Origin of the sequence: Segatella copri, assembly GCF_026015465.1 — a bacterium.
Taxonomy (GTDB): Bacteria; Bacteroidota; Bacteroidia; order Bacteroidales; family Bacteroidaceae; genus Prevotella; species Prevotella copri_E.
In genome coordinates this window covers 671029-901714 of record NZ_JAPDUQ010000002.1, presented here as the reverse complement: position 1 = coordinate 901714, position 230686 = coordinate 671029, and the positions used below count along the sequence as shown (strand labels likewise).

Below are 230686 nucleotides of genomic sequence, written 5' to 3'. Positions count from 1 at the left end.
ATTAGTGCTTTTTCTGTCCGTAGTAAGCGTTAGGACCGTGCTTGCGGTTGAAGTGCTTCTCTACGAGCAATGGGTTCATGGTGGTATTTGGATTAACTGAGAATGAGATGAAAGCCATCTTGGCCACCTGTTCAGCTACTACTGCGTGATAAACAGCCTGGTCAGCATCCTTACCCCATGTAAAAGGACCATGGTTCTTAACCAATACGCCAGGAGTATGAACTGGGTTGATGTTATCTTTCTTGAAACGGTCAACGATGACAACACCTGTGTTGTGCTCATATTCTGCCATCATATCCTCTGTCATCGCATCAGTGCAAGGGATGCAATCGTGGAAGTAATCAGCATGAGTTGTACCAATGTTAGGGATGTCCAAGCCAGCCTGTGCCCAAGCGGTAGCATAAGTAGAGTGAGTATGAACTACGCCACCCAACTCTGGGAATGCGCGGTAGAGAACCAGGTGGGTTGGAGTATCAGATGAAGGATTCAGGTCGCCTTCTACTACCTTACCTGTTTCCAAGTCTACCACTACCATATCGCTAGCCTTCATGGTGTCATAATCGACGCCTGATGGTTTGATGACAACCAGACCTTTCTCGCGGTCAATACCACTTACATTACCCCATGTAAAGAGCACGAGGTTGTGCTTAACGAGATCAAGGTTTGCCTTGAACACTTTTTCTTTTAATTCTTCTAACATAATATCTTTTGTTTTAAGTTGTTTATTCTATTTCAAGTTGAACGATGGGTCTTCCTCGTATGCTTTTTTGTTGAAGCGGTAGAGGGCGGCGCCTCGTTTCGAGTTGACTTTATCGATGAGTTCTGTTTTCTCGATGAAGTCGATATCCTTCACGCGTTTGCGGAAGTTGCGCTTATCAATCTCTTCGCCTATTACTGCCTCGAATACATGCTGAAGCTGTGTCAGCGTAAAGAGGTCTGGGAGGAGTTTGAAGCTTAATGGCTCATGATTGATGCGGCGGCGTATCTGTGCGATAGCGTTGCGGATCATGAGTTTGTGGTCTGAGTAAAGTTCTGGAAGTTCGTTCAGACTAACCCATTCCAATCCGTGTTCTACACGGAGGCTGTCATCATAGTCTTTCACATTGATGAGAGTGCAATAGGCGATAGAGATAACTCGCTCACCTGGGTCACGGTCGATGCGGCCGAAAGCTCCTACTTGTCTTATATAGAGGTTTTTCATTCCAGTAAGTTCCAGGATGACTCTGTTAGCTGCATCTTCGAGATTTTCTGTTGCGCCAACGAAACCACCATAGAGTGACCATTCGCCTCTTCCCGGGTCCATCTTGCGTTTGCCTATCAGTACCTGGAGGTTGCTACCGTCGAAACCGAAAATGATACAATCGACGGATACTAATACTTTGGAGTATTCATTATAAAACTGGGTCATGGTCTTTCTACTGTTTTGATGTAATGATTCAATGTATGTATAGTTGTGTTCTTTTGCTTGCTCTTCATAGAGCAGGTTCGAGAGGAAAATCAAGGAGTAAGAAGGAGAAGAAAGGATCGCGGATTTTTTCAACAGAAACAGTTTTGTCTGATCTTTGAGAAAATTCCAGACTCCTCACTTCTTACTCCTGACGTGAATAATATTTTACCAGAAGTATGCGTAGAATGCTGCGCAGAGGCCGATTACTACGAGGGTACCGATAATATCGAAGGCACCCCAACTCTCACGGATAGACTTCTTGAAGTCTGATGTGAAGGTGATTGCCTCTACCTGCTCCTTGCTTGGAGCTGGAGTGAAGCAGCTTACTACTACCATGAAGATGATGAGGAATACGAGCAACCAGCACTCGAATACGAGCCAGTTGGTCTGCCAGAACCATGCGGTGTAATCCCAGAATGCACCATTCATTGTAGCCTTACCTGTATCAGTGATGACGTTGGTAACGAGGCGGAGCATACCGATGAGGAAACCTGTAATCATGGTGTATTCACCTGCCTTTGGAGTAATCTTCTTAAAGAAGATACCCATTGCAAATACGGCTACCATGGCTGGAGCCAGGAGTGACTGGATACCCTGGAGATAGTTGTACAAAGTATCCATCTTCATCATGATTGGCAACCATGCGAAACCGAGAACTACAACTACTACGGTAGCGATACGGCCAACGAGTACGTAGTGAGCCTCAGACATGCCCTTCTTTAATGGCTTGTAGAAGTCCTCGGTGAAGAGGGTAGCACAGCTATTGAAGAATGCTGCCAATGAAGCAACGAGTGCGCAGATGAAACCGATTGTTACGATACCCTTGATACCTGCAGGAAGAACGGTCTTTACCATGATGGCGAAGGCTGCATCAGTCTCGTTCATCTGGATGGCACCCTTCTGAGCCAAGGCTGCTGCAATCATACCTGGAATCAGGAACATGAAGCAAGGGAGTACCTTGAAGAAACCGGCTGCGATAGTACCGCGGCGGGCACGCTTCATAACCTCTACGTTGCTCTCACCAGGAACCTGACCGAGTACACGCTGAACGATGTGCTGGTCAGTACACCAGTACCAGAAACCGATGATGGTTGCACCGATGAATACTACGAAACCAGGATACTCCTGGTACATAGAGTCACCTGCCTCCCAGTGGAACATGTGAGTTGTACCATAACCATTGTTCAGCTTGCCGCAGTAATCCATCATGTCGGCCCAACCAGCAGCTATGCTGCCACCGCCAAGGGTAGAGAGACCGAGGAAGAGTACGAGGAAAGAACCAATGACGAGGATAGGAGTCTGGATAGTTGACAATGTCATCACGCCCTTCATACCACCGAATACGGTGAAGATGGTGGTGAGGATAATCAAGCCGATGGCACCAACCCAGAAGTTCAAGCCCCAAAGATATTCGAAGAAGATACCACCTGTAAGGGCTGTAACGCTCACCTTAGTAAGGATGTAAGCTACGAGGGTGATGATAGAGAGCCATGAACCTGTGCGCTGGGTATAGCGGAACTTCAGGAAGTCTGGCATGGTGATGATCTTACCCATCTTGTTGATGAGCAACTGGTAGAAAGGTACGAACAGCCAACCCAAGATGAGGATCATCCAGCCCTGCATCTCCCAGTGTGCCATACCGACACCACTCTTGGCACCTGTACCAGCCAAACCAACGAGGTGCTCAGAACCAATGTTGGCAGCAAAGATAGCCATACCGATTACATACCATGGCTCACCCTTACCGAAGAGGTAGGCAGAAGAGTCTTCACCTTTCTGAGCCTTTCTGTCTTTCACGATTGCGTGCCAGACAGCCCAAATTACGCCGATAACTCCAATGGCGAGTATAGCCCAATCAAGCCATACGAATTCTGTTGAATTCCAATTCATAATTACTATAAGATTGTTTGTTTATTATTATTTGTTTATTCTTTTCTTTTATTGGATGCTTATTATGTTAGTTTTTTATCCAGCACATTTCGTTTTTTGTCATTGCGAAAACTTCTTGTTGGATGTTAGCTGTTCCGGCGGACTTTATCCGCCGGTTCGCTAACTTTTAAACTAACTTACGCTTACTTTTTAACGCTGAATTTGTAAGCGAGGTGAGAATAGTATTTCTCTCCTGGCTTCAATGTGGCATCTGTCCAATCCTTTACACCCTGAGCAATCTTGGTTGGAGAATCAGGATATTTCTGGCTCTCGAAGCAAACGCTTACGTGTTTAGGATACTTGATGCCATGCTTGCAGGCAATACCTGTGCCTTGGAAGTTACCGGTGTAAACCTGAATGCCTGGCTCGTTGGTAAATACTTCAAGAAGGATACCGCTCTTTGGTGAGTAGAGGCTTGCGCAAACTGTTTTGTCATCGCCCTTACCATTCTTATATGTGTTCAAACACCAGTTGTGGTCGTAACCTGTGGCATTCTTAATCTGATCAAAGTTATAATCAACTTTCTTGCCGATTTCTGCAGGTTTACGGAAATCCATAGGGGTTCCATCGACACTCTTGATTTCACCAGTAGGGATGTAAAGTGAATCTGCAGGAGTGAACTTATCTGCATTGATGTACATTACCTGATCGAAACCTTCCTTAGATGGATCGCCATTCAAGTTGAAGTAACTGTGGTTGGTCATATTGACAATGGTCTCTTTGTCTGTTGTAGCGCCAAACTCGATGTCGAGTGTGTTGTCACTCTTGACAGTATATTTAGCTGTTGCTGTTACGTTGCCAGGGAAACCATTCTCGCCATCCTTCGCATTGATAGTGAAGGTAACGGATGAGTCGTTCTTCTCTGTAATGTCGTAAACCTGGTTCAACCATCCTGTAGCACCACCACCATGCAGGCAGTTGCCATTATCATTTGCCTTCAACTGGTATGTTGAACCAGCAAGTGAAAGTTTAGCATCCTTGATACGGTTGGCATAACGTCCTACAGAAGAACCATAATCTGAAGGAGAGTTAAGTGTGTCAGCATACTGATGGATATTATCGTAACCAAGAACCACATCTGTTGGCTTTCCGTCCTTGTCTGGAACGGAAATGGAAACGACACGTCCACCATAATTGGTGAGGCAAACTTCCATGCCGCTTGCATTCTTGAGAGTTACTAACTCAGTCTTCTTGCCCAATACTGTTGAATCGAAATCTGCTGGATTCAAACCAGATTGTGTGAGACTTGCATTGCTGCTTGATGAACAAGCTGAGAGGGTAGCGATAGCCGCAAAACCAACTCCCATAAATAGGGTCTTAAATGTACTCATTTTTAGGCTGTTTTTTATTGTCTATTCATTTTGGGTGTAAAATTACAATTTTATTTCGAATCAGCAAGCGTTTTCCCTAACTTTTTTTCTTCTAAAGTGTCTTTTTAACACTATTTGTATGAAAACGCCTGTTTTTGGCTTATTTGGGACAAAAAAACTGCAGTTAGCAAATACTAACTGCAGTTCCTTATATTATATATAATGTATATATTAGCAAACCTTGTGAGAACCCTCAGAGATGATTACAGGGTAAATCTCTGGAGCATGACCATATTTGGCTGTGAACTTAGCTGTAACGTCCTCAACGAACTTGTCGTAGATATCGTCCTTTACCAGGTTGATGGTGCAGCCACCGAAGCCACCGCCCATGATACGGCTACCAGTAACACCGTTCTCCTTAGCAACATCGTTTAAGAAGTCGAGTTCCTCGCAGCTTACCTCGTATTCCTTGCTCAAGCCGTGGTGAGTCTCGTACATCTTCTGACCTACTGTCTCGTAGTCGCCCTTCTCAAGAGCATCGCAGACAGCCAATACGCGGTCCTTCTCGCCCAATACGAAGTGAGCGCGGCTGTAATCCTCTTCGCCTACCTCAGCGCGAACCTCTTCCAACTGCTCCCATGTGCAATCACGGAGAGTTTCGAACTTAGCTTCTTGGTGCTTTGCTGCAATGTGCTTAACAACATTTTCGCAAGAGTTGCGACGGTCGTTGTATGGAGAACCTGCCAACTCGTGCTTTACCTTAGAGTTTACCAGGCAGAGTTTATAGCCCTTAGGCTCGAATGGGAAGTATTCAAATTCGCGGCTGTTGCAATCGAGGCGCATCAACTTACCTTCCTTACCGAAAACAGAAGCAAACTGGTCCATGATACCGCAGTTAACACCTACATACTTGTGCTCAGTAGCCTGGCCTGCGAGAACGAGATCCCATTTAGAAACCTTGTTGTCACCGAAAAGGTCGTTCAAAGCAAAAGCAAAACAGCTTTCAAGAGCAGCAGAAGAAGACATACCTGCACCGAGAGGCACATCACCATAGAATGCTGCATTGAAACCCTTTACGTCAACGCCCAATGCCTTCATCTCCTGGCAAACACCATAGATGTAACGTGCCCATGAAGCGCGAGGACCTTCAGGATCATTAACCTTGAATTCAACACGGTCCTTCAAGTCGATAGAGTAGAGCATGACGGTATCTGTTCCGTTAGGACGGATTTCTGCCATAATACCCTTATCTACTGCACCTGGGAAAACAAATCCACCATTATAATCGGTATGCTCGCCAATCAAGTTAATACGACCTGGTGACATGTAGATGTTACCTGTTTTACCATCGAAATGCTTGATGAAGCGGCTTCTTACTTTTTCAATATCCATAATTAGTTAAGTTTTTGTTGAGTTGTTACTAAAGATTTGATTATATGATTTAGCCCAAAGACTATATAAGCCTTAGGGCTAATTTATTTCGTGTTATTAATCAACAGGAATATCCTTGTTGATGTTCTTGCAACCAGCTACAGCATAGAAGAACATGTATGCCATACAGATGAGAGGTACAATGTAACTAGCCATATAGCCAGCATTGTCTGCGATGAAGTTCTGTACCAATGGCATCAATCCGCCACCTACTACCATCATCATGAAGATACCTGAAGCCTGGGCTGTATACTTACCAAGACCCTCGGTAGCGAGGTTGAAGATAGAAGACCACATGATAGAAGTGCAGAGACCGCAGAGTACCAGGAACATGGCAGCGATAGGCACTGTTACCATCTGGAATGATGTACCTGTAAATACAGGCATTTCTACTGTTGTTGACTTGCCGAGAAGTACGGCGAGTACGATAAAGATCATACCTGCACCATTGGCAATCATCATCATCATGCGGCTAGATACCTTGTCAGCAATAAAACTGGAGCAAAGACGACCAACCAGCATCAGGAGCCAATATGTACCTGCAACGAAACCACCGATAGCTGCTGCATTTGCCAAGGCTGTACCATTGATGAAACCACCACCATTTGCTGTTGTATCAGAAATGTAGAAGTTCAATGTTCCAGGAATGCCTACCTCAACACCTACATAAACGAAGATTGCGATAACGCCGAGGTTGAAGTGGCGGAAAGCCCATGGTGAATGCTCGAATACAGTCTTGTCTGTAGTCTTACCCATCTCTGGATCCTGGATAGGGATGAAGTTCAAGATAACGAATGCTGCTGCGAATACGGCAAGGGCAATGTAAAGTACGAGGTTCACATCTACCATTTTGGTATTAGCAGTAACAGTACCGATAAGGGCACCTACGAGCATTGGAGTTAAAGTTCCGGATAAACTGTTCAATGTACCACCGATGAGGTTCAACTGGTTACCGCGGTTACCACCACCACCGATGAGGTTCAACATTGGGTTTACAACAGTATTCAAAATACAAACTGCGAAACCTGAGATGAACGCACCGAAGAGGTAAACGGCGAAGCCTGAGATGTCGGCACCGAACTTACCTGAAAGGAACTGGATGAGCACGCCTACGAATCCGGTAGCGATACCGGTGAGGGCGGTCTTCTTGTAACCGATTTTGGTGAGCAACTTACCTGCAGGGATACCCATGAAGAGGTAAGCCAAGAAGTTCATGGCGTTACCCAACATACCGATCATGTTAGCACTTCCGCTGTCAGCGAATACATTTTTCCAAATAACTCCGATAGGAGCAGCCAAATTCGTTACGAACGAAATCATGGCGTAGAGGAACATCATCGTGATAATGGCGATGATATTGCCATTTTTACTTTGGTTTTCCATTTTTTTTGATAGTTGATATTGTTATTTGTTATTATTATTTGCGAAAAGCTTGTTATACTCTTTTTGAAGAGGTTATTGATTCTCTTTTATGGTAAAGAGGTTGCTACTCTTTTCTTCTAAGAGGTTGTTTCTTCTTTAAAGACGTTAAGACTTCTCTTTAAGATTGTTGTCGCGCTGGATGAGTTTTGTCATTCAAGCGCGAAAATGGAGCAAGTGCTGTTTAGAGTACCTGCTCCATGATTTATTCTGATTTATTTGTCAATTCCAAACTTATAGATTGTCTTCTGGGTGTATGTTTCACCCGGATTTAATCTGCAACTTGGGAAATAGGTGTGATTTGGAGTGTCTGGGAACTTCTGTGCCTCGAAGCAGACTGCACTGCGACGTGGGAATGTTGCACCAAACTGTCCTGAGATACCTGCAAGGAAATTACCTGTGTACATCTGCAAACCTGGTTCTGTGGTATAAACCTCCATGGTACGGCAGCTTACAGGGTCTTTTATACGGGCAGCGAAACTCAACTCACCTTCTTCTGTCTTGTTCAATACATAGTTGTGGTCATAGCCCTGACCATTCTTGATCTGCTCGTTGTCTGCATTGATGTCCTGACCAATTGGCTTTGGTGTACGGAAATCGAATGGTGTGCCCTCAACCTTCAAAATCTCACCTGTAGGGATAGAATACTCATCGATAGGGAGATAGTAGTTTGCGTTTACCTCACAGATGATATTGTCAACTGTTGGGGTAGGATTAGCAATACCCTGGATTGAGAAGAAAGCGTGATGTGTCAGGTTGCAGATGGTTGTCTTGTTGGTTGTAGCCTGATACTTGATAACGAACTCATTGTCGTCGGTCAATGTGTAAGCTACCCAAACTGTCAACTCACCAGTGAAGCCTTCTTCACCATAAGGGCTCGTGTATTTCAATACGACAGCGCTATCACTCATGCGGGTTGCATCCCAAACTTTGGTGTGGAAACCTGTAGGTCCACCATGCAGGTGGTTGGGACCATCGTTGCATGCCAAGTGATACTCCTTGCCGTGAAGTATGAACTTGCCTTCTTTAATACGGTTGCCATAACGACCGATGAGCACACTCAAGAATGGCTCTGGTGAGTTGATGACGTCCTGTATGTTGTCATGGCCTTGGATGAGGTTGGCATAGTTGCCATCCTTGTCTGGCATCATGATGGCTACGACTGCTCCACCATAGTTAGTCACTGCAACTTCGTTGCCTTGCTTGTTTCTCAACACGAAGAGATCAGTCTTCTTGCCATTCACTGTGGTCTGAAAATCTTCTCTTTTCAAACCACACTTATTTGCTGGTTCTGTATTCATAATATCTCACTTTTTTTAGTTACCTTACTCTGGTTTAAGTAATGTACTGCAAAGTAACTAAAAAAAAATGAGTATTACAAATATTTTATGAACTTTTTGATTTAAAAAATCCTAAAACGATTCTGATAGCAAATCAGCAACGACGTAACTTGATCCGCCAATAAAGATAAAATCTTCTTTTTTTGCGTTTGCTTTTGCTTTGTTAAATGCTTGTGCGATAGTTTGATAGCATGTTCCGTTTAAGCTGTGCTTTTGCGCGTATCCGTATAATTTGTCTACAGGAATCGCTCTTTTGGTTGATGGCTGTGTCCAATAGAAAATCATGCTTTCTTTTGGCAACTTTTCTAATAGTCCCATTACATGCTCTACATCTTTGTCGTCAACCATTCCGAAGACAATATGTTTCGTATCGGCTTTGACGGATGCAATCTGAGGTTCCAGATACTCCCATCCGGCAAGGTTATGTCCCGTATCACAGATGGTGAGTGGGTGCTCGTTGAGTTTTTCCCATCTGCCACGTAAGCCTGTCAGCTCGCATACATGTTCGAAGCCGTTCTTTATGCTTTCATCTTTGATTTCTATTCCTTCTTCCTTCAGGCATTCTACGGCTGCGGATATGGTGCAGAAGTTCTTTTTCTGATAGTTGCCTTTCAGTTCGAAGTTCATGTCTGCGTCAGTTGCATGTGCAAAATGGATAGGAGAATTCTGCTCATGGGCTTTCTTGATGAATACAGGTTGGGTCTCTTCGTTCCATTCGCCAATAACGACAGGAATCTGTGGCTTGATGATACCCGCCTTTTCGCCTGCAATCTCGCCGAGTGTATTCCCGAGGAATTGGGTGTGGTCAAAACTGATGTTCGTGATAACGGATAGGATAGGAGTGATGATGTTGGTACTATCCAGTCTTCCTCCCAATCCAACTTCGATGACGGCAAAGTCTACCTTTTGTTCTGCAAAATACTGAAATGCCATCATGGTGGTCAGTTCAAAGAACGAAGGATGTAGCGGTTCGAAGAATTTCCGGTTGTTTTCTACAAAGTCGATTACATACTCTTCGCTTACCATCTCACCATTTACGCGAATGCGTTCTCTGAAATTTACAAGATGTGGAGATGTGAACAGACCGACCTTATAGCCCTGGCTCTGCAGGATTGCAGCAAGGGTATGGGATGATGAACCTTTTCCGTTGGTTCCTGCAATGTGGATACATTTATATTGGTTATGAGGATGTCCGAAGTGTTCATCCATTTTATACATCGTATCAAGCCCAGGTTTGTATGCCTTGGCTCCAATCTTTTCAAAAACCGGCGTGCTGGTGAAAAGATATTCAACAGTTTCTTGATAATTCATGTTATATGTTATACCTTATTATATATACAGATAATCCCCGAAAAGAGCGAACCGTTCTTTCGAAGATAGTTCGCCCTCTTCGGGGATTGCTCTTTACTGTTTATTTTTTAAAGAGATTCTTGAAACTTTCAAAGAGAGATTTCTTCTCTGCATTATCTGCTTTGAAATTATCGCATTCCTTGAATTTCACAACAAGATCCTTTTCTTCCTTGGTCAGAGAGGTAGGTACGAAAACGGTAATATTGACGATAATATCACCACGGCCATAACCATATCCCTGAATAGCCGGCATACCTTTGCCACGCAAACGAATCTGTTTGCCAGGTTGTGTGCCAGGTTCTATTTTGATTTTTGTCTTGCCATCCAAGGTAGGGACTTCTACCTCGCCACCCAAAGTGGCAGTTGCAAAGTCAAGAACAAGATTATGGTATAAGTCCTGACCTACACGCTCGAAATCATCGTTCTTTTCTACGCTTACCATTACCTGTAGGTTTCCGTAGAGACCATTGTGCTTGCCTTGGTTACCCTTTCCTTCAACGGTAACAACCATATCGTTGTCGACACCTGCAGGAATATTGATTTCTACGAGTTCCTCGCCCTTCACGATTCCGTCACCACCGCATTCCTTACATTTGTTCTTGATGATAGTTCCCTCACCGCCACACTTTGTACATGCAGCCTGAGTTTGCATCATGCCGAACATGCTGCGCACTGTTTTTAAGACATAGCCGCTTCCATGACATTCCGGACATGTTTCTGGCTGGGCACCACCTTCGCAACCTGTTCCGTGACATGCAGAGCAAGTTACATCCTTGCGAATCTTGAAGCGCTTGGTAACACCTGTTGCTGCCTCTTGGAGAGTCAGTTTTACTCTTACGCGAAGGTCGCCACCCTGGTAAACCCGCTTCTGTGAGCCGCCGCCGAAACCACCGCCACCAAAGCCGCTGAAACCGCCGTGTCCGCCAAAGATATCTCCAAACATAGAGAAGATGTCGTTCATGTCCATGCTGGCACCACCGCCGAATCCGCCGAATCCACCTTGTGGGCCGTCGAAACCAAACTGGTCATACTGCTGGCGCTTCTGGGCATCGTGGAGAACTTCGTAAGCTTCGGCAGCTTCCTTGAATTTCTCTTCCGCCTCTTTGTTGCCAGGGTTGCGGTCTGGATGATACTTGATGGCTATCTTTCGATACGCCTTCTTTATTTCGTCTTCTGATGCCGACTTGTCTACGCCCAGCACCTCATAATAGTCTCTCTTAGCCATTTGCTTATTTCAAATATTGAATTTTCTTGCAGAATTCTAATGGAATGTTCTGGATTTTGAAAAATAATTCTTGATATTTCTTTCTTACTGACCTACAGCTACCTTGGCATGGCGAATCACCTTGTCGTTCATCGTATAACCTGTCTGGACGCAGTCAATGATCTTTCCCTTCTTATCATCGCCCATTCCTGGAACCATAGCAATAGCCTCGTGGAAATCTACATCGAAATCCTTGTCGTTGGTTTCAATCTTCTTTACGCCAAGACCTTCGAGTGTCTTTACGAACTTGTTGAAAATCATTTTGACACCTTCCTTGATAGCCTTAGGGTCTTCGCTCTTGTCAGCGATGGCACGCTCAAAGTCGTCGAGAATAGGCAGAATAGCAGCTACAGTCTTCTCGCCGCCATTCAAAATCAGTTCTGCTTTCTCTTTGAGGGTACGCTTGCGGTAATTCTCAAACTCAGCAGTCTTATAGAGTAACTGTTTCTTGAGTTCCTCTACCTCTTGCTGTGCTTTTGTTAAAGGATCAACCTCTTCTGCCTTCTTGTCAGCAGCATCCGTATTGTTGTCACCTTTTTCTGTCTTGTTGTCAGTATTCTGATTTTCCTCAGTATTTTCATTTTGAGTTGTCTGCTCATTATTTTCATTCTGAACAGTCTCCTGAACGTTTCCGTCCTCTATATTAATTTCTTTTTCTTTTGACATAGTCTTAAATTTTTTAAACATGATAATTCTTGTTATTGGTTGTTTGACAAAAAGTGTGCCAACCCGATTCTCATCGAATTGGCACTATTAAATTATAAGATAATTTCGGTTGCTGTTTAAAACAGTTGAATGACTTTCTGATTAGAAGCCGTACATCTTAGCCTTCTGCTCCTTGATAGCTTCATCGTAGATATACTCATCATAAGACATGAGCTTGTCGATGGTGCCTGATGGAGTGAGCTCGATGATACGGTTTGCCACGGTGTTGATGAATTCGTGGTCGTGGCTAGAGAAGAGGATATTGCCCTTGAAACCTACCAGGTTGTTGTTGAATGCCTGAATACTCTCCAGATCCAAGTGGTTGGTTGGGGTATCAAGAATCAGGCAGTTGGCGTTCTGCAACTGCATGCGTGCAATCATACATCTCATCTTCTCACCTCCGGAGAGGACATTTACCTTCTTCAGTACTTCTTCGCCGCTGAAGAGCATTCTTCCGAGGTAGCCCTTCATGGCAACTTCGTTACCTGGACCATACTGGCTCAACCAGTCTACCAGGTTCTTGTCGCTCTGGAAGAATTCTGTATTGTCGAGTGGGAGATAAGCTGTTGTGATAGTAACACCCCACTTGTAGTCACCTGCGTCAGCCTTTCGGTTGCCGTTGATGATTTCGAAGAGTGCGGTCATCGCCTTAGGATTATGAGAAAGGAATACTACCTTCTCACCCTTTTCTATGTTAAAGTTTACATTGTCGAAGAGCACTGTTCCGTCTTCGTCGCATGCTTTCAGTCCCTCTACCTCCAGAATCTGGTTACCTGGCTCACGGTCCATCTGGAAGATGATGCCTGGGTATTTACGGCTTGAAGGACGGATTTCTTCAACGTTCAGTTTCTCCAGCATCTTCTTGCGGGATGTAGTCTGCTTACTCTTGGCAACGTTAGCAGAGAATCGGCGGATGAATTCTTCCAACTGCTTCTTCTTCTCTTCAGCCTTCATCTTCTGATTCTGAGCCTGGCGGAGAGCCAACTGAGAACTCTCGTACCAGAAAGAGTAGTTACCTGCAAACATCGTAATCTTACCGAAGTCGATATCTACGGTCTGGGTACTTACAGCATCGAGGAAGTGACGGTCGTGAGATACTACGAGTACGGTCTGTTCAATGTTGCTGAGATAGTCTTCCAACCACTCAACTGTGTCGAGGTCGAGGTCGTTGGTAGGCTCATCGAGAAGGAGGTTGTCTGGGTTGCCGAAGAGTGCCTTTGCCAGCATCACGCGCACCTTCTCTGTGTTTGAAAGTTCACCTACGAGTTTGTCGTGGCGGTCTTCCTTTACGCCGAGGTTCTGCAGAAGTTGTGCGGCATTGCTTTCTGCCTCCCAACCATTCATTTCTGCAAACTTGAGCTCCAGCTCAGCAGCGAGGTTACCATCTTCTTCTGTCATCTCTGGCTTAGCATAGAGGCGCTCGCGCTCCTTCATGTTTTCCCATAATGGCTGATGACCCATCAGGACGGTATCCATCACGCGGAAATCGTCATATTTGAAGTGGTCCTGTTCCAAGACAGAAAGTCGCTCGCCTGGTCCCATTTCTACTGTACCCTTGTTTGGTTCAAGGTCGCCGCTGATAGCGCGGAGGAATGTAGATTTTCCGGCGCCGTTAGCACCGATGATACCATAAATATTACCATGAGTGAACTTGAGGTTTACATCCTTGTAAAGCACTCTCTTTCCGAATTGGATTGCAAGATTTTGTACTGTAATCATTATTTGTTCCTAAATATCTTTTATTCTGATTATATCTTTAATTCAGCTGCAAAATTACAAAAAAATATTTGAAACACAATGATTTATTGGCAAAAGTTACTAATTTTTAGTTAAAAACATGGTGGCTTTTTGTTATTTTGCAGAAAAGTCTTACTTTTGTAGGCTGAAACGGAGAAAATGCAGCATTGATTCTGTGTTTTTCATGTTAAGAAAATGATATAGATAACAATATGAGACAACAAAATAGAAAAGGAAATTTTAATAAGCATACCAATAATGCTTATGGCTACGGAAACCCAAATGAATATGAGCATTACATGGTAGAAAAACCTGCTCCGTTGCTGGAATGGCTGATGGAGAATGTGAAGGGACCTAGCAAGACCAAGGTGAAGCAGACTCTGCAGGGTAGGGGAATCAAGGTAAATGGCAAAACCATTACCCAGTTTGATTATGCCCTGAAGCCGGGGATGAAGGTGAGTGTGAGCAAGACAAAGAAGAATCAGGAGGTATTTAAAAGCAGATACCTTAAGATTGTTTATGAAGACAGATATCTGATTGTTGTCGAGAAAAACATTGGTATCTTGAGTATGGCAGCCGGTCATTCTACTCTGAATGTGAAAACGGTACTTGATGATTATTTTCATAAGACTCGCCAGAACTGCCAGGCACATGTAGTACACCGACTTGACCGTGATACTTCGGGCTTGATGATTTATGCCAAGGATAAGCAGACGGAGTTGGCTTTGGAGGATGATTGGCATCATAATGTATACGACCGCAGATATGTGGCTCTGGTTTCCGGAGAGATGGAAGAAGATGAAGGTACCGTTGCCAACTGGCTGAAAGATAACAAGGCTTATATTACTTACAGTAGTGATACGGATAATGGCGGCAAGTATGCTGTTACCCATTTCCATACATTAGAGCGTACAACGGCTCATTCTCTGGTGGAGTTCAAACTCGAAACGGGCCGTAAGAATCAGATTCGTGTTCATACGGCCGATATGGGGCATCCGGTGTGTGGTGATATTAAGTATGGTAATGGTGATGATCCATGCCAGCGCTTGTGTCTGCATGCCTATCTGCTATGTTTCTATCATCCCGTAACGCATCAGCCTATGGAATTTGAAACTCCGATACCGGCTGAATTCCGCAGGGCATTAAAGAATGATCGTTAATAGGGTGATGAATACTGATTGGTAGTTTATATATATAATAATGTGATATGAATGATTTTGGATATTATGCGCTGGCATTGGTAGTCCTTGTTGTAGGACTGTTTGTCTTAAAGAAGGTGGCTACCTGTATGATTAAAGCAATGGTAGCTGTTGTTATGGTAGCCGTGCTGGCAGTTCTTTACTGGCTCTTCTGTTGATGGCAGAGTTGTGTAATGATGACGTGATAAGATTTTAGATATTTTTGATTGGTAAATTGGTTGCGGTTGTCTGGGCTCACCCGATAAATTAGGGGGAAAGATTTTGAATTTTCCAAAAAAAGTTATACCTTTGTGCCATGAATAATCAAGGACTATTAGCGTTGGCACAATTAATTCTGCCATCAGAGATACTTTCAAATTTTGAAGTAGTACGTGTAGAAGAAGAGGTTTCCCTTATTCGCATCTATCTTGATGAATCAGTTAAGGCTGATTATAAAGAGAACCCTTTGATTGAATCTAAAGGATTCTGTGATGCTGTAACTATACGTGACTTCCCCATACGTGACAAAGGTGTAGACTTGATAGTCAGAAGGCGTAAATGGTACGACAAGCAGAATAACCGATACTTCTCCGATTCTTATGATCTCAAGGCAGAAGGCACCCGCTACTCCAAGGAGTTTGCGGCTTTTTTAAAAGGAGTGTATGGAGACGATTCCTACGACCTCCCGTTCGCTTGATCGCTATTATCACATAAACGGGGATACGTTTGAAAAGCAATATAAGGAAGTGCTCAGCGGCTATCGTGAATGGTCAGAACTCTCACATGCAGAAGACTGGCTTGTTTTTCCAGAAAATACAGGTGAAAGCATCTGTATTGATGAAACAGCTCCAAGCAATGGTGAATTGTACACAATTGTAAGCAACCGAACTTCACATGGAGGTAAAGGCACCATCATTGCCATTGTAAAGGGTGTGGCAGCAGACGCTGTAATAGAAGCACTTATGCGCATAGACGAGGCCAAGAGACTGATGGTAAAGGAAATAACTATGGATATGTCAAATTCCATGAGACTCATAGCAAGACGTTGTTTCCCAAAAGCTATGCGTACCATAGATCGCTTTCATATACAGAAACTTGCTTGTGATGCCCTACAGGAAATGCGCATCGCCCATAGATGGGATGCCATTCAAGCAGATACGGATGCCAGAGAAGAAGCCAAATGTTTGGGCGAAGCATATACTCCAATTGTGCTTGCAAATGGGGATACCCACAAGCAGTTGCTGGCTCGCAGCAGGTATCTGCTTTTCAAATCAGCAGACAAATGGACAGAAAGCCAGAGACAAAGAGCAGAGGTGCTCTTTGAAACATATCCAGACCTTAAAGAGGCTTATTCTCTCACACATTCGCTTAGAATGATATTTTCTAAGAATACCGTCAAAGACGCAGCAAGACTCTCGCTTGCACGCTGGTATAACAAAGTGGACGATTCGGGCTTTAAGAGTAAGCATCCAACCCCTATTTTGGCGGTTTGAACAATAAGTGCTACCTTTGCGCCATGTTAAACATTAAATGTTATAAGTATGGCAATAAGTAGTAAAGATCTTGAGAGCCTGTGGCAACGCTATAAAGCGGAGGCGGTACCAGCAGGCATTTCGGTAAATCAATTTTTCGAATCCAATGGAGTTCCTTATCATGTATTTGAAAAGTGGTACAAGAAGAAGTTCCAGGCTCCAAATGTTGTGGAGTGTGTTGTTGCAGGTGCGCCAGATTCAACCAGTGCAGTTCCAATACCATCCAAGCCGGGTAATCCTTCAGCCGGTTTATCTCCAGCTCCGACCGAGGATGCCGTTGTCATCAAGTATGTCAATCTTGGGCTTAGCAATGGTATGAAGATAGAGCATCATAATTTGAGCTATTCTGGTCTTCAAAGTTTTATCTCTAAACTTCAAGCCTTATGTTTAGCTTAAATGGTGCCGTAAAATATAAGTATATTCCCAACTATCAGGATATGCGTGGAGGTTATGACAAGCTTTGTGGAGTGATACGCTCTTTGGGCGAAGATCCAGAGGATGGCACCGCTTACGTGTTTACTTCCAAGGATCAAAAGATAGTAAAAATCATCAGACATGAACATAATGAGTGTCAGATGTATTATCAGAAGTTTGACAAGAACATGAGTTTTGTCCGTCTAGAGTTTGAAGGTGTCCTTCCAATTTATGTGTTGGAGTGGAAGTATCTAGTGGCTATGCTTTCATGCCCTGTTGTAAAAAGCATAGGTCCAATAGAGCTAAAATGCTATGAGGAAGCAGCTTGATGGCGAAAATGATAGTTAATTTTCTGAAAAAAAGTATTCATTTTTTGGGTAAAATAGAGTTAAGTAAATGATATTCAGAGTGTTGTAGAAAGCTTTAAGGTTGGCTTGTTAAGCCCTGTTTTCGATGTTTTGCGATACTGCAAACATGTCTGACATAGGGTGGTATTACGACTAATGTTAAGTCTCTAAAACAGCGTAAAATACTGAATATTAGATTGTTAAATAAGTTTTATGCATTTTGTGGAGTCTCATAATATGATTATCTTTGCATCTGCAAACGTTTCATATTATGGCAGATATACATATAGACATAGAGCGCATGATAATGCATTCCAATTACTTGCTGGAGGTAGACAATTCTTCGGCAAGTAATGGATTATCGGATATGGAACGTAAGCAATATCTAGATCAGATAAAGGAATTGGTTCAGACAGTCCAGACACTTCTGGATGCCAATATTGCCTTGGGTAATAAGCAGAAGGAACTACAGGCAGAGGCAGATCGTAAGATTGCCGGTTTGCAGGATCAGGTTGACAAGCTTACTGGAGAACTGCAAGCCCGTAGGCGTAAGATGCATGGCAAGAACAATGAGAAGCAAACTGGTGACAAGTCGGTAAATACAGGCAAGACCAAGGATGAGGAAGAGGGGGAATACATCGAGAATGGATGTGAGCAACCTTCCGATTCTGATGATTCAGACGAAGTTACCGATACAGAGGCGACCAATCCCAAAAAGGATTTGAGCCAACGCCCGGACCACTACAAGACTATGAAGGCTGAAGTTCTTGTGGTTCATGATTGTGACAAGGACAAGCTTAAGGCTATGGGTTTGGAGTTCATTCGTTATACCAGACCTGTCGACCAGTTTGACCGAATCAGTATGACACGTCAGGACCGCTACCTTTATGCTTGGGTACGTGACAAGGACGGCAACGAGTTCGCTTTCTTCGTGCCAAAAGATGAAGGGGTAGAGCAGCGTGCTTGCACTTTTGTCGATGAGTCGAAGTATGACATGCCAAGCATGGTTCCTCATACCAGCAGTACGAGTGGCATGCTTTCAGACTTGATTGTCAATCGCTTCCAGTATGCGATAACGAGTGGACGTGAGATGTATCGCATGGTCAATGAGAAGATGCGTATGTCTAAGTCTACTATTTTCAACTGGTTGCGACATGGGGCAGAGTTCTTGGAGACTTGTCAGGAGACCATCAAACAATGGCTATTGAAACCTGGCTCAACGATTTATTGTGATGAGTCCTGGGTTGACACCAAGGTGACGGATGCCAATGGTGAGGTGCATTATAAGAAACGATATATGTGGGTCATTGTCAACTTGACCACCAAGGTCTGCTATTATCTGTATGGCAGTCGTAAGAAAGAGGTTATCAAGGAGTTTCTTGGTGACTTCAAGGGCACGTTGATGACCGATGCCTATGCTGCATACCTTTACTTCAATAAGTTGAAGGACTGTACTCATGTATGTTGCTGGTCGCACGTTAGAAGACTGTTCGTCTCGGCGAGTCGTGACTACAAGGATACCTTGGCACAGGCATTCATAGACTTGATCGGTATATTATATAAGGTCGAAGTTGAAAATCAAGTGTTGGGTCGCACAGAAAAAGAGATAGTCAAGCATCGAGGTGAGGATTCCTTACCAGTTTTACACGACCTCTATCTGCAAGCGACGGCACTGTTGAAACAGTTTGAGAAAAACGAGATTAAGCTCTCTGCTAAGTTGCAACAAGCCTTGACATATATGACCAAGCATTGGGAAGAGCTGATGGCATATACTAAGATAGGCAGCGTCTTGATAGACAACAACTGTTGTGAACGCGCAGTCCGCCCATTCACAAATCTCCGAAAGAACTTCGGTGGATTTAGCAGTGAGCAGGGTGCCAGAGTTACAGCGACCTTCCTTACTTTCGTTGAAACCTGCAAGCTAATGGCAATGGCTCCACTGGATTTCTTCAGGGGATTCTTTGACATGATTGTAGTTGGAAGAAGGGATTATGCCTTGATGACAGAGGCACTTTTAGTTAAACCTGTTTAAAAATCAGAAAAGTCCAATTTCTTAAAATACCCTGTATCCCCAGTAAACACTGGGGATGGAGTTGTATTGTCATAGGGGTTGGATGCTTACCTTTAAGAGTTTTAATGTTATTGCAGCAACTCTATACGAGCATTATGATGAAGTATTGAACTTCTTTGTTAATAGAGCTACTAATGCCTTTGCAGAATCATTTAATGCTAAAATTAAGGCGTTTAGAGCTGCTTTAAGGGGAGTAACGGATATAAAGTTTTTTCTTTTCAGACTTACAAAGCTATATGCTTAATCCCCCTAGTTTATCGGGTGAGCCGTTGTCTGGGTGTAAACTTTGGATGGCTGCAACTTTTTTATAGTGATATTTAAAGAGATATAAAGTAATATTTAAAGGTGATATGAAATGGTAGGGAGAAATACAAAACAAAAAAGAGCATTTCTGTTAAGAAATGCTCTTTTTGTACACCCTTAGGGATTCGAACCCTAGACCCACTGATTAAGAGTCAGTTGCTCTACCAACTGAGCTAAGGGTGCAACTATTTGTTGGTGACTCCGCAAGGATTCAAACCTTGAACCTCTTGATCCGTAGTCAAGTGCTCTATTCAGTTGAGCTACGGAGCCAAAAACGTTTGTTTCAGTGAAGCTTTGATAGGAGAGTGACTCCGCAAGGATTCAAACCTTGAACCTCTTGATCCGTAGTCAAGTGCTCTATTCAGTTGAGCTACGGAGCCAATTCTTATCTTTTGTACACCCTTAGGGATTCGAACCCTAGACCCACTGATTAAGAGTCAGTTGCTCTACCAACTGAGCTAAGGGTGCAACTATTAAAGCCTCATTTCTGAATTGCGAGTGCAAAGGTACTACTATTTTTTGATTCCACCAAATTTTTTCGCAACTTTTTTCAAAAAAAATCAATTTTTCTTCATCTTGAAGGTTCCTAATGTATGTCTATAGCCCTTCTTGTTGATGCTTACCACGCGGTAGATACCCTCCTTTAAGTTTCTAACATCTAGCGTGTTATCTTTTGCATGGAGGTACAGAATATCGCATCCTTGCAGGGTTTCGACCATCAGAACGTCAAAAACGAGATTTTTGGTGGTTTCTGCTAGATATACCTTCTTTCCGTCACATTCGAGTAATTTCGCAGCTCCTGTGCTTTGGGCAAAGAGTGGATTCTCTTCCTCTTTTTCTTGGGTTGGCTGGCTTTCTATGCCATATCCGTCCATTGAAGTTACGGCAACAAACAGACGTTTTGCATCAGGATTTTCTATTTTGAACGAATTTCCTATGATTCGTGCGGCAACCAGGTTGCGTGCATCGGTGATGTCAACCGGATATTTCTTGCTCGCGTATACATTATTATATATATAAGGGGTTGCGATTTTAGTGCCGTCTGTATAGTTTGAAGGATTGCTCCAGGAAACTGATACCTTGTTATCGGTGGTGATTACCGATAATTGCTGTGGCTGTTCCGGTTGGTTCTTGCTTGCCCAGGTCATCGGCGGAACCAATGATGGGTATGGATTGAAACGTTGGGTAAAGTCGAGAATACCCTGTTTGTTGTCCAGAAGGAACTTGTTTCTGAAGAAAGCATATCCCATTCCGAGGTTTCGGATGTGATACATTTCTGCCGTCACGTCATTGATGTTCCACTTTCCTTCTTTCGGATCGAGAAAGTAGATGCCCAGTCCTGGAACCACAATCTTGCCATGGCTCTGTTCCTGCCAGTCGATGGCAAACGGATAGAAGTGCTCGTTCTTGAAATACATCATAGGGAAGAGCTCGTCCATCAGACCGCTCTTGAGCCAGCCCTGTGCATCCTGGCAGACCTTCGTGTATGCATTCCAGCCAAAGCTCCGGTATCTGCTCAGGTCATCATACTTTCCTACAGGTGAGCAGCTCATTTTTACCCAAGGTTTTTCAGCCTTCACTGCATCGTGAATCTTTCTTACGATGTTGGTGATATACCGGCGTCCCTGTTCCCGGCTCACTTTGATGTTCCAGGTTTCAGGGTAACGGATGTAGTCGAGGTGAATACCGTCTACATTATATTTATGTGTAATTTCCCTGCAGATGTTTGCCAGATAATCACCTGTCCGACTGTTTTCCGGATCCATGTATCCGTCTGCTCCAATCTTCTTGATGAGTTTCGGCATCTTCTGTCGGAGGGTTTTGCAGCCGAGTGCGTTCCATTTTCCTACAGGGATGGTTACCACCCAGGCATGCAGTTCCATACCGCGCTTATGGCATTGGTCGATGGCAAACTGCAGGGCATCATAGCCCGGACTTCTGCCCGGAAATCCTGACAGACATCCATCCCAAGGTTCGTATGCCGACGGATAAATCATGGTACCTCTTACGCGGGTCTGGATCAGTACGGTGTTGATTTTAGCCTGCTGTAACCGGTCCAGTATATCCGTCAGTTCCTTTTTCTGCTTTTCGGCAGAATAAGAAGACTGTGCATAAGAGTGTGGCCAGTCGATACCTCCTATGGTTGTCAGCCATACAGCTCTTACTTCATGTTTCGGCACCTGGTTATTGAACACGATACTCTGGGCTTTTGCGGCCAAAACAGAGCATAAAACGATAAAAAATATCTTAAATCTCTTCATAATCTTACAATTTGGCAACAAAGATACCAATATTTTTTTTTATTTCAAATAAAAATATTACTTTTGCGGTTGAAATATTAAAATAAAGTGCATTTTGCACCGAAAAGAGAGAAAATTTTAAGCAATAAAAGAAAAATGGTCAGTTTCGTTATTAGTTTGGTCGCCCTTGTATTGGGTTACCTTCTTTATGGAAAGTTTGTGGCGCATGTGTTCGGTCCTGATGACCGCCCTACGCCTGCAGTGACCAAAGCCGATGGGGTCGACTTTATGGTACTGCCTAGTTGGAAAATCTTCATGATTCAGTTCCTCAACATTGCAGGAACGGGTCCTATCTTCGGTGCTATTATGGGTGCCTGGTACGGACCGGTGGCTTATCTGTGGATTATCTTCGGGTGTATCTTCGCAGGAGCCATGCATGATTACATGAGCGGTATGCTCAGTATCCGTAACGGTGGAGCTGGCTTGCCGGAATTGGTAGGTAAGTATTTGGGTGGACGCACCAAGAAAGTGATGTTGGTCTTTTCGGTACTTTTGCTGATGATGGTGGGAGCTGTGTTTGTATACAGTCCGGCTATCATTATGAGTGGCATTTGTAATACGGATGCATTCTGGGGCAGCCAGATGTTTTGGATTGTGGTGATTTTCGTTTATTACGTCATCGCTACATTACTGCCTATCGATAAGATTATCGGTAAGGTTTATCCGCTCTTTGCCTTCTCGCTTCTCTTTATGGCGGGTGCTCTGATGATAGGTCTCTTTGTGAAGTGGCCTTCATTGCCTGAACTCTGGAGCAATTTGCAGAGTTGTAATCTCAATGAGAATCCGGCTTGGTTGGGAACGGAGTCTTTTGTACAGAAGAGTCCGATTTTCCCTTGCCTCTTTATCACGATAGCCTGTGGTGCCATCAGTGGTTTCCATGCTACGCAGAGTCCGCTCATGGCACGATGCATGAAGAATGAGAAGATGGGACGCCCTATTTTCTATGGTGCCATGATTACTGAAGGTATTGTTGCCTTGATATGGGCTACTGTTTCCATGTATTTCTTCTACTATGGTGGATGGCGTGAATGTGTTAGTCCGGAGGCTGCTCAGCAGTTTATCGCTCAGTTTGATGGCGGCAAGTCGCTTATCCAGAACTTCGATGCGCCTACAGTTGTGAAGATAGTATGTTCCAGTTGGTTGGGTGTGGCTGGTGGAATCCTGGCTCTGTTGGGTGTTGTTGCAGCGCCTATTACCAGTGGCGATACGGCTTTGAGAAGTGCTCGTCTGATTATCGCCGAGTTTATCGGTTTGGAGCAGCGCTCTATGCGCAAGCGTCTTTATATCTGCGTTCCGTTGTTTGCTCTTACGGTGGGCATTCTGGTTTGGCAGATGGAGAATCCTGATGGTTTCAATATCATCTGGCAGTATTTCGGCTGGGCTAACCAGACGCTTTCTGTGTTCACTCTCTGGACATTGACGGTTTATCTGGTACAGCAGAAGAAGCCTTTTGTGATGACGCTGGTTCCTGCCTTGTTTATGACCGTGATATGTTCAACCTTCCTGCTCATTTCGCCAACAGCTTTGGCTTTGGGTGAGAGCCTGGCTTATACGGGCAGTGTCATCATTCTGGTGATAGCCTTGGTATGGTTCCTGGGTTGGTATCGCAGTTATCAGAAGAAACAATAGATTTATATATAAGTATTAATCAATATACGTAAATTTATATGATGCGAATGAAAAAATTAGCTATTGCAGCATTGGCACTTGTCGTTTCGACAGCTGCCCATGCTCAGTTTGAAAGTGGAAAACAGTATATAGGTGCGTCGATGACGGGCTTAAACTTGAGTTATAATGGCTCTCAGGACCTCAATCTCGGTATTCAGGCTAAGGCTGGATACTTCGTAGAAGATGATTGGATGCTGTTGGGGCAGGTAGAATATAATCATTCTGGTCTTGAAGGCGTGAAGGATTATTTCTCTGTCGGTGCCCAGGCACGTTATTATATCGAGCAAAATGGTCTGTATCTGGGTGGCGGCGTAAAGTTGGCTCATTCCGGAGGTTATAATGATTTCATGCCGGGGGTAGAGGTAGGTTATGCTTTCTTCCTCGGCAAGTCGGTTACTCTCGAACCGGCTATCTACTACGATCAGAGTTTCAAGAAGCATGTAGATTATTCTACCGTAGGTTTGAAACTGGGTATAGGTATCTATCTCTAAACTGCTAAGATGCAACAACAGTTTTCTTCGACTTTGTTGGAAAAGGCAGTGGCGGAGTTTTCTAAATTGCCAGGTATAGGGCGCAAAACAGCTTTGCGCCTTGTACTTTTTATGCTCAAGCGTAAGAGTGAGGATGTGGAACTCTTTGCTGATACCATTTCCAGGATGCGGCGTGAAGTGAAATACTGCAGAGTTTGTCATAATATCAGCGATACTGATGTCTGTCCGATCTGTTCTGATTCCCGGCGCGATGCTTCTACCATCTGTGTTGTTGAGAATGTACAGGATGTACTGGCGATAGAAAACACGCAGCAGTTTCACGGACTCTATCATGTCTTGGGCGGCATCATTTCGCCGATGGATGGTATCGGTCCTTCGGATATAGAGATAGAATCGCTGGTTCAGCGTGTGGCTGAAGGTGGGGTGAAGGAGGTGATTTTTGCTCTCAGCAGTACGATGGAGGGTGATACTACCAACTTCTATATCTCCCGTAAACTTGCTGATTATCCAGTTAAACTCTCTGTTATCGCCCGTGGTATCTCGGTGGGTGATGAATTGGAGTATACAGATGAGGTTACCCTCGGACGGAGTATTCTGAACAGAACTCCATTTGGACAATAAAAAAAGACAACAAAATGAAAATCAAACAAGTACAACGAATATTGATGACCAATTTCCTCTTTGTCCTGTTGGTAGGATTCCTGCTGGTCTTGCTCTATGAGACAGAAATTCTGGAACCTACTAATCTGGCAGGGGATGTCACGTTGGTCTATGTGATTACCGTAGCGATGGAGTTTCTTACCATTGCCGTTATTCCTGTGGCGCTCAAACTCTTCAGTTTCAAGGCTATTCACCGTCATTTGGTAACCCGTAAGGGAGATGCACTTCTTCCTCTGGGCACTGCCCGTCTGAATATGCTCTGCTTGCCAATGCTGATCAATACGTTTATGTATTATCAGACGATGGCGCCTGCTTTCGGATATATGGCTATCATCCTTTTTCTCTGTCTCTTCTTTGTTTATCCTTCTGTTGGAAGATGTGAGGACGAAACAACAGAGGCTGAAGGTTAAACTCTCAGTATCTAATATTTGATATTCGATATGAAACTCAGTGTTATCATAGTAAGCTATAATGTGAAGTACTATCTTGCCCAGTGTCTGCGTTCGGTAGAGAAAGCTATCGGCGTGTTGGAGTGTGGACAGCAGGGCGATGCAAGTGGCGATACGGCAGAGATTATCGTGGTTGATAATCATTCTCAGGATGGAACGGTGGAATATCTCGAACAGTGTTTCCCGGCTTCCCGATATCCTAATCTCCATGTTGTAGCCTGTACGCATAATAACGGATTTGCCCGTGCCAACAATCTTGCTATCCGCAAGAGCGAGAGTGATCTGGTTCTTTTGCTGAATCCGGATACCATTATCGGTGAGCACGTTCTTAAGGATGCTGTCTGTTTTATACGTTCTCATCCTGATGCCGGTGCTCTGGGTGTAAGGATGTTGGGAGCCAATGGCAAACCAGCTCCTGAGAGTAGGAGAGGATTGCCTTCTCCGATGGTGGCTTTCTATAAGATGATGGGGTTGTGCAGCCGGTTTCCTCAGCATCGCAGTTTCGGTCATTATTACATGGGTTATCTTCCATGGGATAAGCCGGCAAAGATAGAGGTTGTGAGCGGTGCTTTCTGTATGATTCGTCGTGAAGCCTTGCTGAAGGTGGGGGTGCTGGATGAGGATTTCTTCATGTATGGCGAGGATATTGATCTTTCTTACCGTATCTTGAAGGGTGGTTATCAGAACTATTATCTGCCTGTAGATATCCTGCATTACAAAGGTGAAAGTACTAAGAAGTCGAGCTTCCGCTATGTTCATGTGTTTTACGAGGCGATGCTTATCTTCTTCCGTAAACATTATTCGGGTATGTCGCATCTCTTGAGCATTCCTATCAAATTTGCCATCTATGCCCGTGCCTCTGTAGCCTTTATGCAGATGATGACTACGAGAATCAGAAAGAGTCTGGGATTCTTTTCTCCTTCTCATGTCGACCTGTCAAACCAGGTGTTGTTTGATGCTGACGAGATGAGCTATGAAGAGATTCTGCATCAGCTTGCGCAGCGGTCTGACGAGAATATCAAACTGGCTACCTATACGAAGGACATCGGTAAGGTGATTACGGATAGGGAGGTGATGGATAAGGATGAATTTGGTTATTTATAAGGATAGATTTATTTCTATATTATAAAGGTACGCGCGTACATTATTAATAAGTGTAGTTTATGAAAGAACCGAATATTCGATTACGTGCTTTAGAGTTGGAAGATCTTGATTTTCTCTACCAGATAGAGAATGATGATCGGCTTTGGGAACTGGGTGTTTCCAATGTTCCATATTCGCGCCGGGTGCTGCTCGACTATATAACCAATGCTTCGGCAGATATTTATATAGACAATCAGGTGCGCCTGATAGTAGAGAATGAGCAGAATGAGCAGGTGGGCATCCTGGATCTTACAGATTTTGATCCCCGTCATCGCCGTGCCGAACTCGGAATTGTCATCAAAAAGGAGTTTCAGGGGAAGGGTTATGCGAAGGCCTCAGTTGGCCGTTTGTTGCAATATGCTCGGAAAATACTTCATCTTCAGCAGATTTATGCTATTATAGGTATCAGAAACCAAAAGGCGGCTAAAATGCTGCAATCTGTTGGATTTGAGGGGAATAATGTCCTGAAACAATGGCTTTGTAGCCAAGTTGGTTATGAGGATGCGATGTTTTTTCAATATTTTCTGTAAAAAAGTTGCATAAAAATTTGGTAGAACCAAAAAAAAGTAGTACCTTTGCACTCGCAAATGAAAAATGAGCGCTAAGCCATTCAATTTGATTTCATGATTGGTGCGTTAGTTCAGTTGGTTAGAATGCCTGCCTGTCACGCAGGAGGTCACGAGTTCGAGTCTCGTACGCACCGCTCAAAATCATCTTGCTGGATTGCCAAAAAATGTTTGGTGCGTTAGTTCAGTTGGTTAGAATGCCTGCCTGTCACGCAGGAGGTCACGAGTTCGAGTCTCGTACGCACCGCTAATTTCATTTGAACATTTCGACTCCTCCATAATAATAATGGTGCGTTAGTTCAGTTGGTTAGAATGCCTGCCTGTCACGCAGGAGGTCACGAGTTCGAGTCTCGTACGCACCGCAGAAACCTTCGAGAGTGATCTCGGAGGTTTTTTGTTTTTATATAAATCTAAGAGAATATGGCTATCGTTATCACAGTTCTGGCATACTTCTGTGTGCTGCTGCTCTTCAGTCATCTTACTGCCCGTAAAATGGCAAGTAATGAAACTTTCTATCGTGCCAACCGCCGGTCGCCTTGGTATATGGTTGCTTTCGGTATGGTGGGAGCGTCTATTTCGGGCATCACTTTTGTCAGTGTGCCGGGCATGGTGATGAGAACGGATATGACCTACCTTCAGATGTGCATCGGTTTCATCCTGGGTTATTTCCTGGTTGCCTTTCTTTTGCTTCCTATCTATTACCGCTATAATCTCACTACGATTTACGGTTATCTGCAGCAGCGGTTGGGGGAACGTTCGTATAAGACTGGAGCTTCGTTCTTCCTCTTGTCCAAGATGACGGGTGCGGCGGTCCGTTTCTTTGTCGTCTGTATCCTCTTGCAGCGTTTCGTGCTCGATGGGATTGGTGTTCCGTTCTGGGTCACGGTTCCTGTCATGGTACTGCTTATCTGGCTTTATACGCGCAAGGGTGGCATCAAGACGCTGGTGTGGACGGATACCTTTCAGACGCTCTGTATGTTTGCGGCGCTCGTCCTCATTATCTTTCAGGTGATGTCGGCGTTGGGCATGACTCCTTCCGAAGCGATCACTGCGATTGCTCACGACAGTCATTCCCGTATTTTTGTCTTTGATGACTGGATGTCGAAACAGAATTTCTGGAAACAGTTCCTCAGCGGTGTCTTTGTAGTGATTGTGATGACCGGTCTTGATCAGGACATGATGCAGAAGAATCTTACCTGCAAGTCGCTCCGTGAGGCCCAGAAGGATGTTTGCAGCTATGGTTTTGCCTTTGTGCCTGCCAATCTGCTTTTCCTGAGTCTGGGGGTGTTGCTGGTAATGCTGGCTCAGAAACAGGGAGTGGCTTTGCCTGATGCTCCTGATGATCTGTTGCCGATGTTTGCGGCTTCGGGGACGATGGGAAACCTGGTGGTGGTCTTGTTTACCATTGGCATTGTGGCGGCAAGTTTCTCCAGTGCCGATTCAGCATTGACCGCCATTACTACGAGTCTTTGTGTGGATATATTGGGCAGGAAAGAGGATATGAAGCTTCGCAAGCGTATGCACCTGCTGGTGGCTTTCGTCTTCATGCTCTTCATCATTGCTTTCAAGGCGATTAATTCTACGAGCGTGATAGATGCCATCTACATCCTCTGCTCTTATACTTACGGTCCGCTGTTGGGTTTGTTTGCCTTCAGTCTGCTCACCAAGCGTCAGGTAAACGACCGCTGGTCGCCATGGGTCTGCATCGCCAGTCCGCTCATCTGCTTCGCCATCGATACCCTTACCTCGCAGTATGTGGGCTATAAGTTCGGCTATGAGCTTCTGATGCTGAATGGCGCCCTGACATTTGCAGGTCTCGCCCTTATAAAAAAAGAAACAGTTAAATACAAACAATAATGAGAACAAAAGTATTATTTGCAGCATTGTTGCTCAGTGCAACAACAGCTTTTGCCCAGCAGGAGAAGTTGGGCTCCGGTATTGAAAAGACCAACATGGACTTGACCATCAAGCCGGGTAATGATTTCTATCGCTATGCCGCAGGCAACTGGATGAAGAATCATCCACTCGATGCCGAGCATACCGACAATGGTGCTTTCACCGATCTCTTTGAGCAGAACCAGAAGCGCATCCAGGACATCATCCTTGAATATGCTTCCAAGCCACAGCAGAAGGGGTCACTCGGACAGAAGATCGGTTCGCTCTACAACCTCCGTATGGACAGCGTTCGCCTGAACAAGGAGGGATGGGCACCTATCAAGCCAACTCTCGACCGCATTGCAGCCATCAAGGACCGCAGAGAGTATCAGCTCGTTACCGCTCAGCTCGATTTCCGTGGCGAGGGTACCATGATGTATGGCATCGGTGTGGGCGCCGACCTTCGTGATGCTGCCAACAACCTCGTTGAGGTAGGACAGAGTGGTCTTGGTCTTGGTGTACGCGATTACTATGTAAACGATGACGAGCAGACCAAGAAGATTCGTGATGCATACAAGGCTTATATGAAGAAGCTCTTCCAGATGGTAGGCAATGACGAGGCTACCGCCCAGAAGAAGATGGAGGCTGTGATGGCTATCGAGACCCGCATCGCTAAGGCAAGCTATAGTCAGGTACAGCTCCGCGACATCGACAAGAACTATCACAAGATGACCTACAACCAGCTCGTGCTCGATTATCCTGGCATCGACTGGGGCAATGTGTTCCTGGCATCCGGTTTCCCTGCTTTCAAGGAAATTTGCGTGGGTCAGCCTGAACCAATCCACGAGGTTGAGAAGATTCTCGCAGAGACCTCTCTGGATGATCTGAAGACATACGCAGAGATTAAGGTGATTTCTGGTGCAACCAGCGTATTGAGCGATGATTTCCGTGCCGTATCCTTTGAGTTGAGCAAGGTAATGAGCGGTGTTCAGCAGGATCGTCCTCGCTGGAAGCGTGCCGTAAGTACCGTGAGCGGTGTGTTGGGCGAGGCTATCGGAAAGATTTACGTAGAGAAGTACTTCCCGGAGAGCAGCAAGAAGCGTATGCTCGACTTGGTTCACAATCTCCAGACTGCGCTTTCACAGCGCATTGATGAGGCTACCTGGATGAGTGCTGCTACCAAGGCACAGGCTAAGGATAAGCTGGAGAACTTCATCATCAAGATAGGTTATCCTGACAAGTGGAAGGACTATAGCGGATTGCAGGTAGATGACAGCCTCTCTCTCTACGAGAATATGGCAAATATCTCTGAGTTCTTTACCAAGGATGCCATCGCCCGCAAGGTGAACAAGCCGGTAGATAAGACAGAGTGGGGAATGACTCCTCAGACTATCAATGCTTATTATAACCCAACTACCAACGAGATCTGCTTCCCTGCAGCTATTCTCCAGCCTCCATTCTTCGACCCGACAGCCGATGATGCGATGAACTATGGTGGTATCGGTGGTGTAATCGGTCATGAGATGAGTCATGGCTTTGACGATCAGGGCAGCCAGTTTGACAAGACCGGTAATCAGCACAACTGGTGGACTGCTGCTGACAAGAAGAACTTCGAGTCTCGCACCAAGATCCTGGTTGACCATTTCAACAAGATTGAGTTGGCTGGCAAGAAGGTAAACGGCCAGATGACCCTGGGTGAGAACATCGGTGACAATGGTGGTTTGAACATCGCTTTCCGTGCACTTCAGAATGTGATGAAGACAGAGAAGTTGGGTGTGAAGGATGGATTTACTCCAGAACAGCGCTTCTTCCTGGCATGGGCACGTGTATGGGCAGGCAATGCCCGTCCTGAGTACCTGCAGTATCTGATGACCGTGGATGTTCACTCTCCAAACGAGGCTCGTGTGAACGGTGCCCTCCCAATGGTGGATTCATGGTATAAGGCATTCAACATCAAGAAGGGCGACAAGCTCTTTGTTCCTAAGAACAAGCGTGCACATATCTGGTAAAAACATAAAAAAGTCTTGCAGGCACATTGGCTTGCAAGACTTTTTTATAATCATTACTTCGTTCCGAAGTAGAGGAAGAGCATTCCGAGTAATACCAGGAGCAGATCTACGAACTTCGCCTTGAGATTCTTCTCGTGGAAGATGGCTGCACCGAAGAGGAAGCTGACGATGACCGAACCGCGGCGAATCATGCTCACGATACTGATCATGGCGCCAGGCAGACTCAGAGCGTAGAAATAAACGAAGTCGGCTGCCGAAAGGAAGATACTGATGAAGATGATGCTCCAGTGCCAGTGGAATGGGGTAGAATTCTTCTTGGTAGGCCACCATATCATCAGCAGCATGGCTCCCATGAGGAAACACTGGTAGATGTTGTACCAGCTCTGCACAATCATTCTGTCTAATCCTACACCACCATTCTCTGGTGGAGCCATCAGATACTTGTCGTAGAGACCGCTTATTGCACCGAGCACGGCAGCCAGCACGATGAAGTAAATCCATTTGTTGTGCTTGAAGTCGATACCCTCTTTCTTGCCGCTGCGCGAAAGCATGGCAAAGGAGATGATGGCAAGTATGACACCAATCCACTGATACAGATTCAGAACCTCGCCATAAACCAGCAGGGCGCCTACGAGTGTCATTACCGGTCGGGTGGCGTTGATAGGTCCCACGATGGTGAGCGGCAGGTGCTTCATGCCGAAATAACCGAAAATCCAGCTGCTCAATACGATGAAACTCTTGAGCACGATGTACTTGTGAACTTCCCATCCGCCTTCTGCTACATGAAACATCGTTCCATCCAGCGAATTTCCTGTATAGCTCATCACGATGAACGGCAGGAAGATGAGCGATGAGAAGAGCGTGTTCAGAAAGAGCACGGGAATCACTGCGTTACCTGAAAGCGCCTTCTTCTTGAAGGCATCATAAAATCCCAGCAGCGCTGCTGAGAGAAATGCTAATACTAACCACATTTTTATGAATGTTAAATGTTGAATGTTGAATGTTGAATGAGGCTCGCGCCCTTGTGTTTCTAATCATTTAATCTTTGAAATCATACCCTACCTCTTCCAGGAACAATGCGTTACCCGGCATGCTTTCGCCTGCATCGCTGCGGCTTCCGTTGTGCAGGATATCGAGAAACTGTTCCATCGTAATCTTTTCTCTGCCTACATCGATGAGCGTTCCCACTACGGCTCTCACCATGTTTCTCAGGAAACGGTTGGCGGTAATCTCGAAATACCAGGTGGTAGGAGAGATCTGTATCCATCGGGCGGCTGTTACGTGGCAGATGGTAGTCTTGTTGTCGCCACCCGCCTTGCAGAACGCTGCATAGTCTTCGTGATGCAGAAAATGCTGAGCCGCCTCGTTCATCTTCTCGAAATTCAGGGGATAGTTTATCTGCAGTGAATAATGGCGCTCAAACGGATCTTTCTGCGTATGTATATAATAATGGTATGTGCGCGAGATGGCAGAGAAACGTGCATGCATCTCTGGGGCTACCTCCCTTACTTCGTATACGGCGATGTCGCGGGGCAGGATGCGGTTCAGACGGTATACCAGCTGGTCGGGTTCCATCGGAATCCTGTCGGTATCGAAGTGGGCTGCCATGTGTCGGGCATGTACGCCGGTATCGGTCCTTCCTGCTCCCACCACCTCCATTTCCTTTCTCAGAAGTATGGAGAGGGCGCGCTGCAACTCCTGCTGCACTGAATTGGCATTGGGTTGAATCTGCCAACCGTGGTAGTTGGTGCCGTCGTAACCGAAGAATATGAAATATCTCATGATAATCTTTGATTTTTTTGTTTTTTGCTATGAACTTTGAGCTTTGATTTGTTCTACGTTCTTTGCTTAATTCGGGTGCAAAGTTACTAAAAAAACGTGAAATATGGTATAATAATACAGATTTTTTTCAAAAATGGTACAATCTTGAAAGAAAAGTTCATTTTTATTTTGCAAATTGACAATAATTGTGTACTTTTGCCAACGTTTTTGATATTATAGATTATGGCACAGAACATATTTAAGGGTTTAGGTGTTGCCCTTATTACTCCTTTCAACACCGATGGCTCGGTTGATTATCAGTCGCTCAAGCGATTGGTAGAGTTTCAAATTGACAATGGTGCAGACTTCCTTTGCATCCTTGCCACAACTGGTGAGGCTCCATGTCTTACACAGGAAGAGAAAGATAAGATCACAGAATTGGTGAAAGACGTGAACAAGGGTCGCATCAAGATATTGAAATATTGTGGCGGTAATAATACTGCTGCTGTCGTTGAAGAAATCAAGAACACCGACTGGAGTGGCATCGATGGCATCCTCAGTATCTGTCCTTACTACAACAAACCTTCTCAGGAAGGTCTCTATCAGCACTTCAAGGCCATCGCCCAGGCTAGTCCGCTGCCTATCGTGCTCTACAATGTTCCTGGCAGAACCGGTATCAACATGAAGCCTGAAACAACCTGCCGTATCGCCCGCGACTTCCCTAATGTGGTAGCCGTGAAGGAGGCTAGTGGCAGCCTGGAGCAGGTAGATGAGATTATCAAGAACAAGCCTGATAATTTTGATGTTATCAGCGGCGATGATGCGCTTACCTTCTCAATGATTGCCAGTGGTGCTGCCGGCGTTATTTCTGTTATCGGCAATGCCCTGCCTAAGGCTTTCAGCCGTATGATCCGTCTCGAGTTCCGTGGCGAATATGAGCCAGCCCGTAAGATTCATCATTCTTTTACCGAGCTCTACAGTCTGCTCTTCGTTGACGGTAACCCTGCCGGCGTAAAGGCGCTCCTCAATGATATGGGCTTCATCGAGAACGAGCTCCGTCTGCCTCTGGTTCCTACCCGTATTGCAACCAAGCAGAAGATGAGCGACATTCTGAAGACGTTGAATATCTAAAATAGTGATTAGTTATTAATCATTTAGTACCATGGTAGATGATAGAAGAATCATACACGAGATAACACCGCTGATGGGTAAGGATGTGCTCTATATTGCAGACAGGCATAAGAAGGAGTTTACTTATCCTATCCATAACCATTCGGTGTACGAGTTGAACTTTGTTGAGAATGCAAAGGGAGTAAGAAGAATCGTTGGAGATTCGCAGGAGGTGATAGGCGATTATGATCTCTGTCTCATCACTTCGCCCGATCTGGAGCATGTATGGGAGCAGAACGAATGCCACAGCGATGACATCCGTGAGATTACCATCCAGTTTGATTTCTCCATGAGTGATGAAACGCTCTTCGGAAGAAATCCCTACGCCAGCATTACCCGTATGATGCAGGAAGCGAAGAAGGGACTCTCATTCCCGTTGAAGGCAATCATGAAGGTATACGGAATGCTCGATACTTTAAGTTCCGTAAAAGACGGTTTCTATGCCGTACAGCAGTTCCTGACCATTCTCTACGAACTGTCACGCTGCGAAAATGCCCGCACCCTGGCTTCCAGCAGTTATGCCAAGGTAACGGTAGAAGACGATAGCCGGCGCATCCTGAAGGTGAAGAATTTCATCTCCAAGAACTATATGGATGAACTCCGTCTGCCGGAGCTTGCCTCGCTGGCAGGCATGAGCAGCAGTGCGTTCAGCCGCTTCTTCAAGCTCCATACCGGCAGAAATATCTCTGAGTATATCATCGACCTGCGTCTGGGTTATGCTGCCCGCATGCTGGTAGATACCGCCAAGAGTATCAGTGAGATAGGTTTTGATTGCGGATTCAACAATCTCAGCAACTTCAACCGCATCTTCAAGAAAAAGAAAGGATGCTCGCCAAGCGAGTTCCGTGAAAGCTATCATAAGACAAGAATCATTGTATAATACAGCCAACGTAATCGTTTAAGTGAAATTATCAAAAATATTTCGCTTAAACGATTCTTTTTTCCGATATTTGTTGTATCTTTGCGCTACAATTTGAAATGTATAAATAAACATTTAAAAACTACGATAACGAATTATGAAGCAATTTATGGATGAAAACTTCCTGCTCGACACTAAGACTGCACAGGATCTTTTCCACAATCATGCGGCTAAAATGCCAATTATCGATTATCACTGCCACCTCATCCCTGAGATGGTAGCCAATGATCACAAGTTTAAGAGTATTACAGAACTTTGGCTCGGCGGCGACCACTACAAGTGGCGTGCTATGCGTACCAACGGTGTAGATGAGCGCTTCTGCACAGGTACTGATACCAGCGACTGGGAGAAGTTCGAGAAGTGGGCTGAAACAGTGCCTTATACATTCCGTAACCCTCTCTATCACTGGACTCATCTGGAGCTCAAGACTGCTTTCGGTATCGACAAGCAGCTCAGCCCTAAGACAGCTCGTGAAATCTACGATGAATGTAACGAGAAGTTGCAGTTGCCTGAATTCAGCGCTCGTGGCTTGATGCGTCATTATAATGTAGAGTGCGTTTGTACTACAGATGACCCAATCGATGACCTTCGTTACCACAAGCAGACACGTGAGAGCGGTTTCGAAATCAAGATGATTCCTGCTTGGCGTCCTGACAAGGCTATGAACATCGAGAAGCCAGATTTCGCTGACTATATGAACAAGCTTGGTGAGGTAGCAGGTGTTAACCTCGTTACATTCCAGGATATGGTTGATGCTTTGCAGAAGCGTCACGACTTCTTTACTGAGAACGGCTGTAAGTTGAGCGACCACGGTATCGAGGAGTTCTACGATGAGCCATACACAGATTCTCAGATTGAGACTATCTTCGCCAAGGCTATGCGTGGTCAGCAGCTTTCTGCTCTCGAAATCCGTCAGTACAAGCATGCATTCCTCAAGGTTTGCGCTGAGATGGATCACGCTGCCGACTGGACACAGCAGTACCACTATGGTGCTATCCGCGACAACAATACACTGATGTACAACAAGCTCGGTGCTGATACCGGTTTCGATTCTATCGGTGAGTTCACTACAGCCAAGGCTATGAGCAGCTTCCTTAATGAGCTCAACATGGAGGGTAAGCTCACACGTACTATCCTCTATACATTGAACCCATGTGCCAACGAGGTAATCGCTACCATGCTCGGTAACTTCCAGGATGGTTCTTGCCCAGGTAAGATTCAGTTTGGTTCTGGCTGGTGGTTCAACGATCAGCTCGATGGTATGACCCGCCAGATGAACGCACTCTCTGTATTGGGTCTCCTGAGCCGTTTCGTAGGTATGCTGACCGACTCTCGTTCATTCCTCAGCTACCCACGTCACGAGTACTTCCGTCGTTTGCTCTGCAACCTCCTCGGCAATGATGTAGAGAAGGGCTTGCTTCCTAACGACATGGAGAGCCTCTCTCGTATGGTAGAGGATATCTCTTACAACAATGCTCGCAACTACTTCAAGTTCTATTAATCCATAGAACAGAAGCAATTTATACTAAGACAAATCCCTTCACGGCATCCCGGTGGTGTTGTGGAGGGATTTGATGTTTTATCGTGAAACCAATACTTTAAACTTATGGGGGTAATAGACAGAATACTAGGTTTTTACGAAGATATCAGAGAGTTCAATTCTTCTAATATCAAAGACTTTCGGGGCAGACTCAAGTCTTGGATCAAGATGGGTATGCTTGCCGGTCGCATCTTCTATCTCAAGGATATGTGGGCCAGGGATGTGGCTGCCTTGACTTTTGCCTCCTTCATGGCTATGATACCTTTCATGGCAATGATGTTTGTCATAGCCCGTGGTTTCGGCTATGCCTCTCTGCTCGAATCCTGGCTCTCTACCACCTTCGAGGCACAGCCCGTTGTAGCGCAGACCATTGTTAACTTCGTTCACAATTATATTGAGAATACGCAGAGCAACTATATCATCGGTACGGGTATCGTGATGTTTCTCTATACCATCGTTTCGTTGATGCAGAAGATAGAGCTTACCTTCGATGATATCTGGCATACGGGCGAGCGTTCGTGGAGGCAGATTGTTACCGAATATCCTACCATTCTGTTTGGGCTGGGACTGCTGATACTCTTTGCTTCGAGCATCAATGTATGGACGGTGAATATGGTGGATAATGTAGACAGGATAGCAGATATCGGGGATACCATTCCTTCGTTCATCCTTCATCTGGCGGCTTTTGTTCCGATGTTCCTGTTCTTCGTGTTCTGTTATTATGTCATCCCGAATACCTATATCCGGGTTCGCAGTACCCTGGTTCCATCGTTCCTGGCGGGTGTCTGCATGACGGCACTTCAGTATGGATATATCTATCTGCAGGTTTTTCTGTCCAGCTACAATGTCATCTATGGTTCGCTGGCAGCCATTCCGCTTTTCCTGTTATGGCTTCAGATTTCGTGGGCTATCGTAGTGTTTGGCGCCTTGCTTTGCCATACCAACCAGAACATTCATTATTATGATGGTGATTTGCAGTACGATCACTTGAAACTGGTGCAGCGCATCAAGGTTTGTGGGGTAGTGATGCATCTGGTATGTCGTCGGTTTAATCAGGGCGAACAGGCGTATACTCCGAAAGAAATTCATGATTTAACGAAGGTACCTCAACAGATTGTCAACCAGTCGGTTAAGGAACTGTTACGTGCCCGTTTGCTGGTAGAAATCCGAAATGGTAAGAAAAGCAGTTTTGAGGAATCGGTGGTTCTTCATCCGATAGAGAAGATAGAGCATCTTACCTATGGTGTGATGATAGAGCGCCTCTTCGGTTATGGCGAGGATATCTCAAGCCTGGCTGCATTAGAGTCGGATATGGCGATGTGGAAGGATATCGACATCGTGAATGCAGAGTTCATAGAAAAGGGAAAGCAAATCGCTTTCTGTTGAAAAAAGGTAGTTTCGCAAGTTCAGAAGTTAAAGGAGTTAAAGGAGTTAAAGGAGTTAAGGAGTTAAGACGTATGTCTTGCTGCTTGAAAAACTACGCCAAAAAGACTATTGTCTTAACTCCTCAGCGACCGTAGGGAGCGATAACTCCTTTAACTCCTTTAACTTCCTGATATGCGAAAGTAAAATATCTTATTTCTGGTCATATCCGTCAGAAATCTTTTTTCCCAGTGCTAACGCCAGTTCAACCTTGGCACCATATCCTTCCAGCTGGTCGGCAAACTTGGCTACCGAATTGCCGGATGCGATGATGTCGTCAAAGAGAATAATCTTTTTGCCCTGGAAGAAAGCCTCGTCGATATGGAGTTCATCTACAGGATCGCCATCTTCATCTACATCATGCGTGTAGCTGAAGGCAGGGTAGGCGTTGGTCATGCCCGTAGCCTTGCATACCTCCTCGCTGAACTCCTTGAAACGGCGCTTGGTATGCGCCTCAAGAGCTGCAGGAATGCAGACCAGGGTAAACTGTGCTGCCTCTTCGCCCAAAAGCCTCTTCAGCTTGTCTGATACCATTCCGATAGCCTTCTTCAGGGCTTCCTGATGGTCCATCTCCGTAGTGAGCTCAGAGTTACCTTTAAAGTTGACGATAAGGTCGCGTTTTTCCCATTCCTCTGCTGTGAGTTCAAAAGTACCGAAGGCGCTGAATGCAGCGTAGTCGACAAGCCATTTGTAGTGCAGTCCGTTTTTCAGGACTGGCCACGAGTTGATTTCATTTTCGTAATTAGCCATAGACTAGAAATTTTTGATTATTAATAATGCATAGTTTCTGCAAAAATAGGAAATCTTTTCGAATTAAGGTGCCGGTTTCATAAAAAAGATTTGTTTTTTAAGTAATATTTCACGTAGCTGCCCTTTTTTTACTTATTTTTTAGTACCTTTGCACCGCATTTTAAGAAATACGTATATTTATATGACGAGAAAAACAAAACTTCATGAAATCCGCGACTACGTTATCATTGCCCTGGCGATGATAGAAGGTAGTATCGGTTTGAACATCTTCCTGCTTCCCAATCATATCACGATGGGTGGTGTAGGAGGTATCGCTTCTATCCTTTGCTGGGGATTTGGCATCCCGGCATCTGTGTCTTATCTGGCGCTCAATGTGTTCCTGCTTCTCATCGCATTCCGCATTCTGGGCTATAAGTTCTGCCTGAAGACCATCTATGGTGTTGGTATCTTTGCCTTTACCACCCGTCTGATTGAGACGCATACGGTAGGCATGACGCCGCTGCTTCACGACCAGCCGTTCATGGCAACGGTCATCGGTGCGTTCTTCATGGGCAGCAGTGCCGGTCTGGGGCTTTCCTGCAATGGTTCTACGGGTGGTTCTGATACCGTAGCGGCGATGATCAACAAGTATTGGAACATTTCCCTGGGTCATGCCATCATGATTTGCGACCTGTGTATCATCACCAGTTCTTATCTGGTATTGCGCGATTGGGAGATGGTGATTTACGGTTATGTCTGCCTCTTTGTGCAGTCGCTCTGTGTAGATCATGTGGTGAATGCGTTGCGCCGTTCGGTTCAGTTCTTCATCATCAGCGACAAATATCTGGAGCTCAGTGCAGCCATCAATACCGCTGCCGACCGAGGTTGTACGGTGATGGATGGTCATGGCTGTTACAGTGGCAAGGATGTCCACATGCTGTTTGTATTGGCGCGTCAGCGTGAGTCTCAAAAGATATTCCGTCTTATCGACGAGATAGATCCTACCGCTTTTGTCAGCCAGAGTGCCGTCATCGGTGTTTATGGCGAAGGTTTCGACCGTTTCAAGGTAGGCAAGAAGATAGGTTTGCAGAAGAAGAAATAGATAAACAGAAAAAGGGTGTGTCATAACTGCATGACACACCCTTTTTTAGTAATTTTCTAAGTATAGACATCTATATTCTCTGGCTTCGGCTAGATATGGAAATCTACCAACTTCAGCCATCGCTTGACATCAAACGACGGACAGTCTTTGTGAACGTTTGGCAAATCGCGGTGGCCCAGTATCTCTGCATCAGGATAGGAGAGGCAGAGGCTCTCCAGAAGCGAATACAGAGCCTGATTCTGGGCTGGAGTGCGCGTATCGGCAGGCTTGCCGTTCTTGTCGAGACCTCCCTCATAACAGATGCCGATGCTGTGGGCATTGTAATGACGGGCATGGGCTCCGACTTCCGATTCCGGACGACCCGGATATACCACACCATCCTTCGTGATGTAATAATGATAGCCGATACTCTTGAAACCGCGGGCAAGATGGCAGGCCTCCAACTGCTCGAATGTGAAATCCTGAGTCACTCTCGTGGCAGAACAGTGGATCACGATGAGTGAAATGCTACGATGTTTCTGTGTCATGGCAACCTCCCTTCTTTTAGCAGTTCTGTACACAGAATGAGCTGGCTACAGCTGTTAATACTGTGATGAGGAAGTTGATGATGGTTTTCCAATTTACTTTTTTCATTTTGCTTTGTTTTTTAATGATTAATACTAGGTGGATAATGATAGTCACATGCTTGTTTTAGTGGTTGAAATTTAGTTTCAGTAAGCGTTTCTGGAAGAAGAAGGGCGGGGGAGGAACTGCCAGCCCGGATACCCGTAAAAGGCAGGTTCTTGGGTCATTATGATTTGCTGTTTATCCGTAATCGTCAGGATGAAAACCAGCCGCTTTGTGCCTTCGGAATATCCCTGTCGCCGGTCAGTTCACTCCTTCCTTCTTCTGTCGTTTCGCATATTTGAGAGACGGATTACTACTCCAGGCCGTCTCCGTTGTCGCCTGTACCGTCGGTGCTGCCGCCTTGTGATGTACCGCCGCCCTCAGTGGTTCCGCCGCCCTGTGTGGTATCGCCAGTGGTGGTATCGCCTGCAGTGCTCTCGCTTGAGTTGAGGAGATCCATGGCGTTCTTGGCGTTAGCATCGAGAGAGAGCTGGGTGTTGCTGAGCTTGCCGGTAGCACGGGCTCTGAGGCGGTAGCCTTCTACAAACTTGGCGAGGCTCCACTCCTTGATGCTGGCGGCTCCCATCTTGTTGATGATGCCGATGGAGAAGATGGCGAGGTTATCTATCTTCACAGCCTTGTTCTGGAGCACGAGCTCCTTCACACAGCTCACCATATCGGTGAGAAGGCCCTTGATGGCACCCTTCGAGAACGGGGTGTTGTGGCTCGCCATGTGTTCGGCGAGTTCATCGATACCGATGGTTTCTGTTACTACTGGTCGCGCATAATACTTGCCATACGCTTCCTTGATTGTCTTGTTCTTGTTCTTCGCTAACTTGATGAGAATCATACTTTTAAAAATTTAGTTTTAGTAAAAAGCAGTCTGTGTCTCCGCCGAGACCGTTGCTGCATCAACCTCTCTGATTGACGATACAAAGATACAACATTCCCGAACCCCCAACTATGCGATTTGTGCGATTTGCAGGGATTCGGGAAAAAAAGGTTGAAAAAAGTGGTATTTTTTTATGTTACTGAACTTTCAACGATGTAGAGCGGAGTGCAGGGATATATTGCATAAGAATTGCTTTTATCTGAAAATAAAGACATTTTATTCCGCCATTATTTTGCAGATACCATTTTTTTTCGTAACTTTGCCAAAAATTCAATAAAAAGCAACAATATGAAATATCCTATAGGTATACAAAACTTTAGTGAAATTGTAGATGGCGGTTATGTTTATCTCGACAAGACCAAGCTCCTCTATGATTTAGTGCATAATGGGAAAATATATTTTCTGAGTCGTCCAAGACGATTCGGAAAGTCGTTGTTGATTTCTACCTTGGAATGCTACTTCCAAGGAAAAAAAGAATTGTTTAAAGGACTTGCCATCGAACAGTTAGAAAAAGAATGGAAGCAATATCCGGTTTTTCATATAGATTTCAACGGCAAGAATTTCACACAGGCTGGCGAATTGGAAAAAACCTTGCAGACTTTTGTTGAAACCCAAGAACTGAATTATGGCAGAAACCCATTGGCCAACACCTTGGGAGACAGATTTATGGCTGTTTTGAAAGCTGCCCACGAAAGGACAGGACTGGGCGCCGTTGTCCTGATAGATGAATATGACAAACCTTTACTGGATGTTTTAGACACAGGGTTAAAGACCTTCGATTCTGAAGGCAACGAACGTTTGCTGGAAGACCGACATCGCGAGATTATGAAAGGTTTCTACAGTGTCTTCAAGGCTGCTGACAGAGATTTGAAATTCGTGCTGTTGACAGGTGTTACCAAGTTCTCGCAAGTAAGCGTATTCAGTGGTTTCAACCAACCAGATGACATCAGCATGGACGACCGCTACGAGGCTCTTTGCGGCATCACGGAAGAGGAACTGTATTCTGTCTTTGATGAGCAAATCAAGGCAATGGCTGCAAGATATAAAGTGTCTGAGGATGAAATGAAATATCGGCTCAAGCGCAAATATGACGGTTACCATTTCAGCCCAAGCATGCTCGACATCTACAATCCTTTCAGTATCTTGAACTCACTGAGTAAGAAAATCCTGAGTGATTTCTGGTTCCGTACAGGTTCGCCTACTTATCTGGTCCGCTTATTAGCTCACTTCGACGAAAACCTCAATGAACTGACAGGGAAATTTTATCCTACCAGCAGTTTTATAGATTACAAGGCGGATACAGAGGCTCCATTGCCAATGATTTACCAGAGTGGTTATCTCACCATTAAGGATTGGAACATGGATACCGATTCTTATCTCTTGGATTTTCCAAACGATGAAGTAAAAGCTGGTTTCGTAACCATGGTGGCTGCCAACTATCTGAAGCCCAAGGAATCGCCTGACGCTTGGGTCGTAGAAGTTGTTAATACGATGAAGATGGGAGATTGTGACAAATTGGAGAAACTACTCACTTCCTTCTTCGCCAGTATACCCTATAGCCAACGTCGTAAAGATGACGAGCGGGAAAAAGAGCGATACTTTCAATATACCTTCTATCTGGTGATTCGCATGATAAGCAGTTTTACCGTTCTAATAGAAAAGGAGCAAAGTGAAGGACGGGTTGATTGCATTATTGAGACCCCAATGTTTGTATATATCTTCGAATTTAAGCGTGATGGGTCAGCGACTGAAGCCTTGAAACAAATCGAGGAAAAAGGATATGCCCGTGAGTATGCTACAGACAACAGAACGATTTACCTGATAGGCTGCAATTTCTCGTCTAAGACGGGGACGATTGACGACTGGAAGTCTAAGGGCAAAAGCGTTTAAAAAACGGGTATTTTTTCCTATAATAAACTCACCCTGAAAGGGATATGCATAGTGTGTTGTATGCATTCCCTTCCAGGGTGATTTTTTATGGCTCATCCAGAAATTCGATGATTTCTGCCACTTGTTGCCTGGTGTAGAAGTGGGAAAACTTGCCGGCGTAGCCCGAACAGAGGCTCTGCTTGAGCTCGGGGCACCGGTTGATCCATCTCACCAGCCGGTTGAGCGCTACCCTGGGGGTAGCGGTGGGAAAGTAGAGCATGGCGAGCTCCGCCTTCCCGTAACTTCTGTCTTCTATCATAATTTGTTCTTTTTAGTCTGTTTTTGTCAGTTGCTTCTTTCTTCTGCCTGGTAGAATAAAATTTCTCCGAATCATAAGAAAATCCCTCTGAAAGATACGGAAATATCTCCGAAAGATAAAAAAATATCTCCGAAGCAGAATTTCCTAAAATGGGAGATCCCCGGGCGGAATATTCTCGCTGCCATCCATCTTCTGGTTGTTCTCTATCTCGTCAGGACGCATTTCTATCACCTTCCAGCCGTTGCCCGTCTTGCGGTGAATCTTCTTGAACCCCTGCGCCTCCATGAACATCGAAATATCCTTGTTTGACATCGACTGGCGGAAGGCGGGGTTCGTGCAGATGCGCTCCATCACATCACTCGCCGTAACAAACTTGCAGAACTCGGACGGTGTATCGGCATCAGGAACACGGTAGAACTTGTTGATGCGCTCGGCTATGTAGTTGTTTACACGGAAATAAAGATTGTGGCGCTGAATCTCCTCGTTCTCCTCCTTCGTAAACCAGTAAACCCAGTCGCAAGGCTCTCCCCTCCGGCGCTTCTCTATCACCTCCTGAGCCAGTGCCACAGCCTGGGAGTAGATGCCCTCGTAATTGAAGGGGAAGTCGATGGGACTCTTGATCTTCTCGATGCGCCAGATGAGGAAACGGCGGTTCTCGTCATCATCGATGATATGAACCTCATTGCTCGTGGCACAGAACCCCGCATTGTTCTGCAGAATGCAGTCCCACTCGGCATAAGGGATTCGCATGCTGATGTTGCGCTTCGTGATGTTGCTCTTGAAGGAATCCAGGTTCTTGCCGCGCAGAAACTGAACTCATCGAGACACACTATCGCCTTGCTGGCACACATCTGCAGGAAATCCTTGTTCTTGTAGTCGCCCGTAGAATCGTTGGCGAAATACTTGCGCAGATGGGGCGGCAGGAGATGGTCGAAAAACGTGGTCTTGAAGATGCCGCCCTTGCCTACGAAAACCATGATAGACTGGTTGGTGACATCGGGCCGCACCCAGCAAACCACCATGTTGACCAGCCATTTCCTGAAGGCATAGGCAAAATCCTCCTCCGTATGGCGGTAACCGCCTGTCTGCATCACGGTTACCCGATGGGCCAATTCAGCGATATAGTCAGTCTTTCGGTCCCATTTCGGCAGACTCTTCAGATATTCCTCCATGGGGTTGAATTCGGGACTGAAGTTACTTCTGATTACCGTATCCAGCTTTTTCTGGGTGGTACAGATGTTATTCAGTTCCATTTTCACGAACAGGGAATTGCTCACCCGGGTATCCACTTCGGTCCAGTCGAGATAGAGCTTCTCTCCGGTGTTGATGGCGCGCACTTCATACTGGTTGCTCAGCGTGTTGTGGTGCATTTCATATCGGGCTCCCAGCCATCCCAGCAGTGCTCTCATGCTGGTATAGCGTTTCTGCTCATCATCTCCCTGCTGTCTTATCTTCCAGGTTCCCAGCCGCTCGGTATGCTTGTAAATCTCTCGTGCCACCCGCTCGGTATCGGCATATTCGCCGCCAAACTTATCAGCCATGTGTTTCACAGCCTCCTCCTTTTCGGCTCCGAAACAGAGGCAGAATGTGGCGTATCTCACTACGTAGCTGTTGTGATGATGCTCCTCAAACCGCTCCTCCCAGCTCTCAGCCAGTTTGTCTACATACTGCAGAATCTCTTCGGTAGTGAGCGTCTTGGGTGGTGTCTCGTCTTCCTGTTTGCGAGGATTTTTCTTTCTGGGTTTTTCCGCCTCCGTCTGCCTTTTCCTGTTCTGTTCCTCCTGTTGCTTTGTGGCTTTTTCGAAGTTCTCCACCTCCTCCCGGGTGATGGGGAGAACTTCGGCATTCCAGTTGAAGTAAGCCTCGGGGTCGTAAGCCAGTCCGCAGCTTCTCACCATGTCCTGGCATTGATTGTCGCTGCTGATACCCAGCAGTTTATCGTACATGCTCATGGCTTTCCTGATGGCGAGCAGGTGGAGTTCGGTGGCAGTGAGATTGCATCCTTCAGGGCGCATATATTTGAGCAGGATGCGAAATCCCTTGCCCGAGACGGTGATGTAGAAGATCATGGTGAAGGGGATTTTCCGGGCGGTCTGCCTGAGTGCCGCGATGTTTTTGGGGGGCACGTCGTCATAATCGAGCATCAGCCAATAGGTTTCCTTCCTGAAGTCAGTCAGCTTCTTGGAGCTTCCCTTGAGCTGCACGCTGGGAGTGATGCATGGCAGCCGGTGCTTGATGTCCTCTGCCGTTCTCTTGTCCACCTTCGTCATCGACCTGTAGCCTTCGGTATTGGTTTTCACCGGTGCCGAATGCATGATGTTGTACTCCAGCACCTCTCTGTTGGGGAGAGGCTTGCTGGTAGAGGTCTTCAGAGTCTGGAAAAAAGAGGGCAAGACCTCTTTCTCCTGTTCTGTTTCCGGTTTCTTTCCGGTCTCGTTTGTGGGTTTGTTTTCTTTCATTTCTTTTTGGGTTTTATGAGTTTGAATTTTTGGTTTAATTCCGCCTTTTTCATCGCAACAGAATTGTAGGATAGGATATTTTTCCAGTTGCTCAAACTATTGCTGAGGTCGTTCCAGTGTACCGAACCTTTGTGCAGTATCCATTTGCTCACTTCATCGCAGTAATACCAGAATCTGGTTTTTCCTTGGATGTTTCCTTCATATTCCCAGGTCGTACCATTGCAGGCATCCTCCAGATCCATTTTTATGAGAATGGATATAATGGCTTTATCCATTGCGTAGAGGATTTCAGGAGTGATCATCTTTTTTTTTATCTTTTCCGATATTGTGTCGCGTCCACCCATTACTATTCTGATGTCTGTGGCATTTACACCACATACGTTGGCGATAGACATTTTTACGCTGGCTTCTTCTTCCATTTCTGCTGAAAATTTCAGCACTTCTTGTTTTGTTACGTTATTATTTTCCATGCTGCGAAGTTACACAAAAAGCTGCACATTGGAAGTGAGGGCTATAGCCCTCACTTTTTACAAAGAATAACCTAGGTTAAAGTTTTTAACGCAGCATTTTTGCGCCCATTTTTGTAGGGGTATTTTGAAGAAGAAGTAGTGAAGAAGTGAAACATCGGAAAAGTGACGAGGTGAAGGGTGAAGGGTATATTTTAAATCTTATATTATATTCTTTTTTTTAGGATTTTTGGAAAAACCAGATAATCAGAAAAATGAAAAAACGGATTTTTTTCCTTGCCGCGCGTATATATAAAAAAGAGTTTTCAAACCTTCACCCTTCACCTTTTTATTTAAGGTTTTGTGTGTCAAATAGTTACGGGTGAAGGGTGGTGAAGGGTGTTTTTCGCTTTTTATAAACATATTTTAAGAATTCAGCCCGTTTTTACATATTTTAAGCGTTTATTTTTGGTTCCGAAATGGGTGTCTTTTTTTTAGGGTCCCTTTTTTCCTCTTTTCTTACCGCTGACATCTTTGAAAAATCGAGTGGGGTAAGAAATCCTGTCTTATGTTGTGTTAAACAATTATCAGATAAAAGAAGTTAACGATACCGAAAAAGGACTGGTTTTTAAACAAATATTAACGCAGAAAACTTGAAGTTTCGCATATTAGATTCTGGTTTCGCAAGTTCAGAAGTTAACGAATTTTAAGGAGTTATTCAAGTTTCTCCAGTGTGAGAATTTATTGAAGTTAAAGAAGTTATCACTCCCTACGGTCGTTCGGGAAGTTAAGAGACAATAGTCTTCTAGCTTAAAATGCAGGACATTTGTCCCTTAACTTCCCTCTAACTTCCCCACACGCGAAGTTCAGTAAAGCAAAGATAATGCGATGCTTTTGTCGGCGAAAAATCAGAACGGCAAATCCTGAATTCTGTTCTCATCCGTTACCCCGAAGATGCCAGCCTCTTCCGGTTCTCCATCCGCAATCACGATATCCCTTATCTTCTTGCGGTAGCTCCTTACGATACTCCCGTTCTCCAGTTCAACCCTTCTCCTGATGCTCAGGTCCAGATATTCCTTTTCCCTTTCTATGCCCAGATAGCGCCTGCCGGTCAGCGAGGCAGCGATGCCGGTAGTTCCGCTTCCCGAGAACGGGTCGAGGATCCATGCTCCGTGTCGGGTTGAAGCCAGGATGATGCGTACCAGCAGGGCGAGCGGTTTCTGCGTAGGATGCTTGCCCAGCGATTTCTCCCATCTTGCGATGGCTGGCAGCCTCCATACATCCGTCATCTGTTTGTTCTCGTTCAGCAGTTTCATCAGGTCATAGTTGAAGTAGTGCGGCTTCTTCGGGCACTTTCTTGCCCAGATGATGAACTCGGTGCTGTAGGTAAAGTACCGGCACGAGATATTGGGCGGTGGATTTGTTTTCGCCCATGTGATGACATTGAGGATTTTGAATCCGAGTTGTGTCAGCTTGTTTGCCACCGAGAAGATATTGTGATAAGTTCCCGAAATCCAGATTGTTCCGTTCTCCGTCAGGTGTTCCCTGCATTCCGCAATCCATTCCTCATTGAACAGGTCGATATGTTCGGGTGTTCCTCCCTTATCCCATTCCCCTTTATCCACGCACACCACTTTTCCGCTCTGTACGCTGATACCTCCATTGGACAGGAAGTAAGGAGGATCGGCGAAGATCATGTCGAACTTGAAATCAAATTCGCCCATCAGCCGGATGCAGTCTCCGTGAAGGAGAGTGAAATCATCAGCCCTATGATATATCGCCTTTTTATTCATCATTTCGGGTGCAAAGGTAATGCAAATATTTGATTTATAAATGATTAGATCATACTTTAACTTTCATGATCAAAAAAGATCAATTCGGCAGAAAGAAAAGGTAACTACTCAGCACCCCTATAGAAAACTTCTCGTTAATAAAGCATAAACTTGATTTTGCTTATTTTCATCATCATTACAAACTCTTTAATGATTGAGTCGGTGAGGACGTAGGTTGTTTAAAACAGCTCATTTTGCGAGTTCTTTTTCGGTGATGCTGCCAGCAAGTCTCCTTTGGCTATTATCGCCCTTCAACAATTTATCTGGCAGGAGATACGTTTTTGCATTTTCCACAAGTCAAAAGTCTGCGTTAAGGGATGTAAATCGTGATTTTGCCATGTGGATAAAAATGCTTATCTTTGCACCAAAAACAATGGCAAACGACTGTACTGACATAGATATTGTTTTGCGCCAGATAAACCAGCGTCTGCGCAAGCTTGAGAAGTCCGACTCCGAGAAGACAGCGGAGATCGGACGCCTCAACCGTGTCATTAACCAGAAGGACGTAGAGATACATAATCTAAAGACAGAACTTGCCGTTGCTAAAGAGCGCATCAAGGAACTCGAGGAAGCTGCTGACGATACGTCAAGTACACCAGGGAAGCCCGAGAAAAACAGCAGCAACAGTAGTATCCCTCCATCCCAAGAAAGTATCGCTTCCCGTGAGCAGCGCAGGACAAAGTCTCTTCGCAAGCCAAGCGGAAAGCCGAGCGGTGGACAGCCTGGCCACAAGGGGCACACACTACAGACTGTTGCAGAACCAGACGTAATTGTAAAGCACGAACCAGTCTATTGTAAATGCTGTGGTCGGCTCTTGATTGATATACCATGCCAGAAGATCCGTAAGACACAGATTGTTGATATCAAGGTGGTCGTAGAGACCTGTGAGGAACAGTATTACGAGAAGGTCTGTGAATGCGGTTGCGTAAACAACTGCGAAGCTCCCAACTGTCGTATCAAGTATGGTGACAACCTCCGTGCACTGGTGACATACCTCAATGTAGTGCAGTGTATTCCGTTCAAAAGGATTGCAGAACTTATATCCGACCTGTCCGGCCAGAATATAAGTGAGGGAACAGTGCAGAACATACTCAAAGAGAATAGCGGCAAGGCAGATAGTGCATACGAGGAAATACGCAAGAGGCTGGAAACAGCGTCTGTCGTAGGAGCCGATGAAACAGGTGCTGCGGTAGGAAAGCATCTGCATTGGAACTGGATATTCCAGAACGACCTGCTTACATACGTGTTCCAGTCAGAATCGCGAGGTCAGAAGGCCATAGATTCCAAGTTTCCAAAGGGACTTCCCTATTCGACACTTGTGACAGACAGACACCAGAGCTACTTCAAGATGAATGTTAAGGATCATCAGGTCTGTCTGGCTCATCTCCTTAGGAATGCAGAGTATCTGAACGAATTGGATTCAAACCAGGACTGGGCACGGAGATTCATCCAACTGATAGAACACTCTATAAATCTCAGAAGAGAGGGCAACATTACCTCTAGAAAGATAAAAGTACTGAAGACTAAGATGAAGAACCTCTTGGGTGAAAGCCTCACGCATTTAGATAACGAGTTTGAGAAATTCAAGAGAGGTATCCTTAAGGTCAAAGACTACCTGTTCACCTTTCTCTCCAATCCAAGTGTGCCATACGATAACAATGCCAGTGAGCGGGGAGTTAGGAAAATCAAGATAAAACAGAAAGTCAGTGGTTGCTTCCGAACAGACGGCGGTGCCGATGATTTTGCCAAGCTGCACTCCATCGCTGAAACTGCTATGAAGAACGGAAATTCGAAATTCAATGCAATTCTTGCTGTAGTACAACAGTAAGACGATTACTCATGCCCATAGGGGGTGCTGAGTAGTTACAAGAAAAGAAGAATTGGTTAAAATGAATAAAAACAGAAAGTTTTTCATATATTTTTTTGTTCTTTCTGAATATTGATGTAAATTTGCAGAGTGTTTATTTATACAGGCTTTAAACGAAATAAAACTTAGCGAGATATGAAACAATACGAAGCTGTAATAGAGACCTTGAAGAGGTTGGGTGGATGTGCTACATTCGGTCAGCTGAATCAGGAGGTGTTCAAGATTGAGGATTGCACATGGAATACCAAGACTCCATTTGCATCCATACGTCGTATTGTGCAAGACCGCAAGGAAATCTTTCGCATTCGTCCGGGATTATGGGCTTTGGAGGAATATAGAAGTCTCTTGGCGGATAGGGGGATTGTGGCACAAGATGTGACGAATTCGGATTCTGAGCAGGTGCAGGAATTCAATCATTCTTATTATCAGGGACTTCTGCTGTATATCGGTAACATGAAGAAACTTGAAACCTATGTTCCTGCACAGGATAAGAACAGGAGATGTATCAATGTGAAGCTGGGCGAAATCTCCACATTGCCGGAAGTTCCGCCATTCTCCTATCAGGAATTCGTGAATAGGAGTAGCACGATAGACGTTATGTGGTTTCAGCCTAATTCTTTGGGCAGCGAGGTGATGATGCCCGATAGTTTCTTTGAGGTAGAGCATTCTACGGATATTCAGAATTCTCTCTGTAAGTTTGCCGACCTCCAGAGTTTCAATGCCCAGATGTTTATCGTGGCTGATGCCAGGCGCCATGATGAATTTATAGCCAAGTTGAGCCATGATTATTTCAAGCCTATCTCGGATAGGGTGAAATTTGTAAGTTATGACAAGCTTGATAGATATTATGAGGGGCTGATGATGCAGAGAAAGAGTTCGCTTATTCTCTGATGGTAGGATTGGCTTGTCTGTTTTATCTATAAATAGAAGAGGTATTTGTATATACTAATTAGAAAGTGGTACACTTTTAAATTAGTATATACAGATGTGTCAGGTTTTTACGAATGCCTGAAATCCGTCATATTATTCATTTTAAGACTTAAGAAATATGGATTTTTTTGATTTGTTGTTCGGTGGTGGTGAAGCCATACAGAGTATGTTTCAGCTAGGGTTTATCCCTAAAGAAGAGGACTTTAGAGAGTTTTCGAGTGTAGAATATCAACAGTACAATGAGAAAGAGTGTGACATTTGCGGCAAGATGTACACATTCAATTCAGACTTGCCTGTTTCAGGAAATGATATTTATGCCTTCAGCGAGAAAGAGAAGGAGTTCATGCTGAAAGGGGCTGAGATTATTGACAATCTCTGTGAAAAGAAGACCTTCATCTCGGATGATGTAAAACTTCGATATGTTGCCACCTTATTGCCTGGCGTGTTCTCTGAAGGGACAAAATATGCTTGTAATGAAGAATAATCTATGCAAAAATGAGGGGGGTGTCATGGATTTATGTCACATCCTTTTTGAACTACTTAACAGGGCGACAAGTTTTGTGTCCGTAATTACCCAGGGCGTGCCCTGGGCTAGGGCCAGGAACATGCTTGCTGATGGCGTTGACATCAATCTGATTATGAAGTATTCCGGTCTTACCCAGGAACAAATAGAAAAATTGAAATAAGATATTATCTAAGAGATGATAACAGATAAACAGAAATCCCCCATCCTGCTTTCTCAAGCCGGCTGGGGGATTTGCTTTATGTGATAGAGAGATTTATGAATGTCTATCAGCCAGTTTTCCCGCTTTTTATTTGGTCGTTTCAGGAAAAAAGCGTAATTTTGCAGCGAAATTAGATGTTGAACTTTAAAATAATTAAATATGGCAAGACCTATAAAAGAAACGCCTATACTCTATGGTGAAGATGCCAGAGTATTTGAGGCAAGGATGAAGAATCCTCCAAAGGAGAGCCACGAGAAGATAGAAGAAATCAATCGTGACTATAATTATATCATGAGTTTATTCGCAAATTGATTATGAACGATAATAAAGACATTTGCGAACCGTTAAAGATTCGACGATTAGATATTAATGACAGAATATCTAATTTTAACTGTGGGGATGAAGACTTAAATGACTTCATTCTAAATGAGTCACAGTTGTATCGTGGAGAGATGCTAGCTGTGACTTACGTTATTGAAGACAATAATGGTGTAATCCTTGCATACTTCAGTTTAGCAAATGATAAAATCTCCTTAACAGAGTTTGAGAACAACACTGAGTTCAACAGGTTTAAAAGACGCTTTAAAAACTCAAAACGTCTCAAAAGCTATCCTGCAGTAAAAATATGTAGATTAGCTGTTGATGAAAATGCACGAAAGCTGCATCTTGGGACAAAACTTCTGAATTTTATCAAAGGATATTTTGCCAAAGACAATAAAACGGGTTGTAGATTTATAACTGTTGATGCATACATAGAGGCGATACCTTTCTATTTAAAGAATAGCTTCTTAGAGCTTACTAAAAATGATGAAGATGCGACACATACAAGATTATTATATTATGATCTTAAAATGATGTCTTTGTAGATAATATATAGTTTGTATTTACAGAAATCCCCCATTCTGCAAACTGCGGGCTGGGGGATTTGCTTTATGTGATAGAGAGATTTATGAATGTCTATCAGCCAGTTTTCCCGCTTTTTATTTGGTCGTTTCAGGAAAAAAGCGTCATTTTGCAGCGAAACTAGATATAGAATTAAATGGATGGCGTATGAAACAGGTAGAAGAAAGATACATCAGCTTGCTGACCGACTTCGGCTTCGACCGCCTCTTCGAGGAAGCCGAGATAGCCAAGTTTACTCCTCAGGAAATGAGGGAGTACGAGACCAGCAAGATGGCATATCGCGACATCAAGAATTCCGTAGACACTGCCAAGCGTGAAGGTATAGCTGAGGGTATGGAAATTGGTATGGCGAAAGGTAAGCAAGAAGGTCTTGCGGAAGGTATGGAAAAAGGTATGAACCAGAAAGCGGAGATGTAGATTACGAATATCACCATATAATCAAGGGTCTATACGCCACCTTTTCTTCGTGGCATATAGACCACTCAACATTCAACAATCTCTAACTTTTACAGAAACTTTTCACAGGAATCTCTTGCGGGTTTGGAAATAAAGTCGTAAATTTGCAATTGGAAACCAAAGATTAGGAATTATGGTAGAGACTAACGATAGAAAATTGCCGGTAGGCATCCAGTCTTTCGAGGAAATCAGAAAGGGTGGATATCTTTATGTTGACAAGACAGATATCATCTGGCAACTTGCCAACAAGGGGAAAACTTATAATTACCTAATCCGCCCACGACGCTTTGGTAAATCAGTGCTGGTCGATACGCTCGAAGCCTACTTCATGGGTAAGAAGGAACTTTTCGAGGGGTTGAAGATTATGCAGATGGAGACGGAATGGGTGAAGCGACCTGTCATCAGACTGGATATGAGTCGTGCAGGCGCAGAACCGGAAAGTCTGAAAGGTTATCTAGACTATACATTTCAGGAATATGAATCTTTGTATGAGATAGAAACAAGAGGTAATTCTTCGTTAGCTACTCGTCTGATAGAAATTATAAAGACTGCATACAACAAAACAGGTTTGCAGGTGGCCATTCTCATCGATGAATATGACTCTCCATTGCAGCATTCCTGGAAAACTCCGTTATACGAAAAATGTACGGCAATATACAGAAACGTATTTGTCATTCTCAAATCTATGGACAAATTCGAAAACTTTGTTTTTATCACAGGCTGCACCAAATTTTCGCAATTCTCCCTAACCTCAGGTCTCAACAATTTGAGTTTCATTGGTTTTGATTCAGAATATGCTGCTCTATGTGGTATCACAAAAGAAGAAGCTATCTGTGATTTCAAACCGGAAATCAACAAATTGGCAGCATGTAAAGGATGGACATTCGATGAAGCTGCAATGCAACTGTCTTCTTATTATGGTGGCTATCACTTCAGTAGTAGAAACAAGGTTGATGTATTCAATCCTTTCTGTCTTATCAATGCATTGGCAGATTCTGATTTGAAGAACTATTGGTTTTCATCCGGGACATCGCCACTACTCTCTAAGTTTGAAGATGATATTAAAAAGAGGTTGAAAGATTTCGAGTATTGTCCGATAATTAGCAATACACTGGAGACTTCTGATGTGACTGATGGTGGAGCAGAACTTGTCCTCTATCAGACAGGCTATCTCACGATTAAGGATTATATGATGGGAATCTATATTCTAGGATTCCCTAATTCAGAGGTAAAAAAATCACTTTATGAGACGATATTGCCAGCACTTACTTCAGAAACTGAGCAATAATGGTGGTGTGGATGCAGCCACAGAGCAGATGAAAGCTAAACAGTATGCCGAACCTTTCAAGGCTGATAAGCGCAAGGTGATTGCCCTTGCCATAGAACTGGATGATATGGGAAAGGGACTGGTTGACTGGAAGGAAGTATAATATTGCAAAAGATAATTGTGAAAAATATCTCTCCCAAAATTTTCCTATTCAAAAAAATATTCGTAACTTAGCAGCGCAAAACGTAAAGCATGTAGGAATATGGCAAAAATGGTAAATTTCTATCCAGTAGGAATACAGACATTCTCAAATATCAGAGAGGGTAATTATCTCTATATAGATAAGACCCCATACATCGTGGATTTTCGAGAGAAAAAAATGAAGTATGTTTTTCTGAGTCGTCCAAGACGATTCGGAAAGTCGCTCTTTGCATCTACCCTCCAGGCCTATTTCGAGGGAAGGAAAGAACTTTTTGAGGGATTGGCCATTGCTGATTATGAGAAGGATTGGGTGAAGCACCCTGTGCTGCATTTCGACCTGAGCGGCGCCAAGCACATGGGAGTGGAACAGCTGGAAAGATACCTGGCTGATATGCTTGAAGAGCAGGAGACAATCTGGGGATATAAGACGCATCAGGTGGACGCTAACCTCCGTTTGAAAGACCTGGTGAAAGAAGCATACAAGCAGACGGGTAAGAAGGTAGTGATTATCATTGATGAATATGATGCCCCTTTGCTGGATGTAGTGCATGAAAAGGATAATTTGAAACCGCTGCGCCTCATCATGCAAAACTTCTATAGTCCCATCAAGATGCTCGACCCGTATCTGGAGTTCACCTTCATCACGGGTATCACCAAGTTCTCGCAGCTCAGCATCTTCAGTGAACTGAATAACCTCGATAACATCAGTATGTTCGACCAGTATTCGGCTATCTGCGGTATCAGCAAGAAGGAGCTTACCACTCAGATGAAACCGGATATAGAGGCATTGGGAGAAGACCTGGGTATGACGTATGAGGAGTGTCTGGCAGAGCTGACAAGATTCTACGACGGCTATCATTTCAGTAAGAAATCTGAAGATGTATTCAATCCGTTCAGTCTGGTAAAGGCACTGAATGCACGGGATATAGCTCCTTACTGGTTTGGCTCGGGTACGCCGACTTATCTTATCAAGACGCTGCAGAAGTATCACGTCAATGTGATGGATATTGAGAAGAAATCATGTGATGTGGATGACTTTGATGTTTCGCCGGAAATGATGACTTCTGCGCTTCCGTTGCTCTATCAGAGTGGTTATCTCACCATCAAGAAGTATAACCCGATGCTGCAACGTTATACCTTGGAGTATCCTAACAGAGAGGTTAAGATTGGCATGCTCAAGAGTCTTGCACCTAACTATCTTTCACCAATATCACTGGATAACAATAGTCTGGTAGGTGATTTCCTGGAAAAGCTCTATGAGGCAGACGTTGAGGGAGCGATGGTGCGCCTGAAGGCTTATCTTGCCAGCATTTCCAACCGATTGAGTAACAAGAGTGAACGGGATTTCCAGACGGTGTTCTATCTTATCTTTAACCTGATGGGAGCACACATGAGGGTAGAGGAGGATAGTGCGATAGGCAGGGCTGATGCCGTGGTGTATATGCCTGATGCCGTATTTGTTTTCGAGTTGAAATATGATGGTTCAGCCGAGGAAGCTATCAGACAGATAGATGAAAAGGGATATCTGATTCCATATTCTGCCGATGGTAAGCGTCTGTTTAAGATTGGCGTAAATTATGACAGCAACCAGCGGACGATAGGTGATTGGATTATCAAGGAATAGGTCACTTGAATCCATTTATGTTTTGCCATGATGAAATGCTATACAAGATAGATAAGTAATTATACGAAAGAAAAAATCCCCCATCCCGCTTGAGAAAGCAGGATGGGGGATAGTTTCTTATTTCTTCTTGAGCCCCTTGTATGCAAGGAAAGCTACAATAACAACGGCAAGAGCCAAGATGATGTAACCGAGCTCATGACTATACTTTAATGCCTGCTGATATACATCTTGAGTTGTTTTATAGTCTGTATATTGGTAAATACCCCAACCGATGGTTGCTAAAACAGTATTCCAGATGCCAGCACCGATTGTGGTATAGAGCAAGAATTTGCCTACATGCATACCTGCCAAACCGGCTGGAATACTGATTAATTGGCGAACAGCTGGTACCAGGCGCCCAAAAATAGTGGATGCGGCTCCATGCTTGCGGAAATACTCTTCTGCAACTTCTACCTTTTGGCGGTCTATCAGGCACATATGTCCGATGCGGCTGTCGGCAAAACGGTAGATGATAGGGCGGCCTACCCATTTAGCTAAATAATAGTTGATAAGTGCACCGATATTGGCACCAATGGTGGCAAACACGATGACCAGGATAAACGACATTCCGCTATCAGGATCCATGGCTTTCCATGCTGCAGGTGGAACAACCACCTCTGATGGGAATGGGATGAATGAACTCTCGATAGCCATGAAAAGGGTTACTACCCAGTAATTTAAATTGTCGAGTATCCAAAGAAAAAGCTCTGCTGTATTCATTTGTTATCTGAATCTAAATAATATCTGTCTCAGTGTTGAAACTGAGACAGATATAGGTGATTTATTTATTCTGTTTTGCCCATGTATCCTTCAAGCCAACGGTTTTGTTGAATACTGGTTTTTCTGCAGTAGAATCAAGATCGGCCATGAAATAACCGATACGCTGGAACTGGAGATATTCACCTGGCTTCTTGTTGGCTGCATATTCCTCAACATAGCAGTTAGGATAGTCGTGGAAGCTGTCTGGGTTGAGCAACTCGTGGAAGTCACGTTCATCAGCAGATGGATTTTCTACCATAAAGAGACGGTCGTATTCGCGCACCTCTGCCTTTACGCAGTGATCTGCTGATACCCAATGCAATGTACCCTTAACCTTACGGTTGGCACCTTCCATGCCGCTCTTACTGATAGGATCGTATTCTGCCTGAATCTCAGTGATAACGCCATTTTCGTCCTTTGTGCATCCAGTGCACTTAACGATGTAAGCATTCTTCAGACGAACTTCTTTACCCGGAGTCATACGGAAGAATTTTTTAGGAGCATCTTCCATAAAGTCAGCACGCTCTATCCAGAGATTCTTAGAGAATGTGATGGTGTGTGTGCCATCAGCTTCATTTTCTGGATTATTGATGGCTTCCATTTCCTCTGTTTCACCTTCCGGATAGTTGGTAATTACGAGTTTTACAGGATCAAGTACTGCACTCACACGACATGCTTTCTTGTTCAAGTCTTCTCTAACAGATGCTTCGAGTAAGGCCATATCGTTGAGAGCATCGAACTTAGTATAACCGATACTGTCGATAAACATACGAATACTCTCAGGAGAGTAACCGCGACGGCGCATTCCGCAAAGAGTAGGCATACGTGGGTCGTCCCATCCGATAACCAGTTTCTCATCAACCAGCTGGTGAAGCTTACGCTTGCTCATTACAGTATAAGTGAGGTTCAATCGGTTGAACTCAATCTGACGTGGACGATTGTCGTTTAATACATCTGCAGTTCCGTCCTTCTCCTTCAAGAAGTCGATGAACTTATCGTAAAGCGGACGGTGAGGTACAAATTCCAATGTACAGATAGAGTGGGTTACCCCCTCAAAGTAGTCACTCTGTCCGTGAGCGAAATCATACATAGGATATGCATGCCATTTTGTTCCAGTACGGTGATGAGGAGTTTGGATGATACGATACATGATAGGATCGCGGAAATGCATGTTTGGATTCGCCATATCGAGTTTTGCGCGAAGAACCATGCTGCCTTCTACGGCCTCAGGAGTATTCATCTTCTCAAACAAAGCAAGGCTTTCTTCGATTGGGCGATCACGATATGGACTAGCAGTACCCGGTGAGGTAGGAGTACCCTTCTGCTGTGCAATTTCTTCAGCAGTTTGTTCATCTATATATGCATTGCCCTTCTTGATCATCCAGACAGCAAAATCCCAAAGCTTCTCAAAGTAGTCAGAAGCATAGTAGATATTGCCCCACTTGAAACCAAGCCACTGGATGTCTTGAAGAATATTCTCTACATATTCATTGTTTTCCTTGCTAGGGTTAGTGTCATCAAAACGAAGATTGCAAACACCATTATATTTCTCTGCAACACCAAAGTCCATGCAGATAGCTTTGGCATGGCCGATATGCAGATAACCATTAGGCTCTGGCGGAAAACGCGTCTGGATTCGTCCTCCGTTTTTGCCTTCTTTGAGGTCTTCCTCAACTAACTGTTCTACGAAAGAGATACTTTTCTTCTCTTCCAAATTGTTTTCTTCATTAATTGCCATAATTCAATAAAAAGAATAATTTTTAAATTTATGGTGCAAAGATACAAATTTAATTGTAAGTACCGAAATTATCTGGCAGATAATTTTGTTTTGGGAGCGATAATTCACAAAATATGTTTTTAAACATATAAAAAGATTCGTTCGTTTCGAAAAATATGTCTATCTTTGCATCGTTATCCTGAATACAATCTTTTTACCTTAAATGAAACTAATACCAAAAATGAACGCCTTCGCTGTGAAGCGAGGGCGTTTTGCATTTATACCAGGTTCATATTTAATTACTTTTTGCGGAATGTTTCGTTCTTAATAATGATTGAACCTTCTTCTGTATCGAGTGTTGCCTGCTCCTGAACATCGGCATCGAGACCCTTGCGGCTCAGGATAATCACAGCTGCTTTACCTTCTGGCTTAGCAGGCAATTCCCACTTGTAAAATTCCTTATCAAGGCCTTTTACTTTAACAGAGAAATCACTGTTCAAAGTTACACTACGCTCACCATCTGCGCTCTTATATTCACCGGCTGCGGCAGCCTGAAATGCAGAATCGGTTACAACAGTCTGTTCTGCCTGAGCTGGTGCAGGTGCTGGTGCCTTTTTCTCAGAACATGCAGTGAAAGCTATCAGGCCCATAGCAAATGCAAGAATTGATAATTTCTTCATAATCTTTAAATTTTATATGTTAATAATAATGTTAATCTAAACCATTTTTATAAGCTAACTCTTTTTATACATTTGTTTATCTCAGTGGTATGCTATAGAAAGATAGTATTCCACTGGTACAAATGATTACCCAAATAGAAACGAGCCCCGTAATGATAGGGACGCTTGCAAATCTGATGTCGTGGTTGGGCTTAAAACGTTCGGTATGCTTCCTTAAAAAATACTGAAATATATAATAATATAAGGTGGCATAGAGAAAACCAATGAGGGTACCAATCAGGATGTCGCCAAAATAGTGTACACCGAGATACATTCGGGAATAACTGGTTATCAATGCCCATAGGCATAAGAATATCGTGAGTTTGCTCCGGCGAACCAGATATTGGGCAAAGAAGGCTATGCTCCATGCATTGGCTGCATGAGAAGATGGGAAACCATATCTGCCACCCCGATATCCTTGAACAACATGTACCATCGGACTGATAGGATTATCAGGATTGCTGGGACGCATTCTTGCTACTAATGGCTTCAGAATTCCTGATGCAGTCTGGTCTGAAAACAAGATAATCAGAGTGATGACAACTATAGTGCTCATCACAACCTTGACAGGAAAATTCTTAAGCAGTACAAAGATAAAACTGGCATAGAACGGAACCCATACAAATCGGTCTGAGAAAATCATCATGAAGTAATCCCAATACACGTTGTGAAAACCATTGAAAAACAGAAAAATCTGCGTATCAATCTGTTCTATTTGATGAAGTAATTCTATCATAGTCTTTCTTTATGAAATTCTGTAATGTTCGCTTTCTTGTTTCTGATAATCTGTTGCCCTGTCGTTTGGGCTATTTTGCACTCAAGTCATCGTACAACTTCTGTAGATAAGCCATGCCTCGTTTCAGGTTATAACCTTTTTTGCCTTTATCATAAACAACCTTTTTGGATTTATTGTCGTAGATGATAGAGTTCTCCTCTGATACCATGCCGAAAGCATCGGGTACATCAAAGAATGCAAATTTAGGAGTAGCATCACTCAACATATTCTTGCTGAACAAAAAGTCTTTGTGAGGAATGCCTATTTGTCCGAGCAGTGTAGCTGCTATATCATGCTGACTTCCTATGAGCTTAACATTCATTGGGCGAGCTATTGCTCCACCGGTCATGATAAGTGGAATCTGATAGCGGCTGCGGTCAAAGTTGTCAAGATGTTCTTTGTATGCGCCAACATGATCGGCAACGAGTAATACCAAAGTGTTTTTCCATCTAGGCAATTTGCTGTATTCACGCAGAAGATGACCTATGACACTATCAGTGTAAGCAAATGCATTTAAACGCTTGTCTTTCAGTCTGCTATATGGTACATCGAATGGCTCATGACTGCTTGATGTCTGGAATACTCTCAGCATAGGCTGCTTGGCATTCTGTTCTTTCCTGAGGTCTGCAAGCAGCCGGTTGGCTACGATATGATCGTGTACTCCCCATTTGCTCAATTTGTCTTCTATAGGAAAATCACTATCTGAAATGATTCTCTCATAGCCCTGGGAAACCAGCCAAGAGCGTTGGTTGGCAAAATCAGCATCACCACCATAATAATATGCATTGCCGTAATGCTTTGCTTTAGCCAATGAACGTGCCAATGATGGTAATTGTGCAGATTTTGCCGGGTAGCGCATGATGCTGGTTGTAGGTTGTGCAGGATAACCGCTCAAAACAGCAACCAATCCACGATCCGTGCGGAAAGTGTTGGAATAGAATCTTGGGAAGAAAATTCCCTTTCTGGCTATTGAGTCCAAGCAGACCGCTACGTCTTTATGTGTTCCGACGGAAGGCATGATGTCGTTGGCAAAGCTTTCCATAATAATAATAAGTATATCTGGCTTTCCGTTTTTCCGAGCTTCTTCATTCAGAAGCGGGTAGGTGTTCTGGTCGCTTGAACTTACCATTTGAGCAAAGAGCTTGTTAGCTTCTTCTTCTGACATGTATCGGTATTGCGATGCAAAATCTTCCTGATGGGTAAGTGATTCAAACAGGCTGAACATCGGATTGACGGCAGCATGATTCAAAAACGCATTTTGGCTGAAATATGCCTTTCCTGTATTTGTTGTAGATACAGTAAATCCTCCTCTGATAGGAATGAAGAGAAGGGCAGTAAGCAGCAACAGAATAAGAGAATGGCGCATACGATGATGCTCTATGTCAGAGTAGCGCGTTCTGCGACCACTGCCGAAATCTCCAAAACCATAGTTGCTGTATCTGCTGGAATAGCGCTTCTGGGTATGAGGCATGCGGAGTGCGAACCAGACGGCTATGGTAAGCAGCACAGTGATGAGGAGAGCCAAAAAGATGTAAAGCCCTCCAACACTTGCAAGTGCATCCTTTGGCGAAGTAAAGAAATAATATAATGGAGTGCTATCTAGCGGGAAGTTCCAATATGGATATAATCCTGCATTCAGTACGAATGTAATGGAAACCAGGAAAGATGCCAGTATATAATAAGCATTCAGAATGGGACGTATAATCTCCTTACGAAACCAAATCATTGCGATGAGCAACAAACCCGGTAGTGCGGTGAGGTAACCAGCCATAGAGAGGTCGAGTGATAAACCGTACCACATCACTGTAGGCATTTCGCTCCAGATATTATCGATAGGTTGTGTAGCAGAAGCCTTTTCCAATATCATGAAAAATGGTTTCTGAATACTGAACAAAATGACAAACGTAAAATACGTTTTTATAAACCACAATATTTGCTTCATATCTATGCTTCTTGACTAATAATTATGATATACTCGGCTTTGAGCTTGAAAATTAATGCAAAAATAACCATTTTATTTCATATAAACGACTTTTTTTGTGTTTATTTTTCAAAAAAGTGAGAAAAAATTTGGTCGTTCTAAATAAAAGTCGTACCTTTGTTGTAATAAATTTTATAACATAACTATGGCTAAGTACAATATTCAACCTAAAAAAGAAAAAATAGCAAGATATCAATCTATGCTGAGTGAAGAAACTAAGGACCGCCTTCGCGACGAGATAATCCGTGTTCTTGTTACTGAAAGAAAGTACAAGGACCCAGACTATAGTTCCAAGAAACTTGCAGAGGATTTGAATACTAACTCTCGCTATATTTCTGCTGTATGCGCAACTCGATTTCATAAGAATTATGCCGAGTTGGTGAATGATTATCGAGTAAACGATGCTATGTCTTTACTTACCGATAAACGTTATGCAAGAATGACTGTAGAAGGTATCAGCGAAATGGCTGGTTTCAATACTCGTCAGAGTTTCTATGCTAATTTCTTCAAGCGAATAGGCGTTACTCCCCGTCAATATCGTGCTAATCATTTAAAGGGATTGGAGGAAGTTTAATTGTTAATAACTAGAACATGAAACAAAAGAGGGTGTGTCATAAGTCTGTGACGCACCCTTTTTTTGTGTGTGTTTCTATATATTCTAGTTGAATCGTAGTCTTTCTTCACAAAGGGAATCTTATTATATTGTATAGAAACTTTACTTTTCTTGTTTTATCGATAACAAAACAGCCCCAAAGCCCACAAAAGGGCATAGTTATCCCTGACGATAAAACAACCAAAATTGAGTTTTATCGTTTTATACCCAAATATTTCTTCAAATTGAATCCCATTCCGAACAATCCTAGATCCATGTAAACCTTGTCCATTCCAAAATGCCTGAATCGCTTATAATGCATATCTGCCTTCATCTGCCCAAATACAGCTTCCGGCTCTATCGGTCGCTGGCTTCTGTGTTTCAAGCCCTCTTCAGACGTTAGTAGCAGGAAGGCTTCCTTTTTATATGCATTCAGTTTATGGTTGACATATATGGTTCTGTTGCCTTTGGATTTCTTGCAGAGACTTCCAAGCGGACATCCATCACATCGTTGTGCTCTATATAATGTAATGACAGACACATAGCCGGAGTCACTTTTCGTTTGCCGTTGTCCACAAGGTTCCATGTGTTGTCCCATGGGGCAGACATAATAGTCATCATCCCTGTTGTAGTAGAAGTTCGCTTGGTTGAAGGCATCCTCCTTGAAAGGCTTATGCTGTTCCTTGTGAAACCAGTTGTACTTTACATAACCCATCATTTCTTCCATCTCTAGGTACTCGTAGTTCTCCTCCGAGCCATACCCTGAGTCTGCGGTGACGCTCTTGGATTGCTTTCCATATCTTTTCTTGTACTTATCCAAAAAAGGCTTGAAGGTCAGGGTGTCTGTTGGATTGGGATAAAGGGCGAAATTCGTCCAATATTGATTCTCTGTCGCAATTTGAAGGTTATAGGCAGGCTTTGTCTGCCCATTGTTCATGGCATCTTCCTTGAGGCGCATGAAGGTCGCATCGGGATCAGTCTTGGAGTAACTGTTTCTCTCGCCCAGTATATCCAGTGATTTTTCATACTCGCACAGTTTGTCCGAGGCTTTGAACAAGTGATCTATCTGAGTATTTAGCTTTTGCTTCTCTCTTCCTGTAAGCTTTGCCTTAGGAAGGTTCTTAGCTTGCCTCTCACACAAACGTGCACTTCTCTCTACATCCTTGGCGGAAGTGGCTGGCTCGCTGTCTTCTTCCTTAATGTCACTCCCGCCATTCAGGCGAATTTGTTCTTTTATCTGAGCCAATGCAGCAGAGGTCTTTTCCAAGAGCTTAGCCCTGTTCTTTTCCACAGTCTTCTTCCATACAAACGTGTACTTGTTTGCTTTCGACTCTATCTTAGTGCCATCAACATATTGTTCCTCCAGACTAATCACGCCCTTTTCAACCAATATGGAGACGACTGCATCAAAATAAAAGTCGATGCATTTAATCATATGATTGGATCTAAAGCGGTTGATTGTTGCGAAAGATAATTGCTTACCTCCACAAATCCACATATAGCGAACATCGTATTTAAGTGCGTCCGCTATGCCACGACAGGAATAAACGCCATTGATATAGGCAAAAACAACTAAACTTAGAAGCATCTTCGGACTGTAAGGAGGAGCACCAATCCCATCATAGGTATCCATGAGAGGGTTGATGTCCATACTGCGAACAATACGATCCACCATACGAACTTTGCTGTCTTTTGGCACATAATCATCGAAAGAGTTAGGAAAAAAGCTCAATTCGTGCCGAGTTTCAGATTTTATTTGTATCTTTGCCATACTTAAAGAAGTTTTCTGCAAAGATACAAATCTTTTGCGGAAAGGCAAAGCCCGAGCTTGTGAAAGTTTGGGCTTTGTTGTAAATAAAAATGTTTTTTAAAGATTTCGTATCTGTGAAAAGGCAAAAAATAAAAAGGGGTGCGTCACAGACTTATGACACACCCTCTTTTGTTTTTACAAACTATTGCGAGTTACCTCTTGAAGTAGTTTCTCAATGCCTGGTGGCGGATACTCCTGTTCAATCTGCGTATGGTCAGATTTCGTATCTGGCGAACTCGCTCGCGTTTGAGCCCCATATCTTCAGCAATTTCAGCCATCGTTTCTTTAGGAACACCTATACCATAGAATTTGGTGATGATTTCTTTCTCTCGTGGCAATAAATCTGCAATGCTTTCTGCCATCTTTTTCTTCATCATTTCTATATTCAGGGTATCATCTGCAATCTTTACATCCGGATCGTTTAATATGTCTAATAGGGTATACGGATTGTTTGCGCTTAGTGGCGCATCTACAGATACAGCCTTGTCTGCGTTTCTTGGGGCAAATTTCTTCTGGTCTTTCGGTAAACGATAAAGTCCTGATTGTTTATCGATGGCCTGTGATATAGCCTTGTGAACGAATGGACCGGCATAAGCCACAAAATCGGTGCCCCGGTCGGCTTGGAACTTTCTGGCTGCCATAAGCATTGCCAGCGTTCCTTCGCTAACCAAGTCATCAAACTCAACGCCTTTACCTTTATACTGGTTGGCTACTGATTTTACATAGTTTAAGTTCTCACTAACTATCTTGTTTATTTCTTTTTCTGTCATACTCAATAATTCTTTTTGCAAATATACATAGAATAATTCAAAAAAGCAAGTATTTTGCGCATTTTAACCAATCATTTTGGTTTCCACATATTATATATGTTTCTATGATTTGCATAAAGCTGCATATGGACAGTATTCGCAACGATGCTTATCATCTGTAGGCCGGAATGGTTGGTCCTTGTCAAAGATGTTGGCGATGAGAACTTTCAGTTGTTTCATAAACTCTTCTTCGTATACATCTATGCTACTGATGAGTTCCTTGCCCATTTTTAATGTCGGATCATAATCTTCTGCTCCTGCATTTTGTATAAACAGCAAGCCTGGAGATACGGGCTCTTGAGCCGGATTCAGATTCCTGTTGTGGCTTACAATAATCGAGTAGAGCATAGATTGTAAATAATAATCTGTATGCTTGTTGAGCATGGATGGATCAAACACTTCGCTCAGTTCTCTTGGACGTGTTGTTGAAATACGTCCTGTTTTATAGTCTATTACGCGGATTCGTTCTGCAAGATTATTGCCATTTGCATGACCGTTAGCTGCAACAGCGTCCAGTCGGTCGATAAAACCTCCTATTGACAGAGATAAATTGCCGATACTTGTTTCTACTTCGACGTCAGTTTTTACAACCAGCTCTAATCCGAGTATGGTGAATGGAGCCTGGCGCATATCTATCGTGACAAGTTGCCGGATATATCTTGCTATTACTTCTTTATTGATCAGTTGCAGACCATTATATTTTGGACGATATCCTGCAGCGCTAACTTTAAAGAGTTCTTCTCTGAACGCCTGATCTACCAGGCGATAAATCAGAGATTCGTCTTTTAATGCTTGCTCTAGTTGCTCTTTTGATACAACGATAGGACGAGTCAGTTTGAGTTCTCCTTTACCGTCGGTTGTCAGAGCATCGCTGCTTGCTAATCCCAGATAGAACAGTTCTGCTGCACGATGGAATATATTTCCAAATACTTTGTTGTCTACTTCGTCCTCATCAATTTCATCTGGCTCAATCAGTCCTTCTACATATTTATAGTAGAATTGCTTTTCACATCTCAAATAGGTATTCAAAAATGTTGGCGTAAGCATTTTCAAATTCTTGAGCTGGCTGAGCGCATGCAGTTTTTTCTCTATTGGTTCATAAGTAGGACGCATTGTGTTTTGTCCTGCGACCAAAGAAAAGCGCTCGATGTCATGATGGCTTTCTACCAGGAGTTGTAGCATAAAACGGCTCATCTCACCCGATTGGCCATCTTCTGTTGCGTTATTGTAACATAAAGTGATGTCGTGTGAGCGTTGGAGCAGACTGTGAAAATAATAGGCGTATATGGCTACTTTGTTATCTACCGTAGTCAAGCCATATGCCTTTCTCAATGAATAGGGAATAAATGAAGCATCGTTCACACCTTTCGGCAGTTTCCCTTCGTTGCATGAGAGTACTAAGATATGCTCGAAATCCAGATTTCGAGTTTCCAATACACCCATTACCTGTATTCCTTCTGCAGGTTCACCATGGAAAGGAATACTTGTAGACTGGATGAGCTGTTGGATGAGTCGTTCCAGAGTGATGCAGTCTACTGCTAAGTCTCCTGTCTGGATGAGTTCTTGCAGACGGTTCAACAAGGTATAGGTCCTGAAGAGCGATTCCTGGAATAAAGGATCGTCCTGTTCTTTGCTATTCACACCTATTGTCTTCAAAATATCCAGCAGATACTGGATGAGTCTCAAGTTGTATTCATTTTCTGTTGCAGTCTCACCCAAATCTTTGAAAAGCAGTGACAAGCCTTCATCACCATCCATGCTTAGGAATTGGCGGGTAGGATAGAACTGCTTCTGCTCATCAAGAGCGCTCAAGAGTTTGCTATAATTTTGAGAAATATAGCGTGTGTATGGATGACGGAGTGCCATGAGCACATTGTGTAAGCGATAGTTGTTACTATGCTTGGGATGACCTACGCCCTGCAACTTGATGAGCTGTTGCAGCAAACTGTAGAATGGTGTCTGTTGAAGCGGATAGCCCAATGTTATATTATATGCTAACTTGTCGTTCTCAGAATAATCTGGCAACGACTTGATGTCTTCGTTTGTAGGAAGACTATGTATTACACTTTGCAACAATCCTTCATCGGCTAATACTATAGCCACTTTTTTTCCATATTTATAGCGTTTCTTTTCTTTAAGCCATTGGTTTACATAGCGGGCCTGGATGTTTTCAGTTGATGCCGATATGTATGTAATGTCTTTATTGTTATCAAAGTTATGATAAATATCACGAAGATCATGAGGAGGCATATCATTCAATTCGTTAGGATAATATTTGAGATATTCACGAATGTAGTGACCTGCCTCATGATTGTTTTGCATATAATAGTCATCGTAGTCCCAATAGAAATGTGCTTTACCCTCTTTCATCAAGCGGTCGCAGAGTTTCCGTTCTACTACTTGCATCATATTAAAACCGACAAAGAGATATTTCTTGTGTTGGAATTTGATATTTTCATCATTTACAACTTTCCTGTACAGAGCCCCCTCATAAGCCAATCCTTGTTCTTCAAGACGCATGTTGAACTGCTTATAGATATCAAGAAAATGGCTCCATAATTGTAGAAATCTCTTTTTGAGTTCAGAGTTGTGATCATCGTTGAAATTGCTAAAAAATTTCTTAATCAGCGTTTTCTGTTCTTCTGTAAGATATGAGATGTCATCAAGTTCATGTATATTGCTAAGATTGGCAAAGAGTTTTTCTGCTTCTGCCATGTTTTTATCAATATCGTCAAAATCTGTGATAAGAAGTTGGCCCCATCCATAAAAATGGTCTAGGGTCTCATCAATACCAGTGCAGGCTACGAATGTTTTATGTAAATCGCAAACAAGTTTGATTGGGTCTCCAACTTTCAATGTGCTATGTTTGCGAAAAAGGTCGCTGATAGTTATGTAAGATGGCGACCAGATGGGATGGTCGGTCAAACGGGCCAGACTCTCATTGAGGAAGAGAGCTGCACGTTTGTTTGGAAATACGATTGCAATATCGCTGAGGTTATTGCCATATTTCTCAAGTATATCTCTTGCTACATATTTTAAAAATGTTTTCATATCTCAATGCTCATTTTATATTTGAAAATGTTCTTTATTTTGCACTGTTTTTCATGCAGAGCAATAGAATTGTATTATTTCACCACTTTAATAATTTTGTTAGGGTAAACGTACCATAGATAACCGGTTACTTTATGATTGCCCATGCTTCTTAATAAACCGATGTATTTTCTAACCTGTTCATGGTGTTCTATTTTCGGTCTGCCAAACTTAAAGTCTACAACTATTGTCTCTTTTTTTGAGTTTTGCATCACTCGGTCTGGACGGTATTCTGCCACTTTTCCATTTTCAACTGTCAGGATAGAACATTCATTTAGTATGGTCAGTTCCTTATCAAACCATTTTGCGACCTTTGGTGATTCAAGTCTTTTCCTGATCATCTCCTTTATTTTCTCTGGTGTGAGGTCTTGATCGTATAAAAGTCCGTCTAACTCCAACTGTTTCAGGGCTCCATCAATATCATCAACTGTGCGGATTGTAGAAAAGAGGTTGTGCAAAATAGTACCCATTTTGATATAAAACTTCTGTTGCTCTTCTGTTTCATCACGCTTTATAAAGTCACGGCTCTGGTTACTCTGTCTGAATTCTGGCATTTCAGGCGTAACATTTATTTTAATTTCTAAAGGTTGAGAATAGGCTGAGAGCACGTTTGTATTCTTCTTCTCGTTTGATTTCTTGGAAGAATCAGGTACATATATTTCATTATAGCAGAAAGATATGTCATTTGTTTTGGCATCAGAACCTATTCCTGTTAACTCCATCTTTACGTCATTAGCTTCAAGTCGGCTGGCTACCTTGTCGAGTACAGATTCAATAATGGCAGAACGATATGCACTATTAGCTCTTTTGCCAATTACAATCAGGTTGTGACTGGCACGTGTGAAGGCTACATAAAGCAGATTCAAATTGTCGACTATGTTTTGCAGATGTTCATGATTATAATCTGCTTCATATATACTTTGCTTCATCAGTTTAGCACTGAAATCTATAGGTACCAGTGGAAGTTCGTTGTATGGAGCTTCTTGCGGTGTGCACCAGATAGTGTTGGCTTTTTCTAGTTGCCAGTCACAGTAAGGCATGATAACATGATCGTATTCCAGTCCCTTACTCTTATGTATAGTAAGGAATCTGATACCTCCATCGCCATCACTATGAATGCTTTTTTCGTGGATACGGTTATCCCACTCTTTCAGAAATCCAGTGATATCACTACTGTTATCTGTGAGATATTTACTTAAGCAATCATAAAAAGTACAGATGTAGGCAGTTTGCTTGATCATGTCTTTTATTTCGCCAAGTTTAAGTTCTGCAAAAAGGCGTTCTGTGAGATCGAACAGTGGCATTTCCAGATACTCAGAACGATTGGTCAAAAGTTGTTCCGGCATATTTCCAGCTACAGAATACGTGTCACAAAACTTGTTGAGAGTTGCTAATACAATATTGTCATTTGGGTGTACCAGTATGTAGAGAGCGTTAACCAATGTGCATACTGCTTGGGAGGCATCCAGCCTGAATGCCTCATCTGAAACCAACGGATAGTCGGAATGGTTCATAAAATACTCAGCAATGTCCTGTATGTTGCGGTTGCTTCTTACCAGGATTGCTATTTTGTTGCAAGGAACACCTCTTTCAACCAACTTGTCTACAGTGTCCAGTGTGGTTTGCATCATTCTTTCTTCAATATTTTCACCGCCCAGGAGCTGAATACTGATAGAACCATTAGGAACAGAATGGTGGTCTGGTACTTGCTGGCAGACATCGCTATATGCGCTTTCCAGCTGTTTACATTCCTCAGGACATTTATCTTTCAGGTCTTCAATCTCCAATTTTACTGCTTCTGTGAAAAAAGCATTGTTGAACTCAATGATGTTTCTATCAGAGCGGTAGTTGATACCCAAAGTTTCTATGCTTACTTTTTTCGCGCTTTTATTAAATTCTTTATCAATATTATTGAGCAGTCTCCAATCGCCGGATCGCCATCTGTAAATACTTTGTTTTACGTCACCAACAATGAGGTTACCTGCATCTTCTCTACTCATGGTTTCTTCGAGCAGCACTTTAAAGTTCTTCCATTGGATGGTGCTAGTATCTTGGAACTCGTCAATCATTATATGGTCGAGTTGAGTGCCAATCTTTTCAAAGATGAATGGCGAATCGCTATCCTTTATCAGTGAGTTGAGCAAGGTCTGAGTATCGCTCAAAAGGAATCGGTTTGCCTCTCTGTTCATCTCCCTGACTTTTTTATCTATGCTTCCCAAAAGGCGGAGCTGATTAAGATGCTTTATGGTCAGATCGGTACTTTTGAAGATTCGGGTGAGTCTTGGACGATTATCTTCTGCAAACAGCAGAATAGGGTAGAGCACCGATTCTACATAATTGAAGATATCAGTACAATTTTTTACATCAGATTTTTTGACCCATGCTTCCGGACTTTCCCGACATTTACAGAAAGTATCATTATGTAGATCATCATCACTGTATTTGCCATTTTTCAGCTTGTTGAAATAGCTCCAAATACCTCTCGTTTTTCCAGCTAAGTCGTCTGACGTAAAGCCTTCTTCTTCAAGGGAATCGAAAAAAGTAGCAGCAATTTCTTTAAGCTGCTCTTTTGCCTTATCGCGCTTTTTCTTCATTCGGTCGGTAAAATCCTTGAAGAAATCTTCTTGTTCCATCAATTCTGTCAACTTGTCGGAATGAGCTTTGTAATAATCCTTGAATATGTTCTCACCGAATTTCTTGATCTGTCCTATGACATTCCAACTCTTATCATCATCAATATTTTCTTTGATATAATCCATAATCCAGAAAAGTAGACGATCGGTATCTTCAAGACTTTCTATAAGTTCATCAACGGCATGCTGTTCTATTTGATAGTCATTGAGTTCTATCCGTAAATTGGCAGTCAGATCAAGTTCACGTGCTAGATTTCTCAATACACTCTGAAAGAACGTATCGATGGTCATAACCCGGAAATAGTTATAATTATGTATGAGCAAATGCAGGGCTGATTCTGCATTTTTCTGAATTTGTTTGGATGAAAGATAGGGTAAAGCCTGCTGTATTTGATTTACATAATCGTTTGCTTCTGGTAGTCCGTGTGCAATTTCGTATAATTTTCCTAAGATACGCATTTTCATTTCTTCAGTAGCTTTGTTGGTGAAGGTTACTGCAAGAATGGTTCTGTAGGAAGCAGGATTAGCTATCACGAGTGTCATATACTCGCGAGCCAAAGTAAATGTTTTACCTGATCCTGCACTTGCTTTATAAACAGTTAGTTGTGAACTCATATTTTGTTTTTTTTTATGATGTTATTGATATTGTGCCCTAGAAATCATGTTTTATCCATGCTTTTATGAATATTACCAATCTCTAAATAGTTCAAAACCGAAGCGACAGCCTATGCCATTAAACTTCGTGTTTTTGAAGGCAGCAAAGAATCCTAATGTAATAGCTCTTGTTGTTACTCCATATCCCCATTCTGTATATGGGTGTAAATGGTTTACAACAAGACAGCTTACATACAGACGCTCTGCTTCTATATATTTCCCAATCAGGGGGAGCCATGCAGTCGCAATCATGGGTGCTTCATAAGTGAAATTTCCACGTATGTAATAATCACTGGCATTATACCATTGGGATGGCAGTAATTCGAATTCTCCACTCCAGCTATCATTCCAGCCTCCAGGAATATTGTTGTCATGGAAATTGGTATAGTCAACGAAGTCCCAATGATCACCTTTGCGGGTATAAAAGCCAGCTCCTAACCTTATAGAATATGATTGACGGCGTGATGCTTGAAAAATAGTTTGTGCATCTGCTTCTACCCGTTCGTAGTCTATGTTTGAACCTAGTAGGTTTTTCCATCCCTTTTCATAGTCTATTTTAAAGATGGAGCCTTTCTTACCCCATGGTAAGAGTTCTAAAGCTACAGCTGGTGCTACTGACACATATTTGCTTGGATAATTAAACAGTTTATAGAAACTTTCTACTACAGCTTTTCGTTGATGTGAAACCAAGCCAATCTCAAAACCGACATAGTCGTTGAAACTCCAGTGGTTAGTAAGACGAAGGTAATCATCTTTAAACTCTGTCAGTTTTCTGTTGTTTGCCTCAATATCTGTTGAAATTTCCGGTAATGACAATCCTGGATATTCTGAGAATAGTGGATATAGAAAATCGTTATCTTCAGGTTTGCTGATGCCTAACATCTTTCGTGCAACACGATTATTCGATATTCTATTGCCGTTACCGATTTCTAACTTCAGATATCCATTGTGCTTCGGGTTATAGTTGAATGTCAATGGTATATTGAAATAAAATCTGTGTTGTTTCATACTGTAACCTCCTTTAAAGCGAAGCTTCAATTGCAGATTTTCTGTAAACCTGTAGCCTCCCTTCAGGTCAAACTTGTATACAATTCCTTTTCGCTCGGAGTATCCCATATAGAGTGGGTTGAGAATAGGACTGATACGGAAGTAGCCTTGGTTTTGCTTTCCGAAGCCTTGGGAAATTCTGTTTAATACATTGTCACCGATAACATCCCAAAGTATGTCTTTTGCAAAGTTTTTCTCTGGTATGTTGTTATTCAAGGAATCTGTTATTTGTTTTCTTTTTTCATAGAATTTTCTGTATATGTCAGCCTCATCTTGGTTTAATTCAATTGGGCGCACTTTTGCCATTAATGCTGTGTCGGCAACATTATTGAGTGAATCACTTAATATTTTCGGCAGTCCGTATACAGTTGTATACATGCCCGTTATCTTGTTACCCATAAAACTGAAGTTGGCTCTCATGCTGCACCTTGCAGGAGAAAGTGAACCAAATCCGTCTTTACCCATAATAATAGAGATATAGAAACGGGTCATATCATATTCGCCCTCAAAGTCTACCATGCTTATCTTTCCGCTTTGGGAATCAACAATGGCACGTGCTTCAATAACTTGGGTGTTTTTGAGACGTGGATATACGTAGACTTGTGCTTTGCCGAATGGTAATTGGGTAACGGCATATTTATAATATCTGCGATTCTTATTGTGGAAAGGAGAAAGAATATTAGTTTCGAAAAGTGTTTCTCCATATACCGTTGGAGTCATGTATTTCAAAACTGATGACAATGTGTTGCTTCTATGCGGAATGGTGCTTATGTTCAGCAAACGCTTGGCAACTGGTCTGCCATTTGCGTCTAGCGTCATTTGGCTATAATACTCGCTGATGAATCTTCTGCCACCGCCATGAGCCACCGCATACATCGTCGGTACTAGCATGAGCGTTGCATTACGTTTGTTTGTTTTGATTTGAAATTTAGTGTAGGCATAACTCTTGTGCTCAGCTCTACCTGTTGTGTCAACAGATTGTGAATATTTAAATACCAAACACATCACCGAGTCACTAAAGGCGTCTCTCGGTGACATTCTTCTTGCATGTGCTGCAAAAGCCATTATGCAGAAGATAATCGTCAAAATGATGTGTGTTTGATATTTCTTCATTTATTATGAGTTAAGATGTTACTTGGCAGAAGAACTATGCCAAATATTTTGGGCAACAGCTTTCCTAACCAAGATATTTCATAAGGATTCCTATCTTCCCGGACTCTCTCAGTTTGGTGATGCTTTTTTCTCTTATCTGGCGAACTCGCTCACGGGTGAGCCCCATTTTATCACCAATTTCCTCAAGCCCCTTTTCGGTTTCCCCAATTCCGTAGCATGCGCAGATAATTTTCAGTTCGCGATCCTTGAGGCAAACTTTTAAAACCTGTCTTAGGTCTTGTGCCATACTTTCATGGTCAACCTGCTTGTCTGTTCTGGCATCGTCTCCGCTTGCCATTACATCTGCCATAGAGTTGTCATCGTCATCACTGAATGGAGCATCGATGCTTACATGATGACCACTTGCAGCCATGCTCTGAGAAATCTTGTCCTCGTCAACACCTGTTCTGGCAGCAAGTTCTTCAACGCTTGGACGGCGTTGGTTTTCCTGCTCAAACTTATTAATTTCCTGGTTTACCTTGTTGAGTGATCCTACCTGGTTGAGGGGAAGTCGAACAATTCGGCTTTGCTCTGCTATTGCCTGTAAAATACTCTGACGAATCCACCATACAGCGTATGAGATAAATTTGAACCCTCGTGTTTCATCGAAGCGTTCTGCAGCCTTGATGAGTCCGATGTTTCCTTCGTCAATCAAGTCTGTCAAGGTGAGTCCCTGGTGCTGATATTGTTTTGCTACCGACACCACAAAACGTAAGTTGGCTTCAATCAACTTATTTTTTGCTCTTTCGCCAGCTCTACCTCCCTTGCGGATAGCTTGAGCCAATTCTATTTCTTCATCAATAGAAACCATAGGGGCTCTACCTATCTCTACAAGATATTTGTCGAGGGCTTCACTATTACGATTGGTTATACTCTTTTGTATCTTAAGCTGTCTCATTATCTTTCCTCTTAGTTACACATTGCACAATTGGCGCAAAGATAATAAAAATATTGATACACGACTAGAATTATAACTTACTTTAACGTAATTAACCTAACTTACTCATTTAAAGGTTATTTTACGGTCTTGTTCTTAACAAAACTTTGAAAAGCGTCATCGTATCCGTTAAACACGTTGATGTCTACCTCTCCATGTATTCCTGCTACTCTTCCGTCGGGGCAGAGTTGCCAATATACCAATCGGATGTCTGGTTTATACTCTCCATATCGTGCAATCCAAACCTGGTAGTTATGTTTCAAATCGGGAGCCTTTGGCAGATAGCGATTTACGAAAGTTTGGCTGATGTAAAGAATAGGCTTAACACCAGTTGCTCTTTCTACAATTCTAAGCCAAGTTCTAATGCGTGCAAACAATACTCCAGCCCCTCCCATTTTCTTGATTTGACTAGGAAGCGGTTCAACATCAAGAACTGGAGGAAAATCGCCTTTCCTAATGATACTGTGTTTCAGAAAGTGTCGTGCTTGTTCGGCAGCAGGTGTTATGGTGGTAAAGAAGTGATAGGTTCCAACCTTGTAACCATGTGCTTTTGCATCACGATAATCTTTTCTATAATATGGATTTAACAGCGATTTACCTTCTGTACTCTTGATATAGATGAAGCGAATCGGGAAGTTCACTGTTCCTGATATGGTCTTTTTGCTGAGACGTCCAAGATGTGTAATGCGTAAACGGTTCCAGTTGATAGCATATTTTTTTCTGCCTTTTCCATGCTGGTATTTGCTCAGGTCTATGCCATAAATACGTTCCGATGTATATACGAGTCTTTCGCCTTTATAGCGGTCATTTTTCCATTCGCCTATTCGTAAAGGCTTCTTGGGAGCAATGCTGAATCCGAATCCTTCACGTTTCCCGTTTTTCCAGTAACCTTCATAATAGGTTCCATCGTATCCTTGCCAGCATCCATGACCGTTTGGTTGATAGATACTGTCGGTTGTACCCCGATAATATCCTAGAAAATCAGGTAAGAGGGTATAATCAATAGAGCGTCGAAGTGTGACTCCATGAGCTGTTGCTAAAGATGCTGCAAGTTGAGGTGAAATAGCTTTAACCCCTTCAGGAGTTGTTTCTGAGGAAAGTTGGAATGTGCGGCTTCCTTGTGCAGTTTCTCCATTCATTGCTTTGATGAGTTTGCATGCCTGACTCTTCCATTTTCCGTTCTCGTCTCTATAATAGGCTTGATATGAAATGGAGCGTTTCAACTTGAAATGTCCCTTTTTCTGTACATGTTTCAGGGAATCAATCAGTTTCTTGGCAGAATCGCGTAGTTCCAGTTCGTGTTGGGTATAAGCGCAAATAGAGTTGTAGCCTACATCCTGAACAGAATGAGAGTGAATATAATAGTTCAGTTCTCCAACTTTCCATTTGGAGTCTCTATACAAACTGTCTAAAGAATCAACTTTCTCTTTAAAGATGCTATCCGCATCTTTGCCAAGATAGTGATTCCGGCTGATGCTGTTGTTGTAGCAGGCGGCAAGTCTTCCTTCACATGAAGGAATCAACGCCCAACGATTCATAAAGTTGGCAGCCAGTGTCGTAGTGTCTTCGTCGAACCGGAGTATTGTTTTTCCATTTTGAATTAATTCGTAGTGACTGTATACTTTTATGTTTGCTTTTGCCTTGTTCACTCTATCACTTGATGGGTTCAGGCAATAATAGCTCCATGTGCTGGCGGCAGCCAGCAGAATGAAAACTAAACTTGTGATATATAATATTTTCTTTTTCATTTGATGATGACCTCCAATATTTTCTTGGTGGTTTCGGTAATCTTTGTTTTTTCAGACGTACGTTCGCCGATAAGCCAGATGATTTCACCTTTACTATCAGTTAATACATGCTGTGTCTTTTTTTGTATATAGTCAAATTTCCTATCGGTCATATAGTCACTCAACAGTTTGCTACCCTTCATGCCGAAAGGTTGAAATCTATCGCCTTCTTTTACCAGTCGGTAGGTGAGGGGAAAACTGACTTTTTCAGCATCCAAAGTGATACATTGCGATTCTTTGCTTGGCATGAAGTCACCCATATGAGAGAAGATTCTTATCTTGATTTGGGTTCCTTCGTCCATGTTGTAAATGCCTTCTTCTGGCAGTCGGAACGCTCTTTGTTCCTGAATGTTATTCAAGTCTTTTATGTTAGAGATCAACAGCTGTTCTCTGTCGATGACTATCATATAGTCTTCGTTTTTCCAGATTTTACCGACACCACGATCCTGACTGAAGAGGCTTTCACAGATGTCATCAATGACATTGCCATGAAAACCATATCTGCCTAATTCTTTATGGAGTATGAATTCCGGACTTACAGCATTCATGACTGATACTTTAGGGATATATATAACTTTCCTATAAGAGTCGGTTATACTGATGCTATCCATGCTCTCAAGTATACTTTTCGCTTGGCGTATGTATTTGGCAGTGAGAGCGATATTTTCACTTGCTGCCGGGTTGATACTTTCCAAAAGAGGTACTACATGATGGCGAATTTTATTTCTTAAAGCATCGTCTTCCAAATTTGTTGAATCTGTGACAAAATCTTGCTTTTTTTCTTTTAGGTATTGCAATATATCCTGTCGGCTGATGCAGAGAAGAGGGCGAAGAATATTTCCGTTTTTGGGGGCGATGCCTGCTAATCCGTCTACTCCAGATCCTCTTAACAGATTCAGAAGTAAAGTTTCTACATTGTCGTCGCGATGATGGGCCACACAAATGCCTCCTGCATGCAAGTCTTTTACTAATTGGGCAAAATAGCTATAGCGTAAGTTGCGTGCAGCCATTTCGATACTTACCTTGTGTAAATGGGCATAAGCATAAGTATCAAAATGGATTCGAGACAAACTGATTCCCTGTTGTTTGCACAGATTTACACAAAATTGCTCGTCTCTGTCACTCTCTTCGCCGCGAAGGTGAAAGTTACAGTGCGCAGCAGTAATATTCAGTCCTATATTTTTCAAGATAAGCAATAGGGCAACGCTATCAGCACCTCCGGACAAGGCAACGATATATGGTGTTTGCCACTTGAACATACCATGGTGAATAATATATTTTTTGACGATATTTTCAATTTTGTTCATTCTGCGATACTTTAAAAGTATATGATGTTTTTTATTACTTTCTGTTTTTTAAAAAGTCTTCTGCCCGCTGCAAATCTTCTGGCGTGTCGATGCCTACAGTTTCTACATCTGTAGTACCAACTTTTATCTTGTAGCCATTCTGCAGCCATCGAAGTTGTTCCAGGCTCTCTGCTATTTCTAGTGAGCTTTGTGGCAGTTTGGTTACCTCTTTTAAAACTTCTTTGCGGTAAGCATAGATGCCCAAATGTTTCAGATAAGGAAAACTCTTGAGCCATTCTTCCTCTTCCTTTCCTCTTACGTATGGAATGATGCTGCGAGAGAAATACATAGCAAAGCCTTGATTGTCTACAACAATCTTTGGACTATTAGGATTTTTTACAGCTTCCATACTGGTAAAAGCTTTTCCTAAAGTGGCAATTTGGGTTGTTGGGTCATCAAAACACTGGCAGATGGTTTCCAGTTGACTCTTGTCAACAAAAGGTTCATCTCCTTGAACATTGACAATGACATCCCAGTCTCCACCAATTTTTTCGATAGCTTCTTCTATGCGGTCAGTACCGCTCTTATGATCCTTGCGCGTCATAACAGCTTTACCGCCAAATGCTTCTACAGCATTGAAAATTCGCTCATCGTCTGTTGCAACATAGGCTGCTTCTAGACAACTTGCTACTTTCTCATAAACATGTTGTATCACTGGTTTGCCATCTAACATGGCAAGTGGCTTTCCCGGGAAACGTGTTGATGCGTATCTTGCTGGAATAATTCCTATAAATTTCATAATCTTCTATATTTAAACCTGTTTACTATTCAATTCATGCGATTCGTTTAACTTCAAATAAAAAAGTTGCACTTCCGCAGACGCAAAAGTACAACTTTATTTTGTATTCACCAAAAAACTTTTTGTTTTTTTGAAAAACCTCAGAGAATATTTAATGTTCTCCCATTTTTTTATTCGTATCTGATAGCCTCGATAGGGTCGAGCCTTGCTGCCTTCTTTGCAGGATACCATCCAAAGAAAACGCCAGTAAATGTACAGACAGCAAAACTCATAATAATGCTCCACGGCTCTATTTGGGTGGCTATATGGAAGAAATAGTTAAGACTGAGCGATAAACTAACTCCCAATATCACTCCTATAATACCGCCAGTTACAGAAAGTAAGATAGCTTCTATCAGAAACTGGTTCAAAATATCAATACCTCGTGCGCCTACACTCATTCGAAGACCTATTTCGCGGGTGCGTTCTGTTACAGATACATACATGATGTTCATGATTCCGATGCCGCCTACCAGCAGCGAGATTCCTGCCACGGATCCGAGCAGGATGGTGATTGTAGACATGGTAGAATTCATCATGCTTGAAATTTCCTCTTGAGAGCGGATATTGAAGTCATCTTTATCTGCTTCAGTAGTTTCTGTTGCGTCTTTCAATTTGTGGTTGCGTCGCAATATTTCTGTAATCTGATCTTGGGCAGGTTGAGAAACCTCTTCGGTGATAGCTGAGCAGACGATGCCTCCTAAATAGGTTTGTGCCATAATTCGCTTCATTACTGTTGTATAGGGGACAAGTACTAAATCATCCTGGTCCATACCCATACTATTGTAACCTTTCTTCTTCAAGACACCGATTACTCTGAATGGAATGCTGTTAAATCGCACAACCTTACCGATAGGATCACTGCCATCAGGGAAAAGATAGTCAACTACTGTCTGTCCCAAAATACAAACTTTAGATGCAGCCTTAATGTCTGTATCTGTAAACATTTCTCCATCTGCCACTTTCAGTTGTCGGATGGAAAGATAGTCTTGGTTTACACCATAAATGGAACTTTGGGTGTTGTTGTTTCCGTAGATCCACTGTCCGGAACTGTTTACAGTAGGAGAAATAGCTGAGATATAATTACATTCGTCTTTGATGCTCTGATAGTCGGCTTGCTTCAGCGTCTCCATTGACGAAGCATCTTGTCTCACACCGCCACGCATGTCTGCACCTGGTGAAATCATAATCATGTTTGATCCCATCTCTGCGATGTTTGCCTTGATGCTGGCTTTACTTCCTTGTCCGATGGCAAGCATGGTAATAACCGCAGCAATACCGATGATGATGCCAAGTGCGGTAAGGAAAGAGCGCATTTTGTTGGCAGCAATGGCGCGGATGGCTATTTTGAAAAGATTCTGTTAATTCATTTTACTTGTTGTAATGTTAAATGTTAAGTGTTAAGTGAAAACTTCGTTTGCTATTGGATGCTAAGTAATTTAACATTCAACACTTAACATTGAAAACTTATTCGTCCGTGTTGGCCGGCAAGGCTGCCAGACCTTCGGCTGCCGATAGAATATGTTCGTTATAGGTGTCGCTGATGATGTGACCATCACGCAGTTCGATATTACGACTCGAATAATTTGCAATGTCTGGGTTGTGGGTAACGAAGATGATGGTTCTTCCTTCTGCATAAAGTTTTTGGAAGAGTACCAGAATCTCAAAACTGGTTCTGGTGTCGAGATTACCCGTTGCTTCATCAGCAAGTATCACAGCGGGGTTGTTGACTAACGCACGAGCTATTGCTACACGCTGCATCTGTCCTCCAGACATCTGATTACTCTTATGATAGAGACGTTCTCCTAAACCAACAGCTTTCAGCGATTCGATAGCACGTTGCTTTCGTTCTTCTGCGCTTACGTTCGGGTTGTACATCAGTGGAAGTTCTACATTTTCTACACTTGTAGTCTTCGGTAGAAGATTGTAGTTCTGGAAGATGAATCCAATCTTTCGGTTTCTAAGAATGGCGCGATCATTACGTGACATCTTTCGTACGCTTACTCCATCCAGATAGTATTCGCCACTGGATGGGGTATCAAGACAACCTAGCTGGTTCAGCAGGGTAGATTTACCTGATCCTGATTTACCCATGATGGTAACAAACTCACCTTCGTATATTTTAAAGCTTACACCTTTTAGAGCGTGGACAGTTTCCTCACCCACAAGAAAGTCGCGGCGAACATTGTCGAGTTCTATCACAACTTTCTTTTCGCTGTTTGCTTGAATATTGTCGTTTGCCATACTCTTATTTTTTATTTTTTCTTTCCTCTAGGTCCAGGACCGCTAATCAAACCTTGACTTTGTTGAGGCTCCTCATTCTCTTCAGGGATATTAACTATGATTTCAGTTACAATCTTCTGTCCCTTCTTCAAACCCTTGATAATTTCAGTATGTATACCGTCGCTCTGACCGATGGTTACAGAATGAGCTGTAAGGGTATTGTTAGCAAGAGTCCAAACTTTGTTTTTTCTTTTGCAGTCAACAATCTTGATATTCTTTCCCACAGTTTCCTTGGTTGGAGTAAAGCGGAGTGCTTTGTTGGCAACGGCAAGAATACCAGCTCGTTCTAGTGTAAAGATGGTAACATTTGCTGTCAGTCCTGTTTTAACTTGAGATCTGCGTTGGGTGCAGAGATGACAACCTCGTAAGTGACTACATTGTTTGTTGTAGTAGCTTCCAGACGAACCTGTTTTACTGTTCCCTGGAATACATCGTCAGGATAAGCATCTACTGTAAAATTAACGCGGTCGCCTTCTTTTACACCGCCTATATCAGCCTCGTCAACATTTGCAATCACCTGCATGTTGGTCAGATCTTTAGCGATAGTAAAGAGCTCTGGAGTGTTGAAGCTTGCTGCTACGGTCTGTCCTTCCTCTACGCTTTTTGATATGACAGTTCCATCTATTGGGGATGTAATTGTAGCATAGCTCAGGTTGGTTTGGGCTTTCTGTACATTTTCCTTGGCCGAAGCTACTTGCTCTTTCGCCTGGCGATAGGTGAGAAGCGCATTTTCATAATCGTCAGCACTTACCAAACCTTTCTTATAGAGGGTCTGGTAGCGGCTCATGTTTGCACTCTGATAGTTCAAACTGCTTTGCGCACTTGTCAGGTTAGCTTTGGCAGTATTCAACTCGCTCATCAGGTTGGTTTTGTCGAGCTCAGCTATGACTTCACCTTTTTTTACCTGCGAATTGTAATCAACCTAAAGTTTGTTTACAATACCACTCACCTGTGTACCAACCATTACAGAAGTTACCGCTTCAATAGTACCGGTTGCAGTTACACTATTCTGCAATGTTTGTGTGGTTACAGCTTCCTGCTTGAAGTCTATTTGCTCTTCGTTTTTACTTCCAGAGAACAGCCATGCTGCCACAGCTACGATGATTATCACAATCATGGCAATCCAGATTTTGCTGATTCTAAGTTTTTTCATAAAAATGTATGTATATCTATTAATGATTTGCAATATGTTTTCGTATGTTAATACCAATCTTTCTCTTTAGATTCTACCGTTTTGGTAGAATTTCAACATGTTGATATTCAGAATGGTAAGATACTTTGCCTGAAGCTCGTTCTGCTTAGCCTTCAGAAGATTATCTTTGCCAGTTCTCAATTCTACGATGTTCTTTAATCCCAGTTTAAACTGCTCACTTAACAGATTGTAGCTTGTTTGGGCACTCTCGCTGCTCACCTTGGCAGCCTTAAACTGGCTTTGGTTTGTATTAGCCTGCAACCAATAGTTTTCGATAGTAGAGTAGAGCTTAGTTTGCTCATTCTTTATATCGAGCAAGATGCTTTCACGCTGAATGAGTGCTTTATTGACAGAAGTCTTGGTCTGTCGGTTATCAAAGAGAGGAATACTGACACCGATTCCACCACCCATGCTGAAGTTGGTTTTCATCTGACTGCCCCAACCGTTTTTGTTCATGGATGTGGTGCTGGTCGTAGCTCCTGCATTTGCGCTGATGGTTGGCAACTTTCCTGCCTTTGCAATCTTGATGTTCAGATCGTTCTGGTCGAGTTTGTTTTGATAGCTCAAAAACTCAGGGCGATTCTGAAGCGCAGCTGTATAGACACTGTTCATTCCTGGGATAGAGGCCAGAGCCATCTGGTCAGTTGTGCTTGGAATAGCGATGTCGAAAGCTTCTTCACTGGTAATCTGCAGGAGTTCCTTCAACTGTCTTTTATAGTTTTTAACGTTACTTTCAGCCTGCACGATGTTAAACTCATCTTGTGCTCTCTGTGCTGTAAGTTGTGCTAAGTCTGCTTGGCTCATCTTGCCAATTTTTACCATTTCCTTACCACGCTCTTCGTTTTGAACACTCGACAAATAACTTTCTTTGTTTACGTTGATAGCCTCTGTAGAGTAAAGTATCTGTACGTAAAGTTGAGCTATCTGTTCTTGCAGGTTGAGGGCTTGTGCTGTCGAATCGAGTTGTGCCGCTTCCTTTGCCAGCTTGTTCAGTTTTATCTGATTTCTATTTTTGTTACCGTTCCAAATCGTGTAATTGCCCATCACACTATAGCTGCCATTGTAATATACCTTGTCGATGGAAGCTTTGCTGAAACCTTCTCCACTGATTCCATTAGAAACCCAAGGCGTATAGTTTACACTTTGATTGGTGCTGGCAGAGAGCGATGGCAGAAGCGCAGACTTTGATTGCAGATAGTCCTCCTGAGCTGAAGCTTTTGTGAGTTGAGTCTTCTGCAGTTGAATGTTGTTAGCCAGTGCGTAACTGATACAATCCTGCAGTGACCATTGCTTAGCTTGTACAGCGATAGGAGCCGACATGATGATCAGCGCTACCGCCATGTTTTTAAAACTTGCGTTCATACTCTTTTTACTTTTTGTTTTCATCTTTACAGATCTCTTTGCATCTGTTCTGATTAAATGTGGATTAATGTTCTTATTTTCCATAATTGCAAATCTTAATAGGATACATCATTTTTAGATTTGACGTAAGCGTCGCCTATAAAGTTGCAACTGATATATGTTTTTGATTAAAAACGTGATGATAGGTTTAACATTCTCATTTATCTTTAACAATCCTTTTCATAGAGAAAGATTTCTTTTACTTTTCCACATTAATTTATTTATATTTCTCAAAAAAATGTTTCTTCTTTCGTTATCTTCGCTGAAATTGTGTAACTTTGCAGAAAAATTTTAAGAAAGGAATAAAATAAATGCCGTTAAGAATACCAGATAAGCTTCCAGCTATCGAACTGCTGAAGCATGAGAATATATTCGTGATGGACGAAAGTCGTGCGCATAAACAGGAGATTCGTCCGTTGAAAATCTGTGTGCTCAATTTGATGCCCCTCAAGATTACGACAGAGACAGATCTCGTTCGTCTTCTGTCGAATACTCCTCTTCAGTTAGAGGTTTATTTTATGAAGTTGAAAAGTCACACGCCGAAGAATACTCCAATAGAGCACATGATGATGTTCTACAAGGATTTTCAGGAACTTTCCAAACAGAAGTTTGATGGAATGATAGTTACAGGTGCTCCTATCGAAACGATGGCTTATGAAGAGGTAGAATATTGGCCTGAAATCAAAGAGATTTTTGATTGGGCCCGTACCCATGTTACTTCAACACTCTATATCTGCTGGGGTGCCCAGGCTGGTCTTTATCATTTCTATGGTGTTCCTAAGTATCCTTTAGAGAAGAAGATGTTTGGTATTTTTAAGCAGAAGCCTCTCGATTTGTCTCAGCCAATCTTCCGCGGTTTCGATGATATCTTTAATATGCCTCATAGTCGCCATACAGAGGTAAGACGTGAGGATATTGAAAAAGTGCCAGGACTTGACATCATTGCCGAATCGCCTGAAAGCGGTGTCAGCATTGTGATGGCCAGAAACGGCCGCGAATTCTTTGTGACGGGTCATCTTGAGTATGCGCCAAACACGCTGGATAAGGAATATAAGCGTGATGTGGGCAAGCGTGATGATGTAGAACTGCCAAAAAATTATTATTATCATGACGATCCGAACGAAGAACCTCTGGTGACATGGCGTGCTCATGCCAACCTCTTCTATAGTAATTGGATCAACTATTATGTTTATCAGGAGACTCCTTACAATATTGACGAAATCAGTTAATTTGAAGGACTCGGGTGATTTCGAGATAGATTTCTTATGCAAACATTAGAATTATTGGCGCCTGCCAAGAACTTGGAATGTGGTATTGCTGCCATTGATCATGGTGCAGATGCCGTATATATTGGTGCACCTCGTTTTGGTGCACGAGCAGCAGCAGGCAATTCGCTGGAAGATATCAGACAGTTGTGTGATTATGCTCATCAGTTTGGAGCAAAGGTTCATGTTACAGTGAATACTATCATCTATCAGGATGAGATGTTGGATACGCTTAAGATGATCCAGCAACTTGATGAGATTGGTGTTGATGCACTTTTGCTGCAGGATATGGGTGTGCTTACTGAGGTGAGGGCGCAGAATTTGTGGAGTAGAGAATTGCATTCCAGTACCCAGTGTGATGTAAGAACTCCAGAAAAGGCGTATTGGCTTACCACGTTAGGTTTCAAACGTATTGTTCTGGCTCGTGAGCTTTCGCTCGATGAAATCAAGGCGATCCATCAGGCGATTCCTGATAGAGAAATAGAGGTCTTTGTACATGGAGCGCTCTGCGTAAGCTATTCGGGTGTATGTTATGCTTCTGAGAAGTGTTTCGGGCGCTCTGCTAATCGTGGAGAATGTGCACAGTTCTGTCGTATGAAGTTTGATCTGCTCGATTCCAATGGTCAGGAGATAGAACATCAGCGTTATCTGTTGTCTCTCAAGGATCTTTGTCAGCTTGATCATCTTAAGGATCTTGCTGATGCTGGAGCTACTTCGTTCAAGATAGAAGGAAGATTAAAAGATATCAACTACGTCAAGAATGTGGTGGCTGCCTATAGCAGTCAACTCGATGCAATCGTAAAAGCTGAACCGCGTAAGTATCGCCGTGCATCGGTGGGACATGTTCAATATAATTTTACACCTAATCTGAAGAAGACTTTCAATCGTGGCTTTACCCATTATTTCCTGAATGGGCGACAGCCGGATATTGCTTCTTTCGATACACCGAAAGCTATCGGCGAGTTTGTGGGGAAGGTTAAGGAAATACGTGGCAACATTTCTTTCAACGTAGCCACAGTAGCCAGCTTTAAAAATGGCGATGGACTGTGTTTTATCAATGATGACCGTGAGTTGGAAGGCTTTCGTGTGAACAGAGTAGAGGGCAATCGCCTCTATCCGTTTGGAATGCCTGAACATATGCGTCCGGGCATGGCTCTTTATCGTAATAACGATCGGGCTTTCGAGGCTTTGCTGGCTCGTAAGTCTGCTGAACGTAAAATCTATATTGTCATAGAAATGGAGCCTGTGATGGGTAATGAGTTCAGGGAAGAGCCACAGGGGGTAAAGGCTGTTGTCAACATCATGAAGACGAAAGAGGCTGATGGTGGCTTGATTTATCAGGTGGCTGAGGTGTTTAAAGAGTTGAAACTCGAAAAGGCGAAACGCCCGCAGGGCGAAAATATAAAGGCTCAGATGAGCAAACTGGGCGATACGATTTACGAAGCTTACCAGGTAGAACTTCTGAAGGGAATGGAGACATACTTTGTTCCGAACAGTATTCTCACTGCTATCCGGCGTGAATTGATCGATGAACTTACCAAGGCAAATCAGAAACAGCTTGATAAGTCGTTGTGGGGTGGATGGGATAGAACCTTGTTCAACAATGGTTTTGGATTCAGTCAGCCCGGTGAGCACCGACTTACGAAAGAGGAATTTACTTGGCAGCCGGAATACGGAAAATGGGGATATCTCTATAATATAGCTAACTATGATGCAAGAGATTTTTATCAGATTCATGGTCTGTCGCCAGTAGTTCCGGCATTTGAGTTGGGTAAGAATATTCCTTCTGCATGGGATGCTAAGACCCAGGAAGAATATGATGAGAATATAGAAAAAGACAAGGCAAACCGAAGTATGCAACCTAAGTTTACCAACGAAAAGGGAGAATCGCTCCTGATGCAGTGCCGCCATTGTATCCGCTATTCGTTGGGCTACTGTGTGAAGCGTGGAGGCAAGAAACCATCCTGGAGAGAGCCTCTCTTCCTGCAGTTGGGTGACGGTCGTCGTTTCCGTCTGGAGTTTGCATGCAACGAATGTCAGATGAACTTATATAGTGAGAAATAAACCTGTTGGCGGAATTAGTTTAGCGCATATTTAACCCTGCCAATCGGTCTATTGTTTACATAATTTATATATTGCAAGACAGTGAATGCGCTAATTTTCCCGATGATTCGGGTAAACAGTCCTGGTGTTTGCTTTGCGTAATTTCTGAAGAGCATGAAGTGATCACAAAGTTGAGAGAAATTGGTCTCGATTCTCTTTCTCGCCTTTGCATAAGGCTTGAATGTTGGTCTCCAATTCTTCATATTCAGACGATATGGAACTTCCAACTTAATGCCTACAGAAGAAAACAGGTCTTGCTGTAGTTCTGCACTGAGGTAAGCACGATCACCTAGGATGCAACAGTCATGAAATTGAAACTTAACATCTTTAAGAAAATGAATGTCATGAACATTAGCTGGACTCAAATCATACGAGTGGATAACTCCACTTAACCCACAGACTGCGTGGAGTTTAAATCCATAATAGTATATCTTCTGAGTGGCACAATAGCCAAATGCTGGAGAGTTTGTCACGTCTGTTCCTTTCATCTTGCAACGCAATCCTCTGGACAAACGGCATACCTCTATCGGTTTGGAATCAATGCAGAAATATTCTTCTGCGCCATCCATCTTTGATGCAATGCGCTTACGAATCGTCTCGCATAATTCCGCTGTGAATTTTCGGCGGTCATTAAATTGACGTCGAGAAATCAGGTTTGGCATTTCAGTCTTATACTCCTTCAGTCTGTCGAACAAGTTGTTTTCACTGTCGATACTTAGATGCTCAGCAGTTAAGCTCAAAGCAACAACTTCGAGGTCTGAAAAACGTGGGACGACTCCTGGGCGAGGAATATTTCCTAGCTCATTAACTAAATTTATGGAGAAATTCTTGCATATCTCAAGAATTTTTACGAAATTTGCATACAAGTTGTGCATAGCGTGAAAGATTATAACTTTATGTTTTGACACCACAAAGTTACTAAAAATCAGCGAGATGCACAACTTTTTCTCCATAAAAGATACTAATTTTTAGGCGAATTTTAATTCCGCCAATGAGTAGAAATAAATGAAAAAGAAATGGACGATACAGATTCTTTGTATGCTGGGCATCCTCTTGATGTTCAGCAGTTGTTATCATCGCCGTGCTCATCACCAGATGCATGCAGCTATGGTAGAGTACAGTAATAAACAACTCGATTCCATTTCGTTTTCTACTACCCATCATTATACCAACAAATTCAATTTTCTGGTATTCAAGGATTCTCTGGAATTGATAGCGCAACAGCCTGAAGAATTTTTGAGCAATTTGCCTATCGACTCCTTCGCCGTCCAAAAGAACTGCCTGCTGGTGGTTACGGATATTCGTATGGTTCCTCAGGATTCCATAGATTCAGTTTGGGTGCAGTTGGCAACAGAAGATAATCAGTTTGGCTGGACCCGTGAGTCCCGTCTGCTGCCGAAGGTTGTGCCCGATGATCCTATTTCAGAGTTCATTATGACCTTCAGCAATACTCACTTGCTCATCTTCATGGTTATCATTATTCTCATAGCCGTAGCCTATACAGTTCGTAAGATTTTCCATAGCAATGGTAAACTGGTTCATTTTAATGATATTGATTCACCATATCCTACAGCGTTGGTGCTTATTGTTTCGATATCAGCAACCTTCTATGCAACCATTCAGTTGTTTTTGCCAGAAGTATGGCGTCATTTTTATTTTCATCCTACGCTCAATCCTTTTGCCGTACCGCCTATACTGGGCTTTTTCCTGGCTACAGTCTGGGCGATACTGATAGTAGGATTAGCTTGTGTTGATGAGGTGAAACACCGTTTGCCGGCAGGTGATGCAGTTCTGTATCTGGGTGGTTTAGTGGGTGTTTGCGCCATTGATTACATCATTTTCAGTGTTACTACCTTATATTATATAGGTTATTTGTTGCTCGTAGCCTATATATGGTTTGCCATACGGGTTTATCTGTTTCCTCATAAATAAGGATAGGGGGTGCAGAAAAAAATATGTACCTTTGCACCCGTTATGAAAAGAATAGTATTTTATAGTAAAAAGAGCGTATGCATTGGTTTGGCAGCGGTAGCGTTGCAGGCTAGTGCTGCGGATAACGAAAGGGCTACTTGCTCTGACCTGTCATTGGGTACGAGTGAAAAGTTTGCAGAAGCTAACGGCTTGCTGGCTGATAGCAGCCGAGTTTATGACATTGATGAAGTTGTGGTTGTTTCGCAGCCTAAGGAGAATTTCCGTCTTCGTCAACAGCCTCTCAGTAGCACTTCCTTTGGTTCTTATCAGATGCAGCGATTAGCTTCTCGCGATTTGCGCGAACTTTCCTGCTATGTTCCTAATTTTGTGATGCCCAACTATGGCTCGCGTTTTACCAACGCCATGTATGTGCGTGGTATTGGAAGCCGTATAAACAGTCCGGCTGTAGGAATTTATCTTGACGGAATTCCAGTGTTGAGCAAGGCTGCTTTCAATCTTCACCATTATCAGACCAGCCGTATAGATATTCTCCGTGGTCCACAGGGAACACTCTATGGTCAGAATTCTGAAGGTGGTTTGGTGCGTATCTATTCACGCGATGCTTATGATAGCAAGGGCACCTACGTTAATCTGGGATTGGGCTCTCATTTCTATCGTAATGTAGAAGCGGCTCATTATATGAAGCTTTCACCTCGTATCGCATTAGGGGTAGCTGCTTTTTATGATGGACAGAAGGGATTCTTCCATCGTGCAGGAACTAGCGATTATGCCGACAATTATGATGAGGCAGGCGGTAAGTTTAATCTTAAGTTCCGTTTTGATAGAGGATGGAGCATGGATTTGCTAGCCAATTACCAATTTGTCTATCAGCATGCATTTCCTTATGGTCAGTTGGATTTAAACAGTGGCAAGGCTGCATTACCAAATACAACATTCCCTGGGCTTTATCGCCGCAACATGCTGCTTTCGGGTGTTAATCTTCGTCATGAAGGAGCGAAATGGGATTTTGCTTCTACTACCAGCTATCAGTTCCTGGATGATAATATGAAGATGGATCAGGATTATCTTCCTGAAGATTATTTGAGCTTGCAGCAAGACCAGTTGCAGAATTCTATCACTCAGGAGTTCACATTTAAGAGTCGTCAGCCTTTCTTCGGCTTCTGGCATCTTACACAGGGTGCATTCTTCTCCCATGTGTGGTTGAAGACAAATGGTCCTGTAAAATTCGGTTCAGCATTGACGAAGCCTATCAGTAACCTTATCCAGAGTCAGATGCAGCAGGCAATGCCTCCGGCAATGGCTAGCGGAGTTTCTGTCAATGTAGATATGGGAGCTCCGGGTTTGTTCCATACTCCTCAGAGCAATTTGGGTCTCTATCACGAGAGTACGTTTGATCTTTCTTCCCGTTTGAAAGCAACGCTTGGTTTGCGTTACGATTTCATGCATACAAGTATTCATTACGATACTTATGCTTATATGGCGATAACAGCTAAGGTGATGGGCAAGGAGGCTACTCGTACTTTGCGTTCAATGCTCGACCGCAAAACGGGTGATGATTACAACCAGCTCTTGCCAAAATTTGGCTTAAGTTACCAGCTTGATGAGCAGGGTAGCAATGTTTATGCCACGGTGAGCAAGGGCTATCGTGCAGGCGGTTATAATATCCAGATGTTCAGTGACATCTTGCAGACCGAACTGAATACTAACCGTCAGCATGCGATGCGAGGCGATTATGACGTTCCTCATACCGATGAAGATTATGATAGGGTGAACCAGACTATTGCCTTTAAGCCGGAAACCTCATGGAATTATGAGGTAGGAACGCATCTTAATCTTTTTGATCATCGTCTTCATTTCGATTTGAGTGCCTTCTATATGCAGGTTCGCAATCAGCAACTCTCTGTGATGGCAGGAACCTATGGCTTTGGCCGAATGATGGTTAATGCAGGTAAGAGTCACAGTTGTGGTATTGAAGCCGCGCTCAAGGGCCAGGCTTTCGACGGTGCTTTTGATTGGGGTGTAAACTATGGTTTTACACGTGCCGTATTTGATGAATATACTGATGGCGAGGGTGATAAGGCTGTGAATTATAAGGACAAGAAGGTTCCTTATGTTCCCCAGCATACGATAGCAGCCATGGCTGACTATCATTTAGGACAGTTTACCTTCGGATTGAACATGAATGCGCAGGGCAAGACTTACTGGGATAATGCCAATACTTACAGCCAGAAGATGTATTTCGTGATGGGTGCGCATTGTGATATTGATTTCAGCATGATGAGCATCAGTATCTGGGGTAAGAACCTCACAGATACTAATTACAATACCTTTGCTGTTGATAATGCAGCAACAGGCAAGAAACTGTATTTTGCCCAGCGTGGCAATCCTTTCCAATGTGGTGTTGATCTGAAATTCCACTTTTAGGATTAAATAGAAAAGGAGTTCCGGCATTCTGAAATGCTAGAACTCCTTTTCTTTTTAATCTCATTTATCTCCTTCCTTTATTTTAATTCTCCATATCCTACCAGGCGGTCGGTGCGGTCGCTCTGAGCCCGATAGTAAACCAGTACATTGTATTTGTTCTGGGTCTGGTAGAAATTTCCTTCTGATGGGAGCAGCCTGATGCTTCCGTCCTCCATCTTCATGAGATACTGATAACTGTAATAACCTTGCTTCATGAAGAGACGTGCATGATAGGTTTTCGTCATTTCATCATATTCCATCCGATATTCGGGGAGGAAACGGCCGTAGGTCCAATCTGCGTTCAGATAAACATCGCCTGGCTGTTTTGGAGCTTTCAGGGTAAAGTGAATCTGTGCATATTCGCAGGTGTTGTTGTTTTCTACGTTGTCGCTGTTGCGGATATAAAACGAACCTTTGGCAGCTTCATCGTAAACGTAATTGGGGCGAGGGCTGTCGGTCATTACCTTTACCTGATAGTCGCTTCCATCCCAATCTATGGCGTCTATTCCCATGGTTGGATGGTCGGTGTCCAGAAACTCAAACTTTCTGTATTCGTTGCCCGCATCGAAAATCAGAGCTCTTACATGCTGCCAACTCATTTTGCCCGCACTCAGGTAGTCGGGTTTAGGATTGATGACAGCATTGTCCCATCTTCCGTTCTGAAGCACTACGATGTTCAGCTGGTTGGGATGAGTGATTCTCAGCTGGCTGTGATCCAGTTCCATTTTCAGTTGCTGATGGTTCTTCTGGATATCTATATCTGTTGTTGAAGTAGCTTCTAACTTCAGTTTAACCAATGGCTGAGGCTCTGTAATCATCCAGCAGGCTGTAAACATTTTGCCTTCTTCCTCGTTTTCCGCATTGTCGTCATAAACCGTCAGTCTGTAGTTGCCGCTCATGGTAAGTTGGCAGTCGGCATTGGGAATTGCCAGATGATAATGAGTGTAAGGATGATTGGTGTTGATGGATTGCTTTACATCTTCAATAATCTGATTGCCGTTGAAGCCTCTCATATAGTCGCTTTCAAAGAGCGAAGAAGATACGTTCCAGTTTGCATCACAATGTTCAATCTTGTAGCTGTACCGATGATAATCGTGCGTCATGTCGTCAAAATCGATATGGATAGGTTCTCCGTCCAGTGATGATACTGGGAGCGATAACCAGTTCGTTCCGCCTACAACCTGTAGGGTTCTGATGCGCTGGTTGAATATCTCGTGCTGCTGCGCCCAGGCAGGATAGGTAAACAGAAAGAGAAGGGAGATGACAGTGTATAATAGTTTCATATGGCTCCGTACGTATATATAAAAAAATAACTTGCAGTAGCCTTTTGATAAAGAACTAAATGCAAGCTTAAACAATCTAAATTAATACATGAAAACACTTTTGTAGTCGATAGGGGAATCGAACCCCTATGCCAAGATTGAGAATCTTGTATCCTAACCATTAGATGAATCGACCATTCAAAAAATCTCTATTGGTCTCCCGACTTATAGAGACTTATAAATCTAATACCATGAAAAACACATGTAGTCGATAGGGGAATCGAACCCCTATGCCAAGATTGAGAATCTTGTATCCTAACCATTAGATGAATCGACCAACGATACATTTTCGTACGATAGCTTGCGGAAGGTGGGGGATTCGAACCCCCGGTACGGTAACCCGCACGGCAGTTTAGCAAACTGCTGGTTTCAGCCACTCACCCAACCTTCCAGTCGGATTCTTAACCGAATCAACCAAGCATCGTTCTCAAATGCGAGTGCAAAGGTACTACTTTTTTCTGATTCTACCAAATCTTTTTGAAACTTTTTTTCGATAAAAATGCATTTTCTTTGTAACTCCCACATTATCAGGGGTTGTTTTCTTTTAGTATTATGAGTGTTTTATTCCTAAAACGAGCAGAGGCGGATTTCTTTCTCAGAAATCCGCCTCTTGTAAAAGAAAGGGCCGCTCGATGATGTGATGAAACTCCGAATGTATAAACATTTGAGAGTCCTCCGCCTTTGTAATCCACCGGCTTTTCAGCTTACCTGCCTGCTGCAGTTTATGTGGCCCGCCATGAGCAAGAGAATGTCCTCTCGGTTTCAATAGTGTAATTTGATGAGTATCCCGATCGAACCGAAACGACCCTTATTCATTCTGGCACCCATGCATCATCACGATGCAACGGTGCAAACATCTTAGTCATTATTTGATAATGCAAAGATAATGAAATATTTTGAAACTGCCAAATGTTTTAGCTGTTTTCTTCGAATATTTTTTCGAAATATTTTCTCAACTCTGTTTTGTCCTCTATGATATTGCGCAGTTCGTTGAGCGCTTTTTCGTTAGGGGAGTTGGGAATCCATAACCTGATGTATCCGTTTCTTGAATATTTCTCGTCCATGTGTTGGCTGAACCTCTCCCATTGATGCTCCTTGTCATCATCTGGATTATTTTCTTTGCCATACTGTATGGCGCGCAGAAAAATTTCGTGAACATCAATATCGCGATCGGCTTCTGCCACAATCTTGCCATAGATACTGCGAGGCTGACGGCTAGATGAAGCCCGATGGTCCTCAACAGCTTCTTTCATAATTTTGATCTGTTCTTTATTGAACCAGCGCTTCAGTCTTGAATCTGCCTGCAGAATCTTACCGCTGGTAATATGATGAATGGCACGCGGACCGCTCATCCCCAGGTCGTGGTAAGCGGCTATTACATACACCATATCGATGTCGGCTCCGGTTACTGGAACCAGTTTCAGAGAGTTTCTGATGACTCGGGTAACATGTCTGAGTCCATGACTTTCGCCAAAAGCATTATATTTGGGGAGAATCTGTTTCTCCACAAAGTCCATGATTTCGAGATTTACCTGTTGCTTCATAGATATTCCTCCACTTTATTTATATAATAAGGTACGCGCGTACATTATTAATAGTTTATTATTGTTCAATTCGCCATTCCGATGATGATCAGGGATGATACAATGCCGAAACAGAAGATGTTCAGAGCTGTTTTGCCTAGAATTCTGTTAAGTTCTCTGCCTTCGCCTATCTTTTTCATCTCCATATAGGTTCTGTTGTGCAGAATGATATAGAGTGCTGCAAACGGCAGGAACAGGCTGCTGGCTTCATGCTGAAATACGTCGTAGATGGTGACACCTATTATGGTAATGATGCCCAGATTGCCCAATGCGCAGTATAACCGCTCGGCATTCTTTTTCCCTATGTGAACCACAAGGGTCTTCTTGCCGGCTCTCAGGTCGTTGTCATGATCGCGGTAATTGTTCAGAATGAGCAGCGTATCAACTACCAGTCCGCAGGCTACAGATACGAGAACCGCTTCCAGGCTTACTCCCTGCATGGTTTCGGGCATTACGAGATAGTATGTGCAGCATACGGGTACAATGCCGAAGAAGAGCAGTACCAGAATATCGCCCATGCCCAGATAGCTGAGACAGGTAGTATAGAGAAAACAGAAGACTACGCAACAGATGCCTACGATAACCATTTCCCAACCTCCGAAAAGAACCAGCGGAAGCCCTATGGCACAGCCCAGAAGAGTAGTGAGGATAATTCCCCATTTCATGGCTCCCAAAGTTATCCAGCCTTCAGCGCAGGCACGTTTCGGTCCCAGCCGGGTTTCGTCGTCATTGCCATGTTTAAAGTCGAAATAATCATTCACCAGATTGCTGTCTATCTGCATCACCCATGCAAAGAGCAGGCAGAGTAGGGCTGGCAATGTCTGTATCTGCTGAGCGTCTTTATAAGCCAGCGCAATACCCAATAAAACAGGAACAGCCGCCGCCGTCAGAGTCTTCGGGCGAGCGGCTAGATACCATGCTTTTATAGAATTTGTTTCTATCATATTCAGAAAAGATTAAAATTGAATCTCCTGAAATTCTTAAGGAAAGTCAGAAAGATTAATTGAAGAAGTTCCAACTTACTCCAATACGGAACACTCTTTCGTTCATCGGATAATGAGGAGCGAAGAAGTAGTTCTTGTCGCCCTGTCCTGCATTGATGTGGCTCATCATTACGAAGAAACGGGTGTGCTTGATGTGAACGTTGGCGTAAACATTGACGATAGGATAGTTGCCTATCTTTACGTTGTTCTCGCCGTTGCCCTGTACCGTATACTGTCCCATATAAGGTGAATAGTCGGGAGCTTCATAGCTTGTAAAGTAGCGCATGTCAGCACCCAGGTCTACGTTCAGCACCTTTACTACCTTGAACTTGATGTAGAGGTTGGTGTAGGCATTGAAGGCTGGTACTGGCAGAACACTCTCCTTGCTTGAGTGCTGGTAGGTAAACTGGTTTTCCCAGTTCAGAATGCCTAGTCTGAAGTTCTGTTCCAGTTGTGCTGTCAGCAGGTTGATTCCTCCGCTTTCCTGCATCGGAGTTACCATGACTCCTGTTCGCAAACCTTCTTCTGTAATGTCATAGCTCTGCGAGAAGTAGGTGTAGTTCTTGATTTCATCTACAGCCACTCTCAGCTTGGTGCGTGTCTTAGGGAAGGAGAGCGTACCCATGATGCGGGTATGGATGGTCTTGTCGAGATCATTCTCCCACCACAGATGGCGGGCGTGATAGTTGCGGTAATAGAACGATGGGGTTTCTCTATGGAAGAAAGCATCGCCTCTTACCTGAAGCGTGTCGCCCAGGAATGGGATGTTCACGTCTACATTACCATCTATGGCAAGGGTTCCGGCGTCAACACCCGTCAGTCCTATTTCTGCTACGGCATTGTAGTGGAGCGTCTTGCCTTCCTGCTTGCTCAGCTGTCCGCCTACGCTCAGCGCATGCTCGTTGTATTTTTCGAAACCGCCTTCCATGGTTGGCAGTTCATAGTGACGGAGGTCGTAGCTGGCGAAAGCCTTCAAGCCTGCCTTTGCCCATTTATTGAAACCTTCAAGCATGGCAATGGCGAAGGTATTCTTCATGTGCCAGTGCTTGGTCTGGTCGTAGATGGAGTCGCCGGTCAGCCTGCCTGCATCGTAATATTCATTCAGATAATAGTCGGCTGGGGTCTGATAAGCTTCGTAAATACGGCGATAGTTGTCAAACTTTACCGTATGGATGAAACTCGTTACCGGAACATATTCGCTCTTGTAGAAAAGCGAGTCTTCGGCATTTTTCTTCTGGATGGCCAGCAGACTGTCGGCAGTAGCTTTTCCGTTTACTGCGATTCGGGTACTGTCGTTCCTGGTGTCCTTTGCGGCTAAGTCTTTAGCCGGTTCATCGCCTGCGATCTTGGCTCCGTCAGGACGGCCGCTGAATTTAGCTTTCTGCTGTTTTTCGAAGGCTTTCTCATCAAATTTCTTGCCTTGTTCCTTGGCTTTTTTTCTGGCTTCTTCCTTCGCATCCTCTTCAGCATTTTCCTTTTTCGAAGCCATGGCAAATTTCTTTGCCTTGATTTCTTCTTCGGTCATCTTTACCTTTCGGCTGAAACCTACGTTGTAGCGGTGGGTAAAGAAGATGTGCTGGTTGTCCAGTCGGTTCCAGTTCTGTTCCAGAACGGTAGGAATTTCATTGGTGGCAAACGATTCGGTGTAGATTTCCGGATGTTTGATGTAATCATCGTTGGTAATACCGCCGTTCTCGGTCATCTTCTCATGATTGGTACTGAAGAGGAAGTGTGCCTGATAGCGGTCGCCCAGGTAAGATGCCCACATGGTGTATTTAAAGTGGCTGGTACTCTGTGCGTTATAATATCCTCTGCCATACTTGTAGTCGAATCTGAAACCGGCACCTAGCCTTTTGTTGGCATTTACTGCAAACATGGCCTTGAAGTCGTCTTCTCCCGTCACCTTGTCGCCGCAGCTGTTCAGCGTTACGTTGGTGATAGGTGAGTAGGTGTTGGTGAAGTGGAAGTCGCTTACCGGATTTACGATATAGTCGTAGGGCTCTGTAAAGATGAAGTTGCCCTGCGTGTTGCGGCGGTCGATGAAGATTCGGTTCAGTCGGGCAGTACCCATGTTTCCGAGGGTATTGTATTCGCCTCTCAGTCCTTCTGTGAAGGTTGAGTTCATGTACATGTGCTGCAAGGTGTCTACTACCGCAGCCTTTGTGTCGCCGAAGCGTTCGTCTACGGTCCATACCCTGATGCCTTTCGGAATCTCCTTGTCTGAGCCTAGTGAATCGGTGTTCACCTTGCGGTTGGTTTGAGGACGGAACTGCGAATCTTCGTTATAGTTAAAATCGTTTTGTGCCGCAACCGGGAGGGTTGCAGCACAAAATAGGAGTGATGAGAATATAATTTTCTTCTTCTTCATTATTTCTTAAATAGTCGGATACATACTTCAGCAATCTTGAGCACTACACCCACGATGAGTACGATGTAGGCAATATTGCGGCTTTCTTCCAGCTGGGTCCAGAGTATTACCCCCACGATGGCGAGCAGCATGAAGGCGATGTTGAGATAGTTGCGCACCTTCAGCATGTTGTTCTGGTCGCTGTAAGCCAATGGGCGAAGCCGGCGGTGCTGAGGTCTTACGGCGTAGCTGGTAGGCTGCTTCTGTTCAGTCTGTTCTGCTCCCTGCTCAGCTGTAGGCTGGGCAGTAGTGTTTGCAGGCTGCTGTGCCTCGTTCTGTTGTATCTTGTTGTCTGTATTCTGATTATCCATTTTTCTTCAACTTATTGTTTTACTAATGCAGCTAACTCTGCGAATATCTGGTCCTTGCGGTCGATGGTGCATCTGCGGAACTTTCCGAAGATCTTAGCCAGGTCGTTCTGCTTCTTGTTGAGCGCAATCTTGTCACTGATTACCTCTTCTGCAGGTTCCTTGAAACCGGTGCTTCTTCCTTCCTCGTAGTTGTAGATGATGCGGCCGAGCGAGAGATTCAGATGATTGTCAGAAATCCTGGCTATCAGCTGGTATTTGAATTCCGTGCGGTCGAGCGAGATGAATGACTGGCTGAAAACGAGCCATTCGTCCATCGTGTTGGCGATGACGTGTTCTGCATCGTTTACCAGTGCTACCCGGCTTGCTATGTTCTGGTCGTTCTGTGTCAGTTCATTCATGTATTTTAATACGATGTCGTAAATCTGCTTGGCAGTTTTTCCGTTAGCATCCGTATCGAGTGTGAATTCTATCTTGTTTTCATCATTATATGTGATGGCGCCTGCCAGATATTTCATGTCCACTTTGGCTGTTGTACCATTTGCCAGCTTGTTGGCAGGCTTGGCAGCCTCCTTTGGCTTAGCGGCTACGGCAACAGGAATCGCCCATCCCGTGGTTGATGTGGTTGGCTCCTTTACAACAACTGGTTCTGGCTCAGTAGCATTACCTTTTTTTGCTTCCGCCTTTTTTGCTTCCGCTTCAGCCTTGGCGCTTGCAGCGTTGATGCTGTCGGCCTGAGCCTTCAGTTTGGCAGCCTGTGCTTTTATCTTAGCCACTTCTAGTGCTTTCTTGGCAGCTTCCAACTGTTTCTGTGCCTGTTCCAGCTGCTGCTCTTCAGTCAGCACGGTTTGGGCCTGTGCAGTCATCAGCGGGAGGAGCATAAATATGGGGATGATGATTTTTTTCATGTCGAGTTGTTTTTATGAAACTATAAAATGACGGTTCCTGTAGGGGAACTTAGCGGAAGATGAGGGATTCAAACCCCCGATACCCGGAAGAGGGTATACCGGATTTCGAGTCCAGCGCATTCGGTCACTCTGCCAATCTTCCTTTTTATTTTATCAGATGCAAAAGTAATACATTTTTTGCATCTGACAAAATATTGCTGTTATTTTTTAACTATATTAACCCCGCTTTATAGGATTTTATACTATAGTTTTTACTGTTGCTGCAGGAATCTGTCGGCCTCGATGGCAGCCTTTGCTCCCGAGCCTGCGGCAACAATACCTTGGCGGTAGATTGGGTCGGCTACATCGCCTGCTGCGAAAACACCCGGAATGTTGGTGGTGGCAGTACCTGGCACTACTTTGATGAAGCCCTGCTCGTCGAGATCTATCTGTCCCTTGAAGAGGTCGGTGTTAGGCTTATGTCCGATAGCCAGGAAAAATCCGTCGATGCTGATGTCAAACTTCTCTTCGTTGGCTTCGCCCTTGTGGCGCACGAGATGAGCACCTTCTACACCGTTCTCGCCGAAGAGCCCCAGCGTATTGGTTTCGAACAGAATCTCGATGTTCTCCTTGTTCTTTACGCGCTGCTGCATGATTTCTGAAGCACGGAGATAAGGCTTGCGCACAATCATGTAAACCTTCTTGGCAAGTCCGGATAGATACATAGCCTCTTCGCAGGCAGTATCGCCACCGCCCACTACGGCTACGGTGCGCTTGCGGTAGAAGAATCCGTCACAGGTAGCACAGGCAGAAACGCCCTGTCCGCGATATTTCTCTTCATCGGCAAGACCCAGATATTTGGCAGATGCTCCTGTGGCAATGATCACGGTTTCTGCCTCAATCTCGTTGTCGCGCTCATCTGTAAGATGGAATGGACGAGAGCTGAAATCTGCCTTCACGATGCTTCCGTCTCTCATTTCGGCTCCGAATCGGGCTGCCTGTTCCTTCATGTCCATCATCATCTGTGTTCCGTCTACGCCGTTAGGATAGCCCGGAAAGTTTTCTACCTCTGTGGTGATGGTGAGCTGTCCGCCGGGTTGCATACCAGAATAGAGTACTGGCTGCAGGTTGGCTCTGCCGGCATAAATGGCAGCCGTATATCCTGCAGGACCGCTACCTATAATTAATGTCTTTATCTTTTCCATTTTTTATCTTATAGTTATATTTTTGTTTCCGATGGCTCGAAATGAGTCATTTTCTTTGCAAAGGTACATCAAAACAATGAGAAATCAAAATAAAAATACAATATTTTTCTTTTCTTGCATAAATTATTGCTTTCGTTTGAAGAATTATTGTTATCTTTGCACCCGAAAATAAGATGCTCAGGAAAGAACATCAATTAGAAGAAACGAAAAATATTTACTTGATATATGAATCAGATTAAGAAGATTGTACTGACGGGTGGACCTTGTGCGGGCAAGACTACCGCTATGGTTAAGGTGATTGAACATTTCTCCAGTCTCGGCTATAAGGTTTTTACCATTCCCGAGGTTCCAACCATGTTCACCCAGGCGGGCATGAATTATCTCACCTCCAACAAGGATTTTTTCTTCGAGGGCGAGAAGGCTACTTTCCAGACTCAGATCAACCTGGAAGACAGTTTCCAGCGCATGGCTGAAACATTGCAGCAGCCGGTCATCATCGTCTGCGATCGTGGTACGATGGATATTTCTACCTATCTCACTCCCGATTTCTGGCACCGCATCATCTCTGAAGAGGGTTATACAGATGCCCAGCTTCGCGACCGCTATGATGCTGTGCTGCATCTGGTGAGTGCTGCTGATGGTGCCGAGCAGTTTTATACTACAGCCAACAATGCGCAGCGCCTGGAGAAGGCCGATGAAGAAGGACTGAAGATAGCGCGCGAGTTGGACAAGAAGATTGTTTCTGCATGGAAGGGTCATCCTCATCTCAGGGTAATCAATAACCACGAAGATTTCAACAACAAGCTGAACCGTGTGCTCAAGGAGATAAGCAATGTGCTTGCTATTCCGCAGCCGATAGAGGAGGAGCGAAAATATATCGTGAAGCTGACGGGCGATGTTCCTAATGCGATAGACAGCGATATAGTTCAGACTTATCTTACGGGTGAGCCGGGCAGTGAGATTCGTCTTCGCCGTCGCGGTTTCGAGGGAGGCAAGTATGTGTATGTTCACACCACCAAGAAGCGTCTTTCAGACAATGAGCAGATAGAGACCGAGCGACAGATTAATGCCAATCTTTACGAGAGTATGCTTCAGCAGGCTGACCCTTACCGCCAGCGCATTCATAAGCATCGCAAGAGCTTTATCTGGAAGGGCCAGTATTTCGAGCTCGACGAGTTTCTTGAGCCGGTTTCCGACCTGATGATTCTTGAAACCCGCGGCATTTCTGCCAACGAGAGTGTGAAGTTTCCTCCTTTCATCCAGGTGCTGGAGGATATTACGGGCAACAGCAAATATTATAATTATAACATAGCGTTGAAGCGGTAAAATCAGCCGAAAATGTAAAAAGTTACGGAGATAATTCATATTCTCCGTAACTTTTTACATAAACCACTCACTTTTGGTGTTATTGAGTTTCATCATTCTATTTTCTCCTTTATCCGTTGTACTTGAACACCTTGACCATTTCCTTGTCGCCACCCACAAGCTGGCTACATCTGTTCAGCATTCCGGTGTCTGAGAAACCGCATTTCTCCATGACTCTTCCTGATGCAGGATTGCCTGTGAAATGGTCTGCCCAGATGTTTTCGAAATGCTTCTCGTTGATGCAGTAGTCAAGCATCAGCTTCAAGGCTTCGGTGCAGATTCCTTGGTTCCAAAATGGCTTTCCTACCCAATAGCCCACCTCACAGTCGTTTTCTCCGATAGGGATGTTGCTGGTTTCATGGGTGTAGTAGCCGATGCAGCCGATAGCCTCGCCAGTCTCTTTCAACACAATCGCCCATGTCGTTTCATTATGGAAGAATGTCCGGATTATCTCCCGACTTTCCTCTACAGACTTATGCGCCGGCCATCCAGCACGTGGTCCTACGTCAGAGTCGGAGGCGTACTTGAAGAGCGCCTCTGCATCAGATTCCTGCCAATATCGAAGTAAAATTCTTTCTGTTTCCATCAGATTATTTCAATGAAATTCTTCGTTCTTTATTTTGTTATCTATTATCTTGTAGCAGAGATATTTGGGGGTACTAGCTTATCTTATATGTTGTAATCTAAATATTTCTTTCTGCTTTTCTATTTCTTCCTTAAGTTGCTGTTCTGTAGGAAGATATGTAAGATATTTTGAAGCAAATAATTGCTTGCTGTCGTGCAGGATGGAAAATCTTGCGATATCCTGGCTGGTTTCCGAACAGAGTAGTATGCCGATTGTCGGATTGTCGCCTTCCGTGCGTTTCAGTTCATCATACATTCTTACATACATATCCATTTGTCCTACGTCCTGATGGGTGATCTTGGTCGTCTTCAGGTCGATCAGTACAAAACATTTCATCAGGTAATTGTAGAATACCAGGTCTATGTAGTAGTCCTGGGTATCGGTGATGATGTGCTGCTGTCGCTCTACGAAGGCATAGCCTTTGCCCATCTCCATCAGAAATTTCTGAAGATGGGTGATGATTGCACTCTCCAGTTCGCTTTCCGAGAAGCTCATGTCTCGGGATAAGCCCAAGAATTCTGTCACCATTGGCGACTTGATGAACATGGCAGGTGAGTCTGCGTATCCTTTTGTAAGGGTTTTCATCTCGTTCTCTACCTCATCTTTGTGCTCATTGCTGGTTTGCAGGAGTCGATAATAGTATTGTGAGGCAACATTGCGGTCGAGGGTTCTTGTGCTCCACATTTGCTCTGACGATTCCTTTAAATACCATAGACGAGCTTCTGCATCTGTAACTCTTAGAATACTCTTTAGATGAGTCCAAGTAAGATTTTGCACGCGCGCGTGCAAAATCTCCCAATCAGGAAAATATTGGTATAATTGCTTGAAATAGGCAAGGTTACGAACACCATAGCCGGAACCGAATTCAGTCGTCAACTGCTGAGATATGGACTTGATGAGCTGTATTCCATAATCAGCACGCTGCTTGCCAAGCTGCTCTTCTTCAACAATACGTTTGCCAATTTCCCAGTTTGAGCGTATCAGGGTTTCGTTGATAGATTGATACGCCCTGTTTCTTGCCCTTGTGATGATGGTTCTGATATCATCTATGACATGTGCATCTATATTTATAATATTCTTTTCCATCTATATATTTTTTCATTTATTCATGTTTCGCAAGTTTTGCCCACACGCCCTGAACCAACGGTCACCGGCCGAAGGGAAAGGTAAAGGGCGTGCTGCTTCTGACCTTTTGGGCCTTCAGCCCGTACTTGAACCACATACGAAAGTTCAATTATTAATTTTTAAGGCAAAGATAATAAAAAAAAAGGAAAATGAGCAAAAAAATGATGATTTTTTACTCATTTCCCTTTAACTTTCTTTGGAAATCCTTAATGACCTTAATGACCATGACCTTAATGACCGGATTTCTCTGTTTTCTTTATCCCATGCAGCTCGTTACTCCGAGCGTAGTAGCGATAGCGGTCAGTATGCTGATGGCTATCTGAAGAATTGTTTTCCAAGTGTTCGCTTTCATTTTTTTTGAATGTTGAGTGTTGAATGTTGAATTTTTGGGGCGGATAGGCTGGGCTAGGGGCTAGCACCCTAGCCAGTTTATCCTTGGGCTATTCAAGGCCGTCGCCAGTATCGTCCTTGCCGGTAGTGCCGCCGCTTGATTCAGAGCCTTGGCCTTCGCTGCCGGTCTGACCGGTATTTGAACCACCTGGGGTAGAACCGCCAGGCGTATTATCCGGAGTAGTTGGCGCGTTGAGGTCAACGTTGGTCTTACCCTCTTTAATCGCCTTGATGACGGCTGCCTGAGCGCTGCGGCTGGCTACGAGGTTGAACTCGGCGTCATCGCGAAGGTTCTTGAACTCCTGACCAGGCTCCCACTGAACCTTCACTCCGGTGATGTTCTGAGCGGTGAACTTGTCGGCATCCTCAGCACCCTTTGAGGTGAGAAGGAGAGAGAAATCACCGAGGTCGCCCAGACGGATTTTCTTGCCCTCGAGCAACATTTCACGCATGCAGTCTACGGCGATGTAGAGGATGGCGCTGATGTCGGCTCTTGAATAAACACTGCCATGAGAGGTGATGTGCTTGGCAAACTTCTCGATGGTCATGATGTCGGTGTACTGTGAGATGGCGAAAGCATTCTGCTTCTCAGTCTTCACGAGTTCCAGGTCCTTTGGGTCAGGGGTTGTACCCTCCTTCTTCGCCTGGTTGATGCGTGACTTTGCCTGGTTGATTTCCAGAAGATTTGCGTTCACGCTACGCATTACGATGCTGTAATTAATCATAGTCGTTTGTAGTATGTTTAGTGTCCGTGTTTGCAACTCCCCAGAACGCCCCGTTCCTGCCGTTTTCGGGGTCTTCATTGATGACCGGCGCCTGCCATCATTTATAACCCGTGTAGGTCTTAAGAGAAGACCCGGGCAAGGCACAAAAGGCTGTTCTTTCGATTGCCGGTGCAAAGATACAACATTTTGGGGCAGAATGCAAGCTTTCACCCTGACTTTCTATGTGAGAAAGGCTATAAGTTGCTGTAGTACAGTAAGTTCTGTTGATTTTCTGTCTGAACTTTATTGCAAATAACAGAAAACACGCAGAAAAAGTACAATGGAGAACAAAGAAAGGCAAAAGCGGTCATTTCCGGTCATGGTCATTTTCGGTCATTTTCAAAAAGAGTTGGGTCATTTTGAGCTATAGTAAATATAAATATATATTTATATTATACTATAGATGACCTTTTCTCCCCCGAAACGAAAATGACCGGAAATGACCATGACCGAAAATGACCGGAATATAATCCTCATAGTGATGGGAAATAATGAATTGTTAGATTCGCTAAAGCGTTGGCTATTAATGTTATATATGATTTGTATGTAGTCTTGCTATAATTGTGTACGTATAAAATAATCTACATTCATCAGGTTCATATTCGTGCTTTATTGTTCTTTCTTTGCCTTTTTTCAACCTGTCATTTCTTCTATTTTGTCAAAAATACCTATCTTTTGAGCAAGATTTCGAGTCCGAGGAGGGGCATTTTTTACCCTTAGGAGAGGGGGTAAAATACCTTCCTAACCCCCATATTTTGCATTTTTTCTTCGTAAAAAGCAATATTCTTATTGCATTTTGCCTCTTTTTATTTCGGTATTATGAGGGTAAAGATTATTTATATTCTTGTAATATTGGTGTTAGGTCATTAAGTTTTATGTAGCTGATTTCTAGAGTCGTTTGGTAAACGTACGTAAGCAGAATATGTGTCATTTCTTTACAAAAGCACTCAAAAATTCTCTGAAAGGACTAAGTATTATAATCGCATTTTTCAGTATCTTTCAGCAGTTATCTCCCTCTTTTTGCGAGAAATTAGGCTAAAAATAGCCGAAAACAGACCATTTCCCCTTAGTTTATTATCTTCCAAATGAAGAAAAAATAGTGTGTTTTAAAAGAAAACCTCTTCCCCAACGCGTCATTCGCTAAGGAAGAGGTCTGTTTTAGCTGGTCTTATGAAGACCATATTCGTCTGAAATATGCTTGTTTTTTAAAGCTTTGACCAGTCGATGCTGCGGATAAATGCCAAGGTTGAAACCCAATCGCAGTCGAGGCAGAAAGGAGTAGGAACATCCGGGGTGTTGTAATAAGCCAGGGTAAACTCTGTATCTTCATCCTTAAATGCCTTGTGATCGATGGTTGCCTGCTTGAAAAACTGGGTTACGAGCGGCTTGTTCTTGTTTGAAGCCTCCTTCAGTCGCTTCTGGTAGAGCGTAATATAAACACTCATGGCGTAGGCCTGCTCGTTGAGATAGCGAACCTTGATGTTCAAGGTGTCCTTGCTCAGATTCTTGTCGAGCATTACATACGGTGGCAGAATCTTGCTGCGCATGTAGGTCATTGCGTCAAACTTGAAGAGGGCTGTACGGCGCTCGTCCATGCTCTTCGTGGTGTCGTTGAGGATTGCATCAGAAGTGCGGAGCACCTCGTTTAATACATCCTGGGCGCTTGCCTTAGCTATGCTGAGGGTGAGCGCAAATAATAATATTATATATCTCATCTTTCTGAAATTATTAATTATCAATTCTTTTTAATCGTTGGTGTGGCGCAAGAGGAAGATGCTGTGGTCGATGCACGCTGGCAATTCTTCCTTATAATGCGTTACCATGATCATGGTTTTGTTCTGGCGGCGACAGAAGGCTTCGATGACGTCTTTTACAAGACGGCGGTTGCGGTTGTCGAGTCCGTGGAGCGGTTCATCGAGAATCAGCAGTTCCGGATCCTTGACAAAGGCTCGTGCCAGGAGAACGAGGCGCTGTTCGCCGCTGGAGAGCTTCAGGAAACCACGGTCTTCAAGACCTTCCAGTCCGAAGACTTTCATCCAGAAGCGGCACTTGTCCATATCTTCTTCCTTCGGCTTTACATAGAGGCCTACGGAATCCATCAGACCGCTTGCCACGATGCGGATGGCTGGCAGGTCGCGCTGGTAAGAGCGGTGAAGCTCAGGCGATACGTAGCCGATGTGTTTCTTGATGTCCCAGATGCTTTCGCCGCTGCCTCGAGGATTGTCGAAGAGGGTAATGTCGCAGGCGTAACTCTGCGGATTGTCGGCACAAACCAGACTGAGGAGCGTACTCTTTCCGGCTCCGTTCTGTCCGCTCAAAGCCCATCGCTCGCCGTTCATCACGGTCCAGTCGAGGTCGTTGAGGATGATTCGCTCGCCATACTGTATGCGTACCTTGTTCATCTTCACCACTTCCTGGCTGTGATATTCGCGGTCGCTGTAAGGCTGGTCTACGATGGTCTGTTCCATTTCCGGGCTCAGTACATGGGCAGGCACGGATTCTCTGCCGGCAAGATATTCGGCGAGGGTTACCTTAGGCAGAACCTTCATATCCTTCACTTCTACCACGTGGGTGATGAAATCAGGAATATCATCGCTCTTGCTCAGTACGAGGATAATCTGCAGGGCTCGCTCTGAAGAGAGGGTCTTGAGCAGTTCTTTGAGCTGGTCGCGGGTTTCAGCATCGAGTCCGATAAACGGATTGTCCATGATGAGCACGCGAGGCTCTGAGAAGAGGGTAGAGGCAAGTTTGAACTTGCGGAGCTCGCCACTTGAGAGCAGGATGGTGTATTTGTCCATCAGGTGCTGCATGTGGAAGAGTTCGTAGATGTGCTGCTGCAGGGCTCTGCGCTCCGGAGTGTCTTCGCCTGCCATCTGGTAGGCTTCTTCCAGCTTGTCCTTTACGATAGGCGTGTTCTCGTCTATTTCGAGCTGGTTCCAGCGCTGCTGCAGGAAATAAGTGCGGTCGTTATCGCCTCCGTAGGTGTCGCGGAAGGTAATATACTTGATGTTGTCGCTCACCATTGTCTTCTGACTAGGTGAGAAATCGTAATCAGGGTCGTGCATCAGGAGTGGGTGGCGACCTACGATGATGTCAACAAACATTGATTTTCCTCCACCGTTCGGACCTACGATAGCGATGTGTTCACCATCGCACGTCTCGAAGTTTACGGGGTCTGCCATACGCCATTCTGGCATACGGGTAACACCATTTTTAATGCTAATGATCTTTTGCATCTCTCTTATTTTTTTATTCTACTCTGATTCTTTGTTGCAAAGTCTTTCCAGCTGCTGTAGTGCTTGGCGTCGGTCTCCGGGCGGTTCATCTGCAGAAAGTGGCAGTAGGCTGCCCCCAGTGCATCGGTAGCGTCCATGAACTTCGGCATTTCGTCTTGCTGAATATGGAGCAGTCGCTGCAGCATTCCCGCCACCTGTTCCTTCGAAGCCTGTCCCTGTCCGGTAATGGCCATCTTGATTTTGAGCGGCGCATATTCGTGGATAGGAACGCTGTGATGAATGGCGGCTGCGATGGCTACTCCCTGCGCCCTGCCCAGCTTGAGCATCGACTGCACGTTCTTGCCGAAGAAGGGAGCTTCTATGGCCATCTCGTCGGGCAGATAGCTGTCGATGATGCCGGTTACGCGGTCGAAGATCTTGCCCAGCCGGAGATAGGGATCGTTCTCCTTGCGCATGTCGATAACGCCCATCACCACCAGTTCGGCCTTGTTGCCGATGATGCGGATTACGCCATAGCCCATCACGTTGGTTCCGGGGTCAATGCCGAGAATGATCTTCTCTGTGTTCGATTTCTTGATCATCGCTGATAAATCTCCTGACTTTTTAAAAATGCTGTTTTAACGGTCCATATATGGATTGTGAGCGAGCTCTTCGCCTATGCTGGTGTATTCGCCATGACCCGGGAGAACCTGAGTTTCGTCAGGCAACTGACCGAGATGGCGCAGACTGTTGATGATGCGGAACATGCTGCCTCCAGGGAAATCGGTTCTGCCGATAGAGTTGTGGAAGAGGGTGTCGCCGGTGAAGGCTACGTGCTCTGCCTCGCAATAGAAGGTGACGGAACCGCTGCTGTGGCCAGGAGTGGCGATGACCTGGAACTCGTGGTTGCCGAACTTGATGACCTCTTCATCTTCGAAGAATCTGCCAATAGGCGGAAACTGGTAATCGAGCTGCATCTGATAGAAGGTTTCTGCCTGCTTGGCGAGTCCCTCCATCAGGTTTTCATCAGCTGCCGATACTTCCGGTTTCAGTCCGAACTCCTGGTAGATGGTGTTGTTGCCGAAGTTATGGTCAAGATGGCCATGGGTTACGAGCAGGTGAACGGGCTTGAGCTGGTTCTCCTTAATATATTGTGTAATAGCCGTCCTCTCTTCCGGATAGAAGGCGCCGCAATCGATGATGACGCATTCCTTGGTCTCATCGCTCACCACGTAGCAGTTTTCCTGCAACATGTTTACTTGAAATCTTTCTATATGTAACATTTCTTACTTTGAACTTTGAATATTGAACTTTGAACTTTATGATTAGCAAAGCAAATGAATTTTTCACTCTTCACTTTTCGTTCTTCACTTCCATTACGCCGGAACGTAAACCAGTTGTTTGTCCTGGCTGAACCATTCTTCATCGAAGAAAGTGCTGAGCGGAGTGATTTCTGAAATCTTGAAGTATTGCTTCAGTTCTTCTTTCAGATTGCCGCCCTTCAGACACAGAAGTCCGTTAGGCAGAGCGTTTTGCCCCTTCTGCTTAAAGTTTTTCTTGATAATCTTCATCAGGTCAGGAAGCTGCATTACCGCACGGCTTACCACGAAATCGAACTTGCCTTTTTCGTCCTCTCCGCGCAGGTGCTCTGCCTTGAGATTCTGCAGATTGATGGCCGTAGCCACCTCGTTGCAGACTCTGATTTTCTTGCCCGTTCCATCTATCAGCTTGAACTTGCATTCAGGGAAGAGGATAGCGAGCGGAATGCCCGGGAAACCTCCGCCGCAGCCGAAATCGAGAATCTCCGTGCCCGGACGGAAATGGATGGCTTTGGCTATTGCCAGAGAATGGAGCACGTGGTGCTCGTACAGATTATCGATGTCCTTGCGGCTGATGACATTGATTTTGCTGTTCCAGTCGCGGTATAATGCATCGAGCGCCTCGAACTGCTTTTTCTGCTCTTCCGTGAGGTTCGGGAAGTATTTCTCTATTATTTCTATCATATAATTATATGTATTCTTCTTTATTTCTACTGATTTTTCTGCAAAGGTAGTGTAAAAAATCGGAAAACACGTAATAAAAACATCAAAATCTGTCAGATTATGCTCGTATATTAAGTTTTTTGCGTAACTTTGCACCCGTTTTCAATATAATTTAAGCAAAAATAGATAAAAACAGACAAGGAAATATGATAAAAGCAGCACTCTTCGATCTGGATGGCGTGGTTTTCGACACAGAATCACAGTACTCCATCTTCTGGGGAATGATAGGCAGGGAGTATCATCCGGAAATGCCCGATTTCGAATATCGCATCAAAGGACAGACTCTGGTTCAGATTTACGACAAATATTTCACCGATGAAGCCGTCTTCGCCCACATCGAAGGTTTTACAGGCGCAAAGGAGGAACAGGCTAAGATTACAGCCCGACTGGATGAGTTTGAAAAGACCATGCAGTATGAATATATTGCAGGGTTCGAAGATTTCATCAGCGACTTGAAGCAGCATGGCGTAAAATGCGCTGTGGTAACGAGCAGCAACATTCAGAAGATGCTGAATGTTTATGAACGTCACCCGGAATTCAAGGCTTATTTCGACCGCGTGCTGACCAGCGAGGATTTCGCCGAGAGCAAGCCTCATCCAGACTGCTATCTGAAAGGTGCAGCCTATTTCGGTGTGGAACCGGAGGACTGTGTAGGGCTGGAAGACAGCTTTAACGGACTGAAGGCGGTGAGAGCTTCAGGAGCCTTTACCCTAGGTCTTGCCACAACGAACAGCAGAGAAGCTATCCAGCCGCTATCCGACTATGTGATAGATGATTATAGAGGTTTCAGCTTTGCTGACTTGCAGCGCATCGTGGAGAATGCGAAATAGATTCAACGCAGAACAATAAATAAATCAAAATAAAAAATGGGATATTTATCTACTGACAAGAAGAAAATTACCACCAAGACCTTCGCAGAAATGAAGAAGGCTGGCGAGAAAGTAACCATGCTGACAGCATACGACTTTACAACAGCCGGAATTATAGATGCTGCAGGAATTGACTCTATATTAATAGGTGATTCGGCCAGCAATGTGATGGCAGGAAATGCAGACACATTGCCGATTACCGTAGACCAGATGATTTATCACGCCCGCAGCGTGGCACGTGCCTGCCAGCATGCTTTCGTGGTTTGCGACATGCCTTTCGGCAGCTATCAGATCAGCAAGGAAGAGGCGCTGCGCAATGCTTGCCGCATGATGAAGGAAACGGGTGTAGACGCTCTGAAACTGGAAGGCGGCGTAGAAATCTGCGAAACTGTTAAGGCGCTGGTTAATGCCGGAATCCCGGTTCATGGCCATCTCGGACTTACCCCGCAGAGCGTTAATAAGTTTGGCGGTTATGGCATTCGTGCCAAGGAAGAGGCTGAGGCACAGAAACTTATCAGCGACGCCATTGCGCTGGACGAAGCAGGCTGCTTTGCCATCGTGCTGGAGAAGGTTCCTGCTAAGCTCGCTGCTGAAGTAAGCAAGAAGGTGAAGGCTGTAACGATTGGAATAGGTGCTGGTAACGGCTGCGACGGACAGGTCCTGGTTTATGCTGATGCACTCGGAATGACACAGAGTTTCAAGCCTAAGTTCCTGCGCCACTTTGCTCAGGTAGGCGAGGAAATGACCAAGGGTGTGAAGGCTTATATTGATGCGGTGAAGACCGTAGATTATCCTAGCGCTGAAGAGAGTTACTAACATTAACTCTCTTTTTAGTGAAGTGTAAGAGAGTATAAATACGATAGATTCATAAAAGAGTTTAGAATAATGGATACACAAAATACTCCAGTACATATCAAGCTGTGGCACAAGGACTTCTGGCGGTTATGCTTTGCCAACCTCTTGCTGATGTCGAGTGTGTACATGCTCATTATTGCCATTCCTTATTTTATGATTCCGGCGAAGTATCAGATGTGGCAGATAGGGTGTGTGCTTCTTGCATACGGCTTGGGATTGTTTCTGTTTGGCGGCTTCTGCTCTTATCTGGTGCAGCGCTACCGCAGGAATATGGTCTGCCAACTTTCCATTTTAGGTGTAGTTGTTTGCCTTTCGGTTCTTTACTATCTGGATACGTTCTGGAACATCAGGTTTTCTTTTGAGATTCTCCTGGCGGTCCGTTTCCTGTTAGGAGCATTTCTGGGGCTGGCTCAGATGTCGCTTGCCAGTACGCTGGTTATTGATTCCTGCGAGTCGTTCCAGCGCACCGAGGCTAATTATATTACCTCCTGGTTTGCCCGCTTTTCGATAGCCGTAGGACCCTTGGTGGCATGTTTTGTTTACAACTATTTCGGCATGGGCTATGTTTTCCCTACGGCTTCGTTGCTGGCTTTGGGAGCCTTCGTGCTGGTTTCTCGTGCCAAGTTTCCTTTTAAGGCACCTGCCGAAGGAATTAAGACTTTCAGCCTCGACCGCTTCTATCTGCCACAGGGAACTCCGCTGTTTGTCAATATCATCCTGATTACTTTTTCTGCGGGATTATACTTTTCCTTGCCTCATTCCTCTGGCATTTTTCTGATGATTTTCGGAGGAATGGTCTTGGCGTTCCTGGCAGAAAAGTTTGTCTTTGCTGATGCAGATCTGAAAAGCCAGATAATAGTAGGTCTGGTACTGCTGGGAGCAGCTCAGCTGATTTCGTTCGCAAGTCAGGAGTTTGCCGTAGAAATCTTGGTTCCAGCCTTGTTGGGTTTCAGCTTGGGAATCATCGGAAGCCGTTTCCTGCTCTTCTATATCAAGCTTGCCAAACATTGCCAGCGCGGCACGAGCGTGAACTCGTTCTTCCTGGCTTGGGAATTAGGATTGAGCTTGGGACTCGGTCTCGGATTCCTGTTCCATAATCTTCCGGCGAGAGCGCATTTTGACGTAGATCATCCTGTATATAATATGATTGAATCAGGGATGTTGCACTATGCGCTTCTTTTTACAATCGTATCGTTACTGGTGTACAATTTCTTGGTTCATCCATGGTACATGAAGCATAAAAACAGATAAAATATTTGAAATCTCGTTTGTTTCATAAAAGCTATTCTTTAAAAGAACCTAAAAATAGCTTTTATGAAACATTTTTAATATTATTTAGATAGCTTTTTTCGCTTTTGTGGCTTAATTTGAGTACTTTTGCGTTCAGTTTTGGAAATATATTGTTTGAATTAAGAAATTAAACGTAAAAATATAGAATTATGGCAGAAGCTATTGATATCCGCGAATTGAATATCCGGATAGAACAACAAAGTCAGTTTGTTACCAATCTGGTAATGGGCATGAATAAGGTTATCGTAGGTCAGAAACACCTCGTAGATTGCCTTCTTATCGGTCTTCTCTCTGATGGTCATATCCTGCTTGAGGGTGTACCTGGACTGGCGAAGACACTTGCAATCAAGACATTGTCACAGCTTATCAGCTCCGACTATAGCCGCATTCAGTTTACTCCTGATCTGTTGCCTGCCGATGTGGTGGGTACTCAGATTTATTCACAGAAAGATGAGGCTTTCCATGTAAAGCGCGGTCCTGTCTTCGCCAATTTCGTTTTGGCAGATGAGATTAACCGTGCCCCAGCCAAGGTGCAGAGTGCGCTGCTTGAAGCCATGCAGGAACACCAGGTCACCATTGGCGATGAAACCTTCAAACTGCCTAGTCCGTTCCTGGTAATGGCTACACAGAACCCTATCGAGCAGGAAGGAACCTATCAGTTGCCTGAAGCACAGGTTGACCGTTTCCTGCTGAAGGTAATCATCGATTATCCTACACTGGAAGAGGAGAAGCTCATCATCCGTGAGAATATTCAGGGCGGACTTCCTGAGGTTACTCCTGTAACATCTGCCGAGGAGATTCTGAAGGCTCGCAAGATTGTAAACGAGGTTTATCTCGATGAGAAGATTGAGCAGTATATTGCCGATATCGTCTTTGCTTCACGTTATCCTAAGCGCTACGGACTGGGCGAGTTGAAAGACATGATTACCTTCGGCGGCAGTCCTCGTGCCAGCATCTCTCTTGCCAAGGCAGCCAGAGCCTATGCGTTTATCAAACATCGCGGCTATGTGATTCCAGAGGATGTAAGAGCAGTAGCTCATGACGTAATGCGCCACCGTATTGGCCTTTCTTACGAGGCTGAGGCAAGCAATGTGACAAGCGAGGAAATCGTAAGCCGCATCATTAATAAGGTGGAAGTGCCTTGATTAAGTGAAGAGTGAAGAACGAAGAGTGAAGAATTCGCTTGCTTCACTAATCATAAAGTTCAATGTTCAAAATTCAAAGTTCAAAGTAATAAGTTGGATACACAAGATATCTTAAAAAAGGTTCGGAAGATAGAAATCAAGACTCGCGGACTGAGTCAGAACATCTTCGCTGGTCAGTATCATTCTGCCTTCAAGGGTAGGGGAATGGCCTTTGCCGAGGTGCGCGAATATCAGTATGGCGATGATGTGAGAGACATCGACTGGAACGTGACCGCCCGCTTTCATAAGCCTTACGTCAAGGTGTTTGAAGAGGAAAGGGAACTTACGGTGATGCTGCTCGTAGACGTCAGCGGGTCGCTCGATTTCGGTACGATGAAGCAGATGAAGCGCGATCTGGCTACAGAGATTGCTGCCACACTCGCCTTCAGTGCCATTCAGAACAATGACAAGATAGGTGTCATCTTCTTCTCTGACCGTATCGAGAAGTACATTCCGCCTAAGAAAGGAAGAAAGCATATTCTCTATATCATCAGAGAAATGCTCAACTTCCAGCCGCAAAGCCAGCGTACCGACATCGGTTGCGCCCTGGAATATTTCACCCGCGTGATGAAACGCCACTGCACAGCTTTCGTAATCAGCGACTTCTACGATCATAAGGATTTCCAGCATCAGCTGCAGATTGCCAACCAGAAACATGATGTAGTAGCCATCCAGGTTTACGACCCGCGTGCCAAGGTGCTGCCCGATGTAGGACTGCTCAAGGTGATGGACGCAGAAACCGGACACGAAATGTATATTGATACAAGTTCGAAGAAACTGCGAATGGCTCATACCCAGCAATGGCTGATGCAGCAGGAGAATCTGAAAACCGACTTTGCCAAAAGCAAGGTCGACTGGACTTCGATTGCCACTAACGAGGACTTCTCGAAGGCGCTCCTGATGCTTTTCAAGCAGAGGGGCTGATAAACCGAAAGCTCAAAGTAAAGAAACTATGTTTAAAGTAAAGAATATCATATTGTCGCTCGCTCTCCTGGGGTGCTCAGGCTTAGCTCAAGCCCAGCAGGTAGAGCAACGCATCGACTCGCTCCAGATACTGATAGGACAGCAGACCGTGCTGCATCTGAAGGCTTCGGTAAAGCAGGGCGATAAGGTGGAATTGCCATCTTTCAAGCCGCAGCAGCAAATTACGCCGGGAGTGGAAGTAGTTGAGCAGAGTAAAGGCGACACTTCACACATAGGCGACGACCGCATGGTGGTGAGTCGCGACTATACGCTGACTTCGTTTGATGAAAAGGTGTATGCGATTCCTGCGCTCAATGTGAAGGTAAACGGCAAGAACTTTCATGGCAACCAGCTTGCGCTGAAGGTGCTCACCGTGCCCGTAGATACGGTTCATCCCAACCAGTTCTATCCGCCTAAGGATGTTCAGGACAATCCTTTCTCCTGGAGCGAATGGAGTGCGCTGTTCTGGTTGAGCCTATTGCTGTTAATCCTCTGTGGCGTATGGCTTTATCTGCGCAACAGATTAAAGAATAACAAGCCGATTATCACCCATATCCGCATCGTAAAACGTGTTCCGGCTCATGAAAAGGCGCTGAATCAAATCAACGTAATCAAGCAGCAACACGTTGAGAATCAGGAAACACAGAAGGCTTACTACACTCAGCTTACCAATACGCTGAGAGAATATATCGTGAGCCGTTTCGGATTCAATGCCATGGAGATGACCAGTGCCGAAATCATCGAACGTTTGCGCGAAGCAGGCGACCAGAAGATGATTGATGAACTGAAGGAACTCTTCCAGACTGCCGATCTCGTGAAGTTTGCCAAATATGAAACCCTGGTGAATGAGAACGATGCAAACCTGGTGAATGCCATCAACTTCATCGACCAGACCAAGACAGATGAGAAACCTACTGAAGAAAAGGTGGTTCCACAACTGACCAATGAAGAGCAGAAGACGCAATCTAAGCGCCGCCTCATCAAGTCGCTCCTCTGGATAGGAGTCATCGTAGGTCTGGCTCTGTTGGGTTACATCATTTATCAGTCAGCCATGCTGCTGATGTAAGGCAGGGTGTTCTTATGAAACGTTTCGCCGGGCAAAGCGGTTTCCCCGAAAACTCTTAGCCTGGCTATAAATAGAAAAATAAAGAAATGGAATTTGCAAGTAAAGGCTATTTTCTGTTGCTCCTGTTGCTGATACCTTATATATTATGGTATTTCCTCTACAGGAAGAAGAATGCGCCAACCATGCGCATGAGCGACACGAAAAAGTATCAATATGCTCCGAAGAGCCTGCGTGTGCGTCTCATCCATCTGCCAATGGTGCTGAGATGCATCTGTTTCGTGCTCATCGTCTGTGCGATGGCTCGTCCGCAGACGCATACAGCTTGGGACAACAAGACGGTAGAAGGCATTGACATTATGTTGGCAATGGACGTTTCTACCTCTATGCTTGCCGAAGATTTGAGACCGAACCGTATGGAAGCGGCTAAGGATGTGGCAACAGAATTCATCTCGGGAAGACCGAACGACAACATCGGTCTGACTATCTTTGCCGGTGAAGCCTTCACCCAGTGCCCGATGACAACCGATCATGCCAGTCTGTTGCGCCTCTTGCAGGCAACCCGTACGGATATTGCTGCCCGGGGACTGATTGACGATGGAACTGCAGTGGGAATGGGACTGGCCAATGCCGTGAGCCGCCTGAAGGATTCTAAGTCAAAATCGAAGGTTGTGATTCTTCTTACCGACGGCAGTAACAACATGGGTGAAATCTCGCCAATGACCGCAGCAGAGATTGCCAAAAGCTACGGAATACGCGTTTACACCATCGGTGTAGGAACCAACAAGGTGGCTCCTTATCCAATGCCTGTGGCAGGAGGAGTACAGTACGTCAATATTCCGGTAGAGATAGATACGAAGACGCTGAGCGACATTGCGCAGACAACCGATGGTAATTTCTATCGCGCAACGAATAATAATGAGCTGAAGAAGATTTACAGGGACATTGATAAACTGGAGAAAACCAAGTTTAATGTCAAGCATTTCGCTAAGCGCTATGAAGCTTATCAGCCATTCGCCCTGGCAGCTCTCCTGGTATTGCTGGTAGAAATCCTGCTCCGCATCACCTGGTTCAGAAGAATTCCGTAATCTGGATACTGAGCCATTACTGATTATCGGAGATATTCCGCTATCTTTCGGAGACATTCTGCTATCTTTCGGAGATATTTTGCTATCTTTCGGAGATATTTTACCAGTTATCGGAGATATTTTACTGATTATCGGATAATCGAATAGAAGATATAATTAGAATAGAAAATGTTAAGATTTGAAGATCCTATATTTCTCTGGCTGTTGTGGATTATACCAGTACTGATTCTGATCAGACTGATAGGATGGAGAAGAAGAAAGGCTAAACTGAAGAAGCTCGGCGATCCGGAACTTCTGAAACAGCTCATGCCCAACATCTCCAAATATCGCCCTACAGTGAAGTTTGTGCTGATGCTTGCAGCCTTGGCGCTTCTTATCGTGATGGTAGCTCGCCCGCAGATGGGCAGCAAGATTTCTCACGATAAGCGACATGGTATTGAAACCATCATCTGCCTCGATATTTCAAATTCCATGCTCTGTCAGGACGTGGTTCCATCCCGTTTGGACAAGAGTAAGATGCTTATCGAAAATCTGGTCGACAACTTTAACAACGACAAGATTGGACTCATCGTCTTTGCAGGCGATGCGTTCGTGCAGTTGCCAATCACCACCGATTATGTTTCGGCAAAGATGTTTCTCCAGAACATTACCCCAGGTCTTATCCAGACCCAGGGAACCAATATCGGCGAAGCCATCGATTTGGCTTCCAAGAGTTTCACCCAGCAGGAGAATGTAGGCAGAGCCATTATCGTAATTACTGATGGCGAAAACCATGAGCCTGGCGCACAGGAGGCGGCGGCTGCTGCCAACAAGAAAGGAATCAATGTCTTTATCCTGGGCATAGGAAGCACCAAGGGAGCACCAATCCCTATGGGCGACGGTTCTTATCTGAAGGACAATGCGGGCAACACCGTAATGACCGCCCTGAATGAGCAGATGTGTAAGGAGCTTGCCCAGGCAGGCAAGGGTCAGTACATTCATGTAGATAATACCAGCGATGCGGAAAGAGCATTGAATGATGATATTGCCAAATTGCAGAAAGGTGATGTAACGAGTGTGGTTTACAGCGCCTATGATGAACAGTTCCAGGCTGTAGGTATTCTTGTCATCCTGTTGCTTATCATCGAAATCTGTCTGCTTGAGGTAAAGAATCCTCTGCTCAGAAACATCAAGTTTTTTAAGAAAGACATCAGGAAGCCTTTCTGATAAACGTTTATACATTATTATATAATAAGAATGAGATATTTAAGATATATATTGGTTTTTGCCCTGATGGTGCTGGGCTTGGCGAAGGTGGGAGCACAGAACGACCGCAACTTCATTCGCCAGGGAAACCGCGCCTATCATAAACAGAAGTGGGCTGCAGCCGAAACGCAATATCGCAAGGCTATCTCCAAGAACCAGAAGAATGCGCAGGCGGTCTATAATCTGGGTTGCGCCCTGATGATGCAGCAGAAGGATTCGATGGCGATGATACAGTTTGAGAATGCTTCGAAACTTGAAACGAACAAGATGCGACGCGCCAGAAGTTACCACAACATGGGTGTGGTCATGCAGCAGCATCAGCAATATGCGCAGGCCATAGGATGCTATGAGAACGCCCTGCGCTGCAATCCGCAGGACAATGCAACCCGATATAATCTTGCCCTCTGCAAGAAACTGCTCAAAAACCAGAAGCAGAACAAGCAGAACGATAAGAACAAGAACAACAAGAATAAAAACAAGGACAAGAACAAAGACAAGCAGAACAAGGATCAGAACAAAGATCAGAATAAAGACAAGAACAAGAACGATAAAAATAAGAACAATCAGCAGAATCAGAACAATCAGGACAAGATGAGCAAAGATAATGCTGAACAACTCTTGAACGCTGCCATCCAGCAGGAGAAGGATACGAAGCGCAAGATGCAGAAAGCGATGAGTCAGCCTCGCAGAAAGCAATATGAGAAAAACTGGTAAAAGTAAAATAATACAACGAGCATAATAGATTTAGAACATGAAACATATAGGTTGGTTTATTATTATATGGGCAATGCTTCTGGGCTTCAGTTTGCAGCTGAAAGCCCAGCATATCAGTGTGTCGGCACCAACACACGTGGCGGCGGGAGAAAACTTCCGTGTGGCCTATACCATCAATACACGTGATGTAGAGGAATTCCGCCTGGGCGGAGTAGGAGAAGGACTTGAGGTAATCGCAGGTCCTTACACCTCATCGCAGTCCAGTTATCAGATGATCAATGGCCATACTTCCTCTTCATCGTCGGTAACCATTACCTATACGCTCTACGCAGCTAAGAACGGAACCTTTGGCATTGGTGCCTCTCATGCCATCGTAAATGGTAAGAAACTCTCTTCCCGTCCGGTTAAGATTACGGTTTCTGGCCATGCTGCACGCAACAACGGCGCTCCTTCCATGCACGGACAGAATGATTATAATGAACCACGCATGCGAACTGCCGGATCCAGAATATCAGGCAGAGACCTCTTCATCAAGGTTACAGCCAACAAGCGACGTGTTCACGAACAGGAACCGGTGCTCCTTACTTATAAGGTTTACACGCAGGTAGACCTTACCCAGCTGGAAGGCAAGATGCCTGACTTGAAGGGATTCCACAATCAGGAAGTTCCGCTGCCTCAGCAGAAGACCTTCCATACTGAAACTGTAAACGGCCGACCTTACCGATGCGTTACATGGAGCCAGTATGTCATGTATCCGCAGATGACGGGAAACCTCACCATTCCAGCCATTACCTTCAAGGGAATCGTAGTTCAGCAGAACAGAAACGTTGACCCGATGGAAGCTTTCTTCAATGGTGGCTCCGGCTATGTTGAAGTAAAGAAAGATATTATTGCTCCTAGTGTGAAAATTCAGGTTGATCCTTTGCCTCAGCGCCCTGCCAACTTCTCGGGCGGTGTAGGTAAATTCAACATTACTGCTTCCATCGACAAGAAGGAAGTAAAGGCTGGCGAACCAATCACCATTCGTGTAGTAGTAGGAGGAATCGGAAACCTGAAGTTGCTCAAGCAGCCTGTCATTACCTTCCCTAAGGATTTTGACAAGTACGATGCGAAGGTGACAGACAAGACCCGCCTTACAGCCAATGGCGTAGAAGGCAATATGATTTATGACTTCCTGGCTGTGCCTCGTAATCAGGGAAATTATACCATTCCTGCGGTAGAATTCACCTATTATGATACTTCGGCTAACAAGTATAAGACAATCAAGACCCAGCCGTTTACGCTGAATGTAGATAAGGGCGATGGAACTTCAGACAATGAAACCTCAGATTTCAGCAACAAGGATAAGGACATTCATGCGCTGAAACTGGGCAAGTCTAAGCTCCATGATATTGACGATATGTTCTACGGAAGCTTCGGCTACTGGACCAGTCTGCTGGTTCCATTGGCAGCCTTCTTTGCCCTGCTCATTGTTTTCCGCCGCCGTGCTCTCGAGAATGCCGACCTTGTAAAGGTTCGTTCCAACAAGGCAAACAAGATAGCAACCAAGCGCCTGAAGAAGGCTCATCTGCTGATGCTCGGTGGCAAGCAGGAAGAATTCTACGATGAAGTGCTCCGTGCTTTGTGGGGCTATGTAAGCTACAAGCTCAACATGCCTGCCGAAAAGCTCTCACGTGAAAACATCCAGGCTATGCTCGAAAAACATTGTGTAGAGGAGAGAACTATCGAGAAGTTTACAACTGCGCTCGATGAATGTGAGTTTGAGCGCTATGCGCCGGGCGACCCTGCCGGCAATATGAACCGTACATTCGAATCAGCAATGACTGCTATTATGGATATAGAAAATGCTATCAATGCAACGCGTAAGCAGCGCAAGAAGAGTGCAACCGGATATTCGTTCGTCATGATGATCATGGTAATGTTGGGCTGCTCGATTTCTGCAGGCGCTGTAACCAAGAACAATGCTGATACGGAATATCAGAAAGGTAACTATCAGCAGGCCATACGCGACTATGAGGAAATATTGAACAACTATGGTGTTTCTGCCGAAGTTTACTATAACTTGGGCAATGCTTATTACCGTACAGACAATATTACCAAGGCTGTACTCAATTATGAGCGTGCCCATCTGCTCTCGCCAGGCGATGAAGACATCAGCTTCAACCTTCAGTTTGCACGTAGCAAGACCATCGATAAGATTACTCCGGAAAGCGAGATGTTCTTCGTAACCTGGTGGAAGGCGCTGGTTAACTTTACGAGTGTTGACTGTTGGGCTAAGACAGGCATCATAGCCATCATCATGGCGCTGGTTCTGGTCTTGGTTTATCTCTTCGGTTCGCATATCGTTTTGCGCAAGATAGGTTTCTTCGGTGGAATCTTCTTCGTGGCAGTCTTCCTGCTGAGCAATCTCTTTGCTTACCAGCAGCGGCAGATGCTTATCAACCGTACAGGAGCCATTATCATCGCTCCTTCTGTCAATGTGAAGAAGACTCCAGCCAAGGCGAGTGCTGACCTCTTCCTGCTGCATGAAGGAACTCGCGTTGATATTACCGATAAGGCGATGAAAGGCTGGCGTGGAATTAAGGTTGGAGACGGCAGAGAAGGCTGGATAGAGACCAAGGCTATAGAGGAAATCTGATTAAGATAAAATCTGATTAAAATAAAGAGAATGGATTTTAGTAGGATACAAGATTTTGACATGCAGCTGTTGCATGTGTTTAACGGCAGCGAGAATGTCTGGCTCGATCAGATGGCGATGGCGCTTACGTCGGGCTGGACATGGATTCCGCTTTATATCGTCCTCTTCGTTGTTGTGATAAGAAACAACGAGATGATGGGCCAGATTGCGCTCGTGGTAGGAGGAGCGGTGCTCTGTATCTTTCTGGCTGATGGACTGGTGGATGGAATCATCAAACCGCTGGCTGAAAGATGCAGACCTTCCAGCGACCCGATGTTCAAGTATACGGTTCAGGTGGTTGACAATATGCGCCTCAAGAGTTTCAGCTTCTGTTCGGCTCATGCGGCCAATACGCTTTCGTTAGCCATCTTCTTCTCGTTGCTCATCCGCAGCAAACTGGTTACGTGGACCCTGTTATTATGGTCGCTTGTAAACTGTTGGACCCGTCTTTACCTGGGTGTTCATTATCCGGTCGACATTCTTTGCGGTCTGGCTATCGGAGCAGTGGTGGGAGTTGTCGTTTATCTTATCTACATCAGGATGTATTACCGCATCTCCCCAAAGATTAAGTATATTTCCAACCAGTATACAAGTACGGGTTACGACTATGATGATGTTGATAAAATCATGACTGTAGTGATATTTACCCTTATCATGGTTGTGTTTTATGCCACCTGCAAGATGGCAAATCTTTAGTACAGGAATAAAAGTTCAAAATAGAAAGTTCAAAAAGTAAAAATAAATAATGGATACAAAACACATTAAGATTAGTGATTATAACTATGATTTACCGGATGAGCGCATCGCAAAATTCCCTATCGCCCAGCGCGATCACAGCAAACTGCTGGTCTATAAGCACGGCGAGGTAAGCGATGATGTTTTCCATCATCTTCCCACATATCTCCCTCAAGGAGCCTTGATGATATTCAACAATACCAAGGTGATACAAGCGCGTCTGCACTTCCGCAAGGAAACAGGTGCGCTTATTGAGGTTTTCTTGATGGAGCCTGCAGAACCTACTGATTATGAACTCATGTTCCAGACCACCGGACATTGTTCCTGGCTCTGCATGATTGGTAATCTGAAGAAATGGAAAGAGGGCAGCCTGAAGCGTGATTTCGAAATCAAGGGCCACAAGCTTACGCTCAGCGCTACCATGCGACGCGGAGATGCTCTCGGTTCTGAGGCGCAGAAAATGGTTGCCAAAGGCGGAGGAACCAACTATTGGGTTGACTTCGATTGGGACAACGACAAGGTGTCTTTCGCTGAGATTCTCGAAGCAGTAGGCGAGTTGCCTATTCCTCCATATCTCAACCGCAAGACTGAGGAGAGCGACAAGACCACCTATCAGACGGTTTATTCTAAAATCAAGGGAAGTGTGGCTGCTCCAACTGCCGGACTTCACTTTACCGATGCGGTTCTCAAGGATCTTGATGCGCATGGAATCGACCGCGAAGAAGTAACCCTGCATGTAGGAGCCGGCACATTCAAACCGGTGAAGAGCCTTGAAATCGAAGGCCATCAGATGCATACGGAATACATTGTTGTTCATCGCCGCAGTCTGGAAAAACTCATCAAGCACGAGTGCCGGGTCATTGCCGTAGGAACCACCAGCGTCCGTACCATAGAGAGCCTCTATTATATGGGTGTTCATCTGCTGAAGCATCCTGAGGCAAATGAAGAGGATCTGCACGTAAACCAGTGGGATCCTTACGAGCTTTCTGAAGATGGCAATCTGGTAGATGGAATCACTCCGATGCAGGCTATCCAGGCAATCATCGATTATCTGGACCGCAACGGCTTGGAGGCTCTCCATTCCAGCACGCAGATTATCATTGCTCCTGGCTATCAGTATAAGATTGTGAAGATGCTGGTCACCAATTTCCATCAGCCTCAGAGTACACTCCTGCTCCTGGTAAGTGCTTTCCTCAAGGGCGACTGGAAGAAGGTTTACGATTATGCTCTTTCGCATGATTTCCGTTTCCTGAGCTATGGAGATTCATCCCTGCTCATTCCATAGAAAAAGTGAAGAGTGAAGAACGAAGAGTGAAGAAACAACGTTCGGCGACCGAAGGGTAAGCCAATTCATTTGCTTTGCTAATCATAAAGTTCAAAGCTCAAAGTTCAAAATTCAAAGTAAAATAGTATGATTTCAGTAGAAGGACTGAAAGTAGAGTTTGGCGTCAAGCCTCTCTTTCATGATGTAAGTTTCGTTATCAACGACCGCGACCGCATTGCCCTGGTGGGTAAGAATGGTGCGGGAAAATCTACGATGCTCAAGATTCTCTGCGGTTTGCAGAAACCTACTGACGGCATTGTGGCTATTCCTAACGAAAACACTATCGGCTATCTGCCACAGGTGATGAAACTGCAGGACGATACGACCGTGAAAGAGGAAACCCGCAAGGCTTTCGCCCATAATACCGAGATGAAGGCGCGTCTGGACAATATGCAGCAGGAAATGGCCGACCGTACCGACTATGAAAGCGAAAGCTATGCTCAACTCGTAGAGAAGTTTACCCAGGAACATGAACGCTACATGATGATGGGTGGCGAAAACTATGAGGCTGAGATAGAGCGTACCTTGAGCGGTCTTGGCTTTACTCGCGATGATTTCGAGCGCCCTACCAAGGAGTTTTCCGGTGGTTGGCGAATGCGTATCGAACTTGCCAAGATTCTGTTGCAGAAGCCTGATGTACTGCTCCTCGATGAGCCTACCAACCACCTTGATATTGAAAGTATCCAGTGGTTGGAGCAGTTCCTGGCGCAGAGTGCAAAGGCTGTGGTTCTGGTGAGCCACGACCGTGCTTTCATCAACAATGTAACTAACCGTACCATCGAAATTACTTGCGGAAGGGTAGAAGACTATAAGGTGAAATACGATGAGTATGTTGTATTGCGAGCTGAACGCCGCGAGCAACAGCTCCGTGCTTACGAAAACCAGCAGAAGGAAATTGCTGACATCAAGGATTTCATCGAGCGGTTCCGCTACAAGCCTACCAAGGCGGTTCAGGTGCAGAGCAGAATCAAGCAGCTTGAGAAAATCGTGCCTATCGAGGTGGATGAGGTTGACAACAAGCAGATGCACCTCAAATTCCCTCCTTGTCTCAGAAGTGGCGATTATCCTATCATCTGCGATGAGGTGCGCAAGGATTACGGTGCCCATACCGTTTTCGACCATGTTACCTTTACCATCAAGCGTGGCGAGAAGGTGGCTTTCGTGGGTAAGAACGGCGAGGGTAAGTCTACTCTGGTAAAATGTATAATGGGTGAGATTCCTTTCACCGGAACGCTCAAGATTGGTCATAATGTGCAGATTGGTTATTTCGCCCAGAACCAGGCGCAACTCTTGGATGAGAATCTTACCATCTTCCAGACTATCGACAATGTGGCAACAGGCGAAATGCGTCTGAAGGTGAACGATCTCCTGGGCGCCTTCATGTTTGGCGGCGAGACTTCAGAGAAGTTTGTCAAGGTGCTGAGTGGAGGCGAACGCAGCCGACTGGCGATGATCAAGCTCCTGCTCGAACCGGTGAATCTCCTCATTCTCGATGAGCCTACCAATCACCTCGACATGCAGTCGAAGGATGTGCTGAAAGAAGCCATCAAGGCTTTCGATGGAACAGCCATCATCGTGAGCCACGACCGTGAATTTCTCGATGGTCTGGTAGATAAGGTCTATGAGTTTGGCGGCGGCAAGGTTCGTGAGCATCTCGGTGGTATTTACGATTATCTCCGTGCCCATAATGCCGAGAACATCAATCAGGCTCTTGCCAACCAGAGCATGGCTTCTGCCGGTTCGCCTTCAGCCAATACTTCCGGCTCTTCTGTCGCATCAGGTTCTACAGCCGACAGTCTTGCCTCTGCCACATCCGGTAAGCAGAGCTACGCTGAACATAAGGAACAGCAGAAGAAGATCCGCAAGGCTGAGAAAGCCGTGAAGGAATGTGAGGCAAAGATAGAGAAACTGGAAGCGAGAAAGAAGGAGATTGATGAACTCCTGATGAAACCGGAAAATGCAACCAACATGGAACTCGTTACTGAATACACCGAACTCATGAAGGGTCTCGATGAGGAGAACGAGCGCTGGATGCTCCTTTCGGAAGAACTGGAAGAAGTTTCGAAATAACAGTAACATTAATATAAAATAAAGAGAAGAAAATGAAAATGAAGATGATCTTACCGATGATGCTGATCGCAGCTCTGCCGTTAGGCGCTGATGCTCAGAACAAATCGGGTCTTGTCATGAGCAATCTCGACAAGACAGTGAAGCCAGCAGACAGTTTCTATCAGTTTGCTACAGGTGGATGGCAGAAGAACAATCCTCTTCCTGCCGCTTACAGCCGTTATGGCAGTTTTGACCAGCTTGCTGAGAACAACAACAAGCGCATCAACACCATTCTTTCTGAACTCCAGAAGAAGACTTACAAGGCTGGAACCATTGAGCAGAAATTGTCTGATTTCTACAAACTCTCTATGGATGTTGACAGCCGCAACAAGGCTGGAATCGCTCCTGTAAAGCCTCTTATGGATGAGATTGAAGCTGCCAAGACCAAGGACGAGCTTCAGAAGCTTCAGGTTAAGTATGCATGGATGGGTCTCGGTTTGAGCTATGGCGCAGGTTTCGCTGCCGATGAGAAGAACGTAACCATGAACATCTACAACCTGATGCAGGGCGGTCTTACTCTAGGTGCCAAGGATTATTACCTCAACAACGATGCTGCAACTGTAGCTATCCGTGAGGCTTATAAGACTTACCTCGGCAAGATGTTCCAGCTCTATGGTTTCTCTGCTGATGAAGCTGCCAAGAAGGCTTCTGCCGTATTCCTTCACGAAACAACGCTCGCTACTTTCTCAAAGAGCCGTACCGAACTTCGTGATCCTCAGGCAAACTACAACAAGATGACCTTGGCAGAATTCAAGGAGAATTATCCTAACATTCCTCTTGAAGCACTTGCCAACGCCGAGGGAATCAAGAGCGAATATCTCAAGGAGATGATCGTAGGTCAGCCTGCTTTCTTCGCCGGTTATGACAAGGTGGCAGCTGCAGAATGTGCAGGCACATTGAAGGCTTTGATGGAGTGGGACATCATCTGTAGTTCTGCTTCTTATCTCAGCGATGAGATTCGCGAAGCCCGTTTCGAATTCTTCGGCAAGACTATGAGTGGCCGTAAGGAGGATTATCCTCTTTGGAAGCGCGCTACTGCTCAGGTTGAGGCTCAGTTGGGCGAGGCGCTCGGTAGCATCTACTGTAAGCGCTATTTCCCAGAAAACTCTAAGAAGATGATGGAGACACTCGTGAAGAATCTTCAGATCAGCCTCGGTCAGCGTATCGATGCTCAGACCTGGATGAGCGATGCTACAAAGAAAGCTGCCCACAACAAACTCGACAAGTTCTATGTAAAGATTGGTTATCCTAACAAGTGGACTGATTTCAGCAAGCTCAGCATCGACCCATCTAAGAGCTATTATGAGAACGTAATGGCTTGCCGCAAGTTTGCCAACGATAAGGAGATTGCAGAGAAGGCAGGAAAGCCAGTAGATAAGGATGAGTGGTTCATGACTCCTCAGACCGTGAACGCTTACTACAATCCTACTACCAATGAAATCTGCTTCCCAGCCGGTATTCTCCAGTATCCTTTCTTCGATCCTAAGGCTGATGCTGCATTCAATTATGGTGCTATCGGCGTAGTAATCGGTCATGAGATGACTCACGGATTCGATGATCAGGGTCGTCAGTATGATGCTAGCGGTAATCTGAAGGACTGGTGGACAGCTGAAGATGCAAAAGGTTTCAACAAGCGTGCTGATATGTATGCTGATTTCTTCAGCAATATCAAGGTTTTGCCTGATCTGAATGCCAACGGCCGTTTCACCCTCGGCGAGAACCTTGCCGACCATGGTGGTTTGATGGTTTCATACAATGCCTTCAAGAATGCTACAGCCAAGAAGCCATTGAAGAACAAGGATGGTTTCACTCCTGACCAGCGTTTCTTCCTCGCCTATGCAGGTGTTTGGGGACAGAACATTACTGATAAGGAAATCCGCAACCGCGTAAAGAATGATCCTCATTCTCTCGGCAAGTGGCGTGTTGATGGTGCGCTTCCTCACATCGATGCATGGTATGAGGCATTTGGTGTAAAGCAGGGCGACAAGCTGTTCATTCCTAAGAACCAGCGCCTGGAGCTTTGGTAATTCCGGAAGGAAGTTTTTCCGAATAGAATTTTTCGGGAATGGTTTCCCCGAATAGATAGAAAAAATAAAGTCCTGATGTTTCGTTTGTTTGAAACATCAGGACTTTTTGTTTTATGCTTGAAATATTTTTTGATAAGAAACAATAGAATAGGGGTTATTGTTTCTTCTCCAGTTCCTGAAGATTTTCCATCTTCTTCGATTCCAGGAATTCGTAAATGCCGCAGAGATGTTCGCGGACGCGACCATGACCGAACTCATAAACCTTGCTGACAAGACCATCAAGGAAATCACGGTCGTGACTAACCACGATGAGCGTTCCGTCGAAATCGAGCAAGGCCTGTTTCAGCACATCCTTGGTTTTCAGGTCGAGGTGGTTGGTAGGCTCATCGAGAATCAGCAGATTCACCGGCTCCAGCAGCAGTTTGAGAATGGCAAGGCGGGTGCGCTCACCTCCCGACAATACTTTCACCTTCTTGGTAGAATCCTCTCCGCCAAACATGAATGCTCCAAGCAAATCGCGTATCTTGTTGCGGATTTCACCCTTGGCAACATCATCAATCGTCTGGAATACGGTAAGTTCGCCATCGAGCAGAGAAGCCTGGTTCTGGGCGAAATAACCTATCTGCACATTATGTCCCAATTCCAACTTTCCTTCGTTCTGAAGCTGACCCATGATACATTTCACAAGCGTTGACTTACCCTCTCCGTTTCTTCCCACGAAGGCAATCTTGTCGCCTCTTTCTACGGTAAGATTCACTCCGCTGAAAATCTTCTTGCCATCAAACGACATCGCCACATCGCTCATCTGAACCGGATAAGCACCGCTTCGTGGGCTCGGCGGGAACTTGAGTCGGAGGCGACTTGTATCTTCTTCATCCACTTCGATAAGTTCCAGTTTCTCCAGCATCTTCACGCGGCTCTGCACCTGGAAGGTTTTAGAATAAGTGCCTTTGAAGCGTTCTATAAAGTCCTTGGTTTCAGCAATCATCTTCTGCTGTTCCTCATATTTCTTCATCTGCTGTTCGCGGCGTTCCTTGCGCAGTTCCAGATATTGGCTGTAAGTGGCTTTGTAGTCGTAGATGCGGCCCATGGTTACTTCGATGGTTCTTGTTGTAATGTCGTCAACGAATTTTCGATCGTGGCTGATGACAACTACTGCTTTCGAACTGTTGATGATGAAGTCTTCGAGCCAGCCGATGGATTCAATGTCGAGATGATTGGTTGGCTCATCGAGCAGCAGTACGTCTGGCGATTTCAAGAGCAGTTTTGCCAGCTCAATCCTCATTCTCCATCCTCCCGAAAACTCGCTTGTAGGGCGGTTGAAATCAGAGCGTTCGAAACCGAGACCGAGCAGCGTCTTCTCTACATCTTCCTCGAAATGAGTCATGTCGATGGCGTAGAATTTCTCTGAGAGAGAGGATACTTTCTCAATGAGCTGCATGTAATCATCGCTGTCGTAATCGGTACGGGTAGTGAGCTCGTTGTTGATGCGGTCAATCTCAGCCTGCATTTCGTGCAGATGGGCAAACGCCTGACAGGTTTCCTCGAATACGGTTTTGCCGTCTTCGGTCATCAGATGCTGAGGCAGATAGGCGATGACGCAATCCTTGGGAGCGGAAACTGTGCCACGAGTAGCATTTCTCACACCGGCGATGATCTTGAGCAATGTGCTCTTTCCTGCGCCATTCTTTCCCATCAGGGCTATACGGTCCTTCTCGTTGATCTGGAAGGAAATGTCTTTGAATAGGGTGGTGCCGCCAAATTCTACGGTCAATCCATCAACTGTAATCATATTATTTTCTTCTTGTTCAAATTTTTGTTTCTTTAAGCAACTCCCCAGAATGCCCCGTTCCTGCCGTTTTCGGGGTCTTCATTGATGACCAGCGCCTGCCATCATTTATGACCCGTGCTGGTCTTAATAGAAGACCCGAGCAAGGCACAAAAGGCTGTTCTTTCGATTGCCGGTGCAAAGATACAACATTTTTGGGCAGAATGCAAGCTTTTACCCTGACTTTCTTTCGGAGAAGTAGTGTAAGTGATTGATTGATACTGATTTCTATTGGTTTTCTAGCTGAACTTTGTTACAGGTTAACGTAAATGGGGGTGAATGGGGTCATTGAGAACTAGAGTGGCAAGCGGTCATTTTCGGTCATGGTCATTTTCGGTCATTTTCAAAAAGTGTTTGGTCATTTTGAGCTATAGTAAATATAAATATATATTTATATTATACTATAGATGACCATTTCTCCCCGAAAACGAAAATGACCGAAAATGACCATGACCGGAAATGACCGGATTATAATATTTGAGAATATGTTAAATGATGAAAGGTGAGATATGCTAAAGTGCTAATTGTTAGCACAATACGTAATTTATATATAGAATTACTTCAATAGCATTGGTGTAAGCTAATCTATATCTGTCACTATATATTTATGCCTTATTCGTACTCTAATGTCCTCTATTTACCTCTTGTTTCGCTTTTGTTTCGGTCAAAAATATCTAAAATCGGTAGGGTTTTGAAGTCCGAGGAGGGGCATTTTTTACTCCTAGTAGAGGGGGTAAAACACCTTTCTAACCCTCATATTTTGCTTTTTTTCTTCGAAAAATCACTTAAAAGCACTGATTTTACCTCTTTTGGTTTCGGTTTTGGATAGGTAAGGATAATTTACATTGCTCAGTCTGATTGCGCTTCTTGCTCCGTTTCTTTTAGCGGATTAAAAATCCGCAATAGTTCGATCTGTACGGTTGAAATTACCCAATACGCCCTGTTTTACTCTAATTGAGCAAGCTTTGAGCGTATTTTTTAACGTTAATTATATTTAACGACCCTTGGGTCTTGCCTAATGAAGTTTGCGTCATAGTATTCACCTTTTTCCACGAGGGTGAATATGATCCTTAGCAACTTGTTTGCTATGGCATTTAGCACATAATGACGCGGCTTTTTATCTATTAAAGTACGTCTCTCGTAGTACAGTTTAATCTCCTTGTTGTGCAATCTGGCGCTTTCTGCGCAGATGTACAACAAGGTCTTTGACCGTCTATTACCAATCTTGGATATATGTGCTCCCTTGTCCATTTTCCCCGATGATTTTTCGTATGGCGCAGTTCCTGCATAAGCAGCATATTGGCGCGCTGTAGTTATTTTTGTGAAATTCTCTGTTTTTACCAATAGTTCTACTGCGGTAATCAGCCCAACTCCATCGACACTTTTAACAAGCTCATAGTTGTGGCGAATGCTCTCATGTCCATTTATGACTTTCAACATTTCTTTTTCCGTCTCTGCAATTTCCGTGTCCAACATCTCTTTGATGCGGTCCATGCTTCGCTTGACGGCAAGACTTCTGATAGGACGACAATCCTCGCTCTTGTCGGCTGTTATTAGCTGCTTACGCTGTTCTACGAGCATTTCTCGGTGGCGTGCCAATTGACGAAGCTCATATAGAGCCTCTTCTGGAAACGTCTTGTATTTCAGCTTATCAGGATATCTCTCTCCAAAATCTCTGAGCAGTGCACAATCCAGGACATCCGTCTTGGCACGGTCAGGTGTAGCTCTGTATCTATGGATGACATATCCACCCACAAAGGCAATCTTCACATTGCTATCCATGCAGCACTTCAAGAGAGTATCACCATAAACTCCGGTATGCTCAGCAACCAATACAGCATCGCTTGGAAGGGTTTCTAAAAACCTTCCGATACTCTTAAAATTGTTCTTTACAACCTTATGTGAAGGTTGGTTTGATACTTTTTTTGATGTCAAGTCGAAAAAACTTACGTCAAATTTCTCTTTTGCCAAATCTATTCCGTATATTTGCATATTGAATAAAGTTTTTAATAAGAAGGGTGCTCCGTTCTGAGCGGCTACAACTATACTACGAGTCCTGTCTTGTTCTACACAAGCAGGCTAATTTACTCTCAAGCTTCTGTTCAGAAAATATCCAGTTCCCCAAACAGGGCTAAGCCTTTACTATGCTAGAAAGGGCACAGGGTTAACGCTGGATATGGAGTATTCTTCTTTTTTTATTGTACTTATCTAATTTTCTGCAAAGTTAACAAAAGTTTGCAGATATAAAGATTTTTACCTCTTTATTTTTCCAAGTGCAAATATAATAGAAAGGGCAGAAGTTCATAATTACCCAGGGCGATGCCCTGGGCTAAGAGCTTTTGGGCTTTCAGCCCGTCTTATACCACATGTGAATGTTCTGTTATCTTAACAAAAGTATTCTGAATTGCCCCTAATGAACTCAATCTCAAAATCACGATTTCTCCCTATGTTTCATCACTTATTTCCAATTTTTACATGAATATGGAGCATTTTTAAACAAAAAAGACCTTGATTGCAGAACGCAACCAAGGTCTTCGGAGATTATATATTTAACCTATTGAAATCTCGCTAGATTAGATCTGCTCGCTCCAGTCCTCCTGGCTCTTACGAACGTAAGTCTGGTAACGGAGCTTAGCCATCTTCTCTGCCTGAGAGAAGAGCTCATCAGCCTCCTTAGGGAATGCCTTCTGAACAGAGAGGTAACGAACCTCACCGAGCAGGAAGTCGCGGAAGTTCTCCCAGTTAGGAGCCTTAGAGTCGAGTGTGAATGGGTTCTTACCCTCATCAGCCAACAGTGGGTTGTAACGCCACAAGTGCCAGTAACCGCACTCAACAGCCAACTCTTCCTCGTGCTGTGAACGACCCATACCGCCCTTACGCTTCAAACCGTGGTTGATACATGGTGCGTAAGCGATGATGAGTGATGGACCTGGATAAGCCTCAGCCTCGCGGATTGCCTTCAATGTCTGAGCATTGTCAGCACCCATAGCTACCTGAGCTACGTAGATGTAACCGTATGTAGTCTGCATCAAACCGAGATCCTTCTTGCGGATACGCTTACCCTGAGCAGCGAACTGTGCGATAGCACCGAGTGGAGTAGACTTAGAAGACTGACCACCAGTGTTAGAGTAAACCTCAGTATCGAGTACCAAGATGTTAACATCCTCACCAGAAGCCAATACGTGGTCGAGACCACCGTAACCGATATCATAAGAAGCACCGTCACCACCGATGATCCACTGTGAACGCTTAACGAGGTAGTGATCCAAAGTCTTGAGCTCCTTGCAGATTGGGCAACCCTTCTCAGCGCCGGCAGCGATGAGAGGCTTCAACTCTGCAGCAGCCTCCTTAGAACCCTCTGAATCGTTCATGTTAGCAACCCACTTGTCAGCAGCTGCTACGAACTCAGCAGGAACATGCTCCTGAGCCTTAGCCTCTTCAAGCAAGTGAGCGATGCGCTCCTTCATCTTCTTGTTACCCATTACCATACCGAGACCGAATTCGCAGAAGTCCTCGAACAATGAGTTGTCGAATGCAGGACCCTGACCCTTAGCGTTCTTTGTATATGGAGTAGATGGGATAGAAGCTGAGTAGATAGAAGAACAACCAGTAGCGTTAGCAATCATCTGACGATCACCGAAGAGCTGAGAAATCAACTTAACGTATGGAGTCTCACCACAACCAGAGCAAGCACCAGAGAACTCGAACAATGGCTGAGCGAACTGAGAGTTCTTAGGGCTCTGCTTGATGTCTACGAGATCCTGCTTAGAAGCTACCTTGTGTACGAGATATTCCCAGTTAGCTGCTTCCTTAACCATATCCTCTGCGTCTACGTTGAATGGAACCATTGTCAACGCCTTCTCACCCTTCTTACCTGGGCAGACGTCAGCACAGTTACCACAACCCAAACAGTCGAGTACTGAAGTCTCGATGCGGAAGTGCATTCCAGCCAAAGCCTTAGGTGCCTTAACATCCTGAGTCTGGAGACCCTCGATGCCTGCAAGCTCCTCGTCGGTCAATACGAATGGACGGATAGCTGCGTGAGGACAAACGAATGAACACTTGTTACACTGGATACAGTTCTCTACGTTCCATACTGGTACGAATGCCTCAACACCACGCTTCTCGAATGCTGCAGTACCGTTCTGCCATGTACCGTCAACTGTGTCGTGCTTAACGAAGTCAGAAACCTTCAAGAGGTCACCTGCCTGGCCGTTGATAGGACGAACGAGCTCCTTAACGAATGCTGGAGCGTTATCCTCCTTAGCCTCATCGTCAGCGAGGTTAGCCCAAGCTGGATCTACTGTCAACTGCTTGTACTCACCACCACGGTCTACAGCGCCGAAGTTCTTGTCAACAACGTCCTGACCCTTCTTAGAGTAAGACTTAACGATGAATGCCTTCATCTGCTCTACAGCGAGATCCAAAGGAATAACCTCTGTGATACGGAAGAATGCAGACTGGAGGATGGTGTTGGTACGGTTACCGAGACCAATCTCTTGAGCAATCTTAGTTGCGTTGATATAGTAAACAGTGATGTTGTTCTGAGCGAAGTAACGCTTTACCTTGTTAGGGATGAAGTTAACCAATTCCTCACCGTCGAAGATAGTGTTCAACAGGAAGAAACCGTTCTTACGCAAACCACGTGTTACATCGTACATGTGGAGATAAGCCTGTACGTGGCAAGCTACGAAGTTAGGAGTATTTACCTGGTACGCGCTGTGGATAGGGTTATCGCCGAAACGCAAGTGAGAGCAGGTGAAACCACCAGACTTCTTAGAGTCGTAAGAGAAGTATGCCTGGCAATACTTGTTAGTATTGTTACCGATGATCTGAACTGAGTTCTTGTTAGCACCAACAGTACCGTCAGCACCCAAACCGTAGAACTTAGCCTCGAACAAATCGTCGCCACCCATTGGGATTTCCTCCTCTTCTGGGAGAGAAGTGAATGTAACGTCATCAACGATACCTACAGTGAAGTGGTTCTTTGGCTGTGGCAACTCGAGGTTCTTGAATACAGCAACAATCTTAGCTGGAGTTGTATCAGAAGAACCGAGACCGTAGCGACCGCCAACGATCAATGGCTTGCGCTCGTCGTCGTAGAGAGCTGACTTAACGTCGAGGTACAATGGCTCACCCTCTGCACCTGGCTCCTTAGTACGGTCGAGAACAGCGATACGCTTAACTGTAGCTGGGATTGCCTTCTTCAGGAAGTCAACAGAGAATGGACGATACAGGTGAACTGCAACCATACCAACCTTCTTGCCCTGCTTGTTCAAGTAGTCGATAGCCTCACGAGCTGGCTCTGTAGCAGAACCCATCAGGATGATGATGTTCTCAGCATCCTCAGCACCATAGTAGTTGAAGAGGTGGTACTCACGGCCAGTGATCTTAGTCATCTCCTGGCAGTACTTCTCTACTACCTCAGGGATTGCATCGTAGTAAGGGTTGCAAGCCTCACGGTGTGTGAAGAATGTCTCTGGGTTCTCAGCGGTACCGCGAGTAACAGGACGCTCAGGAGTCAATGCACGGTTACGGAAGTCCTCGATGAACTCTTCCTTAACCAATGGACGGATGTCTTCCATATCCATCTCCTCAATCTTGTGGTACTCGTGAGAAGTACGGAAACCGTCGAAGAAGTTAATGAAAGGAACCTTTGTCTCCAATGTAGCCAAGTGAGGAACTGCAGAGAGGTCCATAACCTCCTGAACAGAACCTGAGCAGAACATAGCGAAACCTGTCTGGCGGCAAGCCATTACGTCCTGGTGGTCACCGAAGATACAAAGTGAGTGAGAAGCCAATGTACGAGCTGATACGTTGAACACGCAAGGGAGCAACTCACCAGCAATCTTGTACATGTTAGGAATCATCAGCAACAAACCCTGAGAAGCAGTGTAAGTTGAAGTCAAGGCACCAGCCTGGAGAGAACCGTGAACTGCACCGGCAGCACCAGCCTCTGATTCCATTTCCTGGATAGAAACTCGCTGACCGAAAAGGTTCTTTCGACCTTTGGCAGCCCATTCATCTACATGCTCCGCCATTGGTGATGATGGAGTAATAGGGTAGATAGCAGCAACCTCAGTAAACATGTAGCTTACGTGTGCGGCAGCTGTGTTACCATCACAAGTGATAAATTTTTTCTCTTTAGCCATTTTACTTTTAGATAAAATATTAAAAATGTTTTGTATTTTTATTCCTTTGAACTTTGATAGTTGAATCTGTTTGAGAGTTCAATTTTCAGTTCTGTTTTTGTTTTTCGAATGTTTTTGCCCATTCCAACACCATATTAATATAGGAAACCCAGAAGCCACAACGGAATCCTGTTGTCCTTGCCTACCTCGGTATTGTATCGGGCGTAGATGATGTCGGGATTGTTGCGCACCTTGTTTGGAGATTGCGCATCGCAGATTCTGAACTTTTTCACACCATCTACAATGAAGTAGTGGTCCTTGCCGGTCTGGCTTACCTTATGGTCTTTCCAGAGCGAGTTGACGAAGAATGTTTCCATCACCTCCTGCTTGTCTATCTTGATAGGATAGATGGCGTACATCAGGTTGGAGTTGTGCATCATCACCTTGGATGGTTTCTTTGGGAACTCCTGCCCGGTAGGGTAAATCATGTTGATGAGTCGCGCATCAGCAAGATACTTGATGTAGTTCATTACCGTAGCTCTGCTGGTGTTGATCTCTTCGGCAAGCTGGCTCACGTTGGGAGCCTTGGCACCTTCTACAGCTAGCTGATAGAAGAGCCGCTTGATCTTGGTGAGATATTTCAGTTCGATTTGCTTGATGAGGAGGATGTCTACCTCGGTCATCATGTTCATTGTCTTTAGTAGATTCTCTGTGAAGTTGCGGTTCTCCAGGAAGAATGGATAGAATCCATGATGCAAGTAGTCCTGGAAGTATTTCATCGGGCTCACCTTGGGCAGTATCTGCTTGATGATGTGCTCGTGATTGCGCAAGATTTCATCGAGTGTATATGGCTGGAAACTGTTGCCAGTCTGCAGGTTGATAAACTCTCTGAAAGAGAAGCCTCGCAAATTATAGCTTTTCACGATTCCATTGAGCTCAGGATTCTCTTCCTTCAGTCTCATCACGCTGGAACCTGTGAACACGATTCTTAACTCTGGATACAGGTCGTAGCATTTGCGCAGCTCCTTGCTCCAGTCCGACTGCTTGAAGACCTGGTCGATGAGAAGGGTTCTGCCGCCGTGGCGAACAAAGTCACCTGCAAAATCTGCGATTCCTCTGCTTTGAAAATAGAAATTGTTCATATTCACATACAGGCACTTGCGGTCAGTAGGACCAAAGTGCTCCTTGGCATATTGAAGGAGGAATGTAGACTTTCCTACACCGCGTGTTCCCTTTATGCCAATCAAACGGTCGCTCCAGTCGATTTCGTCCATCAGAGTGCGTCTTACTGGTGCGTCCGTATGCTCTACGAGGTATGTATGTGTTCTGAAGAATGCTTCTTCCATGAGTTTATATCGTTTCTAATTGTTTTTACGATGCAAAGGTAATTAAATATTTCTAATTTGCAAACTCTAGATAGCAAAAAGTAACTTTTTTTTCATTATTTAGCACTTGTCTAAGTAAAAATGGGGATTTTCTTCCCTATTTTGCACTTTTCTTTATATCTTTGCACCATGAAGTTACATATTTTCAATCCAGAACATGATTTGGCTTTGGCTGCAAATCTGAAACAGTTCACCGCGCCTCATGCGGGTAGACAACTTAGAAGTGATCTTGCTTTCATTCCGGCTCTTTGGGCGGAAGAGGGCGACCTCGTACTTGTGGATGATATTGATTTTGCGAAGAACAGGGTGCGCCATTTTGGAGCTGAACTGAACAGCAAGGTTGAGTTCATCACCAAGCCTCAGCTGAAGCATCTGCTCAAGACGGAATTTCTGGACAGTATTCATCCCTGGGGATGGAACCTATCGCTGAAAGGTGAGTTGGAGCGTTTGGGAATGCCGGAGATTATGTTGCCGACTGATGCTGTATTAAATAAGGTACGCGAGGTGAGCAGCAGGCAATGGGCTGCCCTTCATCTGCAGCGTGGCGTGGAATATGTTACTGAGACGGCTCGCGTCAAAGAACTCATTCTCCAGCACGGCAAAGCTGTTGTCAAGGCTCCCTGGAGCAGTAGCGGGAGGGGAGTGAAATATGTGAGCGCTGAGGACTTCAGAACAGCCGGAGATTATCCTACCTTCGAAAGATGGGTGGCAAACATGATTTATCATCAGGGCGGCGTAACCGTAGAACCCCTATATAATAAGGTGAGAGATTTCGCCATGGAGTTTGAAATGAAAGATGGCAAGGCGCTCTATTGCGGTCTTTCGCTATTCGATACGATCAAGAATGCCTATTCGGGCAATGTGCTCTGCTCTGAAGCCGATAAGGTGGAAATGATGAAACCGCTCATTAGCGAGGCTCAGCTTGCCGGAATCAGACAGCGCATCATCGAGGTAATGGAGCCGGCGCTGAAGGATATTTACAGTGGCCCGTTCGGCGTTGACATGATGATCTGCACGAAAGGGGAGAAGGATGAATTCTGCGAGGCTGTGCTGAATCAGGAAGGTGAGGACGTAAACAGAACCGGACTGGGCGTGGTTCCTTGCATCGAAATCAATCTGCGCAGAACAATGGGACATGTGGCAATCGATCTCTACGAACATCTTGTGGCTAATTCGAGCGATGAGATGAAGACCAATAGGACGAACATCATGCGCGTGGAATATGATGGAAACAGATATCATCTCAGAATAAAGCCTGGCAGACCTTCGGAAGAGGCACCGCTGCATTGATTTTTTGTAATGAACATAGTTGTTTTTTGTTAAGAAATAGTAAAATCGGCTTTTCCCGTGCAAGGATTAGCCGGTTTTTCATTTTATCTTCAGAACTCACGATTCAGATTCCGATTCGGGAACTGCTTTTTAAAAAGAGGAACAGTCCCTTTGGGTTCAGGAGCGTTGAGTCATTAAAATGAACCAATAAATTAGAGAAATATGTATAAGAAAGTATTTAGTGCAGCTATTTTAGCTTCAGCTGCAATGGCAATGACTTCTTGCAGCTCAAGCAAGAATGCACAGAATGAGAACGCAACAAAGGCTGAGAAGATAACAGAGGCAGAGGCTGCCCGTCCGTCGGCAGATGAGGAAATGGACGAGAGTTATCTTATCCTCTCAGAGGCTCAGCAGAACATTGTGAAGAAGAATAATGATTTCGCTTTCAAACTCTATCAGCAGATTAGCGGCATGGATTCTGAGGTGGTTTCGCCGATGAGCATCGCCTATCTGATGGGAATGCTTGCAAATGGTGCCGACGGCAAGACTCAGCAGGAGATTCTGAAGGCAATCGGTTGCGAGGGCGTGAGCGTAAAGGAACTCAACAACTGTTATAAGGCGCTGATGCTTTCGGCTGGCAAGCTCGACAAGCAGACAACCGTAAACATTGCCAATTTTATCGCCATCAATAAGAATTTCAGATTGAACAGTGATTTCGCTCACACCGTGGCCGATTCTTATCAGGCTGGTGTTGAGAGCATGGACTTTACCTCTCCTAAATCTGCCACTCGCATTAATGACTGGTGCAAGAAGCAGACTAAAGGCATGATTCCTAGCATCATCGACCAGGTAGACCCTGCAGCCGTTTCTTACCTCCTGAATGCTATTTATTTTAATGGAACCTGGCAGGAGAAGTTTGATGCGAAGAACACCCGCCTCGAGAACTTCAGCGGTTACACCCGCGATATTAAGATGGTGAACATGATGCACCAGAACAAGAAGTTTGCCTATACTGAAAATGATATGTTGCAGGCTGTAGAACTGCCATACGGAAATGGAAGTTATCAGATGACCGTTCTTCTTCCTAAGGCTGGCAAGAGCATCAGCGAGGTGATGAAGGAGATGGATGCTGATAAACTTCAGAAGTTGAGTAATGACATGGACCGTTGCCAGGTAGATTTAAAATTCCCTAAGTTTACCACAGAGATGGATTTGTCGCTCAACCAGATTATTAGTAAATTGGGAGCTCCAAGCATCTTCCAGCCAGGCACGGCAGATTTCAGCCGTTTTGCCAATGGCAGCTTCTACGTATCGAAGATGTTGCAGAAGGCAAAGATTGAGGTAAGCGAGCGTGGAACAAAGGCTGCTGCCGTAACAGCTGCTGTGATGCTGACCTCACTGGGTCCTAACGAGATGAAGCGTGTAGAATTTCATGCCAACCGTCCATTCGTTTATTTCATTACCGAACGTAACAGTGGCGCCATTCTCTTCATGGGTCAGTTCCTGGGAGAATAATAACAGAGAATTTGCAGGTTCTTAAAACTAGAAAAGCGAAAGCCAAGTCCGTAATCCGGAATCTGGCTTTCGCTTTTTATTTCGCTTAATTCACTTGTTTACTCCTGAAACTTTTCAATGAACTCATCCTCAGTAATGATTGGAATATTGAGTTCATGGGCTTTCTTGTTCTTCGAACTCTGCGAAGCTGCATCGTTGTTAATCAGGAAGTTAGTACTCTTGCTCACGCTTCCCGTTACCTTGCCGCCCTGGCTTTCAATATAAGCCTTCAGCTCGTTGCGGTTCTTGTAATGATGCACATCTCCCGTTACGACGAAAGTCAGCCCCTGGCATTTATTTCCCGTTTCTACAGGCTCCTGCTCCTCGATAATCAGCTCGGATAGCAGATGCTGCACATGCTGGAAATGAACATCATCCTTGAACCAGGCGATAAACTTGGCACTCTTTTCAGGTCCAATACCATCAATGCTTGCAAACTCATCGTCAAACATGCTCAGGCGCGCAGTTTCTATCAGTTCCTTCACCTTGTAACGGCTGAGTAGTTTTTTAGCCACATCGCCGCCGCAGAGCGGAATATTCAAGGCGTAGAGCAGATGACGGCCATCAGTATGGCGGCTCTTCTCAACACTCTCCAGAAGATTGCTTACACTCTTCTTGCCAAATCCTTCGAAACAGGAAATCTCGAATGCATAATTCTTCAGTTTGTAGAAATCTGCATATTCCCTGATAAAACCATGATTGATGAATTTCCAGACAGTCTGTTCTGAGATTCCGTCAATATTGATTCCTTCCTTGCTGACGAAGCGGGCAAATTTCTTAAGTTGTTTCGCTGGGCAGGCTGCATTGGTGCAATGGAGAGTCTTGGTGCCGCTCTCACTCTCGCGCACTACGGCTGGCGCATGGCAAACCGGACATTCGTTGGGAATGACAAAACTCCCCACAACCTCTGTAATATTGATTACCTTCGGGATAATCTTATTGGCCTTGATGACCTGCAGTCTGGTTCCCTTGTCACCAATGCCCAGACGCTCGCATTCGCTTACATTGCAGAGCGAGGCACGCTGCACGGTGGTTCCTTCTAGTTCTACCGGTTTGAAAACAGCTACAGGCGTGATGGTGCTGGCTGCGCACGACCATTCGATGTGGTCGAGTACGGTGTCAGCATGTTCATCTTGCCATTTAAAGGCAAATCCTGCCCTCGTAGCGTGGTGGCCTGTAACCGACCCCGTAGCTGCATAAGCCGTATCATCGTAGCAAATCACCAGTCCGTCTACCGGGAAAGGATTCTTCTTGCTTGTCACCTTCTCCGTAAACTTGTCTATTTCCAGCTGGATATTTTCTGTGGTAGGGTGGTCAATACGCTCACGTTCTACAGGATTCATTCCCAGGTCTTTCAGCATTTGCATGCGTTCGCCCCATGAGGTAAGTTCCCGCTCAGTATAAACCAGGGTGAACGGAATCCATTGGATGTGGCGCTGCTTCACCTCTTCAATATCCTTCAGCGTGAGTGAGCCTGAAGCGAGGTTTCGTGGATTGGCGTAATCGCCTTCGCTTTCGATGATGAACTGTTCGAAATCAGTATACGAAATGACGGCTTCTCCTCTTACTACAAGATGTCCTTTCTCTGAAATGGTACCAGGAATGCCTGAAATGGCTGGAGCCAAATGGGTAATGTTGGTGCCGATGTGTCCGTTACCGCGGGTAACAATCTTGGTGAGTTTTCCGCCGTCATAGGTTACTACGAGGGTCAGTCCGTCCAGTTTCCATGAAATCCAGATAGGGCGGTCTTCTGCCCATTTTACAAGATCACTTACCTGTTTGGTCTTTGCCAGAGAGAGGGCGGCAAATTCATGCTCCTCTTTCTTTCCTACGATAGAATCTTCTGACACGCGATTAGTAGGGGAGTCAGGCAGAATTTCGCCTGTTTCCTCTTCCAATCTCTTGAGCTGGTCGAAAAGGGCATCCCACTCATAGTCGGTCATGAGTTCGCCTTTTCCGTTATAATAACTATCCGAAGCTTGGTTGAGTCTTTCAACCAAGCTCTTCATCTGCAATAGTTTCTCTTCCATAATGAATGTTTGAGGATGTTAATCAAATGTTGTGTTTTTCGATGGCCAGAAATTATTCTGCAGGTTCCATGGCTATGGAGAGTTTTTCAAAGGCGAAACGCTGACCTCTGTTTCCTCCATAGTTTACACGTCCGCAGATGCAGAAACCCATCGAAGACAGAAGGTTAATCATCGGCGTGTTGTCAAAGTTGGTGTCAACCTTGATGCTAGGTATTTTTTCTACCTCGCACATGCTGTTCACCTTACTGATGAAAATACGCGCTAAACCTTCACGCTGGAAACTAGGCAACGTGGCAAAGCGATGTATTACATAATAATCGCCATCAGTAATCCAGTTGCCTACTAATTTCTTATATTTGGGTTCACCATTTAATATGACTGCTCCATAGACAACTACCTCTTCATTTACTGTCAGAACGAAGGCATTGCCATTTTCTATGTCTTTTCTGATGTCTTTTTCTGATGGATATTCCTCAGTCCATTGATGACGTCCCGATTCTATCATACTTTGGCGAGCCTGGTCGATGACTTTCCAGCAAGCAGCAAAGTCCTTTATATACGCCGGTCTGAAGTTTGTCTTCATATTAATTACGCTTTTATTATTCGGGTGCAAAATTAACAAAAAAAAACGAATTAAACTAAAAAACGGAGGAAAAACTTCACTTTTTTTGTTCGTTTTCCTCCGTTTTTCTTGTTTGCTGCTCATTTTGAGCGGTTTTTCCTTTGCTTTTTGCTAGGAAGCCGGGTGAATAAGATTCTACGCCAAACACTTGTCGAGCTCAGCAATGATAGCATCTTTCTGTTCCTTGATATGTTGACCGATGAATACGATTTTTATCATGCGGTCGCCCAATTCCTGATCCCATTCCTTCTGCAGCTGTGGATTATTCATCAATACCTGGGCGAGTTCGTCTTTCGGCATGGTAGCCAACCATTGGCCAGCCTGCTTTACAGTCTTCTGCTTGCCTGCCTGTTCGAACACGTAGCACATGTCGCGCTCATCATCGAAATAGCAGATTCCCTTGGCGCGAACCACGTCTCTAGGCCATTTTCTTGCGACGAAATCATCGAAGAGACCCAGGTCGAAAGGCTTGCGGCGATAGTAAACGAAGGTGCCGATTCCGTATTCCTCAACTTCTCCGCCTTCATGATCATGGTCATGGTCGTGATGATGATGATGATGATGTTCATGCTCGTGGTCATGGTGGTCATGATGATGATGCTCATGTTCGTCTTCCTCGTCTTCCTCGTCATGATCGTGATGATGGTGATGATGTTCATGTGCTTCTTCTACATCATCTTCTTCATGCTCTTCGTTTCTTTCTGATTCAATCTCCTGAATCCAACCGGCTGAAGTGGCTACGGTTTCCCAATCAAACTTCTTGGTGTTGACGATCAGATTCAAGTCAACGTCACCATAGTTGCATTCAAAGATTTCTGCCTTAGGCTGGATGGCACGGATAATCTGCTTAAGGTGCTCCAGTTCCTTAGGTTCAACCTCTGCAGCCTTGTTCAGAAGAATGATGTTGCAGAACTCAATCTGCTGGATGACTAGCGAAGCTAGATCTTCCTCATCAATATTCTTCTTCATCAGGTCGCTGCCGTTGGAGAATTCATCCTTCATGCGCAAAGCATCTACTACGGTAACGATGCTGTCAAGGCGCAGAATGCCATTCTCGATGTACTGAGGACCGAGGGATGGGATAGAGCAGATGGTCTGTGCAATAGGAGCAGGCTCGCAGATTCCGGAAGCCTCGATGACAATGTAATCGAAACGCTTCATGTCTACGATTTCCTTGAGTTGTTCTACCAGGTCCATCTTCAATGTGCAGCAGATGCAACCATTCTGGAGAGAAACGAGCGAATCATCTTTCTGACCTACTACGCCACCTTTTTCTATCAGGGCTGCATCAATATTGACTTCACCAATATCGTTGACGATGACGGCAAATTTAATACCTTTTTCGTTAGCTAAAATCTTGTTGAGAAGGGTTGTCTTTCCACTACCCAGGTAGCCTGTCAAAAGCAATACAGGCACTTCCTTCTTTGCGTTCATATTAAAATATTTTTATGTTATACTTCTTAGACCCAGTCTGCTGATAATGCTGCTTTCTCGGGCAGCTGTCATCTGGCAGCCTGACGGTTTTGCGAAACTGCAAAGATTGTGCCACACCTTATTTTTTGCCATCTTTTTTTCCTACACCCCTTTTTTGTCAGTTATCTTGTGTTTTTTTTAGGTTATATTTCATGTTTTTCTCATTTTTCTTTGGTGGTTTCAACTAGAAATAGTATATTTGCAGAGAAAATCTGTTTCAAACAGCACATAAACTTAATGAATAAACATAATATACATAAGTTAAGATGAAAATGTTTAAGGTTTTAGTTCTGACGGTTGTGGCAGTCCTTGCGCTGTCATCTTGCGGCACTACTCAGACGGTGCCTCTGACCGGTCGCACTCATCGCATCTCTGTATCCGATGAGCAGGTTCTCAGTCTGTCTAATCAGGAATACACAAAGTACATGGCTTCTGCCAAGAAGTCGACCAATGCAGCCAATACGGCGATGGTTCAGCGAGTAGGAAAAAGACTTGCCAATGCTGTTGAACTCTATTTGAAGCAGAACGGATTTGAAGCTGATGTGAAGAATTATTCATGGGAATTCAACCTGGTACAAGATAAGTCAGCCAATGCATTCTGTATGCCTGGCGGTAAAATCGTGGTTTATGAAGGACTTTTGCCTTACACTCAGAATGAAACCGGTTTGGCAATCGTTTTGGGTCACGAAATAGCTCATGCTGTGGCTAAACATAGTGCTGAGCAGCTCACCAAACAGCAGAATCAGCAAACCGGTACAAGCATCCTGGGAACTGTGTTGAACCAGACAGTTGGTAATGGTGTAGGTAATGTGGCAAGTGCAGTTGCCGGACGGTATTTCTCATTCCGCAATCTGAAGTATTCCCGTGATAATGAAACCGAGGCAGATTACATGGGGCTTATCTTCGCTGCCATGGCTGGTTACGATCCTCAGCAGGCCATTCCTTTCTGGCAGCGAATGTCGCAGGGCTCTAGCAGCAATCAGAGTGATATTTTCAGTGATCACCCTTCAGACACCAAGCGTATTGCTGCCTTGCAGAAGGAAATGCCTACTGCGCTGAAGTATTATAAACCTCAGACAACTTATAAGGTAGGTTCTACGAGCAAGACTTCTACAACCAAGAAGACCAGTAGCAAAAAGAAGACTATAACCCGCAGAAAATAAGGAATTTTCCAAATCTCTCGAATCTGAAGAATCAAATTAAAATAGTTAAGTATGGAGTATTTATCTCATAACCTTTGGCTGGTATGGACGTCGGTGATGTTCATCTGCCTCATCTTAGAGTTGTCTTCCGGCGATTTCTATGTTACTTGTTTTGCCATTGGTGCGCTCATCAGCATTCCTGTGGCATTAGTAGGAGCACCTTTCTGGGTGCAGGTAGTGGTTTGGGCTATCTGCTCTATGCTTAGCATCTGGTTGGTTCGTCCGCATCTGCTGAAATCGCTACACAAGGGTGGGGAAGACCGCCGCAGTAACGCCGATGCGCTGGCAGGACAGATAGGGGAAGTGACTGAGATGATTCCTGCCGGAGGATACGGCAGGGTAAAGCTGGATGGAGATGATTGGAAAGCGGAAGCTCCACATCTTGCCGAACCGCTTGCTGTAGGCGATATGGTTCGAATCTTAGGTCACGAATCTATCATCCTCAAGGTAGAAAAAGTTTAGGTAGGAAAAGTTTAGGTAGGAAAAGTTTAGAGTCAACATTATTCACTTAATCGTATAAACATCATGAACATAGGAATTTATGTGCTGGTGGCTCTAGTAGCACTTGCACTCGTAGTGGTTAAGAAAACCATCGTTATCATCCCTCAGAGTGAGACGAAAATCATAGAGCGTCTCGGACGATATTTTGCTACGCTCAAGCCGGGTATTAATGTCATCATTCCTTTCATTGACCATGCCAAGGATATTGTGGCGATGAGAAACGGAAGATACGTTTATACAAACAGCATCGACCTTCGTGAACAGGTCTACGATTTCGACCGTCAGAACGTAATCACTAAGGATAATATCCAGATGCAGATAAATGCGTTGCTCTATTTCCAGATTGTGGACCCATTCAAGAGTGTGTATGAAATCAACAATCTGCCAAATGCCATAGAGAAACTGACCCAAACTACCTTGCGTAATATAATAGGTGAGATGGAACTTGACCAGACTCTTACCTCCCGCGATACGATTAACACCAAACTCCGTGCTGTTTTGGATGATGCAACCAATAAGTGGGGAATCAAGGTAAACCGAGTAGAGTTGCAGGATATTACACCTCCAGAGAGTGTGCTCCAGGCGATGGAAAAGCAGATGCAGGCTGAACGCAACAAGCGTGCTACCATCCTGACTTCTGAAGGTGAGAAGGAAAAGCAGCGCCTGCTCTCAGAAGGTGAGAAGGCTGCCATCGTGAACAAGGCTGAGGCTGCCAAACAGCAGGCTATCCTAAATGCAGAAGGTGAGGCTACTGCCCGCATCCGTAAGGCTGAGGCCGAGGCTATTGCCATTCAGAAGATTACGGAAGCTGTAGGACAGAGTACGAATCCAGCCAACTATCTCCTGGCCCAGAAATACATCAGTATGATGCAGGAAGTAGCACAGGGTAAGGATAATAAGGTGGTTTATCTGCCATACGAGGCAACCAATCTCTTGGGCTCTATAGGAGGAATCAAAGACCTTTTCAAGGGATAAAGACCTCTGAGTCGATGGATAATGCCCTTTGACTCAAGAAATAAAGCACTCAGACATCAGTAAACTGTAACTTCAGTAAATATATAAAACAGGATAAAAATGAAGAAAATCTGTATCATTGCAGGTGCAAGACCTAACTTTATCAAGGTTGCGCCCGTAATTAGAGCAATTCGTAATGCTCAGGAAGCTGGTAACGAAATCAGCTATCAGTTGGTTTACACAGGAAAAGAGGATGACCCGACACTGGAATCTTCTCTTTTCGATGACTTAGGCATTCAGAAACCGGATGCTTATCTCGGCGTAGACTGTCCAAACATGAACGAACTTACCGGACAGGTGATGGGTCAGTTTGAGCGCTATCTGCAGCAGAATGCTACAGATGTTGTCATTGTGGTTGATGATCTGGCTTCAACCATGGCTGTGGCTATTGTTACCAAGAAGCAGGGTGTGCAGCTTGCTCATATTGCAGCCGGAACCCGCAGTTTTGACATTACCATGCCAAAGGAAATCAACCGTCTGGTGATTGATGGCTTGTCAGATATTCTCTTTACCGCTGGCATTTCAAACAACAGCATCGCCAACAAGGAAGGTGCAGAATTGTCTAAGGTTTACATGGTAGGAAATGTGCTTATCGACAACATCCGCTTCCTTCAGTCTAAAATGCAGCGGCCTGAAGTCATGGACGAGTTTCATCTGAAAGAAGGAGAATATATGGTTCTGACCTTGAACCGCAAGGCCATCGTCAATAACATTGATGAGATGAAATCGCTCATTTCTGTCATAGATGAAGAGGCGCGCCAGGCTGGAGTGAAGGTGATTGCTCCGCTTCGAGGTAAAGCCTTGGGCTTCGTGCTCGCATTCAAGGCTTATCAGGAAGAGAGTAATCATCAGAGTGGAATCCAGGTGGTTCAGCCGCTCGATTATCTGTCGTTTGCTTATCTTACAGCTCACGCCAAAGGTGTGATTACCGATTCGGGTAATGTGGCTGAAGAAGCTACCTTCAATGGGGTTCCTTGCATTACGCTCAACAGCTATACTGAGCATATTGAAACTGTAAAGGTGGGTACAAACGAACTGGTTGCTGAAGATCCGGAGTTACTGAAGCAAACTATGCAGAAACTTCTGAAGGGTGAATGGAAGAAAGCGGGCATTCCTGACAGATGGGATGGCCGCTCAGCAGAAAGAATAGTCCAGATTCTCGCTGAATAGAATCTTAACTCATAGGTATAATCTCATGGAGAGAGATAATTCTATGTAAACTGATTCTTTTCAGAATAAACTTAGAGGTTCACTTCAATATGATTATATTGAAAAGTGAACCTCTTTCTTTTTATGCTTTATCTTTTTCTTAACTTAAAACCATCCTTTTCCTTAATCCTTTTCAGGCGCCTTTGGCACAGGATAGTCGTATTGCTTGAAATAGGCTGGCGTCTTATTATCATACCATACTCCTTCTACGTTTAAGCCGATAGAGAAAGTCTTTTTGGAATTAGTGTATCTTACACCGGCTCCTAAAACGTTGGCGCCAGGTACTCCCATTCCGTAGCCACCCGGCATGATTCCTCTTCCCATACCCCAAGGATACATTCCGTAGCCCCAAGGCGAATAGCCGTATGGACCATAGCCATAACCGCCATAACGGCCGTAAAGAGAATTGTAATTGTTGGCTACACTAAGCTGACCGTAAACGTAAGCCTCCCAATGCTCATTAAACTGGTAGCCCAGAATGCCGTAGACTCCACCGTCATGATAACTGTCTCCACCATAGTTTACGTTGTTGATATAAGTGCCCAGAGCCAACCAGAGTTTGTTGTCTTTGGTGAGTGGCGTTAGGTAGGTTGCATCGATGGTCTGAGTGAAACCGCCTCTGTGAGGCACATTCTTGCCGAATGTGGCAAAGGCAGAAAGATCTACCGAGAGATTCAATCCCTTGTGCAGCCCCCAGCCATAGCCCAACGGATAACTCAAGCCGTTGGTAAGGTTGGAGATGGGATTATTATAATAGGTGCTGTCTAGCGAAGCATCACCCAGCAATCCGTTTTTGCCGGGAGTTTCTCTTTTATCTGATAGTCGGGCAGGAGTCATATATGCATTCTTCACCGGTTTTCCCTGATAAATCATAGGTTTTCCTGCCTGGTAAACCGTATCGCCAGGCAGCAACCATTCTTCACGCGGACTGTCCGGACTGTGCAATGGTCCGAAGCTTACCTGTTGCTGTGCACTTGCTTCTGTAGTGAGGAATGTGCAAAAAGCGATGATAATATTTATTTTTTTCTTCATAATTGATTGCATTTTCTGTCTTCTGCTGCAAAGATATGAAGAATGTATGAAACAAAGTAACTTTTCCCGCATAAAAAATCAATTTTTTAGAATAAAATCATTATCTTTGCATCCGATAACATAAATAGATGTAAAATTATACAAAAATATGAAGAAGATCATCAGATTATTGACACTTGCTCTTCTTACGGTGCCTGTTACGACATTCGCTCAGAGTGAAGGCAATCAGAACACATCAGAACCAGCCGGAAAAGTTGTGGCGTCTAAGCCCGATTCTCTGCTCGACTGGGAAACACCGCACGATCCAACTTGCCCTCAGGTGTTGCTGGAAACTACGATGGGCAACATACTCGTGGCTCTCTACAACGATACTCCCAAGCATCGGGATAATTTCCTGAAACTTGTCAATTCGGGCTATTATGACGGTTGCATCTTTCAGCGTGTCATCAAGAATTTCATGATTCAGGGTGGCGATTATTCATGCAGAAAGGTGAATATGGAAAAGCCGCAGAAGTTTGATGTAAACTATACGGTTCCGGCAGAAATCATCTATCCTAAATATTATCATAAGCGCGGACAGCTCTGTGCTGCTCGCGAAGGAGATGATGAAAATCCGACCAAAGCTTCGGCGCCTACTGATTTCTACATCACCTGGGGCAGAAATTTTTCTCCACGGCAGATGGAATATTATGTAGAAAAACTGAAACGGGACGGCAAGTATTACGCCATTCCTTCAGAACAGTTGCAGAAGGGCTACATCAAGCATGGTGGTGTTCCTCACCTTGACAACGGCTACACTGTATTCGGAGAGGTGCTTGAAGGCATGGATGTGGTTGATAAGATTCAGAATGTGGCTACCGATAAGGCGAACAACGACAGACCTCTCACGGATGTCATCATTCTGAAAGCCAAGCAGATGAAGTAACTTTCGGATGGTAAACTGAAGAAATAAGTAACTGAGCCCATTAAAAGAGAAAAAATCGATAAGTAAAAATATAAAATACGAGAAAAATGAAGTCATTAAAGGAATTATATAGAGTAGGTAAGGGACCATCGAGCAGTCATACGATGGGGCCTCAGCGTGCTGCCAAACTTTTTCTGGAGCGTTGCCCTAACGCTTCTTATTATGAAGTAACCCTCTATGGAAGTCTGGCTGCTACAGGTAAGGGACACATGACTGATGTGGCAATAGAAGAAGTGCTCAGACCTCATAAAACTGTGAATATTATCTGGCAGCCACAGACTTTCCTGCCTTATCATCCCAACGGAATGAAATTTGTGGGCAAGGATCTGAACGGCGATATTATTGATGAATGGACCGTTTACAGCATTGGTGGTGGAGCCATATCAGATGGTACTGCCGGCAACGAAGAGCTGGGCGCCAAGGATGTTTATGATCTGAACAAGCTCGCCGACATCAAGCAATGGTGCTATGATAACGGACGCTCATTCTGGGAGTATGTTGAGAAATGCGAATCGGAAGATATCTGGGATTATCTCGACATGGTTTGGCAAACGATGAAGCAGAGCATCAGGAATGGTTTGGACCATGAAGGTGTTTTGCCTGGTCCGCTGAAGCTACAGCGTAAGGCTGCCACCTATTTTATAAAGGCGAAGGGTTATCGTGCTTCCCTGCAGAGCCGCGGCTTGGTTTATGCTTATGCGCTGGCTGTGAGCGAAGAGAATGCTTCGGGTGGCACCATCGTTACAGCTCCTACCTGTGGCGCCTGTGGTGTATTGCCAGCTGTACTCTACCACATGTTTACTTCTCATGATATGAGTGAACAGCGCATCTTGAGAGCCTTGGCTACAGCCGGATTGGTGGGCAACATCGTAAAGCAGAATGCTTCTATCAGTGGTGCTGATGTAGGTTGCCAGGGCGAGGTAGGTGTTGCCTGCGCCATGGCTTCGGCTGCAGCCTGCCAGCTTTTCGGAGGCAGTCCGGCTCAGGTAGAATATGCTGCCGAAATGGGATTGGAGCATCATCTCGGAATGACCTGCGACCCGGTTTGCGGACTGGTTCAGATTCCTTGCATCGAGCGAAATGCCTTTGCTGCCGCCCGAGCTTTGGATGCAGACCTCTACGCTTCCTTCTCAGATGGCCATCATACCGTATCTTTCGACCGCGTGGTTGAAGTAATGCGACAGACGGGTCATGACCTACCTTCGCTTTACAAGGAAACAAGCGAAGGCGGTTTGGCAAAGGGATTTCCAAGAGACATTTAGTCATAAAATGCTTCGCTGAATCATAAAATGTTTTTCAGCTATTTTATTCTGTTTGGTAAGAGGGCTTTTATTTTGGCACGCTATTTGTAAGCCCCCTTGCCAAACAATAATAAAGTAAATACGAATAAAAACATTTTATATTATGGCACAGAAAGGTAATATTGGTGTAACGACAGAGAACATTTTCCCTGTCATCAAGAAATTCTTATATTCAGATCACGACATCTTCCTCCGTGAGATGGTTTCAAACGCCGTAGATGCTACACAGAAGTTGAAGACTCTTGCAGCTCAGGGCGATTTCAAGGGTGAGATAGGCGACACAACCGTTCGTGTCTCTCTCGATGAGAAGGCTGGAACCTTGACTATCAGCGACCATGGTATAGGTATGACTGAGGAGGAAATCGATAAATATATCAACCAGATTGCATTCTCAGGCGTAACTGACTTCCTCGACAAGTATAAGGAGAATGCCAACGCCATCATCGGCCACTTCGGTCTCGGCTTCTATTCTTCTTTCATGGTAGCCAGCAAGGTAGAAATCATCACTAAGAGCTACAAAGAGGGAAGCAAGGCTGTAAAGTGGAGCTGCGATGGTTCACCTGCTTTCGAAATCGAAGATGCAGACAAGGCTGAGCGTGGTTCAGACATCATCCTCCATATTGCTGATGATTGCAAGGAATTCCTGCAGAAGAGCAAGATTGAGGAACTTCTGAACAAGTACTGCAAGTTTATGGCCGTGCCTGTAGCCTTCGGCAAGAAGACCGAGTGGAAGGACGGCAAGAATGTGGAGACTGATGAGGATAACATTATTAATAATGTGGAGCCTCTCTGGACCAAGACTCCTAGCACCTTGAAGGATGAGGACTACAAGAAGTTTTATCACACCCTTTATCCAATGCAGGACGACCCGTTGTTCTGGATTCATCTGAATGTAGACTTCCCATTCAATCTCACGGGTATTCTCTACTTCCCACGCATCAAGAGCAGCATCGACATGCAGCGCAACAAGATTCAGCTCTATTGCAACCAGGTGTTCGTAACCGACCAGGTAGAAGGCATTGTACCAGAATTCCTCACATTGCTTCATGGTGTAATCGATTCACCGGACATTCCGCTGAACGTAAGCCGCAGCTACCTGCAGAGCGACAGCAACGTGAAGAAGATTTCTACCTACATCACCAAGAAGGTAGCCGATCGTCTGAACTCAATCTTCAAGGAGAACCGCAAGGAGTTTGAAGAGAAATGGGATGATCTCAAGATCTTCATCAACTACGGAATGCTCTCTCAGGAAGATTTCTACGAGCGCGCAAAGGACTTCGCACTTCTGAAAGATGTTGAGGGCAAGTACTTTACTTTCGAGGAGTACAAGACGCTGATTAAGGACAATCAGACCGATAAGGACGGCAACCTGGTTTATCTCTATGCCAACAATAAGGAAGAGCAGTATTCTTATATCGAGGCTGCCAAGCAGAAGGGTTATTCTGTACTCCTGATGGAAGGTCAGCTCGATACGCCGATGGTAAACATGCTGGAGCAGAAGCTGGAGAAGAGCCGCTTTACACGTGTTGACGCCGACATCATCGACCGCCTCATCGTGAAGGAAGATGCTAAGAAGACCGATTTGAGCAAAGAGCAGTCTGACAACTTGACAGAAGTATTCCGCTCTCAGATGCCTCAGCTTGACAAGGCAGAATTCTTTGTTGAAATTCAGGCTTTGGGCGAACAGAACCAGCCAGTGCTCATCACTCAGAACGAGTACATGCGCCGTATGAAGGCGATGAGCCAGTTCCAGGCAGGCATGAACTTCTACGGTCAGATGCCAGACAGCTACAACATCGTACTGAACTCAGACCATGCTCTGGTAAAGAAGGTATTGGAAGATGCTGAGGCCAACACTGCTGAAACATTGAAGCCAATCCTTGCAGAAATCAAGGGTCAGGAAGCTCGCCTTGCCGTACTCCATCAGGAACAGAACAAGAAGAAGCCTGAAGAGATTACCCAGCAGGAGAAGGATGATGTTCACAATACAGAGAAGGCCATCAGCGATGAGAAGGCTAAGCGCAACGAAATCATCTCGGGCTATGCTAAGAACAACAACATTGTTCACCAGCTCATCGACCTCGCCCTGCTTCAGAACGGTATGTTGAAGGGTGCTTCGCTCGACGCATTCCTCAAGAGAAGCGTTGACATGATTAAGTAATCCAACCTGTAAAAAGGTTTGAATTAAGAAATAAAACTTTGCGATGCGTAACATTTCATGTTACAAATTGTTTCTATCATATGTGCTAAATGTTTCAAAACGAACATTTAGCACATTTTTTTTCGCTTTCCTTTGGTGGCTTTCCTTTTTTTTATTACCTTTGCAATATCGATAAACGAAAAACATGATAAAAAAAATCGCCATCATGGAACAAACAAATTCAAATTACAGCATTATTGCTGATTATTACTCTGAACACTACAACGAGCTGAAGTTGTATGTCATGTCCCGTTCGCTTCCGGCAGACGAGGCTGAAGACATCGTGCAGAATACTTTTGTGCGATTACTTCGAGGCGATAAGATGATTACGCCTGTTACTTTACCTTGTTTTGTATACACCATTGCCAAGAATCTGATTATCGATTATTACCGGCGCAAGCATAAGATTGAGGAGTATGAACACTTCCTGGGAGCTAGCGACTGGATGGGAAGATATGATGTTGATGGCGAATCAGTTTTCTCTGCCCAGCAGACCAACGAGATTCTGGAGCGTGGCATTGCCCGGCTCACAGAGAAGAGAAGCAAGGTTTACCGCCTGAATCTCTTCGAAGGAATGCAGGTGAGCGAGATTGCCCAAAGTCTGAACCTCGGATATAAAGCGGCTGAGAATCGTCTGACTCTGGCTAGAAAAGAAATAAGAGATTATATGAAAAAAGAGTTGGCTAGTTAAAATGCTAGTCAACTCTTTCTGTTTATTCTTACTGCCTTGCTGAAAGGCAATTCTTAACTATTTTTTTAGTTTTCCTTAAACCCGATTACTCTTGTCAAACCTTTATCAAGATAAAAGGTTTGGGTTACTTCCTGCTTCTCGCCCTGATGGTTGGTCAGCTTGTATGTAGCCCTTAAATATAATAAGGTGTCGGGATAAGCTGCATCATTATAATTAATATTCTTCTTGACGTAAGGCAGTTTGCTGACATTTTGTCGCATCACCTTCATCTGGTCGAAACTGATCATGGCGGTAGGAGTGAGGCGGGAGAACCGCTCATAGCTGCAGTCCTGCTCAACGAGGTTTTCATTAAGAAAATCCTTGACAAGAGATTGAGCCTTGTGCTGATCGCCACACGAGGTGAACATCAGCACAAGTCCTGAAACCATGAAAAACATCATTTTCTTTATCATAGACATCTTCTTTTTATTAAGCCGCACTGCTTTTATTAAGCTCGTTGTTTTATTTAGCACGCTTGCTTATTTAGCCACGCTGCGGAGAATCTCCAGCAAGTGATCCCAAACCATCTCTACAGTAGGAATGAGAAGAGCCTCGTCTGGGGTGTGAACATTGCGAAGGGTAGGACCGAAACTTACCATATCGAGCTCAGGATAACGCTCTGAGAAAAGACCACACTCCAAACCGGCATGAATACCCTTTACCAATGGCTTTTTGCCAAAGAGCTTTTCATAAGCCTTCACAGCCAGGTCGGTAAGCTCGCTGTTGGCGCGCATCTTCCAAGCTGGATACTTGTCGCCTACAGTTACCTCGGCGCCAGCCAGAAGGAAGGCTGCCTTTACGGTGTTGGTCATGTTCTCCAGATTGCTCATCACGTTACTTCGCTGAGAAGCTACGATGTTGATGCTGTTTTCATCGGTCATCACGCTTGCCACATTGCTTGAGGTTTCTACCATCCAGGCAATCGCCTCATCCTGACAGGTAGTAAGCGGACCGTTGTCTACAGCCTGGAGAGCCATTACGAACTTGTCAGCTACAGCTTTCTCGATGACAGGTGCAGCATCGGTGCTGCTCATATTGAACAGCATAGCCTGTTCGGTTACGTGGAATTCATCTTCTACTTCTGATGCAAAGATGTTCCAGTCGGCACGAACCTGTTCCTTATCAGCATTTTTGACGGCGAAAACAATTTTTCCGTCGCGAGGAATCGCATTGTGCATTTTGCCGCTGTTGAAGCTTACGAGGCGCAGACTTCCATCCAGTTTCTCATTTTCGAGGAAGAGGAAGCGGGCAAGAATCTTGATGGCATTGGCGCGCTTCTTGTTGATGTCATCGCCCGAGTGACCACCGTTGAGACCCTTCAGTGAAGCTTCCATGAAGAAATAACCCGCAGGAGTCTCTTCGCGTGAGAAGTGGAAAGTGGCATGGGTTGTCTGACCACCGGCACAGGATACGAAGATTTCGCCCTCATCCTCTGAGTCAAGATTGATGAGCATCTTTCCGGTCATAAAGCCCGCCTTCATACCGTGAGCACCGGTCAGTCCGGTTTCTTCATCACGTGTAAAGACGCACTCGATAGGACCATGCTCAATATCGTTGCTTGCCAGGATAGCCAGCTCGATGGCGCAGCCTATACCGTCGTCAGCACCCAATGTAGTGCCTTTTGCCTTAAGCCATTCTCCGTCTACGTAAGTCTGGATGGCGTCTTTGTGGAAATCGAAATCAACATCTACCAGTTTATCGCAAACCATGTCCATGTGGCTCTGCAGGATGATGGTTTCAGCATGCTCGTAGCCTGGAGTGGCAGCTTTACGGATGAGCACATTACCGGTTTCATCTACCAGCGTTTCGAGCTGATGAGCCTCTCCGAAAGATTTCAAAAACTCAATCATGTTCTCCTCGTGCTTGGAAGGACGAGGTATTTCGTTGATTTTTGCGAACTGCTCGAACACGAGAGCAGGCTTCAATTCACTTTTATTCATTTATTTTCTATTATTTTGTTTTGATAAAACATTTATTTCTGCTATTTTGTTTTGGTTATTCCCAAAAAAATAGTACCTTTGCACCCAAAAGTGCACTAAGGCACTGCAAAGGTAATAAAAATGATAAAATTAATGTTATTAAGCGTGTTAATAATTGCTATCTGCATGGCATTATTTTGCGTAAAGGTGATTTTTAAGAAGAACGGCAAGTTCTCTTCCCAGCATGTGCACGACAATTCGGGCTTGCGCAAGCAGGGCATTCATTGTGTGGTGGATCAGGACCGCGAGGCAAGGGAAGCCAACAAGGCTTATTAGAAAATAGTAATAATATAATATGATAGAAAAAATGAGAAAGAACATTTTGAGTTCAGTGGCAATTGCAGCTGTTGCTGCCCTGTCATTGGCATCATGCAACAAATCTCAGCCTCAGGTAGAGGCTAAGTCAGAGAGCAAGGCTCCTGCTGAATTGAAGATTGCTTATGTAGAGGTAGACTCTATCATGACTCAGTATACCTTTGCTAAGGAGTATTCTTCTATCTTGGAGAAGAAGGGTCAGAACATTCAGGCTACTATTGCGCAGAAGGGCCAGCAGCTTCAGGCAGCAGCAGCCAACTTCCAGCAGAAGATTCAGCAGAATGCTTACACCCGCGAGCAGGCTGAGGCTATCCAGGCTGGACTGCAGAAGCAGAACAACGACCTGCAGGGCTTGCAGCAGCGCTTGAGCAACGAGTTTGCTGCTGAGCAGGAGAAGTACAACAAGGCGCTCCACGACAGCATTGCCAACTATCTTGCCCGCTATAACAAGGACAAGAAGTACAGCATCATCTTCTCTAAGAGCGGCGATAATCTGCTCTATGCTGACAAGGCTTACGATATTACAAAAGAGGTGATTTCCGGCTTGAACAAGGCTTACAAGGGAAAGCTGAAGAAAGAGGAGGCTGCTCCTGCTAAAAAGTAAGAGAAATGCTTCGTAAGGAAAGATACGATTTTATATTGAATCATTTCAGAAGTGCGCTGCCGAATGTAACTACCGAGTTGCAGTTCGGTAGCGCATTTCAGCTTCTGGTGGCTACCTTGCTTTCTGCGCAATGTACCGACAAACGCATCAACATGGTTACGCCTGCTCTCTTTGCCCGTTATCCTGATGCGCAGCACATGGCACAGGCGAGCGAGGAAGATATTTATGAGTTGATCAGTTCGGTGAGTTATCCGAATGCCAAGGCGAAGCATCTTGCTGAAATGTCTCGCCAGCTGGTTGAGATGTTCGGAGGTGAGGTGCCTGAGGCTGCGGATGATTTGGAGAAGTTGGCAGGAGTGGGGCGCAAGACTGCGAATGTGATTCGTGCCGTATGGTTCGGTCATGCTACGATGGCGGTGGATACGCATGTTTACCGTGTGAGTCATCGTATGGGGTTGGTGCCGAAAACGGCAGATACGCCCCGAAAAGTAGAAGATTATCTGATGAAACACATTCCGGCTGAGGATATTCCGAATGCGCATCATTGGATTCTGCTGCATGGCAGATATATTTGCAAGAGTACGAAGCCGCTCTGCGATAAATGCTTTTTTAATGAATATTGCCCAAAACTATTAAAGGACAGTAAGCTTTAGAAATAGTTAATAGTTTATAGTTTATAGTTTATAGCGGCTTCGCCGTACAGCAAACTAGCTTAAAGTAGAGGGAAGATGATAAAAAAATAGTTTATAGTAAATAAGAACTCTGCTTGTCGCAAGAAAGCCCTATTTACTATAAACTATTAACTATTAACTGATTCTGACTGTTTTATTCAAGAGATAGTTATCCAGGATAACCATGGCAGCCATGGCTTCAACCACCGGCACGGCTCTTGGCAAAACGCAAGGATCATGACGGCCGCGGGCAGTCAGCATGGTGGCATTTCCTTCCAAATCTACCGTATTCTGCTCCATCAGCAGAGTAGCAATTGGCTTAAAGGCAACACGGAAATAGATGTCCTGACCATTGCTCAAACCGCCCTGTATTCCTCCGCTATGATTGCTCTTTGTTGTAATACGGGCAGCAATATCCTGATTCACAGCAGCATCAGCTGGCGTCTCTGCAGCATCAGCCTTCGGGATAAAGACATCATTCTGCTCACTTCCGCGGGCAGTAACTCCGGCAAATCCCTCACCATATTCAAAACCCTTCACGGCGTTAATGCCAAGCATGGCAGCACCCAGTTGGGCATGAAGCTTGCCAAATTCAGGCTCGCCCAATCCTACCGGGCAACCCTTGATGACGCAAGTGATGATTCCACCAATCGTATCGCCGTCGGCCTTAACCTGGGCGATGAGATCTTCCATCTCCTTCGCCTTCCGCTGGTCAGGACAGCGCACCGGATTATCTTCTATGGTGTTAAGGTCATACAGATGATAATCTTTCTCCAGCGCGATGCTGCCCACCTGCGATGTATAGGCCGTGATGCTGATGCCCAACTGTCGCAAGGCAAGTTTAGCCAAGGCTCCGCCTACGCATCGGGCAATGGTGATGCGGGCTGAAGAACGGCCGCCGCCACGATAGTCGCGTACGCCATACTTCTCGTGATAGGTGAAATCTGCGTGAGAAGGGCGGAAGAGACAGCGCATGTTCTCATAGTCCTGAGAATGCTGGTTCTGGTTACGCACCTCAAAGCCGATAGGGGTTCCTGTTGATTTGCCTTCGAACACACCACTCAGAAACTCTACCTTGTCAGCTTCCTTTCTGGCCGTAGTGATGTGGCTCTGTCCTGGGCGTCGGCGGTTCAGCTCGCTCTGGATAAAGTCCATGTCGATTTCTATGCCTGCAGGAAATCCGTCAATAACGCCTCCTACAGCTATTCCATGACTCTCTCCAAACGTAGTGAGAGTGAAAAGATTACCAAATGTATTCCTCATTACCTTAATATATTATAAAGGTGTTTATTACTTGTTGCAGCCGCCTTCGCAACCACCTTCACAGTTGCCATCCTTGCAGTCGCCGCCGCAGTTGTCGCAGCCACCTGAGCAGCCGCCACCTTCGCCGCTGATCATCTGAGCCATCTTGGCAATCTCCTCAGCAGTAGCCTCGCGGCTCTCGAGAATCTGACCGCAGAAGTTGAGCTTCAAGCCAGCCAATGGGTGGTTCAGGTCGCAGGTTACCTTTGTATCGCTGATGTTCTTCACGACTGCGTTGAAGTGGTTGCCATCCTCGTTCTGCAATGGGATGATAGCGCCTACCTGTACGTGCTGTGCATCAAACTGGCCGTTGACGGTAAAAATCTGCTTGTCGAGCTCCAGTACGCGTTCATCATAGTGCTGTCCGTAAGCCTGCTCTGGGTCCAGCTGGAAGTCGAACTCTTCACCTTTAGCCAGGTTTACCACCTTCTCTTCGAAAGCTGGCAGGGTAACGCCCATACCGCTGATGAAGATGAACGGACGCTCGTCGGTTGTGCGCTCGATGAGCATCTCCTCGCCGTTGTCACCATTAGTTACATCATACAGTGCGTATGAAACTACAATAAACTTGTTTTTGTTGTTTGTTTCCATTTCTATATTTATTTTTTATTATTTCTTTTTCTTTTCTGAATGCTTACGCTCTTTACCATCTCCATGCGCTCCAGATAGATAGGGCGCCATTTGTCGATGATGTCCTGCAGACTTTTGCTCTTCTGCGAGAGTTCAGCGTATTCCTCGCCGTCGGTCAGATTCTCTTTCTTGAGATCCAGCATTCGGGCGATGAGCTGTTTCTGGTGTTCCTCAGCCGCCTTGAGCTGGTTGCCCAGTTTCTCGAGACTTTCCATAAAGGCGAGTGCCTTGTCTATATGATTTTCCTGTACCATTTTGCTTGTTTTATAGGTTGAATCTTTTGCAAAGGTACAAATAATAATTGGTATAAACGAAGAAAAAGGGCTTTTTTTTCGATGATATTACAAAATGATAGAGAAAATGTAATATCTCTAACGTTCTGATGCCTATTTCGGTGTATTGTTGTTGATTTAAGTCAAGAAATAGGCGGAAAACTGAAAATATCCCAAGAAATGTTTGCGCACACAGAGAAAAGTTCGTATCTTTGCAGCGTCTTAAAGAAAAAGACTATAGGATAATGTTTAACAGAGCCGGCGTCTACGGATGTGCAGGACTCACAAAGTAAAGAAAGGTAAAAAGATTATGAAGAAGATTATGGTATTAGCAGTAGCTATGTTTGCAATGGCAACAGCTACTTTCGCAGCAGAAGAGGAGACAAATGCAACAGCAGCTTACAACATGAATGTAAAGATGTCTAGCTTGGCAGATGCTTTGAGCTTGAACATCGACCAGGTAGAGGCTGTAGCTGATGTACACAAGAACTTCACCGCAGACATGATGAATGCTGCAACAGCAAAGGGTGAGGATCGTTCTGCAATGATTGACAAGGCAGTTTTGAAGGATCTCAAGTACATGCACGTTATCTTGGACAACAGTCAGTATCGTAAGTACGTGATGCTTCTCAACACAACCCTTATCAACCGTGGTTTGAAGTAATCATCTTTTATAGATGAGAAAAATAAGAGAGAGATTTAAAATAAGAATCCCAGTCGAGGTTTTATCCTGACTGGGATTTTTTTTGCTTTTGAGCCTTCAGTCCGTACTTAAATCACTTGCTAAACTTAGCTTCCTGATATGCGAAAGGAATGTGTAAATGCGTCATCAGCACAGGCTGCTCATGGTGGATGATGATTCGGATTACGGCTGTGTGATTTTTGCCCTAATCCGGCTCAGGCTTGCCTGCGTTACACCTAAATAGGTGGCGATGCTTCCCAATGGCAACCTTTGTAATAAGTCTGGTTCTTTCTCTAGCAGCTCCTTGTACCTTTCCGAAGCGATGGCGGATAGCATGGAAATCAGTCGTTCCTCGGTGGCAAGCAGCTCCATCTCTGCATAACGCCGCCCCCAATTGGCGATGTGTAAATCATCCAAAAACAACTCTTTCAGCTGTTTTCTTTCCAATTTATATAAGACCGAATCTTCCATCAACTCCATCGTCTCATATCCTGGCTCGTCGTTCACATAGCCTTTCAAGGAGACAATAGTCGCTCCCTCTTTGCCAAACCAAAAGGTAATTTCCCTTCCGTCCACTGAAGTATATGCGCGGACAATGCCTTTCTTGATGAAAAAGATGTTCTTCTCCACCTTACCTCTTTCCAACACCCGGAATCCTTTGGGATATGAAACTTCCGTTAAGCATCGCTGCAATTTGTCCAAAGACGCATCCGGCATGGCGTATCTCTTATTAATGATTTCTTTTATATCCATATTCTTTTTTGCTGTATTTGGTGTGCAAAATTATAAAATTTCACACGAAAACGAAAGTAAATGGTTATTTTTTTGCAAATGCAAAATCCGTTTTTGTCAAATGCAAAAAGCTTTTAGTTTTTTATTGCTTACTTTTGCACCCGAATTTAAAATTATAAAATAAATTAATAGATATGAATTGGATAATTTTATTGTTCGCAGGATTATTTGAGGTGAGCCTCACGTTCTGCTTGGGAAAAGCGAGAGCAGCATCAGGAATTTGGTTTTATCTGTGGGGGAGCGGTTTCCTTGCTTCCACCATTCTGAGCATGGCTTTTCTCGCCAAGGCGGTGCAGACTTTGCCTTTGGGCACGGCCTACGCCATCTGGACAGGCATCGGGGCAGTGGGTACGGTTTTGATAGGAATATTCGTTTTCAAGGAACCAGCCACTCCCATCAGGCTTTTCTTCCTCTTCACGCTCATTGCTTCCTTGATTGGATTGAAGATTGTGTCATATTAAAAAAAGAGAGGCGAAAAATGAAGTATGAATTGAGAGAGAACCAAGGTATTCCGGCACCTCTGCTGGCTCTGATGGCAGTAGCTACCGGACTTTCCGTTGCCAACTGCTATTACAACCAGCCCTTGCTGGGCAGTATGGCAAAAGAGTTTGCGGTATCAGACTTTTCTGCCAGCATGGTAGCTACCTTGACCCAGATAGGCTATGTGGTAGGACTTGTATTTGTCATTCCGCTTGGTGATCTGGATTCACGAAAGAAACTGATACAGGCCAATTACATCATTTCTTTGTGCGCCTTGCTTGCCATAGCCCTTGCTCCGAACATCTATTGGGTGTGGGGCGCATCCCTGGTTGCTGGCGCATCTTCGGTAATGCCGCAGTTCTTCATCCCGTTGGTGTCTTATCATTCCACGCCTTCACGCAAGGTGCGCAATGTGGGGATCATACAATCCTGCCTGCTCGTAGGCATTCTAGGTTCACGTGTTTTCAGCGGCCTGCTGGCCGACGAATGGGGATGGCGTTCTGTTTATCTTGTGGCTAGTGTGTTTATGCTCGGATGTTTTCTGCTCATTCACAGGATGCTGCCAGAGTTGTCTGACCGTTCGCGGGAAAACTATGCAGGGTTGATGAAATCATTGTTGCGCCTGCTCCTCAAATACCCATACTTGCAAATCGCGTCGCTAAGGGCGGCATTGGCGTATGGTTCCTTCTTCGCCTTATGGAGTTGCCTGGCCTTCCGGATGAAGCAGGCGCCTTTCTTTGCTGGCGACGACATGATTGGAGCTCTCGGTTTGTGCGGACTGGCAGGTGCATCTACGGTGGTCTTCATCAGCGGCTACGTCCAAAAGTATGGTGCAAGGTTCTTCTCTGTTGCCGGAGGATGCGTCTTGTTGGCTGCCTGGCTGCTGGCATTTTGGGGGAATGACAGCTACTTGTGGATAATAATAGCCATCTTGCTGATTGATGCCGGTATGCAATGCATCCATTTGTCGAATCAGACCAGCGTAGTAGCCCTTGACGCATCTGCCATCAACCGTATCAATACCGTTTATATGACCATTTATTTCCTGGGTGGTTCTGCCGGAACTTTCGTTTCTGGCCTGTCCTGGCAGCATTATGGATGGACAGGCGTGGTTGGGGTAGAGGTTGCCTTTACCGTGGCTTCCTTGCTCATAAACTGCATCAAGCCTAATGGCAAGCCCCATACAGGGCGTGTGGGGCTTACTTGCGAAACTTGAGTCAGATTATTTCAATTTACTCCTTTACGATTTCTTTTCCTGCTGCCTGCCAGCCAATAAAGCCGGAATCGAGTTCTATTACCTGATAGCCGTTCTTTGTCAATATAGCTGCGGCATTTTTGCTTCGCTTGCCGCTTCGGCAGTTTACGGCGATAGTCTTGCTTTTGGGAAGAGTGGCGGCGGCCTTCTGCTCGAAGTCTGATTTCAGTACGTCAATGTTGATTGCCCCGCGAATATGCCCATTGGCAAACTCCTCTGCGGTTCGTACGTCAAGACGGATTACTGCGGTGTCAGCGATGGCTTTCTCATAGTCATCTGCCGACAGACTCTTATAGCCCTTATTTTGCGCCTGACAAGAAGACAGGCTTGATAGCATGGTTATAATGCTCATGATAAATATTTTCTTCATTCTCTAATCTTTTAATAATTATGCGCCTATAATGTAGGAGGATAAGCCATGCTCAACCCCCTACATTCTTGCAATATATCTGCAAAAATACAAAAAATATTCAGAAAAGTGATTTTATGGATGGATTTTGTTTGCAGGGCGAACTTGATTTAACCTTATTTTATAAGATAGAGGGATATTTTGATAATCTGAAATCCTTAATGACCTTAATGACCGGAATTCTCGGTAGAACGAAAACGACCGCTCTCCTCATATTGAGGTGAGCGGTCGTTTTTGTTTTTATCCCATGCAGCTCGTTACTCCGAGCGTAGTAGCGATAGCGGTCAGTATGCTGATGGCTATCTGAAGAATTGTTTTCCAAGTGTTCGCTTTCATCTTTTTTGAATGTTGAATGTTGAGTGTTGAATGTTGAATTTTTTGTGGGCGGATAGGCTGGGCTAGGGGCTAGCACCCTAGCCAGTCTATCCTTGGGCTATTCGAGGCCGTCGCCAGTATTGTCCTTGCCGGTAGTACCGCCGCCTGATTCAGAGCCTTGGCCATCGCTGCCGGTCTGACCGGTGTTTGAACCACCTGGGGTAGAACCGCCTGGCGTATTATCCGGAGTGGTTGGGGCGTTGAGGTCAACGTTGGTCTTACCCTCCTTAATCGCCTTGATAACGGCTGCCTGAGCGCTGCGGCTGGCTACGAGGTTGAACTCGGCGTCATCGCGAAGGTTCTTGAACTCCTGACCAGGCTCCCACTGAACCTTCACACCGGTGATGTTCTGCGAGGTGAACTTGTCAGCATCCTCGGCACCCTTTGAGGTGAGAAGGAGAGAGAAATCACCGAGGTCGCCCAGACGGATTTTCTTGCCCTCGAGCAACATCTCACGCATGCAGTCTACGGCGATGTAGAGGATGGCGCTGATGTCAGCTCTCGAATAAACACTACCATGAGAAGTGATGTGCTTGGCAAACTTCTCGATGGTCATGATGTCGGTGTACTGCGAGATGGCGAAAGCATTCTGCTTCTCGGTCTTCACGAGTTCCAGGTCCTTTGGGTCAGGGATTGTACCCTCCTTCTTAGCCTGGTTGATGCGTGACTTCGCCTGGTTGATTTCCAGAAGATTTGCGTTCACGCTACGCATTACGATGCTGTAATTAATCATAGTCGTTTGCAGTATGTTTAGTGTCCGTGTTTTGCAACTCCCCAGAACGCCCCGTTCCTGCCGTTTTCGGGGTCTTCATTGATGACCGGCGCCTGCCATCTTTTATAACCCGTGTAGGTCTTAAGAGAAGACCCGGGCAAGGCACAAAAGGCTGTTCTTTCGATTGCCGGTGCAAAGATACAACATTTTTGGGCAGAATGCAAGCTTTCACCCTGACTTTCTATGTGAGAAAAACTGTAAGTAGCTGTAATACAATAAGTTCTATTGATTTTCTGTCTGAACTTTATTGCAAATAACAGAAAAACGCAGAAAAAGTACAATGGAGAACAAAGAAAGGCAAAAGCGGTCATTTCCGGTCATGGTCATTTTCGGTCATTTTCAAAATGAGTTGGGTCATTTTGAGCTATAGTAAATATAAATATATATTTATATTATACTATAGATGACCTTTTCTCCCCCGAAACGAAAATGACCGGAAATGACCATGACCGAAAATGACCGGAATATAATCCTCATAGTGATGGGAGATAATGAATTATTAGATGCGCTAAAGTGTTGGTTATTAATATTATATATGATTTGTATGTAGTCTTGCTATAATTGTGTACGTATAAAATAATCTACATTCATCAGGTTCATATTCGTGCCTTATTGTTCTTCTTTTGCCTGTTTTCTACCTGTCATTTCTTCTATTTTTGTCAAAATTACCTACCTTTAGAGCATGATTTGGAGTCCGAGGAGGGGCATTTTTTACCCTTAGGAGAGGGGTAAAACATCTTCCTAACCCCCATATTTTGTATTTTTCCGTTAAATAACGTGATAAAATTCTTTGGTTTGCCAACTTTTTATTATCTTTGCTAGCAATTAACAAAATATTGACGTAGCAATAGTCCGGAAAGCTAGAAACTGCATAATAACAATACTAAGATGAAAAGAGATAACCTATTGTTATATAGTTATTTAGTATGTATATTTCGTGTGTGAAGTGAAGTCTGTATGTTTGGTTATGAATGGAATATATATTTACTTTTTAAATCATAGCATTCGCTTTTTATGCATTCTTCCAATACCTGTTTTCAGCGATGAAAAACGGAAAAATTAGAATTTTCTGATTACATAAACCCGTTTTTTAGCCCATGAATAGCCGATTTTGCACTTTAATTCATGCCCTCATTGAGCAACTGAAGGAGGAATATCCATTAGCCACGATTCATGGTCATAATGAATTTGCCAATAAGGCTTGCCCCTGCTTTAATGTGAAGAAGGAGTGGGGCTAACAGATAGGGAACGCGCTGCGTTCCCTATTTATACTTATTTCCCAATACAACATGTGGATGTTGCTGATAGTATAGCTCTCTCTTGGATTTTTGGCTAAATGATATGCTAAATAATAATAAAATTGCTGCAAAGTAAGTCTGTTTTCAAAATTTTCAATTATCTTTGCTGATAGCAATTAAAATAGATAAAAGATATTAATCGAATAAAAGTCGTGTTGGTTATCAATATGTAACCACCGATTTGTATTATCTAAAAACTAAGGATTATGGCAAAGATAAAAGTTGAAAATACAGAAATATCTGTTGTTAATGTTCAAAATGAGGATTATATCTCTCTGACAGATATGGCACATAGCCAAATGCAAGAGCATATTATTTTCAGATGGATGAGCCTCAAAAGTACAATAGAATACCTCGGTGAATGGGAAAAGCTATATAATCCGAATTTTAATTGTACCGAATTCGATACAATTAAAAATGCAGCAGGAAGCAACAACTTCGTACTTTCTGTAAAGGCATGGATTCAAAGAACAGGTGCAATAGGCATCATGGCAAAAGCTGGCCGATATGGTGGAACTTATGCTCATCGAGACATCGCGTACCACTTTGGAATGTGGATTAGTCCTCGTTTCCAACTTTTGTTGGTAAAAGAGTATCAACGTCTTAAAGCTGATGAGCAGAAACAATTGTCATGGTCTGCCAAGCGGGAACTATCAAAGATAAACTATCGCATTCACACGGATGCTATCAAAGTAAATCTCATTCCTGCGGAAGTGACTCGTGAGCAAGCTGCCATGAAATATGCTGATGAAGCGGATGTACTCAACATAGCCATGTTCGGCATGACTGCGAAACAATGGCGTGAGCAGAGTCCCGACAAGAAAGGCAACATTCGTGACTATGCCAGTATTAATGAACTTATCTGTCTCTCAAATATGGAGAATCTCAACGCTGTATTTATCAATGATGGTATGGCGCAGTCTGAGCGACTTATCAAGCTCAATCAGATTGCCATTCAGCAGATGAAAATTCTTGAAGATACAGGCGGAAGAAACTTATTAAAATAAAGATTAATTTGGCAATAAAGGATAAGGATGGAAATACGGTGGGATGCATTTTTTATCTGATGCATCCCCCTATGTAAATCCATATATTTCTTGTAGCGGCTTTAAACTTTGTCTTCTATCTCCTCATCATTTTCAGTACCTATTTATATTATATATGGTACTTATTCTGGTAGTGGCGCTTGGATTTAACAGGGGCCCCATGGAAGGAACCGCTGCCCATACCGCTGCCACGAAGGCTCTCATGGAAGCCTGAACCACCGCTATATTCGCCCCAGCGGGCTCTGATTCTATCTACATAATTAACCGTCTCCGTGCCTCGCATATAACCATATTTCACCACCGGGTCTGTGTAATAAGCCGGTTGGGAAAGGCGCAGAATATAATCGCGGATTACGCCCCAATTGTGCGGATTCTGACCATGTTTGCGAGCCAGCGACATCGCATCTCTGATGTGGAAATAGCCACCATTATAAGAAGCCAAGGCGAAAAGCATGCGCTGCGACGGGTCGCCTACGTCAGAGAAATGCCCCTGCAGTTCCGCCATATATCTGGCTGCCGCAGCCACATTCGCCTCAGGTTCATGAATCATGCTCATCGGCAAACCCAGATGGGCAGCCGTGCCTGGCATAATCTGCATCAGTCCGCAAGCTCCAGCCCATGACTTCGCATTCGGGTCGAAACAGCTCTCCTGATAACATTGGGCAGCCATCAGACGCCAGTCCATGCGAGCCGTTCCGCTATAGCGCTGGAAGAGGTGGTCGTAGCGGGAAATAACACCCTTAGAACGGTTCAGGAATGGTGAATAAACGTGGCGGCGCACGCTGGCAGAAGAAAGCAGCCACGATTCTTCCTGCTTGACCTGAGCAATCAGCTTAGGCTTAAACCAGCCGTTCAGGGTGTCGGCAAGACTCTTGTTACCGTTCAGCACAGCCCATTGGGTTCGGGTGCTATCGGGCGTAACACCACAGAACAGCAGGTTGCCTCTGGTCTGTTTTCGGGGTAGGGGCACGGCAATCACATCACCTTCTCCCTTCTCCAACTTGCGCACCATTTCAGCCGTATCCTTACATTCTTCTACGCGTAACGACACGCCGATCTGCTGGGCAAACTTCTCGCAGAGCAGATATTGCAGTCCCATTCCGTGGCTGTGGTAATCATAATAGGTAGTAGGGCCGTTAACGGTAAGCATGATGAGCTCACCATTGGCCTGAATATCTTCGAGCGAAAGCCCCTTGCTGGTTGAAGCAGGTTTCTTTTCATCGCCATCAGCCCCATCAGAGTTGTCAGCATACTCCATTTCGCCTACGGGAGTTCCCCATGGCGTAAGCTCCTGCTGCGGTTTCTTGTCGGTACAGGCAGCGAGCAAAAATAGTGCATATAATGCGTATAAATATCCTTTATTCTTCATTTCAGCTGCAAAAGTACAAAATATTTTGCACATAAGTGAGAAATTATTTGTTTATTCTAATAAAAATATGTACTTTTGCAATGTTTTTCAAACAAAATATAGAAATATGTTACGAATAGCAGTACAAAGTAAGGGTCGTCTTTTCGACGACACCATGAATCTTTTAGCAGAGGCTGACATCAAAGTAAGCGCCTCTAAACGCACCCTCCTGGTGCAGTCAAGCAACTTTCCTCTCGAAGTTCTCTACCTTCGTGATGATGATATTCCTCAGAGCGTAGCCTCTGGTGTGGCAGATATCGGAATCGTGGGCGAGAACGAGTTTGTTGAGCGTGGAGAGAATGCGCAGATTATTGACCGTCTGGGTTTCAGCAAGTGCCGCCTGAGCCTCGCCATTCCTAAGAAGATTGATTATCCGGGATTGGAATGGTTCAACGGCAAGAAGATTGCTACTTCTTACCCTAACATCCTGCGCAAGTTTATGAAGAAGAATAATATCAATGCCGACATCCATGTCATTACGGGTTCTGTAGAAATCAGTCCGGGCATCGGTTTGGCTGACGGTATTTTCGATATTGTAAGTTCAGGTTCTACTCTGGTCAGCAACAATCTTGCTGAGGTTGAGGTGGTGATGAAGAGCGAGGCTCTGCTCATCGGCAACTGGAACATGGACGAGGAGAAGCATGAGATTCTGAACGAGATGCTGTTCCGCTTCGAGGCTGTACGTTCTGCACAGGACAAGAAGTACGTGATGATGAATGCTCCTAAGGCAAAGGTTCAGGAGATTACAGAAGTATTGCCAGGCATCAAGAGTCCTACGATTATCCCATTGGCTGATGAGGAATGGTGCTCTATCCACACCGTGCTGGATGAGAAGCGTTTCTGGGAAATCATAGGCAAGTTGAAGGAACTCGGTGCACAGGGCATCCTGGTAACACCAATCGAGAAAATGATATTGTAATAATGTGTAGTGTTTAATGTGCAATGTTTATTTAGAGACATTATGCGTTAAAAACTAAACATTAAACATTAATAATTAAATATTAATAAAAGGAATGAAGGTAATAAAGTATCCTGCAAAGGAGGAATGGAGCGAGATTGTAAAACGCCCACACCTGGATGTTTCGCAGCTGAATGCGACCGTACAAGGTGTACTCGACGATGTGAAAAACCATGGCGACGAAGCCGTGAAGCGTTACGAGGAGAAGTTTGATCATGCCCATCTCGATTCTTTGGCTGTGACTGAAGCTGAAATCGAAGAGGCTGAGAAAATGGTTTCTCAAGAACTGAAAGACGCTTTGCACCTCGCCCATCATAACATTGCCGCATTCCATCATAGCCAGAAGTTTGATGGTGTAAAGGTTGAAACTTGCCCTGGTGTAACCTGCTGGCAGAAGAGTGTGGCTATAGAGAAGGTGGGATTGTATATCCCGGGAGGTACTGCTCCTCTCTTTAGCACCGTTCTGATGCTGGCTACTCCTGCCAAGATTGCGGGATGTAAAGAAATAGTACTGTGTACTCCTCCTAATAAAGAAGGCAAGGTGAACCCGGCTATCCTCATGGCGGCAAAGATTGCGGGCGTAAGCAAGATCTTTAAGGCGGGTGGCGTTCAGGCTATCGGAGCCATGGCTTACGGTACAGAGAGCGTGCCTAAGGTTTATAAGATTTTCGGTCCGGGCAACCAGTTTGTCATGGCTGCCAAGCAGCAGGTTTCCCTGCACGATGTGGCTATAGACATGCCTGCCGGTCCGTCTGAAGTTTGTCTTATTGCCGACGAAACAGCCAACCCTGTGTTTGCTGCTGCCGACCTGTTGTCGCAGGCTGAACATGGTTTCGATTCTCAGGTTTTCTTCATTACTACATCTGAAAAAGTGTTGGATGATGTAAAGAATGAAGTTGAAGTGCAACTTGAACGTTTGCCACGTAAAGAGATGGCGCAGACCTCGTTAGACAACTCTAAGTTTATCCTCGTGAAGACTGAAGAAGAGGCAATCGACCTCTGTAATACTTATGCGCCGGAGCATCTGATTATCGCCACAGCCGATTACGAGCAGCTGGCAGAAAAAGTTGTGAATGCAGGTAGTGTATTCCTCGGAAACTATGCGTGCGAAAGTGCAGGCGACTATGCAAGCGGTACGAACCATACCTTGCCAACCCATGGTTATGCTTTGGCTTACAACGGAGTGAACCTGGACAGTTATAATCGCAAAATCACCTTCCAGCATCTTACAGAAGAAGGTATTCGTAACATTGGAAATGCTGTAGTGACCATGGCGGAAAATGAGCAATTGGAAGCTCATGCCAATGCGATGAGACTGAGAGTGAACAGTTTGAAACAATAGGATGAAACGGGAAGTTGTAAAGATACTTCTTAATAGTTTTTGAAAGAAAAATGAAAGAATTGAAAGATTTGTGCCGAGAGAACATCTGGAATCTGGCACCTTACAGTTGCGCCCGTACGGAGTTTGCAGGCAGAAATGCCCGCGTCTTCCTCGACGCCAACGAAAATCCATATAATGACCCTTACAATCGCTATCCTGATCCGCTGCAGGTTGAACTGAAGAAGCAGATCAGCAAGATTAAGGGTGTGGCTGAAGAGAAAATCTTCCTGGGCAACGGTTCCGACGAGGCCATTGATTTGGTTTACCGTGTATTCTGCCGCCCGGGCAAGGATAATGTAGTAGCGATTGCACCTACTTACGGAATGTATGAAGTTTGTGCAGACATCAACGATGTAGAGTATCGTTCTGTATTGCTTGATGAAAATTATCAGATTTCTGCCGGAAAACTGCTGGCAGCCTGCGATGAACAGACAAAGGTTATCTGGTTCTGCAGTCCGAACAATCCTACGGGTAATCACATTAACCGCGAGGCTATCGTAGAGGTGTTGCAGAAATTCCAGGGTATTGTCATCATCGACGAAGCCTACAGCGATTTCTCTTCGGAGCGCACATTCCGCAGCGTACTCGACAGATTTCCCAACATGATTGTGCTCAACACCATGAGTAAGGCATGGGGCTGTGCAGCCCTCCGTTTGGGAATGGCTTTTGCGAGCAAGGAGATTGTTGACATATTCAATAAGGTGAAATATCCTTATAACGTCAATCTGCTTACTCAGGAGCATGCGCTGGAAGTGATGAAGAATCCGCTGAAGGTTGACGAATGGGTGAAGAACATCCTGCAGGAGCGTTCTAAGGTAATGGCTGCATTCCTGGATCTGCCTATCTGCGAGAAGGTTTATCCTACTGATGCAAACTTCTTCCTGGCTAAAATGACCGACGCCAACGCCATCTATAATTATCTGGTGGCACAAGGCATTATCGTAAGAAACCGCAACAAGGTTCAGTTGTGCGGCAACTGTCTGAGAATTACGATAGGAAACAAGAGCGAGAATGCTGAATTACTCGGTGCTTTGAGACAATACTAAATTATTTTGGGAAAGTTAAGTATATAATAAGTATATAATATGAAAGAGGGTGAGTCATAAATATATGGTTCACCCTCTTTTTAGCATTTATCTTCTTCTGCCTCTACCTTCATTTCTTCCTTGATTTCCACGACCTTGATTTCCACGACCGCCGCGTTCGTTCTTATCCCCGCTGTTGTAGCGGTTCTTGCGATTGTGGTTGTCGTTGTCGAAATTAGGGTTGAAACTCTTTTTCTTCTTGTCCTTGAAGAAGCCGGCATCCTGGTCTTTCTGATTTCTCAGCTCGGCTCTGGCCGCTGCTACGGCATCACGGATGTTGGCATTCGAAGGCTTACCTGATTTTAGAGATTTTCCGTTATTCAGGTATTTCTCCTCATCATAGCAACCCACATTACCATATCCCTTTGGGGCAAAGCGGTCAGAAGCATTTCTGCCACGGCTTTTTCCTGCATTCGGTTCAGAAGCATTTCTGCCTGCTCCACGCTTGCCTTTAGCACCTTTTCCTACACCTGGATTATCGTATGTAGAACCTATCGCCTTATCGTCATAATACGTCTTCTTACCCTTGAAACTGCCACCCATGCTCTTCCTGTCGTATAGTTTGTCGATGAGGTCGGCTCTGCCTATCCGGCGAAGTTCACTCTCGATGGCGCGGCGCTCTTCAGGCTTGTACCAGAAGAAGAACATGCGCTGGGCAAGCTTCTCTTTCTGAGTCTTGGCGCTGAAGACCGGCTCCAGGGTGTAAGGATCGTACCCCGTGTACCAGGTCTCGGTAGAAATGGTCATAGGAGTAGGGGTGAAATCCTGCACCTGTTCCAGATGAAAGTCCAGTCCCTTCGTGATGACGGCAAGTTCGGCCATGTCTTCTTCATGACAGCCCGGATGCGAACTGATGAAGTAAGGAATGATCTGCTGGTTCAGACCTTCTTCCTTGTTGATCTTGTCGAAGATGCGCTTGAACTCGTAGAAGAGGTCGAACGATGGCTTGCGCATGAATTTCAAGACCTCCGGACTCGTATGTTCAGGAGCTACCTTCAGTCTGCCGCTCACGTGCTTGGTAATCAGTTCCCGCGTGTATTCTCTAGCCGCCTGATTCACCTTTTCGTCCTTGCTCTTATGCAGCAGAAGGTCGTAACGAACACCACTACCAATGAAACTCTTCTTGATTCCCGGCAAAGCATCTACAGCATGATAAATCTCCAGAAGCTTGCTGTGGTCGGTATTGAGGTTCGGACAAATCTGAGGGTTTACACACGACGGGCGCTTGCATACTTCGCAGGCTTTCTGATTCTTGCCGTGCATTCCGTACATGTTGGCAGAAGGACCGCCCAAATCGCTCAGATAGCCCTTGAAATCAGGCATCTGGATGATTTTCTTCACCTCCTTCAGAATGCTCTCCTTGCTGCGGCAAACCACGAATTTACCCTGATGGGCAGAAATGGTGCAGAAAGAACAGCCGCCGAAACAGCCACGATGAAGGTTCACGGAGAACTTGATCATCTCGTAGGCAGGAATGGTCTTGCCCTTGTATTTAGGATGAGGCAAACGCGTATAAGGCAGGTCGAAAGCCGCATCCAGTTCTGCGGTAGTCATCAGCGGGAAAGGCGGATTCACCACTACATATTTGCCGTCAACTTCCTGAATCATGCGCTGAGCATGCATCTTGTTGGCTTCTTCCTCCAGATGGCGCACGTTCTCAGCCTGTCCCTTCTTGTTGTGGAGACATTCTTCGTGGCTGTGGAGGATGATGTCATCGTCCTTGAAACCGCCCGGAATCTCACTTTCCTTGCAGTAGAAAACCACCTGCGGCATTTCGTGGATTTGGCTAAGCGTCTTGCCTTCTGCAAAGGCATTGGCTAGTTCAACGATAGAACGTTCGCCCATTCCGTAGAGAATGAGGTCGGCGCCCGAATCGCAGAGAATGCACTTGCGGAGCTCGTCTTTCCAATAGTCGTAGTGGCTGATGCGGCGCAACGAAGCCTCAATACCACCTAGTGCTACAGGTACGTCGGGAAAGAGTTTCTTCAGTATCTGCGTATAGATGATAGATGGATAGTCGGGGCGCATGTCGTGGCGGGAGTCGGGACTGAAAGCATCCTCGCTACGCATGCGGCGGTTGGCCGTGTAGCGGTTCACCATCGAGTCCATGGCACCCGGAGAAACACCAAAGAAGAGGCGAGGGCGACCGAGTTTCTTGAAGTCTCGGAAATCGCCGTGCCAGTCGGGCTGGGGAACGATGGCTACCCGATAGCCGTTGGCTTCCAGTATTCGTCCGAGGATGGCAGGGCCGAAGGATGGGTGGTCAACGTAAGCATCTCCTGAAAAGAGGATGACGTCGAGTTCGTCCCATCCGCGCAACTCGCATTCTTTCTTGGTGGTAGGTAAGAAATCTGTTAACTTATAATCCATTCAATATTTTTTAATCATTTACTGCGTCTGGTTCTGCATCTGCTGCAGCCTCAGCCTGCTTCTTGTCTTTCCAGTCTACATAGAGCAGAACGAGGTTGTGAAGACCGAGCGCCTTCATGTTCTGATTGTAGATGACGTCGAGACAGAGATCTAGCAACTCCTTATCCTTGATGTCGCTGCTCTCGAGGAGTGAACGCACATTAAGTTTCAGTTTATCGAGCACTTCCTCGTCGATAATGCCGTTGCTGTCTACGAGGTTGCGGAGTAACTGATACTTTTCGATGGTCTCTAAATGCTGGTCGCTCACTTCGATAGAGCGAGTGCCAGACTGGTTGGCTTGAATCTTATACATAAGCTTAAAATTTTTTATCTGTTTTACTTTGAATTTAATCTGTCAGAAATTTGAGAATGCCGAGCAACACGCTGGTGCGGGTTCTTTCGTCGATGATGCATTCCAGCGGGAATCCCATGACGAAGCTGCGGTAAGTAGAGCTCTTGTAGGCAACCGCCGCACTCGTTCCCGTATCGTATTGCATCGCCGTGAAGGCGTAATTGCCAACCGGTTTCAATATCTCGGGATGGGTTGCCGCATAATGCTGGGCATTCAGCTCGTTATAATAGCTGAACTGCAGACCTAAACCCTTGACGTTAGGCGAAGTGTAGACAATACTGTCTCGTTCTGTTACGGTTGAATCTTCGGGATTGATGTCCCTGGTGATGGCCGTAGAACCTGTAGGCTCATAGCTGAGTTTCAGAATATCGCTCAGGAACGCCTGTTCCTCTTCAGTCTGCATGTCGCTTCCGGTGTAAGAACCGCTTATCAGGATTCTGCCGCCTTGGCTGGCGTATTGCCTGATGCTGTTCTGCAGGGCAGGCGTGAACGACTTGAAGAAGGTGTGAGTATAGCCGTCATGGCGCTCCAGTCCGTTGATGAGGTCAACTGCCTGATAGTTCTTCATCTGAACCCTGCCGCTGGCGATGACTTCGCTCGAACAGCTGGAAATATTATATTTGCCCGAAGCCGCAATACTTGTAGCATGCGCCTGAACGTAGTTGAAGTCATTGCCTGCCACAAACTTACCAATCATTTCGTTGCCGCTGAAACCGAGTCCGAAACTGGTTTCGTTGCCCATTCTGCTTCTGTCGAACACCTGTTGCTTGCCACTCCATCCCGCCGTCAGTCCGTAGCTTACGCCCGGATCCTGATTGAGGTCAAATCCCTGCTTTTCCTCATCATCCACGACCTGCGGAGAGGCAAGGCGATGGAAATTGTTTACGATAAGCACAGACTTGCTGGCAGCAGGATTATAGAGTACAGAGAGGGTTTCGGTGGTGAAACTTTCTCCTCCTGCATTAACCGCAGCCACCTTAAAATGGTAAAGCTTGCCCGGTTCCAGCTGCATCTGGCAGCGGGTGGTGTTCACGATGGTTCCGTTGTCAAAGCCGCCTTGTCCCTCAGCCTTATAAATAATGTAAGAAGTAGGGCGGGCAGATGGTTCCGTCTTGTCCAGCTGGGCAGTCCATGAGAGTAGGGCAACGCCTTGGTTCTGCGTAACGCTGAAGTTCTGCGGAGCCAGCGGCTGGACCACGTATCGGGTTCCATGATTGCTGTTTACGAAGCGCAGGATAGTTTTGTAGATGGAGCGTGCGATATAGAATTTTCCGAGCGGATCCTGAGCAATTCTCATGTCAGGGAAATTCTGATGCGAAAGCATTTCGAGAATAGCCGACGGAACTTCCGGCAGACGGGTTTCAGAATAGTTTCTGTCCCATAGGTAGCGTTTGCCGAATTCTCCGAACTGAGCCGTCAGATCCGTAACGAGATTATCGCGCAAAGCCCTGGCGAAATCCTTGGATGTGAATCTGGAGATTCCGCTGTTCAGTATTCCGTCGTTATAATCTGTGGTGCAGATAGCAAGGGCTCCAACGGTAGATTTTCCGTCCTTATTGTAACCCGCATCACTATGAAGTGCCAGCGAGAGTTCTATAGGCACATGCTTGCCATTTTTGGCAGGCATGTAAACCGAACCGCCGCCCAGCCAATTGGTCATCAGCGAACGGGTGTTGATGTCGTCGGCGTAATCATTTTCTCCCTTTCGGCCTCCATAAACCTTATAGGGAGCACCAGCCCATTGGGCGTAGTATCTGGCTCCTTCCAGGCAACGGGGCAATCCGCTGGTGTAACCGCCACGCTCTATGTTTCCCATGCCGCCGCCAAAGCGGACAGCATCTGTTGTTACTACTCCACGGCGTGAAGCCTTGTTGGTGCAGACCACCCGGTTGAACTCGTTGCAGCCCTTGTCGAAATCGAAGGTGCCCAGGTAAACCCAGGTGCCTCCGCCCATGCGCTGGTTAACGGAAAACTCCGTGGCTTCGCCCTTGTGATAAACGATGTATTTTGCATCGCTCACGCTCTTGGGGAGCGACTGGTAGCTTACGTAGACTGCGTATTTTCCGGCTTCCTTGAAACGGGGCTGGTAGCTTACCTGGCTAGTTTTCTTGCGCTTGGTAGCCTTCGCCTGTCTCACGGTTCCCATGCGGAACGGATTTTCCCCATCTTTCAGTCGGTAGCGGTTGGCAAAACCGAGCGAATCGCATTTTTTCCATCGCTTGCTCGCCTCCTTTTCGAAATAATAAACCGACTTGACAGCATCATCATTATCGATGACGATTTCGTTCCTCTGCCAGTCTCTTTCACGGGGTGTGAAGACGATGGCTCCCGCATTCTGGAGCATCGGGATGAGGTAGGGCACGACGATGGTTTGGGTAAAGAGATCTTCGTTTGTGCAAAACAGGTTAGGGCGTTGCCATTTCCATACATCTCTGTCGGCATAATAATACCGTCCGTGCGAGGCCCATAGCGAAAGGTGCCTGTTCTGTAGTCCTGCCGTAACGAAATAAGGGCGGGAAACATTAAACACCCATGGGTCGCCATCATAATCTATGCCTTGCCATGCGCCGCTGTTAGCCTCGTCGTAGATAGGAAAAAACGATTTGCCGTTAGCCTGAAGCGAAGCTCCAGCGGCTAACAGCAAACTGCTTATCAAACAATATGTTATGTTTTGGTGTTTCACTTTACGAATACTCCTTCTTTAATAGCTGACTAAACCGTTATCTTCTAACGTTTAATCAATATTTCCGATTGTGAACTTCTCCGGTTTCTTTCCTTTGAAATCCTTGAAGTACAACTTGATTTCACGCATGTCTTTGTCAACATCTCCTGACGGGATAATCTGCCTGGTGCATTGGATGACCTTCTTCTCATAGTCAAGCCCATAGAGATGGATAGGCAGATGCGCCTTGAGGGCTATGAAATAGAATCCCTTTTTCCATTCCGGGTTGAGCGAGCGGGTACCTTCGGGCGTAATGCACAGTCCGAAAGCCTTGCGCTTATCCGCTTCTGCAGCCAGATTATCCGTCATGCTAGTATGTTTGCTTCTCCACACAGGAATACCTCCCATCTTTCTGAAGATAGGACCTAGCGGCCAGAAGAACCATTCCTTTTTCATGAGGAAATTACATTTGATTCCCTCAGCATGGGCAAAGAGCTGGCCCAGTATCAGATCCCAGTTGCTGGTGTGCGGAGCCATGCAGATAATATACTTTTCAGGAAGCTCCTGGGTGATGATTTTCTTATAGCCCAAGCGCTTATACAATATCCATTGACAAATTCCTTTTACCATATATTTAAATAGGTGTATTTCCTGATTCTGATGATGAAAGGATTATGCCAGGTTTGAAATCTGGTCGATGATTTCGCTCACCTGCTTGTTGAAGTCGACTGTGAGTTTCTTATAATATTCACCCTTCGTGATTCCCGGTTCCGGGTGAGACACGCGGCTGATGTAATCGCCGTTGATCATGACGATAGCTGAAAGAATGCCATCCACATCTTCCTGTGTAGGCTTACCATTATACAAAGATGCAGCTACTGTTTCGGCGAAAAGTTCGCTTGTAATGTAGTTGATCGTGCGCTTTAAATCTCTTTTATTAGCCATAATTCTTTTCTCCTAATTAATGATTAATTAAAAATATCGCTCAAAGATAATCATTTTCTTTGAAATAACATCATTTTTTGGGAAAAAATGTATCTATTAACGCATTTTTAGCATTTTTCTTTCCGTATCTCGCAGAAAAGAGTTATTTTTGCAGATGTTTTTGAAGTTTCAACTAATTAAAATAAAAACGAATTATGGAAAAAAGTGCATTGCAGATTGCAAGAGCTGCTTATCAGCCAAAATTGCCTAAGGCTCTCCAGGGCCCGGTAAAGGCAGTTGAAGGTGCAGCAACACAGTCAGTAGGTAATCAGGATGAAATCAAGGCGTTGTTCCCTAACACTTATGGAATGCCTGTTATTACATTCGAGGCAGGTGAGGCTAAGGAACTTCCTGCTTTCAACGTAGGTGTTATCCTCTCAGGTGGTCAGGCTCCTGGCGGTCACAACGTGATTTCTGGTCTCTTCGACGGTGTGAAGTCTCTCAACCCAGCTAACAAGCTCTATGGTTTCATCCTCGGTCCTGGTGGCCTCGTTGACCATAAGTACATGGAGATTACTTCTGAAATCATGGACGAATACCGCAATACTGGTGGTTTCGACATCATCGGTTCCGGTCGTACAAAGCTTGAGAAGGAAGACCAGTTTGAGAAGGGTATTGAGATTCTTCGTGAACTCGGCATCAAGGCACTTGTCATCATCGGTGGTGACGACTCAAATACCAACGCTTGCGTTCTCGCAGAATACTATGCTGCCAAGAAGTATGGCGTACAGGTAATCGGTTGCCCTAAGACTATCGACGGCGACTTGAAGAACGAGCAGATTGAAACTTCTTTCGGTTTCGATACAGCCTGCAAGACATATTCTGAGCTCATCGGTAATATCGAGCGCGACTGTAACTCAGCACGTAAGTACTGGCACTTCATCAAGCTGATGGGTCGTTCAGCATCTCACATCGCTCTTGAGTGCGCTCTCCAGACTCAGCCAAATATCTGCTTGATTTCTGAGGAGGTAGAGGCTAAGGAAATGTCACTCGATGATGTGGTTACTTATATTGCAACTGCAGTAGCTAACCGTGCTGCTGAGGGCAACAACTTCGGTACTGTTCTCATCCCAGAGGGCCTGATCGAGTTTATCCCAGCTATCAAGAAGCTCATCGCAGAATTGAACGAGGTTCTTACAGACCCTGCAACAGGCGAGAGCCGTGAGTTTGCAAGTGCTGAGGAGCAGATTGCATTCGTTAAGGGTGCCATCGCTAAGGACAACCTCGCAGTATTGGAGTCTTTGCCAGCTGACGTAGCTCGCCAGCTTTGCCTCGACCGCGACCCTCACGGAAACGTACAGGTTTCTCTCATCGAGACAGAGAAGTTGCTTTCTCGCATGGTAGCAGAGAAGTTGGCTGCATGGAAGAAGGAAGGCAAGTTTGTTGGTAAGTTCTCTGCACAGCACCACTTCTTCGGTTACGAGGGACGTTGCGCAGCTCCTTCTAACTACGATGCTGACTACTGCTACTCACTCGGTTTCAACGCTTCACGCCTCATCGCTAACGGCAAGACCGGTTACATGTCAATCATCAAGAACACAACAGCTCCTGCAGCAGAGTGGATTGCAGGTGGTGTGCCAATCACTATGATGATGAACATCGAGCGTCGTAATGGTGCTAACAAGCCAGTTATCCGCAAGGCTCTCGTTGAGCTGGATGGCGCTCCATTCAAGTTCTTCGCTTCTAAGCGCGATGAGTGGGCTAAGGAAACAGCTTACGTTTATCCAGGTCCTATCCAGTACTGGGGTCCTTCTGAGGTTTGCGACCAGACCACAAAGACTCTCCAGTTGGAGCAGGCTAAGTAAAAAATAGAATAAATATTTTTTTATATGTCAACAAGACGAACGGCTTCTTCACAGAAAAAGAGTGCCATGGCGAGACAGAAAACTCCTCGGCGTGGCGGCTCCCGTGGTAGAAGGCGTTCGTCTTCTTTTTTGCAACGCTATCCCCGTTGGGCGTGGTGGATAGGCGGAACGGCGGTTATCGTGCTCTATGTCTTTCTGTTCTATCATTTCTTTGTAGGTCCAACTGGTTTCCGATGGCGTGCGCTTTATGGCGATGCTGAATATCCTGAAGGTTACGAGATTCACGGAATCGATATTTCCCATTATCAGGGCAAGATAGACTGGGAACAGCTCAAGAATGCGATGATCAAGGGTTGTCCTGTGCGCTTCGTCATCATCAAGAGTACGGAAGGTTCTTCACGGCTCGATGAAAATTTCCGTGAGAACTTTAATCAGGCTCGCGATTTCGGTTTCATCCGGGGTGTTTATCATTTCTGGAGCAATAAGTCGACAGCCCGAGAACAGGCTTATTATTTCCTAGACCAGGTTCATCTTACGGATGGAGATTTGCCTCCGGTACTGGATATTGAACATAAGCCGGCAGATAAGAGTGTGGAGGATTTCCAGCGTGATGTGCTTACCTGGCTGCATATAGTAGAGGATAAGTATCATGTTAAACCTATCATCTACACCTATTATAAATTCAAGGAGCAATATCTGAGTGCGCCTGTCTTCGAAGATTATCCTTACTGGATAGCCCACTATTATGTTGACAAGGTTCAGTATAAGGGCAAATGGAAGTTCTGGCAGCATACGGATGTGGGCAAGTTGCCGGGCATTAAAGGCTACGTAGATTTCAATATTTACAACGGCAGCTATTATGAGCTCAAGCAGCTCTGCATAGGAAGCAATAACAATGAGAAGAAATTCATGGAATAAAGGTTGGACTTTTGGCAATATGCGAAAATCCAACCTTTATTCGTATGTTTTAATCTGATATTTCTGATTTCAGATTTTTCGTTCTGAATGTTTAGAATCAGAAAAGAATCTTTATGAACCTAAAACAAGGCAGGCCCAATTGTTGTCAATCTGTCTGCTTATTTCATGCATTCCCAGTTCTTCTGCTTTCTCCAGGAGTACAGGAATATCTTCTTCGTAGAAACCGCTCAGAACCAGGGTTCCGCCGATGTTCATCACGCTACGGAAAGCACGCATGTCGTCGAGCAGAATGTTGCGGTTGATGTTGGCTAGAACCAGGTCGAAAACGCCGCTGATGTGGTTGATTACCTGACTGTTGCCAAAGAGAACTTCCATGTTAGTTACGCCGTTGAGCATGGCATTATGCTTGGCATTTTCCACGCTCCACTCGTCAATATCGTAGCCTACCACGTCTTTCGCTCCGAGTTTTGAGCAGGTGAGGGCAAGTATTCCCGTACCCGTTCCGCAATCCAGGATGCGCTTGGTTCTGATAGGCATGTGGAGCAGCTGCGAAATAATCATGCGTGTGGTTTCGTGGTTTCCTGTTCCGAACGCCAGTTTCGCCTCAATACCAATTTCTATCATGTCGGGTCTGTTGCTCGTATCGGGATAGAGTTCGGGATGTTTCGCATCGTAAATCACCACCTGGTTGTCCACATAAATTGGTTCGAATCCCTGTTCTTCCCATTCCTGGTTCCAATCCTTGTCTTCTGCATCTTTCACCTCGTAGGTAATTTTCGTATCCCCGATAGGGAAATCAGCAATATGGGCATCCAGTATCTCCTTGTCGAAGAGTTCTTTCTGCACATACGCTTCCAGTCCGGTTTCTGTTTCTTCAAAAGATTCAAATCCGGCTTCGGCTGCACCATCGGCAAGCAAATCCTGAGAGGCCTGCATCAAGTCGGCAGTCGTTTCAATAGTGAATGTTGCTACTAAATATTTCATATTTAATTTGTATTAATTTCTTGTCTAAAAACGCTTTCGAATGTTCAAAAAAGCTAGATTTGTTTTAAATCTTCTGCAAAATTATAAAAAAATAGGGGAAAACCTACAATTATTTAGGGAAATTCTGTATTTTTGCATAAAGATAAGCAATATTTTTGCATCCAGATTATTATATAATTAGAAAAGGGCTCTTTCTGGAGCCTTCTTCCTGATGATTGATGATGATTCGGGATGAGAAAAATAGAAGAAAGAAAAGAGAAAAAATAAATAGGAGAACAGAATATGAAAAGAAAGTATCTTCTTGCAGTCCTTATCGCAGCTGCGATGCCACTCACTTCGATGGCACAGGACGATGACCTCTACTTCAATCCGAAGAAGGAGGCCAAGGAAAAGGCTGAAAGACGGGCTCTGCTCCAGCGCCAGTATGCTGAACAGCGGGCACGTAGAGATAGTATTTATCGGCTGTTTTGGAGCGGAAGCGACCGTTCAGTTGATGAATACAATCGAGGCGGCAGGATCTTCAGCCATTATGAGAATGTAGGAAAAGATTCCCTGGGCAACGACATTATCCAGTTCCATGTGGGCAAGGGTGTGGCGCCAGACAGCATTTATGATGATGCTTACTTCGCCCAGAAGTATGTTGACAGGGATGAGGATTTCGTACGCACACGCGAGATGAGCCGATGGGACGGATTCTATGATCCATGGTTCTACGATTATTATGGTTACGGTCCTTACTACTGGCGCAGCCGCATGTGGGGCTGGCACAATCCATGGCGCTACGGCTATTATGCCGGCTGGTATAATCCTTGGTTCGACCCTTGGTACGATCCATGGTATTATGGTTACTGCGGCTGGTATGGTGGCTGGTACGACCCTTGGTATTATGGCTGGGGCGGCTACTACAATCCTTGGTATTGGGGCGGTCCGGTAATCGGGCATGTTAGCTATGGTGGACGCAATTCGGGCGGTTATGCAGGAAGCAGAACTTATCGTTATAATGGCGATAAGGGCTATGCTGGCAACAGTACTTACCGAAGCAACAGAAACCGCAATTTCGGCGGTCGCATCAACGATAATGGCCGTTACAATAGCGTTCGCAACAATAATAATACCAACAACTTCGACCGCAGCAACTTTGGCGGATTCGGAAACCGTAGTGGAGCCAGTTTCGGAGGCGGATCGCATTCCGGTGGTGGAAGCTTTGGCGGAGGCGGCGGTAGCTTCGGAGGCGGCAGTCGCTCAGGTGGCGGCGGCTTTGGCGGAAGAAGATAGTCGTTTTTAAAGTTTATAGTTAATAGTTAATAGCTTGGGCTTTGTTCTGAGGATGATGACCATTTTCGAAAATGAAAACTTTCATCTTAGAGAGAAAACTTTCATCTGGGAATGAAGACCTTAAGAATTAAGTGAAGAATTAAGAGATTATGAAGAATTTAAAATATTTATTCCTGGCTTCATTGGGACTCATGTCAGCCCCAATGTTGGCTCAGGAAACTTATCAGGATACTAAGTTTGCAGAAAATTCCCTCACGGGTACTGCACGCTATGTAGGTATGGGTGGAGCTATGGAAGCCCTGGGCGCAGATATTTCTACCATTTCCAGCAACCCTGCCGGTATGGGTCTGTTTAGAAAGAGCATGGCAAGTTTCTCTGCTGGCGTTGTGGCTCAGCCTGGAGCTGATACGGAACTCAATTTCGATAAAACTCCATTTGGCTTCGACGGAAAGAAATCGGTTCCTAGTTTCGATCAGATTGGTTTCGTTTGGGCTGCTACAAATGGCGATTCGAATGTAAAGCTCAACTTCGGTTTCAACTATCACAAGAGCACGAATTTCTCTCAGATTCTTTCTGCTGCCAATTATCTCAACGGAGCATCTCAAACCAAATGGGCTTCTGCCAAGACGGCTTACGCTAAAGAATTGGATGAGAAACATGGTAAAGATGCAGGCGATCAGGTTTGGAATGCGGTAGACGCCAACTATAATGCGTTGATGGGTAAAGACGAGGAAGGAAACCAGATGACCTACGATGGTCGTTCGTTCCTCTTTGGCCAGTATCAGAAGGGCTACATAGGCGAATATGATTTCAACATTAGCGTAGGTTTCAACGACCGCGTATGGTTGGGCTTCACCTTGGGCATTCATGATGTTCATTACCGCAGCAATTCTGTTTATACCGAAAATTATGTGGCCGATAAGGAGGCTTACGGAACAGCTTGGGAAAGCCAGCACATTACGGGTACCGGTTATGATGCAAAACTGGGTATTATCTTCCGTCCGGTAGAAGATTCTCCTTTCCGTATTGGTGCTTATGTCAATTCGCCAGTATTTTATGATTTGTCGATGGATGGAACTGCTGACCTGGAACTCGTTGACAAGAACATAACGGACGAAAACGGCAATTATGCTGAGGCTGGCAAAACGAACAGTTCTAGCCTCGATTATCGTCTGAATACGGCTTGGAAGACGGGTATCAGCTTGGGTCACACCATTGGCGGCAATCTTGCCCTGGGTGCTACTTACGAGTATGCGTGGTACAATCACATGGATAATCGTATGAAGGATGGCGGTTATTATGATGGTTATTGGGACGAATATTATGAGACCAGTTCAAGCGATGACCTCATGAATGACCACACAAAGCAGTCGTTGCAGGGCGTGAGCACGCTGAAGTTGGGTCTGGAATATAAGCCTGTTAGTATGTTGGCGCTCCGTCTGGGTTATAATTACGTTTCTCCGATGTTTAAGGAGAGCGCAGACCGCGACCAGACAATTCCTTCTCAGGGAACAATCTACGCCACCTCTACAGATTATACCAACTGGAAGGCGACTAACCGATTTACAGCCGGCGTAGGTTTCAACTACGAGAAGCTGTCTATTGATGTGGCTTACCAGTATAGTTGTCAGAATGGTGACTTCTATCCATTTGCAGCCTGGGAGGAACTTGGCGCTAATGCAGCTCCTGCAACCAAGGTTGACAACAAGCGTCACCAATTGCTGATGACCGTTGGCTATAGGTTCTAAAATGTGAAGGTAGGGGGGATTATTGATTAAATAATGTGAAATCCCTATGAAAAAGCCTGTTCTTAGAAAAAAAGTTGGGAAAAAGTTTGGCGGTTTCATATAAAAACCCTACCTTTGCAATCAAGAAATCGGGATGATTTCGTGTCATAGATTAGGTTTTTAGATTATAGGTGTGTTCTTCACCTTATTTTCTAGGATTAAAAAATATTAGTTTTTTTAGTGGTTAATTTAGTTTTAGTAAGTATGTTTAGGGTCTGTTGTGAAACAGGCCCTATTTTTTTGTGCCTTTACAAAAATATCCCCCAACAGGATGGCTTGGAAACCATATCTGTCGGGGGAAGTAACAATCCTAAATAAATCTACCTTGAATAAACTAACCTATTGAAATTTATCCTTCATAAATCTACTTAAATGAACCAATACCGGCCTTATCAACAATTAAATCTTATATTATTTGTTTCTGTAATTATCCAGACCTTTGTTCAGGAAGTCGAGATAAGCACTAACATCTTCTTTGAAACTGAAGGCTGCTGCAAGAGGATTGCCATCGTTGTCAATAGCCACATAGAATGGCTGGGCATTAGCTCCAAACTTGCTTGCCTGCAGATAACTCCACTTGTCGCCAACGGTTCGCAGGGTGCGCTTCTCGCCATTAAACGTTACCTCCATAGGCTCAGGAAGAGGGGTCTTGTCGTCAACATAAAGTGAGATGAGAACATAATCCTTTGTCAGCTTATCGGCAACCGATGGATCTGTCCAGACAGAAGCCTCCATTTTGCGGCAGTTTACACAACCATAACCCGTGAAATCAAGCAATACCGGTTTGCCGGAAGCCTTGGCAGCAGCCATTCCCAACTCATAATCCTTGTAAGCAGGCTCTACGGTCTTGGTGTTGAGATTGAAGTCCTGTGTATTAATAGGTGGAGCAAATGCGCTCACAGCCTTGCAAGGAGCACCCCAGAGACCTGGAATCATGTAAACCGAGAATGCCAAAGAACAGAGACCCAACATGATGCAGGCTACAGGCATAGGCTTGTTGATGTCGCCCCCGATTGCATCAACCTGGAACTTCAGCTTGCCGATGAGATAGAGTCCCAACAGACCGAAGATGACAATCCAAAGAGAGAGGAATACCTCGCGGTCCATGATGTGCCAGCCGTAAGCCAGATCGGCTACAGAGAGGAACTTCAGAGAGAAGGCAAGCTCGATAAAGCCGAGCACAATCTTGATGATCTCCATCCACGAACCCGACTTAGGAGCCGACTTCAACCATGATGGGAAGAGGGCGAAGAGGGTGAATGGGAGCGCCAGAGCAAGTGCAAAACCGAACATTCCCACGGTAGGAGCGAGCCAATCGCCGGATGTAACGGTCTGAACCAGCAGCAAACCGATGATAGGAGCAGTACATGAGAAGCTGACCAATACCAGGGTAAAAGCCATCAGGAAGATAGAAATCATACCCGTGGTGCTGGAAGCCTTGTTGTCTACCGCATTTCCCCAACTGTCAGGCAATTTGATTTCGAACCAACCAAAGAACGAGAAGGCGAAAACGGCAAGCAGGAGGAAGAGGATGATGTTAAAAACGGCACTTGTGCTGAGCGCATTCAGGGTGCTAGGACCTGCGATGGCTGTTACGGCAAGACCCAAAACCAGATAGATGACTACGATGCTCAAACCATAAGTAATCGCATCGCGGATACCTTTCTTCTTATCGTTCTTAGCACGCTTCAGGAAGAAACTTACGGTCATCGGGATGATAGGCCAGATGCAAGGCATGACGAGCGCAAGCAGGCCGCCCACGAAACCGATGAAGAAGATATAGAAGAGCGAATGGTTGGCGATGTCGTTAGCTCCGCCGAATGCCTGAAGTTCTTTAAAAACCGGTTTCCATAAGTCTTTGACGTTCAGATTCTCCATAGCAGATGCCAAAGCTGCGGAATCTACGGGCTGAGTAGAACTGTCGGTCTGAGCCAGGGCTGCGGATTTGGCAAGCGAATCGGCCTTCATCTTGGCTGCAAGAGCAGGATCAATCGCCTTCGCATCCTTTGCATTCAGAGCATCTTTTGCCCCAGCTGCAGGAGCATCAACGGCTGGTGATTTGCCACTCTGCTTAAAACCAGCCTCGCTTGGTGGCATACAGTTCTGGTCGTTGCAGGCGCCATACTCCAGATAGGCATCAATATGATAATTTGGTTGGGTAAACTTCACCTTTTGTACAAAGGTAACGCTACCTTCAAAATAACGGAGTTTCATCTCGAAGAGAGGGTCGAATTTTGCAATTTCTCTGCCGCGTGGCTGAAGTTTTCCTACGAGTTCAACACCTTCAAGCTTGTTTACGTTGAACGAAGCGGAAATCGGACCATCGCCACCCAAACCGGTAGAATAGACGTGCCATCCCGGTTGGATCTTTCCGCTAAACACGATTTCGGCCACAGCACTTCCGTCTGTTTTCAGCGAGCTGGTGAACTTCACAGGGTTCATCATCTGCGCCTGAGCCAGCATTACTACAAGGAGTAATTGAAAGATTAAAAATACTTTTTTCATTTCTATTTTTTAATTTTATGTTGCAAAGTTACTAAAAACTACTCATATTACGTATTCAAAGGGCTTTAAGGGTACTCGGTTTTAATTTTTTTAAGAAAAAATGTTAATTTTCTTTGTTTTATTTGGCTATTTCGCACTTTTAGTAACCTGTTGGCGGAATTAGTTTAGCGCATATTTAACCCTGCCAATCGGTCTATTGTTTACATAATTTATATATTGCAAGACTGTGAATGCGCTAATTTTCCCGATGATTCGGGTAAACAGTCCTGGTGTTTGCTTTGCGTAATTTCTGAAGAGCATGAAGTGATCACAAAGTTGAGAGAAATTGGTCTCGATTCTCTTTCTCGCCTTTGCATAAGGCTTGAATGTTGGTCTCCAATTCTTCATATTCAGACGATATGGAACTTCCAACTTAATGCCTACAGAAGAAAACAGGTCTTGCTGTAGTTCTGCACTGAGGTAAGCACGATCACCTAGGATGCAACAGTCATGAAATTGAAACTTAACATCTTTAAGAAAATGAATGTCATGAACATTAGCTGGACTCAAATCATACGAGTGGATAACTCCACTTAACCCACAGACTGCGTGGAGTTTAAATCCATAATAGTATATCTTCTGAGTGGCACAATAGCCAAATGCTGGAGAGTTTGTCACGTCTGTTCCTTTCATCTTGCAACGCAATCCTCTGGACAAACGGCATACCTCTATCGGTTTGGAATCAATGCAGAAATATTCTTCTGCGCCATCCATCTTTGATGCAATGCGCTTACGAATCGTCTCGCATAATTCCGCTGTGAATTTTCGGCGGTCATTAAATTGACGTCGAGAAATCAGGTTTGGCATTTCAGTCTTATACTCCTTCAGTCTGTCGAACAAGTTGTTTTCACTGTCGATACTTAGATGCTCAGCAGTTAAGCTCAAAGCAACAACTTCGAGGTCTGAAAAACGTGGGACGACTCCTGGGCGAGGAATATTTCCTAGCTCATTAACTAAATTTATGGAGAAATTCTTGCATATCTCAAGAATTTTTACGAAATTTGCATACAAGTTGTGCATAGCGTGAAAGATTATAACTTTATGTTTTGACACCACAAAGTTACTAAAAATCAGCGAGATGCACAACTTTTTCTCCATAAAAGATACTAATTTTTAGGCGAATTTTAATTCCGCCAATGAGTTTTTAGTATAATTTTGCGGTCAGAATAAAGCAATCCTAAAATTTGGAAACAGAATAAAATGGCAAAGAAGAAACTATACTTGTTCAGCCTCTTTGTGGCCACGTTGAGTGTGCTGCTCTCTACGGTGGTGATGCATCATCACCACATGGGGCGTATTTGTATGGTTGTAGAACGTTGCCAGCAGGATGGTAATTTCAACGATGAGCATACTGAGCATCATGAGAAAGAAGCCGATAGTTGCCGGGGGCATCAGCTGCACCATTTCGTAACCAACGGCAAGATTATGAAGGGCATTCAGAAACAGCTTTTCGATGGAAACCATCTGCTTTCCATGCTTTCTTCTGAGTATTTGTTTATCCCAACCTCGTCGCTCATTAGCGTGCGTTGGCAGCAGTTTGCAGCCAGTCTTCCTTGCGTAGATGAAGCGCCTTTCTGTAGGCGAGGACCTCCTTCTTTTAGTTGATTTTCTGTAGTTAGAGCAACCTGGATGCAGCTTTTGCAACCGGGTTGCAGGGAAAAGTGCGTACTTTTGCACCCGAAGTTTCTCGGGGGCGTGCTTTTGCCTATCCGTAATTATGAATCAATAAAAAGAAAAAAATGAAAAGAATATTAGTGGTTGCCGTTGCGGCAATCTTGGCCTGGTGTGGTTTCACCTTTCTCTCAAACCACGCCGGAGCAGAGGCTCATGCTGCCGGAGACGGACATGAGCATGAAAATGAAGAGGTGGATTTCGACAACATTCCGCTCTCTCAGAAACAGGTAGATGCTGTAGATTTGAAGATGGGCGAGGCGATTGACCGCGTGATGGATGCTACGATTGCAGCCAACGGCCAGCTTGTTTTGCGCGCCCAGAACAAGGGCGATGTGGCTTCGCTCATGGGGGGCGTGGTGAAGGCTATCTATGTAAAGGAAGGACAGAATGTGAAGCGCGGACAGATTGTGGCTTTGGTTGAAAATACCGATGTGGTCAGTCTGCAACGAGAATATTATTCTGCCAGCAAGGAGTGCGAACTGGCTCTTGCCGACCTGGAGCGACAGAAACTGCTGAACAGGACAGGAGCTGGCGTCAAGAAGAATGCGCAACAGGCTGCCAAGGAGTATCATGTGGCACACGCCAACCTCATCGGCATCGGCAAGCAGCTCGCCCAGATGGGCATTTCTACCGCCGCCGTTGCCAGGGGGAAGTTTACCACAGCCTTCCCTTTGCGTGCTCCTATTGCGGGTACGGTTTCGCAGATTACAGCCAGTCTGGGCAGCTTTGCCGATATGCAGACGCCGCTCATGAAGATTCAGAACAACCAGGCTGTAGAGTGCGATCTGAACATCTTTGAGAAAGATCTGCAGAAGGTAAAGCCGGGCGATAAGGTTTATCTCTCGCTTACCAATCAGCCGGGCGTAAAACTTGCAGGTCATGTTTACGGCTTAAACCAATACTTTAACGATAATTCGAAATCAGTTGCTGTTCATGTAAAAATAGATGCGCAGTCTCTTAAAACAAGTGGCGTTCACGGCTCAGCCCGACTCTTCGACGGAATGTACGTAAGTGGCAAGATAGCTACGGGAAGCCAGTCGTGCATCGCCCTTCCATCCAAGGCCATCGTCACTACCGACGGCAAGCAGTTTGTCTTTGCTCTGAATGGCAAACCAAAGAAGGGCGAGTACAGTTTCTCCCGCCATGAGGTCATTACGGGCGTTTCGGACGGAACTTATACCGAGGTAAAACTCTGCAAGCACCTGAAGCAGGAAGGAAAGAAAATTGTGACAGAAAACGCGTATTATCTGGCTTCGCTCACGGGCGAGCATGCAGATGAGCATTAATATAATATCAAGGTAAGCTTTTTCATCAATAAAGAGCTTTTAAAAGAAAGACAGATTATGTTTCAGAAACTGATTACTTACTCCATCCGCCACAAGCTGGTGGTGGGTGTTTTCACGATAGCCCTTATCATCTGGGGCATCGTTTCGCTCATCCATCTTCCTTTCGATTCCACACCAGATATTACCGACAATCAGGTTCAGGTCATCACCCAGGCGCCTTCGCTCGGAGCGCAGGAGGTGGAGCAATACGTTACTACTCCGGTGGAAATGGCGCTTGCCAACATCCCCGAACTCAAGGAGCGGAGAAGCATCTCGCGAAGCGGACTCTCGGTCATCACCCTCGTTTTTGATGATGATGCCGACATCTACTGGGCTCGTTCGCAGATAAGCCAGATGCTGCCCCAGGTGGAGAAAGATTTGCCCAAGAATACGGAAACAGAGATGGGACCGATTGCTACCGGACTAGGCGAGATTTACCATTATACCGTGCGTGCCGAGAAAGGTTACGAGCACAAATATTCGCTTACCCAGCTGCGAACCATCCAAGACTGGATTGTGAGAAAGCAACTCTCGGGAACCCCGGGCGTGGCGGAAGTGAGCGGCTGGGGAGGCTACGTGAAGCAATACGAAGTGGCCATCAATACGGATAAGCTCAACGCCAGCAATCTTACCGTGAGCGAGGTGTTTGATGCGCTCGAAAAGAATAATGCCAACACGGGCGGAAGTTACATAGAGGAAAATTCCAACCAGTATTTCATCCGCGGCATAGGCGTGGTGAAGAGTCTGGAAGATGTGGCAAACATCTCCGTCAAAACCGTTAACGGCACTCCTGTTAAGATAGGTGATGTGGCGAAGGTTCAGCTGGGTCACGCCACCCGTTTCGGAGCCGTTACCCGAAATGGCGAGGGCGAAGTGGTTGCCGGAATAGCCATCATGCTGAAGGGCGAAAACTTTCAGGAGGTTATCAGGAATGTGAAGTTGCGCATAGAGCAGATTCAGAAATCTCTGCCCGAGGGCGTGGTTATCGAACCGTTTATCGACCGAACCAACCTGGTTGACCGTGTAGAGGGAACCATTGCCCGAAACCTGATTGAGGGCGGACTCATCGTCATCTTCGTGCTGGTTATCTTCCTGGGCAACTGGCGGGCCGGACTGGTTGTGGCGAGTGTCATTCCGCTCAGCATGCTCTTTGCTTTCGGCATGATGAAGACCTTCGGAATCGACGGCAATCTGATGTCGCTCGGAGCCATCGATTTCGGTATGATAGTCGATTCAGCCGTCATTATCGTAGAGGCTGTTGTGGCCCATCTGGGCGTGAAGAGTATTGAGCGGAGGGCGAGAAATTCTTCCGATACTCCCATCCGTTTTTCCCAGGCAGAGATGGATGAGGAGGTTCATGATTCCGCTTCGCGCATCCGCAAGAGTGCGGCATTTGGCGAAATCATCATCATGATAGTTTACATTCCGCTGATGACGCTTGTGGGCATCGAGGGCAAGATGTTCCGTCCGATGGCGCTTACCGTTTTCTTCGCCATTCTGGGGGCCTTCATCCTCTCGCTCACCTATGTTCCGATGGCAAGTGCGCTCTTCCTGAGCAAGAAGGGACATGTGCATAAAACCTTCAGCGATAGGATGATAGAGAAACTGCAGGGCTGGTACCGACCGGTTCTGGAATGGGTCTTGGCGCGATATAAGGATGTGATTACCGGCGCCGTTTCGCTCTTCTGCATGAGTGCCGTAGCCTTCCATTTTCTGGGTGGAGAATTCATTCCGAGCCTGGAAGAGGGCGATTTTGCGGTAGAAATGACCATGTCGCAGGGCACTTCGCTCTCGCAGATGGTAGAGAGTTGCTCCAAGGCGGAGAAACTTCTGAAGGCTGAATATCCTGAAATCAAGCAGGTGGTGAGCCGCATAGGTAGCGCCGAGATTCCTACCGACCCGATGCCTGTGGAAAGGGCCGACATCATGGTGGCGCTCAAGCCGAAAGCCGAGTGGACTTCGGCTGAAACTACCGCCGAACTGATGGAGAAGATGGAAGAAACCCTGAAGACGATTCCGGGCTTGGAGGCTGAGATTTCGCAGCCTATCCAGATGCGCAACAACGAGTTGCTTACGGGCATCAAGCAAGATGTGGCGATTAAGATCTTTGGCGACAATCTCGATGTGCTTACCCAGCAAGCTGATAAGGTTTCCAGAATGATCAGGAATGTGCCGGGCGTGAGCGGAATCTTCGTTGAAGAGGTATCGGGACTGACTCAGATTCAGGTAAAATACAACCATGAACGCATGGCGGCTTATGGGGTAAATGTTGACGAAATCAACCGCATTCTTGAAACTACCTTTGCAGGCGCCACGGCTGGGTCCGTTTACGAAGGTGATAAAAAATTTAATATCGTTCTGCGTCTTGACCCTAAGGAGCGCAACTTCCAGTCGCTCCAGTCGCTCCGTATTCCGCTGGCTGGTGGCGAGAGCATTCCGCTTTCCCAGTTGGCTGATGTGGTTTACGAACCGGCTCCGGCTCAGGTTTCTCATGAGAATGGCGCCCGCCGCATCTACGTAGGTTTCAACGTGAAGGGTAGGGACGTGCAGAGTACCGTGAAGGATATTCAGTCCCTTCTTGATGAGAAACTGAAGCTGCCTGAGGGCTACTATTATAATTATGGTGGCGAGTTTGAAAATCTTCAGAGTGCCACCCAGCGCCTGCTTATCGTGGTTCCGGTAGCGCTCATCATCATTCTGCTGCTGCTCTATGCCACGGTCAAGAATCTGCGCGAATCACTCTTCGTGTTCTCCACCATTCCGCTTGCTGCGATAGGTGGCGTCTGGGCGCTCTGGTTGCGCGGAATGCCTTTCAGCATTTCGGCGGGCGTAGGTTTCATCGCCCTCTTTGGTGTGGCGGTTCTCAACGGCATCGTGCTGATAGGTCAGATGAACCAGATGCAGAAGCAGGCGGCTGCGGTTCCTGAGGAGAATGGCGCAAGTTTGGCGGCTGTTATTCAGAAAAGAATTATTGACAGTTGCATGATTCGTCTCCGTCCGGTTCTGATGACGGCTCTGGTAGCCTCTATGGGCTTCCTCCCGATGGCATTATCCCATGGCGATGGAGCCGAAGTCCAGCGTCCTCTTGCCACGGTTGTGATTGGCGGTCTCATTACCAGCACGCTCCTCACGCTCCTGGTTCTGCCAGCCATCTACAAGATGTTTACGAAAAAGTAAGATTTCAAGATATGAAAATAATGAACAGAAAAAAGATAACAGAAAATAGGGTGGTGGCTTGTTTTGCCGCCATCCTTCTCCTGCTGCCATCCCCAGCAGGAGCCCAGCATTTTGATGCTCATATTGCGGGCAGGAAAGTAACCCTGCAGGAATGTTTCGATTTAGCTGCCCGACAGAACCTTCAGATGCAGGCTGGAAAGAAGTCGGTAGAACGTGCGCAGGTAATGCAAGGCACGGCTTGGGAGCTGGATAAAACCGAGGTTGCCTTCTCGCAAAACCCTGCCACGGGAGGCGAATCGGACAACGGATTTACCTTCACCCAGAGCCTCGATTTTCCTACCGTCTATGCCTCGCGCCGCAACCAGCTCAAGGCTGAAACCCAGGCAGAAAAGAGCCGCTTGAATGTGGTAAGCCAGCAACTGAAGGCTGAAATCGCCAACACCTATTATCAGATGCTTTATCAGGCTCACAGACTTCAGATATTACAGCGAATCGACTCAGTATTAGAGCGTTACAGCAAGATAGCAGAAATGCGTTACAAGGCAGGAGAGAGCCGCCAGCTGGAATATCTCTCTGCCGACCGTAAATGCAACGAAAACCGCTTGGAAATGGCTGATGTGAAGAGCGAAATCGAGCGCCTGCAAATCGACCTCATGTCGCAGCTCAACACGCAGGAGCCCGTAAAACCGGCAGAAGAGAATCTCTCGGCCATCGCAGCCCAGAATCTCAATACCTATAATTATCAGCAGTCTGCCGACGGTCTTTACCAGCAGGATAAGCTCATCGCTCTCGATAAGGAAATCAAGGCAGCCAAGACGGGTTTTGCTCCGAGTTTATCCTTATCTTTGCGCACCCAATGTGTCATTTCCAGTTGGAATCCATACAACATAGACCGTTCAAGATTTGCCGAGGGCAATTTCTTCGGTTTCGAGATTGGCGTAGGCATTCCTTTATTTTATGGTTCTACGAAGGCAAAGGTCAAGGCAGCCCAGAAAGACCGCGAATTGGCTGAAATCGAAATGCGCCAGGAGCAGACAGAAAAAGAGCGCGATTACCGTCTCTGTACGAAGCGCCTGCAGGCAGCATCCAACCGTCTGAAATATTACGAGCAGAACAACCAGGCACATTCTGCGCAAATTTCGAAGTTGAGTGCGATAGAATATGAAAATGGCGAAATTTCGTATATTGAATATGTGAATGCCATCGAGGAAACCATAGATGTTCTGATGAAGCATGCTGATGCGATTAATGAATACAACCAGGCAGTCATCGCCATCCAGCGGCTCACGGGCATCATGTAAGATTCTGTTCTGAGATTTTTCTTTTTGATTGAAATGAGAATTTATCTCAGAACAGGCAGAAAGTAAGAAATGATCAGAAAGGGGTGAACCGGTTCCATTTTCAGGCTCCAAATTTCACCTCTTTTTTTATCTTATAACGCCTATTTACCATAATACCGGTTAGAATTAAAAAAGAGGAAAGTAAAAAAGGAGGAAATTTTTCCGTTATCAGCCACACATGATTACATTTCGATAATTGTCATTTTCTTCATTTCAAAATTCTCCCTTTACATGATATTCAGATTCCTTCAGTTTTCCTGCACAAAACCACAAATTTTTGATAAACCACCAAGAAAAATGCTCAAAAAACTTTGCTTATTCCAAATAATAATCTTAACTTTGCGGCATAAAAACAAAAAGTTGGTTTCGATTATGGCAAAAACAGAAAGACAAAAGCGAATCTATCGCAAGCGCATCCCTTATGGAATGCAGAATTTCGAGGATGTTATCAAGGAAGATTGCTACTTTGTTGACAAGACTCCTTTCATTGAGAATATAGAAGAATCAAACAAATATTTCTTCTTCATACGCCCTCGCCGTTTCGGAAAGAGCCTTACAATCTCCATGCTCGAAAACTATTACGACATCAATAAGAAAGATCAGTTCGAAAGCCTCTTCGGAAAACTTTACATCGGAGAAAATCCTACCCCCGAACGCAACAGTTATCTTATCCTGCATCTGAATTTTGCCATGATTTCAGCAGGATTGGATAATTATAAAAAGGGACTTGATGCCCATTGCAACAACAAGTTCAATTCCTTCTGCAGCAGATACGCCCACCTATTGCCACCGGGCATAAAGGAAGAGATGAACCAGAAGGAAGATGCCGTTGCCCAATTGGGATTTCTATGCGACAAATGTGCTGAAACAGGCTTGAAGATTTATCTCTTCATCGATGAGTACGATCATTTTAGCAATCAGATTCTTGCCCACAAAGAGCATGAAACCCGATACCGCGAGCAGACTCACGGCGAGGGATATTTGCGCCATTTCTTCGACACAATCAAGGGAGCTGCAGGAGATTCGTTGGGTAGAGTCTTCGTTACAGGAGTAAGCCCCGTAACCATGGATGATCTGACCAGCGGTTTCAACATTGGAACCAACTATTCCCTATCTCCTGAGTTCAACGAGATGGTAGGATTTACCGAGGATGAAGTACGTGAAATGCTGGCTTATTACTCTAGCGTGCTGCCATTCCGCCATAGCGTGGATGAGCTTATAGAAGTGATGAAACCATGGTATGATAATTATTGTTTCAGCATCAGAAGATATGGCAAGACAACCATGTACAACTCCGTGATGGTGCTCAATTTTGTGGACAATTACATTCGCAACGATTATGATATTCCTGATAGCATGTTGGAAACCAACATCCGCATCGATTACGACAAGATTCGCATGCTCATCCGCCACGACAAGGAGTTTTCCCACGATGCCAGCATCATACAGGATATTGTAACCAAGGGATACACCACGGGAACCCTGATGGAGAATTTCCCCGCCGAGCGCATCAACGATCCTGACAATTTCCTGAGTCTGCTCTTTTATTTCGGCATGGTAACGATAGGCGGCACCTACCAGGGCAACACCCGCTTTGTTGTTCCCAACGAGGTGGTACGAGACCAGATGTACACCTATCTGCTGGATACCTACAAGGAGAACGACCTCACCTTTGAGCAATACGACAAGACCCAACTGGAGAGCAAGCTTGCCTACGAAGGCGCATTCAAGCCCTACTTCGCCTACATAGCCGATTGCCTGAAGCGCTTCTCTTCCCAGCGCGACAAGCAGAAGGGCGAGGCCTACGTTCATGGTTTCACCCTGGCGATGACGAGCCAATGCAAGTTCTACCGTCCAATCTCGGAACTGGACAACGATGGCGGTTATGCCGACATATTCCTCCTACCCCTCTGCGACATTTATAAGGACATGGAAGATTCCTACATCGTGGAGCTGAAATATTGTAAGCCGGGCACCAGCGATGTGCAGTTGAACCATCTCTTCGAGGAAGCCTCTGCTCAGATAAGGCGCTACGCCGATAGCGACATCGTGCGCGAATCAGTAAAAACCACGAAACTTCATCAGCTCGTCGTGATTTACCGGGGAGCAGAGATGGCGATGTGCGAGGAGGTAGAATAAATAGAGCGAAATAAAAGAGAGAAAGGGCTATGTAAAATCTGCCAACGAGGTAATTTCTACCATCGACCGAGGGCTGGAAATCGGGCACAGTTATTTCTGTCAGGCAGAGGGTTGTGAAGATTTTTCTGTCTGGTGGAGCGATATCTGTGAGTATGAATTGTTTCCGTATCTTCGTGAAATCTGCTTCGATGATGAGGATAAATATGAGTTAATCTGCAACAAACTGAAGTTCAGAAATGCAACAGAAAATTCCAATTGAAAATCTGTATTATCTGCTCTGTTATGCCTGGGGCGTAAGCGACCAGCTTGACAAGGTAAAGGTGGATGGCGAGAAATGCCATTCGCTGGAGAACCTATTGTCCATGGTTTTGCTCAACGCCTGCGATAGGCTTTTGCGCCAAGGACTTTTGAGAGAATATCGGTTTGAGGAGCAGGAGGTGGATGGCGTTCGTGGCAAGCTGAATCTTGCTGAGACTTTGAAAAGCGGTAAGCATCTGAACGACAGAACCATCTGCCAGGTAGATGAGCTTACGCAGGATGTAGTTATCAACCGAGTTATCTTTTCTACCTTGAAGAGACTGATGAGGATAGAGGGTATTGATGAGGACATCAGAGCCAGGTTGCGAAAGACTTTGGCAAGATTTCCTCATATTGAGGAGATTCGGGTTACTGAAGGTTTGCTGGGGCGGCTTCTTCAGCATAGGTTTTGCTGGGGGTATTCGCTGGTTCTTAATATCTGCCGGTTGATTTGGGACTCTACCCTTCCCTGCAAGGATAAGGATGGCAGACTGGAGTTTTTTGATTTCACGGAGGATGAGTTTCGGATGAACTGCATCTTTGAGCGATTCCTCATGAATTTCTGCAAACTGAATTGCCGGGATGAGTATCCTGAGGTGCATCGGGAATATATTGATTTCCAACTTTCACCTTTCGGGATGATGTTTAAGGAGGCTGGCGAGGCTCTGCCGATGATGGAAACCGACGTGACGCTTTTCAATCCGAATACGCAGGAGAAGCTTATTCTTGATGCCAAGTTCTACCGCGAGGCGCTGGTTTCGAAGTTTGGTGGCAGGGAGAAGGTTCGCAGGGATCATCTCTCGCAGATTCTTTCTTACGTGATGAACCAGGAAGACCGGAGCAAGCCGCATACTCTGAATGCTTGCGGAGCTTTGGTCTACCCTACCGTGGATGAGGATTTCGACTTTTCTTATAGGTATAAGGAGACGGGGCATCGCATCTTTGTGAGGACGGTAAACCTGGGGCAACCTTGGAGGAAAATAGAGGAACGGGTGAAGGCGATTGTGAAGGGTGAAGGCAGGGATGAATGGTGAAGATTGGCGATGAAGGACAAGCTTACTTATTTTATTATGGATAGAGATGAAGTTATAGCAAGAGGATTGAGGGTGCATGAAACCCAGCACTCCATGAAACGCAGAAGTCTATGGCATGATTACCATGGAAGGGGTACTTATATGCTGACGCTTGTGGTGGAGGGACGCATGCCTCTGCTGGGGAAACTGTGGGGACGGGTGGATGCCCGTCCTGGGGATGGTGATGCGCCGAAAGTGATGCTTTCTGAACTGGGGATTGCCATCGCGAAGGAGGAGATTCCGAAGATTCATAAATATTACCCCCAGGTGGAGGTTTGGAGGGTTTGCATCATGCCTGATCATATTCACCTGATTGTGAGGGTGAAGGAGGACTTGAGAGGGGGACAAGCGATGGAATCGCTTGGAACGGAGGCTCGAGGGGGACAGGCTTCGGCTCTGACCAAAGAAGCTAACTTAGCTCAAACTAAAGGAGCTAACCAGGCTCAAACGGAAGGGGCTAACTTGGCTCTGGCTGGAGGGGCTAACCAGGCTCAAATTGGAGAGAATGAGGCGGGCTCGATTGGGATGACGGCGAAAAGAGAGAAAGAGATGGGTTCGCTGGGAATGGTGATAAAGGGGTTTAAGATGGGATGCAACAAGGCTTACTGGAGAATTTATGGGATGAATACGGCACCAAGGAAGGGGCTCTTTGAATTGGGGTATAATGACAAGGTTCTGCTACATGAGAGACAACTGGAGGGATGGAAGAAATACTTGGATGATAACCCGAGAAGACTGATGGTGAAGAGGTTGAACCCCGGACTTTTTACCGTGATGCAGAATAAAGAGGTGGCGGGACGCAAATGCCAGATGGTGGGAAACTGTTTCTTGCTCGATATTCCTGATAAGGTGGCGGTCGTTGTACATCGCCGGTATTCTGAGGGGGATTTGGCTCGCTTGCGCAGGGAATGGCTGGCTTGCGGAGAACGTGGGGGCGTGCTGGTGAGTGCTGCTATCTCGACTAAGGAGAAGGAGGTTTTGCGCGAGGCAATGAACCGGGGGTATCGTATCGTGCTCTTGAGGGAGAATGGTTTCCCGAGGTTGTATAAGCCTTGCGGTGAGAGCTTTTATGCCTGCTCTGAGGGGCTGCTGCTTCAGATTAGCCCTTGGGAGTATCATATGGAGAAAAAGACTATTACTAGGGAACAATGCCTGGAACTGAATGTGATGGCGGAAAGGATTGCGGAAGGGAGATAGGGAAAATGGAGGCGCTTGGAGAGGAGGCTGGGTGGAGGGAGAAGGGATAAGGGACAAGCGATGGAATCGCTTGGAACGGAGGCGAGAGGGGGAACTGCTTGGAACGGAGGCGAGAGGGGGAACTGCTTGGAACGGAGGCGAGAGGGAAACGGATATTCTGTTTACTACAATAAAAAGCTTGGTTGAATACGAAAAAATATTGCATCAAATTGCTATTTATACATTAAATTCTGTGAAATTTAAAAATATTCTAGAGTTTTTGTGCTGAATTCATTTTTTTATTTGTATTTTTGCATCAAAACTAAAAGATAATTAATATTAATATATGAAAGCAGATCAGAAAGAAAAATGTCTTCAGGCATATTACCGTACTGATATCGAGCCTACACTAGACCGACTGAATCAGATAAAGGACATAGTCTCTAATTTTGAAAAGAATGGAGCAAATCGCCTCACTTGTGCACTCGAAATGAAGCACAAGGACCTAGACGAAATAGAAAAGCTTTCAGAATTCATAGCTCAAGCCCGCGAAAAAATGGAAAAAGAACTGGAACGACTGAAAAAATTTGAACCCACTTTCAACAATCAATTTGCTACGGACCACAATAACTACTATAATTCTGTAAGCGAAGTTCTAAGACATATCAGAAGCCATCTGTCCCCTCTGAAAATCATTCTCAAGAAATTCTGCCCAAGAAAGCATCCTACGGTTCAAGAATGTGAGACCTACAAGATTTTGCCCAAATCGGTAATCGATGCATCATTACTAGGAGATGAAATTTATGAGGCAGATTTGTTTAAACTCGATAGTTTTCCGGCAGAAGTACAGGGGCTGTATAACGAGATGATAAAATTCTTCAAGGCTGAAAAGGAATGCATGGATATCTGCACAGAAATATTAGAAGAGGAACGGGATATACGCAAAGACCCCATTAAGAGCAAATGCATATTGGATAAATACAGACAGAATGCATATAAACGTATGGAAAATTGGATTATGCTTATCTCCGAAGATACAATAGAATATCTCAAGGCTACAACTCCAGCTTATCATGCATACCAGCAATATGCTTCGGAGGAAGGATTTGCACAAGGAGAATTCCATAAGCAGAACTGCGCTTCTATGGATCATCTTTGCCTTATCGAAGCTGTGACAGAAAATGATGATATTACCATTAAAGAGAAAGTGCTTTGGGGCAATAATCCGAAAACCATAAAGAAAATCAGATATGTAATAAGCCACTTCGATGAACTGCTGCCAGCAAGATTCAAGCATAAACTGATGGGAATGTATGAATATATTTTCTGTCAATGGGCCTTGCCTGAGAATGTGAAACAGGCTGTAGATTACTTCCTGGAACATTACAACGGAATCTACAAACCCGTAAAATATGCTGCAGTAAACAAGCATAGCCTGGGATATGACAAGAACTCAAAAATGGTAAAAGATTTTACGGCAGGTATCAATGTAATTTTTGCAAATAGCAATAATGCTGAACTGATGGATTTTAGTGCTTAAAAAGTAGATTTAATTATGAGCGAAATGACTCGAAACTCATAAAAAGTGTATCAGATTAATGGCTGATACACTTTTTTTTGTTTGTTTTTCAAATGGTAATCTACTTTCCAAGAAAAACAGATTTACTTTGTGAGAAAAGTAGATTCCCGGTAACCTCCTAATCTACTTTTCTGTTTCTTATAATCTACTTTGCATTCTTGTAATCTACTTTTTAACTTAGATAAACATCTATAATTCGAAAAATGTAAATATTATTCTGTTCACTTCTATCTACTTTTTTTCTTGGTTATCTCTCCCAAAATCCCGACCTTTGCAGCACCAAACCACATCAGACCTGGGCAAGCGAAGACCGAAGCCTGTTTCGAATTTGGCTGATGCGGAATGAAGGTCCCCTCTCATCGAAACGGAGGGAATAACCGGAAAGACGACAATTATGTCTAAAATGATTTTCTACCCAAACACAGAATTGGGTATCGACCTCAAGTTGATGACTAAGGAGCCAGGGCGCATGGCCGTTGGCGAGTATCTGGATGGAGCCATCACGCACGACGGCGAAGATCACTTCACATTCGTGCAGAATGACTCCGAGAAGAAGAAGGATAAGGTGGTACAGAGAAATCCGCACGTGTATGAAGGAACGTACATCAACGTGAACCGGAAGAAAGACGGTACGCTCTACCCTACCTTCAACCGCCCGCAGTTCTCAGAGCACTTCACCTTCCAGGACTTCTGCCAGGGTGCCGCCGACGAGCTGCGCATCATTAGCGGCAAGAGTGATGACAGATAAACGGAGTTGAGGCTTTCTAGAGGAAATGGGGACTTCGGGGAGGCTGGTAACAGACTCAAAACAGAAGTGATTTTCGGGCAAGCGTTCCAGTTGTTCCAGTTGTTCCAAATAGGTTTTCATAGGACAATATCTCTTTATAGAGACTCTATAACTACTTAATATATAGATAGTTATATATATAAGAAGGTGGAATGGAACGCTCAAAAAATTAATTGGAACAACTGGAACTGGAACGCTCCATCCAACTCCACTTCTCTCTAAAAAGCTCATAATCAATAAATTAAGAAGAAATGAAGACAAAAAATTTGAAGTATAATATCACAATTTCAACCGCTCCGACGATGCCAAAGTTGGGAAAAGGCACCGAATGTGTGCAACTTTTGCTCTCTCAGGTATCAAAAGACATGCATGAGCCCTTAGTTCCGATGCTCTTTCCGATACTCGGAGCGCAGGTAAGTGAGGCGAAATTTCAATATCCCGACCTCAGTTGGAAGGAATTATGTGGTATGATGGCCAATCTCGTGGCCGATTCGGGCTGTAATAAGGGACAACTGTCCAACATCGTGGAAGCTATCTGTCACAACTTCCGTGAACATGATGAGAAGGAACTTGATAAGCTTGTGGAATGGCAGAGACAGATGAAAACGAAGTCTGCCAACAAGGAGAAACCGGCACGCCCGGATGTGAGTTTTTGGTTTCCACCCTCAGATGTCACCAACGCCGCCTTCATCCAGAATGCCATGGGATGCGAGAAGTTGGGCGAGAGAACGCAATACCTCAATCTGCCCGAGGTGGAGATGGCGGACCGGATGTGTGGCGGACATAAGCAGATATCTCAGATGCTGCGCAATATCTACGACCGCCAGCGAGCCGGAGCTCTGAGAGCAACGGCAGACGGCATAACAGGTAATCCGGTTCTGCGCGCCAATCTCACGCTCTCTTCTACCCCATTTGCAGCCCGCAAGTTTTACAAGAACGAGCTCTTCAATGGTACTTTCGGCCGAATGGTATTCTCTTATAAGGCGCGCCAGGCGCGAGTGGGAAAGATCCCAAGACAGGGTGAATATGATGCCGGTTTCTTTGAAAAGCTGGATGAGTATCTGGTGAAACTCAGCATCTGTAAGGGACGGTTTATCATCAAGCCTCTGAACTCGCTTACCGACCGTCTGGCGGCAGATATGGCTACGCTTGCTGACTTGACGGATGATGATGTGCTGTGGGATATCTCGAAGCGCTCCATCGTGTCGGCATGGAAGGCGGGCTGCCTGCTCTGGGTGCTGAACGACCAGACATGGACGAAGGCGATGGGGGAACTTGTGGAGTGGCTGGTTTATCACGATATCTGGAGCAAGATGCAGCTATTCGCCGACCTGCTGAACCAGGATGCTGACTCGGTAAGCGAGGCACAGCGAAGAGGACCTAAGAACCTGCTTGACGACCTGCCAAACCCTTTCAACGAGGCGCAGCTGGAATCGCTCCGCTTGCAGCTGGGGAAATCGAAAGATGGCACGAAGGGGCAAATCAGAAAATGGGTGTTTCGCAAGTTTATCACCTTTTCGGCAGAAACGGGGCTTTATACTAAGACTGAGGAGTACTTGACTGGAAGCGGGACGAGCGATGGAATCGCTCGGAACGGGGGCAAGAGTGGCGGCTCGCTGATGACTGGAGGCAGAAAGAAGAAAGAGGCTGCTGGGCAGAAAGAGGCTGCTGGGCAGAAAGAGGCTACTGGTGACGGGCAGAAGGAGATGGCTGCTGATGCCAAGAAAAAGAAAGGGAAACAGAAATGATGGAGAAATATGAGATTCAGAAACTGCGCGAACTTCCGATAGAGAAGGTCGCGAAACAGATGGGGATGAAGGTGGAGCACCATAAGGCGCTCTGCCCCTTCCATGACGACCACCACGCCAGCCTCACGTTCAGCAAGACCAAGAACAGCTGCAGATGCTATGTATGCATGAGAAACTCCATCGGCACCATCGACCTGGTGATGCGATACCTGGGGAAGGATTTTCCGGCGGCTTGCCGATGGCTCGCTGGGGAACATCAGATTCAGCTGGAGGAGGATTCTTCTTCGGAGAAAAGCTCTTCCTTAGGGGGCTCTTCGGGCAGAGGGGTTTCTTCAGGCTCTTCGTCTGGTAGTTCTTCTTCGGGTAATAATTCGGGGAAATCTTCCTTCGATGCAAGCAGGTATGCTAGATTCTTCGAACATCCCTGGCTCAACCAGGCAGCTCGGAGATTTCTCTTCGAGGAGAGGAAGATTGACTGGAGAGTGGTGAACTGGTGTAGACTGACTTCATGGACGGATAAGAAGGGCATCAACTGGCTGCAGATTCCTTACTTCGATACCGATGGGCGGCTTATAGGTATTCAGAACCGGAACCTGGATTACAAGAAGGAGCAGGATGCTCCCCGCTTCCGGTTCCCTTACGGCGCAAGATGCAGCATCTATAACCTGCCGGTTGTGAAGAGACTGAAACCGGGCGAAAGGCTGTTTATTACGGAGGGATGTAGCGATTGCTGGGCGATGCTTTCTGCCGGACATAAGGCGATTGCCATCCCTTCTGCCACGCTTCTCAAACCTGAGGATAAGCAGGTGCTGACGGATATCGGAAGACTGTATCAGGTGGAATTCCACATGTTTCCTGATCAGGATGTACCGGGCGAAAGCCTCTTCATGCAACTCAGGGAGATGCTCCCCCAGCTGGTTCACCACCAGTTGCCACCGGGCTGCAAGGATTTCAGCGAATACTATCTTTTAGGGGCTGCACCTTCCGGGAGCAGGGAGCCGAAGAACAAATGATTAAAAAATTAAGATTATGGAAGATTTTATAAACCGCACGTATACGAAGAAGGAACTGGGGCTGATGTACTTTCCTGAGAGTATGCCACGCACGGCCGTGAATCATCTCATGAGTTGGATTCGGCGATGCCAACCGCTCTGGGATGAATTGCAGGAGATGGGGTATGAAAAGACTTGCAAGTCGTTCACACCCAAGCAGGTAAAGGCTATTATCGATAACCTCGGGGAACCAGAATAAAATGTTCCGCTATCGCATGGTATCGCACGCTATCGCACACCTGATAAATCGGGATTTCGTATCTTTGCATCGTGATTCAGAAAGCGCGCAAAATCACTTGCCCAGTTGGAGAAAAAAATCTCCCTAATTGGGAAAATAAAAAAGTAATGAAAACAAGACTCCAAGCCTCGAAACGAGTCGTTTCGCAAAGTACTTCTTCTAAGAGAAATCTGAGGAAAGAGGAAAAAGCGAAACTTAACAGGGGGCAGAAAAAATCATGAACCAGAGCATGAAGGCATTCATCCGGTATCTCATCGTGGCGATTTGCTCAGCCATCGTCACCTTCCTATCCAGCTCCTGCACGGCAGGACTCGTAATCGGAAAGAACCAGCGGCAACATCAGGAGAACAACATCTCCACCAAAGTAGATTCTACTTACTACGTGCCAACCATCACCATCAGGTAGTTTTAGAGTTGATAGTTTATAACAATTTAAAATTCAGAAGATTATGGCAATTAATTTGAAAGCAAAGGAGACCCTTATCCAAGTAGGCGAAATGAAGGGTCAGTACAGATTCATCCTCGGTACCGAACTTTACAACAAGCTCTCAGAGAGCAAGGTTATCAAGGAGGCTGCCATCAGAAGCGGCGTTAGCGTGGGCGTGATGCAGGTTTGCTGGGATGCAGCAGGCGAGGTTATCAAGGCGTGGTGTACCGAAGGCCATTCCGTAGCCGTTCCGGGATTGGGAACCATGCGATTCGGCGTAAGAGCCAAGAGTGTGCCTACCGTAGGCGAAGTGGCTACCAGTCTGATTACCAACCGCCGTGTTATCTTCACTCCAAGCGTTGACATCAAGCGCGAGCTGCAGGAAACCTCCATCCAGATTACCTGTTACGACCGCAACGGCAAGGTGGTGAAAAACGTTACTTCCGACGATAAGGGCGATGTGGAAGACCCAGACAATAACCCAGGTGGCGGCGGTTCGGATAACACCCAGGGCGGCGGAAATACTGAAGGCGGCGGAACCACCGGCGGTAATGAGGGAGACGGTTTGGAGTAAGCGAACTCCCCGAAAAACCGAACAGGAATCCCTGATTTTACCACAATAAGAAAAGAGCCCCTGATGCAAGGAAACGAGCATCGGGGGCTTTTATCTTACTCCATTACATAGAGGATGGATGTATAGAGCTGCATCACGAGAATGTAGAAAAGAAAGCAGGGCGACAGGAGGCGGATGCCTTGATTCATCGCATCATAAACCTGACTGATGCCCTTGATGCTCTCGCTCATGATGCCGTAACTCATGCCCATCACCATGACCGAGAAACAGATGTACGGAATGAGACTATGCGTGAACGGACCCGGAAAGAGGGTTCCTACGGCATTCAGCAGAATGGCATGGGGCAAGAGGGTGAGCGCCAGCATGATACCCGCAGAGATGCACAACTCGATGAGCATCAGGCGCAAGGCCGTGCGCTGGCGATACTGGGTATGGTCGAAATGGAGCACCCTACTCTGCTTTACCACCCCGATGGTGATGCTGATGAGCACCAGCCATACGAGCCATACAGAGGTGAGATGGTCTACAAAATGGCCCATAAACCAGCGGATGCCCTCGGGGCTGGTAAGCGAATGGGTGAACGACTCGGGCATCGCAGCTGTAAGCAGCCACGAAACCAGAATCACCACTACTTCGGCTATTCCCAACGATAATGCCAGATAGGCCAATACTTTCTTATACATTCTTTAAAAAGCGCTTATTGAAACGAATTATTCTTCATCTGCCTGCAGATGGTCGATATCGAGGATGCGGAGCTCGCAGGCTTTCACCACCAGGCGGGTGGCGTTGATGCCCATGCCGTGGTTGCCGTCAGGGAAGAGTTTCTGAACCAGTTCTGCCTGTCGCTTCTCCAGACTCTTTACGCCGAAAGGCATTCCGCGCAGGTTGGTAATCTGCTCCTTGGTGTAACCCAGCGCAAGATGGCGCAGGAAACGCTCGTCATACTCATCAATCTCATAATTCACCAGAGCCTCCTGACGCATCAGCTGACTGTTTACGCTCCGCTTGAAACGGTCTACTATCTTCTGAAGGATAGGCTGGTTGAACACCAGTTTCTTACCTCCCATGCAGCTCGCCACATCGCCACGCGTAAGGAGTTCGCCACTCTTCAGAATGATGCCGTCGCAGCCCGCATCGAGCACATCTACCCAGAGTTTTTCGTTCAGAATTTCTCCTGTAAAGATGAGCACCTTCACGTCAGGATACTGCTCCTTGGTCTGGCGGCAGATTTCTACGCCTACCGTGGTGGAATCGCCCAGTCCGAGGTCGAGCAGAACCAGATCAGGCAACTGCTGCTTGATGAGTTTCCAATAGGCTATTTCGCTCTCGGCAGTACCGATGATTTCAGCCTCGGGAATATCATTCTTGAAGATACCCTCTGTGCCCTTCAGTTCCAGGGGCACGTCTTCTACTATGATGACTTTAAAATTTTCCATTTTCTGATATTTTTATTTTCTTATGACTTTAAACTTTTCCATTTGATGCGTGCCGGCAGCACGGCCTCTATCCTGAGGCAACCCTTATCGCTCTGGCAGGCCTTGATGCCGCAGCCGCGCAGATTGGTAATCTCGCCCAGTTCCCTCACAATCTGACGGCACAGGAGATAGCGCAAATCGCCCGTCAGAGGGGTGAAGAGCTGGGCATGGAGCGCAGCCTCATAGGCCACATCCTGCTGGTCAATCCAATATCTCACGTAGGCAGAAGCCGGCATCTCAGCCACTCCGGTATGGTAATCCTTGGAATTGCCGCGCATCAGAGAAACAAGATAGCGGTTCAGGAAATCATCTGCCTTGATGTTGCCTTCTACCTGCTCCATCGCCTGGGCGCTGAGCAGAGAATAGAGCGATTTATAATAATCTACCAGTTCCTTGAGCGAATCTACATCATCGGGCTGCGAATCGATAAGCTGGCGGATGCGCGACGGATAATACATCGTTTCGTGCTTGAGCGTAGACAGACAGTTGTCGAGCACGGAATTGGAGATATGAAGCTTATCGTTCTCATATTCAGCCCTATGCAGCTCATCGGTCAGCAGCTCCAGTTTCAGGGATTCCTGCTCAGCCTCGTCGGTACGCTTAGCCTTGGTCTGTTCAATCATGGCAAACCGGTAGCTCAGCACGTGGCGGTAATAGAGCAGATAATAAGCCAGCGGCAACTGCAGCAGCAACAGGATGAGCAGCACCACGGCCACGGTCTTCGAGTTCTCGCTCTGCTGCATCGTGTGCACGTAATTATCGAGCGTATTATCGGCACTTATCTCGCGGAACAGCTGGGTATAAACCTTGTTGTTGCTCTGGTAGAGCGACCATTGGTGCAACGCCAGGGCAGCCACGGCACACTCGTTTCTCAGGTCCAGGATGACGTGATAATTGGTTGGCAGTCCGGAGCGTATCCAGGAGAGTTCTGCCGCCATTCCAACCTCCGGATGAGCCACCATGAGATACTTGCCGTCGGGATATTTCGACAGATAGAACGCGTTGAGATAATGGCGCGAAGAATCGGCAAAAGCCAGGGTGCGCTGGTAGGTGCCGTTGATATTGCTGAAGTAGGCACTATCTGCAAAATCGTCGGCACGCTGGAGATTGGCATCTACGTTCGTCTTGAGATGATTGTGGCGCTGGCGGATGCCGTTGGTCTTCTTAGCCTCACAAGGCTGGACCGAAGCCGACAGCAGCACGAAGAGCATGATGATGATGCCCAGCAGCTGATGGGTTCGGCGGGCGATGCCCTTAGGCAGACGGAAACTGAAGCGGCTCCCCTCGCCCAACTTGCTTTCTGCCTTAATCTGACAGCCGGCAAAGAGCGAACTCACCTTCTTATATTTCTCTATGATGCCCTTGCAGTTGAGCAGTCCGAAGCCATGACCGCCCGTATAGGTCCGGTCGAAGACATGCGCCAGCTGCTCCTCGTCCATACCCTTTCCGGTATCAGAGATGCTGATTTCCACGAAGTCAGAAACCTTGGCGCTAATGGTTACCTTTCCGCCTTCGGGTGTAAACTTGCGGGCATTATCGGCTATGGTATTGATCATGAAGAGCGTAAGGATGCGGTCGGCCTTGACCACGGCATCTGTAGGTTCTACATCGAGTTTCACGCCCTGCATCTGGAAGCTCATCTTGCCCTTGCTTACAATATCGAAAAGCTGCTGGAGCGGGAAACTTTCGATACGCAGGTTGAGTGAGCCCTGGCGCATCTGAATCCACTCCGTAAGCACGTTGTTATATTGGTTAATCTTATCCGTGAGTTCGGCGATATACTGGTAACGTTCCTGCCGCACCTCATCGCTTTCGCCCCCTTCGGAAAGTCGGTTTACCTCGTGAATCATGCGGTCGATGAAAGGCGTAATGCTGTTTACGAGCGAAACTTTAGCCCGTTGTTCCAAATTGCGTTTCTTGTTTTCTTCGATATGCAGTCGGGTTACGTTCAGTTCATCCTGAACTTCCTCCTGCTTATCTTTTAATTCGTTGATTTTCTTAGTGTTATTCTCGCTCCACTCACGCAAAGGTGCAAGCAGTTCATTCATCGACTGGTTCTTCATCTTCTTGCGCTTCATGTGGTCGAAAACATAGAGCAGAACCACCACGAGCACAATCATCGCCACCACGGCAGCAATCATCAGGTTGAGCTGCTGGGCGTTTTCGTCGAGCGCAGCCGCACGTGCTTCAAGCTGGCGATCTTGACGAGAACGGTCCTGCAAATCCAGATAGATATTGCGGTTATAATCGCTCTGCTGCTTATCATCTATAGCCGAATAAACCAGACAGAGTCTTTCACGTATCGACGCTACGAGGTCGGGTGCCTGCTCTATCGCCTTGTTGTCGTTCATGGCATGATTCAGGCAATCGAGCGCAGAAGAATAATCATGGATATCCCAGAAACATTCAGCCAGCGTACGGTTGGCTCCGGCAGTCTGATAAACATCTCCGTAGCCCGAAAAGAGGTTGAGGGCACGCTGGGCAAAGTTGCCTGCCAGCAGATTGTTTGGCATCTGCTCGATGTTGAGATACTGGAAGGCAGGCAGGTTGTTGCGTATGAGGAATTCGCTCACCTCTCCTTTTCTGAGGTGCTCGCTTATAGACTGCAGGGCGTTAGCCTGCCAGTAAGGATAAGGATGGGCAGGGTCGCTAGCCAACATGTAGCAGCTGATCAGCCGGTCGAATTCCGCCTGATTGATTTCGTTTTCGGTTCCCTTGACGATAGCTCCGCCCGAACCTATATTATAAAGATAGTTGAGATATTGTGCCGAATCCTGTTCCAGCTCATCTGGGTCCAGACGGTTAAGCTCCTGAAGCATCGGCTCGTCTAAGCCCACATAATAAAAATAGGTGGCGGCAACAATACTGAATTCAGATTTCGCATAAATCACGCGTTTGCTTTCCCTCGGGGGCATGGAATTCACCTCTTCGCGAATTCTGCGCAAACGCCTCATCGCCTTCTCGCGATAAGCATAAAAATCTTTGTTGTGCGATTCTCTCTGGCAGAGTCGCATGTTCTGAACATCGGCAATGGCGAGTTCAATCTGATTATCGCTCTCCTCTTCAACTTTCCTCAGCCATCTCTTGGCTCCCTTGTAATCCATCTTGGCTATACAGACAAAGGCAAGGTTGTTATAGGCTTCGGCACGGCCTGAGGAATAATCTTCTGAAAGCTTCAAAGCCCTCTCAGCCAGCACTTTAGTAGAATCAAGATTGCGATAATGATAAGCATAGGATTGCTCGTTCAGCTCATCTACCCTAGCCTTATTCGCAGGAGAACAAGCTGAAAGAAAAAGTGTCGCCACCACCAGAACTGATGATGGCGACATGGAAAAAAAGGATGCTGAAATTTGCATCTAGATGAAAAATAGTCTCTAAATTAAGCGCGAGCCTTCGCGATGTAACCGAGAGCCTCCTGACACTTGGCTGTGATGGCAGCCCAGTCGCCAGCAGCAACAGTCTCCTTAGGGAAGAGCTTAGAGCCCATACCTACGCAGAGAACGCCAGCCTTGATCCAAGGTGTAAGATTCTCCTCTGTTGGCTCTACGGCACCTGTTACCATGATGTTGCTCCAACGCAAAGGTGCCATTACGTTCTTGACGAATGAAGGACCGCCTACGTTACCTGCTGGGAATACCTTGGTTACGTCGCAACCGGCAGCCTGAGCATTATTGATTTCTGTTACAGAACCGCAACCTGGTGAATAAGGAACCAGACGACGGTTGCAAACTGGAGCAATCTCTGGGTTGAAGTTAGGACCTACGATGAAGTTAGCGCCGAGCTGGAGATACAGAGAAGCTGTACCGGCATCAACAACTGTACCTGCACCCAGAATCATCTCAGGGCAAGCCTTGTCGGCCCACTTTACCAACTCTCCGAAAATCTCGTGAGCGAAGTCACCACGGTTAGTAAACTCGAAAACACGTACGCCACCCTCGTAACAAGCCTTGATGACGTTCTTGCAGATTTCAACATCCTTGTTGAAGAAAACAGGTACCATACCAGTCTCTTTCATGGCTGCCATAACCTGCATTTTGCTAAACTTTGCCATTACCTTATATTAATTAAGAATGAATAGTTTATAGGAGCTACGCCGTAAGCAAGACTGCCTATAAACTATCAACTATAAACTTTAAACTATAATTATCTCTGAACGCGACCATTAGCGTTACCACCAGCCAGGCTCTCTACCTCGTCAGCAGATACCAGGTTGAAGTCGCCAGGGATAGTATGCTTCAAAGCAGAAGCAGCTACCGCAAACTCAAGAGCCTCGGCCTGAGTCTCCTTAGTAAGAAGACCGTGAATCAGACCACCAGAGAAAGAGTCGCCACCACCAACGCGGTCGATGATAGGGTTGATGTCATAGTGCTTGCTCTGATAGAACTCCTTACCATCATAGATAAGAGCCTTCCAGCCGTTGTGTGTAGCAGAGAGAGATTCGCGGAGAGTAGAAACAACATATTTGAATCCGAACTCCTCCATCATGCCCTTGAAGATTCCGTAGTAACCCTCAGCATCAGTCTTACCGCCCTCTACGTCAGCATCTGGCTTGAAGCCCAGGCAGAGCTGAGCATCTTCCTCATTACCGATGCAAACATCAACATACTTCATCAGAGGACGCATAACAGAGATAGCCTTCTCAGAAGTCCAGAGCTTCTTGCGGAAGTTGAGGTCAACAGAAACAGTTACGCCGTGACGCTTGGCAGCCTCACAAGCCAACTTGGTAAGCTCAGCAGCCTTGTCGCTGATAGCTGGAGTAATACCGCTCCAATGGAACCATTGGGCACCCTCCATAATCTTGTCGAAATCGAAATCAGATGGGTCTGCCTCAGCAATTGCGCTGTGTGCACGGTCGTAGATTACCTTGGATGGGCGCATAGAAGCACCAGTCTCGGCATAGTAGAGACCTACGCGGTCGCCACCACGAGCGATGAATTCTGTGTTAACGCCGTAACGACGGAGACCGTTGACAGCAATCTGACCGATCTCGTGCTTAGGGAGCTTAGATACGAAGTAAGCATCATGACCATAGTTAGCCAAGCTTACAGCTACGTTAGCCTCACCACCACCAGGGATGATGCGAAGTGATTCACTCTGAATGAAACGATCATTGCCTTCTGGTGATAAACGAAGCATGATCTCGCCCAATGTTACAATTTTTGCCATGTTTGATAGTTTTAATTTTTTTGTTTTTATTTTGTTTGTTATGAGTAACAAATTAAAATTCCACGTTTCTGTTAAGAAATGAAGTTCAATTATCAGTTGTCGTTCAATTTCGAGGGCAAAAATAACCATAATTTCTCGAATAACGAAATAAAATCGCATTTTTTTTTGTTTTTCGTGCAAAAAAGTTGCTGTGTCTTCGCACAATTCAAAAAAATGTTGTATATTTGCGCCAAAATTCATACTTGTGGTCGCACACAACAGAATTGCTTAATACTAATTGTGGTCTGTGCACAGCTAGGAAGTACCTGCGACGTTTTATCTATCGTAGCCCCCAGGAGAGGCTCCTTATATAATAAGTACACGCGAGGCAACCAGACCCGTAATGCTAAAAAACAATGGCCGAAAAAATCAGAATCAAGGATATTGCCGAGAGAGCTGGCGTATCCGTTGGAACCGTAGACCGAGTTCTGCACGACCGCCCAAACGTGTCGAAACCTGCTCGCGACAAGGTCGAGAAAGCCCTCAAGGAAATGAATTATCAACCTAATGTGTACGCCAGCGCTCTGGCTTACAACAAATCCTATACCTTCTACCTGCTGATTCCGAAACATGAATCGGAGGCTTACTGGGAGGAAATAGAGGAAGGCGCAAAAAAATGTGAAGATACCCGACGTGACTTCCATATCGATGTAGAGATTCGTTTCTATGAGCGTTCCAGCGAGGAATCGTTCCGCGAAGAAGGCAACAAGATTCTTGAGGCCAGTCCGGAAGGAGTCATCGTGGTGCCTTCATCGCTCGACGTAACCCGCGAGTTTACCGAGGCGTTGCATCACAAAAGCATCCCGTTCATCCTGCTCGACTCCTACATGCCCGATCTGCGTCCGCTCTCTTTCTTCGGCCAGGATTCGTTCTGTTCCGGTTTCTTCGCAGCCAAGATGCTGATGATGCTTGCAGCAAAGGAAGATGAAATCCTGCTCATGAGGCAGACCAAAGACGGAAGAGTGGTCAGCAAGCAGCAGGACAACCGAGAGGTAGGATTCCGCCATTACATGCACGACCACTTCCCTAACGTAAAGATTACCCTGCTCGACCTGCCGTTGAGCGGCACACGTGCAGAATTCGCCAAAATGCTGGAGAAGTTCTTTGCCGTGCATCCGAACATCCACCATTGCATCACCATGACTTCGAAGGCGCACATCGTGGGCGACTTCCTGCTGAAGACCAACCGCCGCGACGTTCAGATCATGGGCTATGATATGGTAGAGAAAAACGCCCGCTGTCTGCGCGAAGGAAGCATCTCCTTCCTCATCGCCCAGCACGCCTACATGCAGGGTTACTCCTGCGTAGACACACTCTTCCAGGCCATCGTGCTGAAGAAGAAAGTTACGCCGGTAAACTATATGCCTATCGAGCTGCTGATGAAGGAAAACGTAGATTTCTATCGCAGAACCCAGCTCTAAGACTATCGGGCAGAACAGGGTTTCCGCATGGAAGAATATTCTTACAGGAACATTATAAATTATAAACAATAAATAAAAACAGACTACGTATGGAACAATCAAGTTTTATCAAGATTAACCCTGCCGACTCGGTAGTGGTTTGCTTGCGCCCTATGAAGAAGGGTGAAACGATTGAAGTAGATGGCAAGACCATCACATTATTGCAGGATACTCCTGCAGGACACAAAGTGCTCATCAACGATGCTGCCGAGGGTACAGATATCCTGAAGTATGGCTACCCTATCGGTCATGCAAAGACCGGTCTCAAGGCGGGCGAATGGGTAAACGAGAACAACCTCAAGACCAATCTTGCCGGTACGCTCGAATATACCTACAACCCGGTTAACGAGCAGCTGAACATCGCTAAGGAAAACCGCACCTTCATGGGCTACGTTCGCAAGAATGGCGAAGTAGGCGTAAGAAACGAAGTATGGGTAGTTCCTACCGTGGGCTGTGTTAACGGCGTGGCTGAGAAGCTGGTAGAACTCCTCAAGAAAGAAACAGGCTGCGAAGGCATCGACGCCATCCACGCATGGCACCACAACTTCGGTTGCTCACAGCTCTCGGGCGACCATGAGAATACCCGCAAGGTGCTTCGCGATATCTGTCTGCATCCAAACGCAGGTGCCGTGCTCGTTCTCTCGCTCGGCTGCGAGAACAACCAGCCAGATGATTTCATGAAGATGCTCGGCGACTATGATCACGACCGCATAAAACTTCTTGTAACACAGAAGGTTGAAGGCGATGAGCTAGAGGAAGGCATGAAGATTCTGCGCAACCTCTATGCCCAGGCTAAGGAAGACAAGCGCGAGGAAGTTCCGGTAAGCAAGCTGCGCGTAGGTTTGAAGTGTGGCGGTTCTGACGGCTTCAGCGGAATTACAGCCAACCCGTTGGTAGGTGAATTCAGCGACTGGCTCGTAGCTCAGGGCGGTACAAGCATCCTGACAGAGGTACCGGAAATGTTTGGCGCAGAAACCATTCTGATGAACCGTTGCGAAAATAAGGAACTCTTCGACAAGACCGTTCACCTGATTAACGACTTCAAGGAGTACTTCCTGAGCCATGGTGAGCCAGTTGGCGAGAACCCTTCTCCTGGTAACAAGGCTGGTGGTATTTCTACCCTCGAAGATAAGGCTTTGGGTTGTACCCAGAAGTGCGGTCGTGCTCCGGTAAGAGGCGTGCTCCAGTATGGCGACCGTCTGGAGGCAACCGGTTTGAACCTGCTTTCAGCTCCGGGTAACGACCTTGTAGCAGCCACAGCTCTGGCTTCAGCAGGTTGCCAGCTCGTTCTCTTCACCACAGGTCGCGGAACCCCATTCGGAACCTTCGTGCCAACGATGAAGATTTCTACCAACAGCAATCTGGCAAAGAACAAGCCAAACTGGATTGACTTCAACGCCGGCGCTCTGGTAGAAGGTGTAGAAATGAAAGACTTGGTAAGCAAGTTTATTGATAAGATTATAGCCGTAGCAAGTGGCGAGGAGGCTCGCAACGAGTATAATGGCTATCGTGAAATCTCCATCTTCAAGAATGGAGTAACTCTTTAATTAAGAAGGAAAAAAGAAGTATGAGTAATAAAAAAGGTTTGCTGGCGTTGTCGCCATTATTTTTGCTGATTGTCCTCATCGTGGCTTTTACCGTATATTCGGTAGACAGCAGCCATCAGGACACCAGCCTCTCGCTCACAGTAGCGTTCATGATTTCGAGCATTTATGCCGTGGCTATATCCGGCGGAATGCCTGTCAGGAAACGAGTGGACACATACAGCAAGGGTGCCGGCGCCAACAACCTGATGCTCATGCTCTGGATTTACGTGCTGGCTGGCTCGTTTGCCGCATCAGCCAAGGCGATGGGAGCCGTTGATGCAACCGTCAACCTGGCGCTCAGCATCCTGCCAGCCAACATGATTCTGCCAGGACTCTTCCTGGCTGCCTGCTTTATCTCCGTATCCATCGGAACAAGTGTGGGAACCGTGGTGGCTCTGGTTCCGATAGCCGCCGGACTGGCCCACTCGATGGATGCTAACGTAGGCATGATGACCGCCATCATCGTAGGTGGCGCTTATTTCGGCGACAACCTCTCGTTCATCTCCGATACGACTGTTGTTGCTACGCAGACGCAGAACTGCAAGATGAGCGATAAGTTCAAGGTCAACTCCATGATTGTGGTTCCGGCCGCCGTACTCGTACTCATCGCCTATTCTGTCATGGGAATCGGGCTTCAGGCTCCTACCCATATCAACGAGGTAGAATACATGAAAGTATTGCCGTACCTCATCGTCCTCATTACCGCTATTGCCGGCATGAATGTAATGGCTGTTCTCACTCTGGGCACCCTACTCTGTGGCGCCATCGGCATAGGTAGTCATCTTCTGGGTGCCTCCGGAAGCTACGACCTCTTTGGCTGGTTCTCAGCCATGGGCAACGGCATTATCGGCATGGGCGAACTCATTATCATCGCCATGATGGCAGGTGGTATGCTCGAAATCATCCGCGAAAACGGCGGAATCGATTTCATCATCAACAAGATTACAGCCCACGTAAACAGCAAGCGTGGAGCCGAACTTTCTATCGCCGCCCTCGTTTCGATGGTAAACATCTGTACAGCAAATAATACGGTAGCGATTCTGACAGTAGGAAATATTTCGAAAAAGATAGGCGACCGGTTTGGCGTAGACAACCGCAAGGCAGCCAGCATTCTCGACACCTTCTCGTGCATGGTTCAGGGATTGATTCCTTATGGCGTACAGATGCTCCTGGCAGCCGGTCTGGCCAATCTCAGTCCGATGGACATTCTTCCTTATCTCTACTATCCGCTGGCGATAGGTGTGGCAGCCCTGCTGGCCATCCTCTTGCGCTATCCTAAGAGATACAGTTAGGAAGACTTCTCAAATCAGAGGAGGGTCTCCTTCTGCGTTAGAGATTTCTTGACAGGAAGAACAAAACTTTATTATTGACTATTTATAAGAACAAGGCATATGAATTTTCTTCAGCGCAACCTTTTTACTAAGCTCCGTGCCGACAACTTCGGCATCAAGGAAGAAATGGAACCGATGACTACCTTTAAGAAGAAAAAGATAGCTCAGATGCTCAAGAACGTGAATGATATTCCTGCCGGAGAGGTGAAGATGAACAGCGGTTTTCTGAACCGACGGCTCAGCAAGATTCAGGAAGATGAACGCCACGCCATCGATACCTCTATCGAGACCATTTATCTGCTGCGCATCATCGTGGCAAACGTAAATGGAATGCTGGCTAACGGAATCAATCTCAGAGGAATCATCCAGTTGGGAGACTACCTGAGAACCCGAGGCGACAAGGTAGATTTCGTGAAACTGGAGAAGTGGCTTGCCAAGCTCCGCATCCAACGCATCGCCCAGCTGGAAGGAAGCGTGCTCATCACCTTCTTCGATTTTGAACAGGACGAAATCCCATTCGTTCATCACATAGAAAGAGGCGACTACAAGCTAACGCTCCGCTCGCTCTACTATAATATCATGGACCAGCAGGCCATTCAGTTTGAGCAGACCAGCAGCGGCTTTGTACGCACCACGGGGGGAACCATGCGCAAGAATCTGCGCCGCAGCATGCGCTATTTGCAATACGCTCCGATAGAAACCATGAGCAATTTCATGAACAATTTCTTCCGTTCATTATCTGAGATTGAAGAGTAAATTTCAGTAAGGATTGAAGGGGTTAACCTGGGATTCATCAGGACGAAGAGTAAAATATCTATAAAATTAATCTCTTAGTAGTACGATTTTCATCTGATTTTCGTATCTTTGCATCTATGAAAAAGTTATTTATCTCTATTATAGCATCCATTATTGCCTTGGGAGCCCATGCCCAGGTGCAATGCGAAGACACATGTCGGCACGTTCACGGCATCGACTTGAGTCATTATCAGGGCAACGTGTTCTGGGAAACCGTGGGCGACAACTCTAAGATGGCTTACGTTTATCTGAAAGCTACCGAGGGCGGAACCAACATCGACAGCAAATACAAGAAGAATATCGACCTGGCTCATCGCTACGGAATGAAAGTAGGTTCTTATCATTTCTACAGACCCCGCATCCCACAGCAGACGCAGCTGGAAAATTTCATGGCCCAATGCCGTCCGGGAGATCAGGACCTCTTGCCTATGATTGATGTGGAGACGAAAAGCGGCATGAATACAGAAGAATTCTGCGATTCGCTCTTTAAGTTTCTGCATCTCGTAGAAAAAGCATATAAGCAGAAACCCCTCATCTATACGGGAGCCAATTTCTATGACAACTATCTTCTGGGCAAGCTAGACAGCTACAAGCTGATGATTGCCCAGTATACGAAGCGCATCCCAGTATTGCGCGATGGTAGAGATTTCGAAATGTGGCAATATACGGGTAAGGGCAGACTCAACGGAATAAACGGCTATGTTGACAAAAGCCGTTTCATGGGGCGCCACAAGCTCAGAGAAATCAGATTCAGACATCGATAGTACTTTAAACCTTGAAGTTGGAACTTGATGATTAGATTCAAGGTAAAGAGTGGATAAGGTCTGGAAGTATAGAAACATGAATAATATAAGTAAATTATAAACACAAAATAGAATTATGGCAATTATTAAATGTCCGGAATGCGGACGCCAAATTAGCGATAAAGCACCTACCTGCCCTAGTTGCGGAGTAGAAATAGCAGGCAAAATTACCAAATGCCCAAATTGCGGCGAGATTTATTTCAGCAACCTGGAAATGTGTCCTAACTGCCATGAGCTGAATCCTTCGCTCACAAGAATGACGTCTCCGACAGGAATGAGCCAGCAGACTCCTGCCAGCCAGGCTTCTATGACTAAGCAAGAAGCTGAAAACGCAGCCAGACAGAATGCAATCAGGCAAGAAGAAAACCGCCGTCAGGAGGCTCTCAGACAGGACGCTCTCAGGCAGCAGGCTCGTCCTCAGACACCTGTCAGAACAGCAACACCTCCTACTCCACCCGTTCCTCCGGTTCGCCCACAGCAATCTAATTCTCAGAGCGGCGGAAACGGCGAGGGAACCCAGGAAAAGAAAAAAAGCAACCGTGGCGTCATCATCATCTCTCTGATTTTCGCCTTCCTCGTTTGTGGCATTTTCTACTATTTCTATGATAGTGCCAATAAGAATAAGGAACTGGAAGCTTACGAGTATGCGATGCAGAGTAGAGACCCGATGGTTCTGCAGAGTTACCTAGATACTTACAAAGATGCTGACGAGGCGCATCGTGATTCCATCATGGCTCACCTCGAACTTCTGAAACAGACCGATCAGGACTGGACCAACGCTGTAGTAAGCGGTTCGAAAGAGGCCCTGCAGGCTTATCTCGACAAATACCCAGACAGTCCGCACAAGCAGGAGGTTTTGAACAAGATAGATTCCATCGACTGGAATGTGGCCAAGAATGCTGATAATGTAGAAGCTTACCAGGCTTATCTCGCCGCTCATGCTGACGGTTCGCATATCGAAGAGGCTGAGAATGCGATGAAGAAAGCCAAGAGCAGAGATTTGCAGCCAGAAGAGAAAGATATGGTAAGCAGTCTGTTCCGCCATTTCTTCCAAAGCATCAATACCCGCGATGCTGATGGTTTGCAGGCTTCATGCGAGGACATTCTATCTTCGCTTCTGGGTAAGAATTCTGCTACCAAGGCAGATGTTGTTACCTTTATGAATAAGCTTTATAAGGAAGATGTGACCAACCTGAACTGGTTCCTCGCCAACGATTATCAGATCAAGAAACGCGAGGTGGGTGACGAAGATTATGAATATCAGGTTCAGTTCTCTGCACGTGAGGAAGTTCAGCTTACCGACGGTACTAAGAAAACCAACCATTTCAAAATCAACGCAACCGTTTCGCCAGACGGCAAGGTTTCTGCGTTCAACATGTCGAAGATTAATGCCGCAGAATAGAATAAAAAAGCCCTGCAAGATCAGGAACTTCATTTCTGAATGTTCCCTTCTTGCAGGGCGTTTCTTTTTACCTTCATGTTTCGGGAAAGTTCTCATGTCCGAGAACCCGTTCCCTTCTTTTAGAGATTACTTTGCATCCTTCATCTGACGGAGCAAATCTTTCTGCTTATCATTCAACCCGGTTGGCAACTTCACGTTGTAAGTAATCATCAGGTCGCCAAAGGTTCCGTCACCTCGGTCGTATCCTTTTCCGCGAACACGAACCTTCGTGCCATTCTGCGTTTCCGGCTTAATCTTCAGTTTGATTTTAGAACCATTACTCAATTTAATGATTCCTTCGCCGCCCAGCAGAGCCGTATAAAGGTCGATATTCACATTCATGTTCATTTCGCCGTTATTGGCACGGCCATTCTGGCCGCAACCGCCGCCACAACCACCAGTACCGAAATCAGCACCAGCTCCGTAGCCAGCCCCATTAAAGCCGCTACCATAACCGGCAGAGCCATTAAAACCGCCAAAATTGCCGGAACCGAATCCCTCAGCCGACTGCTGGCTTCTGCCACGTCCTCCGAAGAGATTTTCGAAGAAGCTGGAGAAACCTCCGCCTCCGCCAAACTGGCTGAAGTCGAAACCCTCGAATGGATTTCCACCTGCTCCACCATAGCTTCCGGAACCGCCTGCACCACCAGCTCCGCCGAAACCGCCGAATGCATCAGCATTCTTCCATTGTTCGCCATACTGGTCGTATTTAGCACGCTTATCTGGGTCAGAAATCACCTCATACGCCTCGTTCAGCGCCTGGAACTTAGCCTTCGCCTTCGGGTCGTTAGGGTGCAAATCTGGGTGAAACTGTTTTGCACGTTTACGATACGCAGCTCTCACATCCTTCTGCGGAATGTTCTTGTCTACGCCGAGAATCTTGTAATAATCAACAAATGCCATATTATAAAACCTCCTATTTTTAGTTTTTAAAAAATATCCAACAAAAAGTATGCCTATTTAAGTTCTTTTTTGTACTTTTGCAGAGAAAATAAGAAACAGAGCTCAACTGATGGGCTTTCATTACTTAAAAGTAATACATTAATTAATATGAAACAATTATTTGCTGCGCTTCTTCTGGCGCTAACTTTCAATTCACAAGCGATGGCACAACAACGTATCGTAAAACTGAGAGTGATAGAGACAAGCGATGTGCACGGCTCTTTCTTCCCTTACGATTTCATCAACCGTAAGCCAAAAGCAGGAACCCTGGCGCGTGTATCTTCCTATGTAAACAATTTGCGAAAAGATTACAAGGATAATCTCATTCTCTTGGAGAATGGCGATATTCTGCAGGGACAGCCTACCTGCTATTATTATAATTATGTAAATACAGAGGCTAGGAACGTGGCTGCCGATGTGGTCAACTACATGAAGTATGATGCGCAAGTGTTTGGTAATCATGATGTTGAAACGGGTCATCCGATTTACGACAAATGGATAAAAGAACTCAACTGCCCAGTCTTGGGTTCCAACATCATCAGCACTTCTACAGGCGAACCATACGTTAAGCCTTATCTCATCTTGAACCGCGAAGGCGTGAAGGTGGCAGTTTTGGGAATGATTACTCCTGCCATTCCTAACTGGCTCACGGAGAATCTCTGGAGCGGACTGAAATTTGAGAACATGGTAACAAACGCCCGCAAATGGGTGAAATATCTTCAGGAGAATGAGAAACCGGATGTCATCATCGGCCTTTTCCATAGCGGAAAAGACGGAGGCATCCAGACTGCCGAATATGATGAAGACGCCTCTATCAAGGTGGCAAAAGAAGTGCCGGGCTTCGACCTGATTCTCTTCGGTCACGACCATACGCGCGACAACGAAACCATAACCAACGCAGATGGAAAGCAGGTGGTTTGCCTGGATCCTGCCAACAACGCCATTAGCGTGGCTGATGCTGAAATAACCCTCACACTCAACAAGAAAAAGGTGAACGGAAAGAAGCAGCTGGTGGTAACTGACAAAAAGGTGACAGGCAAGATTGTAGATGTGACAGATTGTCCTATCGACGAGGATTTCATGAAGGCTTTCGAACCTCAGATTGAGGAAGTGAAGAAATATGTGGGCAAGCAGATTGGTAACTTCAAAACTACCATCTACAGCCGCGACCAGTTCTTCGGCAGTTCTGCCTTCAACGATTTCATCCTCAACCTCCAGTTACAAATTACAAAAGCCGACATTTCGTTCAACGCTCCCCTTCAGTTCAACGCGGTTCTGAAAGCCGGTCCAATCTATGTGAGCGATATGTTCAATCTCTATAAATACGAGAATCAGCTATACGTAATGCGCATGACGGGCGAAGAAATCAGAAAGCATCTGGAAATGAGTTACGACCTCTGGGTGAACACCATGAAGAGTCCGGACGACCATCTCCTGCTGCTCGATGAGAAGACCGTTGGCGACCAGCAGCGACTCGGTTTCAAGAATCTCTCGTTCAACTTTGATAGTGCTGCCGGAATCGATTACGAAGTTGACGTAACGAAGCCTGATGGCGAGAAGGTGAAGATTCTGCGCATGAGCAACGGCGAGCCTTTCGATGAGAAAAAATGGTACAAGGTAGCGGTTAACAGCTATCGTGGAAATGGTGGCGGCGAACTCCTTACCAAGGGTGCCGGAATCCCGAAAGACAGTCTTGAAAGCCGTATCATCTATCGCAGCAAGCGCGACCAGCGTTACTATCTGATGAAAGAAATCGAAAAGATGGGAACGGTTGATGCAAAACCAAACAACAACTGGAAGTTTGTGCCGGAAGCATGGACCAAGCCTGCTGCCCAGCGCGATTTCGAATTGCTGTTCGGAAAGAAGCAATAGCCCCTCAGAATGCATTAAAAAAAAGCATATCATAAAGTTCAAAATATAGAAGTTCAAAATAAAGAATGAAGTATTGGTTTATATTTTGCAAGACTGATCTCTTGCTCGAAAAGAAAGAAGACGGAACCTATACGATTCCTTGTTCAGAAGAGAGTCCAATCCCAACAAAGCCTTGGACTCACATTCTCAACATTACCCCGATGGAAGACGGAACAGAGGTGAAGACCTTCACCATTCCTGAGCCCGTTACCGGCAATCCGAAGTACGAAATGTGTGGCTTGCGCCCTAGTTTCTACAAACTCTCTCCTGCCCTTTACCAGAAAGCAGGAAAGTGTCAGGAACTCAACTATTGGGACATGAATACCCAATTCTGCGGCGTTTGCGGAGCTCCGATGAAAATGGCAACCGACATCAGTAAGAAATGTACAGAATGCGGCAAACAGGTCTGGCCTTCGCTTGCCACAGCCATCATCGTTCTGATTAAGAAAGATAATCAGGTATTGCTGGTACACGCTCGCAATTTCAAGGGAAATTTCGATAGTCTCGTGGCTGGTTTCGTAGAGACTGGCGAGAATCTGGAAGAAGCGGTTCATCGTGAAGTAATGGAAGAAACCGGTCTGACTATCAAAAACTTGAAATATTTCGGTTCCCAGCCTTGGCCTTATCCGAGCGGTCTGATGATTGGCTTCTCGGCAGAATATGTAGATGGAGAAATTCATCTTCAGAAGGAAGAACTCTCTCGTGGTAAATGGTTCACAAAAGAGAATCTCCCTATTCTCCCAGAGAAACTTTCCATCGCCCGAAAACTCATCGACGCCTGGCTGGAAGACAAACTCTAATAATGAGGACAAACTCTAAAAGTGAGGATAAACTCTAAAAAATGATGAAAGAGAAACTTTGGAATGCAAACTACATCAAGGTGATGACTACCAACTTTCTGTTGTATTTCGCCTTCTATCTGCTCACACCTTTGCTCCCTCTCTATCTGAGCGAAAATTTTGGAGCCACGAAAGATGTGATTGGAATTGTGCTGAGCGGCTATACGGTTGCCGCCCTCATCATTCGTCCGTTCAGCGGATATGTGGTTGACAGCTTTTCGCGCAAGAAGGTTCTGATGGTCTGTCTCTCGGCCTTCGCCATCTTCTTTGCCGGCTATATTGCAGCCAGCACCATCCTGATGTTTGCCATCTGCAGAACCCTGCACGGAGGTCCGTTCGGAGCCGTAACGGTTGCCAACAGCACCTGCGCCATCGACGTTCTTCCGGCAAGTAGGAGAAATGAAGGAATCGGACTCTACGGACTGAGCAACAATTTTGCCATGGCAATTGCTCCATCCATCGGAATCTATCTCCATAATGCGGTAGACAGTTACATGATTCTCTTCTGGATAGCTTTCATCGTGGCGATTGCCTCAGTTGTGATTGCAGGAACCATCCGTCTCCCCGAAAAGGAAATCGTTAAGAACAAGGAGAAGCTTTCTCTCGACCGCTTCTTCCTGACGCGTGCCTGGCTCCTTGCCATCAATATCGCCATGTTCGGTTTCTGCTGGGGCGTTCTGAGCAATTATCTCGCAATCTACAGCAAGGAGGAACTCGGAATTACGGGCGGAACGGGCACTTATTTTGCCCTTCTTTCCATGGGCCTGTTCCTGTCAAGACTGCAAGGCAGAAAAGCCTTGAGCCAGGGCAAACTTACCCAGAATGCGGCCGAAGGAATGCTGCTTTCGCTTGTTGGTTTCATCATCTTTGTTGCCGTCAAGCACCCGGTAGCCTATTATCTTTCGGCTTGTCTTATCGGCCTGGGCAACGGTCATCTTTACCCAGCCTTTCTCAACATGTTTATTAATGTGGCTCGTCACGACCAGCGTGGAACGGCAAACAGCAGCATTCTTACCGGTTGGGATTTGGGCTTCGGAATCGGCTGTCTGCTAGGCGGAGTTGTGGCAGAACATTTCGGTTACAACGGCACATTCTGGATGGTTGCTATAGAAAATGCAGCTTCCGTTCTCCTCTTCTTTGCCGCTTCGAAACAATTCTTTGAGAAGAGACGCAGAGAATAGAACACGGTTGATAAAGCGGAATATAAGATTATGAATAAAAAAAAGAGCACTTCATCCGAGACAGAAGAAAGTCTCAGGCGAAGTGCTCTTATTTTTATCTTACTTTTCTGTTTTTAGAAAGGAAGATCATCTGCGCTACCACCCTCTGCTGCAGGAGCGGCAGGCTGAACTGGAGGGAATGCTGCAGTTGCGCCATTAGCAGGAGCTGCTGGCTGAGCAGGAGCTACAGGAGCACCTACTGGAGGAAACGCACCTGGCTGCATTCCGCCCATAGCACCAGCAACGGCGTTAGGGTCAACACGCTGGATGTTCCAGGCACGGATGCTGTTGAACCAACGGCCCTGATACTCGTGAGCATCAATATCGAAAGAAACCAGGAGTTCCTCACCACTCTGAATGTTGAACTGAGCCAGACGGTCAGCTCCGAAAACATCAAAGCACAATTTCTTTGGATACTGCTCGTGAGTTTCTATTACGAACGACTGAGCTTTCCACTCTCCTCTCTGAGAGACGCCGCTTCTTTCAGGCAAAACGGCAATAACCTTTCCTTGTAATTCCATATGATAATATTTAAAGTTTTTCCTTTGTTTAAAGGGTGTTTTTTTCTTTCTGACTGCGAAATTACTAAAAATAGTTCAAAAACTAGAACTTTTCTCCAATTATTTTTGCTTATCAGCGATATTTTTTGTATTTTTGTGCTCAATTAGGTGATATTGCCTAATTAAATTAAGGTGAAACAGAAAACAAAATAAAATTTAAATAAAATACTCATGAGATTTACAGTATCAAGTTCTGCATTGAGCAGCAAGCTCAACATGCTCGCAAAAGTGATTGGAAGCAAGAATTCGTTGCCAATCCTCGATTGTTTCCTTTTCCAAGTTGCTAACGGTGAAATGAGCATCACGGCTAGCGATAGTGATAATGTCATCAAGAGTACACTCGCTCTTACCGACCACGATGGAGAAGGTGAGTTTTGTGTGCCTAACCGCGTTATCCTCGATGCGTTGAAGGAACTGCCTGAGCAGCCTCTTCACTTCGATGTGGATGCTGCCGGAGAAGCCGTTGCCATCAAGATTGTTTACCAGAACGGTCTTTACAACTTCACAGGTCAGAACGCAGAGGAATATCCTCGCACACAGAGCATGAATGATGCTTGCACCACCGTTTCTTTGCCTACAGAAATGCTGATCAACAACATTTCACGCTCGCTCTTCGCTACAGCCAACGATGAGTTGCGCCCTGTCATGAACGGTATTTATTTCGACCTGACAGCAGATGCTCTCGCTATCGTAGCAAGCGATGGTCACAAGCTGGTTCGCAGCAAGAACTTCACTATCAAGAGCGAATCTCCTTCAGCATTCAACTTGCCTAAGAAGCCAGCTTCTCTGCTGAAGAATATTCTGAGCAAGGACGGCGACGACGCTATCATCAAATTTGATGACCGAAGCGCAGAAATCCAGTTTACTGACGGCGTTATGAGATGCAGACTGATTGATGGCCGCTACCCTAACTACAACTCTGTCATTCCAAACAACCCTAACGAGGTTACAGTAGACCGCAGAGGCTTGCAGAGTGCTTTGCGCCGCGTATTGCCATTTGCAAGCGAGAGCAGCCAGCTCATCCGTTTCCACATCGAGTCAGGCCGATTCGAGGTTTCTTCTGAGGATATTGACTTCTCAACATCTGCAAAGGAACAGTTGTCTTGCGAATACAACGGCTCTCCTATCAGCATCGGCTTCAAGGGAAGCAGTCTGATGGAAATCCTGAGCAATCTTACCAGCGACAACATCATCATCCAGCTGGCAGACCCAAGCCGTGCCGGAATCATCGTACCAGCAGAACAGCCAGAGAACGAAGATATTCTGATGCTCATCATGCCTATGCTCCTTAATGACTAAAGGAGCACGGGCTTTCTCTGAAACAACAAAAAGAAAAGTATTTCTACAAAAATGAAACTCAATTTGACAAAGCCTCTGATCGTGTTCGACCTGGAGACAACGGGTCTTGACATGATCAAGGATCGTATTATACAGATTTCTTACATCAAGGTAATGCCTGATGGAACTGAAGACCGCAAGAACCTCTACGTAAATCCTTGCAAGGAGATTCCTGCCGAAGTAGTTGCCCTTACAGGCATCAGCAACGAAGATGTTAAAGATGCGCCAACCTTCAAGCAGCTGGCTGCCACATTAGAGAAGGAATTTACAGGTTGCGATTTCGCAGGCTACAATTCCAACCACTTCGATGTACCGATGCTCGCAGAAGAATTCCTGCGTGCTGGAATCGACTTCGATTTTAACAAGTGCCGTCTCATCGATGCGCAGACCATCTTCATGAAGATGGAACGCCGTAACCTGGCTGCTGCCTACAAGTTCTATTGCGGCAGAAAGATGGAGGAAGATTTCGAAGCTCATCGTGCAGATCAGGATACAGAGGCTACTTACCGCGTGCTCATGGGCGAGCTCGACAAGTATGCTCCAGGCGTGCAGGATGAACCTGAGCGCGTGCTCAACAACAACATGGATGAACTTGCCGATTTCTCTAAGCAGAAGGATAATGTAGATTTCGCCGGACGCATCGTTTGGGAAGAGGTAAAAGACGCCCAGGGCAACGTTGTAAACGATGAGAACGGAAATCCTTTGAAGCACGAAGTATTCAACTTCGGCAAATACAAAGGATGGGATGTGGCTGAGATTCTGACCAAAGACCCGGGTTACTTTACATGGGTTTTGGGAAGTGATTTCACCAACAATACCAAGCAGGTGCTTACCCGCATCCGCCTTCGTGAATTCAACAAGAGAATGGGAAAATAATTGTTACCGGACTTTCGCAAGCAGTTGAAGAACAAACCTTGCGAAACTCGGATTTATTTCTTAACAGTTAGAAAAATTCATGTTAAAAGGAAAGAAAATCGTATTGGGCATTACGGGCTCTATTGCAGCCTACAAGTCTTGCCTCATCATACGAGGTCTCATCAAGCGCGGAGCCGAAGTGCAGGTGGTCATTACGCCTGCAGGAAAGGAGTTCATCACTCCCATCACCCTTTCGGCTCTTACGCATAAGCCTGTGGTAAGCGAATTCTTCTCGCAGCGCGATGGAACCTGGAATTCGCACGTAGACTTAGGTCTGTGGGCCGACGCCATGCTCATCGCTCCTTGCACAGCCTCTACCCTGGGAAAAATGGCTCACGGAATTGCTGACAACATGCTCATCACAACCTATCTGTCGATGAAAGCACCTGTTTTCATCGCTCCAGCCATGGACCTCGACATGTATAAGCATCCTTCAACCCAAGCCAACATGAAAACACTTCTGGGCTATGGAAATCACATCATAGAACCCGAAGTGGGATTCCTGGCAAGCGGACTGGAAGGAAAGGGACGCATGGAAGAACCTGATATTATCGTAGAATGCCTCGACAGATTCTTCGATGAACAGGCTCAGCAGAATGCAGAGACCGATGAAGCTGCATCAGAAAACTGCAAGGAAAAAGAAAGCGATAAGCTCGATTTGAAAGGCAAGAAGATCATGATTACAGCCGGACCAACTTACGAAAAGATTGACCCGGTACGTTTCATCGGCAATTATTCTTCCGGCAAAATGGGCTTTGCCCTTGCTGAAGAGTGCTGCCGTCGTGGTGCTGAGGTTACGCTGGTTGCAGGTCCGGTTTCGCTTAGCTGTTCCGAAGCCATTCATCGCATCGATGTAGAAAGTTGCGAGGAAATGTATCAGGCAGCCACACAAGCCTTCGCCTCAACCGATGCTGCCATTTTATGTGCTGCTGTTGCTGATTTCAAGCCAAGCGAGATTGCTGACAGGAAAATCAAGCGCGAGAAAGATGATTTGGAACTCCGACTCGTCCCTACTCACGATATTGCCGCAGCCCTTGGCAAGATGAAACAAAAACATCAACGAATTGTGGCTTTCGCCCTGGAAACCAACGATGAAGAGGTTAATGCACAGAAAAAACGCAAAAAGAAAAATGCCGATTTCATCGTGCTTAACTCTACTCGCAATCCGGGAACCACATTCCGTACGGATGACAACCAGATAACGATTATTTCTGAAGAGGGTAAGAAAGAATATGAGAAGAAACCGAAAACTGAAGTGGCTCGCGATATTATCAACGAGCTGGCTTATCTCTTGTAGTCCCATCACATCAGCCGCTCAGGAGTTGCAGGCTAAGATTACCATCAACCATGCCCAGATTCAGGGCACGGAAAACCGGGTATTCGATAATCTGCAGCAAACTCTTGAGCAGTTTGTGAATGACAGGCAATGGACGAATCTTCAATTCAGGAAGAACGAGCGCATCGTGTGCAACTTCAATATCACGGTAAGCAAGTATGATAAAGACCAGAATATCTTTACCTGCAAGGCGCTCATCCAGGCCAACCGTCCCGTCTACAATTCAGCCTATACGTCCACCTTATATAATAATGTGGATGAAAACTTCACGTTCAAGTTTGCCGAGTTCGACCAGCTGGAGTTTACCGAAGAGCGGATTGACAACCAGCTAACGGCTCTGCTCGCCTACTATGCTTACCTCATCATCGGTTTAGATCTTGACAGTTTTGCGCCTAAAGGTGGGGAGGACATTCTGCAACGTTGCATGAACCTCACCAACAACGCCCAGAATCTTGATTTTCCGGGCTGGAAAGCGTTTAGTGACAACAGAAACCGGTTCGCCATCATTTCCGATTATCTCGACGGAGCCATGGAACCTTTCAGAATGCTGCAATACAACTATTACAGAAAAGGGCTCGATGAAATGGCGAATAATGTGGAACGAGGCAGAACTGAAATCACCAACACCCTGCTCCAGGATCTGAAGAAGGCACGTACGGACAGACCGCTCAGTCTGCTGCCACAAATCTGGACCGACTATAAGAAGGACGAGCTTGCTAACATCTATCAGAAACATGGCACTCAGAAAGAGAAAGAAAGCATTTATGAGCTGCTCTTCTCCATCAATCCTTCTCAAAACTCATATTGGGACAAAATTAAGGAATAAGCCTATATGCTTTATCATTCGGGAAAATCCAAATGATGGAATAAAAGCTGGTTCTTTTAGATTAAGTTCCTTTAAAACAATAAGAAAAGAAATTATGCTCAAGCAATTATACATCAAGAATTTCACGTTGATTGACGAGTTGGACATTCCTCTTTATCCAGGATTCTCAGTCATCACGGGCGAGACGGGTGCCGGAAAGAGCATCATTCTCGGAGCCATCGGACTGCTTCTGGGCAACCGTGCTGACAGCAAGGCCATCAAGGCTGGAAGAGACCGATGCGTGATTGAAGCCCACTTCGACCTGTCAAAATACGGAATGCAGGATTTCTTCGATGCTAACGATATTGATTATGATGCAGAAGACACCATCATCCGCCGCGAACTGACAGCTGCCGGAAAAAGCCGTGCCTTCATCAACGACACGCCCGTCCCCCTGAGCAAGATGAGAGACCTGGGCGAACAGCTCGTCGATATTCATTCGCAGCACCAGAACCTCCTGCTGCAGAAGGAAGACTTCCAGCTCAGCGTGGTCGACATTATTGCCCACGATGAAAAGCAGAAGAAGGCTTATCTTGCCGAATACAAGAACTATAAAAAGGCTAAGCAGCAGCTG

At 45.3% G+C, this 230686-nt stretch carries 192 protein-coding genes, 11 tRNA genes and 3 pseudogenes (1 of these 206 cut by a window edge); 107 read left to right on the top strand and 99 right to left on the bottom strand.

All coding sequences use genetic code 11. From position 1 onward, the window contains the following. Position 1 precedes the first annotated feature (1 nt). The 11 genes from ONT08_RS10915 to ONT08_RS10865 all read right to left on the bottom strand — a co-directional run bounded on the left by ONT08_RS10915 (position 2) and on the right by ONT08_RS10865 (position 13914). Positions 2 to 700, bottom strand: coding sequence for an L-ribulose-5-phosphate 4-epimerase (locus tag ONT08_RS10915; protein WP_006846778.1), 699 nt, complete (start codon positions 698 to 700; stop codon positions 2 to 4). Positions 701 to 727: 27 nt separating this feature from the next. After that, on the bottom strand, positions 728 to 1408 hold the full coding sequence (locus ONT08_RS10910) for an NUDIX hydrolase (RefSeq protein ID WP_040552774.1): 681 nt from the start codon (positions 1406 to 1408) through the stop codon (positions 728 to 730). 204 nt (positions 1409 to 1612) lie between these two features. Next, positions 1613 to 3337, bottom strand: coding sequence for a sodium:solute symporter (locus ONT08_RS10905; protein ID WP_264959912.1), 1725 nt, complete (start codon positions 3335 to 3337; stop codon positions 1613 to 1615). Between the two features lie 182 nt (positions 3338 to 3519). Beyond that, positions 3520 to 4707, bottom strand: a complete 1188-nt coding sequence (locus ONT08_RS10900; RefSeq protein ID WP_264959911.1) for an aldose epimerase family protein — start codon at positions 4705 to 4707, stop codon at positions 3520 to 3522. Positions 4708 to 4917: 210 nt separating this feature from the next. Beyond that, positions 4918 to 6078 (bottom strand): galactokinase, encoded by a 1161-nt coding sequence (galK, locus tag ONT08_RS10895; protein WP_117586872.1) that lies wholly within the window; start codon positions 6076 to 6078, stop codon positions 4918 to 4920. Positions 6079 to 6174: 96 nt separating this feature from the next. Then, complete coding sequence (locus ONT08_RS10890) at positions 6175 to 7500, bottom strand: MFS transporter (RefSeq protein ID WP_006846773.1); 1326 nt, start codon at positions 7498 to 7500, stop codon at positions 6175 to 6177. 251 nt (positions 7501 to 7751) lie between these two features. After that, positions 7752 to 8837: an aldose epimerase family protein gene (locus ONT08_RS10885; protein WP_181985916.1), complete on the bottom strand. Its 1086-nt coding sequence runs from the start codon at positions 8835 to 8837 to the stop codon at positions 7752 to 7754. Between the two features lie 111 nt (positions 8838 to 8948). Beyond that, complete coding sequence (locus ONT08_RS10880; protein ID WP_264959910.1) at positions 8949 to 10187, bottom strand: bifunctional folylpolyglutamate synthase/dihydrofolate synthase; 1239 nt, start codon at positions 10185 to 10187, stop codon at positions 8949 to 8951. Between the two features lie 100 nt (positions 10188 to 10287). Next, positions 10288 to 11451, bottom strand: coding sequence for a molecular chaperone DnaJ (gene dnaJ / locus ONT08_RS10875; protein WP_203054279.1), 1164 nt, complete (start codon positions 11449 to 11451; stop codon positions 10288 to 10290). An 84-nt stretch (positions 11452 to 11535) separates the two neighbouring features. Further along, positions 11536 to 12156, bottom strand: a complete 621-nt coding sequence (locus ONT08_RS10870) for a nucleotide exchange factor GrpE (protein WP_264959909.1) — start codon at positions 12154 to 12156, stop codon at positions 11536 to 11538. Between the two features lie 141 nt (positions 12157 to 12297). Continuing rightward, a complete protein-coding gene (locus ONT08_RS10865; RefSeq protein WP_117586876.1) occupies positions 12298 to 13914 on the bottom strand; it encodes an ABC-F family ATP-binding cassette domain-containing protein in 1617 nt (538 codons plus the stop codon). Between the two features lie 317 nt (positions 13915 to 14231). On the opposite strand from ONT08_RS10865, the gene ONT08_RS10860 reads away from it, so the two are divergent. The 8 genes and pseudogenes from ONT08_RS10860 to ONT08_RS10825 all read left to right on the top strand — a co-directional run. Beyond that, the gene (locus ONT08_RS10860) at positions 14232 to 15092 is read left to right on the top strand and encodes an RluA family pseudouridine synthase (RefSeq protein ID WP_264959947.1); all 861 of its coding nucleotides are present in this window, start codon (positions 14232 to 14234) and stop codon (positions 15090 to 15092) included. Between the two features lie 47 nt (positions 15093 to 15139). Beyond that, complete coding sequence (locus ONT08_RS10855; protein WP_117586877.1) at positions 15140 to 15289, top strand: sulfate transporter; 150 nt, start codon at positions 15140 to 15142, stop codon at positions 15287 to 15289. A 161-nt stretch (positions 15290 to 15450) separates the two neighbouring features. Then, positions 15451 to 15807, top strand: a complete 357-nt coding sequence (locus ONT08_RS10850) for an ISAon1 family transposase N-terminal region protein (RefSeq protein ID WP_367398951.1) — start codon at positions 15451 to 15453, stop codon at positions 15805 to 15807. Next, positions 15773 to 16603: an ISAon1 family transposase gene (locus tag ONT08_RS10845; protein ID WP_264959907.1), complete on the top strand. Its 831-nt coding sequence runs from the start codon at positions 15773 to 15775 to the stop codon at positions 16601 to 16603. Before ONT08_RS10850 ends, ONT08_RS10845 begins: the two co-directional genes overlap by 35 nt. A gap of 48 nt (positions 16604 to 16651) precedes the next feature. Next, entirely contained in the window at positions 16652 to 17038 is a 387-nt protein-coding gene (locus ONT08_RS10840; protein WP_117587743.1) for a hypothetical protein, read from the top strand. After that, a complete protein-coding gene (gene tnpB / locus ONT08_RS10835) occupies positions 17026 to 17385 on the top strand; it encodes an IS66 family insertion sequence element accessory protein TnpB (RefSeq protein ID WP_117587742.1) in 360 nt (119 codons plus the stop codon). The genes ONT08_RS10840 and tnpB overlap by 13 nt, the downstream gene beginning before the upstream one ends. A 289-nt stretch (positions 17386 to 17674) precedes the next feature. Next, the gene (gene tnpC / locus ONT08_RS10830) at positions 17675 to 19435 is read left to right on the top strand and encodes an IS66 family transposase (RefSeq protein WP_264959906.1); all 1761 of its coding nucleotides are present in this window, start codon (positions 17675 to 17677) and stop codon (positions 19433 to 19435) included. 91 nt (positions 19436 to 19526) lie between these two features. Then, a pseudogene (locus ONT08_RS10825) lies at positions 19527 to 19718 on the top strand (transposase); the annotation flags it as partial. A 169-nt stretch (positions 19719 to 19887) separates the two neighbouring features. Here the strand turns inward: ONT08_RS10825 and ONT08_RS10820 are convergent. The 5 genes from ONT08_RS10820 to ONT08_RS10800 form a co-directional block, all read right to left on the bottom strand. Next, positions 19888 to 19960: transfer RNA gene (locus ONT08_RS10820), tRNA-Lys, on the bottom strand. Positions 19961 to 19970: 10 nt separating this feature from the next. After that, positions 19971 to 20047: transfer RNA gene (locus ONT08_RS10815), tRNA-Arg, on the bottom strand. Positions 20048 to 20083: 36 nt separating this feature from the next. Next, positions 20084 to 20157, bottom strand: a tRNA-Arg gene (locus ONT08_RS10810). A 15-nt stretch (positions 20158 to 20172) separates the two neighbouring features. Then, positions 20173 to 20245, bottom strand: a tRNA-Lys gene (locus tag ONT08_RS10805). Positions 20246 to 20337: 92 nt separating this feature from the next. Beyond that, positions 20338 to 22038, bottom strand: a complete 1701-nt coding sequence (locus ONT08_RS10800) for a glycoside hydrolase family 10 protein (RefSeq protein ID WP_264959905.1) — start codon at positions 22036 to 22038, stop codon at positions 20338 to 20340. A gap of 135 nt (positions 22039 to 22173) precedes the next feature. On the opposite strand from ONT08_RS10800, the gene ONT08_RS10795 reads away from it, so the two are divergent. From ONT08_RS10795 to ONT08_RS10745, 11 genes are all read left to right on the top strand, one after another. Then, positions 22174 to 23706 carry a carbon starvation CstA family protein gene (locus tag ONT08_RS10795; RefSeq protein ID WP_254974853.1) on the top strand — a complete coding sequence of 511 codons (1533 nt, stop codon included), beginning with the start codon at positions 22174 to 22176 and terminating at the stop codon, positions 23704 to 23706. Between the two features lie 38 nt (positions 23707 to 23744). Beyond that, positions 23745 to 24236, top strand: coding sequence for an outer membrane beta-barrel protein (locus tag ONT08_RS10790; protein WP_117586879.1), 492 nt, complete (start codon positions 23745 to 23747; stop codon positions 24234 to 24236). Positions 24237 to 24245: 9 nt separating this feature from the next. Further along, a complete protein-coding gene (gene recR / locus ONT08_RS10785; RefSeq protein ID WP_006846762.1) occupies positions 24246 to 24857 on the top strand; it encodes a recombination mediator RecR in 612 nt (203 codons plus the stop codon). A gap of 14 nt (positions 24858 to 24871) precedes the next feature. Continuing rightward, entirely contained in the window at positions 24872 to 25306 is a 435-nt protein-coding gene (locus ONT08_RS10780; protein WP_147337100.1) for a hypothetical protein, read from the top strand. A 30-nt stretch (positions 25307 to 25336) separates the two neighbouring features. Next, complete coding sequence (locus tag ONT08_RS10775; RefSeq protein ID WP_264959904.1) at positions 25337 to 26449, top strand: glycosyltransferase family 2 protein; 1113 nt, start codon at positions 25337 to 25339, stop codon at positions 26447 to 26449. Between the two features lie 59 nt (positions 26450 to 26508). Then, positions 26509 to 27018, top strand: coding sequence for a GNAT family N-acetyltransferase (locus ONT08_RS10770; protein ID WP_118086013.1), 510 nt, complete (start codon positions 26509 to 26511; stop codon positions 27016 to 27018). Positions 27019 to 27117: 99 nt separating this feature from the next. After that, positions 27118 to 27191 (top strand) — tRNA-Asp (locus ONT08_RS10765). 36 nt (positions 27192 to 27227) lie between these two features. Next, positions 27228 to 27301: transfer RNA gene (locus ONT08_RS10760), tRNA-Asp, on the top strand. A gap of 41 nt (positions 27302 to 27342) precedes the next feature. Beyond that, positions 27343 to 27416: transfer RNA gene (locus ONT08_RS10755), tRNA-Asp, on the top strand. A 58-nt stretch (positions 27417 to 27474) separates the two neighbouring features. Then, positions 27475 to 28911, top strand: coding sequence for a sodium:solute symporter (locus tag ONT08_RS10750; RefSeq protein ID WP_264959903.1), 1437 nt, complete (start codon positions 27475 to 27477; stop codon positions 28909 to 28911). Then, positions 28911 to 30938: a M13 family metallopeptidase gene (locus ONT08_RS10745; protein WP_264959902.1), complete on the top strand. Its 2028-nt coding sequence runs from the start codon at positions 28911 to 28913 to the stop codon at positions 30936 to 30938. The genes ONT08_RS10750 and ONT08_RS10745 overlap by 1 nt, the downstream gene beginning before the upstream one ends. A gap of 53 nt (positions 30939 to 30991) precedes the next feature. On the opposite strand, the gene ONT08_RS10740 is transcribed toward ONT08_RS10745, so the two are convergent. Both ONT08_RS10740 and truA read right to left on the bottom strand, forming a co-directional pair. Then, positions 30992 to 31909, bottom strand: a complete 918-nt coding sequence (locus tag ONT08_RS10740) for a DMT family transporter (RefSeq protein WP_117586885.1) — start codon at positions 31907 to 31909, stop codon at positions 30992 to 30994. A gap of 67 nt (positions 31910 to 31976) precedes the next feature. Then, the gene (gene truA, locus ONT08_RS10735; RefSeq protein ID WP_181985915.1) at positions 31977 to 32720 is read right to left on the bottom strand and encodes a tRNA pseudouridine(38-40) synthase TruA; all 744 of its coding nucleotides are present in this window, start codon (positions 32718 to 32720) and stop codon (positions 31977 to 31979) included. A gap of 222 nt (positions 32721 to 32942) precedes the next feature. Here truA and dapA point away from each other — a divergent pair, with 222 nt between their 5' ends. From dapA to ONT08_RS10715, 4 genes are all read left to right on the top strand, one after another. Further along, positions 32943 to 33830: a 4-hydroxy-tetrahydrodipicolinate synthase gene (gene dapA, locus ONT08_RS10730; RefSeq protein WP_006846753.1), complete on the top strand. Its 888-nt coding sequence runs from the start codon at positions 32943 to 32945 to the stop codon at positions 33828 to 33830. A 31-nt stretch (positions 33831 to 33861) separates the two neighbouring features. Next, a complete protein-coding gene (locus ONT08_RS10725; RefSeq protein ID WP_264959901.1) occupies positions 33862 to 34749 on the top strand; it encodes an AraC family transcriptional regulator in 888 nt (295 codons plus the stop codon). 136 nt (positions 34750 to 34885) lie between these two features. Then, on the top strand, positions 34886 to 36289 hold the full coding sequence (gene uxaC, locus ONT08_RS10720; RefSeq protein ID WP_117586887.1) for a glucuronate isomerase: 1404 nt from the start codon (positions 34886 to 34888) through the stop codon (positions 36287 to 36289). Between the two features lie 105 nt (positions 36290 to 36394). Continuing rightward, a complete protein-coding gene (locus ONT08_RS10715; protein WP_264959900.1) occupies positions 36395 to 37714 on the top strand; it encodes a YihY/virulence factor BrkB family protein in 1320 nt (439 codons plus the stop codon). A gap of 189 nt (positions 37715 to 37903) precedes the next feature. On the opposite strand, the gene ONT08_RS10710 is transcribed toward ONT08_RS10715, so the two are convergent. Then, on the bottom strand, positions 37904 to 38500 hold the full coding sequence (locus ONT08_RS10710; RefSeq protein ID WP_264959899.1) for a phosphoribosyltransferase: 597 nt from the start codon (positions 38498 to 38500) through the stop codon (positions 37904 to 37906). Positions 38501 to 38681: 181 nt separating this feature from the next. Between ONT08_RS10710 and ONT08_RS10705 the strand changes: the two genes are divergently transcribed. Continuing rightward, complete coding sequence (locus ONT08_RS10705) at positions 38682 to 39581, top strand: YitT family protein (protein ID WP_118086010.1); 900 nt, start codon at positions 38682 to 38684, stop codon at positions 39579 to 39581. A gap of 89 nt (positions 39582 to 39670) precedes the next feature. On the opposite strand, the gene ONT08_RS10700 is transcribed toward ONT08_RS10705, so the two are convergent. The 3 genes from ONT08_RS10700 to ONT08_RS10690 all read right to left on the bottom strand — a co-directional run bounded on the left by ONT08_RS10700 (position 39671) and on the right by ONT08_RS10690 (position 41037). After that, the gene (locus ONT08_RS10700) at positions 39671 to 40108 is read right to left on the bottom strand and encodes an N-acetylmuramoyl-L-alanine amidase (RefSeq protein ID WP_006846748.1); all 438 of its coding nucleotides are present in this window, start codon (positions 40106 to 40108) and stop codon (positions 39671 to 39673) included. 16 nt (positions 40109 to 40124) lie between these two features. Then, entirely contained in the window at positions 40125 to 40214 is a 90-nt protein-coding gene (locus ONT08_RS10695) for a smalltalk protein (RefSeq protein WP_022120265.1), read from the bottom strand. A 286-nt stretch (positions 40215 to 40500) separates the two neighbouring features. Next, positions 40501 to 41037, bottom strand: coding sequence for a DNA-binding protein (locus ONT08_RS10690; protein WP_264959898.1), 537 nt, complete (start codon positions 41035 to 41037; stop codon positions 40501 to 40503). Positions 41038 to 41367: 330 nt separating this feature from the next. Here ONT08_RS10690 and ONT08_RS10685 point away from each other — a divergent pair, with 330 nt between their 5' ends. Then, positions 41368 to 42969 carry an ATP-binding protein gene (locus ONT08_RS10685; RefSeq protein WP_264959897.1) on the top strand — a complete coding sequence of 534 codons (1602 nt, stop codon included), beginning with the start codon at positions 41368 to 41370 and terminating at the stop codon, positions 42967 to 42969. Between the two features lie 85 nt (positions 42970 to 43054). Here ONT08_RS10685 and ONT08_RS10680 read toward each other — a convergent pair whose 3' ends face one another. From ONT08_RS10680 to ONT08_RS10660, 5 genes and pseudogenes are all read right to left on the bottom strand, one after another. After that, positions 43055 to 43267 (bottom strand): DUF4248 domain-containing protein, encoded by a 213-nt coding sequence (locus ONT08_RS10680; RefSeq protein ID WP_006846744.1) that lies wholly within the window; start codon positions 43265 to 43267, stop codon positions 43055 to 43057. Positions 43268 to 43411: 144 nt separating this feature from the next. Beyond that, positions 43412 to 44017, bottom strand: coding sequence for a hypothetical protein (locus ONT08_RS10675; protein ID WP_264959896.1), 606 nt, complete (start codon positions 44015 to 44017; stop codon positions 43412 to 43414). Between the two features lie 68 nt (positions 44018 to 44085). Beyond that, positions 44086 to 45537: pseudogene (locus ONT08_RS10670) on the bottom strand (BT4734/BF3469 family protein); the annotation flags it as partial. Between the two features lie 185 nt (positions 45538 to 45722). Continuing rightward, positions 45723 to 46196, bottom strand: a complete 474-nt coding sequence (locus ONT08_RS10665) for a hypothetical protein (RefSeq protein WP_264959895.1) — start codon at positions 46194 to 46196, stop codon at positions 45723 to 45725. 884 nt (positions 46197 to 47080) lie between these two features. After that, complete coding sequence (locus ONT08_RS10660; protein ID WP_437183610.1) at positions 47081 to 47965, bottom strand: DNA-methyltransferase; 885 nt, start codon at positions 47963 to 47965, stop codon at positions 47081 to 47083. Between the two features lie 412 nt (positions 47966 to 48377). On the opposite strand from ONT08_RS10660, the gene tnpC (ONT08_RS10655) reads away from it, so the two are divergent. The 9 genes from tnpC (ONT08_RS10655) (at position 48378) to ONT08_RS10615 (ending at position 55977) form a co-directional block, all read left to right on the top strand. Then, positions 48378 to 49832, top strand: coding sequence for an IS66 family transposase (gene tnpC / locus ONT08_RS10655; protein WP_264959263.1), 1455 nt, complete (start codon positions 48378 to 48380; stop codon positions 49830 to 49832). A 174-nt stretch (positions 49833 to 50006) separates the two neighbouring features. After that, positions 50007 to 50762, top strand: coding sequence for a hypothetical protein (locus ONT08_RS10650; RefSeq protein WP_254974361.1), 756 nt, complete (start codon positions 50007 to 50009; stop codon positions 50760 to 50762). 157 nt (positions 50763 to 50919) lie between these two features. Further along, positions 50920 to 51285, top strand: a complete 366-nt coding sequence (locus ONT08_RS10645) for a hypothetical protein (RefSeq protein WP_119236320.1) — start codon at positions 50920 to 50922, stop codon at positions 51283 to 51285. 400 nt (positions 51286 to 51685) lie between these two features. Continuing rightward, entirely contained in the window at positions 51686 to 51838 is a 153-nt protein-coding gene (locus tag ONT08_RS10640; protein ID WP_181975234.1) for a hypothetical protein, read from the top strand. 2 nt (positions 51839 to 51840) lie between these two features. Beyond that, positions 51841 to 52392, top strand: a complete 552-nt coding sequence (locus tag ONT08_RS10635; RefSeq protein WP_117726893.1) for a GNAT family N-acetyltransferase — start codon at positions 51841 to 51843, stop codon at positions 52390 to 52392. Positions 52393 to 52576: 184 nt separating this feature from the next. After that, positions 52577 to 52846: a hypothetical protein gene (locus tag ONT08_RS10630; protein WP_254974362.1), complete on the top strand. Its 270-nt coding sequence runs from the start codon at positions 52577 to 52579 to the stop codon at positions 52844 to 52846. A gap of 172 nt (positions 52847 to 53018) precedes the next feature. Further along, entirely contained in the window at positions 53019 to 54173 is a 1155-nt protein-coding gene (locus ONT08_RS10625; protein WP_264959893.1) for an ATP-binding protein, read from the top strand. Beyond that, positions 54130 to 54315: a hypothetical protein gene (locus ONT08_RS10620; protein ID WP_194253067.1), complete on the top strand. Its 186-nt coding sequence runs from the start codon at positions 54130 to 54132 to the stop codon at positions 54313 to 54315. Before ONT08_RS10625 ends, ONT08_RS10620 begins: the two co-directional genes overlap by 44 nt. Positions 54316 to 54414: 99 nt before the next feature. Then, the gene (locus tag ONT08_RS10615) at positions 54415 to 55977 is read left to right on the top strand and encodes an ATP-binding protein (protein WP_264959892.1); all 1563 of its coding nucleotides are present in this window, start codon (positions 54415 to 54417) and stop codon (positions 55975 to 55977) included. Between the two features lie 117 nt (positions 55978 to 56094). Here ONT08_RS10615 and ONT08_RS10610 read toward each other — a convergent pair whose 3' ends face one another. The 5 genes from ONT08_RS10610 to ONT08_RS10590 form a co-directional block, all read right to left on the bottom strand. Next, on the bottom strand, positions 56095 to 56736 hold the full coding sequence (locus ONT08_RS10610) for a DedA family protein (RefSeq protein ID WP_117586670.1): 642 nt from the start codon (positions 56734 to 56736) through the stop codon (positions 56095 to 56097). Between the two features lie 61 nt (positions 56737 to 56797). Next, positions 56798 to 58513 (bottom strand): glutamine--tRNA ligase/YqeY domain fusion protein, encoded by a 1716-nt coding sequence (locus ONT08_RS10605; protein ID WP_117586669.1) that lies wholly within the window; start codon positions 58511 to 58513, stop codon positions 56798 to 56800. A gap of 278 nt (positions 58514 to 58791) precedes the next feature. Then, positions 58792 to 59172, bottom strand: a complete 381-nt coding sequence (locus tag ONT08_RS10600) for a hypothetical protein (RefSeq protein ID WP_144153095.1) — start codon at positions 59170 to 59172, stop codon at positions 58792 to 58794. A gap of 76 nt (positions 59173 to 59248) precedes the next feature. Further along, complete coding sequence (locus ONT08_RS10595) at positions 59249 to 59947, bottom strand: phosphatase PAP2 family protein (protein WP_264959891.1); 699 nt, start codon at positions 59945 to 59947, stop codon at positions 59249 to 59251. Positions 59948 to 60017: 70 nt separating this feature from the next. Next, the gene (locus ONT08_RS10590) at positions 60018 to 61928 is read right to left on the bottom strand and encodes an LTA synthase family protein (protein ID WP_264959890.1); all 1911 of its coding nucleotides are present in this window, start codon (positions 61926 to 61928) and stop codon (positions 60018 to 60020) included. Positions 61929 to 62166: 238 nt separating this feature from the next. On the opposite strand from ONT08_RS10590, the gene ONT08_RS10585 reads away from it, so the two are divergent. Continuing rightward, a complete protein-coding gene (locus tag ONT08_RS10585) occupies positions 62167 to 62541 on the top strand; it encodes a helix-turn-helix domain-containing protein (protein ID WP_228113743.1) in 375 nt (124 codons plus the stop codon). A gap of 232 nt (positions 62542 to 62773) precedes the next feature. Here ONT08_RS10585 and ONT08_RS10580 read toward each other — a convergent pair whose 3' ends face one another. From ONT08_RS10580 to ONT08_RS10520, 13 genes and pseudogenes are all read right to left on the bottom strand, one after another. Continuing rightward, positions 62774 to 64330: an IS1182 family transposase gene (locus ONT08_RS10580; protein ID WP_118200255.1), complete on the bottom strand. Its 1557-nt coding sequence runs from the start codon at positions 64328 to 64330 to the stop codon at positions 62774 to 62776. A 191-nt stretch (positions 64331 to 64521) separates the two neighbouring features. Continuing rightward, on the bottom strand, positions 64522 to 65139 hold the full coding sequence (locus ONT08_RS10575) for a sigma-70 family RNA polymerase sigma factor (protein WP_006846726.1): 618 nt from the start codon (positions 65137 to 65139) through the stop codon (positions 64522 to 64524). Positions 65140 to 65241: 102 nt separating this feature from the next. Further along, entirely contained in the window at positions 65242 to 68229 is a 2988-nt protein-coding gene (locus tag ONT08_RS10570) for a PD-(D/E)XK nuclease family protein (protein ID WP_264959889.1), read from the bottom strand. Between the two features lie 74 nt (positions 68230 to 68303). Continuing rightward, a complete protein-coding gene (locus tag ONT08_RS10565) occupies positions 68304 to 71516 on the bottom strand; it encodes a UvrD-helicase domain-containing protein (RefSeq protein ID WP_264959888.1) in 3213 nt (1070 codons plus the stop codon). 72 nt (positions 71517 to 71588) lie between these two features. Beyond that, on the bottom strand, positions 71589 to 73715 hold the full coding sequence (locus tag ONT08_RS10560; RefSeq protein WP_264959887.1) for a DUF5686 family protein: 2127 nt from the start codon (positions 73713 to 73715) through the stop codon (positions 71589 to 71591). 64 nt (positions 73716 to 73779) lie between these two features. Further along, positions 73780 to 74652 carry a sigma-70 family RNA polymerase sigma factor gene (locus ONT08_RS10555; RefSeq protein ID WP_006846722.1) on the bottom strand — a complete coding sequence of 291 codons (873 nt, stop codon included), beginning with the start codon at positions 74650 to 74652 and terminating at the stop codon, positions 73780 to 73782. Positions 74653 to 74768: 116 nt separating this feature from the next. Beyond that, positions 74769 to 76439 carry a GH25 family lysozyme gene (locus tag ONT08_RS10550; protein WP_264959886.1) on the bottom strand — a complete coding sequence of 557 codons (1671 nt, stop codon included), beginning with the start codon at positions 76437 to 76439 and terminating at the stop codon, positions 74769 to 74771. Next, positions 76436 to 77785 carry a tRNA lysidine(34) synthetase TilS gene (gene tilS, locus ONT08_RS10545; protein ID WP_264959885.1) on the bottom strand — a complete coding sequence of 450 codons (1350 nt, stop codon included), beginning with the start codon at positions 77783 to 77785 and terminating at the stop codon, positions 76436 to 76438. Before tilS ends, ONT08_RS10550 begins: the two co-directional genes overlap by 4 nt. Before the next feature lie 34 nt (positions 77786 to 77819). Continuing rightward, a complete protein-coding gene (gene kdsB / locus ONT08_RS10540) occupies positions 77820 to 78563 on the bottom strand; it encodes a 3-deoxy-manno-octulosonate cytidylyltransferase (protein WP_117586658.1) in 744 nt (247 codons plus the stop codon). Between the two features lie 170 nt (positions 78564 to 78733). Further along, positions 78734 to 79918, bottom strand: coding sequence for an ABC transporter permease (locus tag ONT08_RS10535; RefSeq protein WP_264959884.1), 1185 nt, complete (start codon positions 79916 to 79918; stop codon positions 78734 to 78736). Positions 79919 to 80069: 151 nt separating this feature from the next. Then, the gene (locus ONT08_RS10530) at positions 80070 to 80846 is read right to left on the bottom strand and encodes an ABC transporter ATP-binding protein (protein WP_117586656.1); all 777 of its coding nucleotides are present in this window, start codon (positions 80844 to 80846) and stop codon (positions 80070 to 80072) included. Positions 80847 to 80857: 11 nt separating this feature from the next. Beyond that, positions 80858 to 82038 (bottom strand): annotated as a pseudogene (locus ONT08_RS10525) (efflux RND transporter periplasmic adaptor subunit). Positions 82039 to 82104: 66 nt separating this feature from the next. Beyond that, complete coding sequence (locus ONT08_RS10520) at positions 82105 to 83439, bottom strand: TolC family protein (protein WP_264959883.1); 1335 nt, start codon at positions 83437 to 83439, stop codon at positions 82105 to 82107. 350 nt (positions 83440 to 83789) lie between these two features. Here ONT08_RS10520 and metA point away from each other — a divergent pair, with 350 nt between their 5' ends. Continuing rightward, complete coding sequence (metA, locus tag ONT08_RS10515) at positions 83790 to 84707, top strand: homoserine O-acetyltransferase MetA (protein ID WP_117586655.1); 918 nt, start codon at positions 83790 to 83792, stop codon at positions 84705 to 84707. Between the two features lie 36 nt (positions 84708 to 84743). Next, positions 84744 to 86807 (top strand): peptidase U32 family protein, encoded by a 2064-nt coding sequence (locus ONT08_RS10510; RefSeq protein ID WP_254974378.1) that lies wholly within the window; start codon positions 84744 to 84746, stop codon positions 86805 to 86807. Between the two features lie 14 nt (positions 86808 to 86821). On the opposite strand, the gene ONT08_RS10505 is transcribed toward ONT08_RS10510, so the two are convergent. Continuing rightward, positions 86822 to 87799 carry an IS982 family transposase gene (locus ONT08_RS10505; protein ID WP_118201933.1) on the bottom strand — a complete coding sequence of 326 codons (978 nt, stop codon included), beginning with the start codon at positions 87797 to 87799 and terminating at the stop codon, positions 86822 to 86824. 52 nt (positions 87800 to 87851) lie between these two features. Here ONT08_RS10505 and ONT08_RS10500 point away from each other — a divergent pair, with 52 nt between their 5' ends. Together ONT08_RS10500 and ONT08_RS10495 are read left to right on the top strand one after the other, a co-directional pair. Further along, on the top strand, positions 87852 to 88778 hold the full coding sequence (locus ONT08_RS10500) for a hypothetical protein (RefSeq protein ID WP_022121177.1): 927 nt from the start codon (positions 87852 to 87854) through the stop codon (positions 88776 to 88778). 42 nt (positions 88779 to 88820) lie between these two features. Further along, positions 88821 to 91202, top strand: coding sequence for a TonB-dependent receptor (locus ONT08_RS10495; protein ID WP_254974379.1), 2382 nt, complete (start codon positions 88821 to 88823; stop codon positions 91200 to 91202). A gap of 77 nt (positions 91203 to 91279) precedes the next feature. On the opposite strand, the gene ONT08_RS10490 is transcribed toward ONT08_RS10495, so the two are convergent. The 11 genes from ONT08_RS10490 to trxB all read right to left on the bottom strand — a co-directional run bounded on the left by ONT08_RS10490 (position 91280) and on the right by trxB (position 99936). After that, complete coding sequence (locus ONT08_RS10490) at positions 91280 to 92524, bottom strand: DUF5103 domain-containing protein (RefSeq protein WP_117586653.1); 1245 nt, start codon at positions 92522 to 92524, stop codon at positions 91280 to 91282. 103 nt (positions 92525 to 92627) lie between these two features. Next, positions 92628 to 92699: transfer RNA gene (locus tag ONT08_RS10485), tRNA-Glu, on the bottom strand. A gap of 69 nt (positions 92700 to 92768) precedes the next feature. Further along, positions 92769 to 92840: transfer RNA gene (locus ONT08_RS10480), tRNA-Glu, on the bottom strand. A gap of 27 nt (positions 92841 to 92867) precedes the next feature. Beyond that, positions 92868 to 92954 (bottom strand) — tRNA-Ser (locus ONT08_RS10475). 523 nt (positions 92955 to 93477) lie between these two features. Then, a complete protein-coding gene (locus ONT08_RS10470; RefSeq protein WP_118254701.1) occupies positions 93478 to 94107 on the bottom strand; it encodes an HD domain-containing protein in 630 nt (209 codons plus the stop codon). A gap of 65 nt (positions 94108 to 94172) precedes the next feature. After that, a complete protein-coding gene (menA, locus tag ONT08_RS10465) occupies positions 94173 to 95090 on the bottom strand; it encodes a 1,4-dihydroxy-2-naphthoate octaprenyltransferase (RefSeq protein WP_264959882.1) in 918 nt (305 codons plus the stop codon). A 55-nt stretch (positions 95091 to 95145) separates the two neighbouring features. Further along, positions 95146 to 97497, bottom strand: coding sequence for a putative porin (locus ONT08_RS10460; protein ID WP_264959881.1), 2352 nt, complete (start codon positions 97495 to 97497; stop codon positions 95146 to 95148). Beyond that, positions 97497 to 97847, bottom strand: a complete 351-nt coding sequence (locus tag ONT08_RS10455; protein WP_254974384.1) for a mechanosensitive ion channel protein MscS — start codon at positions 97845 to 97847, stop codon at positions 97497 to 97499. The genes ONT08_RS10460 and ONT08_RS10455 overlap by 1 nt, the downstream gene beginning before the upstream one ends. 11 nt (positions 97848 to 97858) lie before the next feature. Then, on the bottom strand, positions 97859 to 98752 hold the full coding sequence (locus tag ONT08_RS10450; protein ID WP_264959880.1) for a DUF4468 domain-containing protein: 894 nt from the start codon (positions 98750 to 98752) through the stop codon (positions 97859 to 97861). 53 nt (positions 98753 to 98805) lie between these two features. Continuing rightward, positions 98806 to 98894: transfer RNA gene (locus ONT08_RS10445), tRNA-Ser, on the bottom strand. Between the two features lie 109 nt (positions 98895 to 99003). Further along, positions 99004 to 99936 carry a thioredoxin-disulfide reductase gene (gene trxB / locus ONT08_RS10440; protein ID WP_153080617.1) on the bottom strand — a complete coding sequence of 311 codons (933 nt, stop codon included), beginning with the start codon at positions 99934 to 99936 and terminating at the stop codon, positions 99004 to 99006. A 225-nt stretch (positions 99937 to 100161) separates the two neighbouring features. Here trxB and ONT08_RS10435 point away from each other — a divergent pair, with 225 nt between their 5' ends. Then, positions 100162 to 101262, top strand: coding sequence for an AAA family ATPase (locus ONT08_RS10435; RefSeq protein WP_264959879.1), 1101 nt, complete (start codon positions 100162 to 100164; stop codon positions 101260 to 101262). 109 nt (positions 101263 to 101371) lie between these two features. On the opposite strand, the gene ONT08_RS10430 is transcribed toward ONT08_RS10435, so the two are convergent. The 9 genes from ONT08_RS10430 to rsmG all read right to left on the bottom strand — a co-directional run bounded on the left by ONT08_RS10430 (position 101372) and on the right by rsmG (position 109423). Further along, a complete protein-coding gene (locus tag ONT08_RS10430) occupies positions 101372 to 101887 on the bottom strand; it encodes a GNAT family N-acetyltransferase (protein ID WP_264959878.1) in 516 nt (171 codons plus the stop codon). A gap of 78 nt (positions 101888 to 101965) precedes the next feature. Beyond that, positions 101966 to 103012, bottom strand: coding sequence for a PDDEXK nuclease domain-containing protein (locus tag ONT08_RS10425; RefSeq protein WP_264959877.1), 1047 nt, complete (start codon positions 103010 to 103012; stop codon positions 101966 to 101968). Positions 103013 to 103307: 295 nt separating this feature from the next. Continuing rightward, positions 103308 to 103403, bottom strand: coding sequence for a smalltalk protein (locus ONT08_RS10420; RefSeq protein WP_153072405.1), 96 nt, complete (start codon positions 103401 to 103403; stop codon positions 103308 to 103310). An 88-nt stretch (positions 103404 to 103491) separates the two neighbouring features. Continuing rightward, entirely contained in the window at positions 103492 to 104166 is a 675-nt protein-coding gene (locus ONT08_RS10415) for an HU family DNA-binding protein (RefSeq protein WP_373121999.1), read from the bottom strand. Positions 104167 to 105410: 1244 nt separating this feature from the next. After that, on the bottom strand, positions 105411 to 105920 hold the full coding sequence (locus ONT08_RS10410; protein WP_264959876.1) for a hypothetical protein: 510 nt from the start codon (positions 105918 to 105920) through the stop codon (positions 105411 to 105413). A gap of 30 nt (positions 105921 to 105950) precedes the next feature. Further along, positions 105951 to 107441, bottom strand: a complete 1491-nt coding sequence (locus ONT08_RS10405) for an ATP-binding cassette domain-containing protein (RefSeq protein ID WP_264959875.1) — start codon at positions 107439 to 107441, stop codon at positions 105951 to 105953. 5 nt (positions 107442 to 107446) lie between these two features. Continuing rightward, positions 107447 to 108022 (bottom strand): crossover junction endodeoxyribonuclease RuvC, encoded by a 576-nt coding sequence (gene ruvC, locus ONT08_RS10400; protein WP_117586529.1) that lies wholly within the window; start codon positions 108020 to 108022, stop codon positions 107447 to 107449. Between the two features lie 36 nt (positions 108023 to 108058). Further along, positions 108059 to 108703 carry an MBL fold metallo-hydrolase gene (locus ONT08_RS10395; protein WP_264959874.1) on the bottom strand — a complete coding sequence of 215 codons (645 nt, stop codon included), beginning with the start codon at positions 108701 to 108703 and terminating at the stop codon, positions 108059 to 108061. Between the two features lie 93 nt (positions 108704 to 108796). After that, complete coding sequence (gene rsmG, locus ONT08_RS10390; protein ID WP_220429576.1) at positions 108797 to 109423, bottom strand: 16S rRNA (guanine(527)-N(7))-methyltransferase RsmG; 627 nt, start codon at positions 109421 to 109423, stop codon at positions 108797 to 108799. Positions 109424 to 109608: 185 nt separating this feature from the next. On the opposite strand from rsmG, the gene ONT08_RS10385 reads away from it, so the two are divergent. From ONT08_RS10385 to ONT08_RS10320, 14 genes are all read left to right on the top strand, one after another. Further along, positions 109609 to 110292: an HAD family hydrolase gene (locus ONT08_RS10385; RefSeq protein ID WP_117586532.1), complete on the top strand. Its 684-nt coding sequence runs from the start codon at positions 109609 to 109611 to the stop codon at positions 110290 to 110292. 36 nt (positions 110293 to 110328) lie between these two features. Beyond that, positions 110329 to 111147 (top strand): 3-methyl-2-oxobutanoate hydroxymethyltransferase, encoded by an 819-nt coding sequence (gene panB, locus ONT08_RS10380; protein WP_254973145.1) that lies wholly within the window; start codon positions 110329 to 110331, stop codon positions 111145 to 111147. A gap of 69 nt (positions 111148 to 111216) precedes the next feature. Continuing rightward, positions 111217 to 112437 carry an MFS transporter gene (locus tag ONT08_RS10375; RefSeq protein WP_264959873.1) on the top strand — a complete coding sequence of 407 codons (1221 nt, stop codon included), beginning with the start codon at positions 111217 to 111219 and terminating at the stop codon, positions 112435 to 112437. 188 nt (positions 112438 to 112625) lie between these two features. Next, positions 112626 to 113621 (top strand): AAA family ATPase, encoded by a 996-nt coding sequence (locus ONT08_RS10370; RefSeq protein WP_264959872.1) that lies wholly within the window; start codon positions 112626 to 112628, stop codon positions 113619 to 113621. A gap of 93 nt (positions 113622 to 113714) precedes the next feature. Next, positions 113715 to 114584 (top strand): DUF58 domain-containing protein, encoded by an 870-nt coding sequence (locus tag ONT08_RS10365; protein ID WP_006846686.1) that lies wholly within the window; start codon positions 113715 to 113717, stop codon positions 114582 to 114584. A gap of 28 nt (positions 114585 to 114612) precedes the next feature. Then, the gene (locus tag ONT08_RS10360) at positions 114613 to 115689 is read left to right on the top strand and encodes a BatD family protein (protein WP_264959871.1); all 1077 of its coding nucleotides are present in this window, start codon (positions 114613 to 114615) and stop codon (positions 115687 to 115689) included. Between the two features lie 86 nt (positions 115690 to 115775). Then, complete coding sequence (locus ONT08_RS10355; RefSeq protein WP_006846684.1) at positions 115776 to 116774, top strand: vWA domain-containing protein; 999 nt, start codon at positions 115776 to 115778, stop codon at positions 116772 to 116774. Between the two features lie 168 nt (positions 116775 to 116942). Continuing rightward, positions 116943 to 117980, top strand: a complete 1038-nt coding sequence (locus ONT08_RS10350) for a vWA domain-containing protein (RefSeq protein ID WP_264959870.1) — start codon at positions 116943 to 116945, stop codon at positions 117978 to 117980. 30 nt (positions 117981 to 118010) lie between these two features. After that, complete coding sequence (locus tag ONT08_RS10345; RefSeq protein ID WP_118085939.1) at positions 118011 to 118733, top strand: tetratricopeptide repeat protein; 723 nt, start codon at positions 118011 to 118013, stop codon at positions 118731 to 118733. Between the two features lie 37 nt (positions 118734 to 118770). Next, positions 118771 to 121371 (top strand): BatD family protein, encoded by a 2601-nt coding sequence (locus ONT08_RS10340; RefSeq protein WP_264959869.1) that lies wholly within the window; start codon positions 118771 to 118773, stop codon positions 121369 to 121371. Between the two features lie 30 nt (positions 121372 to 121401). Next, the gene (locus tag ONT08_RS10335) at positions 121402 to 122106 is read left to right on the top strand and encodes a phosphatase PAP2 family protein (protein ID WP_264959868.1); all 705 of its coding nucleotides are present in this window, start codon (positions 121402 to 121404) and stop codon (positions 122104 to 122106) included. Positions 122107 to 122155: 49 nt separating this feature from the next. Next, positions 122156 to 123430 carry an S-adenosylmethionine:tRNA ribosyltransferase-isomerase gene (locus ONT08_RS10330; RefSeq protein ID WP_264959867.1) on the top strand — a complete coding sequence of 425 codons (1275 nt, stop codon included), beginning with the start codon at positions 122156 to 122158 and terminating at the stop codon, positions 123428 to 123430. Between the two features lie 126 nt (positions 123431 to 123556). After that, entirely contained in the window at positions 123557 to 125539 is a 1983-nt protein-coding gene (locus ONT08_RS10325; RefSeq protein ID WP_264959866.1) for an ABC-F family ATP-binding cassette domain-containing protein, read from the top strand. 32 nt (positions 125540 to 125571) lie between these two features. Continuing rightward, positions 125572 to 127605: a M13 family metallopeptidase gene (locus tag ONT08_RS10320; protein ID WP_264959865.1), complete on the top strand. Its 2034-nt coding sequence runs from the start codon at positions 125572 to 125574 to the stop codon at positions 127603 to 127605. Positions 127606 to 127759: 154 nt separating this feature from the next. Here ONT08_RS10320 and ONT08_RS10315 read toward each other — a convergent pair whose 3' ends face one another. The 4 genes from ONT08_RS10315 to ONT08_RS10300 form a co-directional block, all read right to left on the bottom strand. Further along, a complete protein-coding gene (locus tag ONT08_RS10315) occupies positions 127760 to 129397 on the bottom strand; it encodes an ABC-F family ATP-binding cassette domain-containing protein (protein ID WP_264959864.1) in 1638 nt (545 codons plus the stop codon). A gap of 1020 nt (positions 129398 to 130417) precedes the next feature. Next, positions 130418 to 131425 carry an IS110 family transposase gene (locus tag ONT08_RS10310; protein ID WP_119235899.1) on the bottom strand — a complete coding sequence of 336 codons (1008 nt, stop codon included), beginning with the start codon at positions 131423 to 131425 and terminating at the stop codon, positions 130418 to 130420. A 581-nt stretch (positions 131426 to 132006) separates the two neighbouring features. After that, positions 132007 to 135585, bottom strand: a complete 3579-nt coding sequence (gene nifJ, locus ONT08_RS10305; protein WP_264959863.1) for a pyruvate:ferredoxin (flavodoxin) oxidoreductase — start codon at positions 135583 to 135585, stop codon at positions 132007 to 132009. A 134-nt stretch (positions 135586 to 135719) separates the two neighbouring features. After that, positions 135720 to 136910, bottom strand: a complete 1191-nt coding sequence (locus ONT08_RS10300) for an ATP-binding protein (protein WP_118085943.1) — start codon at positions 136908 to 136910, stop codon at positions 135720 to 135722. A 168-nt stretch (positions 136911 to 137078) separates the two neighbouring features. Between ONT08_RS10300 and ONT08_RS10295 the strand changes: the two genes are divergently transcribed. Together ONT08_RS10295 and ONT08_RS10290 are read left to right on the top strand one after the other, a co-directional pair. After that, the gene (locus ONT08_RS10295) at positions 137079 to 138239 is read left to right on the top strand and encodes a hypothetical protein (RefSeq protein WP_264959862.1); all 1161 of its coding nucleotides are present in this window, start codon (positions 137079 to 137081) and stop codon (positions 138237 to 138239) included. A 201-nt stretch (positions 138240 to 138440) separates the two neighbouring features. Then, positions 138441 to 139733: a serpin family protein gene (locus tag ONT08_RS10290; RefSeq protein ID WP_119236311.1), complete on the top strand. Its 1293-nt coding sequence runs from the start codon at positions 138441 to 138443 to the stop codon at positions 139731 to 139733. 98 nt (positions 139734 to 139831) lie between these two features. On the opposite strand, the gene ligA is transcribed toward ONT08_RS10290, so the two are convergent. The 3 genes from ligA to ONT08_RS10275 form a co-directional block, all read right to left on the bottom strand. Continuing rightward, positions 139832 to 141802 (bottom strand): NAD-dependent DNA ligase LigA, encoded by a 1971-nt coding sequence (ligA, locus tag ONT08_RS10285; protein WP_181985904.1) that lies wholly within the window; start codon positions 141800 to 141802, stop codon positions 139832 to 139834. Between the two features lie 52 nt (positions 141803 to 141854). Beyond that, the gene (locus ONT08_RS10280) at positions 141855 to 142385 is read right to left on the bottom strand and encodes a GNAT family N-acetyltransferase (RefSeq protein WP_006846667.1); all 531 of its coding nucleotides are present in this window, start codon (positions 142383 to 142385) and stop codon (positions 141855 to 141857) included. Between the two features lie 174 nt (positions 142386 to 142559). Continuing rightward, on the bottom strand, positions 142560 to 143858 hold the full coding sequence (locus ONT08_RS10275) for a CobW family GTP-binding protein (RefSeq protein WP_264959861.1): 1299 nt from the start codon (positions 143856 to 143858) through the stop codon (positions 142560 to 142562). Positions 143859 to 144163: 305 nt separating this feature from the next. On the opposite strand from ONT08_RS10275, the gene ONT08_RS10270 reads away from it, so the two are divergent. The 4 genes from ONT08_RS10270 (at position 144164) to ONT08_RS10255 (ending at position 147784) form a co-directional block, all read left to right on the top strand. After that, positions 144164 to 145060 (top strand): M48 family metallopeptidase, encoded by an 897-nt coding sequence (locus tag ONT08_RS10270; RefSeq protein ID WP_264959860.1) that lies wholly within the window; start codon positions 144164 to 144166, stop codon positions 145058 to 145060. A 51-nt stretch (positions 145061 to 145111) separates the two neighbouring features. Next, entirely contained in the window at positions 145112 to 145561 is a 450-nt protein-coding gene (locus tag ONT08_RS10265; RefSeq protein ID WP_117586546.1) for an NfeD family protein, read from the top strand. A gap of 63 nt (positions 145562 to 145624) precedes the next feature. Continuing rightward, entirely contained in the window at positions 145625 to 146575 is a 951-nt protein-coding gene (locus ONT08_RS10260; RefSeq protein ID WP_118415368.1) for an SPFH domain-containing protein, read from the top strand. Positions 146576 to 146674: 99 nt separating this feature from the next. Beyond that, complete coding sequence (locus ONT08_RS10255) at positions 146675 to 147784, top strand: UDP-N-acetyl glucosamine 2-epimerase (protein ID WP_119236308.1); 1110 nt, start codon at positions 146675 to 146677, stop codon at positions 147782 to 147784. 162 nt (positions 147785 to 147946) lie between these two features. Here the strand turns inward: ONT08_RS10255 and ONT08_RS10250 are convergent, their stop codons facing one another. Further along, entirely contained in the window at positions 147947 to 148855 is a 909-nt protein-coding gene (locus tag ONT08_RS10250; protein WP_264959859.1) for a hypothetical protein, read from the bottom strand. Positions 148856 to 149003: 148 nt separating this feature from the next. Here ONT08_RS10250 and ONT08_RS10245 point away from each other — a divergent pair, with 148 nt between their 5' ends. The 4 genes from ONT08_RS10245 (at position 149004) to ONT08_RS10230 (ending at position 154011) form a co-directional block, all read left to right on the top strand. Beyond that, positions 149004 to 149780 carry a peptidylprolyl isomerase gene (locus ONT08_RS10245; RefSeq protein ID WP_117586549.1) on the top strand — a complete coding sequence of 259 codons (777 nt, stop codon included), beginning with the start codon at positions 149004 to 149006 and terminating at the stop codon, positions 149778 to 149780. A gap of 86 nt (positions 149781 to 149866) precedes the next feature. Next, positions 149867 to 151081: an L-serine ammonia-lyase gene (locus ONT08_RS10240; RefSeq protein WP_264959858.1), complete on the top strand. Its 1215-nt coding sequence runs from the start codon at positions 149867 to 149869 to the stop codon at positions 151079 to 151081. Between the two features lie 142 nt (positions 151082 to 151223). Continuing rightward, positions 151224 to 153281 (top strand): molecular chaperone HtpG, encoded by a 2058-nt coding sequence (gene htpG / locus ONT08_RS10235; RefSeq protein ID WP_264959857.1) that lies wholly within the window; start codon positions 151224 to 151226, stop codon positions 153279 to 153281. Positions 153282 to 153465: 184 nt separating this feature from the next. Next, positions 153466 to 154011: an RNA polymerase sigma factor gene (locus ONT08_RS10230; protein ID WP_228112593.1), complete on the top strand. Its 546-nt coding sequence runs from the start codon at positions 153466 to 153468 to the stop codon at positions 154009 to 154011. A 65-nt stretch (positions 154012 to 154076) separates the two neighbouring features. Here the strand turns inward: ONT08_RS10230 and ONT08_RS10225 are convergent, their stop codons facing one another. Together ONT08_RS10225 and ONT08_RS10220 are read right to left on the bottom strand one after the other, a co-directional pair. Then, complete coding sequence (locus tag ONT08_RS10225; RefSeq protein WP_153072469.1) at positions 154077 to 154463, bottom strand: hypothetical protein; 387 nt, start codon at positions 154461 to 154463, stop codon at positions 154077 to 154079. Positions 154464 to 154529: 66 nt separating this feature from the next. Next, complete coding sequence (locus tag ONT08_RS10220) at positions 154530 to 155990, bottom strand: aminoacyl-histidine dipeptidase (RefSeq protein WP_264959856.1); 1461 nt, start codon at positions 155988 to 155990, stop codon at positions 154530 to 154532. 120 nt (positions 155991 to 156110) lie between these two features. Between ONT08_RS10220 and ONT08_RS10215 the strand changes: the two genes are divergently transcribed. From ONT08_RS10215 to nth, 3 genes are read left to right on the top strand one after another with little or no spacing between them, the layout of a single operon-like run. After that, positions 156111 to 156305 carry a hypothetical protein gene (locus ONT08_RS10215; protein WP_264959855.1) on the top strand — a complete coding sequence of 65 codons (195 nt, stop codon included), beginning with the start codon at positions 156111 to 156113 and terminating at the stop codon, positions 156303 to 156305. A 31-nt stretch (positions 156306 to 156336) separates the two neighbouring features. Then, a complete protein-coding gene (locus ONT08_RS10210; protein ID WP_040552750.1) occupies positions 156337 to 156948 on the top strand; it encodes an OmpH family outer membrane protein in 612 nt (203 codons plus the stop codon). A 5-nt stretch (positions 156949 to 156953) separates the two neighbouring features. Then, complete coding sequence (nth, locus tag ONT08_RS10205; protein ID WP_006846651.1) at positions 156954 to 157601, top strand: endonuclease III; 648 nt, start codon at positions 156954 to 156956, stop codon at positions 157599 to 157601. Positions 157602 to 157754: 153 nt separating this feature from the next. On the opposite strand, the gene aroC is transcribed toward nth, so the two are convergent. Genes aroC through ONT08_RS10190 form a run of 3 tightly spaced genes read right to left on the bottom strand, consistent with a single transcriptional unit; the run spans position 157755 to position 159805 of the window. Beyond that, positions 157755 to 158882 carry a chorismate synthase gene (gene aroC, locus ONT08_RS10200; protein WP_264959854.1) on the bottom strand — a complete coding sequence of 376 codons (1128 nt, stop codon included), beginning with the start codon at positions 158880 to 158882 and terminating at the stop codon, positions 157755 to 157757. Between the two features lie 27 nt (positions 158883 to 158909). After that, a complete protein-coding gene (locus ONT08_RS10195) occupies positions 158910 to 159512 on the bottom strand; it encodes an FKBP-type peptidyl-prolyl cis-trans isomerase (RefSeq protein ID WP_006846648.1) in 603 nt (200 codons plus the stop codon). Positions 159513 to 159520: 8 nt separating this feature from the next. Beyond that, complete coding sequence (locus tag ONT08_RS10190) at positions 159521 to 159805, bottom strand: hypothetical protein (RefSeq protein WP_006846647.1); 285 nt, start codon at positions 159803 to 159805, stop codon at positions 159521 to 159523. 328 nt (positions 159806 to 160133) lie between these two features. Between ONT08_RS10190 and ONT08_RS10185 the strand changes: the two genes are divergently transcribed. Beyond that, the gene (locus ONT08_RS10185; RefSeq protein WP_117586561.1) at positions 160134 to 160487 is read left to right on the top strand and encodes a hypothetical protein; all 354 of its coding nucleotides are present in this window, start codon (positions 160134 to 160136) and stop codon (positions 160485 to 160487) included. A gap of 201 nt (positions 160488 to 160688) precedes the next feature. On the opposite strand, the gene ONT08_RS10180 is transcribed toward ONT08_RS10185, so the two are convergent. Continuing rightward, a complete protein-coding gene (locus ONT08_RS10180) occupies positions 160689 to 161258 on the bottom strand; it encodes a Crp/Fnr family transcriptional regulator (protein WP_264959853.1) in 570 nt (189 codons plus the stop codon). 173 nt (positions 161259 to 161431) lie between these two features. Between ONT08_RS10180 and ONT08_RS10175 the strand changes: the two genes are divergently transcribed. Both ONT08_RS10175 and ONT08_RS10170 read left to right on the top strand, forming a co-directional pair. Beyond that, positions 161432 to 161758 (top strand): DMT family transporter, encoded by a 327-nt coding sequence (locus ONT08_RS10175; protein WP_117694755.1) that lies wholly within the window; start codon positions 161432 to 161434, stop codon positions 161756 to 161758. Positions 161759 to 161775: 17 nt separating this feature from the next. Continuing rightward, positions 161776 to 162993 (top strand): MFS transporter, encoded by a 1218-nt coding sequence (locus tag ONT08_RS10170; RefSeq protein ID WP_264959852.1) that lies wholly within the window; start codon positions 161776 to 161778, stop codon positions 162991 to 162993. A 16-nt stretch (positions 162994 to 163009) separates the two neighbouring features. On the opposite strand, the gene ONT08_RS10165 is transcribed toward ONT08_RS10170, so the two are convergent. The 3 genes from ONT08_RS10165 to ONT08_RS10155 form a co-directional block, all read right to left on the bottom strand. Then, positions 163010 to 163402 (bottom strand): rhodanese-like domain-containing protein, encoded by a 393-nt coding sequence (locus tag ONT08_RS10165; RefSeq protein WP_006846644.1) that lies wholly within the window; start codon positions 163400 to 163402, stop codon positions 163010 to 163012. Positions 163403 to 163681: 279 nt separating this feature from the next. Further along, on the bottom strand, positions 163682 to 163777 hold the full coding sequence (locus ONT08_RS10160) for a smalltalk protein (RefSeq protein WP_153072405.1): 96 nt from the start codon (positions 163775 to 163777) through the stop codon (positions 163682 to 163684). Positions 163778 to 163874: 97 nt separating this feature from the next. Further along, on the bottom strand, positions 163875 to 164549 hold the full coding sequence (locus ONT08_RS10155; RefSeq protein WP_437183600.1) for a DNA-binding protein: 675 nt from the start codon (positions 164547 to 164549) through the stop codon (positions 163875 to 163877). A 1136-nt stretch (positions 164550 to 165685) separates the two neighbouring features. Here ONT08_RS10155 and ONT08_RS10150 point away from each other — a divergent pair. Further along, positions 165686 to 165826: an N-acetylmuramoyl-L-alanine amidase gene (locus ONT08_RS10150; RefSeq protein ID WP_006846531.1), complete on the top strand. Its 141-nt coding sequence runs from the start codon at positions 165686 to 165688 to the stop codon at positions 165824 to 165826. Positions 165827 to 166092: 266 nt separating this feature from the next. After that, entirely contained in the window at positions 166093 to 166893 is an 801-nt protein-coding gene (locus ONT08_RS10145) for a KilA-N domain-containing protein (protein WP_264959851.1), read from the top strand. A 148-nt stretch (positions 166894 to 167041) separates the two neighbouring features. On the opposite strand, the gene ONT08_RS10140 is transcribed toward ONT08_RS10145, so the two are convergent. Continuing rightward, complete coding sequence (locus ONT08_RS10140; RefSeq protein ID WP_264959850.1) at positions 167042 to 168301, bottom strand: transglycosylase SLT domain-containing protein; 1260 nt, start codon at positions 168299 to 168301, stop codon at positions 167042 to 167044. A gap of 106 nt (positions 168302 to 168407) precedes the next feature. Between ONT08_RS10140 and hisG the strand changes: the two genes are divergently transcribed. From hisG to hisC, 3 genes are all read left to right on the top strand, one after another. Next, complete coding sequence (gene hisG / locus ONT08_RS10135) at positions 168408 to 169259, top strand: ATP phosphoribosyltransferase (RefSeq protein ID WP_118190609.1); 852 nt, start codon at positions 168408 to 168410, stop codon at positions 169257 to 169259. A 94-nt stretch (positions 169260 to 169353) separates the two neighbouring features. Next, the gene (hisD, locus tag ONT08_RS10130; RefSeq protein ID WP_117586169.1) at positions 169354 to 170640 is read left to right on the top strand and encodes a histidinol dehydrogenase; all 1287 of its coding nucleotides are present in this window, start codon (positions 169354 to 169356) and stop codon (positions 170638 to 170640) included. A 50-nt stretch (positions 170641 to 170690) separates the two neighbouring features. Beyond that, on the top strand, positions 170691 to 171725 hold the full coding sequence (hisC, locus tag ONT08_RS10125; protein WP_118152483.1) for a histidinol-phosphate transaminase: 1035 nt from the start codon (positions 170691 to 170693) through the stop codon (positions 171723 to 171725). 87 nt (positions 171726 to 171812) lie between these two features. On the opposite strand, the gene ONT08_RS10120 is transcribed toward hisC, so the two are convergent. From ONT08_RS10120 to ONT08_RS10100, 5 genes are all read right to left on the bottom strand, one after another. After that, positions 171813 to 174134 (bottom strand): YgiQ family radical SAM protein, encoded by a 2322-nt coding sequence (locus ONT08_RS10120; RefSeq protein WP_264959849.1) that lies wholly within the window; start codon positions 174132 to 174134, stop codon positions 171813 to 171815. A 10-nt stretch (positions 174135 to 174144) separates the two neighbouring features. Then, a complete protein-coding gene (locus ONT08_RS10115) occupies positions 174145 to 174486 on the bottom strand; it encodes a hypothetical protein (protein ID WP_117586171.1) in 342 nt (113 codons plus the stop codon). Between the two features lie 34 nt (positions 174487 to 174520). Beyond that, positions 174521 to 177169 carry a fibronectin type III domain-containing protein gene (locus ONT08_RS10110; RefSeq protein ID WP_264959848.1) on the bottom strand — a complete coding sequence of 883 codons (2649 nt, stop codon included), beginning with the start codon at positions 177167 to 177169 and terminating at the stop codon, positions 174521 to 174523. Between the two features lie 90 nt (positions 177170 to 177259). Then, positions 177260 to 177817 carry a 1-acyl-sn-glycerol-3-phosphate acyltransferase gene (locus ONT08_RS10105; RefSeq protein ID WP_022121200.1) on the bottom strand — a complete coding sequence of 186 codons (558 nt, stop codon included), beginning with the start codon at positions 177815 to 177817 and terminating at the stop codon, positions 177260 to 177262. Between the two features lie 42 nt (positions 177818 to 177859). Beyond that, positions 177860 to 178132: a hypothetical protein gene (locus ONT08_RS10100; RefSeq protein ID WP_117586172.1), complete on the bottom strand. Its 273-nt coding sequence runs from the start codon at positions 178130 to 178132 to the stop codon at positions 177860 to 177862. Between the two features lie 194 nt (positions 178133 to 178326). Here ONT08_RS10100 and ONT08_RS10095 point away from each other — a divergent pair, with 194 nt between their 5' ends. After that, a complete protein-coding gene (locus ONT08_RS10095; protein ID WP_117586173.1) occupies positions 178327 to 179976 on the top strand; it encodes a diphosphate--fructose-6-phosphate 1-phosphotransferase in 1650 nt (549 codons plus the stop codon). 66 nt (positions 179977 to 180042) lie between these two features. Continuing rightward, on the top strand, positions 180043 to 180894 hold the full coding sequence (locus ONT08_RS10090; RefSeq protein WP_264959945.1) for a glycoside hydrolase family 25 protein: 852 nt from the start codon (positions 180043 to 180045) through the stop codon (positions 180892 to 180894). Positions 180895 to 181005: 111 nt separating this feature from the next. On the opposite strand, the gene prmA is transcribed toward ONT08_RS10090, so the two are convergent. Next, on the bottom strand, positions 181006 to 181878 hold the full coding sequence (prmA, locus tag ONT08_RS10085; protein ID WP_264959847.1) for a 50S ribosomal protein L11 methyltransferase: 873 nt from the start codon (positions 181876 to 181878) through the stop codon (positions 181006 to 181008). A 282-nt stretch (positions 181879 to 182160) separates the two neighbouring features. Between prmA and ONT08_RS10080 the strand changes: the two genes are divergently transcribed. Further along, positions 182161 to 183153, top strand: a complete 993-nt coding sequence (locus ONT08_RS10080) for a hypothetical protein (RefSeq protein WP_117586175.1) — start codon at positions 182161 to 182163, stop codon at positions 183151 to 183153. A 149-nt stretch (positions 183154 to 183302) separates the two neighbouring features. Continuing rightward, on the top strand, positions 183303 to 184901 hold the full coding sequence (locus tag ONT08_RS10075; protein WP_264959846.1) for an OmpP1/FadL family transporter: 1599 nt from the start codon (positions 183303 to 183305) through the stop codon (positions 184899 to 184901). A gap of 450 nt (positions 184902 to 185351) precedes the next feature. Here ONT08_RS10075 and ONT08_RS10070 read toward each other — a convergent pair whose 3' ends face one another. Both ONT08_RS10070 and ONT08_RS10065 read right to left on the bottom strand, forming a co-directional pair. Beyond that, positions 185352 to 187445, bottom strand: coding sequence for a protein-disulfide reductase DsbD family protein (locus ONT08_RS10070; RefSeq protein ID WP_264959845.1), 2094 nt, complete (start codon positions 187443 to 187445; stop codon positions 185352 to 185354). Between the two features lie 159 nt (positions 187446 to 187604). Then, entirely contained in the window at positions 187605 to 188582 is a 978-nt protein-coding gene (locus tag ONT08_RS10065) for an IS982 family transposase (RefSeq protein ID WP_118201933.1), read from the bottom strand. Between the two features lie 102 nt (positions 188583 to 188684). On the opposite strand from ONT08_RS10065, the gene ONT08_RS10060 reads away from it, so the two are divergent. The 14 genes from ONT08_RS10060 to ONT08_RS09995 all read left to right on the top strand — a co-directional run bounded on the left by ONT08_RS10060 (position 188685) and on the right by ONT08_RS09995 (position 206090). Next, positions 188685 to 189089 (top strand): hypothetical protein, encoded by a 405-nt coding sequence (locus tag ONT08_RS10060; RefSeq protein ID WP_264959844.1) that lies wholly within the window; start codon positions 188685 to 188687, stop codon positions 189087 to 189089. Positions 189090 to 189223: 134 nt separating this feature from the next. Continuing rightward, positions 189224 to 190444 (top strand): efflux RND transporter periplasmic adaptor subunit, encoded by a 1221-nt coding sequence (locus tag ONT08_RS10055; protein WP_264959843.1) that lies wholly within the window; start codon positions 189224 to 189226, stop codon positions 190442 to 190444. A 57-nt stretch (positions 190445 to 190501) separates the two neighbouring features. Beyond that, positions 190502 to 193660 (top strand): efflux RND transporter permease subunit, encoded by a 3159-nt coding sequence (locus ONT08_RS10050; RefSeq protein ID WP_264959842.1) that lies wholly within the window; start codon positions 190502 to 190504, stop codon positions 193658 to 193660. A gap of 20 nt (positions 193661 to 193680) precedes the next feature. Then, the gene (locus ONT08_RS10045; protein WP_264959841.1) at positions 193681 to 194961 is read left to right on the top strand and encodes a TolC family protein; all 1281 of its coding nucleotides are present in this window, start codon (positions 193681 to 193683) and stop codon (positions 194959 to 194961) included. Positions 194962 to 195372: 411 nt separating this feature from the next. Continuing rightward, entirely contained in the window at positions 195373 to 197139 is a 1767-nt protein-coding gene (locus tag ONT08_RS10040) for an ATP-binding protein (protein WP_264959840.1), read from the top strand. Between the two features lie 236 nt (positions 197140 to 197375). Further along, on the top strand, positions 197376 to 198470 hold the full coding sequence (locus tag ONT08_RS10035) for a 5-methylcytosine restriction system specificity protein McrC (protein WP_264959839.1): 1095 nt from the start codon (positions 197376 to 197378) through the stop codon (positions 198468 to 198470). Positions 198471 to 198506: 36 nt separating this feature from the next. Beyond that, entirely contained in the window at positions 198507 to 199706 is a 1200-nt protein-coding gene (locus ONT08_RS10030) for a hypothetical protein (RefSeq protein WP_264959838.1), read from the top strand. 325 nt (positions 199707 to 200031) lie between these two features. Next, positions 200032 to 201225, top strand: a complete 1194-nt coding sequence (locus ONT08_RS10025; RefSeq protein ID WP_117586184.1) for a hypothetical protein — start codon at positions 200032 to 200034, stop codon at positions 201223 to 201225. A gap of 433 nt (positions 201226 to 201658) precedes the next feature. Further along, positions 201659 to 202012 (top strand): hypothetical protein, encoded by a 354-nt coding sequence (locus tag ONT08_RS10020; protein ID WP_117586209.1) that lies wholly within the window; start codon positions 201659 to 201661, stop codon positions 202010 to 202012. 290 nt (positions 202013 to 202302) lie between these two features. After that, positions 202303 to 203799, top strand: a complete 1497-nt coding sequence (locus ONT08_RS10015) for a hypothetical protein (protein ID WP_264959837.1) — start codon at positions 202303 to 202305, stop codon at positions 203797 to 203799. Next, entirely contained in the window at positions 203796 to 204812 is a 1017-nt protein-coding gene (locus ONT08_RS10010) for a CHC2 zinc finger domain-containing protein (RefSeq protein WP_264959836.1), read from the top strand. Before ONT08_RS10015 ends, ONT08_RS10010 begins: the two co-directional genes overlap by 4 nt. A 16-nt stretch (positions 204813 to 204828) precedes the next feature. Beyond that, positions 204829 to 205050 (top strand): DUF4248 domain-containing protein, encoded by a 222-nt coding sequence (locus tag ONT08_RS10005; protein ID WP_264959835.1) that lies wholly within the window; start codon positions 204829 to 204831, stop codon positions 205048 to 205050. A gap of 256 nt (positions 205051 to 205306) precedes the next feature. Next, positions 205307 to 205495 (top strand): hypothetical protein, encoded by a 189-nt coding sequence (locus ONT08_RS10000; RefSeq protein ID WP_119236943.1) that lies wholly within the window; start codon positions 205307 to 205309, stop codon positions 205493 to 205495. A 43-nt stretch (positions 205496 to 205538) separates the two neighbouring features. Further along, on the top strand, positions 205539 to 206090 hold the full coding sequence (locus ONT08_RS09995; protein WP_118065066.1) for a DNA-binding protein: 552 nt from the start codon (positions 205539 to 205541) through the stop codon (positions 206088 to 206090). A gap of 95 nt (positions 206091 to 206185) precedes the next feature. Here the strand turns inward: ONT08_RS09995 and ONT08_RS09990 are convergent, their stop codons facing one another. The 5 genes from ONT08_RS09990 to ONT08_RS09970 all read right to left on the bottom strand — a co-directional run bounded on the left by ONT08_RS09990 (position 206186) and on the right by ONT08_RS09970 (position 212731). Next, positions 206186 to 206773: an AbgT family transporter gene (locus tag ONT08_RS09990; protein WP_118065064.1), complete on the bottom strand. Its 588-nt coding sequence runs from the start codon at positions 206771 to 206773 to the stop codon at positions 206186 to 206188. Positions 206774 to 206800: 27 nt separating this feature from the next. After that, entirely contained in the window at positions 206801 to 207526 is a 726-nt protein-coding gene (locus ONT08_RS09985) for a DUF5932 domain-containing protein (protein WP_264959834.1), read from the bottom strand. 20 nt (positions 207527 to 207546) lie between these two features. Next, a complete protein-coding gene (locus tag ONT08_RS09980) occupies positions 207547 to 210894 on the bottom strand; it encodes a sensor histidine kinase (protein ID WP_264959833.1) in 3348 nt (1115 codons plus the stop codon). A 50-nt stretch (positions 210895 to 210944) separates the two neighbouring features. After that, positions 210945 to 211616, bottom strand: a complete 672-nt coding sequence (locus ONT08_RS09975; RefSeq protein WP_022121226.1) for a bifunctional 4-hydroxy-2-oxoglutarate aldolase/2-dehydro-3-deoxy-phosphogluconate aldolase — start codon at positions 211614 to 211616, stop codon at positions 210945 to 210947. Positions 211617 to 211708: 92 nt separating this feature from the next. Further along, entirely contained in the window at positions 211709 to 212731 is a 1023-nt protein-coding gene (locus ONT08_RS09970; protein WP_264959832.1) for a sugar kinase, read from the bottom strand. Between the two features lie 395 nt (positions 212732 to 213126). Here ONT08_RS09970 and ONT08_RS09965 point away from each other — a divergent pair, with 395 nt between their 5' ends. The 6 genes from ONT08_RS09965 to ONT08_RS09940 all read left to right on the top strand — a co-directional run bounded on the left by ONT08_RS09965 (position 213127) and on the right by ONT08_RS09940 (position 220147). Then, on the top strand, positions 213127 to 214191 hold the full coding sequence (locus ONT08_RS09965) for a LacI family DNA-binding transcriptional regulator (protein ID WP_117586189.1): 1065 nt from the start codon (positions 213127 to 213129) through the stop codon (positions 214189 to 214191). Positions 214192 to 214280: 89 nt separating this feature from the next. Next, entirely contained in the window at positions 214281 to 215777 is a 1497-nt protein-coding gene (locus tag ONT08_RS09960; protein WP_264959831.1) for a UxaA family hydrolase, read from the top strand. Positions 215778 to 215797: 20 nt separating this feature from the next. Then, positions 215798 to 217108, top strand: coding sequence for a Na+/H+ antiporter NhaC family protein (locus ONT08_RS09955; protein WP_264959830.1), 1311 nt, complete (start codon positions 215798 to 215800; stop codon positions 217106 to 217108). A 99-nt stretch (positions 217109 to 217207) separates the two neighbouring features. Further along, positions 217208 to 217903, top strand: a complete 696-nt coding sequence (locus tag ONT08_RS09950) for a hypothetical protein (RefSeq protein ID WP_264959829.1) — start codon at positions 217208 to 217210, stop codon at positions 217901 to 217903. Positions 217904 to 218019: 116 nt separating this feature from the next. Continuing rightward, a complete protein-coding gene (locus ONT08_RS09945; RefSeq protein WP_117694179.1) occupies positions 218020 to 218706 on the top strand; it encodes a glycoside hydrolase family 25 protein in 687 nt (228 codons plus the stop codon). A 115-nt stretch (positions 218707 to 218821) separates the two neighbouring features. Then, positions 218822 to 220147, top strand: a complete 1326-nt coding sequence (locus ONT08_RS09940; protein WP_264959828.1) for a zinc ribbon domain-containing protein — start codon at positions 218822 to 218824, stop codon at positions 220145 to 220147. 126 nt (positions 220148 to 220273) lie between these two features. Here ONT08_RS09940 and ONT08_RS09935 read toward each other — a convergent pair whose 3' ends face one another. Beyond that, positions 220274 to 221089, bottom strand: a complete 816-nt coding sequence (locus ONT08_RS09935) for a J domain-containing protein (protein ID WP_117694184.1) — start codon at positions 221087 to 221089, stop codon at positions 220274 to 220276. A 147-nt stretch (positions 221090 to 221236) separates the two neighbouring features. Here ONT08_RS09935 and ONT08_RS09930 point away from each other — a divergent pair, with 147 nt between their 5' ends. The 3 genes from ONT08_RS09930 (at position 221237) to ONT08_RS09920 (ending at position 225059) form a co-directional block, all read left to right on the top strand. After that, entirely contained in the window at positions 221237 to 223000 is a 1764-nt protein-coding gene (locus ONT08_RS09930; protein ID WP_264959827.1) for a bifunctional metallophosphatase/5'-nucleotidase, read from the top strand. Positions 223001 to 223065: 65 nt separating this feature from the next. After that, positions 223066 to 223839, top strand: a complete 774-nt coding sequence (nudC, locus tag ONT08_RS09925) for an NAD(+) diphosphatase (protein WP_118200898.1) — start codon at positions 223066 to 223068, stop codon at positions 223837 to 223839. 41 nt (positions 223840 to 223880) lie between these two features. After that, complete coding sequence (locus tag ONT08_RS09920) at positions 223881 to 225059, top strand: MFS transporter (protein ID WP_117586194.1); 1179 nt, start codon at positions 223881 to 223883, stop codon at positions 225057 to 225059. Positions 225060 to 225172: 113 nt separating this feature from the next. Here ONT08_RS09920 and ONT08_RS09915 read toward each other — a convergent pair whose 3' ends face one another. Beyond that, entirely contained in the window at positions 225173 to 225619 is a 447-nt protein-coding gene (locus ONT08_RS09915) for a DUF3127 domain-containing protein (protein WP_117586195.1), read from the bottom strand. A 210-nt stretch (positions 225620 to 225829) separates the two neighbouring features. Between ONT08_RS09915 and dnaN the strand changes: the two genes are divergently transcribed. The 5 genes from dnaN to recN all read left to right on the top strand — a co-directional run. Beyond that, entirely contained in the window at positions 225830 to 226957 is a 1128-nt protein-coding gene (gene dnaN, locus ONT08_RS09910) for a DNA polymerase III subunit beta (RefSeq protein WP_117586196.1), read from the top strand. A 51-nt stretch (positions 226958 to 227008) separates the two neighbouring features. Continuing rightward, complete coding sequence (locus ONT08_RS09905) at positions 227009 to 227872, top strand: 3'-5' exonuclease (RefSeq protein ID WP_022120655.1); 864 nt, start codon at positions 227009 to 227011, stop codon at positions 227870 to 227872. Between the two features lie 79 nt (positions 227873 to 227951). Then, the gene (locus ONT08_RS09900) at positions 227952 to 229208 is read left to right on the top strand and encodes a bifunctional phosphopantothenoylcysteine decarboxylase/phosphopantothenate synthase (RefSeq protein ID WP_264959826.1); all 1257 of its coding nucleotides are present in this window, start codon (positions 227952 to 227954) and stop codon (positions 229206 to 229208) included. After that, complete coding sequence (locus ONT08_RS09895) at positions 229144 to 230073, top strand: DUF4835 family protein (RefSeq protein ID WP_117586199.1); 930 nt, start codon at positions 229144 to 229146, stop codon at positions 230071 to 230073. The genes ONT08_RS09900 and ONT08_RS09895 overlap by 65 nt, the downstream gene beginning before the upstream one ends. A 94-nt stretch (positions 230074 to 230167) precedes the next feature. Further along, positions 230168 to 230686 carry the 5' end (the start) of a DNA repair protein RecN gene (recN, locus tag ONT08_RS09890; RefSeq protein WP_264959825.1) on the top strand. 1155 nt of this gene lie beyond the right edge of the window, so only the first 519 of its 1674 coding nucleotides appear in the window; the start codon lies at positions 230168 to 230170; its stop codon lies beyond the right edge, outside the window.

Bases quoted from the DNA above. Each gene is read 5' to 3' on its own strand.
- ONT08_RS10870 (WP_264959909.1), bottom strand. From the start codon at position 12,156: ATGTCAAAAGAAAAAGAAATTAATATAGAGGACGGAAACGTTCAGGAG.
- ONT08_RS10320 (WP_264959865.1), top strand. From the start codon at position 125,572: ATGAAAATGAAGATGATCTTACCGATGATGCTGATCGCAGCTCTGCCG.
- ONT08_RS09985 (WP_264959834.1), bottom strand. From the start codon at position 207,526: ATGGAAAATTTTAAAGTCATCATAGTAGAAGACGTGCCCCTGGAACTG.
- ONT08_RS10270 (WP_264959860.1), top strand. From the start codon at position 144,164: ATGAAAATGTTTAAGGTTTTAGTTCTGACGGTTGTGGCAGTCCTTGCG.
- ONT08_RS10170 (WP_264959852.1), top strand. From the start codon at position 161,776: ATGAAGTATGAATTGAGAGAGAACCAAGGTATTCCGGCACCTCTGCTG.
- ONT08_RS10575 (WP_006846726.1), bottom strand. From the start codon at position 65,139: ATGACAGAAAAAGAAATAAACAAGATAGTTAGTGAGAACTTAAACTAT.
- ONT08_RS10530 (WP_117586656.1), bottom strand. From the start codon at position 80,846: ATGGCAAACGACAATATTCAAGCAAACAGCGAAAAGAAAGTTGTGATA.
- ONT08_RS10050 (WP_264959842.1), top strand. From the start codon at position 190,502: ATGTTTCAGAAACTGATTACTTACTCCATCCGCCACAAGCTGGTGGTG.
- galK (WP_117586872.1), bottom strand. From the start codon at position 6,078: ATGGATATTGAAAAAGTAAGAAGCCGCTTCATCAAGCATTTCGATGGT.
- ONT08_RS10090 (WP_264959945.1), top strand. From the start codon at position 180,043: ATGGCGAGACAGAAAACTCCTCGGCGTGGCGGCTCCCGTGGTAGAAGG.
- hisC (WP_118152483.1), top strand. From the start codon at position 170,691: ATGAAAGAATTGAAAGATTTGTGCCGAGAGAACATCTGGAATCTGGCA.
- ONT08_RS10105 (WP_022121200.1), bottom strand. From the start codon at position 177,817: ATGGTAAAAGGAATTTGTCAATGGATATTGTATAAGCGCTTGGGCTAT.
- ONT08_RS09920 (WP_117586194.1), top strand. From the start codon at position 223,881: ATGATGAAAGAGAAACTTTGGAATGCAAACTACATCAAGGTGATGACT.
- truA (WP_181985915.1), bottom strand. From the start codon at position 32,720: ATGAGATATTTCATATTCTTCGGTTACGACGGCACCAACTACCACGGT.
- ONT08_RS10840 (WP_117587743.1), top strand. From the start codon at position 16,652: ATGGCAATAAGTAGTAAAGATCTTGAGAGCCTGTGGCAACGCTATAAA.
- ONT08_RS10335 (WP_264959868.1), top strand. From the start codon at position 121,402: ATGGATTTTAGTAGGATACAAGATTTTGACATGCAGCTGTTGCATGTG.
- ONT08_RS09895 (WP_117586199.1), top strand. From the start codon at position 229,144: ATGAGAAGAAACCGAAAACTGAAGTGGCTCGCGATATTATCAACGAGC.
- nifJ (WP_264959863.1), bottom strand. From the start codon at position 135,585: ATGGCTAAAGAGAAAAAATTTATCACTTGTGATGGTAACACAGCTGCC.
- ONT08_RS10900 (WP_264959911.1), bottom strand. From the start codon at position 4,707: ATGAGTACATTTAAGACCCTATTTATGGGAGTTGGTTTTGCGGCTATC.
- ONT08_RS10030 (WP_264959838.1), top strand. From the start codon at position 198,507: ATGGATAGAGATGAAGTTATAGCAAGAGGATTGAGGGTGCATGAAACC.
- panB (WP_254973145.1), top strand. From the start codon at position 110,329: ATGGGATATTTATCTACTGACAAGAAGAAAATTACCACCAAGACCTTC.
- ONT08_RS10155 (WP_437183600.1), bottom strand. From the start codon at position 164,549: ATGATTAATTACAGCATCGTAATGCGTAGCGTGAACGCAAATCTTCTG.
- ONT08_RS10610 (WP_117586670.1), bottom strand. From the start codon at position 56,736: ATGAATACAGCAGAGCTTTTTCTTTGGATACTCGACAATTTAAATTAC.
- ONT08_RS10715 (WP_264959900.1), top strand. From the start codon at position 36,395: ATGGGGGTAATAGACAGAATACTAGGTTTTTACGAAGATATCAGAGAG.
- ONT08_RS10665 (WP_264959895.1), bottom strand. From the start codon at position 46,196: ATGGAAAATAATAACGTAACAAAACAAGAAGTGCTGAAATTTTCAGCA.
- ONT08_RS10535 (WP_264959884.1), bottom strand. From the start codon at position 79,918: ATGCGCTCTTTCCTTACCGCACTTGGCATCATCATCGGTATTGCTGCG.
- ONT08_RS10290 (WP_119236311.1), top strand. From the start codon at position 138,441: ATGTATAAGAAAGTATTTAGTGCAGCTATTTTAGCTTCAGCTGCAATG.
- ONT08_RS10265 (WP_117586546.1), top strand. From the start codon at position 145,112: ATGGAGTATTTATCTCATAACCTTTGGCTGGTATGGACGTCGGTGATG.
- ONT08_RS10905 (WP_264959912.1), bottom strand. From the start codon at position 3,337: ATGAATTGGAATTCAACAGAATTCGTATGGCTTGATTGGGCTATACTC.
- ONT08_RS10425 (WP_264959877.1), bottom strand. From the start codon at position 103,012: ATGGAAAAGAATATTATAAATATAGATGCACATGTCATAGATGATATC.
- ONT08_RS10415 (WP_373121999.1), bottom strand. From the start codon at position 104,166: ATGATTAATTACAGCATCGTAATGCGTAGCGTGAACGCAAATCTTCTG.
- menA (WP_264959882.1), bottom strand. From the start codon at position 95,090: ATGATAGAAACAAATTCTATAAAAGCATGGTATCTAGCCGCTCGCCCG.
- ONT08_RS09995 (WP_118065066.1), top strand. From the start codon at position 205,539: ATGGCAATTAATTTGAAAGCAAAGGAGACCCTTATCCAAGTAGGCGAA.
- ONT08_RS09955 (WP_264959830.1), top strand. From the start codon at position 215,798: ATGAGTAATAAAAAAGGTTTGCTGGCGTTGTCGCCATTATTTTTGCTG.
- ONT08_RS10455 (WP_254974384.1), bottom strand. From the start codon at position 97,847: ATGGATAATCAGAATACAGACAACAAGATACAACAGAACGAGGCACAG.
- ONT08_RS10790 (WP_117586879.1), top strand. From the start codon at position 23,745: ATGATGCGAATGAAAAAATTAGCTATTGCAGCATTGGCACTTGTCGTT.
- dapA (WP_006846753.1), top strand. From the start codon at position 32,943: ATGGCACAGAACATATTTAAGGGTTTAGGTGTTGCCCTTATTACTCCT.
- ONT08_RS10520 (WP_264959883.1), bottom strand. From the start codon at position 83,439: ATGAACGCAAGTTTTAAAAACATGGCGGTAGCGCTGATCATCATGTCG.
- hisD (WP_117586169.1), top strand. From the start codon at position 169,354: ATGAAGGTAATAAAGTATCCTGCAAAGGAGGAATGGAGCGAGATTGTA.
- ONT08_RS10315 (WP_264959864.1), bottom strand. From the start codon at position 129,397: ATGATTACAGTTGATGGATTGACCGTAGAATTTGGCGGCACCACCCTA.
- prmA (WP_264959847.1), bottom strand. From the start codon at position 181,878: ATGAAATATTTAGTAGCAACATTCACTATTGAAACGACTGCCGACTTG.
- ONT08_RS10555 (WP_006846722.1), bottom strand. From the start codon at position 74,652: ATGAGACAGCTTAAGATACAAAAGAGTATAACCAATCGTAATAGTGAA.
- ONT08_RS10095 (WP_117586173.1), top strand. From the start codon at position 178,327: ATGGAAAAAAGTGCATTGCAGATTGCAAGAGCTGCTTATCAGCCAAAA.
- ONT08_RS10410 (WP_264959876.1), bottom strand. From the start codon at position 105,920: ATGAGATATATAATATTATTATTTGCGCTCACCCTCAGCATAGCTAAG.
- ONT08_RS10690 (WP_264959898.1), bottom strand. From the start codon at position 41,037: ATGATTCTCATCAAGTTAGCGAAGAACAAGAACAAGACAATCAAGGAA.
- tnpB (WP_117587742.1), top strand. From the start codon at position 17,026: ATGTTTAGCTTAAATGGTGCCGTAAAATATAAGTATATTCCCAACTAT.
- tnpC (WP_264959906.1), top strand. From the start codon at position 17,675: ATGGCAGATATACATATAGACATAGAGCGCATGATAATGCATTCCAAT.
- ONT08_RS10800 (WP_264959905.1), bottom strand. From the start codon at position 22,038: ATGAAGAGATTTAAGATATTTTTTATCGTTTTATGCTCTGTTTTGGCC.
- ONT08_RS09970 (WP_264959832.1), bottom strand. From the start codon at position 212,731: ATGGCAAAAATTGTAACATTGGGCGAGATCATGCTTCGTTTATCACCA.
- ONT08_RS10210 (WP_040552750.1), top strand. From the start codon at position 156,337: ATGAGAAAGAACATTTTGAGTTCAGTGGCAATTGCAGCTGTTGCTGCC.
- ONT08_RS10140 (WP_264959850.1), bottom strand. From the start codon at position 168,301: ATGAAGAATAAAGGATATTTATACGCATTATATGCACTATTTTTGCTC.
- ONT08_RS10650 (WP_254974361.1), top strand. From the start codon at position 50,007: ATGAAACAATACGAAGCTGTAATAGAGACCTTGAAGAGGTTGGGTGGA.
- ONT08_RS10345 (WP_118085939.1), top strand. From the start codon at position 118,011: ATGAGATATTTAAGATATATATTGGTTTTTGCCCTGATGGTGCTGGGC.
- ONT08_RS10280 (WP_006846667.1), bottom strand. From the start codon at position 142,385: ATGAAGACAAACTTCAGACCGGCGTATATAAAGGACTTTGCTGCTTGC.
- ONT08_RS10025 (WP_117586184.1), top strand. From the start codon at position 200,032: ATGAAAGCAGATCAGAAAGAAAAATGTCTTCAGGCATATTACCGTACT.
- ONT08_RS10055 (WP_264959843.1), top strand. From the start codon at position 189,224: ATGAAAAGAATATTAGTGGTTGCCGTTGCGGCAATCTTGGCCTGGTGT.
- tnpC (WP_264959263.1), top strand. From the start codon at position 48,378: ATGGCAAACGACTGTACTGACATAGATATTGTTTTGCGCCAGATAAAC.
- ONT08_RS10355 (WP_006846684.1), top strand. From the start codon at position 115,776: ATGGAATTTGCAAGTAAAGGCTATTTTCTGTTGCTCCTGTTGCTGATA.
- ONT08_RS10595 (WP_264959891.1), bottom strand. From the start codon at position 59,947: ATGATAGAATTACTTCATCAAATAGAACAGATTGATACGCAGATTTTT.
- ONT08_RS10070 (WP_264959845.1), bottom strand. From the start codon at position 187,445: ATGAAAAAAGTATTTTTAATCTTTCAATTACTCCTTGTAGTAATGCTG.
- rsmG (WP_220429576.1), bottom strand. From the start codon at position 109,423: ATGATAGAAATAATAGAGAAATACTTCCCGAACCTCACGGAAGAGCAG.
- uxaC (WP_117586887.1), top strand. From the start codon at position 34,886: ATGAAGCAATTTATGGATGAAAACTTCCTGCTCGACACTAAGACTGCA.
- ONT08_RS10000 (WP_119236943.1), top strand. From the start codon at position 205,307: ATGAACCAGAGCATGAAGGCATTCATCCGGTATCTCATCGTGGCGATT.
- recR (WP_006846762.1), top strand. From the start codon at position 24,246: ATGCAACAACAGTTTTCTTCGACTTTGTTGGAAAAGGCAGTGGCGGAG.
- ONT08_RS10865 (WP_117586876.1), bottom strand. From the start codon at position 13,914: ATGATTACAGTACAAAATCTTGCAATCCAATTCGGAAAGAGAGTGCTT.
- ONT08_RS10420 (WP_153072405.1), bottom strand. From the start codon at position 103,403: ATGAAAGCGAACACTTGGAAAACAATTCTTCAGATAGCCATCAGCATA.
- ONT08_RS10375 (WP_264959873.1), top strand. From the start codon at position 111,217: ATGGATACACAAAATACTCCAGTACATATCAAGCTGTGGCACAAGGAC.
- ONT08_RS10725 (WP_264959901.1), top strand. From the start codon at position 33,862: ATGGTAGATGATAGAAGAATCATACACGAGATAACACCGCTGATGGGT.
- ONT08_RS10580 (WP_118200255.1), bottom strand. From the start codon at position 64,330: ATGGCAAAGATACAAATAAAATCTGAAACTCGGCACGAATTGAGCTTT.
- ONT08_RS10180 (WP_264959853.1), bottom strand. From the start codon at position 161,258: ATGGATATAAAAGAAATCATTAATAAGAGATACGCCATGCCGGATGCG.
- dnaN (WP_117586196.1), top strand. From the start codon at position 225,830: ATGAGATTTACAGTATCAAGTTCTGCATTGAGCAGCAAGCTCAACATG.
- ONT08_RS09980 (WP_264959833.1), bottom strand. From the start codon at position 210,894: ATGTCGCCATCATCAGTTCTGGTGGTGGCGACACTTTTTCTTTCAGCT.
- tilS (WP_264959885.1), bottom strand. From the start codon at position 77,785: ATGAACAAAATTGAAAATATCGTCAAAAAATATATTATTCACCATGGT.
- ONT08_RS10550 (WP_264959886.1), bottom strand. From the start codon at position 76,439: ATGAAAAAGAAAATATTATATATCACAAGTTTAGTTTTCATTCTGCTG.
- ONT08_RS09965 (WP_117586189.1), top strand. From the start codon at position 213,127: ATGGCCGAAAAAATCAGAATCAAGGATATTGCCGAGAGAGCTGGCGTA.
- ONT08_RS10885 (WP_181985916.1), bottom strand. From the start codon at position 8,837: ATGAATACAGAACCAGCAAATAAGTGTGGTTTGAAAAGAGAAGATTTT.
- ONT08_RS10490 (WP_117586653.1), bottom strand. From the start codon at position 92,524: ATGAAACTATTATACACTGTCATCTCCCTTCTCTTTCTGTTTACCTAT.
- ONT08_RS10225 (WP_153072469.1), bottom strand. From the start codon at position 154,463: ATGATAAAGAAAATGATGTTTTTCATGGTTTCAGGACTTGTGCTGATG.
- ONT08_RS10625 (WP_264959893.1), top strand. From the start codon at position 53,019: ATGGTAGAGACTAACGATAGAAAATTGCCGGTAGGCATCCAGTCTTTC.
- ONT08_RS09915 (WP_117586195.1), bottom strand. From the start codon at position 225,619: ATGGAATTACAAGGAAAGGTTATTGCCGTTTTGCCTGAAAGAAGCGGC.
- ONT08_RS10060 (WP_264959844.1), top strand. From the start codon at position 188,685: ATGGCAAAGAAGAAACTATACTTGTTCAGCCTCTTTGTGGCCACGTTG.
- ONT08_RS10395 (WP_264959874.1), bottom strand. From the start codon at position 108,703: ATGTTACATATAGAAAGATTTCAAGTAAACATGTTGCAGGAAAACTGC.
- ONT08_RS10190 (WP_006846647.1), bottom strand. From the start codon at position 159,805: ATGGTACAGGAAAATCATATAGACAAGGCACTCGCCTTTATGGAAAGT.
- ONT08_RS10510 (WP_254974378.1), top strand. From the start codon at position 84,744: ATGCAAACATTAGAATTATTGGCGCCTGCCAAGAACTTGGAATGTGGT.
- ONT08_RS10675 (WP_264959896.1), bottom strand. From the start codon at position 44,017: ATGCGAATCCCTTATGCCGAGTGGGACTGCATTCTGCAGAACAATGCG.
- ONT08_RS10845 (WP_264959907.1), top strand. From the start codon at position 15,773: ATGGAGACGATTCCTACGACCTCCCGTTCGCTTGATCGCTATTATCAC.
- ONT08_RS10220 (WP_264959856.1), bottom strand. From the start codon at position 155,990: ATGAATAAAAGTGAATTGAAGCCTGCTCTCGTGTTCGAGCAGTTCGCA.
- aroC (WP_264959854.1), bottom strand. From the start codon at position 158,882: ATGAGGAATACATTTGGTAATCTTTTCACTCTCACTACGTTTGGAGAG.
- ONT08_RS10615 (WP_264959892.1), top strand. From the start codon at position 54,415: ATGGCAAAAATGGTAAATTTCTATCCAGTAGGAATACAGACATTCTCA.
- ONT08_RS10245 (WP_117586549.1), top strand. From the start codon at position 149,004: ATGAAGAAGATCATCAGATTATTGACACTTGCTCTTCTTACGGTGCCT.
- ONT08_RS10145 (WP_264959851.1), top strand. From the start codon at position 166,093: ATGGCAAAGATAAAAGTTGAAAATACAGAAATATCTGTTGTTAATGTT.
- ONT08_RS10405 (WP_264959875.1), bottom strand. From the start codon at position 107,441: ATGCAAAAGATCATTAGCATTAAAAATGGTGTTACCCGTATGCCAGAA.
- ONT08_RS10560 (WP_264959887.1), bottom strand. From the start codon at position 73,715: ATGAAGAAATATCAAACACACATCATTTTGACGATTATCTTCTGCATA.
- ONT08_RS10660 (WP_437183610.1), bottom strand. From the start codon at position 47,965: ATGAATAAAAAGGCGATATATCATAGGGCTGATGATTTCACTCTCCTT.
- ONT08_RS10300 (WP_118085943.1), bottom strand. From the start codon at position 136,910: ATGGAAGAAGCATTCTTCAGAACACATACATACCTCGTAGAGCATACG.
- ONT08_RS10115 (WP_117586171.1), bottom strand. From the start codon at position 174,486: ATGTATAAGATTCAAGCCAACCAGTCTGGCACTCGCTCTATCGAAGTG.
- ONT08_RS10600 (WP_144153095.1), bottom strand. From the start codon at position 59,172: ATGAAGAAATTATCAATTCTTGCATTTGCTATGGGCCTGATAGCTTTC.
- nth (WP_006846651.1), top strand. From the start codon at position 156,954: ATGCTTCGTAAGGAAAGATACGATTTTATATTGAATCATTTCAGAAGT.
- ONT08_RS10450 (WP_264959880.1), bottom strand. From the start codon at position 98,752: ATGAAAAAAATCATCATCCCCATATTTATGCTCCTCCCGCTGATGACT.
- ONT08_RS10910 (WP_040552774.1), bottom strand. From the start codon at position 1,408: ATGACCCAGTTTTATAATGAATACTCCAAAGTATTAGTATCCGTCGAT.
- ONT08_RS09940 (WP_264959828.1), top strand. From the start codon at position 218,822: ATGGCAATTATTAAATGTCCGGAATGCGGACGCCAAATTAGCGATAAA.
- ONT08_RS10160 (WP_153072405.1), bottom strand. From the start codon at position 163,777: ATGAAAGCGAACACTTGGAAAACAATTCTTCAGATAGCCATCAGCATA.
- ONT08_RS10120 (WP_264959849.1), bottom strand. From the start codon at position 174,134: ATGGATTATAAGTTAACAGATTTCTTACCTACCACCAAGAAAGAATGC.
- ONT08_RS09905 (WP_022120655.1), top strand. From the start codon at position 227,009: ATGAAACTCAATTTGACAAAGCCTCTGATCGTGTTCGACCTGGAGACA.
- hisG (WP_118190609.1), top strand. From the start codon at position 168,408: ATGTTACGAATAGCAGTACAAAGTAAGGGTCGTCTTTTCGACGACACC.
- ONT08_RS10590 (WP_264959890.1), bottom strand. From the start codon at position 61,928: ATGAAGCAAATATTGTGGTTTATAAAAACGTATTTTACGTTTGTCATT.
- ONT08_RS10040 (WP_264959840.1), top strand. From the start codon at position 195,373: ATGGCAAAAACAGAAAGACAAAAGCGAATCTATCGCAAGCGCATCCCT.
- ONT08_RS10795 (WP_254974853.1), top strand. From the start codon at position 22,174: ATGGTCAGTTTCGTTATTAGTTTGGTCGCCCTTGTATTGGGTTACCTT.
- ONT08_RS10680 (WP_006846744.1), bottom strand. From the start codon at position 43,267: ATGATAGAAGACAGAAGTTACGGGAAGGCGGAGCTCGCCATGCTCTAC.
- ONT08_RS10430 (WP_264959878.1), bottom strand. From the start codon at position 101,887: ATGGAAACAGAAAGAATTTTACTTCGATATTGGCAGGAATCTGATGCA.
- ONT08_RS09900 (WP_264959826.1), top strand. From the start codon at position 227,952: ATGTTAAAAGGAAAGAAAATCGTATTGGGCATTACGGGCTCTATTGCA.
- ONT08_RS09945 (WP_117694179.1), top strand. From the start codon at position 218,020: ATGAAAAAGTTATTTATCTCTATTATAGCATCCATTATTGCCTTGGGA.
- ONT08_RS10035 (WP_264959839.1), top strand. From the start codon at position 197,376: ATGCAACAGAAAATTCCAATTGAAAATCTGTATTATCTGCTCTGTTAT.
- ONT08_RS10470 (WP_118254701.1), bottom strand. From the start codon at position 94,107: ATGAAGCAACAGGTAAATCTCGAAATCATGGACTTTGTGGAGAAACAG.
- ONT08_RS10165 (WP_006846644.1), bottom strand. From the start codon at position 163,402: ATGAAGAAAATATTTATCATGAGCATTATAACCATGCTATCAAGCCTG.
- ONT08_RS09950 (WP_264959829.1), top strand. From the start codon at position 217,208: ATGAATTTTCTTCAGCGCAACCTTTTTACTAAGCTCCGTGCCGACAAC.
- ONT08_RS09975 (WP_022121226.1), bottom strand. From the start codon at position 211,616: ATGGCAAAGTTTAGCAAAATGCAGGTTATGGCAGCCATGAAAGAGACT.
- ONT08_RS10775 (WP_264959904.1), top strand. From the start codon at position 25,337: ATGAAACTCAGTGTTATCATAGTAAGCTATAATGTGAAGTACTATCTT.
- ruvC (WP_117586529.1), bottom strand. From the start codon at position 108,022: ATGATCAAGAAATCGAACACAGAGAAGATCATTCTCGGCATTGACCCC.
- ligA (WP_181985904.1), bottom strand. From the start codon at position 141,802: ATGGAAGAGAAACTATTGCAGATGAAGAGCTTGGTTGAAAGACTCAAC.
- ONT08_RS10635 (WP_117726893.1), top strand. From the start codon at position 51,841: ATGAACGATAATAAAGACATTTGCGAACCGTTAAAGATTCGACGATTA.
- ONT08_RS10080 (WP_117586175.1), top strand. From the start codon at position 182,161: ATGAAAAGAAAGTATCTTCTTGCAGTCCTTATCGCAGCTGCGATGCCA.
- ONT08_RS10695 (WP_022120265.1), bottom strand. From the start codon at position 40,214: ATGAAAAAAGTAAATTGGAAAACCATCATCAACTTCCTCATCACAGTA.
- ONT08_RS10700 (WP_006846748.1), bottom strand. From the start codon at position 40,108: ATGACACAGAAACATCGTAGCATTTCACTCATCGTGATCCACTGTTCT.
- dnaJ (WP_203054279.1), bottom strand. From the start codon at position 11,451: ATGGCTAAGAGAGACTATTATGAGGTGCTGGGCGTAGACAAGTCGGCA.
- ONT08_RS10710 (WP_264959899.1), bottom strand. From the start codon at position 38,500: ATGGCTAATTACGAAAATGAAATCAACTCGTGGCCAGTCCTGAAAAAC.
- ONT08_RS10745 (WP_264959902.1), top strand. From the start codon at position 28,911: ATGAGAACAAAAGTATTATTTGCAGCATTGTTGCTCAGTGCAACAACA.
- ONT08_RS10340 (WP_264959869.1), top strand. From the start codon at position 118,771: ATGAAACATATAGGTTGGTTTATTATTATATGGGCAATGCTTCTGGGC.
- ONT08_RS10620 (WP_194253067.1), top strand. From the start codon at position 54,130: ATGAGACGATATTGCCAGCACTTACTTCAGAAACTGAGCAATAATGGT.
- ONT08_RS10255 (WP_119236308.1), top strand. From the start codon at position 146,675: ATGAAGAAAATCTGTATCATTGCAGGTGCAAGACCTAACTTTATCAAG.
- ONT08_RS10435 (WP_264959879.1), top strand. From the start codon at position 100,162: ATGAATCAGATTAAGAAGATTGTACTGACGGGTGGACCTTGTGCGGGC.
- ONT08_RS10890 (WP_006846773.1), bottom strand. From the start codon at position 7,500: ATGGAAAACCAAAGTAAAAATGGCAATATCATCGCCATTATCACGATG.
- ONT08_RS10010 (WP_264959836.1), top strand. From the start codon at position 203,796: ATGATGGAGAAATATGAGATTCAGAAACTGCGCGAACTTCCGATAGAG.
- ONT08_RS10065 (WP_118201933.1), bottom strand. From the start codon at position 188,582: ATGGAGAAAAAGTTGTGCATCTCGCTGATTTTTAGTAACTTTGTGGTG.
- ONT08_RS09930 (WP_264959827.1), top strand. From the start codon at position 221,237: ATGAAACAATTATTTGCTGCGCTTCTTCTGGCGCTAACTTTCAATTCA.
- ONT08_RS10740 (WP_117586885.1), bottom strand. From the start codon at position 31,909: ATGTGGTTAGTATTAGCATTTCTCTCAGCAGCGCTGCTGGGATTTTAT.
- ONT08_RS10295 (WP_264959862.1), top strand. From the start codon at position 137,079: ATGAAGTTACATATTTTCAATCCAGAACATGATTTGGCTTTGGCTGCA.
- ONT08_RS10020 (WP_117586209.1), top strand. From the start codon at position 201,659: ATGTCTAAAATGATTTTCTACCCAAACACAGAATTGGGTATCGACCTC.
- ONT08_RS10100 (WP_117586172.1), bottom strand. From the start codon at position 178,132: ATGGCTAATAAAAGAGATTTAAAGCGCACGATCAACTACATTACAAGC.
- ONT08_RS10330 (WP_264959867.1), top strand. From the start codon at position 122,156: ATGGATACAAAACACATTAAGATTAGTGATTATAACTATGATTTACCG.
- ONT08_RS10185 (WP_117586561.1), top strand. From the start codon at position 160,134: ATGAAGAAGATTATGGTATTAGCAGTAGCTATGTTTGCAATGGCAACA.
- ONT08_RS10570 (WP_264959889.1), bottom strand. From the start codon at position 68,229: ATGAAAACATTTTTAAAATATGTAGCAAGAGATATACTTGAGAAATAT.
- ONT08_RS10505 (WP_118201933.1), bottom strand. From the start codon at position 87,799: ATGGAGAAAAAGTTGTGCATCTCGCTGATTTTTAGTAACTTTGTGGTG.
- ONT08_RS09960 (WP_264959831.1), top strand. From the start codon at position 214,281: ATGGAACAATCAAGTTTTATCAAGATTAACCCTGCCGACTCGGTAGTG.
- ONT08_RS10370 (WP_264959872.1), top strand. From the start codon at position 112,626: ATGGCAGAAGCTATTGATATCCGCGAATTGAATATCCGGATAGAACAA.
- ONT08_RS10460 (WP_264959881.1), bottom strand. From the start codon at position 97,497: ATGAAGAAGAAGAAAATTATATTCTCATCACTCCTATTTTGTGCTGCA.
- ONT08_RS10240 (WP_264959858.1), top strand. From the start codon at position 149,867: ATGAAGTCATTAAAGGAATTATATAGAGTAGGTAAGGGACCATCGAGC.
- ONT08_RS10915 (WP_006846778.1), bottom strand. From the start codon at position 700: ATGTTAGAAGAATTAAAAGAAAAAGTGTTCAAGGCAAACCTTGATCTC.
- ONT08_RS10150 (WP_006846531.1), top strand. From the start codon at position 165,686: ATGAATAGCCGATTTTGCACTTTAATTCATGCCCTCATTGAGCAACTG.
- ONT08_RS10045 (WP_264959841.1), top strand. From the start codon at position 193,681: ATGAACAGAAAAAAGATAACAGAAAATAGGGTGGTGGCTTGTTTTGCC.
- ONT08_RS10780 (WP_147337100.1), top strand. From the start codon at position 24,872: ATGAAAATCAAACAAGTACAACGAATATTGATGACCAATTTCCTCTTT.
- htpG (WP_264959857.1), top strand. From the start codon at position 151,224: ATGGCACAGAAAGGTAATATTGGTGTAACGACAGAGAACATTTTCCCT.
- ONT08_RS10385 (WP_117586532.1), top strand. From the start codon at position 109,609: ATGATAAAAGCAGCACTCTTCGATCTGGATGGCGTGGTTTTCGACACA.
- ONT08_RS10495 (WP_254974379.1), top strand. From the start codon at position 88,821: ATGAAAAGAATAGTATTTTATAGTAAAAAGAGCGTATGCATTGGTTTG.
- ONT08_RS10260 (WP_118415368.1), top strand. From the start codon at position 145,625: ATGAACATAGGAATTTATGTGCTGGTGGCTCTAGTAGCACTTGCACTC.
- ONT08_RS10215 (WP_264959855.1), top strand. From the start codon at position 156,111: ATGATAAAATTAATGTTATTAAGCGTGTTAATAATTGCTATCTGCATG.
- ONT08_RS10750 (WP_264959903.1), top strand. From the start codon at position 27,475: ATGGCTATCGTTATCACAGTTCTGGCATACTTCTGTGTGCTGCTGCTC.
- ONT08_RS10645 (WP_119236320.1), top strand. From the start codon at position 50,920: ATGGATTTTTTTGATTTGTTGTTCGGTGGTGGTGAAGCCATACAGAGT.
- ONT08_RS10360 (WP_264959871.1), top strand. From the start codon at position 114,613: ATGTTTAAAGTAAAGAATATCATATTGTCGCTCGCTCTCCTGGGGTGC.
- ONT08_RS10350 (WP_264959870.1), top strand. From the start codon at position 116,943: ATGTTAAGATTTGAAGATCCTATATTTCTCTGGCTGTTGTGGATTATA.
- ONT08_RS10250 (WP_264959859.1), bottom strand. From the start codon at position 148,855: ATGAAGAAAAAAATAAATATTATCATCGCTTTTTGCACATTCCTCACT.
- nudC (WP_118200898.1), top strand. From the start codon at position 223,066: ATGAAGTATTGGTTTATATTTTGCAAGACTGATCTCTTGCTCGAAAAG.
- ONT08_RS10175 (WP_117694755.1), top strand. From the start codon at position 161,432: ATGAATTGGATAATTTTATTGTTCGCAGGATTATTTGAGGTGAGCCTC.
- ONT08_RS10500 (WP_022121177.1), top strand. From the start codon at position 87,852: ATGAAAAAGAAATGGACGATACAGATTCTTTGTATGCTGGGCATCCTC.
- ONT08_RS10855 (WP_117586877.1), top strand. From the start codon at position 15,140: ATGAATGATTTTGGATATTATGCGCTGGCATTGGTAGTCCTTGTTGTA.
- ONT08_RS10310 (WP_119235899.1), bottom strand. From the start codon at position 131,425: ATGCAAATATACGGAATAGATTTGGCAAAAGAGAAATTTGACGTAAGT.
- ONT08_RS10005 (WP_264959835.1), top strand. From the start codon at position 204,829: ATGGAAGATTTTATAAACCGCACGTATACGAAGAAGGAACTGGGGCTG.
- ONT08_RS09935 (WP_117694184.1), bottom strand. From the start codon at position 221,089: ATGGCATTTGTTGATTATTACAAGATTCTCGGCGTAGACAAGAACATT.
- trxB (WP_153080617.1), bottom strand. From the start codon at position 99,936: ATGGAAAAGATAAAGACATTAATTATAGGTAGCGGTCCTGCAGGATAT.
- ONT08_RS10605 (WP_117586669.1), bottom strand. From the start codon at position 58,513: ATGGCAATTAATGAAGAAAACAATTTGGAAGAGAAGAAAAGTATCTCT.
- ONT08_RS10195 (WP_006846648.1), bottom strand. From the start codon at position 159,512: ATGGAAACAAACAACAAAAACAAGTTTATTGTAGTTTCATACGCACTG.
- ONT08_RS10565 (WP_264959888.1), bottom strand. From the start codon at position 71,516: ATGAGTTCACAACTAACTGTTTATAAAGCAAGTGCAGGATCAGGTAAA.
- ONT08_RS10880 (WP_264959910.1), bottom strand. From the start codon at position 10,187: ATGAATTATCAAGAAACTGTTGAATATCTTTTCACCAGCACGCCGGTT.
- ONT08_RS10630 (WP_254974362.1), top strand. From the start codon at position 52,577: ATGAAACAGGTAGAAGAAAGATACATCAGCTTGCTGACCGACTTCGGC.
- metA (WP_117586655.1), top strand. From the start codon at position 83,790: ATGCCGTTAAGAATACCAGATAAGCTTCCAGCTATCGAACTGCTGAAG.
- kdsB (WP_117586658.1), bottom strand. From the start codon at position 78,563: ATGAAATTTATAGGAATTATTCCAGCAAGATACGCATCAACACGTTTC.
- ONT08_RS10770 (WP_118086013.1), top strand. From the start codon at position 26,509: ATGAAAGAACCGAATATTCGATTACGTGCTTTAGAGTTGGAAGATCTT.
- ONT08_RS10075 (WP_264959846.1), top strand. From the start codon at position 183,303: ATGAAGAATTTAAAATATTTATTCCTGGCTTCATTGGGACTCATGTCA.
- ONT08_RS10705 (WP_118086010.1), top strand. From the start codon at position 38,682: ATGACGAGAAAAACAAAACTTCATGAAATCCGCGACTACGTTATCATT.
- ONT08_RS10585 (WP_228113743.1), top strand. From the start codon at position 62,167: ATGCTGAGTGAAGAAACTAAGGACCGCCTTCGCGACGAGATAATCCGT.
- ONT08_RS10685 (WP_264959897.1), top strand. From the start codon at position 41,368: ATGAAATATCCTATAGGTATACAAAACTTTAGTGAAATTGTAGATGGC.
- ONT08_RS10640 (WP_181975234.1), top strand. From the start codon at position 51,686: ATGGCAAGACCTATAAAAGAAACGCCTATACTCTATGGTGAAGATGCC.
- ONT08_RS10230 (WP_228112593.1), top strand. From the start codon at position 153,466: ATGATAAAAAAAATCGCCATCATGGAACAAACAAATTCAAATTACAGC.
- ONT08_RS10860 (WP_264959947.1), top strand. From the start codon at position 14,232: ATGGTAGAAAAACCTGCTCCGTTGCTGGAATGGCTGATGGAGAATGTG.
- ONT08_RS09990 (WP_118065064.1), bottom strand. From the start codon at position 206,773: ATGTATAAGAAAGTATTGGCCTATCTGGCATTATCGTTGGGAATAGCC.
- ONT08_RS10325 (WP_264959866.1), top strand. From the start codon at position 123,557: ATGATTTCAGTAGAAGGACTGAAAGTAGAGTTTGGCGTCAAGCCTCTC.
- ONT08_RS10275 (WP_264959861.1), bottom strand. From the start codon at position 143,858: ATGAACGCAAAGAAGGAAGTGCCTGTATTGCTTTTGACAGGCTACCTG.
- ONT08_RS10015 (WP_264959837.1), top strand. From the start codon at position 202,303: ATGAAGACAAAAAATTTGAAGTATAATATCACAATTTCAACCGCTCCG.